General features: G+C 40.3%; 167 protein-coding genes, 2 tRNA genes and 1 pseudogene. 76 read left to right on the top strand and 94 right to left on the bottom strand.

Translation table 11 applies throughout. From position 1 onward, the window contains the following. The coding region (locus tag ACO1QW_RS17440) for a M20/M25/M40 family metallo-hydrolase (RefSeq protein ID WP_486260667.1) at positions 1 to 403 on the top strand (403 nt) is incomplete at its 5' end. Between the two features lie 123 nt (positions 404 to 526). On the opposite strand, the gene ACO1QW_RS17435 is transcribed toward ACO1QW_RS17440, so the two are convergent. After that, complete coding sequence (locus ACO1QW_RS17435) at positions 527 to 1297, bottom strand: hypothetical protein (RefSeq protein WP_486260666.1); 771 nt, start codon at positions 1295 to 1297, stop codon at positions 527 to 529. A gap of 270 nt (positions 1298 to 1567) precedes the next feature. On the opposite strand from ACO1QW_RS17435, the gene ACO1QW_RS17430 reads away from it, so the two are divergent. Next, complete coding sequence (locus ACO1QW_RS17430; RefSeq protein ID WP_486260665.1) at positions 1568 to 2434, top strand: restriction endonuclease; 867 nt, start codon at positions 1568 to 1570, stop codon at positions 2432 to 2434. Positions 2435 to 2498: 64 nt separating this feature from the next. On the opposite strand, the gene ACO1QW_RS17425 is transcribed toward ACO1QW_RS17430, so the two are convergent. After that, the gene (locus tag ACO1QW_RS17425; protein ID WP_486260664.1) at positions 2499 to 3794 is read right to left on the bottom strand and encodes a metal-dependent hydrolase family protein; all 1296 of its coding nucleotides are present in this window, start codon (positions 3792 to 3794) and stop codon (positions 2499 to 2501) included. 93 nt (positions 3795 to 3887) lie between these two features. Next, positions 3888 to 6053: a S9 family peptidase gene (locus ACO1QW_RS17420; protein WP_486260663.1), complete on the bottom strand. Its 2166-nt coding sequence runs from the start codon at positions 6051 to 6053 to the stop codon at positions 3888 to 3890. A gap of 57 nt (positions 6054 to 6110) precedes the next feature. On the opposite strand from ACO1QW_RS17420, the gene ACO1QW_RS17415 reads away from it, so the two are divergent. Continuing rightward, on the top strand, positions 6111 to 6497 hold the full coding sequence (locus ACO1QW_RS17415; RefSeq protein WP_486260662.1) for an RNA-binding S4 domain-containing protein: 387 nt from the start codon (positions 6111 to 6113) through the stop codon (positions 6495 to 6497). 95 nt (positions 6498 to 6592) lie between these two features. After that, positions 6593 to 7270: a tRNA (guanosine(37)-N1)-methyltransferase TrmD gene (gene trmD, locus ACO1QW_RS17410; protein ID WP_486260661.1), complete on the top strand. Its 678-nt coding sequence runs from the start codon at positions 6593 to 6595 to the stop codon at positions 7268 to 7270. A gap of 78 nt (positions 7271 to 7348) precedes the next feature. Here the strand turns inward: trmD and ACO1QW_RS17405 are convergent, their stop codons facing one another. Next, positions 7349 to 10462, bottom strand: a complete 3114-nt coding sequence (locus ACO1QW_RS17405; RefSeq protein ID WP_486260660.1) for a WD40/YVTN/BNR-like repeat-containing protein — start codon at positions 10460 to 10462, stop codon at positions 7349 to 7351. Positions 10463 to 10784: 322 nt separating this feature from the next. On the opposite strand from ACO1QW_RS17405, the gene ACO1QW_RS17400 reads away from it, so the two are divergent. Further along, positions 10785 to 13298 (top strand): DUF5916 domain-containing protein, encoded by a 2514-nt coding sequence (locus tag ACO1QW_RS17400; protein ID WP_486260659.1) that lies wholly within the window; start codon positions 10785 to 10787, stop codon positions 13296 to 13298. A 51-nt stretch (positions 13299 to 13349) separates the two neighbouring features. Here ACO1QW_RS17400 and ACO1QW_RS17395 read toward each other — a convergent pair whose 3' ends face one another. Together ACO1QW_RS17395 and ACO1QW_RS17390 are read right to left on the bottom strand one after the other, a co-directional pair. Beyond that, the gene (locus ACO1QW_RS17395; protein ID WP_486260658.1) at positions 13350 to 16367 is read right to left on the bottom strand and encodes a WD40/YVTN/BNR-like repeat-containing protein; all 3018 of its coding nucleotides are present in this window, start codon (positions 16365 to 16367) and stop codon (positions 13350 to 13352) included. 112 nt (positions 16368 to 16479) lie between these two features. Then, positions 16480 to 17205, bottom strand: coding sequence for a LolA-like protein (locus tag ACO1QW_RS17390; RefSeq protein WP_486260657.1), 726 nt, complete (start codon positions 17203 to 17205; stop codon positions 16480 to 16482). Positions 17206 to 17453: 248 nt separating this feature from the next. Between ACO1QW_RS17390 and ACO1QW_RS17385 the strand changes: the two genes are divergently transcribed. Further along, a complete protein-coding gene (locus tag ACO1QW_RS17385) occupies positions 17454 to 19598 on the top strand; it encodes an adenine deaminase C-terminal domain-containing protein (RefSeq protein ID WP_486260656.1) in 2145 nt (714 codons plus the stop codon). 40 nt (positions 19599 to 19638) lie between these two features. After that, entirely contained in the window at positions 19639 to 20010 is a 372-nt protein-coding gene (locus ACO1QW_RS17380; protein ID WP_486260655.1) for a hypothetical protein, read from the top strand. A gap of 34 nt (positions 20011 to 20044) precedes the next feature. Here ACO1QW_RS17380 and ACO1QW_RS17375 read toward each other — a convergent pair whose 3' ends face one another. The 3 genes from ACO1QW_RS17375 to ACO1QW_RS17365 form a co-directional block, all read right to left on the bottom strand. After that, positions 20045 to 20581 carry a thioredoxin family protein gene (locus ACO1QW_RS17375; RefSeq protein ID WP_486260654.1) on the bottom strand — a complete coding sequence of 179 codons (537 nt, stop codon included), beginning with the start codon at positions 20579 to 20581 and terminating at the stop codon, positions 20045 to 20047. A gap of 122 nt (positions 20582 to 20703) precedes the next feature. After that, positions 20704 to 20979: a hypothetical protein gene (locus ACO1QW_RS17370; RefSeq protein ID WP_486260653.1), complete on the bottom strand. Its 276-nt coding sequence runs from the start codon at positions 20977 to 20979 to the stop codon at positions 20704 to 20706. Between the two features lie 100 nt (positions 20980 to 21079). Next, a complete protein-coding gene (locus ACO1QW_RS17365; RefSeq protein ID WP_486260652.1) occupies positions 21080 to 21817 on the bottom strand; it encodes a glycosyltransferase family 2 protein in 738 nt (245 codons plus the stop codon). Positions 21818 to 21991: 174 nt separating this feature from the next. On the opposite strand from ACO1QW_RS17365, the gene ffh reads away from it, so the two are divergent. The 4 genes from ffh (at position 21992) to ACO1QW_RS17345 (ending at position 25529) form a co-directional block, all read left to right on the top strand. Then, complete coding sequence (gene ffh, locus ACO1QW_RS17360) at positions 21992 to 23317, top strand: signal recognition particle protein (RefSeq protein ID WP_486260651.1); 1326 nt, start codon at positions 21992 to 21994, stop codon at positions 23315 to 23317. 98 nt (positions 23318 to 23415) lie between these two features. Further along, a complete protein-coding gene (rpsP, locus tag ACO1QW_RS17355; RefSeq protein ID WP_486260650.1) occupies positions 23416 to 23877 on the top strand; it encodes a 30S ribosomal protein S16 in 462 nt (153 codons plus the stop codon). Positions 23878 to 24120: 243 nt separating this feature from the next. Then, positions 24121 to 24639, top strand: coding sequence for a ribosome maturation factor RimM (locus ACO1QW_RS17350; RefSeq protein WP_486260649.1), 519 nt, complete (start codon positions 24121 to 24123; stop codon positions 24637 to 24639). Positions 24640 to 24719: 80 nt separating this feature from the next. Beyond that, positions 24720 to 25529: an alpha/beta hydrolase gene (locus tag ACO1QW_RS17345; RefSeq protein ID WP_486260648.1), complete on the top strand. Its 810-nt coding sequence runs from the start codon at positions 24720 to 24722 to the stop codon at positions 25527 to 25529. Between the two features lie 70 nt (positions 25530 to 25599). Here ACO1QW_RS17345 and ACO1QW_RS17340 read toward each other — a convergent pair whose 3' ends face one another. The 3 genes from ACO1QW_RS17340 to ACO1QW_RS17330 all read right to left on the bottom strand — a co-directional run bounded on the left by ACO1QW_RS17340 (position 25600) and on the right by ACO1QW_RS17330 (position 28161). Next, a complete protein-coding gene (locus ACO1QW_RS17340; protein ID WP_486260647.1) occupies positions 25600 to 26625 on the bottom strand; it encodes a fasciclin domain-containing protein in 1026 nt (341 codons plus the stop codon). Positions 26626 to 26878: 253 nt separating this feature from the next. After that, positions 26879 to 27595 (bottom strand): hypothetical protein, encoded by a 717-nt coding sequence (locus ACO1QW_RS17335; RefSeq protein ID WP_486260646.1) that lies wholly within the window; start codon positions 27593 to 27595, stop codon positions 26879 to 26881. Next, positions 27592 to 28161 (bottom strand): RNA polymerase sigma factor, encoded by a 570-nt coding sequence (locus tag ACO1QW_RS17330; protein WP_486260645.1) that lies wholly within the window; start codon positions 28159 to 28161, stop codon positions 27592 to 27594. The genes ACO1QW_RS17335 and ACO1QW_RS17330 overlap by 4 nt, the downstream gene beginning before the upstream one ends. Before the next feature lie 458 nt (positions 28162 to 28619). Here ACO1QW_RS17330 and ACO1QW_RS17325 point away from each other — a divergent pair, with 458 nt between their 5' ends. Beyond that, entirely contained in the window at positions 28620 to 32486 is a 3867-nt protein-coding gene (locus ACO1QW_RS17325; protein ID WP_486260644.1) for a reprolysin-like metallopeptidase, read from the top strand. A gap of 70 nt (positions 32487 to 32556) precedes the next feature. Here ACO1QW_RS17325 and ACO1QW_RS17320 read toward each other — a convergent pair whose 3' ends face one another. Beyond that, entirely contained in the window at positions 32557 to 33567 is a 1011-nt protein-coding gene (locus ACO1QW_RS17320) for a PorP/SprF family type IX secretion system membrane protein (protein ID WP_486260643.1), read from the bottom strand. Between the two features lie 122 nt (positions 33568 to 33689). Continuing rightward, positions 33690 to 34340, bottom strand: coding sequence for a uracil phosphoribosyltransferase (gene upp, locus ACO1QW_RS17315; protein WP_486260642.1), 651 nt, complete (start codon positions 34338 to 34340; stop codon positions 33690 to 33692). Between the two features lie 175 nt (positions 34341 to 34515). Here upp and ACO1QW_RS17310 point away from each other — a divergent pair, with 175 nt between their 5' ends. Further along, positions 34516 to 35121, top strand: a complete 606-nt coding sequence (locus ACO1QW_RS17310) for an anhydro-N-acetylmuramic acid kinase (protein ID WP_486260641.1) — start codon at positions 34516 to 34518, stop codon at positions 35119 to 35121. 81 nt (positions 35122 to 35202) lie between these two features. Here the strand turns inward: ACO1QW_RS17310 and ACO1QW_RS17305 are convergent, their stop codons facing one another. The 4 genes from ACO1QW_RS17305 to ACO1QW_RS17290 are packed head-to-tail and all read right to left on the bottom strand — an operon-like array spanning position 35203 to position 38183. Beyond that, positions 35203 to 35946, bottom strand: a complete 744-nt coding sequence (locus tag ACO1QW_RS17305; protein WP_486260640.1) for a LytR/AlgR family response regulator transcription factor — start codon at positions 35944 to 35946, stop codon at positions 35203 to 35205. Continuing rightward, positions 35943 to 37019, bottom strand: a complete 1077-nt coding sequence (locus ACO1QW_RS17300) for a sensor histidine kinase (protein ID WP_486260639.1) — start codon at positions 37017 to 37019, stop codon at positions 35943 to 35945. The genes ACO1QW_RS17305 and ACO1QW_RS17300 overlap by 4 nt, the downstream gene beginning before the upstream one ends. Positions 37020 to 37028: 9 nt before the next feature. Then, positions 37029 to 37382 (bottom strand): DUF4288 domain-containing protein, encoded by a 354-nt coding sequence (locus ACO1QW_RS17295; RefSeq protein WP_486260638.1) that lies wholly within the window; start codon positions 37380 to 37382, stop codon positions 37029 to 37031. A 51-nt stretch (positions 37383 to 37433) separates the two neighbouring features. Further along, positions 37434 to 38183, bottom strand: coding sequence for a LiaF transmembrane domain-containing protein (locus ACO1QW_RS17290; protein WP_486260637.1), 750 nt, complete (start codon positions 38181 to 38183; stop codon positions 37434 to 37436). 176 nt (positions 38184 to 38359) lie between these two features. On the opposite strand from ACO1QW_RS17290, the gene ACO1QW_RS17285 reads away from it, so the two are divergent. Then, positions 38360 to 39925 (top strand): peptide ligase PGM1-related protein, encoded by a 1566-nt coding sequence (locus ACO1QW_RS17285; protein ID WP_486260636.1) that lies wholly within the window; start codon positions 38360 to 38362, stop codon positions 39923 to 39925. A gap of 85 nt (positions 39926 to 40010) precedes the next feature. Here ACO1QW_RS17285 and ACO1QW_RS17280 read toward each other — a convergent pair whose 3' ends face one another. Further along, positions 40011 to 41384: a M20/M25/M40 family metallo-hydrolase gene (locus tag ACO1QW_RS17280; RefSeq protein WP_486260635.1), complete on the bottom strand. Its 1374-nt coding sequence runs from the start codon at positions 41382 to 41384 to the stop codon at positions 40011 to 40013. A gap of 246 nt (positions 41385 to 41630) precedes the next feature. Here ACO1QW_RS17280 and bshA point away from each other — a divergent pair, with 246 nt between their 5' ends. Continuing rightward, a complete protein-coding gene (gene bshA, locus ACO1QW_RS17275; protein ID WP_486260634.1) occupies positions 41631 to 42767 on the top strand; it encodes an N-acetyl-alpha-D-glucosaminyl L-malate synthase BshA in 1137 nt (378 codons plus the stop codon). Here the strand turns inward: bshA and ACO1QW_RS17270 are convergent. The 6 genes from ACO1QW_RS17270 to porU all read right to left on the bottom strand — a co-directional run bounded on the left by ACO1QW_RS17270 (position 42753) and on the right by porU (position 50633). Then, positions 42753 to 44090 (bottom strand): murein hydrolase activator EnvC family protein, encoded by a 1338-nt coding sequence (locus ACO1QW_RS17270; RefSeq protein WP_486260633.1) that lies wholly within the window; start codon positions 44088 to 44090, stop codon positions 42753 to 42755. The two genes, bshA and ACO1QW_RS17270, sit on opposite strands and share 15 nt — an antisense overlap. Positions 44091 to 44174: 84 nt before the next feature. Next, a complete protein-coding gene (gene lolB1, locus ACO1QW_RS17265) occupies positions 44175 to 45008 on the bottom strand; it encodes a lipoprotein insertase outer membrane protein LolB1 (RefSeq protein ID WP_486260632.1) in 834 nt (277 codons plus the stop codon). Between the two features lie 5 nt (positions 45009 to 45013). Further along, positions 45014 to 45448, bottom strand: a complete 435-nt coding sequence (gene dut / locus ACO1QW_RS17260; protein ID WP_486260631.1) for a dUTP diphosphatase — start codon at positions 45446 to 45448, stop codon at positions 45014 to 45016. Between the two features lie 6 nt (positions 45449 to 45454). Beyond that, positions 45455 to 45931 carry a 2-C-methyl-D-erythritol 2,4-cyclodiphosphate synthase gene (gene ispF / locus ACO1QW_RS17255; protein ID WP_486260630.1) on the bottom strand — a complete coding sequence of 159 codons (477 nt, stop codon included), beginning with the start codon at positions 45929 to 45931 and terminating at the stop codon, positions 45455 to 45457. 62 nt (positions 45932 to 45993) lie between these two features. Further along, positions 45994 to 47157, bottom strand: a complete 1164-nt coding sequence (porV, locus tag ACO1QW_RS17250) for a type IX secretion system outer membrane channel protein PorV (RefSeq protein WP_486260629.1) — start codon at positions 47155 to 47157, stop codon at positions 45994 to 45996. Between the two features lie 68 nt (positions 47158 to 47225). After that, the gene (gene porU / locus ACO1QW_RS17245; RefSeq protein ID WP_486260628.1) at positions 47226 to 50633 is read right to left on the bottom strand and encodes a type IX secretion system sortase PorU; all 3408 of its coding nucleotides are present in this window, start codon (positions 50631 to 50633) and stop codon (positions 47226 to 47228) included. A gap of 260 nt (positions 50634 to 50893) precedes the next feature. Between porU and ACO1QW_RS17240 the strand changes: the two genes are divergently transcribed. From ACO1QW_RS17240 to ACO1QW_RS17230, 3 genes are all read left to right on the top strand, one after another. Further along, positions 50894 to 52441, top strand: a complete 1548-nt coding sequence (locus ACO1QW_RS17240) for an SUMF1/EgtB/PvdO family nonheme iron enzyme (RefSeq protein WP_486260627.1) — start codon at positions 50894 to 50896, stop codon at positions 52439 to 52441. 113 nt (positions 52442 to 52554) lie between these two features. After that, positions 52555 to 53832 (top strand): UDP-N-acetylmuramoyl-tripeptide--D-alanyl-D-alanine ligase, encoded by a 1278-nt coding sequence (locus tag ACO1QW_RS17235; RefSeq protein WP_486260626.1) that lies wholly within the window; start codon positions 52555 to 52557, stop codon positions 53830 to 53832. Positions 53833 to 53997: 165 nt separating this feature from the next. Beyond that, entirely contained in the window at positions 53998 to 55044 is a 1047-nt protein-coding gene (locus ACO1QW_RS17230) for a T9SS type A sorting domain-containing protein (RefSeq protein ID WP_486260625.1), read from the top strand. A 38-nt stretch (positions 55045 to 55082) separates the two neighbouring features. On the opposite strand, the gene mce is transcribed toward ACO1QW_RS17230, so the two are convergent. Continuing rightward, a complete protein-coding gene (mce, locus tag ACO1QW_RS17225; RefSeq protein WP_486260624.1) occupies positions 55083 to 55484 on the bottom strand; it encodes a methylmalonyl-CoA epimerase in 402 nt (133 codons plus the stop codon). 127 nt (positions 55485 to 55611) lie between these two features. On the opposite strand from mce, the gene ACO1QW_RS17220 reads away from it, so the two are divergent. Further along, positions 55612 to 55944, top strand: coding sequence for a HesB/IscA family protein (locus ACO1QW_RS17220; protein ID WP_486260623.1), 333 nt, complete (start codon positions 55612 to 55614; stop codon positions 55942 to 55944). 74 nt (positions 55945 to 56018) lie between these two features. Here ACO1QW_RS17220 and ACO1QW_RS17215 read toward each other — a convergent pair whose 3' ends face one another. Beyond that, positions 56019 to 58790 (bottom strand): T9SS type A sorting domain-containing protein, encoded by a 2772-nt coding sequence (locus ACO1QW_RS17215; RefSeq protein WP_486260622.1) that lies wholly within the window; start codon positions 58788 to 58790, stop codon positions 56019 to 56021. Between the two features lie 161 nt (positions 58791 to 58951). On the opposite strand from ACO1QW_RS17215, the gene gldF reads away from it, so the two are divergent. The 5 genes from gldF to ACO1QW_RS17190 are packed head-to-tail and all read left to right on the top strand — an operon-like array spanning position 58952 to position 65803. After that, complete coding sequence (gldF, locus tag ACO1QW_RS17210) at positions 58952 to 59725, top strand: gliding motility-associated ABC transporter permease subunit GldF (RefSeq protein ID WP_486260621.1); 774 nt, start codon at positions 58952 to 58954, stop codon at positions 59723 to 59725. Between the two features lie 3 nt (positions 59726 to 59728). Further along, positions 59729 to 61561: a gliding motility-associated ABC transporter substrate-binding protein GldG gene (gldG, locus tag ACO1QW_RS17205; protein WP_486260620.1), complete on the top strand. Its 1833-nt coding sequence runs from the start codon at positions 59729 to 59731 to the stop codon at positions 61559 to 61561. Positions 61562 to 61589: 28 nt separating this feature from the next. Continuing rightward, positions 61590 to 62561, top strand: a complete 972-nt coding sequence (locus tag ACO1QW_RS17200) for a TerC/Alx family metal homeostasis membrane protein (RefSeq protein ID WP_486260619.1) — start codon at positions 61590 to 61592, stop codon at positions 62559 to 62561. Between the two features lie 17 nt (positions 62562 to 62578). After that, positions 62579 to 65038: a bifunctional UDP-N-acetylmuramoyl-tripeptide:D-alanyl-D-alanine ligase/alanine racemase gene (locus tag ACO1QW_RS17195; protein ID WP_486260618.1), complete on the top strand. Its 2460-nt coding sequence runs from the start codon at positions 62579 to 62581 to the stop codon at positions 65036 to 65038. A gap of 60 nt (positions 65039 to 65098) precedes the next feature. Then, the gene (locus ACO1QW_RS17190) at positions 65099 to 65803 is read left to right on the top strand and encodes a lipoprotein signal peptidase (protein ID WP_486260617.1); all 705 of its coding nucleotides are present in this window, start codon (positions 65099 to 65101) and stop codon (positions 65801 to 65803) included. 74 nt (positions 65804 to 65877) lie between these two features. On the opposite strand, the gene ACO1QW_RS17185 is transcribed toward ACO1QW_RS17190, so the two are convergent. The 3 genes from ACO1QW_RS17185 to ACO1QW_RS17175 all read right to left on the bottom strand — a co-directional run bounded on the left by ACO1QW_RS17185 (position 65878) and on the right by ACO1QW_RS17175 (position 76140). After that, positions 65878 to 69870 (bottom strand): T9SS type A sorting domain-containing protein, encoded by a 3993-nt coding sequence (locus ACO1QW_RS17185; protein ID WP_486260616.1) that lies wholly within the window; start codon positions 69868 to 69870, stop codon positions 65878 to 65880. Between the two features lie 228 nt (positions 69871 to 70098). Further along, positions 70099 to 73659 carry a hypothetical protein gene (locus ACO1QW_RS17180; RefSeq protein WP_486260615.1) on the bottom strand — a complete coding sequence of 1187 codons (3561 nt, stop codon included), beginning with the start codon at positions 73657 to 73659 and terminating at the stop codon, positions 70099 to 70101. A 141-nt stretch (positions 73660 to 73800) separates the two neighbouring features. Further along, positions 73801 to 76140 carry a T9SS type A sorting domain-containing protein gene (locus tag ACO1QW_RS17175; protein WP_486260614.1) on the bottom strand — a complete coding sequence of 780 codons (2340 nt, stop codon included), beginning with the start codon at positions 76138 to 76140 and terminating at the stop codon, positions 73801 to 73803. Positions 76141 to 76433: 293 nt separating this feature from the next. Between ACO1QW_RS17175 and ACO1QW_RS17170 the strand changes: the two genes are divergently transcribed. Continuing rightward, positions 76434 to 80432, top strand: a complete 3999-nt coding sequence (locus tag ACO1QW_RS17170; RefSeq protein WP_486260613.1) for a PQQ-dependent sugar dehydrogenase — start codon at positions 76434 to 76436, stop codon at positions 80430 to 80432. Between the two features lie 72 nt (positions 80433 to 80504). Next, positions 80505 to 80726: a hypothetical protein gene (locus tag ACO1QW_RS17165; RefSeq protein ID WP_486260612.1), complete on the top strand. Its 222-nt coding sequence runs from the start codon at positions 80505 to 80507 to the stop codon at positions 80724 to 80726. A 48-nt stretch (positions 80727 to 80774) separates the two neighbouring features. Here the strand turns inward: ACO1QW_RS17165 and fumC are convergent, their stop codons facing one another. From fumC to gltX, 6 genes are all read right to left on the bottom strand, one after another. Beyond that, the gene (gene fumC, locus ACO1QW_RS17160) at positions 80775 to 82172 is read right to left on the bottom strand and encodes a class II fumarate hydratase (protein WP_486260611.1); all 1398 of its coding nucleotides are present in this window, start codon (positions 82170 to 82172) and stop codon (positions 80775 to 80777) included. 194 nt (positions 82173 to 82366) lie between these two features. Then, positions 82367 to 83062: a hypothetical protein gene (locus tag ACO1QW_RS17155; RefSeq protein WP_486260610.1), complete on the bottom strand. Its 696-nt coding sequence runs from the start codon at positions 83060 to 83062 to the stop codon at positions 82367 to 82369. A gap of 47 nt (positions 83063 to 83109) precedes the next feature. Further along, positions 83110 to 83883, bottom strand: a complete 774-nt coding sequence (locus tag ACO1QW_RS17150; RefSeq protein ID WP_486260609.1) for an enoyl-CoA hydratase/isomerase family protein — start codon at positions 83881 to 83883, stop codon at positions 83110 to 83112. 25 nt (positions 83884 to 83908) lie between these two features. Beyond that, complete coding sequence (locus ACO1QW_RS17145) at positions 83909 to 84316, bottom strand: cobalamin B12-binding domain-containing protein (RefSeq protein WP_486260608.1); 408 nt, start codon at positions 84314 to 84316, stop codon at positions 83909 to 83911. Between the two features lie 61 nt (positions 84317 to 84377). Beyond that, positions 84378 to 85934 carry an ArnT family glycosyltransferase gene (locus tag ACO1QW_RS17140; protein WP_486260607.1) on the bottom strand — a complete coding sequence of 519 codons (1557 nt, stop codon included), beginning with the start codon at positions 85932 to 85934 and terminating at the stop codon, positions 84378 to 84380. An 80-nt stretch (positions 85935 to 86014) separates the two neighbouring features. After that, positions 86015 to 87529, bottom strand: coding sequence for a glutamate--tRNA ligase (gene gltX / locus ACO1QW_RS17135; RefSeq protein WP_486260606.1), 1515 nt, complete (start codon positions 87527 to 87529; stop codon positions 86015 to 86017). A gap of 58 nt (positions 87530 to 87587) precedes the next feature. Here gltX and ACO1QW_RS17130 point away from each other — a divergent pair, with 58 nt between their 5' ends. Both ACO1QW_RS17130 and ACO1QW_RS17125 read left to right on the top strand, forming a co-directional pair. Beyond that, positions 87588 to 88529, top strand: coding sequence for an ARPP-1 family domain-containing protein (locus tag ACO1QW_RS17130; protein WP_486260605.1), 942 nt, complete (start codon positions 87588 to 87590; stop codon positions 88527 to 88529). A gap of 8 nt (positions 88530 to 88537) precedes the next feature. Then, a complete protein-coding gene (locus ACO1QW_RS17125) occupies positions 88538 to 89164 on the top strand; it encodes a polysaccharide deacetylase family protein (protein WP_486260604.1) in 627 nt (208 codons plus the stop codon). 114 nt (positions 89165 to 89278) lie between these two features. On the opposite strand, the gene ACO1QW_RS17120 is transcribed toward ACO1QW_RS17125, so the two are convergent. After that, positions 89279 to 90172, bottom strand: coding sequence for a hypothetical protein (locus tag ACO1QW_RS17120; RefSeq protein ID WP_486260603.1), 894 nt, complete (start codon positions 90170 to 90172; stop codon positions 89279 to 89281). Positions 90173 to 90329: 157 nt separating this feature from the next. On the opposite strand from ACO1QW_RS17120, the gene ACO1QW_RS17115 reads away from it, so the two are divergent. Both ACO1QW_RS17115 and ACO1QW_RS17110 read left to right on the top strand, forming a co-directional pair. After that, positions 90330 to 91100, top strand: coding sequence for a TatD family hydrolase (locus ACO1QW_RS17115; protein WP_486260602.1), 771 nt, complete (start codon positions 90330 to 90332; stop codon positions 91098 to 91100). 63 nt (positions 91101 to 91163) lie between these two features. Continuing rightward, a tRNA-Ser gene (locus ACO1QW_RS17110) sits at positions 91164 to 91250 on the top strand. 74 nt (positions 91251 to 91324) lie between these two features. Here ACO1QW_RS17110 and rnc read toward each other — a convergent pair. From rnc to ACO1QW_RS17095, 3 genes are all read right to left on the bottom strand, one after another. Continuing rightward, complete coding sequence (gene rnc / locus ACO1QW_RS17105; RefSeq protein ID WP_486260601.1) at positions 91325 to 92035, bottom strand: ribonuclease III; 711 nt, start codon at positions 92033 to 92035, stop codon at positions 91325 to 91327. Positions 92036 to 92109: 74 nt separating this feature from the next. Next, positions 92110 to 93360, bottom strand: a complete 1251-nt coding sequence (gene fabF, locus ACO1QW_RS17100) for a beta-ketoacyl-ACP synthase II (RefSeq protein ID WP_486260600.1) — start codon at positions 93358 to 93360, stop codon at positions 92110 to 92112. A gap of 49 nt (positions 93361 to 93409) precedes the next feature. Next, positions 93410 to 93646: an acyl carrier protein gene (locus ACO1QW_RS17095; protein WP_129131635.1), complete on the bottom strand. Its 237-nt coding sequence runs from the start codon at positions 93644 to 93646 to the stop codon at positions 93410 to 93412. 228 nt (positions 93647 to 93874) lie between these two features. Here ACO1QW_RS17095 and ACO1QW_RS17090 point away from each other — a divergent pair, with 228 nt between their 5' ends. Continuing rightward, entirely contained in the window at positions 93875 to 94306 is a 432-nt protein-coding gene (locus tag ACO1QW_RS17090) for a GNAT family N-acetyltransferase (RefSeq protein ID WP_486260599.1), read from the top strand. On the opposite strand, the gene ACO1QW_RS17085 is transcribed toward ACO1QW_RS17090, so the two are convergent. After that, the gene (locus tag ACO1QW_RS17085) at positions 94307 to 95020 is read right to left on the bottom strand and encodes a LytR/AlgR family response regulator transcription factor (protein WP_486260598.1); all 714 of its coding nucleotides are present in this window, start codon (positions 95018 to 95020) and stop codon (positions 94307 to 94309) included. After that, positions 94992 to 96131 (bottom strand): sensor histidine kinase, encoded by a 1140-nt coding sequence (locus ACO1QW_RS17080; protein ID WP_486260597.1) that lies wholly within the window; start codon positions 96129 to 96131, stop codon positions 94992 to 94994. The genes ACO1QW_RS17085 and ACO1QW_RS17080 overlap by 29 nt, the downstream gene beginning before the upstream one ends. A 279-nt stretch (positions 96132 to 96410) precedes the next feature. Between ACO1QW_RS17080 and ACO1QW_RS17075 the strand changes: the two genes are divergently transcribed. After that, positions 96411 to 97775: a vanadium-dependent haloperoxidase gene (locus tag ACO1QW_RS17075; RefSeq protein ID WP_486260596.1), complete on the top strand. Its 1365-nt coding sequence runs from the start codon at positions 96411 to 96413 to the stop codon at positions 97773 to 97775. Between the two features lie 80 nt (positions 97776 to 97855). Here ACO1QW_RS17075 and ACO1QW_RS17070 read toward each other — a convergent pair whose 3' ends face one another. The 10 genes from ACO1QW_RS17070 to ACO1QW_RS17025 all read right to left on the bottom strand — a co-directional run bounded on the left by ACO1QW_RS17070 (position 97856) and on the right by ACO1QW_RS17025 (position 109076). Further along, on the bottom strand, positions 97856 to 98464 hold the full coding sequence (locus ACO1QW_RS17070; RefSeq protein ID WP_486260595.1) for a hypothetical protein: 609 nt from the start codon (positions 98462 to 98464) through the stop codon (positions 97856 to 97858). 130 nt (positions 98465 to 98594) lie between these two features. Further along, positions 98595 to 100175: a F0F1 ATP synthase subunit alpha gene (gene atpA, locus ACO1QW_RS17065; protein WP_486260594.1), complete on the bottom strand. Its 1581-nt coding sequence runs from the start codon at positions 100173 to 100175 to the stop codon at positions 98595 to 98597. Between the two features lie 60 nt (positions 100176 to 100235). Beyond that, a complete protein-coding gene (gene atpH / locus ACO1QW_RS17060; protein WP_486260593.1) occupies positions 100236 to 100799 on the bottom strand; it encodes an ATP synthase F1 subunit delta in 564 nt (187 codons plus the stop codon). 71 nt (positions 100800 to 100870) lie between these two features. Continuing rightward, a complete protein-coding gene (gene atpF / locus ACO1QW_RS17055) occupies positions 100871 to 101365 on the bottom strand; it encodes a F0F1 ATP synthase subunit B (RefSeq protein ID WP_486260592.1) in 495 nt (164 codons plus the stop codon). Between the two features lie 93 nt (positions 101366 to 101458). Further along, positions 101459 to 101695 (bottom strand): ATP synthase F0 subunit C, encoded by a 237-nt coding sequence (gene atpE, locus ACO1QW_RS17050; protein ID WP_182803889.1) that lies wholly within the window; start codon positions 101693 to 101695, stop codon positions 101459 to 101461. Between the two features lie 34 nt (positions 101696 to 101729). Then, positions 101730 to 102851, bottom strand: coding sequence for a F0F1 ATP synthase subunit A (gene atpB, locus ACO1QW_RS17045; protein ID WP_486260591.1), 1122 nt, complete (start codon positions 102849 to 102851; stop codon positions 101730 to 101732). Positions 102852 to 102938: 87 nt separating this feature from the next. After that, a complete protein-coding gene (locus tag ACO1QW_RS17040) occupies positions 102939 to 103427 on the bottom strand; it encodes a nucleotidyltransferase (RefSeq protein WP_486260590.1) in 489 nt (162 codons plus the stop codon). A gap of 265 nt (positions 103428 to 103692) precedes the next feature. Beyond that, positions 103693 to 105480, bottom strand: a complete 1788-nt coding sequence (locus ACO1QW_RS17035; protein WP_486260589.1) for an ABC transporter ATP-binding protein — start codon at positions 105478 to 105480, stop codon at positions 103693 to 103695. A 93-nt stretch (positions 105481 to 105573) separates the two neighbouring features. Then, positions 105574 to 106893: a DUF5690 family protein gene (locus tag ACO1QW_RS17030; protein WP_486260588.1), complete on the bottom strand. Its 1320-nt coding sequence runs from the start codon at positions 106891 to 106893 to the stop codon at positions 105574 to 105576. Continuing rightward, positions 106893 to 109076: a hypothetical protein gene (locus ACO1QW_RS17025; protein ID WP_486260587.1), complete on the bottom strand. Its 2184-nt coding sequence runs from the start codon at positions 109074 to 109076 to the stop codon at positions 106893 to 106895. The genes ACO1QW_RS17030 and ACO1QW_RS17025 overlap by 1 nt, the downstream gene beginning before the upstream one ends. A 155-nt stretch (positions 109077 to 109231) precedes the next feature. On the opposite strand from ACO1QW_RS17025, the gene ACO1QW_RS17020 reads away from it, so the two are divergent. Both ACO1QW_RS17020 and ACO1QW_RS17015 read left to right on the top strand, forming a co-directional pair. Continuing rightward, positions 109232 to 109918 carry a response regulator gene (locus tag ACO1QW_RS17020; protein ID WP_486260586.1) on the top strand — a complete coding sequence of 229 codons (687 nt, stop codon included), beginning with the start codon at positions 109232 to 109234 and terminating at the stop codon, positions 109916 to 109918. A gap of 39 nt (positions 109919 to 109957) precedes the next feature. Then, complete coding sequence (locus ACO1QW_RS17015; protein WP_486260585.1) at positions 109958 to 111016, top strand: sensor histidine kinase; 1059 nt, start codon at positions 109958 to 109960, stop codon at positions 111014 to 111016. Between the two features lie 447 nt (positions 111017 to 111463). Here ACO1QW_RS17015 and ACO1QW_RS17010 read toward each other — a convergent pair whose 3' ends face one another. From ACO1QW_RS17010 to ACO1QW_RS17000, 3 genes are all read right to left on the bottom strand, one after another. Further along, on the bottom strand, positions 111464 to 112849 hold the full coding sequence (locus ACO1QW_RS17010; RefSeq protein WP_486260584.1) for a hypothetical protein: 1386 nt from the start codon (positions 112847 to 112849) through the stop codon (positions 111464 to 111466). A 28-nt stretch (positions 112850 to 112877) separates the two neighbouring features. Next, a complete protein-coding gene (locus ACO1QW_RS17005) occupies positions 112878 to 115670 on the bottom strand; it encodes a TonB-dependent receptor (protein ID WP_486260583.1) in 2793 nt (930 codons plus the stop codon). Between the two features lie 101 nt (positions 115671 to 115771). Next, entirely contained in the window at positions 115772 to 117079 is a 1308-nt protein-coding gene (locus ACO1QW_RS17000) for a porin (protein ID WP_486260582.1), read from the bottom strand. Positions 117080 to 117228: 149 nt separating this feature from the next. Here ACO1QW_RS17000 and ACO1QW_RS16995 point away from each other — a divergent pair, with 149 nt between their 5' ends. The 5 genes from ACO1QW_RS16995 (at position 117229) to ACO1QW_RS16975 (ending at position 122276) form a co-directional block, all read left to right on the top strand. Next, positions 117229 to 117879 carry a DUF47 domain-containing protein gene (locus tag ACO1QW_RS16995; RefSeq protein WP_486260581.1) on the top strand — a complete coding sequence of 217 codons (651 nt, stop codon included), beginning with the start codon at positions 117229 to 117231 and terminating at the stop codon, positions 117877 to 117879. Between the two features lie 80 nt (positions 117880 to 117959). Continuing rightward, positions 117960 to 119099, top strand: a complete 1140-nt coding sequence (locus ACO1QW_RS16990; RefSeq protein ID WP_486260580.1) for an anion permease — start codon at positions 117960 to 117962, stop codon at positions 119097 to 119099. A gap of 97 nt (positions 119100 to 119196) precedes the next feature. Continuing rightward, positions 119197 to 120060, top strand: coding sequence for a glucose-1-phosphate thymidylyltransferase RfbA (rfbA, locus tag ACO1QW_RS16985; RefSeq protein WP_486260579.1), 864 nt, complete (start codon positions 119197 to 119199; stop codon positions 120058 to 120060). Between the two features lie 22 nt (positions 120061 to 120082). Beyond that, entirely contained in the window at positions 120083 to 121138 is a 1056-nt protein-coding gene (gene galE / locus ACO1QW_RS16980) for a UDP-glucose 4-epimerase GalE (protein WP_486260578.1), read from the top strand. A 178-nt stretch (positions 121139 to 121316) separates the two neighbouring features. Next, the gene (locus tag ACO1QW_RS16975; RefSeq protein WP_486260577.1) at positions 121317 to 122276 is read left to right on the top strand and encodes a transketolase family protein; all 960 of its coding nucleotides are present in this window, start codon (positions 121317 to 121319) and stop codon (positions 122274 to 122276) included. A gap of 87 nt (positions 122277 to 122363) precedes the next feature. On the opposite strand, the gene ACO1QW_RS16970 is transcribed toward ACO1QW_RS16975, so the two are convergent. Together ACO1QW_RS16970 and ACO1QW_RS16965 are read right to left on the bottom strand one after the other, a co-directional pair. Further along, the gene (locus ACO1QW_RS16970) at positions 122364 to 122807 is read right to left on the bottom strand and encodes an SRPBCC family protein (RefSeq protein ID WP_486260576.1); all 444 of its coding nucleotides are present in this window, start codon (positions 122805 to 122807) and stop codon (positions 122364 to 122366) included. 31 nt (positions 122808 to 122838) lie between these two features. Then, complete coding sequence (locus tag ACO1QW_RS16965; protein ID WP_486260575.1) at positions 122839 to 123297, bottom strand: SRPBCC family protein; 459 nt, start codon at positions 123295 to 123297, stop codon at positions 122839 to 122841. 150 nt (positions 123298 to 123447) lie between these two features. Between ACO1QW_RS16965 and ACO1QW_RS16960 the strand changes: the two genes are divergently transcribed. Next, positions 123448 to 124440 (top strand): GlxA family transcriptional regulator, encoded by a 993-nt coding sequence (locus ACO1QW_RS16960; protein WP_486260574.1) that lies wholly within the window; start codon positions 123448 to 123450, stop codon positions 124438 to 124440. A gap of 107 nt (positions 124441 to 124547) precedes the next feature. On the opposite strand, the gene ACO1QW_RS16955 is transcribed toward ACO1QW_RS16960, so the two are convergent. Next, on the bottom strand, positions 124548 to 126461 hold the full coding sequence (locus tag ACO1QW_RS16955; RefSeq protein WP_486260573.1) for a S9 family peptidase: 1914 nt from the start codon (positions 126459 to 126461) through the stop codon (positions 124548 to 124550). A 126-nt stretch (positions 126462 to 126587) separates the two neighbouring features. Here ACO1QW_RS16955 and ACO1QW_RS16950 point away from each other — a divergent pair, with 126 nt between their 5' ends. From ACO1QW_RS16950 to ACO1QW_RS16925, 6 genes are all read left to right on the top strand, one after another. Beyond that, complete coding sequence (locus ACO1QW_RS16950) at positions 126588 to 126962, top strand: hypothetical protein (RefSeq protein WP_486260572.1); 375 nt, start codon at positions 126588 to 126590, stop codon at positions 126960 to 126962. A 98-nt stretch (positions 126963 to 127060) separates the two neighbouring features. After that, a complete protein-coding gene (locus ACO1QW_RS16945; protein ID WP_486260571.1) occupies positions 127061 to 129400 on the top strand; it encodes a TonB-dependent receptor in 2340 nt (779 codons plus the stop codon). 2 nt (positions 129401 to 129402) lie between these two features. Further along, the gene (locus ACO1QW_RS16940) at positions 129403 to 130611 is read left to right on the top strand and encodes a sialidase family protein (RefSeq protein ID WP_486260570.1); all 1209 of its coding nucleotides are present in this window, start codon (positions 129403 to 129405) and stop codon (positions 130609 to 130611) included. Between the two features lie 113 nt (positions 130612 to 130724). Further along, positions 130725 to 131273, top strand: a complete 549-nt coding sequence (locus tag ACO1QW_RS16935) for an RNA polymerase sigma factor (protein WP_486260569.1) — start codon at positions 130725 to 130727, stop codon at positions 131271 to 131273. Between the two features lie 36 nt (positions 131274 to 131309). Next, the gene (locus ACO1QW_RS16930) at positions 131310 to 132080 is read left to right on the top strand and encodes a hypothetical protein (RefSeq protein WP_486260568.1); all 771 of its coding nucleotides are present in this window, start codon (positions 131310 to 131312) and stop codon (positions 132078 to 132080) included. Between the two features lie 20 nt (positions 132081 to 132100). Continuing rightward, positions 132101 to 132529, top strand: coding sequence for a hypothetical protein (locus ACO1QW_RS16925; RefSeq protein ID WP_486260566.1), 429 nt, complete (start codon positions 132101 to 132103; stop codon positions 132527 to 132529). 264 nt (positions 132530 to 132793) lie between these two features. Here ACO1QW_RS16925 and ACO1QW_RS16920 read toward each other — a convergent pair whose 3' ends face one another. From ACO1QW_RS16920 to purD, 8 genes are all read right to left on the bottom strand, one after another. Then, complete coding sequence (locus ACO1QW_RS16920; RefSeq protein WP_486260564.1) at positions 132794 to 133537, bottom strand: MBL fold metallo-hydrolase; 744 nt, start codon at positions 133535 to 133537, stop codon at positions 132794 to 132796. 75 nt (positions 133538 to 133612) lie between these two features. Further along, a complete protein-coding gene (locus ACO1QW_RS16915) occupies positions 133613 to 133906 on the bottom strand; it encodes a hypothetical protein (RefSeq protein WP_486260563.1) in 294 nt (97 codons plus the stop codon). Between the two features lie 49 nt (positions 133907 to 133955). Next, positions 133956 to 135299, bottom strand: a complete 1344-nt coding sequence (rodA, locus tag ACO1QW_RS16910) for a rod shape-determining protein RodA (RefSeq protein WP_486260561.1) — start codon at positions 135297 to 135299, stop codon at positions 133956 to 133958. Further along, positions 135299 to 137389: a penicillin-binding protein 2 gene (gene mrdA / locus ACO1QW_RS16905; RefSeq protein WP_486260559.1), complete on the bottom strand. Its 2091-nt coding sequence runs from the start codon at positions 137387 to 137389 to the stop codon at positions 135299 to 135301. Before mrdA ends, rodA begins: the two co-directional genes overlap by 1 nt. A gap of 33 nt (positions 137390 to 137422) precedes the next feature. Beyond that, complete coding sequence (locus ACO1QW_RS16900) at positions 137423 to 137953, bottom strand: rod shape-determining protein MreD (RefSeq protein ID WP_486260558.1); 531 nt, start codon at positions 137951 to 137953, stop codon at positions 137423 to 137425. After that, on the bottom strand, positions 137950 to 138798 hold the full coding sequence (gene mreC, locus ACO1QW_RS16895; RefSeq protein ID WP_486260556.1) for a rod shape-determining protein MreC: 849 nt from the start codon (positions 138796 to 138798) through the stop codon (positions 137950 to 137952). Before mreC ends, ACO1QW_RS16900 begins: the two co-directional genes overlap by 4 nt. 41 nt (positions 138799 to 138839) lie before the next feature. Further along, entirely contained in the window at positions 138840 to 139868 is a 1029-nt protein-coding gene (locus tag ACO1QW_RS16890) for a rod shape-determining protein (protein ID WP_182803849.1), read from the bottom strand. Between the two features lie 196 nt (positions 139869 to 140064). Next, positions 140065 to 141363, bottom strand: a complete 1299-nt coding sequence (gene purD, locus ACO1QW_RS16885) for a phosphoribosylamine--glycine ligase (RefSeq protein WP_486260554.1) — start codon at positions 141361 to 141363, stop codon at positions 140065 to 140067. A 150-nt stretch (positions 141364 to 141513) separates the two neighbouring features. Between purD and ACO1QW_RS16880 the strand changes: the two genes are divergently transcribed. Then, a complete protein-coding gene (locus ACO1QW_RS16880) occupies positions 141514 to 143028 on the top strand; it encodes a peptide MFS transporter (RefSeq protein WP_486260552.1) in 1515 nt (504 codons plus the stop codon). A gap of 69 nt (positions 143029 to 143097) precedes the next feature. Here the strand turns inward: ACO1QW_RS16880 and ACO1QW_RS16875 are convergent, their stop codons facing one another. Further along, positions 143098 to 143715, bottom strand: coding sequence for a PsbP-related protein (locus tag ACO1QW_RS16875; RefSeq protein ID WP_486260551.1), 618 nt, complete (start codon positions 143713 to 143715; stop codon positions 143098 to 143100). A gap of 270 nt (positions 143716 to 143985) precedes the next feature. On the opposite strand from ACO1QW_RS16875, the gene ACO1QW_RS16870 reads away from it, so the two are divergent. Further along, positions 143986 to 145407, top strand: a complete 1422-nt coding sequence (locus tag ACO1QW_RS16870) for an MATE family efflux transporter (RefSeq protein ID WP_486260550.1) — start codon at positions 143986 to 143988, stop codon at positions 145405 to 145407. 57 nt (positions 145408 to 145464) lie between these two features. Here the strand turns inward: ACO1QW_RS16870 and ACO1QW_RS16865 are convergent, their stop codons facing one another. From ACO1QW_RS16865 to ACO1QW_RS16855, 3 genes are all read right to left on the bottom strand, one after another. Continuing rightward, complete coding sequence (locus ACO1QW_RS16865; RefSeq protein WP_486260548.1) at positions 145465 to 146304, bottom strand: hypothetical protein; 840 nt, start codon at positions 146302 to 146304, stop codon at positions 145465 to 145467. 27 nt (positions 146305 to 146331) lie between these two features. After that, entirely contained in the window at positions 146332 to 147012 is a 681-nt protein-coding gene (locus ACO1QW_RS16860) for a hemerythrin domain-containing protein (protein ID WP_486260546.1), read from the bottom strand. 224 nt (positions 147013 to 147236) lie between these two features. Then, a complete protein-coding gene (locus ACO1QW_RS16855) occupies positions 147237 to 148007 on the bottom strand; it encodes a hypothetical protein (RefSeq protein ID WP_486260544.1) in 771 nt (256 codons plus the stop codon). Positions 148008 to 148266: 259 nt separating this feature from the next. Between ACO1QW_RS16855 and ACO1QW_RS16850 the strand changes: the two genes are divergently transcribed. Together ACO1QW_RS16850 and ACO1QW_RS16845 are read left to right on the top strand one after the other, a co-directional pair. Continuing rightward, positions 148267 to 151332 carry a ligand-binding sensor domain-containing protein gene (locus tag ACO1QW_RS16850; RefSeq protein WP_486260543.1) on the top strand — a complete coding sequence of 1022 codons (3066 nt, stop codon included), beginning with the start codon at positions 148267 to 148269 and terminating at the stop codon, positions 151330 to 151332. Between the two features lie 116 nt (positions 151333 to 151448). Beyond that, positions 151449 to 151937, top strand: a complete 489-nt coding sequence (locus ACO1QW_RS16845) for a GIN domain-containing protein (protein WP_486260541.1) — start codon at positions 151449 to 151451, stop codon at positions 151935 to 151937. A gap of 68 nt (positions 151938 to 152005) precedes the next feature. Here the strand turns inward: ACO1QW_RS16845 and ACO1QW_RS16840 are convergent, their stop codons facing one another. From ACO1QW_RS16840 to ACO1QW_RS16810, 7 genes are all read right to left on the bottom strand, one after another. Continuing rightward, positions 152006 to 152785 (bottom strand): LytR/AlgR family response regulator transcription factor, encoded by a 780-nt coding sequence (locus tag ACO1QW_RS16840; protein ID WP_486260539.1) that lies wholly within the window; start codon positions 152783 to 152785, stop codon positions 152006 to 152008. A 47-nt stretch (positions 152786 to 152832) separates the two neighbouring features. Then, complete coding sequence (locus ACO1QW_RS16835) at positions 152833 to 153918, bottom strand: sensor histidine kinase (protein WP_486260537.1); 1086 nt, start codon at positions 153916 to 153918, stop codon at positions 152833 to 152835. Beyond that, the gene (locus ACO1QW_RS16830; RefSeq protein ID WP_486260535.1) at positions 153915 to 154976 is read right to left on the bottom strand and encodes a sensor histidine kinase; all 1062 of its coding nucleotides are present in this window, start codon (positions 154974 to 154976) and stop codon (positions 153915 to 153917) included. The genes ACO1QW_RS16835 and ACO1QW_RS16830 overlap by 4 nt, the downstream gene beginning before the upstream one ends. Before the next feature lie 148 nt (positions 154977 to 155124). Further along, on the bottom strand, positions 155125 to 156480 hold the full coding sequence (locus tag ACO1QW_RS16825) for a glycosyltransferase (RefSeq protein ID WP_486260534.1): 1356 nt from the start codon (positions 156478 to 156480) through the stop codon (positions 155125 to 155127). 211 nt (positions 156481 to 156691) lie between these two features. Further along, positions 156692 to 157156, bottom strand: a complete 465-nt coding sequence (locus ACO1QW_RS16820; protein WP_486260532.1) for a hypothetical protein — start codon at positions 157154 to 157156, stop codon at positions 156692 to 156694. 11 nt (positions 157157 to 157167) lie between these two features. Then, the gene (locus ACO1QW_RS16815; RefSeq protein WP_486260530.1) at positions 157168 to 158436 is read right to left on the bottom strand and encodes an OmpA family protein; all 1269 of its coding nucleotides are present in this window, start codon (positions 158434 to 158436) and stop codon (positions 157168 to 157170) included. An 11-nt stretch (positions 158437 to 158447) separates the two neighbouring features. Continuing rightward, positions 158448 to 159392, bottom strand: a complete 945-nt coding sequence (locus ACO1QW_RS16810) for a cytochrome c (protein WP_486260529.1) — start codon at positions 159390 to 159392, stop codon at positions 158448 to 158450. Between the two features lie 250 nt (positions 159393 to 159642). Here ACO1QW_RS16810 and ACO1QW_RS16805 point away from each other — a divergent pair, with 250 nt between their 5' ends. After that, complete coding sequence (locus ACO1QW_RS16805) at positions 159643 to 159855, top strand: hypothetical protein (RefSeq protein WP_486260527.1); 213 nt, start codon at positions 159643 to 159645, stop codon at positions 159853 to 159855. Between the two features lie 73 nt (positions 159856 to 159928). Continuing rightward, positions 159929 to 160342: a DUF4345 domain-containing protein gene (locus ACO1QW_RS16800; RefSeq protein ID WP_486260525.1), complete on the top strand. Its 414-nt coding sequence runs from the start codon at positions 159929 to 159931 to the stop codon at positions 160340 to 160342. A 36-nt stretch (positions 160343 to 160378) separates the two neighbouring features. On the opposite strand, the gene ACO1QW_RS16795 is transcribed toward ACO1QW_RS16800, so the two are convergent. From ACO1QW_RS16795 to ACO1QW_RS16780, 4 genes are all read right to left on the bottom strand, one after another. Further along, complete coding sequence (locus ACO1QW_RS16795; protein ID WP_486260523.1) at positions 160379 to 161479, bottom strand: phosphotransferase enzyme family protein; 1101 nt, start codon at positions 161477 to 161479, stop codon at positions 160379 to 160381. A gap of 69 nt (positions 161480 to 161548) precedes the next feature. After that, on the bottom strand, positions 161549 to 162901 hold the full coding sequence (locus ACO1QW_RS16790; RefSeq protein ID WP_486260521.1) for a Gfo/Idh/MocA family protein: 1353 nt from the start codon (positions 162899 to 162901) through the stop codon (positions 161549 to 161551). 512 nt (positions 162902 to 163413) lie between these two features. Further along, a complete protein-coding gene (locus tag ACO1QW_RS16785; RefSeq protein ID WP_486260519.1) occupies positions 163414 to 164445 on the bottom strand; it encodes a LacI family DNA-binding transcriptional regulator in 1032 nt (343 codons plus the stop codon). 12 nt (positions 164446 to 164457) lie between these two features. After that, a complete protein-coding gene (locus tag ACO1QW_RS16780) occupies positions 164458 to 165102 on the bottom strand; it encodes a carbohydrate-binding family 9-like protein (RefSeq protein WP_486260517.1) in 645 nt (214 codons plus the stop codon). 329 nt (positions 165103 to 165431) lie between these two features. On the opposite strand from ACO1QW_RS16780, the gene ACO1QW_RS16775 reads away from it, so the two are divergent. Then, entirely contained in the window at positions 165432 to 165821 is a 390-nt protein-coding gene (locus ACO1QW_RS16775; RefSeq protein WP_486260516.1) for a hypothetical protein, read from the top strand. A gap of 73 nt (positions 165822 to 165894) precedes the next feature. On the opposite strand, the gene ACO1QW_RS16770 is transcribed toward ACO1QW_RS16775, so the two are convergent. Next, positions 165895 to 165966: transfer RNA gene (locus tag ACO1QW_RS16770), tRNA-Arg, on the bottom strand. A 92-nt stretch (positions 165967 to 166058) separates the two neighbouring features. On the opposite strand from ACO1QW_RS16770, the gene ACO1QW_RS16765 reads away from it, so the two are divergent. The 4 genes from ACO1QW_RS16765 to recR all read left to right on the top strand — a co-directional run bounded on the left by ACO1QW_RS16765 (position 166059) and on the right by recR (position 172475). Next, on the top strand, positions 166059 to 166718 hold the full coding sequence (locus ACO1QW_RS16765) for a tetratricopeptide repeat protein (protein WP_486260514.1): 660 nt from the start codon (positions 166059 to 166061) through the stop codon (positions 166716 to 166718). Between the two features lie 429 nt (positions 166719 to 167147). Then, on the top strand, positions 167148 to 170306 hold the full coding sequence (locus ACO1QW_RS16760) for an ATP-dependent helicase (RefSeq protein WP_486260513.1): 3159 nt from the start codon (positions 167148 to 167150) through the stop codon (positions 170304 to 170306). A gap of 85 nt (positions 170307 to 170391) precedes the next feature. Next, on the top strand, positions 170392 to 171819 hold the full coding sequence (locus ACO1QW_RS16755) for an Ig-like domain-containing domain (RefSeq protein ID WP_486260511.1): 1428 nt from the start codon (positions 170392 to 170394) through the stop codon (positions 171817 to 171819). Between the two features lie 35 nt (positions 171820 to 171854). Then, positions 171855 to 172475 carry a recombination mediator RecR gene (gene recR, locus ACO1QW_RS16750; protein WP_486260510.1) on the top strand — a complete coding sequence of 207 codons (621 nt, stop codon included), beginning with the start codon at positions 171855 to 171857 and terminating at the stop codon, positions 172473 to 172475. 64 nt (positions 172476 to 172539) lie between these two features. Here recR and ACO1QW_RS16745 read toward each other — a convergent pair whose 3' ends face one another. Both ACO1QW_RS16745 and ACO1QW_RS16740 read right to left on the bottom strand, forming a co-directional pair. Next, on the bottom strand, positions 172540 to 173775 hold the full coding sequence (locus ACO1QW_RS16745) for a hypothetical protein (protein WP_486260507.1): 1236 nt from the start codon (positions 173773 to 173775) through the stop codon (positions 172540 to 172542). After that, positions 173765 to 174349, bottom strand: coding sequence for an RNA polymerase sigma factor (locus ACO1QW_RS16740; RefSeq protein WP_486260505.1), 585 nt, complete (start codon positions 174347 to 174349; stop codon positions 173765 to 173767). Before ACO1QW_RS16740 ends, ACO1QW_RS16745 begins: the two co-directional genes overlap by 11 nt. A 405-nt stretch (positions 174350 to 174754) precedes the next feature. Between ACO1QW_RS16740 and ACO1QW_RS16735 the strand changes: the two genes are divergently transcribed. The 7 genes from ACO1QW_RS16735 to metH all read left to right on the top strand — a co-directional run bounded on the left by ACO1QW_RS16735 (position 174755) and on the right by metH (position 181438). Next, the gene (locus ACO1QW_RS16735) at positions 174755 to 175165 is read left to right on the top strand and encodes an OB-fold protein (RefSeq protein ID WP_486260503.1); all 411 of its coding nucleotides are present in this window, start codon (positions 174755 to 174757) and stop codon (positions 175163 to 175165) included. 1 nt (position 175166) lies between these two features. Then, entirely contained in the window at positions 175167 to 175523 is a 357-nt protein-coding gene (locus tag ACO1QW_RS16730) for a c-type cytochrome (RefSeq protein ID WP_486260502.1), read from the top strand. 10 nt (positions 175524 to 175533) lie between these two features. After that, positions 175534 to 176085, top strand: coding sequence for a YceI family protein (locus ACO1QW_RS16725; protein WP_486260500.1), 552 nt, complete (start codon positions 175534 to 175536; stop codon positions 176083 to 176085). A gap of 10 nt (positions 176086 to 176095) precedes the next feature. Beyond that, positions 176096 to 176995, top strand: coding sequence for a DUF5777 family beta-barrel protein (locus ACO1QW_RS16720; protein WP_486260498.1), 900 nt, complete (start codon positions 176096 to 176098; stop codon positions 176993 to 176995). 36 nt (positions 176996 to 177031) lie between these two features. After that, positions 177032 to 177418 (top strand): CS domain-containing protein, encoded by a 387-nt coding sequence (locus ACO1QW_RS16715; protein WP_486260497.1) that lies wholly within the window; start codon positions 177032 to 177034, stop codon positions 177416 to 177418. Positions 177419 to 177679: 261 nt separating this feature from the next. Continuing rightward, the gene (locus tag ACO1QW_RS16710; protein ID WP_486260496.1) at positions 177680 to 178675 is read left to right on the top strand and encodes a homocysteine S-methyltransferase family protein; all 996 of its coding nucleotides are present in this window, start codon (positions 177680 to 177682) and stop codon (positions 178673 to 178675) included. Positions 178676 to 178678: 3 nt separating this feature from the next. Further along, the gene (metH, locus tag ACO1QW_RS16705) at positions 178679 to 181438 is read left to right on the top strand and encodes a methionine synthase (RefSeq protein ID WP_486260495.1); all 2760 of its coding nucleotides are present in this window, start codon (positions 178679 to 178681) and stop codon (positions 181436 to 181438) included. A gap of 46 nt (positions 181439 to 181484) precedes the next feature. Here metH and ACO1QW_RS16700 read toward each other — a convergent pair whose 3' ends face one another. Further along, complete coding sequence (locus ACO1QW_RS16700; RefSeq protein WP_486260493.1) at positions 181485 to 182252, bottom strand: LuxR C-terminal-related transcriptional regulator; 768 nt, start codon at positions 182250 to 182252, stop codon at positions 181485 to 181487. A gap of 338 nt (positions 182253 to 182590) precedes the next feature. Here ACO1QW_RS16700 and ACO1QW_RS16695 point away from each other — a divergent pair, with 338 nt between their 5' ends. The 5 genes and pseudogenes from ACO1QW_RS16695 to ACO1QW_RS16675 all read left to right on the top strand — a co-directional run bounded on the left by ACO1QW_RS16695 (position 182591) and on the right by ACO1QW_RS16675 (position 189804). Beyond that, positions 182591 to 183949 carry a vanadium-dependent haloperoxidase gene (locus tag ACO1QW_RS16695; RefSeq protein WP_486260491.1) on the top strand — a complete coding sequence of 453 codons (1359 nt, stop codon included), beginning with the start codon at positions 182591 to 182593 and terminating at the stop codon, positions 183947 to 183949. A gap of 198 nt (positions 183950 to 184147) precedes the next feature. Then, positions 184148 to 184726 (top strand): fasciclin domain-containing protein, encoded by a 579-nt coding sequence (locus ACO1QW_RS16690; RefSeq protein WP_486260489.1) that lies wholly within the window; start codon positions 184148 to 184150, stop codon positions 184724 to 184726. Positions 184727 to 184973: 247 nt separating this feature from the next. Further along, positions 184974 to 186191 (top strand): annotated as a pseudogene (locus ACO1QW_RS16685) (DUF4331 family protein). Positions 186192 to 186275: 84 nt separating this feature from the next. Beyond that, positions 186276 to 187577 (top strand): tetratricopeptide repeat protein, encoded by a 1302-nt coding sequence (locus ACO1QW_RS16680; RefSeq protein ID WP_486260487.1) that lies wholly within the window; start codon positions 186276 to 186278, stop codon positions 187575 to 187577. A 16-nt stretch (positions 187578 to 187593) separates the two neighbouring features. Further along, positions 187594 to 189804, top strand: coding sequence for a TonB-dependent receptor (locus ACO1QW_RS16675; protein ID WP_486260485.1), 2211 nt, complete (start codon positions 187594 to 187596; stop codon positions 189802 to 189804). A gap of 3 nt (positions 189805 to 189807) precedes the next feature. Here ACO1QW_RS16675 and ACO1QW_RS16670 read toward each other — a convergent pair whose 3' ends face one another. Next, positions 189808 to 190311 carry an RDD family protein gene (locus ACO1QW_RS16670; protein ID WP_486260483.1) on the bottom strand — a complete coding sequence of 168 codons (504 nt, stop codon included), beginning with the start codon at positions 190309 to 190311 and terminating at the stop codon, positions 189808 to 189810. 142 nt (positions 190312 to 190453) lie between these two features. Between ACO1QW_RS16670 and ACO1QW_RS16665 the strand changes: the two genes are divergently transcribed. From ACO1QW_RS16665 to ACO1QW_RS16645, 5 genes are all read left to right on the top strand, one after another. Then, positions 190454 to 191425, top strand: coding sequence for a c-type cytochrome (locus ACO1QW_RS16665; RefSeq protein WP_486260482.1), 972 nt, complete (start codon positions 190454 to 190456; stop codon positions 191423 to 191425). 106 nt (positions 191426 to 191531) lie between these two features. Next, a complete protein-coding gene (locus tag ACO1QW_RS16660) occupies positions 191532 to 192302 on the top strand; it encodes an exodeoxyribonuclease III (protein WP_486260480.1) in 771 nt (256 codons plus the stop codon). Between the two features lies 1 nt (position 192303). Then, a complete protein-coding gene (locus ACO1QW_RS16655; protein WP_486260478.1) occupies positions 192304 to 192609 on the top strand; it encodes a DUF4286 family protein in 306 nt (101 codons plus the stop codon). Positions 192610 to 192882: 273 nt separating this feature from the next. After that, positions 192883 to 193152 carry an HU family DNA-binding protein gene (locus tag ACO1QW_RS16650; RefSeq protein WP_340435179.1) on the top strand — a complete coding sequence of 90 codons (270 nt, stop codon included), beginning with the start codon at positions 192883 to 192885 and terminating at the stop codon, positions 193150 to 193152. A gap of 106 nt (positions 193153 to 193258) precedes the next feature. Continuing rightward, entirely contained in the window at positions 193259 to 193375 is a 117-nt protein-coding gene (locus tag ACO1QW_RS16645) for a 30S ribosomal protein THX (RefSeq protein WP_486260476.1), read from the top strand. 113 nt (positions 193376 to 193488) lie between these two features. Here the strand turns inward: ACO1QW_RS16645 and pdxH are convergent, their stop codons facing one another. From pdxH to serC, 8 genes are all read right to left on the bottom strand, one after another. Beyond that, positions 193489 to 194130, bottom strand: a complete 642-nt coding sequence (gene pdxH, locus ACO1QW_RS16640; protein WP_486260474.1) for a pyridoxamine 5'-phosphate oxidase — start codon at positions 194128 to 194130, stop codon at positions 193489 to 193491. A 60-nt stretch (positions 194131 to 194190) separates the two neighbouring features. After that, entirely contained in the window at positions 194191 to 195207 is a 1017-nt protein-coding gene (locus ACO1QW_RS16635) for a hypothetical protein (RefSeq protein ID WP_486260473.1), read from the bottom strand. 122 nt (positions 195208 to 195329) lie between these two features. Further along, positions 195330 to 196046, bottom strand: a complete 717-nt coding sequence (gene pyrH, locus ACO1QW_RS16630; RefSeq protein ID WP_486260471.1) for a UMP kinase — start codon at positions 196044 to 196046, stop codon at positions 195330 to 195332. A gap of 122 nt (positions 196047 to 196168) precedes the next feature. Beyond that, the gene (locus ACO1QW_RS16625; RefSeq protein WP_486260469.1) at positions 196169 to 196552 is read right to left on the bottom strand and encodes a hypothetical protein; all 384 of its coding nucleotides are present in this window, start codon (positions 196550 to 196552) and stop codon (positions 196169 to 196171) included. A 40-nt stretch (positions 196553 to 196592) separates the two neighbouring features. Further along, entirely contained in the window at positions 196593 to 198383 is a 1791-nt protein-coding gene (locus tag ACO1QW_RS16620; protein ID WP_486260468.1) for an AMP-dependent synthetase/ligase, read from the bottom strand. 122 nt (positions 198384 to 198505) lie between these two features. Further along, positions 198506 to 199528 (bottom strand): tetratricopeptide repeat protein, encoded by a 1023-nt coding sequence (locus ACO1QW_RS16615; RefSeq protein ID WP_486260466.1) that lies wholly within the window; start codon positions 199526 to 199528, stop codon positions 198506 to 198508. A 106-nt stretch (positions 199529 to 199634) separates the two neighbouring features. After that, positions 199635 to 200876 carry a DUF1015 domain-containing protein gene (locus ACO1QW_RS16610; RefSeq protein WP_486260464.1) on the bottom strand — a complete coding sequence of 414 codons (1242 nt, stop codon included), beginning with the start codon at positions 200874 to 200876 and terminating at the stop codon, positions 199635 to 199637. 75 nt (positions 200877 to 200951) lie between these two features. Then, positions 200952 to 202022, bottom strand: a complete 1071-nt coding sequence (gene serC, locus ACO1QW_RS16605) for a 3-phosphoserine/phosphohydroxythreonine transaminase (protein ID WP_486260463.1) — start codon at positions 202020 to 202022, stop codon at positions 200952 to 200954. 92 nt (positions 202023 to 202114) lie between these two features. Here serC and ACO1QW_RS16600 point away from each other — a divergent pair, with 92 nt between their 5' ends. Both ACO1QW_RS16600 and ACO1QW_RS16595 read left to right on the top strand, forming a co-directional pair. Continuing rightward, the gene (locus ACO1QW_RS16600; RefSeq protein WP_486260461.1) at positions 202115 to 202285 is read left to right on the top strand and encodes a helix-hairpin-helix domain-containing protein; all 171 of its coding nucleotides are present in this window, start codon (positions 202115 to 202117) and stop codon (positions 202283 to 202285) included. 320 nt (positions 202286 to 202605) lie between these two features. Then, positions 202606 to 203310: DUF6089 family protein (locus tag ACO1QW_RS16595; RefSeq protein WP_486260459.1), on the top strand; the 705-nt coding region annotated here is incomplete at its 3' end.

Genomic DNA, 203310 nt, shown 5'->3' with positions numbered 1-203310 from the left:
TGCAAAAATTTCTGCACGTTTGGTACCGAACCAATCAAGTGAGAAGATCACGGAGAAATTATTGAACCACTTCAAAAGCATTGCACCTGAAGGTGTAACTGTGAATGCACATGAACACCATGGCGGTGAACCTTACATGACACCGGTTGACAGTAAAGCGTACAAAGCAGCCGCTGCAGCAATTAAAGATACATTTGGCAAAGATGCTATTCCTGTTCGTGGCGGCGGCAGTATTCCCATTTGTGCGTTGTTTGAAAAAGAACTCGGTATTAAGATCGTATTCATGGGTTTTGGTTTAGACAGCGACAACCTGCATAGCCCGAATGAGAAGTACGACATTTTTAATTTCTATAAAGGCATTGAAACCATTCCGTATTTCCATAAGCATTTTGCGGAAGCGTAAGTTGTTGTTCACAGATTACAAAAAAGGCGCAGATTTTTTTCTGCGCTTTTTTTATGCATTGTCGTCTTGTCGACGAAGGAGAGATTTCAACAATGTCTACATATAATTGAAATATGGACAGGATCATTTCTTTACGGGCATATGCACCAGCCTGTTTTTATCACGAATGACTTTTATTTTATCCGCATTATTAAAAAACCCTGGATTGGTTTCATTCACTCTTGCTTTTAACTCAGGATTCTTTTCAAGAAAACCAGCAATGGCAACTATCGAATCTTTTGCCGTACTATTAATGTCAATTGTTTTTTTGATCAGGATCTCATGTACATCATCATTAAAACTAACTTGATAAGCCGCAATATCAGGATGTGGGATTTCACGATTTAAGCTAATGACCTGGTAACCTGTAACAGGATTGTACACACAGATCCACTTGGGCGGATTGGCTTTGCCTTGTGCGGCAATACTGCGTTTAATAAGTTCAAAACTTCCGTCAGGATTTTTTGAAGTAGTGCCATCATCAAAAAAGAAACGAGTGCCCTCTTTATCACCCGGCTTTACAAAGCCTTTTATCTTCCAGTCGATCACGGGATTTTTGCTTGCTTCAATTTGTGAACGATAAGCATGCATCAACTTGCTGCTGTCGTTGATCGCTTGCGTCAGTTGCTCAATTTGTTTTCCATCTTTACTCGTCATCACAACGTACTGCAAACCTAAACTCAACAACACCAACAGGAAATAACCTGCAAAAGCTCCTTTTAATTTTAAGTTGAGTTTTTTGTAAGGTCCTTCAACATTGGTTTCACTCTCGGGAAGGAATTTGTAAATGATGTAAGCAGGAATTAATGGTAATAACAGAATAGCAGCTAGTGCAAGGTAAAAATTGTCAATCATGGTTGCTCTTTTAGGAGCAATAAGGTAAGCATGAAAAAAGAAGAATGCAATAGTGGGAATACTTGTAATGGTGATGTTTTTACAATTGTAAACCGTTCCGTCATATCGACGAAAGGAGACATTTCTGAATGTTCAGCGATGAATTACTTGTGATGTAAAATATTATTGTTAGTTGACCAAGCAACCGAGAACAGGGCATCTAAGATTACTTGTTTGCTTATTAAATAGAATTTCAATGTATTTTAGTAAGATTAAATATCAATTGATTTTATGAAGGAACACTTTAAGTATAAGTATGATGACTTGTTTAATCCGACGTTAACAGCACTTCACACTCTCGGCGGATCAGGTTCAATTGAAGAGATTGAAGAACAAGTAGCAATCATCCTCAATCTTACCGATGAACAAGTAAGTGAAATCCATCGAGGTAACACCAGCAAGCTTTCTTACAGGCTAGCGTGGGCAAGAAATTACTTAAAGCGGTATGGCCTCTTAGAAAACTCATCTAGAGGAGTGTGGGCCTTAACTGAAGATGGCATTAAGACCAAAACTGTAGATAAAGAAGTAGTTAAAAGAAAGGTTGTATCAGAGGACAAGATAGATAGATTAAATAAAGAAAAAGGATTCAAGCAAGAACTAACTGAGGACAATGAAGGTGATGATGAAATTAATAAGTTTAGTTGGCAAGAGGAGATCATAGAAGAATTACAATTAATTACAGCCACATCATTTGAAAGATTATGTCAGCGGCTTTTGCGTGAATTAGGGTTTCAAAATGTTGAAGTTACCGGCCAGTCAAATGATGGCGGAATAGACGGAAAAGGAATATTGAAAATTGGTAGTGTTTTATCGTTCCATGTAATTTTTCAAGCGAAGCGATATAAGGGAACTGTTTCTTCTTCTGTCGTTAGAGACTTTCGAGGGGCAATGGTAGGAAGGGCAGATAAGGGACTCATAATAACTACTGGATCATTTAGTCGTGAAGCAAAAAGAGAAGCACAAAGAGACGGAGCGCCTCCAATTGATTTAATTGACGGAAACGAACTTGCAGAAAAACTAAAGGAATTAAGGTTAGGTGTAGATGTGGAACTAATTGAAAAAGTAAATATTAAGAAAGATTGGTTTAAAGTACTTTAGAAAATTCGGATAAACAGCCGTCGACTCGGGCTAACACAGAATCGACGGCTGTATTATAACTTCTCTACAACACCTGCATCCCATCGTTCTTAAATACTTTTCCATCTTTCATCACAAATACAACTTTACCCATTACTTTAATATCGCTTAACGGATCGCCATCAACTGCAATGATATCGGCGATTTTTCCTTTTTCAATACTGCCAAGTTTATCCCACATGTTCATGAGCGTTGCAGCATTTTTGGTTGCACTTTGAATAGCTTCCATTGCAGGCATACCAGCTTCGGTCATATACACAAACTCCATCCAGTTCTTACCATGTGCAAACACACCGGCATCAGTACCAAAAGCGATCTTCACACCAGCTTTGTATGCTTTTGCAAATGTGTTTTGAATAAGCGGACCAACGGTGAGTGCTTTTGGTGTAACGATGTCGGTATAATAGCCGGGGATCTTCGCACTGTCGGCAGTTGACTTACCTGCTGTGATGGTTGGCACGAGCCATGTACCATATTGTTTTGCGAGTGCAATGCCTTCATCATCCATATAAGTGCCATGTTCAATACTTGTAACGCCACCTTTAATAGCACGTTTGATTCCTTCGGCACCATGTGCATGCGCCGCCACAATAAAACCATAATCTTTTGCTGCAGTAACAATCGCTTTCACTTCTTCCACTGTAAACTGCGGACTTGATCCATCTTTCGCCTGGCTCAACACACCACCTGTTGCAGTGATCTTGATCACATCGCTTCCATCTTTGTAACGCTGGCGAACAGCATGATAGGCTTCTTCCGGTCCGTTAATTACTCCTTCCGCAGGACCGGGATCACCCATCAGGTCTTTACGATAACCATTTGTAGGATCGGCATGACCACCTGTTGTGGCAATGGATTTGCCTGCAGAAAAAATGCGTGGGCCAACCACTACTCCACGATTAATAGAATTACGCAACGCAAGATTTACACCACTGCCTCCAAGATCACGCACGGTTGTAAAACCAGCCATGAGTGTAACACGTGCATACACTGTACTTTGAAAAGCAACATCGGGTGGGTTTTGTGTGAAGCGTTCCGCAAGAGCTCCTTTTTTTGTTTCACCTTCAAGGTGAACATGCATATCCATTAAGCCGGGCATCACAGTTTTGTTTTTCAGATCGATCACTTTGTCTGTTGATGTTGCTGTAGAAAATCCATTTACTACATCAACAATTGAACTGCCTTGAACAATGATGGTAACATTGTTGACCACTTTCCCGTCTTTTGTGTCGATGAGTTTTCCGCAATGGATCAATGTGCGTTGCGCAGTTGCCTGTAATGCAAACAGCATTAAGAGGAAGAAGAATATTTTTGTTCTCATGCAAGTTGGTTTGAGATTTAAGATAAGATTTTTTTAAACGTTTTGTTTGCCAATAAAAAAACGGGATGCAAGCATCCCGTTTCCATTAAATAACTATTTCGCCCCCGGAGGACATTTTTCTTTTAAATAAGCAGTGTACAGTTTCATTAAATGTTGGAAAGTACCTGCACCTTCGCTGATGCTGTGCGTGCGGTTGGGATAAGGCATGAATTGAAACAGTTTGCCATTTTTGATCAACTCATTCACCAAAACTTCTGCATTGCTGTAATGCACATTGTCATCACCAGTACCATGTATGTACAATAAATTTCCTTTCAGATTTTTTGCATAGGTAACGGGTGAGCCTTTGATGAAATCATCTTTGTTCTCCTGTGGTAAACCCATATAACGTTCCTGGTAAATATTATCATAAAACAATTGATTGGCTACGGCAGCAATAGCAATACCTGTCTGGAAAAGATCAGGATATTGAAACATCAAATGCAATGTAGTTGAACCGCCACCGCTCCAACCCCATGCAGCAACACGATTGGCGTCGAGATAAGGCCGATCAGCTAATAATTTTTTCATGCCCATTGCCTGGTCTCGAATGTTAATGCGACCAATTTGCTTATAAATGCTTTTTCTCCATTCAGCACCTTTCAATGTTGGAGTACCACGATTATTAAAGGAAACGTAGAAATAACCTTGTCCATTCATGTCGCCACTAAACAAAAAGTTGTTACCAGCATAAAATTCATCTTCTACAGTTGTTGTTGCAGGTTCGCTGTACACATACAATACAACAGGATATTTTTTTGATGGATCATAATTCTTTGGTTTGCTCATCCAGCCATCCATTGTTACACCATCTTCTGTAGTGATAGTAAAAAATTCGAGATTATCTCTATTCACCGGTTTGATCTTTAACAACAGATCATCACCAGCAATAGGTTTATGTGTTACAAGATTGATGAGTTGTGATGCCGGCGCAACTGTACGACTGGTAAAACCATGCACAGCATAACTTCCGTTAGGAGAACATTCATAACTATTGGTACCAGTATAACCTTCCGGTGTAACACGAACAGCTTTGCTCTTACCATCCATTTTTACTTTATAAAGGTAGCGCTGAATAGGATTGTCGGGAGACGCAATAAAATACACTTCGTTCTTTGCTTCATCCACTGCACTAATGGTTGCAATATCATAATTGCCCACGGTGAGTAAAGTTTCTTTGCCTTCACGGGTTACTTTGTAAATATGTCGCCAACCATCTTTTTCACTCACCCATAAAAATGATTTTCCTTTCTCCATAAACTCCCAGCCTCGTGGATCATCATCGTTCCAACGACTTTTAATATCGACCCATCCTTTATCTGTTTCTGTGTGAAAAAGTTTTGCTTCACCGGAAGAAGTATTGCAGAAATATAATTTGCTTTCGTTTTGTTTACGGTTGAGTTGCTGAACGATCAATTCGTTTGCTGCACTCCACTCCATACGTGGTAAATAGTTATTAGCAGGATCGCCTGGAATATTCATCCAAACAGTTTTTGCATTTTCAATATTCACCACGCCGATCTTTACAGGTGATGGAGCTTCACCAACTTTCGGATATTCAACCGGAATTACTTTCGAATAAATATCATCGGTTGTATTGAGCATACTATAATCTTTAACCTGGTTGGCATCTACCTGCCAGTAAGCGATACTCTTACTATCGGCGCTCCAGCGGAAACCATCCCTGCAACCAAACTCTTCTTCGTACACCCAATCGAATGTGCCGTTGATAAGTTTTTTGGTATTGTTGGTTGAAGTAAGCAAAGTAGCAACACCAGTTGCAACATCTTCAACATAAATATTGTTGGCATGTACATAAGCCGCTTTCTTTCCATCAGGCGAAAGTTTTGCATACAATAATGATTGTGCAGGTTTGTCTTTACCGATCTGTTGCAGTTTACCTGTTGCGGCATCGTACAACCAATAGTCGCCACGGGTATTGTAACGCCACACTCGGGCCGTATTGGTAAAGATGAGTACCTGTTTTTCATCGGCACTAATGCTGAAATCTTTAACAACGATCTTTGCAGTTTTTAAAGCATCGGCGGACACAATCACTTTCTGCTGACCGGTTTTAAAATTTGTACTGACGATTGCATTGTTATCATTTTCATATACACCATTATTATCCGGTGTCCATTTTACTTTATCGGCCTTAAACTGGGCCTGCGTTAAACATCCGAGAATCAAAAAACAAAATCCAAGAAAGAAATGCTTCATACGATTGATTTGAGTGTCCGAATATAATCAAAACACAAATTGTAACTTGCACTTGTTATGGAAGCGAAAGAAAAACTCCGCATCGATAAATATTTCTGGTCAATCAGGCTGTTTAAAACACGCAGCCAGGCAGCTGCTGCCTGCGATAGCGGCAAGGTGAAGCACAATGGCGATCCCTGCAAAGCATCAAAGACAGTAAATGTGGGTGATGAATATGAAGTGAAGACCGAAGCACGGCGCTGGCGCATTAAAGTTTCGGGCTTACTGCACAACCGTGTGCAATACAGCGAAGCGATAAAATATTATGTTGACATTACTCCTGTGGAAGAACTTGAACGAATTAAATCTGTTGCATCCTCTTTTCATACCGGCAAACGTTTAAGTAAAGTAGGCCGGCCTACAAAAAGAGAACGCAGAGATTTAGATGAGTTTATGGAAGATTGAGGTAGTCCTGAGCGCAGTCGAAGGACGGTTTAACAAAGTTCGAGCGGAGTCGAGAACGAGAATCGTACTTCTCTCTTCATACTTATCTTTGCCGCATGCACATTCACATTCTTTCTATTGTTCCTGAATTGCTCGATAGTCCATTGAATCATTCGATCATGAAAAGGGCGAAAGAAAAAGGGCTATTGACTGTTACAGTTCATCATCTGCGTAAATGGGCGGTGAATGAATACGGACAGGTTGATGACTATCAATATGGCGGCGGAGCAGGAATGGTGATGATGTGCGAACCATTGGAAAAAGCCATAAATGAACTTCAGCAGGAGAAAAAGTTTGATGAAATTATTTATCTCACGCCCGATGGTGTTACGTTGAAACAACAAACCGCCAATCGCCTCTCACTCAAAGAAAATTTATTACTCATCTGCGGACATTACAAAGGCATTGATGAACGCATCCGCCAGCATTATGTAACCATGGAAATTTCCATTGGCGATTATGTGTTGAGTGGCGGTGAATTAGCTGCTGCAGTTTTGGTTGATGCGATAGGCCGTATCATTCCAGGTGTGCTGAATGATGAAACATCTGCACTTACTGATTCGTTCCAGGATCAGCTATTAGCTCCACCAGTTTATACAAGACCCGCAGATTATAAGGGCTGGAAAATTCCCGACATTTTATTAAGTGGCGATCTTAAAAAAATTGAAGAATGGCGACATGAGCAGGCGCTGCAACGTACAAAGGAAAGAAGACCCGATTTGCTGAACGAGTAACTCTATGCTGACTTCAATCTATATCATAAAAAAGTTGCGGCGGCCAAGGGCCGCCGCAACAATAAAGAATAATAGTGTTTACTTAATGCCAATCACCGGTAAACTCTTCTCCCTTATCAGCTGGTTAAACTTCGGCACATCCTCACTCATAATTTTTTTGAGTTTGTTCAACTGCTCATCGGCTTGCATACTTAAATCGGCAAACACATCTTTCGATTGTTTGCTTGGCGCATTCATGCCACTGTTAGCCACATCAAACACACCGCTTAATTTATCGTTGATGCGAATGGGATAGTTCAATGGATCTTGTCCACTCTTCGATTTTGTTTGATACAGTGTTTCTTCAATTGATGTCAACTCTTTTGTAATAGAAGTTGCCATGTCTTTGATTTCTTTCGGCACATCTTTTCCTTGTCGGCCGATGAAGTCATTGATCTGGGTACGCAATGCACGAATATCTTTAATGGCTTTCTGCACATCATTAAATTTTTGCTGCACACTTAACAGGAAATTGAATTGATCATCATATGCTTCCTGTGTCATCGTATAATTGGGATCGGCTTTTATCACGAATGGAACGTCAGTAGAATCATTTCCCACTTTTACTCTTGCAAAGTAATTACCCGGTGCGGCGATGATTGTTCCGGGTGCGCCATTCCAAAGTATCATTCCTTCACTTGGCTCGGCTGGCGGATAATTTAAATCCCAGGCAAAACTGTTCAATCCTTTTTTAACATCTAACTTGTCTTTACCATCGGTGCTGAACGTTTTGATCAGCTTTTTATTTTTATCCATGATGCTGATGGATGCTTTTGTAGAATCAACTACATCTTTTGCATAATAAGTAATGACCAACGGACCGGCTGGATTCTCTCCGATGTTTTGTATGGTTCCAAAGCGGCGACTGAACCTGCTCATGGGCATGCGCCAACCAGTGTTTACATCAAACACATGCAGATTTTTATTGGCCACATCTGTTTTCACCTGTTGTAACACCGTTAAGTCATCGATCACATAAAACCCTCTGCCCTGTGTTGCCACGATCAGATCATTTTCTTTAATGGTCATATCTGTAACGGGTACAACAGGCATGTTGAGTTGGAATGGTTTCCAGCTGGCGCCATCATTAAAGGATACATACATTCCGAATTCCGTTCCAGCATATAACAAACCTGCACGCTTGTGATCGGCACGCATGGCTCTTGTAAAATGCATTTTATTGATGCCATTTGTGATAAGCTTCCATGTTTTACCATAGTCTTCTGTTTTGTAGATGTACGGTGTGTAATCATCCAGCTTGTAACGTGTGCCAACAAAATAAGCAGCGCCTTTTTTAAACGGATCAACATCCACACAATTCCACATCATAAACTTTGGTGCATCTTTCGGGGTAACATTTTCCCAGTTCTTCCCACCGTCGTTACTTACGTTGATCAACCCGTCATCACTTCCCGTCCACAACAGATCTTTCTCAACAAAACTTTCTGTTGCTGTGAAAATGGTGCAGTAGTATTCAACGCTTGTATTGTCTTGGGTAATTGGCCCACCGCTCGATTTTTGTTTGCTCTTATCATTGGTCGTTAAATCTGGCGATAATGCAGTCCAGCTTTGTCCTTCATTTTCTGTTGCAAACAATACGTTACCTGCAGTGTAAAGTTTTTTTGGATTGTGTGGCGAAAAGAAGATGGGGAAGTTCCATTGAAAACGGTATTTCAACACATCGGCCCCAGCACCCATTGGATTATCGGGCCAAACATTAATTGCACGGTTCTCGCCTGTTTTGTGATCGAGGCGTGAAAGATAACCGCCATAGTTACCGCCATAAACCACATCAGGATTTTTTGGATCTGCAACAACATAACCACTTTCACTACCCGCAGTTTCCTCCCAATCCTGTTCGGTAATGCCTGCACCACTCGTTCTGCTTTTAATACGAACTGTTGAATTATCCTGTTGTGCGCCAAGAATACGATAAGGAAAACTGTTATCGGTTGATACACGATAGAATTGTCCTGTTGGCTGATTCATGTAAGTACTCCAGTTAGTACCACCATCATAACTTACCTGTGCACCGCCATCATCTGCAACGATCATACGTTTACCATCTGCCGGATCGATCCACAGATCATGATGATCGCCATGTGGTGTGCGTATTGATTGAAATGTACGTCCACCATCCCGACTGTACATGAAGTTTACATTGGGACAATAAACAAGATCAGGATTCTTCGGATCAACAAATACTTTGCTGTAATACCATGCACGCTGACGAATATTGTTATCGCTGCTCATCAGTTGCCATGTTTCACCGGCATCATCACTTCTGAATAACCCTCCATTTGCATTTTCAACTATGGTATAAATGCGTTCGGGGTTCGATGGTGCGAATGCAACACCAACAATTCCCCAAACACCTTTCGGTAATCCTTTCTTCGTTGAAACATTTGTCCATGTCTCACCTCCATCAGTTGATTTATACAAACCACTTCCTTCGCCACCACTTTCTAAACTATGTGGTGTGCGTATCAAACGCCAGGTACCTGCATATAATACAGATGGATTTTCAGGTTCCATCACTAAATCACTTGCGCCTGTTTGATTGTTGACGAACAATGTACGTTTCCATGTTTTGCCGCCATCCGTGGTTTTATACACACCACGCTCATCATTGGGACCAAACAAATGTCCCATTACAGCTGCCCAAACAATGTCAGGATTTTTTGGATGAATCAAAATGCGGATGATGTGACGTCCATCTTTCAAGCCAATATTTTTCCAACTTCTTCCACCATCATCGCTGCGCCACATACCACCTAAGCCTTCACTCACATTACCACGCATGGTGTTTTCGCCTTCACCTACATACACAATACTTTCATCACTGGGCGCTATGGCAACTGCACCAATAGATGAACCAAAATATTTATCACTGATGTTTTTCCAGTTGTTGCCACCATCGGTCGTTTTCCAAACACCACCACCAGTGGCACCCATGTAAAAAGTTGTTTTGTTGCTGTAGCTTCCGGCAACAGCAGCACTACGTCCACCTCGGTAAGGGCCAATGGAACGATACTTTAATGCATTGTAAATTGATTCTTCATTTGAAGCCGAAGCAACAGTTGCTTGTTTCTTTTGTGCGGATAAACTAAGCACGCCGAGCAGCGCACCTGCAAGCAAGATTGATTTTCTCATGTTCAATACGATTGGTTGAAAAAGGAAATTACAAAGCTTTTTGTTGTAAATGCAAAACTTCAATATTTCAGCGAATCAGCGCCGCTTATCTATTTTGTAAAAGAATTGGCAGCAAACATGACCACACGGCATATTACTTGATTGATTGGTTTTGAACTTTTACATCTATCATCCCTGATTTTTCCCGTTCATCATCCGTTGAAATAGTCAGAAAATTACATTTAGAAAGTTGTTGTCAGAATTCTACCGTTCGTCTAATTATTTTAACAACACTTAGTAACTATTCTACTTTCGTCTTCGTTATACACGAAACCTGATCATCATGTTAAGACCAACTCTTATTGTTTGTGCCATACTTCTGTGTGCGTGTGTACATGCGCAAACATCGAAACCAATCACTCCAAAGATTACTGAAAAAGCTCCTCCACGTCTAATGCAGGCGAAACGCACTACAGCTGTCATTAAGATTGATGGCCTGTTAGATGAGGCTGTCTGGAAAGATGCGCCTGTGGCAACAGATTATGTAGAATTCCGACCGGCAATCGGAGTTATAGAGGCTGAAGAAACTAAAACAGTATCGTATCTTCTCTATTCTGATGAAGGAATATATTTTGCGGGCTTTTGTTATGAACGAAACCGAGATAGTATTGCACGTGAATTAAAAGGCCGGGATGGATTTGGCGTGAATGATTATATCGGTATCATCTTCGACACCTATAAAGACAATCTTAACGGCTTCGAATATTTTGTAACTCCTCTTAATGAGCAGTGGGATGCAAAGATGGCACCTAACTCCAATGGCAACAGCGAAGATTTCAGTTGGAATGCTGTATGGAAAAGTGGTGTGGTGATGCATGATAATGGATGGAGTTTTGAAATGTTTATTCCATATGGCGCTATTCGTTTTGCAAAAAAAGATGTGCAGGAATGGGGCGTTAACATGACACGTCGCCGGCAAAAAACGGGACAACAATTTACATGGAATCCAATTGATCCAAACGTAAATGGCTTCCTCACCCAGGAAGGTTACTGGACAGGCATCACCAATATCAAACCACCGGTGCGTTTACAATTCTCTCCATACTTTTCAGTTTATGCGAATCATTTCCCTGTTAACCAGGCTGGAGTTAAAAATACAACCAGCCAAGTAAATGGAGGTTTGGACGTGAAGTATGGTTTGAACCAGGCTTTTACATTAGATGCTACGTTAATTCCCGACTTTGGCCAGGTGCAAAGTGATAACCAGGTGTTGAATCTTTCACCATTTGAAGTGCGCTTTAATGAGAACAGAAATTTTTTTACTGAAGGGACTGAGTTATTCAGTAAAGGCGGGTTATTTTATTCAAGACGAATTGGTGGCACACCATTGCATTATTATGATGTACAAGATCCTTCGAGATTAAACGCTAATGATACGCTCTTGAAAAATCCCAGTGAATCAAAACTGATCAACGCCACCAAAATATCTGGTCGCACTCAAGGTGGCTTGGGAATTGGAATTCTAAACGCCGTAACCAGAGCACAATATGCTACGATTGAAAATACTAGTTCTAAAGAACAACGTAAAGTTGTAACGAACCCACTTACCAACTACAATGTTATTGTATTAAATCAATCGATGAAAAACAACAGTAGTATTTCGCTGATTAACACGAATGTTACCCGGAACGGTTCAGATTATGATGCAAATGTTACTGCAGGTCTCTTTGATCTGAATGATAAAAAAAACACTTGGAATGTTGGAGGGAAATTTGCAGTAAGCCAATTGCTTGGATATGGAAAAGACGGCAAGAACAAAAACGGGTATAGTCATAATATTTACTTTGGTAAAACCAGCGGCCGATTCAATTTTAATGTTTGGCAGGAGTTGACTGATACAAAATATTCGCATGCCGATCTTGGCTACTTCACCAATAACAATTTTCTTGATCATGGTTTTTATGCCGGTTATAACTGGATCAAACCCACAAACTGGTACAACAAAATATTCCTGAATTTAAATGGACGTGTAAGCAAATTGTTTACACCGTTTACAGGCATTAAAGAAACCTATCAAACAGGCAACCTTAATTTCAATGCTGAAATGCAAACGAAAAAACTTTGGTGGGTTGGTACATTTGTTGGGTTTACTTCTAAACAAAATGATTTTTATGAACCCAGGAAATCAGGTTTGTTTTTTACACGTAACCATAGCTTAGCTATTGGGGGCTGGGTTAATAGTAATGAAGCAAAGAAATATTCTTTCTGGTCAGAAACGTTTGTTCGCCGGCATTTTAATTTTTATGATCAATTGGGTGTTGATGCAACTGTTAACCAAACATTCCGTTTCAATAGTAAGTTTTCTGTATCCCATCGCATTGGATATCTTCCACGTTTTAACAATATGGGCTACGCAGCAAAAAAGGATAACGATGTAATTTTTGCACGACGCAAGGTTAATACTATTGAAAACATTGTAAATCTTAAGTATAGTTTTACCAACAAGATGTGGATCACTTACCGGATGCGCCATTATGTTAGCACAGTCGATAATAGAAAATATTTTACTTTGCAGCAAGATGGAAAACTATTGCCAAACACAACTTATACCAACAATGTAAATCAAAACCTTAATCTCTTTAATATTGATATGGTGTACACCTGGCAGTTTGCCCCCGGTAGTTTCCTGAATGTTGTTTGGAAAAATTCAATTCAGCATTTCAACCGAATTGTTGAACCAGATTACTTTAAGAATGTGGGTAACACTATTGATACCGATGCAAATAATAATCTTTCATTAAAAGTGATTTACTTCCTGGATTATCTCGACTTTAAGAGGTGGTCAAAGAAAAAATAAAATAGAAATGTCCCGCTTCGGCGGGACATTTCTATTTATGTAATTTGTTTATTAGCTACTTCCACTTTTCTTCACCTTAGGTTTGTTCAATAATTCTTTTGCAATTGCCTCCATTGCTTTTTGCTCAAACTGTTTATTTAACTGCTCATACTTCTGCTCTGCTTTGCCGATCTCTCCTTTCAAAAATGCAACACGTTGTATTTGGAGATTACTTGGTTTCGCCTCCTGTGCAACAACAGCACCATACACATCGCTCAAATCGGTACGTAAACGTTTCAGATCTGCTGTACCTTTTACAACAGGGGGCACTAACGTTAAACGCAGTGTTTCCAGTTGTTCGTTATAAGAAATAAGTAATGCTTTTGTTTTTTTGTTCTGAGTAGAGTCGATATGTTTTTTCAATAATTTTTGCCTTGCATCAATGCTGTCAACCAAACGGGCAAGCTGCTCATTCATGGCATACAACTCCATGCCAGTTTTGTTTTGGAGTTGACGATCTTCCAATGTAAAGTCTTTATTTTTTTCGTCATGCACCATTGTTATAGTATGATCGTAATCTTTACCATTCACCTTCATTTTAATGGTATAGTTACCAGGTAATACTTGTGGTGCTGTAAATGCAGCAAACTCTAATTGATTTCCACCCTTTGCTGTTTTAGATGGTGTGATGCGTTGATTCCAGATCACTTTGTTATACCCCTTTCTATTACTTGGATTTAGTTTTTGCACCAGCTTACCATTGGCATCATAAATTTCCATTTGAATCGTATTCGCTCTTTCTTTCAGGTAATACTGAATAGGAGGAATAACCGTTCCAATACCTCCGTTCCAATCACCCGCTGCATTTTCGAAACCACCACCGTACTTACCCATGGTTAGTGTGATGGGTTTGTTGTTCAACATCACTACATCTTTTGCAGCAACATCAGCTGTAATGGTGCGCATGGGGGAAATGTCAGGAATAATAATAATACCACGACCGTGTGTCGCCAAAACCAGGTCATTTGTTTGCTCCTGTATTTTTATATCACGGATCAATGCATACCAGGGAAGATTATTTTTCATCCTGAACCATTCGTTACCACCATCAACACTTGCAAACAAACCCATCTCCGTTCCGGCAAACAATAATTTTTGATTGAGGATATCTTCTTTGATCTTATGTGCAAAGCCAGTGAACTCAGAGCTTTCAAATTTTTTCCATGTCCTTCCCATATCACTGCTTACAGCAATGTATGTTTTATGATCGCCATATGCATGATTATCGAACGTGGCAAATACTTTATTCTTATCATACTTCGATGGCTCAATACTGCTCACCCAAGTTTGCTTTGGAATTCCTGCAGCTGCATAATTCGTAGCTACGTTTGTCCATGATTTCCCTGCATCAATTGTAAACTGGAGGTTGCCATCATCAGTCCCAACCCAGATAATATTTTCATCTAATGGCGATTCTGCAATAGTGAAAATGGTGCAATGATTTTCTGCACTAGTTACATCCATTGTTACACCTCCGCTCTTCTCCTGTTCCTGCTTTCGTTTATCGTTGGTAGTAAGATCAGGTGAAATGCGTGTCCAGTTACTTCCACGATCTGTACTTTTATAGAGATACTGCGCCGCAGCATACAAATTCTTTTTATTATTCGCTCCAATTACAATTGGTGTATTCCAATTGTAACGCAATTTTTCTTCGCCTTGTACCGCCTGCGGTTGTATGGTTACTGTTGTATTTGTCTTAAGATTGATCCTTGCCATGTTACCACCTTGCGCTTCGGCGTAAGCAATGTTTGCATCAAACGGATCAGGTTGTGTCCAGAAACCGTCACCACCGTAAACCGATTTCCAATCGCCATTCATGACGCCACCGGGTGATACGCTTGGTGCGTGCCAGCTACCGTTATCCTGCAAGCCACCATAAACATGATACGGTTCCTGCGCATCAACACTTACATGATAAAACTGGCCAACAGGCAAGTTGTTGCAAAACTTCCATGTTACACCTCTATCCAAACTAAAATATACACCACCATCTGTTCCCACATACATTACATTGGTGTTGTTAGGATTGATCCATAATGCATGATGATCGCTGTGTACCCACCCGCCGTCATTGCTTGCATCAGCAAATGAAAAACCACCGTCGTTTGAATAAGAAAAAGAAAATGCCGGGCGATAAACCCGCTTGGGATCTTTGGGATCTATTTCAAGTGCAGAAAAATAAAAAGGACGTGAAGTGATGTTGCTTGTTGCACTTTGTTGTTTCCATGTTTCACCACCATCAGCGGAAATATACAAGCCTGTATTTTCACTTTCAACAATAGCCCATAAATTTTGCGGTGATGATGGAGCCAATGCCAATGCCACACGGCCAAATGGTTTCTTTGGCAAGCCGTTACTTAATTCCTTCCATGTTTTACCGGCATCAGTTGATTTGTAAATACCACTTCCGCTTCCGCCGCTGTTGAATGCATAAGGCAATCGGCGAAATTCCCACGAAGTAGCATATAGCGTATTTGAGTTGGAAGGATCAATTTCAACATCGGCCACACCAGCGTTTTCATTGATGTATAAAATAGTTTCCCAAGTTTTTCCTGCATCTGTGGATTTGTATAAACCCCGATGTTTACTGCTGCTCCATAAAGGACCAGGTGCTGCAACATATATAACCGATGAGTTGGCAGGATCAACAATCACCTTTGAAATATGTTCCGTGCTATCAAGACCAATCTTTGTCCAGTTATCACCAGCATCTGTTGACTTATACAAACCATCACCAATAGACACAGAGTTACGCATATTACTTTCGCCGGTTCCAGCATAAATCACTTTGGGATTTTTTTGATCGATGGCAATAGAGCCAATGCTTTGTACGTACTTATCAAATATGGGTTTGAACGATGCACCTGCGTTGGTACTTTTCCAGATGCCGCCACCTGCCGTTCCAATGTAAAGTGTTTTGCCATCGGCATTTACTCCAACGATGTCTGTTATGCGGCCACTCATGGTGCCGGGGCCGAGATGGCGTGCTTCCATCATACCAAATGTGGAAGAATTGATTTGCGCTTTCATTGAACTGCTGATTAAAACGCAACAAAAAAAAGTCAGAATATTTCTCATGCTGTAATGCTAATAAAAAAACCCGACTCGTTGAAGAGGTCGGGTTCTTATGAATTGAAAAAAATTAGTTTGCAGGTTTAAAGATTGATTCATCAAGAGCTTTGTTCACTTCTACTTTTGAAAGAGCGAAGTCAACATTCATTCCAGGGCCAAGCGGCACATTCATACTCATTGGCACAACAATTCCTTCAGGCAATTTCTGGAAATTGCTGAATGTTGTTGCCATTTCCATTTCCTGTCCGTTTGCTTTCCTTACAGTAACAGACTTGATCATGTTGTATGTTTTCTTATCGATGAAAACTGTTTCAGTACGACCACTTTTTAAACCAACTTTCAGTTTATAACAATCTGTTCCTTCCACATCTTCACTACCAATCAATTCAATGCTGTGTCCTTTTGTTTTGTAATCGATGAGACTGCCTTGTGCATCTAAATCGTCCTGGCTTTCTTTCACATCTTCCGCAGTCATGGGCTCTGCAGCGGTTTGTCCCTGGAAAGGCATAAAATTCCAACCGGCAGTTGGCGTAAGAATCATATATCCATTCATTCCCATTACAGAAATATCTTGTCTTGAACCTTTGTTATGCAGTACTGAACGTACAACACTAATATCTGTTCCTTGCACACTCATACTTCCGGTTTGAACCATACTGTTCACTTTCTTCCAGTTGGCCGCACCGCCAACGGCTTCAATATGTTTGTTCACTACTTCATCGGCTGTTTGTGCTTTTACAGTAGCTAAGCTAAAAGCCGAAGCCACAAACAGACTGAAAAATTTAAACGCTTTCATGTGTTTTTTTTTATTGTTTTTTAATTGCCACATAGTATATCCATATAATTATTCTAGCTGCTGGTATACATTAGCTCGCTAATTTATATGGATATCTCATTTTTTGTGTTTTTATATTGGTTGTAAAGAAACGTATTTTGTTACAGTTATACTTTAAAAAAACTTCCTGTAAAATTAAAAACAATATCCTCCGCCCTTTCTCCCTTTCATCAAGTAACTTGGGCCCGATTTTAAAACCATCACCGTTCATGCCTTCTCTGAAAATTACGGCCAATATTGTCGATCTTTTTTCCAAAACAATTTTCTATGGTGCGGCAACCGTCGAAAACGGAAAAATTACAGCTGTTCAACAACTTGAATCAAACGCAAAAGAAGATCTCCCTTTTCTTATGCCGGGTTTTATCGACAGCCATGTGCATATCGAAAGCTCCATGCTGGTGCCTTCTGAATTTGCTAAACTGGCTGTGGTTCATGGCACGGTGGCAACTGTTAGCGACCCGCATGAAATTGCCAATGTATGCGGTATGGCCGGCGTTGAATACATGATCGAAAACGGGAAAACAGTCCCCTTCAAATTCAACTTTGGTGCCCCCAGCTGCGTACCTGCCACTACGTTTGAAACTGCCGGAGCTGTTCTCAACGCTGCCGATGTAAGAACCCTTTTGGAAAAGCCAGAGATCAAATACCTGAGTGAGATGATGAATTTCCCGGGAGTGTTGCATGGTGATGCAGAAGTAATGGAAAAAATAAATGCAGCCAGGGAATTGGGTAAACCTGTTGACGGACATGCGCCCGGGTTGAGAGGAGAAGATGCGAAGAGATATATACAAGCAGCCCCTCTAAATCTCCCCGAAGGGGAGACTTTTCAACCCGAAAATACAGACGGCGTTTTCGGATATCAAACAGCAGATCCCATGGTGTATGGATTGCTGAAAAAGTTTGTAATGGCAAACAGAAATAATTCGACTGATGCAGAAACAGTATTGTGGGAACATCTTAAAGGAAAACAATTAAACAATTATAAATTCAGACGTCAACATATTATTGGTGGATTTATTGCAGACTTTGTTTGTCTGTCAAAAAAACTGATTATTGAAGTAGATGGAGCAATCCATCAACTACCTGAAAATAAGGTTAGTGATGCAGAACGTACAGCAGCATTGAATGATTTTGGATTTGAAGTAATACGCTTTACAAACAACGAAGTATTATATCAAACAGAAAGCGTTACAAATGCAATTCTTAAAAAATTAGAGCAGCTACAAACAATTCAAGAAGCTGCCTTTGCTCCCCCTTCGGGGGTTAGGGGGGCTGTGGTTATTTCAACAGACCATGAATGTTTTACAAAAGAAGAAGCGCTTGACAAACTTCAACATGGCATGAAGATCATTATTCGGGAAGGCAGTGCGGCAAAAAATTTTGAAGCATTGTATTCCTTGATCGACGAATATCCTGATATGATTTTGCTATGCAGCGATGATAAACATCCGGATAGTTTAGTGGAAGGACATATTGACCAGCTTTGCGCAAGAGCAGTAAGCAAGGGAATGAATGTGTTCAATGTATTAAAAGCTGCCTGTATAAACCCAGTGTTGCATTATAAACTTGATGTGGGATTGTTAAGAATTGATGATGCAGCTGATTTTATTGTGGTAAATAATCTGAAGGATTTTAATACGCAAATGACTTTTATCAATGGAGAACTTGTTGCGGAAAACGGACAGTCGTTGATTGAAAGCCAACAGGCCACTGTGATCAATAACTTTAACTGCGAATCAAAACCAATATCTGAATTTGAATTTCATCTCAACCGTTTTGGCAAAGCCGATGAAGAAAATATTGAGCAGGTGTATGTGATTGAAGCAATGGAGGGGCAACTGATCACCAATAAATTAATTGAGCCTATTACTTCTTTCACCGTAACAAATGATATCATTCAAGCGAATACCGAAAGAGATTTGTTGTACATGGTGGTTATAAACCGTTACAGCAATGCACCGGTGGCAAAATCCTTTGTCAGGAATTTTGGTTTGAAGAAAGGCGCTATTGCTTCTTCTGTTGCACACGACAGCCATAATATTATTGCAGTGGGTGTTGATGCAGAAAGTCTTCAGCGTGCAGTGAATCTTGTGATTGAAGCGAAAGGTGGCGTGAGTGTAGTTAATGAAAAAGAAGAACAGGTATTGCCATTACCTGTGGCTGGCTTAATGAGTGCCGACGATGGTTATAAAGTGGCCGAAGCATACAGCAATATTGATGCTGCAGCAAAAGAAGTGGGTTCTACATTGTCGGCTCCTTTCATGACACTTTCATTTATGGGTTTGCTGGTGATACCTCATTTGAAGCTGAGCGACCTGGGTTTGTTTGATGGCGACAGTTTCAGGTTAGTATAATCTGTTTGAAGTAACTATATTTAGATTCTAAATAAACTCTATGCGAAAGTTCCTCGGCATTTTCTCCATTATAGTAGTTCTTGTGCTTGTCATTTTTATTTACTGGCGTTATTACTATGTATTTGGGGAAGGAGTAAAGGCAGGCGAATTAAATTACCTCGTGAAGAAAGGTTATGTCTTTAAAACATATGAAGGCAAACTCATTCAATCAGGTCTTCGTTCAAAAACTCCGGGCACAGTAGCCAGCTATGAATTTGAATTTAGTGTTGCAAACGACAGTGTTGCCAATACACTTATGCTCAACAGCGGAAAAGTATTTGAACTGCATTATAAAGAATACCTCGGCACACTTCCCTGGCGTGGTCACTCGAAGTATGTTGTAGATAAGATCATTAATATGAAAGCAGAATAAAAGAAAGCCCCGGAACCGGGGCTTTGTTTTTGCATTACTTGCTTTTCTCATACGCATGCTTATACCCTTTTCGGGATAACATAAACAGCAAATCTTTTTCCAGACTTTCAACAGGGTATTCAACAAAACGTTTGATCTCGTTTCCATTTTCCAGCACCAGCAATGTTGGCACACGCAAAATATTCTTTCCCTGCTCTTCATGAGTCGGGCTTTGCTTATATGCTGAATCATGGTTACTTACCATCACCAGTTTTACTTGTTCCGGTTGCATACCAATAAAATCAAAAATCTTATACAGGCGTGGCACTTCTCTTTTGCTATCGCCACACCATGTGCCAAGAAATAAGACAAAGGTTTTATTGCTGATATATTGTTTTAACTGTGTGGCTACAGAACTATCGACATGATAACTATCATAGCTTGGCACAAACCACGAGGCGAATGGCTCCTGCAATAATGCTTCACGGGTGCAGCAACCTTCAAGCATAGGATTGCCGTTGCGGTCTTTACTGATTTTATTAATTGGCTGACTAAATACTATAGTGGCAGATACGCACAACAGTGCGATCATAAAAAATTGTTTCATAATTGATCGTTCTTAAATAAATGGAAAATGCATGCAGCAATAATCAATACAGGAACAGTCCTGCATCAACCATTATGCACAAATACGAATGATTAAAAAGAGAACGATCAACAGCGAGGAGGTTGCAGCAATTCATGCAGATGACCGCTTAATTGCTGAGGTGCGGTAATGCTATTATAAGATAAGTGAGACGAAACATTTACTGCTTCATCTTCTTTTGTTGTATAGTTGAAGAACTCTTCGGTGTAGTTTTTTAAATGATGCTGATGATAGGGCGTTGAAGGTTTGCTATCAGAAGCCGATGCCTGTAACTTTGCATCGCAACCACAATCTTGTGTTGATTCAATGGCAGCAGCAATACGGCATTCCACATAGTCAATCATCTTTCCATATTGAAAGAGGAAAAATATACTGAGAAAGCATATGGAGAGCAGTTGCTTCATTGCGCTAACAAAATACAACTGGTAACTGAAAGATGCAAGCTTAGTATAAGTTGCTTTTCATCAAACCCCATTTGCACAAGCGATAAACCAGCGATGTTTTTAAACAGCCCAAACCATACTTCATGCTCCGGCTGAAATTGATGCTGCTGGCTTCTTCAAAATATTTCGTGGGGCAGGTTACCTCGCCGATCTGGAAACCTTTGTAAAAGATCTGTGCGGCCATTTCATTATCAAACACAAAATCATCATTGCATTCCTGGTACTTGATGCTTTGCAATACTTCTTTGCTGAAAGCACGGTAACCTGTATGATATTCTGATAATTTCTGACCAAGCAGGATATTTTGTGTGAGCGTTAAAAAACGATTTGCAATGTATTTGTACATCGGCATACCTCCTTTTAATGCGCCGTTGCCCAAAATGCGACTTCCAAATACGACAGGATACACATCATTTCCAATAATACTGATCATCGCTGGCAAAAGCATAGGCGTATATTGATAATCGGGGTGTAACATCACCACAATATCACCGCCTAACTCCAGTGCTTTGTTGTAACAGCTTTTCTGGTTTCCACCGTAACCTTTGTTCTTCTGGTGGCTCACAATATGTTTAATGCCAAGTTCTTTTGCTTTGGCAACCGTTTCATCTTTACTGGCATCATCCACCAGCACCACCTCGTCCACAATATCAAAAGGGATCTCATTATAAGTAATCTCTAATGTTTTTGCTGCGTTATAAGCAGGCAGAACGATAATGACTTTCTTATTATTAAACATGGCGGCAAAGATAATGTCTGAACCATGATTTCACCGATTTTAGGATTGGGAAGATTGGTCGTACCCCATTTGGCATAATCGCTTAAATCAATCGAATCACCCCAAATCATGATTCAGACTATTTTCCCCTTTTAGCAGATAGGGTGTACATTTGCAGCCCTAATTAAGTGAATTATGTTTCAAAGTTTAAGCGAACGGTTAGAAGGTGCGTTTAAGAATATTAAAGGTGAAGGCCGCATAACCGAGCTCAATATTGCAGCTACAGTGAAAGATATCCGTCGTGCATTAGTTGATGCCGACGTAAACTATAAAATTGCCAAAGACTTTACCGATACAGTGAAGGACAAAGCAATTGGCGGTAAGGTTTTGCTGGCCGTGAACCCCGGTCAACAGATGGTGAAGATCGTCCAGGACGAACTGACCGAACTCATGGGCGGTTCCGAAGCTGAACTGGATATCAAAGGTTCACCAGCGGTAATCCTCATTGCCGGTTTACAAGGTAGTGGTAAAACCACCTTCAGCGGTAAGCTGGCAAATTTCCTCAAAACCAAGAAAGGAAAAAGCCCATTGCTGGTAGCGGCTGATATCTATCGTCCGGCGGCCATCGACCAGTTAACTGTTCTCGGTGGACAGATCGGTGTTGACGTTTACAGTGAAAGGGAGAATAAAGATGCAGTTGCGATTGCACAAAACGCCATTAAGGAAGCCAAAGCAAAAAATAAAAATGTAGTCATCATTGATACGGCCGGTCGTTTAGCGATCGACGAAGTGCTGATGACCGAAGTGGCGAATATCCGCAATGCAGTAAACCCGAACGAGATTCTTTTCGTGGTGGATAGTATGACGGGACAAGATGCGGTGAATACAGCTAAATCGTTTAACGACCGTTTGGATTTCACCGGTGTTGTATTGACCAAACTCGATGGTGATACCCGTGGTGGTGCGGCCCTTTCCATCAAATACACTGTAAACAAACCCATCAAATTTGTGAGCAGTGGTGAAAAGATGGATACGCTTGATGTGTTTTACCCCGAGCGTATGGCCCAGCGTATTCTGGGCATGGGTGATATTACTTCACTCGTAGAAAAAGCGCAGGCCCAGTTCGATGAAGAACAAGCCAAAAAGCTCGAAAAGAAGATCCGCAAAAACCAGTTCGATTTTGAAGATTTCAAACAACAACTGGAGCAGATCAAAAAAATGGGTAACCTCAAAGATTTGATGGGTATGATCCCCGGAATGGGCAAGGCCATGAAAGATATTGAGATCAGCGACGATGCCTTCAAAGGCGTGGAAGCTATCATCAACTCCATGACGCCGCAGGAAAGAGCAAACCCTGACCTCATCAGCCAAAGTCGCCGCCTTCGTATTGCAAAAGGCAGCGGAAAAGATATTTCGGAAGTGAATGCTTTCATGAAACAGTTTGAACAAATGAAGCAAATGATGAGCATGATGAACAAAATGCCCATGGGCAAGATGATGCCTGGTATGGGCCGCCGGTAAAATTTAATTTTTCAGGGGTTGGAACTTTGGTTATCAGGACTTATTTTTGCTCTCTTAGTTAACCTTTATTTATTCACGCATTTAAATTTTAATTTACGATGCCAGTTAAAATCCGTCTGCAAAGACACGGGTCGAAAAAGAGACCCTTCTATTTCATCGTAGTGGCCGACGCAAGAGCCCCAAGAGATGGAAAATTCATTCAGAAAATCGGTACTTACAATCCTGTAACTGAACCAGCTGTAATCCAGATTGATCGCCAAAAAGCATTAGAATGGTTACACAAAGGAGCTCAGCCTACAGACACTGTACGCAAGATCCTTTCAACCAAAGGTGTATTGTACCTGAAGCACCTCTTACGTGGTGTTGGTCTTGGTCTTTTCGATCAGGCTGCTGCAATGGAGAAATTCCAATCATGGCATACTGAGCACGAAGCTACAGAAGCGAAGAAAAGAGAAGAAGCCCGTAAGGCAAGATTCAAACAGCGCAGTGGTGGTAATTATCAACGCCGTCCTATGGCTCCAAGACGCCAGGAAGGTGGTGAAGCACCAGCAGCTGAGTAATCCCATTACTTACATCAGTCTTCATAAAAGTCCCTTGCAATTTTTTGTGAGGGATTTTTTTTATGTGCATTCTTATTGCCGGGAACACGGAAAGGCGGCAAGAAAATGTCTTTCTACTTAGCAGTTGAATTACTATTGATCCTTTGTTGCGTCGCACTCTTGTACGTTATGTTCTTTATTCTGCAGGCGACGGATTTTCTTACCTCGTACTTCTAACTTCGTACTTAACAATATCTTTGCCGCATGGAACAATACTTCAGCATTGGACAAATTCTCGGCACATTCGGATTAAACGGTGAAGTGGTTTTGAAACATAATCTCGGAAAAAAAACGTCGCTGAAAGGATTAGAAGTATTGTTCATTGAAGAATCGAAAGATAAATTTTTGCCTTACTTCATCACCGGCACAAAAATCAAAAACGAAGAAGAAGTTTACATTGCCATTGATGGTATCAGCACGAAAGAGCAGGCAAAAAAACTATCACCAAAAAAAGTATGGTTGCGTGAAGCTGATTTTCAAAAACAGGCGGGTAAAGCAGCACCTATTTCTTTGATCGGTTATATGATGATCGATGGCACAAAAGAATTAGCAGTGATACAGGAAGTGATTGAACAGCCGCTACAAATACTTTGTCGTTTAGAAATTGAAGGCAAAGAAGTGTTGATACCGCTGCACGAAGAAACTATCCGCAACATCAATCATAAAAAGAAACAAGTGGTGGTTGAATTACCCGAAGGTTTGCTGGAAGTTTATTTGGGATAAGTACGAGCCACAAAGTTTGAAGTGCCGGCATCTTGCCATTTACAATTAGTCTCCATTATATCAATCATACAATTAATACTATGGCTTATCGCCTTCTGTTTGTTATTGCGCTTTCATTCTCTGTAACAATTATATCAGCTCAAGAAAAAACAGGAGAAAAAGTTTTTCCGCTGGGCATTGTTCGTCAGATGCACTCAACTGTATTGAACGAATATCGAACGCTGAATATCTATTTGCCCGAAGGTTATCATAAAGATTCAACGTATTCGGCAATTTATTTGCTCGATGGTTCTGCAGACGAAGATTTTATTCATGTTGCGGGACTTATTCAGTTTTATAATTTTCCTTGGGTGAATGTATTGCCTAAGTCAATCGTAGTGGGTATAGCCAATATCGATAGAAGAAGAGATTTCACGTTTCCGACAACAATTGAAAAAGACAAAAAAGATTTTCCCACAACTGGTGGTTCCGAAACATTTATCCGCTTTCTTGAAACAGAATTACAACCATACATCAATGGGTCTTTTAAAACAAACGGAAGCAATATGATCGTTGGTCAATCGTTGGGTGGACTACTTGCAACAGAAGTGTTGCTGAAGAAGCCGCATTTATTTTCTCAGTATGTTATTGTGAGCCCAAGCTTGTGGTGGGATGATGAATCGTTGCTAAAAACAAAGATGGCTGCATTTCAAAACAACCTTGCTGTTTATTTAGCAGTGGGCAAAGAAGGAAAGATCATGGAAGAAGATGCGAAAGCATTACATGACTTGATAAAAAATAAACTCACCAATGGAACTGTTCGGTTCGAATACATCAGCAAAAAGGATCACGGCAATATTTTTCACCAGGCAGTTGCAAATGCGTTTGAATTTTTTGGAGAGAAGAAATAAGTGAAGTCGCCTGCTTAAACTATTTTATAATAAAACAGGCCGTCTTATAACGGCCTGTTTTATTAATTGTTTATGGCAACAATACGCCATCAATTACATGGATCACTCCATTGGTTGTTACAATATCTGTTTTAATAATATTATGAGCCATTGCATTTCCGCTTCCTTTGATCTTTGGTCCACCGGTTAATGTAATAGTTGTATTACCCCCCGCATACATGGGTACGATCATATTGTTTGTAAGATCTGATGAGAAAACTCTTCCCGCTACAACATGATAAGCAAGGATGGGTGTCAATGCATCTGGAGATGCGGCAGTTATATCTGCTATTGTTGCAAAGCCGGCATTAATGAACGCCTGGTTAGTAGGAGCAAAAACAGTCAACGGACCTTCTCCACTCAAAAGTGCTGCTACATTGGTTGAACCCTGACTTGCTCTTAATACTGCAGCAACGAGGTAACTGAAGTTGGGATTCGCAACTGCTGTTGCAACAATATTTCCAACCGGTGGCATCAGGATATTATCAATTACATGAATCACTCCGTTTGCAGCTTTCACATCAGCTACAATAACAGGTGAACCATTAATGAAAACACCGTTGCTGTTGGAAGTAACATAAGCATTAGCGCCATTTAATGTTGTTACTGCTGCATTTGGTCCGGCGGGCACCTGTGCCGCCATTACTTTTGCACCCAGCACATGATACAGTAAGATGGGAGTTAATACTTCCTTTGGAGCTTTCACCACATCCTGGATGGTTTCAAAACCTGCAGCTTTAAATGCATCATCAGTTGGTGCAAACAAAGTGTAGCTGGAACTTAGTGTGGACAATGTACTGGTTAAACCTGTGCGTGCTAGTGCAACAGCGAGATAAGTAAACTTTACTTGTTTACCAGCAGAAGCTCTTGTTGAAATGTTTGATCCTGTTGCAGCTTTAACTGTAAAACTGGTGTTTGGATTTTGAATAATCGCTGCAATTGATTGCGTTTCGAATTTACTTAATTCGTCAATGGCATCGTTGTTTTTCTGGCATCCCGTTGCAATGATGAGGCATACAGACAACAGCATGCCCCATGAAAAAAATCCTTTTTTCATACGTCCTTTGGTTTGATTTTAAAAAATGATGAATACTTAGTTTACCGGGGTACGACTGAAGGTTGTTAGAAGCGGGTGTTGAGTGAAGAAAATAACAGCAGTTAAATTAAATGGTTCGTACTTTTTGAAAAAAAACATCTTTTCTCCTACGCAACTTCTTTTTTGTTGAAGCTTTACTGTAAGGGTCAATCTTATAAAATAAACAATGCCAAAATAAAATAGTGGAGTGTATAGGCAAGTTAGTATTCACCAATCATTTCAATTTTTTATTTATCGCCTTTGCATTCTTCCAATACCTGCTTCCCTCTTTCACCTTTTCTGCATATTGTTTTGCTTTCTCATTCTGTTGCAAATGATACGCATTTAACGCAGCAAAGAAGTTGGCATCTTCAGAATAAACAGATGTGCCATTTGCCAATGCTTCAAACAAAGGCAATGCTGCAGCATATTGCTCTGTTTTCAGCAAGCTGATTCCGAGATAAAAATCAACAGCCGCATCAGCAGGAGTAGTTGTTTTTAATTTCTGAAACGCTTTCGCTGCTTCTGCATATTGTTTATTATTGAAAAGTTGTGCAGCCTTCGCTTTTTCATTTTCATTACCACGAACAATTGCACCCGGCATATCATCAAACGAATAATTATCCGGCGAAGTTCCCGGCAATGCAACTAATAAGATCAACACGATCGATGCTGCTGCAGCCAGCATATACATCGTTCGCTTCATCGTAAATACTTTTGCTCTTTCTTTTTTGAAGTATTGGTGTGTGAGGGGATCAAGTATTTTTTTTAACTCTGGCAAAGTTTGTTCCGCTTGCTGATGTTTACCTACGGTACCATTTAATAAACGATATGCGTTTACCTGTTCTTGCAGTTGTGCGTTACTGCGGAGTTCCTGTTCAAACCGTTGCTGTTCTTCAGCATTCAGTTCACCGTTCAGGTATGCATCAATATCAGAGTACGTATAGGTCATGATACCAGTTCTTTAAATTGTGGTTTATTGCGTACCAGTTCTGCCAATTCACCCATGCAATTACTTTTACGTTTTCTATAGTAGGCATAGGTCATACCCAGCTCTTCAGCAATTTCTTCCTGGGGCTTTTTCAACAGGCTCTTTAAGATCACTTCTTTACAATTGCCCATTTCATCGAGCACCAGCATTATTAGTTTTTCTTTTTCTACTTGCTCAACATGTTCGGTTGCGCCATCATTGGCATCACCCTGTATATGAGTATATGCATCCTCCGCACCATTTGTTACCACTTTTAGCGATGTTTTTTTTGTCTTGTTGATGAACTTACGTTTACAGAGTAATAAAAGGAACGCTTCAAAAGGACAGGTGAGCACAAACTGTTTATCATTTGCCAGTTTATAAATATCGATCAATGCTTCCTGGAATACATCACCTGCATCATCTTCATTACAACCTCGTGAAAGTAGGTAGGCTTTCATATTTGGTGCAAAGCGTTGATAAATTTCACTGATAATTCGTTGGTCGTGATTTAATAACGCTTCAATATATTTCTGATCGGCATGCAAAGTCAGTAGTTATTGATTGAAATTAAAAATAAGCAATATGCTTTTAACCCCGCATAACTGAGTTATTCAAAACTTTTTCAACGCCTGCTTTGCATCTACCACTTTTGGGTGATAAGAGTAAAATAACATGAAAAATACTTGCAACATATTTTGAATTTTATACTTTTATCCGCTGTTTCAGATTAAGGTAAACGTTATCATCATCTCCGGAGTATTCTGCAAACAGTATTCACCCAGTCTCTGTACAGTAAACCATTTTTACTACTAATCGAATCCAGGATTACTTGTGTCAGGTCAAACACAACATGGCCATGTTATGTCGTTTAACCAACCCACCTGCATATCCAACTCTTTTTATGAAAAATTGATAGTCCTCTCTATTTAAATCAATTGACAGTTAATTGGCGACCTGTTGCTAAAACAGTGTGCCTGTATTTTTTCATTCAAAACAACCAACTATGAGGAAATCTCTACTTGTGTGTGCAGCCTTACTATTATCCCTGTTTGCTGCAGCGCAACAAAATCACTGGAACAGGGAAAGTGAAAACGCACTTCGCAAAGATGTGTTTACAAAAAAACAACGCCCTTCAAATTTTCTTGTCTTCCGTTTACAGGAAAAAGCAATGGAGGCACATTTACAGAAGGCACCTTCTGAAAAAACAATTTCAGCAAAACGATCGTCATTCATTTTGAGTGTGCCCGATGAAAATGGAACACTCATGCAATTCAAAATTGTAGAGGCATCCGTTATACATCGTGACCTTAAAGCAAAATATCCACGTATCAGATCTTATGCGGGAAGAAGCCTTACCGAACCGGGAACAAGTATCCGTTTCTCTTTTACGCCACAAGGTTTTAACGGTGTTATTTTGTTTGCCGATAAACCAGCTGTGTATATTGAAAAACTGGAAAAAGGAAATAACCTCTACATGATTGTTTCGCAGAAAGATCTTCCTGCTGTAAAAGATTTTGAATGTTTTACAAAAGACATCAGGCTGCAATCAAAAACAATGGCAAAAAGTTCCGGTAGTTTTGGAACATTAGATGCAGATAACGGCAACCTGCGCATTTTTCGTTTGGCATTTGCTGCATCGGCTGAATTTTCACAATGGTGTTTAACTGGCGCTGAAGCAAATGATGATGAACGCAGGGCTACTGTACTGGCTGAACAAAATGCGCAACTCAGTATTGTGAATGGACATATGGAAAGAGATTTTGGAGTTCGCATGGAAATTATTGCCGACAATACAGATATCATTTATCTCGACGCTGCATCTGATCCATTTACAGGAGGCGATCCGGATTCGGATGTAATTAATGCCGAAGCACAATCGGCAATCACTTCAGAAATAGGATCAGATAATTTTGATATCGGACATCTTATTCGTCTTAGTTCAGGCACGGGCAGTTATGGAAATGCTGGTGCCATTGGCGCTGTTTGCCAGAATGATATAAAAGCAAGAGGTTTTACGTCACGCCCCGACTGGAATGCAACCGGTGTTTATTCAGAAATTATGCTTACGCATGAATTTGGTCACCAGATGGGAGCCAATCACACTTTCACTCATAAAGATGATAACGACAATGCGCAGATGGAACCAGGCAGTGGCAGCACTATTATGAGTTATGGTGGCAATGTTGATGGCTATAATGTTGTTTCCCGGCGTGATCATTATTTTCATGCCATCAGTATTCAACAGGCAACAGCTTACATAGGCGCAGCAGGATGTGGTAGTACGGTAAGTGCAAATAACACTGCGCCTGCAGCAGATGCAGGAAACAGTTATACTATTCCTAAATCAACTCCATTTAAACTTACAGGCAGCGGTTCTGATGCTGATGGTGAAGATGAATTAACTTTTAACTGGGAGCAAATGGATAAGCTTACAGAAGATGCAGACTTTCCACGAGCGCCCAGCACAACAAATACTAACGGACCAGTATTCCGTTCAAGACCCCCGAGTGGAGATAACTTCCGCAACTTCCCCATTCTCGAAAATATTCTTGACGGAAGCAATACCAACACATGGGAAAAATTACCTTCCGTTGATCGCTCGCTTAATTTCCGTTTCACAGTTCGTGATAACAATCCGGGTGCAGGGCAAAATAACAGCGATGATATGGTTGTTACAGTTGATGATGCGTATGGGCCATTCACTGTTACATCACCCAACAGTGCTGTTACATGGTGCCCCGGCACACACACAGTAACATGGGATGTAAATGGAAGTGATGCATTGGCTGCGAATGTAAAAATTTCGTTGTCGACTGATGGCGGACAAACATTCACAACACTTGTTGCAAGTACAGCAAACGATGGTTCGGCCGATGTAACTATTGCATGTGCTTACAATGCTACAGCAAGAATAAAAGTGGAAGCTGTTGGAAATATCTTTTTTGATATCAGCAATACCAACTTTACAGTGGGCGATAACACAAAACCAACTTTTACAGTGCCTGCTGATGTTACTATTGAAAAAGATGCGGACTGTAATTATAATGCATTACCAAGTGAAACCGGTGATGTTACTGACGAAGCTGATAATTGCAGCATTTCGCTCAATGCAACTTATACGGATGTTCCTGGAGCAGGTGCATGTGTGGGTGAAACAATCATAAAACGTACCTGGACATTGATCGATGGATGCAACAATAAAACAGAACAAGTACAAACGATTACAGTTAAAGATGTAACAGCTCCAACATTTACTGCACCTGCAGCAATCACCATATATAAGGATGCAAATTGTAATCACAACGATGATCCAACAGTAACAGGTAATCCAACAAATGTTGATGATAATTGTGATCCAACTCCTGATGTTACATACAGCGATGTAGATGCTCCCGGTAGTTGTATGGGTGAAGTGATTATAACACGTACCTGGAAAGTAACAGATGATTGTGGCAACAAAACAGAAAAAGTACAGATCATTACAGTGAAGGATACTATTCCTCCAACTATTATGAACATCAGTGCTGATCCTGCATACCTGTGGCCTCCAAATCATAAGATGGTAACGGTAACCATCAATTATGATGTGGCGGATAATTGCTCCGACCAGGCACATATCACTAAACAACTTTCTATTGTAAGTAACGAACCCATCAATGGTTTAGGCGATGGTGATACTGAGCCGATCGATTATGAAGTAGTAGGAACAGATGCACACACTGTACGCTTACGTGCTGAGCGTGCTGGTAATGGCGATGGTCGTATTTACACCATTTACATTACAGCAACTGATGATTGTGGTAACAGCACAACCGATAGTGCAAAAGTGTATGTAGTACACAACATTACCGGACCAAATTCAGGTAAACCATTCAAGATTGGAAGTACAGTAACGATGAATGGAGAATTCTGGGATGTACCAGGCAATAGGCATACTGCAAAATGGATGCTCGATGATGCAACAGCCGTTACTGCATCAGTAACTGAACCTGCAGGAACAAGAAAAGGACTAGTAAGTGGTAGCTATAAATTCAATACTGCAGGCGTGTATAAAGTGAAGATGAGTATTACCGATCAGAATGGAGTAAACTCTTACGCCACAACCAATGGTGACCAGGAACAGATCATTGTAATTTATGATCCTGAAGGTGGACATACATTTGGTGGTGGTTGGTATGCTTCACCAGCTGGTGCATTAAAAAGCAATCCATCTGCAACGGGCAAAGCAACCTTTGGATTTGCTGCGAATTATTTCAAAAAATCAACTAATCCAAAAGGCGAAACAGAATTTGTATTTAAAGTAGGAGATTTTGAATACAACGCAGTCAACTTCGAATACCTCGCATTGAACAACAGCACGGCACAGATCAAAGGAAACGGTCGCATCACTGGTTTGCAAAGCGGCATCAGCTTTATCATGACAGTTCTTGATGGCGCAGCCACGGGCAAAGAAGATAAAATAAGAATGAAGATCTTCAACAAAAACACAGGCGAAGTGTACTACGATAATCAACCAGGCGCAAGTGATGCAGATCTGCCAACAATGGCGGTTGGGGCAAACAGTACCATCGTTGTACAAGGCAAGCCAGCCAACAGGGACGAAGATTTACCTGTAACAGTTGCCGCCACGCTTGATGCTAAACCAATGCCTAACCCGACCAACACTTACTTTACGTTACATATTACGGGAAATGATGCAGAGAAAATAAATGTAACGGTGTTCGATCTGTATGGTCGTATGATGGAAACGCATGTAACGCCTAACGGAAGCTACATCAGGTTTGGAGAGAATTACCAGGCCGGTACTTATTTCGTAAAAGTATCGCAAGGAAAACTAAGCAAGCAAGTGAAACTCATCAAAACAAATTGATGAATACAAACCTTGCATAACGACAAAGCCCGCTTTAAAGCGGGCTTTGTTATTTTAACTAAGAACAAGATTAAAATCTCGGACAGTTTAATTTTTTCTTATTTGGATCGGTATGTTTCTTCGTCCAGATCAAAGATACTTCCATTCCGCCTCTGCGACGTGAAGCTGCGGATAAACGTGAAGTATTAATATCGTACGAAGCACCAAAACGATAATTACCAAACTCAAGACCGATGTAAGGAATTACCGCATCGCCCCAGCGAACAAATGCACCTGCATAAACATCGGTTGGACTATCGAAATCGCTATTCACCGTATAACCAAGTGCAGCACCAAAGATTGTTTCTGTGGCACCAGCCTGGCGTTGGTGATTGGCGCTGATAAATAATGTTGTTGCATCAGCAATAGGAAAATATCCACCACCATGTAAAGTAAAACGGGGGTTCATAATATATTGAGCACCCATGAAACTTACTTTAGGCCGGTTGATATGATACACCGAAGCACCTAAATAAAAATTGTTATAATCATTTGTTGCGCCATTGTAAATAAAGCCGGCGTTCACATCAGCATAATTAATATTTACAAAACCGCTGCTTCCAAAAACTTCAGCAGTGTTACCGGTGAAACCAAGACTTGTTAACTCATCCTGGAAATCAAGTTTATTGATATCGAGTTTACGCTGTGCGTATGTTCCACTAAAGCCCACACCTATCTGGTGGTAACCATCTTCATCAATGCCTTTGTGATAAGCAACTGATCCGGAGATGAAACTGTTTTTCATTACCCCATCGCCATTAATATCATACATACCCATTACACCCACGCCAAACTGGTCAAACTCGGGAATAGTATTACCGAGAATACCAAAATCGGCGGAAGCAGTTGCAGTGCGAAATGCATTATTGATTGTGGGCCATTGGTTGCGGTAATTACCAGCCACACGCACCACGCCATTGAACTTACCTGTTAAAGCAGGATTCAACGTTAAAGGCGAGGCAAAGAATTGTGAGAAATTGGGATCCTGCGCATAGGTCTGCAACACGATCAGCAACAGTGGAAGTAGTATAAGTTTTCTCATTAGAGAGCGGTTATGCAGCAAAGACGTTTTTCGGTGAGCTTATGCTGCTTTGGTTTTTTGTATTGGGTTTTCTTTATTCAGTTTTTATACTGTCTGAGTATGATGTTTTGGTTTTCGTTGCTTTACATCTGCACTTTTGTTCCATAAGCCAGGTCACCAGCATCGCCTAAACCGGGCACAATATAACCTTTCGCCGTTAATTCATCATCTATTGCACCGCACCAGATCTTTACTTTTGGCTCATTCCGATGAATATATTCAATTCCCACTGTACAGGCAATAGCACAAACAATATGCATTTCTGCCGGTTGCCCTTCGTCCCGTAAATACTGCACCGTTTTCACCAGTGAACTGCCGGTTGCAAGCATTGGGTCGGCAATAATCACCACCCTGTTTTCCAGGCTCGGGCAACTGATATAATCAAGGCTTATTTCAAAACTGCCATCCCTGTGATGTTTGCGATAGGCAGAAATGAAAGCATTATCTGCCCTGTCGAAATAATTCAACAATCCCTGATGTAACGGCAAACCGGCCCTTAATATTGTAGCCAAAACCGGTTGCGCCTTTAATACTTTTGAAGGTGCTGTTCCAAGGGGCGTGGTAATTTCTTTTTCTTCCCAGGCAAGCACTTTGCTGATCTCGTAAGCAGCTATTTCGCCGATCCTCTCCAGGTTACGACGGAAACGCATGCGGTCGGTCTGAATTTCGGTATCCCTTAACTCAGCCACCCAATTACTTACCAATGAATGCTGTTCGCTTAAATTGATGACCATGTGCGGTAAAATTTCGTACGCCGGCCGTTCTTTTTCCCAGCTTTCCGTTCATTACACATTAATCCTGAACATGCTGCCGTATTTTTGACAAATCTAACAGATAAAATTGTGAACAGGATTGATAGTGAATAATTTCTCTTGATGAGTTTTATCAGTCCGAAACTGAACAAATAACATGATCTACCGGGCCTTGGGTGTTGCTGGCGATGCCAATACACAAACACTTGAACTTGTATTTGCCTCTTTTGAAGTAAGCGGAAAAAAATGGGATGTAGAAGTAAAACAAACGGCTTCTCTCTCGTACCCATCTGATCTGCAGCAGCGTTTACAAACCGCAGCCGATAGTAGTGCTAAAGAATATCTTCAATTACATGTTGATTACGGTCATTGGATTGGCGAACAAATCAAGCAGTTTATAGAAGAACATCATCTCGATTATCAAATCCAATTGATCGGGTTGAAGGGATACACAGCGATCCATTCGCCGGAAACGAAATTGAGTCATGCGTTGGGTGATGCTGCTAGCGTTGCAGCCAATGTTGGTGTGAACGTGGTGAGTGATTTTAGAAACATCGACCTTGCGTTGAATGGCAAAGCTGACTCGTTGTTTACTTTAGCCTCAAGACTATTACCTGCTCCTGCCAACATGCATGTCGATGCATTCTACTCTGCTTTTTTTGCACTCTTACGCTGGCGTGAAGAAAACAATTTACTTGCTGTTGATACTGGTGCATTGCGTGACAGCATTGGTGGTGCTGTTTGGGTTGGGCAGGAATGGTGAGAAAAAAGTACGAGGTGGAAAGTACGAACTACGAATTTGTTTGTACGCTCGTTTGACTGCAGACGTTCTTTGAGACGTCATCTATAGCCCCAACATCCCTTTCAACTTTGGATAACCGGCACGACTCACAGGAATTTTTACACCTGAGCGAAGTACTGCCACATGATTTTCTTTTTCATACGGATCAATGCGGGTGATCTGTTGCAGTTGCACCATGTAAGAACGATGTGTACGAACAAATGAAGATGGGTTAAGTGTGTCTTCAAAAAAACTCATCGTTTGTTTCTTTAAAAAACTTCCGGCAGCGGTTACAATCTTTACATAATCATCTGCTGCTTCTAAGTAATGAATGTCCTGCACAGGAATAATGGTGATCTTGGTACCGTTCTTCACCACGATGCGTTCTGACTGCGATGGATTCTTTGCTGCATCTTTCAGCACCTGCTCCGTTGCAATTGCTGCTGTGTTTTTATCCTGCTCCATCCATCTTGCAATGGCTTTATCAAAACGTTGTTGCGAAAAAGGTTTCAATAAATAGTCAACTGCATTTTTTTCAAATGCCTGTACAGCAAATTCATCAAAGGCAGTTGTGAAAATGACAGCAGGCGGTTCTTCCAAAAGTTCCAGCATTTCAAAACCAGTGATCTTGGGCATTTGTATGTCAAGAAAAATCAAATCAGGATTGTGTTGCTGTATGGCTTTTACGCCTTCAAATCCGTTGTTGCATTCTTCCACTACATGCAAATTCCTATGGGCCTGCAGGTATTCGAGCAACATGCTTCTTGCTAATGGTTCGTCGTCGATGATTAAAACTTTGTAGTTCATTTTTTCTCTGGCGTCGTTATTGAAACATTTGTAACCAGTGGTTGTGGTATAATCACTGTTGTACTAAAGATATTTTCTTTTACGGTTGTATGCAGCAGATCATTTCGGCCAAACATTAAATATAACCGGCGCTGCACGGAGCTTAATCCAAAACCTGTTCCCTTTTGTGCAGCAGCAGTTGAAGGATCAAATGGATTTTCAACTGTAATTACCAGCTGTGCGTTTTCTGATTTTGCCGCAAGGTAAATGCGTGATTCTTCCGTCGTATCATACAACCCAAACTTGATGGCATTCTCCACCAGCGGCTGTAAAAGCAAAGCTGGCAACTGCATGTTCAATGCATCATCTTCTAACTCAAGTTCAGTAAACAGGCGGTGACCAAAACGCACTTTCTCAATGGTAAGATATAATTGCAGTGAATGCATTTCATCTTCCAGTTTAATCCATTGTTGCTCTTCTTTTCGCAAAGTGGTTCGCAAAAAATCTGATAACTGCTGTACCATTTCCCTTGCTTCTTTAGGTCTTGAGCCGATCAATGCATTAATTGAATTTAATGCATTGAATAGAAAATGTGGTTGTAGTTGCTGGCGAAGTTTAAACAACTCAGCCTCTTTACTCAATTGCTCTACTTCTGTTTTTTTCTTTTCGGTTTCTGTACGCTCCTGCCAGTTGAAATAAGCATAACCCACAAGACTGATGCATCCATTAATTAAAAACCCAATGGCAAAACGTATGGGCCATGTATTATCAATTAGTTCCTTGTAATTAATATGGCTTTTGAAAATCAGACCCACCAATTTATCAGAAGCAAAAAACCAACCTGTTGTAAGTAAAATGATCCAGGTAAAAAGGTTGATCACCTGGTTTTTGCGTGGCAGGTAAAAACGCAGGATAGTAAACATCAGCATCGAAACATAAATCAATAAACTGTTACTGACAATGCTATCTGTTAATGCCTCAATCCAAGTCAATCCCATTTGGTACAAGGCAAGTTGATGCATGCTGATCCATGCAAACCAGCTGATGCAAAAAGGAATCATAAATTGCCGTGAACGAAAAGGTGAAATTGCCACTTAAGTTGTTTAGTATTGATAATTTGCTGATAAGCGTTTAGCTGCATCGGCGGAACGTAACTCCATGCTGTGAATAAATGAAGCTGGTTGTTCTTCCTCACTGATGCGGGAAAATATTTCGGCACCATCTATTTCCGCTGTAAATGGATAAATATCTGTTACAGCAATAAACTTCCAGCAAACCGGTTGTTGCACATAGTTGAGAAATGATTGTTCTTCCTGTTTGCCGATTTGTTCCGCTTTTTCAACTGCCGCTAACGCATCGGCAGCATAGATCAATCGAAGTTGTTCTTCAAATTGGGCTGTATGTTTTCCATCGCCGCAAATAATTTGAAAAACAATTTTGGTAAGATACCAGCTCATAATTGCAGTTGAGTTGTGATAAAGTTTAATGATCAATGAACGTTACTGTTATCAGATCGACTTTATATCAATTCCACCAAACATCACAAAACCTTCAAGCACTAATATTTTATCGGTGGTTACACCTGCAGGTCGCTGACGTTTATCTTCGATGGCACCAAACACAGCAGCAACTTCGCTGCGTATTTGCCAATGCGCAGGCACAAATAAGGTTGTGCCGCCAAATACATTTACTACTTCCAGTTTTATTGTTCCGGTAAAATCTGCATGTGTAAGATTAATTTCAGATCCTCCGAAAATGGCAACAGATTCTCCACCTCTAAAATTTTTTGAATACACATTCTTTTTTATCGCTCCGAAAACAACGGCAGCATCCATTACATCTTCTTCTCCAGCCGCAGTGTTGTAATAATTCTCGGTTTTATAAGAATTTGTTTCTTTTTCAAAACTGCTTCGAACTTCCTCGTGCAAAGACACTTTACTTCTGCGGAATAAAAAACTAAGCCCAATTGCGATTAGAATAGCAGGCGCAATAAAACTGCGTGCGTTCCAGTCGGGCATCATTTTCACAACCAGGAAAAATCCACCAAGCCCTAATAAGATGATCCAGTTAACACCTTTGAATTCTTCTTTAATGGCTATTATCAATCCAATAACGATCACGATCATTGGCCATGAAAACAGCAGATCGGGTAAAGGAAGATCGAGGTTACGGAGTAAGATCATTACACCAACAGCCAGCACAGTTAACCCGATCCATTTTTCATTTGTTTTTTTTGCTCCCATACAATTGCTTGTCATTTTGATGAATTTAGAACAAAACTATTGAGTGATGAAACGGAAGGCAATGGTTAGTAGAGCAGCAAGCAGTAAAAGTCGGTGAATGGCAGAATCCTGTCGGTAAGCTGCAACCACAATGAACGAATTATCGGCGAAAGAGGGCTTGACTTCCTTCAGTTCATTTTTTATATTGTGCTATGCCCGATATCATACAACAACATCCATCAACAGAAAATGGCAAAGCGATTGCTAATGCCAACAGCTTCAGCGAAAAAGATCATGCATTGTTCAATGAATTAAAAGACCAGCTTGCTGAGCAATTCCGCACAACCTTTCCTGATAAACTGGCACCAAGAACAGTGGTAGTTATTCCCAGCCTAACATTGGATCATACCATTCTTTCAAAAGTGAAAGGTCATGTATTTTATGAAGAACGCTTGCTTTGCCTGCTCATGTTATTGCGTATGCCACGCACACGTATCGTTTATGTAACAAGCGTGCCCGTTGATCCGGCTATTATTGATTATTACCTGCATTTACTTCCAGGTATTACAGGATATCATGCAAGACAGCGATTGATCCTGCTGAGTTGCTTTGATGCTTCTTCAACACCACTTACTGAAAAAATTTTGCAAAGGCCGAGAATGATCGAACGCATCAGACAATTGATTCAACCAAATTCACCTGCACACATTACCTGCTTCAACGTAACAGAATTTGAAAAGTCACTGGCTTTGCAACTAAAAATTCCTTTATATGGTTGTGATCCGGAATTGAATTATCTCGGGACAAAAAGTGCAGGTAGAAAATTATTTAAGTCGTTGAACATACTTACACCAGAAGGATTTGAAGACGTGAAGAATAAAAAAGAAGTAATCGATTGTTTGACTGCGTTAAAACAACAAAAGCCATCTTTAAAAAAAGCAGTTGTCAAAATGAATGATGGATTTTCGGGTGAAGGCAACGCCGTGTTTTCTTATGATGGTGCGCCGGCTGATGATTCCCTACGCAACTGGATCTCTGAACACATAAATGATAAATTGAAGATTGTTGCTGCTAAACTTACCAGCGATCTGTTCTTTAAAAAGTTCGAACAAATGGAAGGCATTGTGGAAGAGTTTCTTGATGCAGAGTTTGTAACGTCACCCTCTGTGCAATGTCTTATTGATCCGTTGGGTAATAGTTCCGTTCTTTCAACACATGATCAAATGCTGGGTGGTGATGATAACCAGATATTTTTAGGTGCCACATTTCCTGCCGACAAAGTGTATGCAAAAGAGATTGGTAAGTTAGGTTATATTATATCCGCCGGTTTAAAAGAGAAAGGGGTGCTTGGTCGTTTTGCGGTTGACTTTATGAGCACAAAAGATGCAGAAGGATTTAAGCATTATGCTATCGAAATCAATTTGAGAAAAGGAGGAACAACACATCCTTATTTAATGCTCCAGTTTTTAACTGAAGGTGATTATGATGCTGAACAGGGGGAATATTATATGCCTGATGGGAAGAAGCGTTATTATTTTGCAACAGATAATCTTCAACGGGATTGCTATAAAGGTTTAACACCACATGATCTCATCGATATTGCGATGATGAATGATCTGCATTACAGCAATGCCCAGGAAGAAGGTGTAATGTTTCACTTGATCAGTGCACTTTCACAATTTGGAAAGGTTGGACTTGTATCGATTGGCCGCACGCCTGAAAGAGCTGTTGAGCTGTACAAAAAAGTAGTGCAGGTACTGAATGATGAATGTGAATGAAATCGATTAAGACAATTCGCCGCAGAGGACAAGAGAAAAAGAACGCTGAGCTGGCTCTGCGTTCTTTTTCTTTATGGCCAAAAAATTATAACCCATACTGATCTACTATGTACAACAAAAGCACCATGTTGATAGCGCCTAACTCCAACTCACGTTTGCTCACCATTTCAAATGTATCATTTGCTGCATGATGATGATCGAAGTAACGTTGTGAATCCGGACGAAGCCCGGCAAGTGTTGTACCTAAAGGACGCAACGGACCAATATCGGCTCCACCACCGCCAGCTGAAAATTCATAAACGCCGTATGGCTTAAACAATGATTCCCAGTTGCGAAGTTTATTTAATGTTTTTTCTTCTGCTGTAAAACCAAATGCTCTTGGTGTAAAACCACCTGCATCACTTTCCAAAGCAAAAATGAATTTCTTGTTTTTTTCTGCTGCAGCTACTTCAGCATATTTACGCCCGCCACGCAATCCATTCTCTTCATTCATAAACATCACTACCCGAATCGTACGTTTTGGTTTAATGCCAAGCCTCTTATATACACGAATAATTTCCATGCTTTGCACACAACCTGCCCCATCATCATGTGCACCTTCTGCCAAATCCCATGAATCAAGATGACCACCAACTGTTATCACTTCATCTGGAAATTCAGTTCCTCTTATTTCCCCAATTACATTATGACTTTTTACATCGGGCAACATTTCACATTCGGTACGGAAATATAATTGCAACCCTTTTTTCTTTTTCAATTCAGCACTAACATATTCTGCATGGCGTGTTGAAACAGCGATAGCTGGAATTTTTGGAAATGAATCGTTATAGGTTGTTGTTCCGGTGTGCGGATAATCGTCGATATTACTTGCAAGTGAACGAACCATGGCACCAACGGCACCATACTTTGCAGCCATTGATGGTCCACGTCCACGAAACTGACCTGCTTCACCATACGAACGAAAGGTTTCAACATTGGTTGGGTTCATCGGGAAATTATAAAATACGATCTTCCCTTTCACTCCTTTTTCACCCAATATATCCAATTCAGCAAATGAGCGAACTTCAATCACTTCTGCCTTCAATCCTTTTTTGCCTGTACCAACACTGTTACCCAATGCACATATGTTGAGCGAAAAAGTTGTGCCTTTGTCATCAACCAATAACGCACTTTCTTTTGTACCCCGCACCCAATGCGGCACCATGCACTCCTGCAGGTAGACGGTATCGGCCCCGAGTTCTTTCATCATACGGAAAGTTTCTTTTACCGATTTTTCTGCCTGCGGCGAACCACTTAAACGTGGACCCACCTGTTTGCATAAAAACCGAAGATTCTCGTATGCTTTACTATTTGTAAATACATCATCGGAAATACGCTTGAACATTACCGAATCTTTGTTTTGTGCATTTGCTGTGAAGGCCATGAAAAGAAAGGCCAGTGCTACTTTAATTGTTCTCATGCTTATGTTGGAGTTATTTGGAAAGCCCAAAATAGAACAACTCTGCTAACCTGCAAAAATAGCTGACTCCCAAGCGATCGCTTTTATACAAGCGGCAAAAGCTAACAAAAGCTTGTATATTGAAAGTACTAACTTCGTTAAGGCGACCTGCCAAATCATCAGTAGAATTGGTCTGGCACGGAAAATGACAGCCATATAAATCAAACAATCCCTTCAGGGGTTTGTTTCAATCATAAATAATAATAAATGAAAATAGGTATTGTATGCTACCCAACCTTTGGCGGTAGCGGTGTACTGGCGACTGAACTGGGAAAGGCATTGGCAGAGAAAGGGCATATGGTTCATTTTATAACTTACCAGCAACCAGTTCGTCTCAGTGGTTTCTTCACGAATATATTTTACCACGAAGTACGTGTACCACATTATCCTTTATTCGATTATCCGCCATACGAAACTACGCTAGCAAGTACAATGGTTGATGTTGTGCTGAACAACGATCTTGATCTCTTGCATGTACATTATGCCATTCCGCATGCATCGGCTGCCTATATGGCTAAACAGATCTTAAAGAAAAAAGGAAAAGATATTCCTGTAATCACCACCCTGCACGGTACGGATATTACTTTGGTGGGAAAAGATAAAACCTTTGAACCTGTTGTTACTTTCTCCATTAATGAAAGCGACGCCATAACAGCTGTATCAAATAATTTACGTAAAGAAACTTATCACTCGTTCCAGATAGAAAAAGAAATTGAAGTGATCCACAACTTTGTGGATGTAAAACGTTTCGATAAAAAGCCATTGGATGCATTCCGTAAAGTGCTAGCACCAAACGGCGAACGCATCATTGCACATGCAAGTAACTTTCGTAAAGTGAAACGTGTGAATGATATCATTCGCACATTCGCTAATATTAATAAAGCTGTTCCGTCAAAATTATTAATGGTGGGCGATGGACCAGACAGACCGGGAGCGGAAGAACTTTGTCGTGACTTGGGAATTTGTGATGATGTTCGTTTTCTTGGTAAGCAACAGGAAATGGAAGAGATACTTGCTATCTCTGACATGTTCATACTTACATCAGAATATGAAAGCTTTGGTTTATCGGCATTGGAAGCAATGGCGGCAGGTGTTCCCGTTTTATCGAGCAATGCAGGTGGTATTCCTGAAATTAATATTCATGGCGAAACAGGCTTCATGGCCAATATTGGCGATGTAAATGAATTGAGCAGATTGGGTATTGAACTATTAGGAAACGAAGAGCGTTTACAATACTGCAAACAAAAAGCAAAGGAACAAGCAGCAAAATTTGATATTCACTACATTGTTCCTTTGTATGAAGAGTTATACGAACGTTTTGTTCACGTATCAGCGGCCCCTTAACCAGGGACCTGGATTGATCATTTGATTTTCACGGGCAAGTACAAAATTCAATTCACCATCACCATCGATGTTGGTTCCCACCCGACCAATGACCTGGCCGGTTTTTACCGACTGCCCTTTGCTGACAGATGATGAACTCATGTTACTATAAGTGGTAAAATATTTACCATGTTTGATCATTACAGCCGTATTACCACCAACATCAAATACACTTACGACTTCCCCATCAAAACATGCTTTAACCGAAGTGCCGGTGGGTGAGGCAATAGTGATGAAGTCCTGGTTGCCTTTAATAGTTGTTCCGGGAATAGTGTATGATCCGAAGTTGATAGAAACATATCCATTATCAACAGGGAATGGCAATCTTCCTTTACTGCTTTCAAAACTATTGCCTAATGCAATATCTTCTTTATTGTATTCAAGATAACTTTCTATTTTCTTCGGCTCTTCTTTCTTTGTAACAGGTGCCGTTGTTGTTGTGGAAGGCGAAGTGGTAGTTGTAGTTGTTGACGGATTTGTTTTTGCATTTTCTTTTGCAATACGATCAGCTGCTTCCTTATCACGTTTCAGTTTATCTTCTCTTTCTTTTGCTTCTTTTTTTGCGGCAGCAATTTCACGGTTAATGGCGGCAGTGATAGATGCCTGTAACTGTTGTGCCTGTTTTTTCTTTGCAGCAATATCTTTGTTTACTTCTTTCTCTCTCTTCTTCAAGTTATTCACTACCGATGCCTGCTCTTCCTTATCCTTCACCAACTCCCCCATTTCTTTACTTTGGTCGGTAAGCACAGCGCTTTTTTCTTTGCGTGCATTCGTGAGTTGTGTGATCTTGTCCCTGTACATCAACTCTGTTTTATTGATCACTTCCAGTTGCTCGGCACGGTAACTACGATAAGCTTTCATATAAGCGATACGACGAATCGCATCATTAAAGTTTGTAGCAGAAAATAAAAAGTTGAGAAAATCGTAACTGCTCCTGTTCTTATATGCATACACTACGTTGTGTGCGTAGGTCATCTTCAATGTGTCAAGATCTTTTTTCAAACGGCGCATTTCTACATAAGATGTATTGATATCGCCGTTGATTGCTCTTACCTGCTTATTGATGGTGTTGATCACCTCATTCCGTAAGCGGATCTTGTTTTGAATTAATGTAAGCTGACCGATACTTTGCTTCTGATTCTTTTTGATATCGTTGTACTGCCTGTTAAGTACATCAATTTCCTGGAGCGTTTGTTTACGTTTACGTTCCAGTTCACCTTTGTCCTGCGCAATTAACGCCACCTGCACCAGGGTACAACATACTACCAACAAGAATTTCAGCATAGGTATATGGTTTGATTGGTTACAAAAATAAGATTAAAGCTGCAACAGGGTTAAACGACGTATCAACGGAAAACGTATGCCTGTTTAAATTCTTTTGAATTTTTTAGGAACTGAGAAGGGATAACTTAAGTCCTCGTTAAACTTATAATCCTTGAATTTCAGTTCAACATCCAGTTTATTCTGCTGCGAAATGGTGATTTGCCTCTGTGTAGAAAACGATACGCCGGTTTTGTTCTCGTAATTATTATAAATAAGATCGCATGTGCGATTAAGCGTAGGATCGTTGTCATCCAGTTTGCTTTTTTGCACCGAGTAATCAGTTCCTACCGATAATAAGTTCTTAAACAACGGGGCAATACTTAAGAGCGTGTAGCCATTTACGTTATTGAAATAGGATGTAACGCTGTCTTTATTAAAAAAAATGGGATTACCTACTAGCAAATTTTGCAGATCGGCAAAGCTAAAAGGTATCTGGCTCAGTTCCTGGATATGACTTAACGGACGCACCTGGTAAGTATTTGCAAGTTTATCCAGTAGTTTAATACTATCCTTAGTGATCAGTACACGAATACCTTCAATGCCAATATCATTACTAAGCGAAATCCAGATAACCCTGTCTTTCAACATACGCACATTTGCAACAAAATCGGGCTGGCGGCCTTTGGCATTGCTGTAATCAACTTTTATTTTGGCTGAGAATGTTTTAAAGTCGATATGTTTCTTCTGCACATTTGATAACACATCATTCACCATGCGCATGGTATCTTCATGCGTGGGAAGCTTTTTTTCAACAGGTGGAACCACTGCAATAGTATCTTTCTTTACCATTGCCTGTTGAATTTTTTTTGTTGACCTGCAAGCGCTAAAGATCAACAACATCATCATTGTTACGAGTAACGATAAAAAATTCTTCATCATGAATATTAATGTTTGCCTGTGCTACCAAATCCTCCTGTACTACGTTCTGTTTTTTCCAATTCAACTGTAAGGCTCCAATCTATTTTCTCTACTTTTTGAATCACCATTTGTGCAATACGGTCACCATTTTGAATAGACTGAAGTTCATTGCTAAGGTTGATTAAGATAATCTTAATTTCTCCACGGTAATCGGCATCAATAGTGCCGGGTGTATTCAAGCAAGTGATCCCTTGCTTAATGGCCAAACCACTTCTTGGTCGTATTTGCGCTTCAAAACCTTGCGGAAGCTCAATAAATAAACCGGTTGGTATCAACGCTCTTTCGAGTGGTTGCAGTGTAATGGTTTCGTTAATAAAAGCACGAATATCCATGCCGCTGCTGCCCTCTGTAGCATATGCAGGCACTGGATTATTTGATTCATTGATGATCTTAACAGTCATTATATTTTATTTTTCAAGCAATACAGTTGCATGTGCGACAAGCCCCTCTTCTCTTCCCACAAATCCCATGTTTTCAGTTGTGGTTGCTTTGACAGAAACAGCATCTGTATCAAGTTCAAGAATTTTGGCAATGGTTGATTGCATCTGGCTCATGTATGGTTTTATCTTAGGTGCCTGCAGGGATAAAGTGCTGTCTACATTCACCACTTTATATCCTTTCTCTTTTATTTTATCAAAGCTTTGTTGCAATAAAATTTTGCTGTCGATGTCTTTGAATTCTGCTGAAGTATCGGGAAAATGTGTCCCAATATCGCCCAAGGCAAGCGCTCCTAACATTGCATCGCAAATAGCATGCAATAACACATCGGCATCGCTGTGGCCTACCGCTCCTTTGTAATGTGGTATTTCAACGCCTCCTATGAATAATTTCCTTCCTTCTGCGAGTTGATGATAATCAACACCTGAACCAATTCTATATGCCATAATGTAAATAAAAAAGCGAAGGTAAACTACCTCCGCTTTTGGCAAAATCTTTTATCTGTTTGTTATTGTTCTGATGTTGATCCATCATCTCCACCTAAATCAAACAATAAACTAAAACGCAAAGTATTGCTCAAAGGATTGCGGCTAATGCCCTGGCCGGTTGGAACAAGATAAGAGAAGTTAAAGCCAAGCTTGTTGTATTTGACACCCGCCCCTACAGTAAAGAATCGTCGGTTACCTTTTGTTTTTGCTTCGTAAAAATAACCTGCACGTGCAAAGAACTGATCGTTATAACCGTACTCCAAACCAGTACATATCTGGAATTCTTTCAACTCTTCGCTAAAACCTCCTGGTGCATCACCAAATGAAGAAAACCAACTTTTGACTACACCTTGGTTGCGATATGCATCTATCTGTTCAGGAGTGTTTACTGAATCTTGAGGGGTCGGCACTAATAATTTATTAATATCGATACCAAAACTGATCTTGTTTACATCATCTATTGTTTTTGTATAAACTCCCCCCAGTCCTAAGTTTGCGGGAATATAATCTTTGCCACGAGCATCATTTGTGTAAGCGATCTTACTTCCAAGATTGCTCATGACAGCGCCTGCAGTAATTCCAGTTCCTTCTTCGTTCAAACCATTATAATAAAACGAGATGTCGCCGGCCACAGCCGTACCCGGTTTCAAAGCAGCTCCATTGAAATTACCTTGTCCCAAATTTGAATATATAAAGCGAAGGGCAATACCTACACCCAACTTATCGCTTAATTTACGGCTATAACCTCCATCAATTGAAAATTCCCGAGGACGAAACTCTTGAAGTTGATTGCCAGAAAAGTCGGTGAACTGAATACTTCCTAAATTAAAATATCTTAATGAAGCAGAGACTGATTGAAGTTCATCTATTTGATGATAGCCAGCAACAGTTGCTATAAACACATCATTTAAACCAAGATCTTTTAACCAGGGAGTATATGTTAATGCAATTGCAGAACGCTGTTTTGCAAAAGGAATTTTTGCCTGGTTGAAAAACGAAGAGTTTGCATCAGGAGATGTCGCAATTCCCATATCACCCATACCACCTGCACGTGCATCAGGCGAAATACGTAACATAGGTACAGCAGTCGTAACTACATTAATTTTTTGGGCTTGCTGTGCAAAAGTTTGTAAAGATGACAAGCAAAGAAGTAAGCCTAACGCATAGGCGGCGTTTTTTCTCATAAGAGTTGAAATTTGAGCCATAAAAATAGAGGAAAATTGAACATTAGCGTTCATAAACAGAGTTTGGTTTACAGCAGAACGAGCTTTTGCAAAGCAGATTGCTTTTTGCCAAATGAATCCTTCACCTCTAATTGGTAGATATAAACGCCTCTGCCAATTTTTTGGCCGAAATCATCTGTTCCGTCCCACTCAATGTCAAAAGAACGATTTCCTTCATTAAATATTGTACGGGTGATTGTTTTTACCACTTTTCCTGAAACAGAATAAATACGTATGAGCACTTTCAACTGATCGCCTGGACGATTGTGCTCAAACATGAACTTTGTATTTGTTGTAAATGGGTTAGGATAATTATATACATGTGCAAGCTTCAGCTCTTCATCTTTTATCACCCGAAACTCAAGCCTGTATTCATTGCTGTTATTCTGCACATCCCATGCTTTTATCTTCAATACATGTAATCCTTCCGACAATGCAGGTAGTTGAAAGCGAGCTGTTCCTTGTTGATAGCTGTCAGCATCAGCTTCATAGTAATCATTTAAGACAAATAACTGACTGTTATCATCATCCAATGTTGCAGTGAGATCATGTCCAATACCTGTGCCTACTGTATTGATGCCGCTTGAATCAGCAAGTTTTACCAATAGAACAGGTGTTTCATTGCTGATGCCACCATTTACAAATTTTTCATCGTTGAGATAAGCTTTAATTGTTGGTCCCGCATTATCAATTACGGGATTACTACTGGCTCCGCCAACGATGATGGATGTTTCGGCACCGTTGCCGTCAACGTTGCCGTTCTCTGCATAGTAACTTATTTTACCGTTACCAAATTGATAGTTGATGTCTTTCGGTACAACAAAACTGTAAGTGAATTCGCCATTTGTTACTTTGGCTTTACCTTTAAAAATAATATTTGATTGCTGATTGAAATTTACGGGAACACTTCCGGCATCGTTGCCGAAAGTTTTTAATTGCTGTACTTTATCATAGATAATCGGGTACACATTACCGTTGAAGTTGGTGAGCTTGTTACCGTTTGCATCAGTTACTTCACCTTTAATACTGTAGCGATCCAATGCTTTCAACGTATCTGCTAACGGAATTTGATTGTTGATGGCTGTTGTTCGCACTTTCAATGTTGGAAAAGCTAATCGAACAGCAGGATCGCCAAGCAATGTGAACTTGCGGTTATTAATAATGTCGCCAAAGGTTTGATAAGTAAAATTCTTTGCACGTTTTACGGCATCGCCTAATGAAGGATAAACAGCATTTGCATCGGGCTGCAATGCAATGCGGAAATAATTATTGTTCATGATGCGGTTGCTGAATGCAAACACTACTCGTGTTGTGGTCATTAATGCAATGGCACCTGTTTGATCACGCAAAAGAATATTTTCACCAATTGAATTAACAGCTGGATTATCATAAGGAGCAAAATCACAAGTGGCAGTAATAAATAAGGGCAACTTATTGCTGTTCTTCCATGTATTAACCATGTCTTGTTCAAGAATTGCTTCTGCTGCCAAACGTCTTGATCCACCATGACCACTATAATTCCAGATAAGTGTACCTGCAAAAATTTTATTATTGATCGATTGATTTACTTCAGGATAACGGCTGCCACCGCTTCCACTTTGCTGACGATAAGCATCCAGGTAAATCTTATTTACATTATTGTTTTTATTCTGCTGAATCACTGATGCATGCAACTCGGCATCATCTAAATGAATATTATTATCCTCGTCGTCTGCAACAAGTGTTAGATCATTGCGCCATGGACCAAAACTTTCTTTTGCATGATAGCGAATGACTTTATCTACTACTGATTTTGCTTCCTGGATATTTTTTGCAGGAATGCGACCAATGCCAATATCAAGTAAGCTAATTGGAAACATGCGATTGATAAAATCATTATCATCGAGCATTCCGAAAAAATCATCAGAAGTATAGGTTAATAAGGGATCAAGTGAAATTTCGCTCTCAAAACAGGGAACAAGATTTGTGTTACCACTTACACGGTTGAGATAATCATAAGATGCATCGCCGAATAATAAAAGGTAACGTGGACGTTTTGTTGTATCGGCACTAGCTCTGTCGTAAAACATCTTTACAAAATTTCTTATTGCAGTAGGATCCGGACTACCCGAAGCAAATTCGTTATACACTTGGTCAGTGCTTACCGTTAATGTTGTTAGATTTTGATTTTGCCGGTGCCATGTCGCCAACCGTTGTGCTTCACTAAGTAAGGATGTGTGTGCTACAATGATATAGTTTGGATTTGCAGTGCCATGGAGATCCTGGTTGCTGATCTTACCAACAGCAGTTGGCTGTAATAAATTTGTTTGATTGAAGGCAACATATTCACGCAGGCGTTCAGCAGTATTGACAAAACGGAATTCATTACCACTGAATGTGCCAGTCATGTTTTGGGGACGAAGCGGATCAGTTATATCCCATACCAACGTGCTGCTTACGGCACCCTGTAGCCGAAATTCGGCAACGTTGCCGGCGCCAACTGTTTCCCAATCTCGAAATAACAATTGGTCAACTCCAGCGATACTTAATTGCCGTTGCGGAAACAATTCAAACCAGTTAAGCCAGCCTTGAGCATTTACGCTGCCCGGTTGATAAGTGTATTGTAAGCTCAGTGAAGTTTGAGAAAGATTGAAAGTAGCGACAAGTTCGTGTGGTGCAGCAACAGGATCGTATGTGCCTGTGCCAACAGAATTCACCGTGTGTTGAGCTACATTGATATTATTTGCCCTGATCAGAAACGAGCTTCCAATGCCATTACTTCTTGCGGCCACATTCGAAATAAGTTGAACGGGGCCTGTAAGAAAATTTGAATTACTGAAGTTGAATGTTCTGTTTAAAGTTCCCCCAGGAGTATTGCTGAATTCTTCGCCATACCATTCTTTACCGCTTCGCAAAAAATTGATGGTATCAAGTTCATGAAAGATTCTGTCTTTGAATGATGTGACAGTTTGGTTGGGGGCCCCAGCCACAGTTCGGTTTTGAATCCTTAGCCCGTTTCCGGAAATATTCAAAAAGTAATATGATTCGCTGCTGTATAAATTTTTCCTGTGCCTGAATCGCTTATTGACCGAATCCTTCGCCCATTGTTGAGGGCCATTGGCATAAAAAAGAACATAATCACTGCCATTTACTACCCCATCGCCCCCGTCAACCACCATAATTGCATTTTCTGCAAGGTCATCAGCCGGAACTATCGCATTATCTTCCGGCAACATTTCTCCCCCATTACCAAACAGACGAATGCTACCACTTTGCAGGTTACTTACGTTTACCCCCAAAGATTGAAGAAAGGCAATGTTGATCCGGTAAACCCCAGGCTGCTTTACTGCCAATTTGTACCATGCGCCGCTCGCCAATACCGAATTGTTGCGATAAGTGCGTTGGGCATTAACGGCAACAGTAAAAAAACAGGCTATCAACAGGGTGCTGTATCGCATAAACAGAGAAATCAAAGATACCTGATTGAGGAAGAAAACCTTTACAGAGATTGATGGCTGAGGAGCGACGCTGCTTTGAGCGTAAATTCACGGTGTGGCGGTTAAGCAGAAATACTGAAATTAAAAAACAGGCCAGCCCTTTCCTTCAGAAACTGGAAAGATTCAGCTATGTTTGTCTTCGGTCTATATTTGATTTGGGCTGAAGAATCCAATACAATATTTTTGAACCTTCCTCGTTAACTATCAAAACGAACGAAAAGATGAAAAACCTTTTCCGCATTAAAAATCTAGGTATCCTATTAATTGGGGCTACACTTGTTACATCTTGTAATTTATTTAAGAAGAAACCGGCGAAATCGACTTCAACCGGCTGGACGTACAACGATCCAAACGGCAGCGGTTTCCGTGTATCAAAAGAAAAAGAGCAAAAAACCGGGCCGGGCCTCGTGTTTGTGGAAGGTGGTACTTTCACAATGGGTGCTGTGGAAGAAGACGTTATGCGTGACTGGAACAATATCCCACGCCGTGTAACGGTTGCTTCATTCTATATGGACGAAACGGAAGTTGCCAACGTTCACTACCGTGAATACCTGTTCTGGCTTGACCGTGTGTTCCAGGACACTGCTATCACTAACAAGGCTTTACCTGATACACTGGTTTGGCGTAGTGAGTTGGCTTACAACGAACCTTACGTGGATTATTATTTCCGCCACCCTTCATACAACTTATACCCTGTAGTAGGTGTGAGCTGGAAACAAGCATACGATTATTGCTTGTGGCGTGGTGATCGTGTAAACGAAAACATCCTCTACGAAAAAGGTATCACTAACAAAAAGGCTGAGTTGCAAAAACAAATGCAGGGCGGCGGCCAGGATAACTTTAATACAAAAGCTTACCTCTTAGGTGAATACCAGGCAACTCCTGGAAAAAACATTAAGAACTATAAAGATCCTATTACCAAGCAGGTTCCTACCAATATCAACTTTGAAGAAGGTATCATTCTACCAGATTACCGTCTGCCAACAGAAGCTGAATGGGAATATGCAGCCTATGGTTTGATCGCACAAAACCCTAACCCACGTCGTAGCGAAAAGAAGCGTGGTGAGGAGTTAACAGCAAATAAGCAGGTTTATCCTTGGGCGCAAAACGTAAATGGTTTGCGTGATGCACGCCGCAGCAGCTGGCAAGGTCAGTTCCTTGCGAACTTTAAGCGTGGATCTGGTGATAACATGGGTGTTGCCGGTGGTTTGAACGACCGTGCAGTAATTCCTGGTCCAATCAATTCATTCTTCCCTAACGGTTTCGGTTTATATAACATGGCAGGTAACGTAAGTGAGTGGGTTGCGGATGTGTACAGACCAATGACACCAAGCGATGGTGACGATTTCAACTACTATCGTGGTAACAAGTTCCAACGTATGGATCTTAGCACCGGTAAAGCTGAAAGAGATTCAATGGGTCGTATTAAGTATCGTGATGAAACTGATGAGGAAGTTCAAAACCGTCGTAACTACCAAAAAGGTTATGCAATTGATTACCTCGATGGTGACTCTTTAAGTAACGTGACTTATGGCTACGGCAAAACTACCTTGATCAGCGATAAGAGCCGTGTTTATAAAGGCGGTAGCTGGAACGACCGTGCATATTGGCTGAGCCCAGGTTCACGTCGTTTCCTTGAAGAAGACCAGGCAAGTTCAATGATTGGTTTCCGTTGTGCAATGACACGTTATGGTAGCCAGGAAGGTAACGGCCGCAAAACAGGTAACTGGTTTGCAAAAAAGAAACAAAACAATCGTAAGAGAAATTAATCTTTCGTTTGATGATATTGAAAGCCCTCCCGTTCGGAGGGCTTTCTTTTTTATATAGAAAGAAATTCCGTCAGACAAATCTGAGCAAATAATCATACTGTTATCTTTGAGTTATGCGTATTGAAGAGCTTTATCAATTGTTTCTCCAGCATCCATCTATTCAAACAGATACACGTAAGTTGAAAGAAGGCGACCTTTTTTTTGCATTGAAGGGTGATAATTTCAACGGCAATCAATTTGCCGTGCAGGCAATTGAAAAAGGAGCAGCTTATGCCATTGTTGATGAAGCAATAGTAAACGGGAATGATCGCATTATTGTCGTTGAAGAAGTGTTGAATACGTTACAGCAATTGGCTAAATATCATCGTAAGCAATTCAATATCCCTTTTCTTGCCATTACCGGCAGTAACGGCAAAACTACCACGAAAGAACTGGTTCATGCTGTGCTTTCATCGCATTTCAAAACCTATACTACCGAAGGAAATCTGAACAATCATATTGGCATTCCCCTAACGTTGCTGAAAGTAAAGACAGATGCTGAAATAACTGTAATTGAGATGGGCGCCAACCATCAAAAAGAAATTGAAGGTTATTGTAAGTATGCGCTTCCCACGCATGGATTGATCAATAATGTTGGCAAAGCCCACCTCGAAGGATTTGGTGGAATTGAAGGCGTGAAAAAAGGCAAAGGCGAATTATACGATTTTATAAGGGAAACCAATGGAACCATCTTTATTAATAACGACTTTGATTATTTGCAGGAGATGAGCAGGGGTATTGAAAACAAAGTGAGCTATGGTACGCATGACGCTTTAACTATGGGTAAACTGATCAACAGCGAACCGTTTTTGATTGTAAGTATTACAAATCAGCCAGATATTGGTGAGATCAAAACGCAGCTTGTTGGCGATTACAATTTGCCAAATGTTTTGGCTGCCGTGTCGGTTGGGCTTCACTTTGGCGTGCCTACTTATAAGATAAAAACAGCTATCGAAAACTATATTCCTTCTAACAGCCGATCACAGTTAATAGAAGCGGGAACAAACAAAATAATCCTCGACGCTTACAATGCTAACCCGAGCAGCATGCAGCTAGCAATTGAAAATTTTGCCAAACTTCCGGCCGAAAAGAAGGTGTTAATGCTTGGAGCTATGGCCGAACTGGGTGAAACCAGCATCGCTGAGCACCAAAACATCGTTGATATTATTAAAAAATTCAGCTGGCACAAAGTAGTGCTGGTGGGTGGAGATTTCACAAAAATTGATCATCCCTTTGAAAATTTTAGATCTTCATCAGAAGCTCGTGATTGGTTTAAAAACCAACAGCTTACGAATACACACCTGCTCATAAAAGGCTCAAGGAGCATGAAGATGGAAGAAATACTTTCCTGAATGCTTGCATAAGTCAGAATCATTAGTATTTTTACGGTCTTTCCACCAAGATCCTTAAGAATTATCACTTAGTCGCTCAACCTGTTTCTACCCTTTAAGTGATCCAGCCCCCTGAAACGAACCGTTAACTTATTCCGTCACGTTATTTATTAATGGTTCACTTTTATGAAGCGATTTTTACTCTCTTTCCTTGTTATTATTTTTAGTTTACAATCTTCTGCACAAACATATTGGCCACATTCATCTACACCTTATCCAAAGTGTAATACTATGCCTACAAACTGCACAAAGGTGGCTGTTCCGTCTGTGGCATCTGGAGGGGGGAATTGGAATGACCCAAATTCATGGAGTCCAGTAGGGGTCCCCACCGCAGATCAAATAGTATGCATACCATCAGACAAGAAAATTAATTTTTCGGGCAACCTTGATTACTCTTCTATAAGGTTGCAAATTTTTGTTTGTGGAGTGCTTGACTTCGATTTCAATTCTCCAGGGAAATTAAGTTTGGCAGCATGGAGTTTTATCCAGATTTATTCGGGAGGCGTAATTAATGCACGAAACGGGGATGCTGAGTTGATAGAAATTGGAGGAGAGGACGTGTGGAGACATAATAATAATGATATTAACGGCCCGTGGGTATTATCTTATCCTTATATAGGAGCTGGAATCTTACCTGTTGCATTTGACTATTTTCGAGCCGAGCAAAAGCAACCTTACACTGTCCGCTTAGAGTGGGCTACATTGATGGAGAATAACAGCTTTTTATTTATTATCGAAAAAAGTAATGATCAAAAAACATGGAATGCGATTGGTTCAATTGCTGCTCATGGAAGCAGCAACATCCGCACTACCTATTCCCATCTTGATTTGCAGCCCCTAAACGGATACAATTACTATCGTCTAAAACAAATCGATATCAATGGACAAATTGTTTATTCCGAGATTGTTCGCTTTAATAATCAGGTAAGAAAAAATCTCAGCGTATTCCCAAATCCTTTTAATAATACTACCAACCTATACAGCAAAGAATCTTTCAAAGTTGGACAGATAATTCAAATTATTGACTCAAAAGGAACAAGAGTAAAAACCGTCAATCCAACCGGGGGCAATCGAATACAAATTGATCTCTCAGCGCATTCAGCGGGTGTATACCTGTTGCGGGTAATTGAGAGTGGTAAAGTGATCGAAAATTTACAGATCGTTAAACAGTAAAGCTTACATCCAAATACAAAGTAGCTGCTGAAAGGCAGCTATTTTTTTTCCTGGCATAATTCAATAAGTACTCCGCTAGTGGATTTTGGATGAAGAAAGCATACCAGTTTATTATCAGCTCCGTGCTTTGGTTTTTCATTTAGCAAAAGAAATCCTTCCTGCTGCATGCGTTTCATTTCTGCTTCAATATCATCTACATCAAAGGCAATATGGTGCATACCTTCGCCTTTCTTTTCAATGAATTTTGCGATTACTCCATCGGCATCCGTACTTTCTAATAATTCAATTTTTGTTTCTCCCTGTTTAAAAAAAGCAGTGTTTACCTGTTCACTTTCCACCAATTCAGTTTTATAACACGCTGTATTCAACAATTTCTCAAACAACGGAATAGAAACTGACAAGTCTTTAACTGCTATACCTATATGCTCAACTTTATTCATTTGGCTGACTTAATTAAGAGCAATTTACAAAGCTTGGTTGTTGCCCGCAAACAAACCTAACTTTGCAGACAAGACGGCAGCGTTTACTCATTGGCCCGTCAATTGCTCATGTTTTAAAAACAAGAAGATGATTTTTGTAACCGATAAAGCAAAAGAAAAAGTGGCAAACCTGATGCAACAGGCTAATGTTGTTGGAGATAATTCTTATTTCTTACGAGTGAGCGTAGTGGGTGGTGGTTGCAGCGGACTAAGTTATAAGTTGGATTTTGATAATGAATCGAAGCCGAACGACCAGGTATTTGAAGATAATGGGGTAAAAGTGGTTACCGATATGAAAAGCTTCCTATATCTCTACAATACAACGCTTGATTTCAGTGATGGTTTGAATGGAAAGGGCTTTCACTTCAATAACCCTAATGCCAGCAGAACCTGTGGTTGCGGGGAAAGTTTCGCCGTTTAAATTCACCGAATTTTTTACTATAAAACAAAAGCCCCTCCAAAAGAGGGGCTTTCTCAGCAGTTGGTTTCGGGTCTTTATTGTTTAATAAAGCTTTTAATGGAAAGCCCGTTCTTTCCTGAGATCCGGAGATAATATATTCCCGCTTGCAAGTGAGATATATCGACTTCGTTAAAGAATTTTACGGTTTGGGTGCGTTTCAACACCTGGCCGGATATAGAGACAAGTTCAATTTGAGAAATGCTGCTTGGTTCGGCAAAGCTGACAATAATTTTTTCTGATGCCGGGTTGGGACTAACCCTCATCTCCGTTTCCTGCCCAAACCAAACCTTCACTACGTTAGAAATTCGTCCCCGACCGAGTTTGTCAGTGGTTCGCAAACGATAATAATTCCATCCATTAAAGGGATGATTGTCCAACTCGGCGTACGCTGCCGTAAAGAGAATCACCTTAGCCGGTACTATTTTCAACGTTTCAAAACGCATCCCGTCGCTACTACGTTCCAGAAGGAATTCATCTTGCTCGTTATTGTTACTTACCATCCAATCAATTGCAATATCCGTTTTACGTGCTTTTGCACTGAAACCCGACACATCAAGTGGAAGTAAATTTTCAAGAAAATCTGTACTTGCAATAGAAAAAGGGCTAAAAGTAGACACGTTATTCCATGTTACGGTTCCAGATGTTACTGTTCCTGTCCAACTATCAACACCAAAACTATCCCACTCCCCCATTCCTGAATTGAAATGTGCAATTGCCAAATCGGGCAAACTGGATATGTATGACACGTTGCAATTACTTCTTGCATTCCATGAAAGCTTAACGTCTACGGATGAGCTACCCGCCGTGCGATCAAGTTTCCAATATTCGCATCTGCTTACACGGGTAAGGCCGGCACCCTTCATCGACGCACTTATCGGGCCTAATGCAGTAGCACTGCCAACTATAAATTCTGCTGTAAAAGCGTCTGTAATTTGTGATGGAGCTGAGATACCCAGCAATCTATATCCTCCTCCGGCCGGTCCGGGTAGTTCAGCCTTTCCAACAGGAAAAATAAAGGAAGAGTTGCCGATTTTTTTCATTGGCCCATTAATAAAGGATAGAGCATTCCCAATACCCGGGCATGTGGCGGTTGCTGATAATGTAAGAAGATTTGTAGCTGTTGTTGTAACAAGTCCGTTAGTTAAGGTTAAAATACCAGACATTGTTGATGGACCATTCAATGTTTTTTCACCCCCTCCACTGATAGTAACATTTTTATAATCACTTCTTGCAGAAAACTTCTGCGAAGAAGCTTTAGAATATTCCACTGTACTTCCACCATTAAGGTTAATATTTTCAACATCACCACGAATAGAGGTTGAAGTAATACCCGTGCCACCGGTAAAGCCATCGGCATCGCCACAAATAAATTTGCCGTCATTTTCCACTGTTACAGTTTGCGTTCCTGTTTGACCAGTAATGGATTCATCATTAATGGTAAAGGCAGCACCATTCTTAATTGTGAAAGAACCACCTGGCGCAAGGTTAATGTTGGCATTCGAGTTAGCAACGTAAGGGCTGTTTATCTCAATACTGTAATAAAAGATAGTAGTCGAACCCCTGATAGTTTGATTTGTTGACGGAGTTCCACCGAAAAATTCGATAACTCCACCCGTTAAAGTGTACGTACCCCGAATATCAGGTTTTGTTCCGGTGCCTGACAAACGAAATCGGCCACCATCCATTATAAGATTGGTTGAAAGATCGCCAAAAGTAAAATTGAGCGTTTCAAGAATTGCATTTTCTGTTATATAGACTGTACCTGTTGGAATACAGCCGCTACTTAAAAATTTGCTGCCACTGCCTGAAAAAGTAATGTTCTTATAGTCGGACCGTGCATTAAAAATCTGGTTGCCCGTTAGAGCGTATTCAACAGTGCAGCCTGCATTCAATACAGGTGTAATTCCTGGTATTGCAGCATTGCTGCCCGTAAAACCATGTACATCTTTTGTAATAAATTTTCCATCAATAATTATACTTCCGCCAGTATTTTGCAATAGCTGGCTTTCGCCTCCATTATCAAAAGTTGCATTTGCGCTAATAGAAAATATTCCGCTTAAATAAAGATCATTTACTCCATTCATGATGAGTTTCCTGTTGCCACCGATGGTTACATTTTGCAATGAAATATTTCCAGACTGAGGGATAGTGAAAGTTCCACCTGTTGTACCAGTAACAACAAGGTCGCTGGTATTTTTTCCGTCTAAAAAGCCAGCTGTACGAGCTAATGATGCGCCATTTAATGTTAAGGTTCCGCCGGCTCCAATATCTAAAGTTCCCGCAGTTAATATAAGTGTTCCACTGATGGCTGCACTGGAGCCAGCCATTGAAACCGTTCCCGATGCTTTATTGATCTCCAAATTTTCAATGATTGTATTTTCTGTTAAACCAACCATTGCCTGGTTGCCTGTTCCTGAAAGAATTAATTTTCCGCCGGCTGCCCAAGGTGAAAAATAGTTCGAAGTTGAATTGTTGATCGTAACGTTTCCCTTCACGTTCAAAATGCCCGTTGCGTCAAAAGCCAATCTTCCAGTTGCACCACCGCTGGAAACATTCAGGTTGTTACAAACGGCAATCATATTGTCTACCGTAATCACATGCCCATTCTGGATAAACACACTACTTGTCGTTACAGGTATTTGGCCTGCCGTTGCAGCCAGCCATGTTGCCCCGTTATATACGTTCCAGGCGTTAAAATCGCTCCAGTTACCGGATGCATTTCTACTTTGAAAATCTCCTGCAACCTGTGCGTGCAGGTTGAGAAAAATAAAGCAGGATAGCAATGTGGATAGAGTGTTCTTCGTCATACTTGGTGATTTATAGCTAGCTTCTTGCAGGTAGGTAATGACGGCCTTTTCAAAGGAAACAATTAAGATAATTGTTCAGATTATAAAATCATAGTCCTTCGAAAATTGTTTTCCAACGAGTTTACAAGTGTGCAAATTGGGCTTACAACTGTTACAGACAGGTGGAAACAGGATTCGGCACAAGCAGTTTATTCCTTTATTTTTGCTACTCTATGTGGGCCATTTGCAAAAAAGAATTCCGTCAGTTTTTCAGCAACCTTACGGGATACATTACCATCATCCTTTTTCTTTTGTTGAACGGACTATTCCTGTTCGTGTTTTCCAGTTTTAATATTCTTGATTTTGGATATGCTACGTTGGAAAACTTTTTCAACCTTGCCCCGTACATATTGCTACTATTGATCCCGGCCGTAACCATGCGTTTGTTCCCCGATGAGCAAAGAGCAGGCACCCTGGAAATTTTATTTACCCGACCGCTAACGGTTCGACAAATAGTTTTAGGGAAATACATTGCATCACTGCTTGTTGTGTTAATTGCCCTGCTCCCAACGTTTACCTATCTCTTCACCATTAATGCCATGAGTGCCGACGGCTCGTCGCTTGACATGGGCGGAATTACTGGTTCGTACATTGGCCTCATTCTTTTATGCGCTGCTTTTACGGCAGTTGGTATTTGCTGCAGCAGTTTTACTGGCAATCCTGTTGTGGCTTTTTTGCTTAGTGCTTTTTTCTGTTTCGTTTTATATAGTGGCTTTACCGCATTAAGCAAATTGGCAGGCACAGGTGCCGATTATATTATTGAAATGCTGGGTATGGAATTTCATTACCGCAGTTTATCAAAAGGCGTTATCGATAGTCGTGATGTGATTTACTTTTTAAGCATAACTCTTTTTACGCTATTCATCACCATCCAACGAATAGGCCGCAAAAACTAAACTATGAAGAAACTATTTTCCACGAAGTATAGTTGGGTGGCATTACTTGTGCTGTTGGTAATCGTGAATGTATTATCAACGTCATTGCGTTTACGACTGGATCTAACAAGCGAAGAACGATATTCATTATCACCACAAACAAAAGCTTTACTAAAAAATATTGACACAACAATTACAGTTGATGTTTTTCTGAAAGGCGATTTTCGTTCTTCCTTCCGTAAACTGCGTAACAGCACCAGCGATTTACTGAATGAGATGAAAGAATACAGCGGAAGTAAACTGCAGATCAATTATAAATCGGTTGATGAAATGTTTACTGAGGAAGCGAAAAGTTTTATGCTTGCCGAAGTGGTGAACGAATTGCGGATGAATGGAGTAAATGTCGACAGTATTAAACACACAAACCCCAATTTTGAAAATGAAGTGATCCAGCAAATGATGAGCGACTCATTAAAGAGTCTTGGCATTTTGCCTTACACCTTGGAAGTGCAGGAAAAAGAAGAAGCAAAGACACAACGTGTGATCTATCCTTCAGCATTGGTGAAGAAAGGAAACAAGGTTGTTTCTGTTGACTTGCTGAGTGGAAAAACAGAGTATAGCCGTGACCCACTCACAGGTAGTTTGGTGACTGATGAAGCAAAAAGTATCGGCAATGCAGAAGCGTTACTTGAATTCAAATTTGCGGATGCCATTGAAAAAATTCAACGCAAACAAAAACCGCTCATTGGCTACTTAACCGGAAACGGGCAACCAATGGGACCTGAAACATTCGACCTGGTTCAAACACTTGATGCAGATTATGCTTTTAATATTGTCGACCCTAATAAAAGCAAAGTAATACCCAAAGAATTTGCTGCAATCATGATCGTGAAGCCTTCCATAGGTTTTACTGACTCAACGAAGATGAAGATCGATCAGTACATTATGCAGGGTGGAAAAGTGTTGTGGTTTTTAGATATGCTTCATGCAGAGAAAGACAGCCTGGCAATAGTGGCCCAAACACTTGCTTATGATCGTGGGTTGAATCTTGATGATCTCTTATTCAAATACGGTGTTCGTATCAACCGTGATCTCCTGCAGGATCAACAATGCGATCTAAGCAAATTGGTGGTAGGTAACGCAGGCGGCCAGCCGCAATTGGCCGATGTACCATTCAATTATTATCCGTTGCTGAACGCAACAGGCAATCATCCTGTTACAAAAAATCTTGAACCGGTATTAAGCCTTTTTACAAATACTCTTGACACCGTAAAAGCAGAAGGCATAACTAAAAACATTCTGCTTACTTCAAGTGAAAACGCAAAATTTGTAAGCACACCAGCTATCATAAGCCTGCAGGAATTACAAACCATTCAAGACATCAAGCTTTACAATAAAAAGAATTTGCCTGTTGCTGTTTTCCTTGAAGGTCAGTTCAACAGTTTTTACGGCAACCGTGCATCAGCAGAAATGCGCCAGTTCTTTACAAAAGAATATGGATCATTCAAAACAAAAACCGACGAAGCAACCCAACAATTAGTTATTGGCGATGGTGATGTGGTGCTGAATAGTTTTACCAAGCAGGAGCCTTTCCCTATGGGTTACAGCCGTGTGCAGGAACGAAGTTTCGCCAACAAAACATTTTTGCAAAATACACTGGAATATATGACGGGCAATGCAGGCATTGTGGCATTGCGTAATAAAGACGTTCCTTTGCGTTTGCTGAACCAACAAAAAGTTAGTGAGCAACGGGTGATGTGGCAACTGATCAATATTGTAATTCCGGTTTTATTAGTGTTGCTCATTGGTATTGCTTACATGCAATGGCGCAAACGTACTTATAGCAAGAAAGCTTAAAAGAATTTTCATTTTTGAATTTATAATGATGACTTCAACTCAAGTTACTTATCTCGTTTTTGGCATTGTGCTATTGATTGCAATTGTGTTCGACCTGGGATTGCTTAGTAAAAAATCGGCTACGCTAACAACAAAGCAAGCCTTAAAGCAAACCATTTTTTGGGTTTTTCTCGGGTTAGGCTTTGGTGCCTTTATGTGGTACGAAGATGGAAAGCAGGCCGCATTGGAATATGTAAGTGCTTATCTGATGGAATGGAGCTTAAGCATTGATAATATTTTTGTATTTGTGCTCATCTTCAGCTTCTTTAAAGTAAAAGAACCTTTCATACCCCGTGTATTACTGATTGGTGTGTTAATGGCAATTGTATTCCGTGTTATTTTTATTACGCTTGGTGTCGAACTTGTCAATCGTTTTCATTGGATACTTTACATCTTTGGTGCATTTCTCGTATACACCGGTTTTAAAATGTTCACTACAAACCAGGAAGAAGAATATGATCCAAGAGAAAGTAAGGTTTATCTCTTCCTTAAAAAATTCTTACCTATTACAATGGAAGATGGCGATGGCAAATATGTATTAAAGCAAGACGGCAAACCAATTTACACGGCTTTATTTGTAGTGGTAGTAATGCTTGCAACAACTGATATTGTATTTGCGCTGGATTCAATTCCTGCAGTAATGGGTATTGTTGATCGTAAAAGTGAACATGCCTCCCTGGTGATTTATACATCTAATGTATTTGCAGTATTAGGTTTACGTTCGTTGTTCTTTTTGTTAAGAGGTGCCGTAAGCAAATTTGATTTTCTGCAGCAGGGCATTGCCATTGTGCTTGTGTTTATTGGTTTGAAGATGCTTGGCGAGGAATTGATCGGCACCGTAGTTGATAAACCAATGCAGGTGATCATCTCATTAGTAGTAATTGTTGCGTGCATCGGGGGTTCTATCCTCTACTCCATCTATCATAAGAAAAAAAATGCGCCTGAGGATTATAAAGACTAGGTTGCAAAATTGTCTCTATGTCGCATTACAACATTAACCGTATTGCATCCATTTTACAAGCAACATACCTGCAACAAGCAGATGTGCAAGCTAATATTGAACATTTACTGATAGATAGCAGGCGCATCATTCACCCTGCAACTGCTTTATTCTTTGCTTTAAAAACTGCACGGAGAGATGGGCATGATTTTATAAGTGAAGCATTTAACAAAGGCGTTCGTCATTTTATTGTTCAGCAATCCGTTGATATAAAAACAATGCCTGCAGCAAATGTGTTGTTGGTAACAGACACATTAAAAGCACTACAGCAGCTAGCCGCTTATCATCGTCAGCAGTTTTCCATTCCGGTAATTGGCATAACGGGCAGTAATGGTAAAACAATTGTAAAAGAATGGTTGTACCAATTATTAAGCGACCGTTACAATATCACCCGTAGCCCTAAAAGCTATAACTCACAAGTTGGTGTTCCTTTAAGTGTGTGGCAATTACAACCGCAGCATACGCTGGCAATTATTGAAGCAGGCATTTCACAGCAAGGTGAAATGGATGCATTACAACAGATCATTCAACCAACAATTGGTATTCTTACTAATATCAGCGAAGTGCATGCTGACGGATTTGCTGATGCACAGGAAAAACTTATTGAAAAACAAAAACTGTTTGCCGGCGCCAATGCTGTGATTTGTTCACCGGAGAAATTAAAGCCTCTTTTATTTCAGCAACAACATATTTACAGTTGGGGTGATTCGAAACAAAACAGCGTCGTGATAAATGACGTAATAAAAATGTTAACCGAAACAGTTATCCATTTTGCTAACGGTGGATTAAACGACAGCATTAGTATTCCGTTTACAGATGATGCCTCGGTGGAAAATGCAATTACTTGTTTAACTACATGCTTATATCTGCAGGTTCCAATTGATACGATTAGAGAAAAATTTACTCAGTTACGACCTGTAAGCTTACGACTTGAATTGAAAAGTGGTTTACATAACACCACCATCATCAACGATAGTTATAGTGCCGATCTTAGTTCGCTCAGCATTGCATTAAATATGTTGCAGCAACAAAGTCAGCATATAACCCGAAGTATTATTCTTTCCGATTTTCAATTAACAGAAGATCAGGAAAACGAAACCTACACCTCGATTGCCTCCTTATTACAGCATCACAACATTAGTCGTGTCATTACAGTTGGTGAAAAAACAAAACACTTGCTTGCTCCGCTTATTGCAAATGCAATTGACGTGCACAGCTTTTCATCCACAACGGAACTCGCTGAGCAACTTCCTGCACTTGCGTTTCAAAATGAAACCATACTTATAAAAGGTGCCCGTGTGTTTGAGCTCGATCGCATTGCACAGATGCTTGAACAGAAAACACACCAAACCGTTTTAGAGATCAACTTAAGCGCCATCACAAGAAACATCAGGGCACATCAGCAATTGTTGAAACCGTCAACAAAGATCATGGCCATGGTAAAAGCGTTTTCATATGGCAGTGGCAGTTATGAAATTGCGAACCTTTTGCAATTCATGAAAGCCGATTACCTCGCTGTTGCTTTTACTGATGAGGGTGTGGCGCTACGTAAAGCTGGCATTACGTTATCTATTATGGTGATGAATCCTGAGCCTGTTACGTTTGATGCATTGATCGATCATAATCTTGAACCAGAATTATTTTCTTTCTCTATCCTGCATGAATTCGAATCCTATCTTGTAAAAGAAGGCATCAGCAGTTACCCTGTTCATTTGAAAATTGATACAGGGATGCACAGGCTTGGTTTTATGCAGCATGAGCTTGCAGCACTTGCTGTGCTATTGAAGAAAAACATTTTTACTGTCCAATCAGTTTTCAGTCATTTGGCAGCGAGTGAAGATCCGGCTGAAGATGAGTTTACATTAACGCAAGCCAAACGTTTTGAAGAAGCCTGTGAATTTTTGCAATCCATTCTCGATTATACATTCATACGGCATTTAGATAATTCCCATGGAACTACCCGTCATCCCCAATTGCAATACGACATGGTGAGGTTGGGTATCGGGATGTATGGTATAAGTTCTGCTGCCGGCAAATTGCATTTAGAAGAAGCCTTGCAGCTGAAAACAACGGTTGCACAGATAAAAAAGCTGCAGCCGGGTGATACGGTTGGCTATAACCGTCGGGGAATTATTACCCAACCTTCAGTCATTGCCACGGTTCGCATTGGTTATGCCGATGGCTATCCACGTAATCTTAGTAATGGTAGAGGTTATATGTTAGTCAATGGAAAACCTGCAAAGGTTATTGGCACAGTTTGTATGGACATGACTATGCTTGATATCACTGGCATTGCTGATGTTCGGGAAGGCGACGAAGTCATTGTTTTCGGACCTAAACTTTCAGTGGTGGAAGTTGCCAAACAAAGCCAAACTATCGCCTACGAACTGATGACAGGTATTAGCCAGCGGGTAAAACGAGTGTATTTTGAGGAATAAGTTAATGGCCCGAGTCCTTATCCCCAACTCCCTATCTTTGTCAACTAAAAAAACGAATTCGTGAAACTTCGCTACGTCATATTTATTATTCTTATCATTCTCTTTGCTGACCAGGGATTAAAGATCTGGATCAAAACAACTATGGAATACCAGGACGAGAAATTTGTTCTGGGTCGTTGGTTCCGGTTATACTTTATTGAAAATGCAGGCATGGCCTATGGTTGGAAATTAGGCAATAGTGAATGGGCGAAGATGGCGCTTACATTATTTCGCCTGGGTGCTGTTATTTTTGGAACCTGGTACCTGGTGAAGATCGTAAAAGAAAAATACCACAGAGGCTTTATCATTTGCGCAGCATTAATTTATGCCGGGGCCTTAGGCAATCTTATTGATAGTTTGTTTTACGGAATGATCTTCGATAAAGGCATGATCTATAATGCATCTACAGATACCTATTTTGGTTACGATGGATTAGCAAAAGCAACCGGGAAAGGTTACTCTTCTTTTCTTCATGGGCATGTAGTTGATATGTTGTACTTCCCCATCATTGAAAATAAGATGATGCCAAGTTGGGTTCCATTTTGGGGTGGCAAACCATTTACATTCTTCCAGGCCATTTTTAATATTGCTGATGCATCCATTTCAACGGGTGTAATTACAATTCTGGTTTTTCAAAAACGTTTTTTCAAGCATCACAAACCTGAAGAAACAAATACAACGGTTGAAACAAATACAGAAGTAAGCGACGATGCGCAAGTGATGTGATCTTAGATACATTTATCGAACAAACGATGTTTACAAAGCAAGCCCCGCAGTTGCGGGGCTTGCTTTATTATATCTTACTGTTTTTGAATGATCTTCTGGACAGAACCTGATGGAGAAACTACCCTTAAGAGATAAGATCCTCTTGCTATTGTTTGTGGCACATTGAACGAAACCGCATTTGCACCTTTGTTAACGTTTATCTTTTTGCTCACAACCGGGTGACCCAATGCATCTGTCAATTGAAGCTCAACAACTTCGTTACGGGTAGCATTCAACTGGAAGTTTACAGTGCTTACAAAAGGATTTACAAGATTTGCGATTTCAAAATGATGATTCGGGTTCAACGTAACCGAAAGTGTGTTGCTGTATTTATTATTTTCTGTTGCAAAGCTTACCATTTTCAAACGATAATAAACTTTGCCTGATACAGCAACAGGATCGTTAAACATATAAGAAGTTTCACTTCCATTCATTCCTTTTGCACTTACAAAACCAATATAACTGAAATGCACACCATCATTACTTCGTTCCACTTCATATCCTTTTAAGCTTTCATCTTTTGTTTTCCAGGTGAGCAAACTCTTATCTCCATTCAATTCAACATTGAACTTTAAAAGTTCAGCTGGCAACACAGCACATCCAGAGCTTGCCAGGTTCACCACAATCACATCATCCGTATTAAACACTGCGCATGAATTTGCAAGACCGCTTGCTGTTGTAGCAACACGAATACGGTAACGATAACCATTTGTTGTGGTGTTGGCAATGATCGATGGATAAGCAACTGTATCTCTGTACGAGCTTCCCATATTTGTATAACTAAATGTTTGCGTACCCGTCATTTCAGGTGCTGTTCCCCATGTGTTACCTCCGTCCGTACTTCTTTCCCACTGGTAGTATTGATACATGTTGTAGTATGATTCAATAAACACACGCATATCAACCTGGCTGTTCGAGCAAAATGTTTGTGATGCATTTGGTGTCATTTGCATGCTGGGCGAACATGTTTTGAATGAGATATCATCAATTGCCCAGTCGTTACCTCCGGCACCTGGTGCATTGTTTCTTAAACTAAGAGAAAAAGAAGTTGTTGTAGCATCTGTCTTATATACAAAGGCTCTCTTCACCCAATTATTTAGCGTATCAGATCCTGTTTGAGTACCACCCAAGCCTTGATATTGAATATCACCTGTCGAGTAATAATCAACATTATTTACCTTGATTGCGATGTTTGGTTTTACGCCTGATGAATCACCAGTACCCGTTGGCAAATAAATATTATCACCACCGCCGTAGAACGATCCTGTGCCATCATAATCAGCTCCGCATTTGTAGCATACGTTTTTAAACCATGCTGACACTTCGTAATATGTTTCCGGGCATGCATTGGCAACGTTAAATTCAAAAGCTGTGCTTGTACGATAAGATGAATTTACCACCATCATATAACCGCAAGGGTTTGTTGCGCTCACCGGCAATGAGCTGTTGCATGGCGGGTTGCCTTTGTTCACGTCAGTAGCGCCAGTATGATCGCCGCTGATATCCCAAACATTAAACACCCTTTGAGGAATAGAACTTTGCTTTTGGAGAGTCTGTGTGACGTTTGTTCCTGCTGAAGCCGAATTATTAGTTATTCCATAAAAATTATCTTGCGGTGAACCTGAAGTAAAATTGACAAATGTATAAGTAGTGTTTGCAGAGGCATTGCGATTCGTCTGGTTTGTACCCGTTGCCGTACCAAATGTTCCATTGAATTCATCACCAATTACATTTGTAGCTGAAATGGCATTAGGGCAAACCGTTGGACTTGCGTAAACAATTAAACTGTCCCTTGGAAAAACCGTTTCAACAAATAATCCAGTACTTTGATTTCGATAGCGGAAAGAACCTCCACCAAAATTGATACGTGTTCCTTCAACACCAGTTACTTGTACACGATATGTCGCCATTACAAGATGGTTACCGCTGCCTCTCGGCAAATTGGAGTTAGTTGCAGTACCTCCTCTGGCGGATGTAGGACTAGTACCCATAAAAATTCTGATGTTAGCATCGGTGCCAACGCCGGTACCAACTGCATGCCCCGCATCATCACCAGTTGCATCCGTATACGCAGAACTACCGATAGGATATATTTTCCCTTCGTTTGTTCGCAAAGCAACGGTACCGGTTTGATATGTAAATCCTGAGCCCGCTTTTAATGTGTCCTGGAACGATAAACTATCAATAGTTCCAGAACTTAAATACAATGTTGAACGTATTTCAAGAATGTCACCAACATCAATACTACCACCTCCGTTTGCTTTGGTAACATTGGTGTAACTTTTTGATGTTTCAAGTGTAAGAGGACCGCCTGTAGGATCCGTTACACAAATAGTAAATGCTGAGTTGGCAGGTGCCCCGGTTTGGTTTGAAAATACTCTTACAAAATATGTTTGGCCGACAGTTAAACCGGCACCGCCATTTAATCCAGTAGTTGTAATTGTTGCTGTACCATTACCAATTTGGCAACTTAAACTTGTTAAGCTACCACAACTGCCTGAAAATAATTCAACAGCTCCTCTTCTTGGGCCACCCGAAATATCAGACCCCATACTTCCCATCGTAATTGTTGGATATGATGTTAGAGCTACAAAACTATACCATACATCAGCGGACGTGTTACTACCGCAAGAAGCTGAGATGCCTGTAACAGTTGATCCAACCAAAGTTCCTGAAATAGCATTGCAGGAAGTACTGCTCGTAATAGATGTAGCACCAGAACAGTTGTCATTTAAAACTCCTATTGAACTTACTACGCAAATATTAAACCCTGTATTAGAACCGGAAGTTGCAGATGGATCGGTAGTGTTGTTCGATACTCTTACATAATAATTCGTACCAATTGTTAACGCTGCCTGTGTTAAAGAAGTACCAGTTGCACAACTTATAGAAGTTAAAGAACCACATGCTGCACTATATAACTGGATACGTGGTGCAGTAATTGCACTGCCTACATTGCTCAATGATATTGTATGGGTAACTGCAGTAGCTGTAAAACTATACCATACGTCGTAGTTGGTACCAGTTGCACAACCTGCAGTTGGAGTACTTACAGTTGACATATCAAGGGTACCTGCAGTATTTGTACATGTTGAAGTACTTGCTGCTGTTAAACTTACAGCTCCTGTACAATCATCGTTTGTTGGTGGATTCTGTACACAAACATTAAATGCCCAAGCAGTTGACGGGATTACGGTTGGTGTTGCTGTTGTATAGATGCGTACATAGTAAAAAGTTCCTACTGTGAGGCCCGTCACTTTTAATCGGTTAGCAGCCGTTCCGCAACCCAATGAAGTATATGAACCGCATGATCCACTAAGCATCTGTATGTATGTGTTTGCAGTTGTGAGATTGGCTCCAAGGTTACTCAGCGTTACCGCATGTGTTGTTGCTGTGGCCTGGAAACGGTACCATACATCATATAAAGTACCGGTGCCGCACGCAGTTGTAACACCTGAGCTGGCAGTTGAATAGAACAACGTTCCTGCGGTAGAAGAACACGAAACAGCTGATGTAAGCAAAGTTGAGCCTGCACATTCATCATTTGCCGGCGGAGCCTGTGGATGTGTAATACAAAGATCGATCTTATAGTTTCCGCTTGCTCCAAATGCTCCATACTGTGATATTCTTACATAATAAGTCGCACCAATGGTCAAACCTGTTTGCGTCAATGAAGTGTGGGGTGATGAAGAACAGGCTACTGATACCAATGCTCCACATGTGCCACTATACAGTTGAATTCTTGGGGCAGTAATTCTTGCGCCAACATTACTTAAAGTAATTGTGTGAGATGTTGAAACTGCAGTAAATGAATACCAATAATCATTGTACGTTCCTGCGGCTGCACAGCCTAACGGAATTCCGGCACTGGCAGTAGCTGTGCCTAAATTAATATTGGTGTTATTACAACCTGTTGAAGATGTAAGCGTAACTGCTGTAGTACATTCGTTTTGTGCAGATGTTCGAAAAATGCATAGTGCATTGATTAGACAAAATACTGTTACAAATCGAAGCAGTGTTGGGTACATGAACGGTTTCATAGTGATTGTGGATCTTAGGATAATAGTAAACCATTACAAAAATGAAGGATTTATATTATTCCACCTATAGCAAAACCTCCTAATAAAACCGTAAAAACACGTAAACTTTTATTCCATCAGCTGACTGATGGAATAAAAGTTTATCAAAAAAATTAAAATAAGAGAAACCAAAGCCGCACGACCGTGGCAAAAATTCTTGGCGTTATCAAAAAACCATTAGTTTTTTTGAATGACCTTATTAACTACTTCATTCTTGGACAGAACCCTGAGTAAATAGGATCCGTTCTGCAATTGCGAGGGAACTTCAACCATAACAGCATTACTGCCTTTGTTGATGGTGAGTTTTTTATTAAGTATCAAGCGGCCAGCCCCATCCATCAGTTGTACCTCTATTTGTTCGTATTGTTGCGTACTAACCTGGAACGATAATTTTGAACTGATTGGGTTCACAATATTTGTTACTTCAAATAATTTTGATTGACCGGGCTGCACAAAAAGGACATTGCTGAATTTTGATCCGCCTTCAGTTGAAGTCATCCGCAGACGATAATATACTTTTCCGTATACAGCAGTCATATCGGTAAACATATATTGTACTTCGTTGTTCATAGCGCCCTTTGCAGCAAGCTTCCCGATTGCAGTAAAAGTTTTACCATCGGTACTCCGTTCCACTGTATATCCAATGAGGTTTACTTCTTGTTTCGTTTTCCAGGTGAGCAGTGAAAGGTTGTCTTTCAATTGAACATTGAACTGTAAGACTTCAACAGGCAATACTGAACAGGAAGGTTGCACATTAATAGTAATGATATCAACATCATTATATAACGCACAACTGCCCGATGATAGATTTGTTGTTGATGTTCCCACACGAATGCGGTACTTATAACCATTATACACGCTTGATGCAATAAAAGAAGGTAATGCAGCAGTATCACGGTACTCACCACTGTAATTCGTAAATCCAAAATTTTGTACAGATGGACTTTCCGGTGCCGATATCCAGGTTGTTCCATTATCAGTGCTGCGCTCCCATTGATAATAGTTATAGTTATCAAAGAAGGTAGATACCGCAACTGAAATATCTACCTGGTTATTGTTGCAATAAGTTGGTGAATTGGTTGGACGCATGGTTAGTGTTGGTAAACAAGTAGCAAACGAAATATCATCCATTACCCAATCATTACCACCACCACCAGGCGCATTATTTTTAATTGAAATAGTTAAGGCCGTTTGCCCAACTGCTGTTTTAAACACAAAGCCTTTCTTTACCCATTGACCCCATGTACCTACATAATCCATTGTGCCGGTATTATAATAGTCAATACCGTTAATCTGGAAAGTAAGATTTGGTTTTACACCGGAAGAATCGCCAGCAGCAGTTGGAATATAGCCCACCGGAACCGTAGCATTCGACGCATAATTACCTAGGCTATCAGCGCCACATCGTTTACACACATTCCTGAACCATGCCGAAAATTCATAGTATGTATCTTCACATAATCCCGTTATACTTTGGTTGTTGGCAATACTTAATTGATAGGCTGCGTTCACCGCAAGCATATAGCCACCACTTACGCCTGCCGGAGAAGGTGGGTTACCGGCTAATGGATCGGCGGCTCCGGTATGATCACCAATAATATCCCATACACCAAAAATGCGATTGCCCGATGTTGAATTAGGACGTGCAACTGTTGGATCTGTCAACTGATTAGGACTTAAATTTTTTGTTACTCCGTAGTTGCCATCCTGTGGGTTGCTTGCTGCTAATGCAACATAATTATATCCTGGCACTGTTCCTGGGTTGGCTCCATTAAGGTTTGTGCCGGAACCGAAATCACCACTACCTGCATTTACGTTATTAGCACCAGTTGCATTAGAACATAAACCATAGTTAGGATAAATAATAAAAGAAAGATTATTTGGATTATTTACATAGTCAATTGCACCTACCGACGACAATTGGTTTCTGTATCGAACTGCACCTGAACCATAGTTAACTACGGTGTTGTATGCAAGCGATGCATCAACTGTTACACGATATGTAACAATAACCAACATACCATTACCCCGTGGCCGGTGTGTGCCTGAATTATAATAACCTCCGGTTGTACTATCAATGGCTGTTGACGTAACAGCACTGGTAGCCATGCCGGTTGTATCCCGGCCAAGATTAAATCTTATTGTTTTGTTCGAACTATTATACATGCCGAAGTCATCACCGGCAGCATCTGTGTAAGCTGCATATTGTTTGCCTTCGTTTGTCAATAACTTTAACGAGCCGGCAACGTATGTTAAGTTAGCAGGAATAGTGTCATTAAACCGTGATCTGAAAATCCGGTTAGTTCCGTTGTTCGCTACGTTTACTGAAACCCTTATCTCTAAAACATCACCGGGTACTACAGTACCACCATTGGGTCTTGTAATGTTGATGAAACTCTTACCTGTTGAAACGTTGGCAGGCACGGCTGCAGCAGGTGTTGTTACGCAAATATTAAATGTACCCGTACTTGTAATTGCAGTTGATCCTGCTGAATAAACTCTTACATAATATACAGCGCCTGCTGTTAAGCTCATGGATATACTACCGCTGCTGCTGCAGAACAATGAAGTCAAACTTCCGCAAGCACCAGAAAATAATTCCATGTAAGCTCCCGATGAGTTAAGATTACTTCCCAAGCTGCTTAATGTAATAGTGGTTGTGGGTGCAACTGTTGCTGTAAACATATACCAAACATCATCATCCGGAACACCGCCACAAGATGGAGCCGCAATACCGGAGTTGGTAGCACCAACAATTGCACCTGCTGTATTGGTACAAGAAACACCTGGAATAAGATTTACAGCGCCTGCACAATTATCATTCGCTGGCGGCGCAAGATGTGTAACACATATATTGAATCCTGCATTGCTTGTTAGTGCCGTGGCTCCTGCAGAATATACCCTGATGTAATAAGTTGCTCCGGGCGTGAGTGACGATTCGGTAAGTGTTGCACCCGAACTACAATCAATAGAAGTTAAACCGCCACATGCACCGGAAAACAGTTCCATTCTTGTTCCTGATGAACTTAAGCTTGTACCGACACTACTCAAGGTAACTGTTGTTACAGATTGCACGGCCGTAAAGCTATACCATACATCGTCATCGGCCGTACCACCACAGGATGGAGCAATAATACCAGAGTTTGTTCCTCCAATTACTGAACCTGCAGTATTAGAGCAAACTGTATTAGATGTAAGAGATGTTGCTGTTGCACAGTTATCATTTGCAGGTGGAGGTGCTGGATGAGTAACACAAATATCGAAGTTCCATTTGGCTGTAGGGTTACCACTGGTACTACCGGTTATGTACACACGCACATAATAAGTCACCCCCACAGTAAGTCCTGTTGCAACGAGATTTGATGCTACTGTTTGACATTGAATAGAAGTAAATGAACCACAAGTACCGCTGAAAAGTTCAACATAAGTTGTACCTGTGGAAAGGTTAGCACCTAGATTATTTACCGTAATTGTTGTGGTTGAAGCTTGTGCAGGAAAACGAAACCAAACGTCATTCGGTGATGCAGCACCGCAGCCACTCGTCGGGCCATCTCCCCCGGCATATGTTGCGTTTTGTAAATTACCGGTTGTTGTTGAACAGGCAATTGACGATGTTAATGAAACAGAACTGCCACAAGCATTATTAGCAGACTGCCCAAAAGATATAAGTGGAATCGCTGCGAAGGACAGCAATAAAATAATGGATAGGGCCTGCCTTAGATACAATTTTGGTTTCATAGCTATTCGGATAGTATACGGACGATTCCAAAATTCATTAATAAATTTTTTGGAAGCAATAGTAAAACTTCCCAATTATTACATTATAACCGGAACCCTTTATCAATTCTTATGAGTTTACACTTATGGATTTTCGCCTTTTCAATTACCCACCAATTTTTGCTGGATAGATTTTCCTTTGTATGATACCTGTAGTATATACAAGCCCGCCGCGCCTTTGTCTTTTACATTTAACTGAACGGTATTAATTCCTGTAGTTAGGAGCTGTTTCTGTTCAAGTTTTATACGGCCTGTTATGTCAATCAATTGAATTGTTACAGCACGTTCCTTATCGCTGGCGAAATCGATAAGTATGCGTTCATGAAATGGATTATTAAATACATGCATATCCAGTTCGTATCCCTCTTGAGCCACCACCACAACTTTGCTATATTTAACAGCATCGCCTGTGATCATCTTTACACGGTAGTATGTTCGTTGCTGTGCAGGCACAGGATCATTCCAATAATACCTTGGCATTATTGTTCCGCTGATTTTTCCTGCTTCTTTATATTGTATTCCATCTTCACTTCGCTCAATGCTATAATAAGTATTGGGTTGTTCATCTGCTATGTCCCAAACTACATTTGCGTGACGATTAGTGAGGGAACTGTTTATCCTTATAAACTTCGCAGGCAATATATCACAGGTTGGTTGCACCCCTACTGAAATTACATCAGTAGTATTATAAGAAGCGCAACTGTTGTTCCCCAAATTAGTGAGCGAAGTGCCTACACGAATTCTGAAACGATGTCCATTGTTTGAAGGATTGGCAATAAAGCTTGGATATGCAACCGTGTCAACATAGTAAGGTGCATTATAAGTATAACTGAATGATTGAGCACTAGGTGAAAGAGGTGCATTATTCCACGATGAGCCATTATCAATGCTTCTCTCCCATCGGTAATATTGATAGTTACTGTAAAACGATTGTACAATTACCGACATATCGACCTGGCCGTTGTTACAATAAACCGGGTTGTTCGATGGTTGCATACTCAGCCCTGGCAAACAGGTGGCAAAAGCAACATCATCCATTACCCAATCATTACCACCACCACCTGGTGCATTATTACGTATAACAATGTTTACGGAATTTTGACCTGGGGCTGTTTTAAATAAAAACCCTTTCTTCACCCATTGACCACTATAATCAAGATTACCTGTAGTATAATAATCCATACCATCAACCTGGAAAGTAAGATTAGGTAATACGCCTGCAGAATCATTAGTGTTAGGAACAACAGGAGCCATATAACTTTTAAATCCAGAAGTACCTGAACCTTTGCCTGATGTATCACAACTGCATCGGCGGCAGATATTTCTGAACCATGCAGAGAATTCATAATAAGTATCGCCGCATAAACCACCAACGTTTTGTTGCACTGCATTATTAATACCATAAGCAGCGTTTACCACCGCCATATATCCGCCAGCCTGTCCTGCTGTTGTTGCAGGGTTACCTGCTAATGGATTTGCTGCATTGGTATGATCGCCTATAATATCCCACACATTAAATAAACGATTGCTGTTAGGATAAGCGAGGTTTGCATTTGTACTTGCAGTGGGGCTGGTGTTATTTGCAACTGTAAACATGCTATCGTTCGGGCCTGTTGTGGGCGATGAAAATGAACGCCATTGATAACCTGGTACAACTGTTCCTGCAGCAGGAGCAGGATTAAGATTTTGTGTTGATCCGCTACCGAAATTTCCCCCGTTACCAACAATTGAATTATTACCTACTGCATTACAAACCGGTAAAGGATCTGTTACCATCACCGTCATTGTATTTAACGGGCGAACTGTACTGGCAAGTGTCGCTTCACTAAATGTATTTGCTGATTTGTAACGAAACGCACCTCCCGGAATCGTAAATGTATTGCCGGCTGTTGTGTTTACTGTAACACGATAGGTGACCATAATAATACATGTTCCGCCATAAAAGCTCGGCCTGCCTGTATTATAAATTCTGCATCCGGATGCGGAAGGTAGTACATCTATAGTCGTAGGTGCAGCAACAGCATTGTAAGCCGCTGTTTGTCCGCCGCCACTTCTTGTAAGGCTACCGAGGTTTACTCGTAACACACCTGCATTATATCTTGCTTCATCATCGGCGCCAGCATCGGTTAATAAACCATTTATGCGTAGCGGTGTTCCATAATTCATTCCTTCATTAGTTGTGAAGCGAATAGAATTTGCGACGTAGGTGGTGCCGGTGGGAATAGTATCGTTGTATCGGGCGAAATAAACTGAGTTGCCCGATACTGCAATAACAGCACGTATCTCTAATTGGTCTCCATTTTGAATAGTGCCGCCCGCAGGCTTGCTGATGTTAATATAACTTTTACCTGTTTGGACCGATTGTGCAATTACATTTTCCGGAAAAGAGGAAAAGGCGAATACAAAGAAAAGAGTATACGGAAGAAGTAGAAATTTATACATAGGATTGGATTAAAAACAAATTATACTTAATTCAAATATAAAATTAATGAAAAACTTATTTCGTTAACGATGAATAAATACGACAACACTGTAGTCGTATTTATTAGATGCTGCTCGTATTTCTTACGGAGTACAGTAGCCGTATTCCTACAAATAATTATTCGTGGGAACGGTTCAGTAGAACTGCTCTTATATGCGTCTCGTAATTTCCGCATTTAATAAAGGAAAACTTCTATAGGTGAGTAAGTAGAGTCATCCTACATTTGACAAATCCAAACAATCCTTGTAAAATCATGAAACGTATCCTGATTATCGCAGTACTATTTTTATCATTCAATTCCTTTGCACAAGTAGCACCAGATGCATGTAATACTCCGTTAAACCTAAATCCACAAACCACTTGTGGGGCTACAACTGGTCAAACTCTTCAAAACTCTACAGCTACAGGAAGCCCGACTAACACAGCGGGTACAACCAAAGATGTATGGTACACTTTTACCACACCTAGTGGCATCACTAGCGTAACGTTAACCCTATCAAGTCCTGGCAACAGCATCGATAATAATTCATACATCGAAGCATTTTCAGGAGGCTCATGTGGCTCTGGCACATTCAGCGGAACTTCTCTTGGAACTTCGTCAGTAACAACAGCGTCAGGAACAAGCCTCAGTTTAACTGGACTTACAGCTTCTACACTTTATCATTTCAGAGTATTTACCACTGCTGGTAATACCACTACAGGAGGTGCGGGTAACTGGCAGTTTAGCATCTGCGTTTCCTATGACCCACCTTTAACAAACGATCTATGTTCTACCGCCACCAATATTACTGCGGTAACAAGCTGTGGGGCCACTGCTAGTCAAACCTTATTAAACGCAACAGCAACCGGTAGCCCTACAAATTCAGCTGGCACTACTAAGGATGTATGGTATACTTTTACAACTCCTGCCAACATCCGCAATGTACAAATTGCCGCTTCGGGTTTTGGTAGCAACCTTACATCCTCCAACACATACATTGAAGCATTCACTGCTTCAAATTGTGCTGCAGGTGCATTCACAGGAACATCTATCGCTACAACAGCAAGTGGAACTTCCACGCTGTCATTAACAAATCTTGCACCATCAACTCAATATTATTTCAGAGTATTTACAACGGCTACTGCAACAGGCGGAACTACTGCGAACTGGGGTTTCAGCATTTGTGTGTCATATACAGCAGTACCATCACATGATGATTGTGCAGGCGCATTGACAATAACACCCGGTAGTACCAACTCATCGGGCAACTTAACAAATGCTACTGCAAGCGGAACAACTGTTGGTTGTGCAACCGGCACCCCTGATGACGATGTTTGGTATAAATTCACAACTACTTCCACGCAAACAAATGCTACCATAACTGTAACAGCAGGATCAACCTTAAGTGCGAATGGTGCAATGATACAAGTCTATTCGGGCACATGCGGCAGTTTAAGCAGCATTGCGTGTGGACAAAACGAAGTAACCATCAGCAGTGGGTTATCAGTATCAACACAATATTTTGTAAGAGTATATTCATCTTCTGCCTATTCAACCACCCCTGCTTCAGGATCTGTTGCAAACAACATCAGTATTTATGTATCTGCGCCTCTAGCTACAACAAATATTACCGCCGGTAAAATGAATGAAGTTTACAGGCAAACAATTTTATCTGCAGCAAGTGTGCTTGCCGATCCTTGGGAAATAACTTACGGTCCGGATAATTATTTATGGGTTACAGAAGCAAAAGGTTATAAATTAAACAGAATTCATCCTACAACAGGTGTAAAACAAGTAGTGTTGGATATTTCACAAAACAGTACTTTCTTTTCGTCACCAACAGACCAGGCGTTTAATTGCCAGTTTGCAAACGGTGCCGGCGCACAAGGTGGCTTCGCTGGTATGGCGTTGCATCCAAAGTTTTTAGATGCAAGTTCACCACAGAACTACGTATACATTTCTTATGTACACAGCAATCCATCAACTGCAGTTTTCGTAAACCGAATTGTTCGTTTCTTTTATAATACCTCAACCAACAAATTAGAATCACCGGTTTCAATATGCGATACTATTCCCGGAAGCGGAGATCACAATTCCCAACGAATGATCATTACACCGATGACACAGGGCGGAAGTGATTACTATTTATTTTATGCAGCGGGTGATATGGGTGCAGGCCAACAGTATCCCGAACTGAATATTGTAAGACCAATGAAAGCACAAGTGTTGAATGCTTACGAAGGAAAGATATTACGTTTTGCATTGTCCGATACCTGTTCAGGTACAGGCAATCAAAAATGGATACCCGATAGCAACCCATATAACGATGTTGCACCAATCGTTGGTAAAAGTGCAGTATGGAGTATTGGTATGCGTAACAATCAAGGGTTTGCCTATAATCCAGATTTAAATATTCTTTACGGCTCATCACATGGACCATTCAGTGATGATGAAATCAATATCATCGAAGGATTTAAAAACTACGGACACCCATTAGTAATAGGTTATGCTGCTGATGGAAATTATAATGGCACAACAACAAAAGGATTAAGTACAAGCACGACTGTGGGTGTTCCTTTTGGTTGGACCGGAGGGGCATACACAGTTGACGGACAAGCTGCTGCTGCTTCAAGTGCCCCGCCCATTGGTAACGAAGTAACCAACATGAATACTATTAATGCCAGTGCAACATTATATGGTGCCTATAAGGACCCCATTTTTTCTGCCTATCCAGGAACTGGTACAGGAACTGTTTCATCTATTTGGAGCAATCCTACAACACCCAACAATGCAGGATGGCATTCAGAAGGATGGTCTGGCTTAGGTCTTTATACAAGTACGTTTATTCCAGGTTGGAAAAATACTTTGCTTGCTGCGGGTTTAAAATGGGGACGCCTGATCCGTCTAAAATTAAATGATGCAGGAACGGCAGTTGTAAAAACCATTCCAACATTGTCATCCCCTCAATCAGACACTGTTACTTATTTTCAAAGCGGTAATCGTTACAGAGACATGGCATTTTCTCCTGATGGAAAAAATATTTACCTGGCAATGGATCGAAGCCCGGCAGGTTCAGCTGCAACTGTTGGTAACCCGCCTGATGTTGTTGCAGACTGTCTTGGTTGTATTGTTCGCTATGAATTTTTAGGCTACAGTCCATCTGGTACAGCCCCTTTCCCAAGTACTATCTCAACCTACATTCCTATCGATTCAAGCACGAGTGCAGGATGTGTTACCGCTACAGCTGTAACCATCAATGCTGCAAACGGAAATAATGATTTATGGGTGCCCATTACAGGACCGAACGGAAATATCATTGCAGAAATTGATGCTAATAGTAATAATCTTGGCGATATCACTACATCATTTTTTACTCGCACAGGAAATCCCGTAAGAACAGGATTTGGTAATAAATATTTAAACAGGAATGTTACCATTAGCGTACAAAACAATCCGCCAGCTACACCGGTTTCTGTACGACTTTATATTACAGCACAGGAACTGGCAGACATGATTGCAACATCAGGAAGTAATGTTGCCAGTATAACCGATCTATCTGTTTACAAAAACAATGATGCGTGCGGAACTACTATGGCGTCAACGGCATTGGGTCAAACTGTTACCGGTAAATATGTTCAATCCATTTACGGTCATGCCATACAGTTTGATGTGAGTTCGTTCTCCAGTTTTTACTTCATGTCATCTTCTGCCACATTACCATTTGATCTTTTCAGCTTTAGCGGAAAAGCGGTTGCTGATAATTCAAAACTTGAATGGGTAGTGAATAACGAGGTTGATGTTCTTTCTTATACAGTTGAACGCAGTCTTGATAATATCAATTTTGAAAAAATTGGAACGGTTGATGCTAAGAATATTCCTGCTACAAATCTTACATACAATTATATTGATTTTAACGCAGGAAAGCTGGCGAACAAAGTATACTACCGTGTTCACTCAAATGAAGTAAATGGGGCCAATAAATACACCAACATTATTGATGTAAGCTTTGGCACATTACAAAATATATATGTAAATGTGTTCCCTAATCCTGTGGTTGAGAAAACAACTGTAACCATCGATGCAATTGCTGATGAAACAGCGCAAATGAATGTGATCGATAACACAGGTCGCACCATTCAAAGCATTTCTGTAAACCTTGTAAAAGGCAAAAACAGTTTCCAGCTTGATCTGAGCAATTACAAAGCCGGTGTTTATTACCTCGATATTAATGGCAAATCGATCAATGAAAAAGTGAAGCTTGTAAAACAATAAACAACTGTTAAAACAAAATCCCTGCCCAACCATAGCAGGGATTTTGTCGTTTTTAATCTGAAAACCTATTGTATGCAAAACACATTTATCCCCGCTTCTTTTTTGGCCACAGCGTTAGCTACAGAAAGAAATGTTTTGAAAACCGACAACGAAGTTTTTATCATTCGTGAAGAAGATGCAACAGTTGCATCTAGGCTTTACAAGTTGTTTTTTTATGGAAAGCGTAGTATTATAAATTCTGCATTGCAGGATGAGAATATTCCAGATACAGATTACTACAGCAGTTACGAATAAAAAAAGGAGAAGCTAAGCTTCTCCTTTTTTTATTTATGGTTCAGTTATTTATATTTTACCCACCATGTTTGCAGGTATCACCCATTCATCAAACTGCTCAGGAGTAACATAACCAAGTTTCACCGCCATCTCTTTTAATGTTGTTCCTTGCTTATGTGCTTTCTGTGCAATTTCTGCTGCTTTGTAATAACCAATCTTTGTATTTAGTGAAGTAACCAGCATCAAAGAATTTTCTACGTGCTTCTTAATATTTGCTTCAATTGGCTCAATTCCTACTGCACATTTATCATTGAAGCTTACGCAACCATCGCCAATTAGTCTTGCGCTATGCAGGAAGTTGTAGATCATCACCGGTTTAAATACATTCAATTCAAAATGGCCCATTGCACCACCAACGTTAATCGCTACATCGTTACCCATCACCTGTGCGGCAATCATGGTTAAAGCTTCACATTGTGTCGGGTTTACTTTACCTGGCATAATAGAAGAACCTGGTTCATTATCCGGAATAAAAATTTCACCAATACCACTTCTAGGTCCGCTGCTCAACATGCGAATGTCGTTTGCGATCTTCATTAAACTTACCGCCACCGTTTTCAATGCGCCATGGGCTTCAACAATAGCATCATGAGCTGCCAATGCTTCAAATTTATTATCGGCAGTTTTGAAAGGTAGCTTTGTAAGTTTTGCAATATGTTTCGCCACATTCACATCATAGTTAGGAGGTGTGTTGATGCCGGTACCAACAGCTGTACCACCCAATGCCAGCTCACTTAAATGAGCCAATGTATTTTTGATGGCCTTCAATCCATGATCTAATTGCGAAACATAACCGCTGAACTCCTGTCCTACTGTAAGCGGTGTTGCATCCATAAAATGGGTACGACCAATTTTCACCACTTTCTTATAAGCCTTTGCTTTTTTGTCAAGTGTATTGCGGAGTTTTTCAATACCGGGAATAGTTGTTTCAATTAATATTTTGTAGGCTGCAACATGCATAGCAGTTGGGAAGGTATCATTACTGCTCTGGCTTTTGTTTACATCATCATTTGGGTGCAGGTATTTTTCTTTGTCATCCAATTTGCCACCGTTCAACACATGACCACGATAAGCAATCACCTCGTTTACATTCATATTACTTTGTGTTCCGCTACCTGTTTGCCACACCACAAGTGGGAAAAAATCATCCAGTTTTCCTTCCAGAATTTCTTTACACACTTTACCAATTAAAACAGCTTTCTTTTTTGGTAACACACCAGCTTCATTGTTGGTAATGGCTGCGGCATGTTTTAAATAGGCAAATGCACGAATAATTTCTTTAGGCATGCGATTAATATCCTGTGCGATCTTGAAATTATCGATGCTGCGTTGGGTTTGCGCACCATAGTAAGCGTTAACGGGAACCTTTACCTCTCCCATCGTATCTTTTTCAATTCTGAAGCTCATAGTAAAAATGATTTTTGTAAGTTCGGAAAGTGCCGCAAAGGTAGGTGTTAACAGAGTTGGTTTTCCTAATTTGAGCCCGCAATTCGCATGAGAAAGATCATTTTTTTACGCAGTCGTTTGCATCAAAAGGAAAGATTCAGTAATGAGTGAGCCGGAAGCGTATTTCATGAATGTAAAGCTGATTGAAAAATGATCTACAATTTATCCATGTAAGTAATAAGAGCAATAACATCTTCACGGGAAGAGACATTGACATCCCTACTTTGAAAATATTTCTTTAATTGTTCTTCCTTTTCCGGATAAAAGGAGAAAATGTTCTTTTTTGTAACGGGAATGAACTGATTGAATTTGTTACCAATAAAAAGTGCCTTTCGGTTTGTAACTGTTGTAACTACATTGGGAATTAAGTTGATTTTAGTATTGTTTGGAACGACAAAAGAGGCATAAGAATCAGATCCCCCTTCCATTGTTGTTCCGTAAGCGCCAATCTTTCTTTTGCTTAACGTTACAAAAAAACTCGAAACCCCCAATTTAACATTGCCAATCGCTGTATCTAATTTCACATAACGAACGTCAGCATAATAAAATTGATCCCTGCCAATAACAACAGAACTTATTTCAGATGGGTTAAGAATAGTAAGTGTATCTCCCTTTGCTGCAATAAAAAGCATTTCTTCATACACAAAATTATAATTCAGCTTGGCGGAAGAGCGTTTACCATCTCGAAAGTAAACGTACCCCTGTTGGAAATTCTCATATTCAACCGATTCTCTAGGTGGAATAATATCCAGAATGCTTTCACCAGGTTGAATAGTATATTTCTTTGAAACTTGTGTGAAAACGGGGATAGTAAGGGCTACAAACAAAAATAAAAAAACACAACGCTTCATAAAAATGAATATTGAATGATCGTACTTATTTAAAGATATTCAATTTCCTAAAACTTCGCTTTCCGCTTTTCCAAAAAGGCATTCACGCCTTCTTTCATTTCTTCTGTTCCAAAACATTCACCAAAAAGTTTTATTTCAGCATCAAATCCATTTGTGTCATTGTCGTAAAAAGCGTTCACTGCCTGAATTATTTTACCAATAGCATTTGGTCCTTTTGTCATAATTAAACTAAGCAGCTCTTTTGATTTAGGTAATAATTCCTCTGCCGTTGTAACATAATTTACCAGCCCCAGCTGCTTAGCTTCGTTTGCATCAATCATTGCCGCTGTCATCATCAACTCCATTGCTTTGCCCTTGCCAATGAGCTGCACCAAACGTTGCGTTCCACCATAACCTGGAATCAATCCAAGGTTCACTTCCGGCTGACCAAACTTTGCATTTTCACTTGCCAATCGAAAATGGCAACTCATTGCGAGTTCGCAACCGCCGCCCAATGCAAAACCATTTACGGCAGCAATAATTGGCTTGGGCGATTGTTCAATCCTGTTAAAAACTTTCTCTTGGGAGGTTCGGGCCAATGCCTCGCCGCCGTTTGCATCAAGTGAGAAAAATTCAGAAATATCTGCCCCTGCCACAAATGCTTTAGGGCCTGCACCTGTAATGATCGCTGTTTTTATTTCTTTGTTCGAATACACTTCATCAAGAACAGCTGCTAATTCTTCTATGACAGTTTTATTGAGTGCATTTAATTTATCAGGACGATTCACAGTGATAACAAGAATTCCATCTTCTAAAGAAGTGAGTAAACTATTGTAACTCATAAAAGCAGGTTTATAAATTGTAAGATCAGAAATTACGGTGTTTCGACACCCAGTCCTTTATATAAGTTGCAATGTCTTGTGTATTGGTGCCGGGCAGAAATAATTTACCAACACCAAGTTTGGTCAACGCATCAACATCTTCATCAGGAATAATACCACCCCCGGTAAGCAGCACATCGTTCATTTCTTTTTCTTTCATCAAATTTAACAGGCGAGGGAAAACGGTCATGTGTGCGCCACTTAAAATACTTACACCAATAGCATCAACATCTTCCTGCAAGGCAGCATTCACCACCATTTCAGGAGTTTGACGAAGACCAGTATAAATCACTTCCATTCCCGCATCACGAAGTGCCGTAGCTATTACCTTAGCCCCACGGTCGTGGCCATCCAATCCAACTTTTGCAACAAGTACTCTAACGGGTCTGTTCATACAGCAAGGTTATGTTGCGAAAATAGGCATTTCAGCTAACGATTGTAAACAAGGAAATTGATCACAATTTTTTTCGACTAAATTCCTGTTTCATTTGTTTCAACCCATCGGCAGCCAAGGTTGAACCCACTGAATCAACATTTTCAAAAAAGATCACTCGATCTCCTAACTGTCGTGAATGTTTGTAGGTAACAGAATCAATCAAAGTTACTTTTTCAAAATGCTGAAACACTTCATCATCCTTATCGGGCATTCGGCGGCCAACAAATAGCAAATGTTTAAAACCAAAATCGTTCGGTATCCAATGCAGGAATGATCCATTGTCGCTGATCACTTTCGATTTGAATTGTGAATCTTTGCCATAATATTTTAGTGCTCCTGCTAATCCATAATGCCGGCAATAAACAACGGTACTATCCTTTTCCTTTTGTGGTAATGATTGATAAAATCTTTCTGCCTTCAAAGTAATTTCTTTCCAGCCGAGGTAATCGGCAAAATCTTGCGGTAACGAATGATTCTGTTGATCTTCCCATTTCAACATACCTGTTGCTTCCATGTTACGCTCTTTATAATAAGCAGCTAGCTTATCAGGTTCCCACAACGGCATGGCCATTGGCAAAGTAAAACCTGCGAGAAAAAGTATAACAGTAACTGTTGCCCACCGCAACCATTTTATTTTTACCGAAGTCCATTGTTGCAATGCCACTGAACCAGCTGCAAACAACATGGGATACAAACCCATTGAATAATAATTCTTCCCGCTGCTTGCAATCAACAAAACAATTACAATAAGATAAGTCCACGCAAGCATGCGATAAGGTTTTCCTTTTGCAGTAAACAGCCAGATCAACCCCATCACCCATATAAAAAATGCGGTGAAATACATCATTACTTGTCCCATTAAAAAATCAACCGGACTCAGAAACTTTAATTGTGTTTCTCTAAGCTCTTCCATGTGATGTAATAGTGGCCAGTTATGATTGTATTGCCACAATAAATTTGGCATTGTAATCACTAATGCAAGCAACCCAGCACCATATAAATGTTTATTAATTAGTAGTGAGCGGTATTGTGTCAATAACAACGCAACAACGAACCCAATGATGAAGAAGGAAACTGAATTTTTGCTCAACCAGGCACAACCAAAAGTAAAACCAATACAGTACAAAAATTTTGTTTGCTTGGAGTTGATGTATCTAAGAATAAAATAAGCGCTCAACGTCCACCAGAATACTTCAAGAAAATTTGCCTGGAATAAAAAGTGTAACCGCAAATAAGCGGTGAATAGAATACACAAGCCTGCCACAAAGACGGCAAATAATTTACCCCCCATTTCAAGTACCATGGCACAGGTAACAACAAGTGTAAACGCACCAAAAAGAGAAGGCCAGAATTTCACCCAAAAAAAACTACCGCCAATTAAATGTGTGAGATACGAAAGCCACGATAGCATTGGAGGCACTTCCATATAACCCCATGCTAAATGATGACCTTGTTCTAAATACAAAAACTCATCCCTGTGTAATTCGTAAACCGGATGTTGGAGAAAAAAAGGAAGCGCAAATTTAATGAGTGCCAGTAATAAAATAAGTGGCCATGCAGATTTGGTAAGGTTCATACAGTTAAGATAATGGCTCAACGCCATATTTCAACACAGGAGCTTATTTTTTACCTGCATGAATACCACCTCAGCATTTATCAAAGCTGAGCCAGTGCATTATTTATGCGCTTTACCGTTTCTTCTTTACCAATTAATTCAGCAATCTGGAAAACCGCCGGACCAAACTTACCTCCCACCAACATAATCCGCATCGGCAACTGCAATTCTCCTGGTTTTATATTTTTTGCAACGGCTAATTCTTTAAACGCATTTTCAATTGCACCCACCTCCCAGTTACCAATTCCATTCAGCTGATTAATGTACTCTGTAAAGAATTGCTTCTTGTCGTCGTTCCACTTTGGTTTTACTGCATCAAGCTCAAGCACATCAGGTGTCTTGAAAAAGAAACCAGCCTGCAGAACAAAATCTGTTAACAGGGTACAGCGATCCTTTACCAATTCAATTACTTTTTCAAGGATGAGATCGTCGCCTGTATTTATTCCTGTCGCTGAAAAAACTTCTTTCACTTTCAACTTTAAGCTTTCAACGTTCAACCTTTTTATCCACTCATGATTGAACCATTTTGCTTTTTCAAAATCGAATTTTGCGCCGGCACTATGTACACGCTTAATATCAAAACTTGCAATCAGTTCATCCATGCTATACAGTTCCTGCTCGGTTCCATCGTTCCAGCCAAGCACTGCTAACAAATTGATGAATGCTTCAGGTAAAAATCCTTTTTCAAAAAAGCCTTCTGTTAATTCATTTGTTTTTGGATCGGTCCAGTTCATTGCAAAAACTGGAAAACCGTATTTGGCTCCATCACGTTTGCTCAACTTTCCATTAGGACCAAGGATCAATGGAAGATGCGCCCATTGTGGCATCGATGCTTCCCATCCTAAATATTTCCAAAGTAATAAATGCACTGGTGCACTGGGTAACCACTCTTCGCCACGAAAGGCATGCGTGATCTTCATTAAGTAATCATCCACTACTACTGCCAAATGATAAGTGGGCATGCCATCAGCTTTCAACAAAACTTTATCATCAACCAAGCCGGTCTGGAAGTTTACTTCACCACGAATCATATCTGTAAAACTCACCACATCATTCTCTGGCATTTTAATTCGGATAACATGCGGTGTATTCTTCTCTAGCAATTCTTTCACTTCATCATCGGTAAGATTTAAACTATTCCGCATTTTCCTGCGTACACGATGATCGTATTGTGGCGAAGGATTTTCTTCTGTTTTATTTTCTTCACGCATTTGCTCCAATTCCTGTTTGGTATCAAAAGCATAATATGCATGACCATGTGTAACTAATGTCTCCGCATATTTACGATACATTTCTTTGCGTTCGCTTTGGCGGTAAGGACCATAAGGACCACCATGCACAGGACTTTCATCGGGCTCAAGCCCACACCATTTTAAACAATTAAAAATGTACTCTTCAGCACCGGGCACAAAACGGGTTTGATCTGTATCTTCAATACGCAGCACAAACTCACCTCCGTGATGTTTGGCAAATAAATAATTATACAACACGGTGCGTACACCGCCCAAATGCAAACCTCCCGTTGGACTGGGAGCAAAACGAACTCTTACACTCATGCTGCAAATATAAACCCTAAACGGCAACAGCCTGTATTTAGCTATCTTCACTGCATCAATGAATAAAGTTTTTCTTTCGTTCTGTTTGTTTGCAATTTGTTTTAGTGCAAGCGCCCAGTCTCCATTTACATATCCTTCAATTGTGGTGGAGTATGACAGTGCTATCTTATTTCGCCATCTGAAACTAATTCCAATAAAAAGAATTGAACCGGCAAACGACAGCATTTATAATACGCCTGTGTCTATTAATCTAAAAACGGGAATGGCTCAAGGTTCGGTAAAGCTGAAAGAACGAGGAAACTATATGGTTGATAATATCAATGTGCTTGTTATTGAAAACAATAGTGGTAAAGATCTCGTGATAAAAAGTGGTGAAATAGTAATGGGTGGCCGGCAAGACCGTGTTTTTGCAAGAGACACTATTCTTGCTGCAGGTAAGCAACATCTTGTTCCCGTTTATTGTATCGAAGAAAACCGTTGGAGTGAAAAAGAAAAAAAGTTTATCTATCGTGGCACTACCGGTAGTGGTTTGCAGGCAATCATTGATACAGCACAAAACCAAACAAAGGTGTGGGATGAAATACGTCGCTTACTAAAACAAAACAATCAAACCCACTCTTCATCGTATGCATCTCTGCTGAGCAATAAAAAAGTAGCTGATACTTCACAGCAATACATCCGTTATTTTTTGCAGACTTTAAGAAGTAAAGACAGTAGTATTGTAGGCATAATTGCTTCAACAGGTCACAAAATATTAGGAGCTGATGTTTTTATCAGCACTTCTCTTTTCTATCAAACACTTCCTGGCTTATTGGAAAAATATTGTACTGAAGCTGTACTTACGGGTACAACTGCCAAGGTTGACAATAGTCATGAAGTTTCTTATGCCCATGAAATGTTTTCTCCGCAAACACAAGCAGCTTTTCTCTCGAAAAAAGGAAAGCGCTTTTTTTATAAAAACGTACTCATCCAGTTAACCGGATTCTCACATCTGTACTAACTTCAATTATGTTTTATATAGCAACAACACCCTGGTGGCTACGTATATTATTTCCTGCGAAACTTACCTGGAGTTTTCCTACAAAAGAAAAAATTTTATACTTAACGTTTGATGATGGGCCAACTCCTGGGGTAACTGAATTTGTATTAAATGAATTAAAAAAATACAATGCAAAGGCAACTTTCTTTTGCATTGGAGAAAATGTACAGAAGCATCCTGATTTGTATCAGCGTTTGTTTGCAGAAGGACATCGCATCGGAAATCATACACACAATCATTTAAATGGATTTCATACAAAAGATGAATTGTGGTTGAATAATGTAAAAGAAGCAGCTAAGTGGATCGATTCAGATTTGTTTCGTCCGCCGTACGGTAAACTCAAAAGTTTTCCTGCAAAAGTGTTGAAGGAATCGAACCCACCTTTTAAAATAATTATGTGGACTGTGTTAAGTGCGGACTTCGATACGAACATTAGTCCTCAAAAATGTTTTGATAATGTAAGGAAGAATACGAGGCCCGGAAGCATCATCGTATTTCACGATAGTGAAAAGGCGTTTCCTAATCTGAAATTTGCGTTACCTGAAGTGTTGAGATTGTTTTCGGGTGAGGGTTACCGTTTCGAGATAATACGCTAAAACTGAGCTGAAAAAAGGAGGGCCGGGGTGGAAACCCTGGCCCGTTTTTAATCCGTACCCTATGAAAACTTTTGCTAAGGTACAATTTCTTTTATCAGATGCAAGTGTTTTTTCTTAGGGCAGCGTAATGATTCTTACGTTACCATTTATGGTTAGTTCCGCCTTGTTATCGCAACCGCCAGCACCAAAGTTGAGCACCCCGCCGGTGTTATTAAATTTGATCCGCATAACACCTTTCGATATCCAACGGCAACTGAATTTTTTGATCAAAGGTTCGATTATTTCATGTCCCCATGTTTTGCCACGACTGTTCTCACCAAGGCCGCCGCCAGTGACTGAGAAGATATCATCCAAAGGCCAGAGTGGAGTTCCGTTTCCTTCAATTTGAGCCACTGTACGCACACTGCTCCATGTTACCCACCGACCGCTATCCCATGTGAGTTTACCTTCAATAACTTTTGTAGTAAACACTCTGTTATTGCTGGTGCTGTTATTCGTTACTTCATGCCTTCCCTGCACTTTTACGCTGTCGATCTTGTGATTTTCAAATGTGGTAGTGGCTTTGCTGCCTGGAATACCCATTGGCCCTGTAAATACTGTAATGATCTTTCCCTTGCGAACTTTACCATCACGGCCAAGGCAACCATCGCCGAAATTAATTGTTACGGTTTTAGGGAAAACGCCAGGTGTAACAGGTAAAACGGTGATTGAAAAGCAACGAACACTATCTACACGACCGGTTATATTGCCCGCATCCATGCGGCCGAAAATACCTACACCAGCTGTAATACCCAGCGATTCGCCATTTGCTTCCGCACCAATACCCATGGTATTATTGAATACATCATCGTAAGCTGTTTCGGCTTCGTTGTTGCTTTCAGTACTTTCAACAGTGTTTAATTCTTCTTCTTTTGATTGACTGGCCTCTTTTTTACAGGCTGTAAATGTGAGAGCACTGAAAAGCAGGAATGCTAATGTGCCTCTTGATAAGATTGAACTTGTTTTCATGATATACGCTTTTGGTGGTTTATTTAACAATTGAACAGTACAAAGACTTACTTGCGCCTACTTGGTTTAAAGGACCGTTAAAATAATTGATGGTTGAGAGTCAAAACGTAAAATAACCCTATTCAGTACCTGCTATAAGAGCTTATTTTTGCGGTTTATGGAGATCATTGATACACATACACACCTCTATTTAGAAGAGTTTCAGGCTGATATTGAAGACGTTATCACTCGTGCCAAAGCCGAAGGGGTTAACCGTTTCTATTTGCCTAATGTTGACAGCAGTTCTATTGCCGACCTGCTGAAACTGGAAGAAACGCATCCTGAATGCATTGCTATGATGGGTCTCCACCCATGTTACGTAAAAGAAAACGTGGCCGATGAGCTGAAGCTTGTGGAAGGATGGTTGCGGAAACGTCCCTTTGCCGCTGTGGGCGAAATAGGGTTAGATTATTATTGGGATAAAACATTTGTGGCCGAACAGAAAGTTGCGTTTCGGAAACAGATTAACTGGGCATTGGATTTGAACCTGCCAATCGTGATTCACAGCAGGGATTCAATGCAGGATTGCATTGATATTGTTCGGGAGCATCAGAATGGAAACCTTCGTGGCATTTTTCACTGTTTTGGAGGGTCGGTTGATGAAGCAAAACAAATTATGGACTTCGGTTTTTTAATGGGTATTGGCGGCGTTGTCACTTACAAAAAATCTGGGTTGGCGGAAGTTCTTTCTTCGATTCCTTTAGAATATCTGGTGCTTGAAACAGATGCGCCTTATTTAAGTCCCACGCCTTTTAGAGGTAAACGTAATGAACCTTCTTACCTGAAATATATCGTTGCTAAAATGGCTGAAGCAATGAATGTTTCCGCAGAGAAAATTGCTGAGCAAACAACATTGAATGCTCAAAAATTATTCGGCAGCTCAAAGTGATAACTGTATTTTTGCTGCCCCAAAAAGAAAGCGATTTCATATTCTTTTGAAGGAATAATTAATAGAGAGGTGTCCGAGTGGTTGAAGGAGCACGCCTGGAAAGTGTGTATGCGGGAAACTGCATCGAGGGTTCGAATCCCTTCCTCTCTGCAAACAAAAAAGCTCAGCAGTAATTGCTGAGCTTTTTTGTTATAGTCACTTTTCTACTTGTCAGTTTATCAGAATTAAATAATACCCAGCTTCTCTACCGCAGCTTGTGCAGCTATCTGGCTGGCGTCTTTCTTATTGAATGCTTTTCCTTCAGCAATTACTTCGCCATCAACTACAGCACCAATGGTAAACAACCTGCGGCCATTTTCTAAACGTTCATCCAGTGTTTCAAAATCCAGTGCTTTGCCATTTTTGTTGGCCCAGCCGTAAAGTTTGTTCTTATGATTGATCTCAAGTGCTTCAAGATCTTCCATAAACAAATACGGAACAATCACATTCTTTACGATCCAACGTTGCGTTTTTTTATAACCAAGATCGAGGTAGATAGCGCCAAGCAAAGCTTCGAGTGTATTACCAAATATCTGGGAAATCTTAAGTGAGTTATCTCCTTTATTGTAGAAGGTTACTTTCTTTAAACCCATGCGCACTGCAATATCATTGAGTGTAGCACGGTTCACCATTTTGCTACGCATCTCCGTTAAAAAACCTTCGCCTTTGTAAGGATATTTTTTGAAGAGATAGTCAGCAACAACTGCACTTAACACAGCATCACCTAAAAATTCCAGGCGTTCATTGTTCTGATCGCTGCCTTCTTTAATTGAACGATGGCTGAGTGCGGTTTTGTAAAGTTTAAGGTCGCCGGGGCTGTACCCAAGTATATTACGAAGGTTTACCTCAAACTTATTCTTAGCGGGTAATATTTGCCGGACGAAGTTCCGCACCATACAGATTTAATTACATCATTCAGCCAAACAAAATTGCATTTGGCAGATGTATGTTCTAACAAATCTAAAGTAAATCAGGAATATTTCTTTACAATCACTGATGCATTATGTCCACCAAAGCCAAACGTATTACTCAAAGCAGCACGCACTGTGCGTTTCTGTGCCTTGTTAAAAGTAAAGTTGAGTTTGGGATCAAGTTCAGGATCATCTGTAAAGTGGTTAATGGTAGGTGGTACAGTATCGTGCACCACACTCATTACACAAGCAATAGCTTCTAAAGCACCTGCCGCACCTAAACAGTGGCCGGTCATCGACTTGGTTGAACTGATGTTGAGGTTATATGCATGATCACCAAATACACTCATGATGGCTTTGGTTTCAGCAATATCACCCAGTGGAGTTGACGTACCGTGTACGTTGATGTAGTCGATATCAGACGCCTGCATACCTGCATCTCTCAATGCCGCACTCATTACATTTTTTGCACCAAGGCCTTCCGGATGTGGAGCTGTAATATGATGTGCATCAGCAGTAGCACCACCGCCTGCAATTTCGCAGTAAATTTTTGCGCCACGCTTTAAAGCATGTTCAAGACTTTCAAGCACGAGCATACCGGCGCCTTCACCCATCACAAAACCATCTCGATCCTTATCAAAAGGACGGCTGGCTGTTTTAGGATCATCGTTACGTTCGCTCAATGCCTTCATGGCATTAAATCCACCAACACCTGCTGCACTTACAACAGCTTCACTACCGCCGGTTAAAACAATATCTGCTTTACCCAAGCGAATGTTATCGTAAGCATCAATGATGGCGTTGGTTGAAGAAGCACAAGCTGATACAACGGCGAAGTTTGGACCACGGAAACCATGACGCATCGAAATTTGTCCGGCTGCAATGTCCAAAATCATTTTAGGAATAAAGAAGGGGTTGAAACGGGGAGTGCCATCGCCATTTGCAAAATTGACTACCTCTTCCTGGAAAGTAATGAGGCCGCCAATACCGCTGGCAAAGATGACACCTACACGATCAACATCAACATTGTCTTTATTGATGCCCGCATCCTGCACAGCCTGGTCGCTTACAACTAATGCAAATTGTGTAAAGCGGTCGATCTTCCGGGCTTCTTTTTTATCAAGATAAGTGGTGGGATCAAAATCTTTCACCTCGCAGGCAAAACGTGTTTTGAACTTCGAACAATCAAATTGCTTGATGAAATCAGCACCGGATACACCATTGGTTAAACCATCCCAATATTCATCGAGAGTTTTGCCCAATGGTGTAAGGGCACCAATTCCGGTAACTACTACTCGTTTTAAATCCATAAGTAAGTTGCCTGGGAAAGATTAGTTATACCGCTTGAGCGATACTGAATTACTTAGCGTGTTCTTCTAAATAAGTTACTGCCTGGCCAACAGTTGTGATGGTTTCAGCTTGTTCATCGGGGATAGAAATGTTGAACTCTTTTTCGAATTCCATGATCAGTTCAACTGTGTCTAACGAATCAGCTCCCAGATCATTGGTAAAAGAAGCTTCAGGATTTACTTCTGACTCTTCAACACCTAACTTGTCAACGATGATTTTTTTTACTCTTGCTGCGATGTCTGACATTGTCGTAATATTTGGTTACAGGTTGCAAAAATAGAGTTTTTAAGCAATTAGCAAGCGTTCCTGCAAAATTGTCTGAAGCGCTTCATTTTCAGGATATTTATGCCTGTTTTTACTACGTCATTAAAAACCTGCTTTACTAAGCTTTTATGAAGCTTGCTTACCGTTAAGTTACAACTGTTTGTTTTTACATAAAAAAATGTAACTTGTTCATCCTGCATAAACTTACATATGGCTCTGAAACAAATTGACTTTGGAACAGCTGAACACAGGCAAATGATCAACCTGCGGTACGAAATATTGCGTAAACCGCTTGGCTTGAATTTTACGCCTGAAGAATTGGAGAAAGAAAAAAACGACATTCTTATTGCTGCTTTTGAAGAAGAAAAAATGCTGGGCTGTTGTTTCCTTACACATATCGATAACAGTACTGTCCGGCTCCGGCAAATGGCCGTTGAAAACAACCTGCAGGGGAAAGGCATTGGCGCTTCGCTTATGAACTTTGCTGAAAACATTGCCCGTGACCGTGGTTATAAACTTATGATGATGCACTCACGCAAAGTAACCTGTCACTTTTTTGAAAAACAGGGTTATAAAATAGATGGAGATGAGTTTATACAATTAACGATTCCCCACTTTAAAATGATCAAGAAGCTGAGGTAATTACTTTAACTGAAGCCTTTCCATAACTGTTTGTTTATATAATCGACCGATCGGAATCTCTTTTTCCGCCAATTGAACCGACATGCCATTATAGCCATCGATTTTATTTAGCGACACCATATAGGAACGATGCACCCGCATAAACTTATGCTCCGATAAAAGATTTTCCATAGAAGAAATAGGTTGCTTCACCAGGAAATGTTTACCACCTGCCAGGAAAACTTTTACATAATCCTTCCAGCTTTCAATATATTCTATCTCTTTCACAAATATCTTTTTCATATCCTTATCCACTTTCAGATACACAAAGCCATCGGAATTATTTCCTTCATTTGATGCAGGTATTGATGGTTCATTTCCCATCAACCTGTTGAGTTTTGTAATGGCTTTAAAAAAACGTTCGAACGAAACCGGTTTTACAAGATAATCTACTGCATCAAGTTCAAAGCCGTCAACCGCATACTCTCGGTAAGCTGTAACAAAAATTACTTTTGGTGGATGTGAAAGATTTTTCAAAAACTCAGTACCAATGATGCGTGGCATTTTTATGTCGAGAAAAATTACATCGACTGCTTTTTGCTTTAATATATCAAGTGCTTCAATGGCATTGCGACACTGACCTACTATTTCAAGTCCGTTAATAGAACTGATATAAGACGACAATACCTTTAATGCAGGTGGCTCATCATCTATAAGCAGGCAGCGAAGCTTCATGTGCTGTTGGTTGTGAAATGTAAGTAGGTGCTATTTTCGGGCTGGTGGCAAGAAGTTCATCAACAAGTACAAGCATCATCGATACAACAAAGAAACTTCCTTCATCACTAATTTTTAACTCATGCTTTCCGGGATAAAGAAAAGCGAGTCGCTTGCGCACATTGTCTATTCCTATTCCATTGCTGCTTTGCGCTACATACTCATTTTTGCTGTTGGCAATTTTGCAACGAAGCGTTCCTTTTTGTACCGATATATCAACGCCAAGCCATGGTTTTTCTATTTGTTCCGACACACCATGCTTAAACGCATTCTCTAAAAACGGTAGTAATAAAAGCGGAGTGATTAATTTATCCTTTATTTCTCCTTCTACACTCCACGATATTTCAATTTTTTCACCATAACGTTCCCTTTCCAGATCAATATAATTTTTCATGATCCCGATTTCCTTTTCTAACCGTACTTCATCTGCTTTGCAATCGTATAACATGTAACTCAGCAAAGACGATAACTTTAAAATGAGCTCGGGTGTTTTGGGAGAATTTTCAAGGGAAAAAGAATAAATATTATTCAGGGTGTTGAATAAAAAATGCGGGTGTACCTGCGCTTTCAGCAATTGAAGCTCGGCAGTTACTTTTTCCTGTTGAGCACGCATCCATTCTCTTTGCTTGATTGTCCATAACTTAAAAAATTTAATAACCATTGGACTTGCTGCGGAGGTGGTCATACATAAATAACAAAAAGCTAATGGACCTCTTGGTAAAATATTATCAAGCCCCATTGCTTCCTGGGCCGGAATCAAAACATAACTTCTATAACCTGCATCGATGTAAAGACCAGTGAACGCCCACAGCAATACTACCACGCAAAACTGCCATACCCTTCCTTTTAACAGCAGATGCGGAATAGCACCATATACTAATGGGTAACCGAATAAAATAAACGCCGGTACCCACATAATCATGTTAATAAGATTGCGGCCATAAGAAAGGGGCACACCCATCATCATCCAAAATGCGGCCCATATTGCAACATGCAATGTCCAATAAAGTAAGTGCCGCAAAATTTTGTAGCGAGGTGAAAAAATAAAGTCGTTATATAAAAACGTATTCATTGTATTACACAAGTTAAACAATTGCTTTGGTTACTTATAACCAGCAGCCACGAAATAGACCAACAGCTGGTATTTACGACAAACAACATTTTTTGTTGCCGAATGCCGTTAGCCCCAACGCATTTGCTATCTGTCCCGAAAAAAAAACATTCAGCGATTCAATAGATTTTGCAGAATCATTGCACGCTAACTTGTCTTCCGTTAAATCACAACAACTGCGTCCACAATGGGCAATAACATTCATCAATAACACTATAATCATTTTCAAAACACTTCATTATGAAAAAGAACATTTCATTTGCATTGGCTTTTATATCGCTGATGCTTCTTCAATTTGGCTGCCAGAAAGAAGTTTCGGTTGCAACAAAGGAAACAACATCTTCACTTGCTGCCCGAAATAGAGACGAGGGGCATCTTAAACAAACCAAAACATTTTCATCGGATGTTGCCATACAATGGATGAACATGCAGGTAACTCAAATGAGAAACTATCCAGGAGTTATTGGGAATGTTGCCTATTCCCGTCACTATGCATACAGTGGAATTGCATTATATGAAGCAGTTGTACCAGGCATGCCCGCATACCAATCTATCGCTTCACAATTAAATGGCTTAAGTGGATTGCCTAAAACAAAACCGGGTGCCGCTTATCATTGGGCAGCAAGTGCAAATGCTGCATTAGCATACATTAACAAAAAACTTTTTCCGGCTGCAAATGCAGGCAACAAAACGGCAATGGATAACCTGGAAGCCGTGTTGCTTGCGCAATACAGTAACGAAGCCGATGCAGCGACCATAGAACGTTCTGTTGAATTCGGCAAGGCTGTTGCGAAAACAGTTTTCGATTGGTCTGAATCTGATGGCTATCAAAACGTCAACAATCCTTTCGTTTCACCTGCAGGTAAAAGCGGAGGTATTTATTGGACAGCACCCAACCCAATGCCGGTGCATAGTCTTCCATATATTGTTAATCTTCGTCGTATGGTGCCTGGCAGTGGCGATGGCGCTGCACTTCCACCTCCACCCTACGATGATTTGACCAATATGACGGTTGAAGTAATTAACGCAAAGCCCGCTCCCGGGACAAATGGATATCACATGGCTTTTTGGTGGAGAGATTTTCCGGGCACAAGTACACCGGGCCATTATGTAAATATTTTGAAACAGGTTTTGCAAAAGGAGCAATCCACTCTTGATATTGCTGCACTTGCTTATGCACTTGGTGGCATTATTGATGTTGATATTACGATTAGTACATGGCAGGATAAATACAAATACCTGTTGGCCCGTCCTTTTAATTATGACGATATAATTGGTCAGCCGTTTTCCGCATTGTTAGGAGCCCCTCATCCTGAATATCCTGCCGGTCATGCTACATTATCATCTGCTAATGCAGAAGCAATGACGGTAATATTCGGCGAGGACTATTCTTTTACTGACAGTACATTTTATGGAATGGCTTTACCAAATGGAACAACGCTTGAACCACGGCATTATAGTTCTTTCCGTGAAGCAGGTGAAGAAGCTGGTTGGTCAAGAATGTACGGTGGTATACATTATCGTGTTTCAATTGAAAGAGGTTTCTGGCAGGGAAGAAAAGTTGCACATAATATTATTTCCTCGGTGAAATTTCTGAAAGAATAACCGGCTGTTGCTGAAAAACACAATCATCAAATTAGCCAGCATCCACAAAACAAAGGGAGTCAAAAGACTCCCTTTTAATTTTATCTTGAAAAATTTCGCTGGCTACCAATACCAATTTTGTCGAGTTCTTTTTTAAACTCTCTATCAGATTTATTGATCATGATTCGATAAAGTACAACTAACAAAACAACAGAGAATAGATTGATCAAAAGATTTACAAGGTTTGATTCCGTGTCATACATCCAAACCGATATGTTGGCAATAACAATCAACAACAGTATGCTGAAAAAATAAAACAACATCACTTTTGTAATGATATCGCCACTATGCTGCGACTTGAGCATATTGATCCGCACTTTTGGTAACATTTCGGGGTATTTATATTCGAGATAAACTCCTTCTTTAAACGCCGCATGTAAAAGTTCATGATACACCTTTAAGTCGAGCATCCACAAAACAAAAATGCCAACTGAAGCCGCCACACAAATACCAATCACCAATAACCAATTGCTTATTGGTAACTCTTCCTGCTTGGTAAGCACAAAACCAATTGCACTTAGTGCAACCAGTAACCATTGCGATGCAAGCTTTCTGTATTCCAGTTCCAGTTCATTAAAATGGCGTTCTTCTTCGCCAATGTGATCATAGACTTTCATCAGTTTATCAAAGTCCATTTCTTCTTTGTACATATGGAAGGTGTTTAGGTGACTTGTTTAAGATTACCCAAAATAGAAAACATCAATAAGAATTACAATGGCATCATATCAAAACAAAAAGGGAGCCTTTCGACTCCCTTTTCTATTTCACTTCTTTCTTCAATTATGCTTTGTACTGAGCGATCAATCCGTTGGCTAATTCAACCATCTTCTTGATACCATCTTCAGGTAATGCACCTTTCTTAAACTCAGCTAATACATCAGGAAGTTTGTTTTCCATTTCAAGCATAAAATGATCTTCAAATTCTTTCACTTTACGCACAGGTACCGCATTCAACAAACCATTTGTACCGAGGTAGATCATAGCAACCTGCTTTTCTACAGTGTACGGAGTGTACTGAGGTTGTTTCAAAATTTCCACGTTACGTGCACCTTTATCAATTACCGCTTTTGTAGCAGCATCCATATCACCACCAAATTTAGAGAACGCTTCCAACTCACGGTAAAGTGCCTGGTCAAGCTTCAATGTACCGGCAACTTTCTTCATTGATTTAATCTGAGCGTTACCCCCCACACGACTTACAGAGATACCTACGTTGATCGCCGGGCGGATACCTGCGTTGAACAGGTTACCTTCCAAAAAGATCTGGCCATCAGTAATTGAGATCACGTTTGTAGGAATATAAGCAGATACGTCACCCGCTTGTGTTTCAATGATCGGTAATGCAGTTAATGAACCACCACCTTTCACCAAATGTTTAATGCTGTCAGGAACATCGTTCATGTTCTTTGCCACACCATCATCGTTGATCACTTTTGCAGCACGCTCAAGCAAACGACTATGGAGATAGAATACGTCACCAGGATATGCTTCACGACCAGGAGGACGTTTCAACAACAATGAAACTTCACGATAAGCTACCGCTTGCTTTGAAAGATCATCGTAAATGATCAATGCAGGACGGCCGGTATCACGGAAGAACTCACCCAATGCGGCACCAGCATAAGGAGCATAGAACTGCTGAGGTGCCGGATCACTTGCAGAAGCCGCAACGATAGTTGTGTACTTCATTGCACCATTGTCTTCCAATGTTTTCATAACACCGGCAATAGTTGATGCTTTCTGACCAATGGCAACATATATACAATATACAGGCTTGCCTGCATCGAAGAATTCTTTTTGGTTGATGATGGTATCAATTGCAATGGCGGTTTTACCAGTTTGACGATCACCAATAATCAACTCACGTTGACCACGACCGATCGGAATCATCGCATCAATGGCTTTGATACCTGTTTGAAGTGGTTCTTTTACCGGTTCACGGAAGATTACACCAGGTGCTTTACGCTCCAATGGCATTTCATACAATTCGCCAGTGATCGGGCCTTTACCATCGATTGGTTCACCCAATACGTTGATAACACGGCCACTCATGCCTTCACCTACTTTAATGGAGGCGATCTGACCTGTACGGCGTACAGTAGAACTTTCTTTAATACCTTTTCCTTCTCCCATCAATACCACACCCACGTTATCTTCTTCAAGGTTAAGGGCAATGGCACGAACACCATTATCAAATTCTACCAGTTCACCGTAGCGAACGTTATTCAATCCATATACACGGGCAATACCATCACCCACTTGCAATACGGTACCTACTTCTTCCAAATCAGCACCAACGTTAAAGTTGCTTAACTGCTGGCGAAGTATCGCTGAAATTTCATCCGGTTTAATATCTGCCATGACGCTTTATTTAGTCCTCGTTCTCGTTTGAGTTGATGAGGAAAGTTTACAATTGAATTTTTATCTGATGTTTCTGATGTATGTATTTTTCTGGAACTGCTTTTGTATATCTCTTAAATCACGGGCAATACTTGCATCAACCAAATTGCCTTTGTATTCAAGTTGAAAGCCTCCAATGATTCCATCGTTCACTACATTCTCAAGTTCAACCTGCGCCAATCCGGCATCAGTTTTCACTTTATTTATGATGGCAGCTTTCAATTCATCACTTGCAGGCGAAGCTGTGATCAGTTTCACTTTATGAATGCCTTTGATCTCGTTGTATTGATCGATAACAGCATGTGCAATTTCAGGCAATGTTTTTTCACGGCCTTTTTTTACAATCAGGTTTACGAATGCAGAAGAAAGTTTGCCGATGTTTTTGCTGATGATTTCATTTACAATTTTCTCTTTTGTATCGGCATTAATAACAGGGCTGCGAAGCACATTTGTAAACTCTTTGCTTTGCTTGCACACATCCTGCAAATATTTCATATCGGCATACACAGCTTCCAGTTGGTTTTGCTCCTGGGCTAACACAACCAGCGACTTGGCATAACGACCTGCGAGACGGGGATTTTGCATGTTTGAATTTGAAAATTTATCAATTTGAAAATTTGAAAATCAAAGTCATTTCAAATGTTCAAATCTTCAAATTAGTTTAATTTAACTTCTTCAGCCAGTTTGCTGATGTATAATTCCTGTTCAGGTTTATTAGCAAGTTCACGACGCAAAACCTTTTCGCTCACTTCAATTACCAGGTTACCCACTTGATTTTTTACATCAGTTAAAGCAGCCATTTTTTGCTGGTTGATGGCAGCTGTTGCTTCCACCATAATTTTATTGGCTTCTGCTTTTGCCTGCTCTTTCGCTTCGTTTACAATTTTATCTCTTGTTTCACGGGCTTCTTTCAGCAACTGCGCTCTTTCTTCACGTGCTTTTGCAAGCAATGCTTCGTTTTCATTTTTCATCTGCGCCATTTCAGCTTTTACTTTTTCAGCTGTCTCAAGTGCTTCTGCAATTCCTTGCTCTCTTTCATGCAAACCTTTAATGATGGCCGGCCATGCAAATTTTTTCAGAATGAAAAACACAACGAGGAAAGCAACCAGCGTCCAGAAGAGTAAACCTAAAGCGGGAGTAAGTAAACCCATGATTTATTTTATTTAAAACGTTCGATTTTAGTTTAAAATACTGCATCCGCCGCCCTGTGCTTTGGATGCAGTAAAATGTTTGTGCGGCAATGATTAAAGTACCATTGCAAGGAAGCCTACGATAATAGCAAACAGAGCAGCTCCTTCTACGAGGGCCGCAGTAAGGATCATGTTTGCACGGATGTCGTTAGAAGCTTCAGGCTGGCGTGCAATTGATTCCAATGCACCTTTACCAATCTGTCCGATACCGATACCGGCACCTACAGCTGCTAAACCTGCACCTATTGCACCACCTGCATTTGCTACCGCATCTAAAAGAATTAAATCCATTGTTTTGAATTTATGATTGTGAAAAATAAAACGATTAATGATGAGCTGCTTCTTCGCCATGACCATGATCACCTTCCATTGCCTGGCTGATGAATACAGCGGTAAGCATGGTAAAGATGAAGGCCTGCAGGAAAGCAACCAGTATTTCAATAAAATAAATGAAAATCGTGAACGGGATAGAGATCACTGTTGAACCGATACCGAAGCCTTGGCCTAATTTCTCTGTAAATACAAAGATCAAAGAGATCAAACAGATGATGATAATGTGACCCGCCACCATGTTGGCGAAAAGACGAATGATCAAGGCACCTGGCTTAATTAACACAGCACTCAATAATTCCACCGGTACCAGGATGAATTTTACACCTAATGGCACTCCCGGCGGATTGAAGATATGGCCCCAGTAATGCCTGTTTGAACTGAACAGGATAACGATGAAAGCTATAATACCCAACACCACTGTGAAGGCGATATTACCTGTTACGTTCGCTGAACCTGGAACTAATCCAAAAATGTTATTGATAAGAATAAAGAAGAATACTGTAAGAAGGAAAGGCAGGTACTTGGGTGATTTTGCACCAAGATTTGGAACTGAAACTTCATCACGTACAAAGGTGATGATGGGTTCGAAAAAGTTCTGTTTGCCTTTAGGGGCCGATGTTACACCAAGCCCTTTGCCATACGCTTTTGCAATGCTGATCAGGATCAATACAAGAACGATCAACGCCAGCAACATCTGCACTACGTTACGTGTAAGCGACAGATCGTAGAATTTTTCGTTTGGATCAGATGAAACGATCTTTTCACCAATCTCCTGCTTCACCAATTTATAACCATTGTGCTCGGCGTGGCCATGTTCAAATTTTGAAGACATGAACACCGACAAACCTTTCTGTTGAGAATAAATAATAACGGGAAGTGGAAAACCAACTGCATGACCGTTCCAATCGAAGAAATGGAAGTCGTGACCGTCCATAATATGGCCGAAGATCACTTCCTTGGCATCAAAGCCTTCCTTTTTTGGAGCATGCTCACCTTCCTTAGCTGCCGGTTCGTGCTCAGCAGGTTCATGCTGGGCCAAAACAGGAGCTGATAAAACCACAAAAAAAACGCTGAAAACCGCTACCAATAAGGATTTGAAGCTTATAACCGCCATACGTTTCCTAAATTTGGCGCAAAGATAAGGAGCGGCAGGTGAAAAACGGGGAAATGATAAATCGAAAAAGGAAAAAAGTTGTTCAGGTTAATCGAGGCCCATTTTGCGGCGCTCTTCTTTAATTTTTTCGAGTTCACGGATGTCATCCAGATCTTTTGAACGACCCACTGCACGTTTGTTTTTCAGTAAGTGATTGATGTGCAAAAAAGGCACCTTAACACCGTCGATTGCGGCAACTGAAGCTTCCTTGTAACAGTCATCGAAACTAAACTCTTCCAACCCCTTCATAGTTGTCATTATATCAATAACGATCCCGGGACCAACATAGAATTGCGACCAGCCTGGGATAAACTGTGTTGTTTCAAAAGAAAGAAAATCACCATAATCTAAATCGATAAAGGCTTTTCTGAAGCGCTTCCTGTTCTCAAGCGTATCCTTTATCCAAATATCAAGGTCATCAGTAACACGGTTATGGCCATTAAAATTTACAGATAACCCTCCTACCATTATATACAGGACTTCATTACTGTTCAGCACTTGCCAGAACTTCAGTAAATCTTCATCCATTATATCCATAAACAATTGCAGGATTACTTCTTGTGTGTAATTACAGCTCTTTTAAACATTATTCCTCTTTTCAGCATGCGGCAGAACGTTTTGAATTTCTCCTCATCAGACATGAGGATAGCTTGCCTCCGCCTTAAGGTTTCATGCTCTTCCTGCTTCTCATAAGGAACAAAAGTTTCCTTAACCTGTGAAGTAGTTTGATTTATATCGTACCCTTTCTTTTCCACTTCCTGCAAGTTAAAAAATATCCATCGCTTTACCTACTAAGCATCAATTAGACGATCGCCTTAGAAAACTGCATCTCATGCAATTTGGCATAATACCCCCCAAGATTCAGCAGCTCTTCATGCGTGCCCATTTCCTTGATCTCCCCCTTATCTAGTACTATGATCTTATCTGCCTTGCGGATTGTAGAAAGACGATGGGCAATAACAATAGATGTGCGCCCCTCGATCAGTTTATCGATAGCATTCTGAATCATGTGCTCTGTTTCTGTATCAACAGAAGATGTGGCTTCATCCAATATCAAAACAGAAGGATTAAACAACAATGCCCTAATAAAACTCAACAATTGTCGTTGTCCCTGGCTCATGGTAGCACCACGTTCCATTACATTAAAGTCGTAGTTATTGGGCAGTCGCATGATAAAATCATGCAGACCGATCAATTTAGCAGCCTCGATCACTTTTTCTTTACTAATATTTTCATTTCGCAGTGTTACATTATCTGTAATAGTTCCTGCAAATAAAAACACATCCTGCAACACCACACCCACTTTACTGCGGAGAGCATCCAGTTCATAATCTTCGAGTTCTACCCCGTCAAGTTTGATGGAACCTTTTTGTATATGATAAAGACGATTAAGTAAACTGATGATCGATGTTTTACCACTGCCTGTATGACCAACAATTGCAACGGTATCTCCCGGTTTGACTGTAAATGAAAGATCTTTCAACACCCAGTTCTCATCGTTGTAAGCAAACCACACATGTTCAAATTCAATTTTACCAGGCACTGCACCTTGTGGCTGAAACGCATCATGTGCGGATGGAGCGATCTCATCTGTATTGTCCATCACTTTAAATACACGTTCGCTTGCCACCATCCCCATTTGCAGTACATTAAATTTATCAGCGATAAAACGCAGGGGACGAAACAGCATATTCAATAGAATAATGAACGCCATAATTTCTCCCGCCATTTTTGCTGCTTCGCCATTTGTCGCCGAAACTGCCTGACCCGCTCCAAACCACACAAGCAAGCCAAGCGAAATAGCTAAAATGATTTCCACCACCGGGAAGAAAACAGAATAAGCGAAGATGGCCTGAATGTTTGCGTTACGATGATCTTTATTAATTCTGTTGAATTTGTTCAGCTCTTTTTGTTCTACTGCAAACGCTTGTACCACCTGCATACCTTGAATATGTTCCTGCACAAAAGCATTGAGTGCTGCGACTGCGTTACGCACACGATGAAAACTTTTGTTCACGCTTTCTTTAAAATAATAGGTGGCGAGAATAAGGAACGGAAAAGGAATCAGGCAAACCAGCGTTAATTGCCAGTTGATATAAAACATGGTGAACAGTACCGCAATGATGGTCAGAAAATCAGCAAGAATTGGAATAAATCCTTCTGCAAATACATCACTAATAGTTTCAATGTCATTCACCGTACGTGTAGTTAAAGTACCGATTGGAGTTTGATCGAATTGACGAAGATTCAACCCCAATATTTTTTTGAAGACATTTACACGCAGATCTCTTACTACTGTTTGCCCAAGCCATGCTGTGTAATAAGAAAAGAAAAAGCGAAGAACAGTTTCCAGAATGATAAGGGCGATCTGGAAGATGGTGATGCGGATTACCATTTCAGCAACATTATGCTGAATATAATCATTCACCGTTGTGTTGATGAGCCAAGGCCGAATAGGTGCCATCACTGCCAATACAATTGCCAGGATAATCGAACTGTTCAATCGTCTCCTGTATGGCGATGCATATCGGATGATCCTGCCGAGTAACCGGAAATCGAATACTTGTTTTTTCCCTTCTTTATTTGCCAAGCCTTGTAAAGATTTAGCGCCAAAGTTAAACGCTTTCATTTTGCATAACCCATACAGCCTATTAACCGGATGCTAAAAAGGATGAATGGCAAGCTATACTTTGTATTTACGATTGAAGTACAATAATGAGAACAAACTTGCCACCACTCCCACTACTGCAAACACAATAACCAATTGCGAATAAAATGAAACCCAGTTCAGTTGAAGTTTGAGCAATTCTTTTGTGAGCATTACTGAAATGCTGCCGAGATAACCCCATGCATCAGCAACATAAATGAGGAAACCAACATTGCCTGCAATACTGAACGATGCAAGCAGCCTTTCAAAAAACACACTATTAAATAACACATAGGAGATGTAAAGACCTAAACCTGTCAGTTGCATCCACAACGCACCATCCAGCATTGATTGTCTGAATAAAAATGATGCGACGCCCGTCAACAAAAACCCAACGATCAACAACAAATGAATAATGCGGAAAGCTTTCATGTTCCTGCGCACAAACACCAGCATACCAATTACTCCAAGCACAACTAATGACGTAATTGTTTCCGTTTTTGCAAATACTGACGCATTGCCTCCATAACCAAGTTCCGTCCACATATTGGCCATATAATTGTCCCGCAGATCCCGCATGATGGTGAGCAATAAATAAACGATCACAAATGCAACAACACCGGCACTGAACTGCCGCAAAAATTTTTTACGTTCAGTATGATTCATTGGTAAACGAACGGTTCGCTCGGCTTCATCATCATTATCGGGCAAAGGAGCTTTCTCAAGCAACACGTAAAAAATAACTAACGGAACAGCAAACAATGTAGCAGTTGCAAACGGCATCCAGTATTCAGTGATATTCCAATCGAGCAACAACCATTTGCCTATACTCCTGCTGAAGCCTCCTGCAAAGATGAAACTAACGGCCAGCACTACGCCAATAAAATCTGTTGCCCTTCTGCCTTCAACATAACTAAAAATTACTCCCCACATAAATCCAAGTGTAAATCCATTAACAAGAAAACAGATCATTCCGAATGGAGCAGGCACAACAGCAAATAAGAACAAACTCAACCACGCTACGCCCACCATTAGCAAACTTGTTTTCCAACGGCCATGACGTTTTAATTCAGAAATAAACTTAATACCGTAAAATTTACTGATCATATAACCAACAACCTGGCTGATGATAAGTAGTGTTTGATACGATACATTCCAAAACCTTAACCCATCAAAAGTTGCAACTGTAAATGGTTTGCGGAAAGCAAAGATGGAAGCGTAGGTAAAGAAAACAACAACAGCTAAGTAAATTGCTGCTGCAATTTGCTTAGCTGTAAAAGTTGATTGGGTATTTAGTTGTTGACTCAAAGCAACGGGAAGATAACTGTTTTTGCGGCCGATAGCCCCATCAAACATTACATTTCACCGGTTGCCTTGCGGTATGCTTTAATAAAGATGGCGCCGAGGTTTTTGTGTGGCGGCACATAATCTTTCATCAGTTCACTTGCTTTGGGATCGTTTTTCACTGATGCTGTAATCTGTTGCCAGATAGGGATCCATTCAATATTTTTTCCATTGCGGATATCTTCATTCAATGCACGAAGAATGGGTTCGTTTACCGAGTAACTACCCACCTGCTTTGTAGAAATGATATGCGCATCTTCATTTACATTCAGAATTTTCGCCAGGTTCTGGTAACCACCGCAAGAACCCAACATCACAATTCTTGATGAAGGCAACATTTGCTGAATGGTATATTTTAAATGATAACTATGTCCACGATGTACTACGATCGATGGGTTGATGTTATTCTTCGTTAAATAATTGAGCAGGGCTTCCTGTGCTTTTGCATCAAGATCTTGCTTGTAATCGAGCGGTAGATTTGCATAAATGGTGTAAGGCTTTCCTTTTGTAGAGTTGATGGTTACCCATTCTTTGCCAGTCACCACTTTCCATTCAGGTTTGCCATTGAACATACCCATGAAGTTTCTAAAGGAAGTTATACCATCTTCATCGCCATAAAAGAATACATGTTGCACCACACGGCCACTGTCATTTGCAATACTGTTATAATCAACTTTATAAACCGGTGGAATACCAAGTATCGCAGACAAGTCCATCGAAGGGTCTGATGCCGACTTAAACAATGTCTGCAGAATATTATAGATCACCTCTCCTTTTCTATCCTTGTCCTGCAAACTTTTTTCGTAGTTCTGCTTTACCTGCTGCTTTAAAAAGTTTTGCAGATCAACATTGGTGATGCTTCCATAACTATCTGCCACATCCACTGCATCTTCCAATGAGTTTGTTTTCTGTAATCCATTTACGAATGCATACATCAGCTTCGAACTTCTGTCTTCAGGCATCGATTTCAGGAAATCATCAAGGCGATTATAGTTCGCCGCCATTTTTATAAACTTCTTGAAACGATCAAAATGAACCGACATCATCAACGAATCACTTCTTCTGCCCGGGAAGCGAGTCATCATGCGATCGTACAACTTCGTGTATGTACTGGTGTAAATAATTTCTTCTGTTGTAACAATGAGGTAATAAATCTCCTCAGAATTAAGAGGATCGCTAACCCGCATACGAACCGCATCAGGTGAATCGTGCAGGTCATTCATCACATTCACAAACACATCGGCAGCTTTTCGTTCCAACATCTGAAATAATACCGGTGCCAACACAGGCGTATCGCCCATTGAAATACGGTTGTAATATTTAACCTGCGTTCTTACAAGTAGTTTGTAATAAGCCAATTCATTTTCAACAACAGCTCTTATATCATCAATTTCCAAACGCTTATTCAATAATTCATCGAGGAACGGCAAATACAATGTACCATTCATGATGCCACTCAATTTGGCAATTGTCTGCACCTTTGGATTTGTATTACGACGAATAATTCTTGCAGCAACCGTCTTTGTTGCTTGTGCATAAGTGTATACTTCCAGCGGAATTTTATCTGCAGCTAATACAATCAAACTATCGGCAAAAGGTTCGTTCTCAAAAGGTGCAATACCTGATAAAATATTTGAAGGATCGATGCGGGCTTTTTTCAAGAACACCATTTTTTTGATCTCGGGCAATTCTTTTGCCTGAACAAAAATGGTGGATAAAGCTTCTGCACCCTGGTATGGCAATTTATTGAAAACAGGCATCAGGCTTTCACCGGACTGTTGCCTGCGCATACATTCTTCGTAACTCGCAAATAACTGTGGAATGAGCGGAACAATCTCTTTGTCCTTTGCACGGGTTGCAATTGCCTGCAACAACTCACGGAGCGAACGAAGCTGACCGATCTTAAAATTGTTATCGCCATCCATGCGCTCAATATCCAGTTGCAATTCATCCACACGACGAAGTACCACATCTGTGATTTGGATATTAAGGTCATCGTTACCAGTAAGCTTCAGGAAATTATCGATCTTTCCGTCAACACGGTCGGTACGTTTTTGTTCTTTATCAATATTCTCATGCCATATCACACGGGTCATCGGAATATCAATTTTCGAAGTGTCAAACGTGATCCTGTTTTGTGCAAACGCCGCAAAACCGGAAAAAGCAAGTAAAGCTGTGAGGGTGTATTTTCTCATCGTGTACAAAATTAGCCGCAATTTTTCATTCAGCAGCGTATGGCCGCCCATGTACTCTTACAAAAACATGCCCAAACCCTTAAAACTCGTTAACAATTTTATAATATTACCTTGGAATTTACATAGGAGCATGCGTATAAATTTGCAGCACAGTCATGGAGCCCAAAGGAAAAAAAATTCTTATTGCCGACGATGAGCCGGATATCCTCGAGATATTAGAATACAATTTAACAGTTGAAGGTTACACCGTTGTAAAAGCAAAAGATGGCGACGATGCCCTGCATACCGCCAAACAACAACACCCCGATCTTATTATTCTTGATGTAATGATGCCACGCAAAACAGGTATGGAGGTTTGCCAGATACTAAGATCTCAACCTGACTTTACCGATACTCGCATTATTATGCTTACTGCATTGAATGATGAAACAAATCATATCAAAGGCCTTGAAATGGGTGCCGATGATTATGTAAGTAAACCTATCAGCCCCAAAGTTCTCATCAGCCGTGTGAATGCACTCTTCCGCCGCACAGGTAAAGGCGATGAAACAATTATTAAAGTTGGCGAATTGCAGATCGATAAAGAACAGTTTCTTGTGAAGTACAACGGACAGGATATTGTTCTTGCAAAAAAAGAATTTGAATTGCTGGCCTTGCTGGCTTCAAAACCAGGTCGTGTGTTTCTCCGTCATGAAATATTAAACCAGGTTTGGGGTGCCGATGTAATTGTTGGCGACCGCACCATTGATGTACACATCCGTAAGATCAGGCAGAAGCTGAACATCGATTGTATTACTACCGTGAAAGGTGTAGGTTATAAGTTTGAACTTGGTACAACTTAATTCGTGTTTACATTTGTTTGTTTTTAAACAACAAACAGCATGCTCAATTCCCGTCAGATAAACCCTGTGCAGGTTGCTGCAATCAATGCATTTACTATTTCACTGCTGGTTGGCTTAGCGAATTATTTTTTCATCCGCAGTTGGTGGATCGCTTTGCTGAGCTTTGTTGTGTTATTCATCATCAGCTACCTGCTCATTCGTTATTTTACCGAGCGCTTTATTTACAGGCATATCAAGCTTATCTACAAATTCATTTCGCAAACGAAAGCCACCAAAAGAGAAGAATTCTTCAACAAATCATTATTACCCGAAAAAAGCTTGCAGGAAGTAAGTGAAGAAGTGGAGCAATGGGCCGCACAAAAGCGTGAAGAAATTGAGACACTTCAGCAGAATGAACAATACCGGAAAGAATTTTTGCAGAATCTTAGTCATGAATTAAAGACACCCATTTTTGCTGTGCAGGGTTATGTTGATACGTTGCTCAGCGGCGCCATGCACAAAGAAGAAGTGGCGAAGAAATTTTTGCTGAATACATCAAAGAACATCGATCGTTTAGTAAACCTTGTTGATGATCTTGATGAAATTTCAAAACTGGAAAGTGGTGAACAGGAATTGTACAAAGAAAATTTTGTGATCCAGGAATTGATCGATGAGATCTTCGATAGCCTTTCTATTAAAGCGGCCGATAAGAATATTAAAACATCCATCAAAAAAGGATGCGAGTTACCCATTATTGTGTATGCTGATAAAGAAAAGATACGCATGGTACTCATTAACCTTGTTGACAATGCCATTAAGTATGGAAAACAAAACGGCGGCATTGCCTTCAGTGCTTATAAAACACATGGCAATCTTGTGTTGATTGAAATAAGCGATGATGGTTTTGGTATTGCTGAAGAACATCTCACCCGTATTTTCGAACGCTTCTACCGTACCGATCTTGCACGCAGCCGCAAAGAAGGTGGCAGCGGTTTAGGTCTTTCCATCTGCAAACATATTATTGAAGCACACGGACAAACCATGCATGTACGCAGCCGTCTTGATGTGGGCACTACATTTGGCTTTACACTGCAGGGGCGTGAAGAAGAAGATGAATAGAGCGTTATGGGTTAAATGTTATGAGTTAAGAGTACGTCAAACATTATTTCTGTTTTCATCTTTGGGCTTTTTTGTGCCTTTCTGTCTTCGTGGCAAAAAAAAGACCGTCCTGAAGAATCAGAACGGTGAAGTTCCCAGTCAAGTCATGAGAAAATGAACCCTCGATTTATAAACTGTGCTAAACGGTTAAGTTCTTTATTGATGTTGTAAAAATGCAATTGCAGTTTTACCTGGCTGTTACCAAAGCATGTAGGAATTGTTATTTCGAAAAACTGCCAGCTATGAGCCATTAGCTTTTAGCAATACAACTATGTAAGATGATTTTTGCATGCAGCTAATAGTTAAAGGCATACAGCTTAATCACAAAAAAGCCCCCTGAGAACAGGAGGCTGAATAGAGGATACTTGCTTAAGGAAATCACTCTTTACTCTCTTGAGTAAAATATGTTTAGTATACGTTTGTTTGTTGTGAAAAGCTCGTCCAACCTTGCATCCAGTTTGTTGCACCAAATGCACCACGGAAAGTACCGGTAGTAAAGAAAGCACTCATACCAGTATAGTTAGCGCCCGTAAGGGCAGGTGAACCAGCTGCCGGAAGAAAGTTAGGAGCAGTAAAGTTGAAAGGCGCAGTTAACATCGCTGCGTTTCTGTCGGCCAATACTGTATTGTTATTTGTAGCATTTGTCATCAAAGTGAGTAAAGCTGCATTGGTCAATAACGTCGGGTTGCTTGTTGCAAATGTTGCTGTAGCATCAGCAAATGGAGAAGAAAGGAATTTGTTGTAGGAATGAACAAGGTTATTTCTAAAAATGCTTTCGCCATTTACAAAACCGTTGATCGTTGCATCACCATCCAATGCAACACCGTTTCCATAACTGCCAAGAATTAGTGAGTTGCGGAATTCGAAACGGGCAGCACGACGCCATCTGTTACCAAAACGGTGTCTTGTTCCTGAAGGCAATCCTGTTGTATCGTATACACCAATTAAAGTAAAGTTGCTTAAAACCGGACGGGTATAAGGAAGAGCAGAAGTACCGCTTGCATCGTTATCGCACTCGATCTGGTTAGCATCATCATCATCATAAAATTTATCACGCAGTGAAACAGCATACTGTATCTGGCCATTATACCCGAAATCAAAATCGAAATCATCATCACCGCTTGCATAAGAGATCAGGTTCTTACAGTTTACGGTACCACCAAAAAATTCAAAACCATCATCGCCACAAAATGCAGCCTGAACGTTTTCAATAATTGTACCGGCACCTACACCATACAGCGAAAGACCGTTTAACTCACTATTGTTTTCTGCAGTAATACCTGCAAATTCAATACGTACATAACGGAGAATACCGCTGTTATCACCTGCATCGGTTCCGCCATAAGGACGGTTGCTACCTCCTTCAGTTATTGGTGCAGGCACCAGCGGACGATTTGTTGGCGCATAACCGCACATAGAAATACCACCCCAGTCAGCATTACCACGTGAACCGGCTGCTTTATTACTTGTAAATACAATTGGGCTATTAGCTGTACCATCAGCAACCAGTTTGCCACCCTGTTCAACAATAAGAGCAGTTTTTACAGACGCATCGGCAACAATAACCGAACCAGCTGCAAACTCCAATGTTGCGCCTTTGCCTACATACACAAAACCAGTTAATGTGTATTTACCTTTGGGCAAAGTGAGGTTGCGATCAATACGGCCACTAAGTGTTGTTGGTATTGCTGTCGTATCTGTGCCACCTGTTTCACCAACTGTTTCGTTAAAATCAACCTTAATACATGCTGTAAATGTTAAGGCTGTAATTGCTGCAAGTACTAACTTTTTCATACTATGTGTTCTTTGTGAATTTTTATTTTTATTTAGTCAGATCATATGTAAAACCAATGCTGAAAGTTGTACCGGGAGTATAGCTATTCCACAATCTGTCGGCACCACTCGTAAACTTGTTTTTTGCATCAACATTTTCGTAGAAGTAAAATGGCTGATTGAAAATATCAGAAGCAGTAAAACGAACCTCGCCTTTATTTTTTATCACTTTCATTGAAACCTGCAAATCAACAAGGTCTCTTGGGCGTTCGTAAATATCATAGATCAATTGATCCTTACCGCCTGCTAATGAAAGACGTTGTCCTATTCTGTTATACAACAGTGAAGCATTGACCTTTCCATTCTTATCGTTGTATTGTAATCCAACATTTACCAGGTAAGGTGACTGTCCTTGCAATGGCCTGTTGAATGACTGTTGTTGACCGCCAGCTGATACACCTCCAAGACTTACAGAAGATTTCAGAATAGTAACGTTTGTAAAGATGTTAAACACATCAAGCTTTGGAGCAATAAAGCCTAAGCCTTTACGCACCTCAATTTCAAATCCGTAAGTATTTGCTTCACCCGCATTCTGAAACTGGTAACGGCGAACGCTTCCTGCTGCCAATGCACGCAATTCAATCGGATCGTTAAACTTTTTATAGAATACTGCAACAGATACTCCTTCACTTGCTTTTGGATACCATTCGTAACGCACATCTGCATTCCAGATATCACTTCTGCGTAAGGTAGTATCACCACTTACAGCATAGTTTTGTTCATAATCATAAAACGAGAATGGGGCAATTTCCCTGAACTCAGGACGGGCAACTGTGCGATAACCTGCTAAACGTATCTGATGCTTATCTTTTAAGCTATAGCTCAGGTTCAATGAAGGCAGATAATCCCATTTGCTTGTATTGATAACCACACGTTGAAGATCAGAACGAACTGTAGTTAAAAACTGCTGGAAATTTTCTACACGTAAGCCCCATACCAAACGAAGTTTATCAGAGAATCTGTTGTCGAACATAGCGTAGCCGTTGTTCACAATGCTTACACCAAAATATTTGTCTTCGTTTTGAGTTTCTTCCGTATAAATGAATTTGCCACCGCCTATATATTGCTCGTTAAATACTTCGCCAAGAGGTAATGTAAGCAAGTTGCTATTTGAATTATCTTCTAAACGATAACGGAAGTTTCTTGATTTAAAATCACGAAGGCGGATCAACGTACCTCCCCCGGCTTTAAAAGTTTGCTTTTCGCCGGCCATAGTGAACGGAACTGTTAATCCGCCATTACCTCCATAAGCGAAATCTTTCAGATCACTAAAGAAACGACCGGTTTCATCGGTAATTAAAGTGAACGGATTATTTGTATTTGTGTTACGTTGATATGAAACGGTGCGGAGGTCGGGTTGTGATTTAGAATTGTAAGAGAAATTTCCGTTCAATTTAAGTTTAATGCCAGATTTTGATAATTGTTGTTCGGCTTCAAGTTGTGAAGAAAGCAATGAACGTTGGTTGAGATAACTGCTACGAAAACTAATATCCTGACCGTCTAATAAATTTCTTCCGCTACGTGCATAATAGTTGTCATCGTACAACTGGTTATAGAGGTTTTTGAAAGCAATTTTTAATTTACGTGTAGTAAACGCAATGTTTGCTACTGCACCGACGCTGGTAGAAAACCGATTCTGATGATCTGAGATAGAACGTTCAACTGATCCTGAAAAATCATTGATGTTACGGTTAACATCGTAAATATTTTGAGCATTACGGTAAGTAAGTCCACCAATAAACCCAAACGAATTACCATTCTTTAATTTATACCCCTTGCCATATGTAAGATTATAACTTTGAATAGGTGCTGCGGTGATCTTACGTTCGTTGAACACATCAGAGCGAAAGAGTTTTGATTGTGCGGCTTTTGATTCAGGGCTGCTTTTTAAATATTGTGTACGTGCTTGAAAGCCTTCTGGCATATCTCTGCGACCATTATCAAAACCAAACCAGTCGCTGGTTTCACGTTGATTGGTCACAAAATCTTTAAATGTCGATTGTGTATTATACCCAAGGTTAACGCCAATACTCAATATATTTTTTGTTGGAACGTCTTTCGTTTGAATTTGCACCAATCCACCTGCAAACTCACCCGTAAGATCAGGAGTAGCTGTTTTATTTATAACAATGTTATCGATCAGTTGAGAAGGGATCACATCAAACGAAAAAGCTTTTTTATCAGGTTCAGATGATGGTAACTGTGCACCGTTGATGAGTGCCTGGTTATAACGATCACTCAAACCACGAACGATCACAAACTTATTATCCTGGATTGAAGCGCCACTTACACGCTTCAACACTTCACCGGTATTTTTATCGGGTGTACGACGGATGAAATCGGCAGACAAGCCACTTGATAAAGATGTGTTGTTACGTTGGAAGCTTAATAAGCCTGAGGTATTTTCTCTGCGTGCTGTACTGCGGATGACAATCTCTGTTCCTTCTTTTGCAGCAACATTCAACAAAATGGAAATCGTATTATCAGCTTCTGCTGTATTTGCTTTTACTTCTACTTCATCTACAGCTTTGGTTTGATAACCAACAGCAGTAACAGTGATAGTATATTTTTTTCCAGCTTCTAAAGCAACAACAAATCGTCCTTCAATATCAGCTGCAAAAGAGCGACTGATCTCAGATACTGAAATCGACGCTCCCCCAATAGGTTCATTCTTTTGGTTAAGCACACGGCCGTTTAAACGAATGGTTTGGGCTGATAATGTAAAGCAGGTAATTAATAATGCGAACAGGGTAGTTAGTTTCCTCAAGTTATTCCTTTGCATAATCTCTATTTGATGCCGCAAAGGAACCTTTGTAATGTTATCGCAAAGTAAAGGACGTGTTAAGGAAACATTACCTGCACATTAAGTCAATGTTAACGGAATTAGAAACGAAACTGTAACCGACAGGTAAGCACGTTGTCTTTTAGATCCTGGGTGTAACCTGCTAATTGTGTTTTTTCATTCTTCACAATAGCATAGTAAAGCAACAGCTTTACATTTTCAGTGAGATAATTAACGTAGCCGATATTTAACGTAGAATATTTTATGTTGGCCGCAGATAAATTTGCACCTGTTGCACCAATTTGCATTCCTTTTACTTTCGTATTTGGATCGTACCAATCATATTTCAACACCAATTGATGCTGTGTAGAAAAAAGGTGTTGTAAGAAATAAAAATAAGCACCATTGAATTGACGAATGTGAAACCCATCGTTACCTGCAACCAGAGCAGTAGGTGTTTCACTGCTGTTGGCAGTACCTGTTTGTGTACCTGCAAGAAATTCGCCCCTGAATTCTGTAAAACCTTTGCGGTTACGGATTTTCAACTGTGCATCGGCTCCGTAATATTTGCGTGGTGACACGGCGCCGGCGTTTGTAAGAGAAGAATCAACAACAAGTTTTGTAATACCTGCATTTTCGGCTGTGCTGTATTTGTATTTCGTGTTCTGTAACAGGCCTCCGTGCAATGCCGAAACGCCGGCTGATAAAGTAAGTTTCTTGCCTGCGGTATATGGCTTCAAAGCAATTCGTCCGATCAGGTCTTTACTGTTATCAAAATCACCGGTGGCATTAATACCCTGGCCATTAAAATAACCGAGGTCCATTTTTAAATACCGGAGTTTAGCATCCTTTTTTCTTGGTTCAAACGTGATCATTCCTCCAAGATCACGTTCACTTTTCATGAGCGTTTGACTCATACGTCCACGTTCCGGCGTTTCACGGTCGCTGCTGCTCATGTTCACTTCATAACCGATAGGGCGGGCAAACATACCCGTGGTAAAAGCAAATAGCTGGTAATTATTTTCGAATACACGTCCCCACACATCACGTATGGTAAAGCCTCGTTCATTCACATCAAACTGGAAAACGATTTGAACGCCTGGTTTTGTGCCCTTTCCAAAATGAGCATAATCAATACGCACCCGGCTGCGGCGCAACATAAAACGGTTGTTTACATTAGGGGCGAAATCAGTTCCTTCAAAATTCTTTATTCCCTTACTTTCAGCAAGTTGAAACTGCGGTTGGATATAACCGGAGAGGCGTAAATGATCAAACTTCTTGTAAATACCGAGCATTCCCTTACCGGCTTCGGTGGTGGTATCGATCATATCCATCAAAAACTGTGATTTGCCGGCAACGGGCAATAGTATACAAAGGAGCAAAAGCCCCCTTACAAAGAGTTTGTTCATGTTTTTTCCTTAAGCGCTGCAAAGGTACCATACCCCTTTCCCACCTGTGTTAAGAAATCATTAGCCCTGTGTTAAGAAATTATTATCAAACCCTATTGAGATTGGTAAAAAGTTCAAAAAAGTACCTTTGCCGAAATTTAAAAACCGCTATGTCAGTTATTAATTCTTTCATGAAGTTCTTCTTACCCAAGGACCGCATTTTTTACCAGTTGTTTGAAGAAGTTTCTGTTACCTCGTTGGAAATGGCCACCTTACTGAAAAAGATGGTGAATGAGCGTGAGTTTGAAAAAAGAGCAGAGATCCTTCGCCAGATCGAAGACCTTGAACACAAGAACGATGATCTCACCCATAAAATATTTACTGAATTAAGCCGCAACTTTATCACTCCTTTCGACAGGGAAGATATCCACTACCTTGCATCTGCTATGGATGATGTGGCCGATTATATTTTTGCTTCTGCAAAAAAGATCAATTTCTATCGTGTAGATCCGCAGCATGAAAGTTTCACCAAAATGGCTGATCTTATTATGCAGGGTTGTGAAAATATCCGCACAGCAGTTACCGGTTTAAAAGATATGAAGAATATGCGCCAGATCACCGATGCACTTGTGCGTGTAAACAGCATCGAAAACCAGGCCGATGATATCTTTGATTACAGCATTGAACGCCTGTTTGCAACAGAGAACGATGCGAAAGAAGTGATCAAGAAAAGAGAAATTTACCAGGCGATGGAAATTGCAACCGATAAGTGCGAAGATGCAGCGAATGTTATTGAATCCATCATTGTTAAATACGCATAAATCAATTTGAAAATGTATCAATTTGAAAGTGGAGGTTTCATTTTCAAATTTTCAAATCAACTAATTATCAAATTGTATTTATGACTTTACTTGTAATCATTATAGCACTGGCACTCATCTTTGATTATATCAATGGGTTTCATGATGCCGCAAACTCCATTGCCACTATTGTTTCTACCAAAGTGCTAACGCCTTTCCAGGCAGTAATTTGGGCGGCGTTCTTCAACTTTATTGCCTTCTTTATCTTTACTGATCATGCAGTAGCAAATACTATTGCTAAAACAGTACATAAAGAATTCATCACCATGCCGCTTGTACTTTCAGGATTGGTGGCGGCCATTTTCTGGAACCTGCTCACCTGGTGGTATGGTATTCCCTCATCCTCTTCACACACATTGATCGGTGGTTTTGCAGGTGCTGCTATTGCGCACGCAGGTTTTGAAAGTATTGATCCAACGAGTATTTATAAAACGCTCATTTTTATTATCCTGGCACCCATCATTGGTATGGTGATCTCGATCTTTATCGCTTTGGTTACAGTACAGCGCAATTTCTGGCTTAAGATCGGGATCATTGTGGCTGTTGTTGGAGGAGCCGTTCTGTTTATTCCATTTAAAAAAGAATTTGAACGCTGGGCTTTGCTTGCACTTGGGGTAATTTTCGTAGGCACCTATATTTATAATCACCTCCGTGGCGAAACAGCTTACCGCACAGGTAATATGTACAAAAAATTGCAGCTTGTTTCATCGGCCATCTTCAGTATTGGACATGGTGGTAATGATGCACAAAAAGTAATGGGTATTATTATGGCAGCGTTGATTGCTTACGATCCCAATTCTTATACCTTAGGTGAAATGCCAAACTGGATTCCTATTGCCTGTTATTCAGCAATTGCCTTAGGTACGATGAGTGGCGGTTGGAAGATCATTAAAACAATGGGTACCAAAATCACCAAAGTAACACCGCTGGAAGGTGTGGTAGCAGAGACTGCTGGTGCCATTACGTTGTTTACTGCTGCTAACTTAGGTGCGCCTGTAAGTACTACTCATACCATTACTGGTTCGATTGTGGGTGTGGGCGCAACAAAACGTTTGAGCGCTGTACGTTGGGGTGTTACCATTAACCTCTTATGGGCATGGATCTTAACCATTCCTGTTAGTGCATTGGTGGCTGCATTAGTGTATGCCGCATTCCATTTCTTTATCCCGGGTTTTAATTAAGCTCCTTCAAAATAAATTTTGACAATCCAACCCCCTAAGGTTGGATTTTTTATTTATGGCTGGTAGTTGCATCTTTGCGGCTCAATAAAATAAGCGTATGAAAGGAATTATTCTTGCCGGCGGTTCCGGAACAAGATTACACCCCATCACCTTTGCTATCAGTAAACAGATCATGCCTATTTACGATAAGCCCATGATCTATTATCCGCTTTCGGTTCTAATGATGGCAGGCATTCGTGAAATCTTAATCATTTCCACTCCACAGGATCTGCCCAATTTCAAACGTTTGCTCGGCGATGGTAAAGGATTAGGCGTTAGTTTTACTTATGCAGAGCAAGCTGTACCTAACGGGTTAGCTCAGGCATTTGTCATTGGAGAAGAATTTATTGGCAACGATGATGTAGCGCTGGTATTGGGTGATAATATTTTTTATGGTGCTGGTCTTGGTAAATTACTTGCCAACAACACCAAACCCGATGGAGGTATTATTTACGCTTATCATGTAAGTGATCCGGAACGTTATGGTGTGGTTGATTTTGATGAGAACATGACGGCGCTCAGCATTGAAGAAAAACCATCGAACCCAAAAAGCAATTACGCTGTTCCAGGATTATATTTCTACGATAATGAAGTGGTGAAAATTGCAAAAGAATTACAGCCGAGCCCACGTGGTGAATACGAAATAACAGATGTAAATAAAGAATACCTGAAAAGAGGAAAGTTAAAAGTATCCATACTCGACCGTGGAACTGCATGGTTAGATACCGGTACCTTTGACTCATTAATGCAGGCATCGCAATTTGTGCAGGTGATAGAACAAAGGCAGGGCATTAAGATCGCCTGTATCGAGGAAATAGCGTGGCGCAAAGGGTTTATTTCCACAGAGCAATTACAGGAACTGGCTCAACCTTTATTGAAGAGTGGTTACGGACAGTACATCATGAATCTCATCAAACAATAAAACAACACAGCGATATATTATTATGAAAAAGATCTTAGTTACAGGCGGATGCGGCTACATAGGTGCCCATACCATTGTTGACCTTGTGGAAAATGGTTATGATGTTGTTTGTGTCGACAACAATTCACGCTCCAACACCAAGTTGCTGGAAGGTGCTGAAAAAATTCTGGGAAAGAAAATCAAGAATTATAAAGTTGACCTCTGTAACTACGATGAAACCTATGCTGTGTTGCAGGAGAACCCCAATATTGAAGGCGTCATCCACTTCGCTGCTTACAAAGCAGTTGGTGAAAGTGTAGAAAGGCCCTTGATGTATTTTGAGAACAATCTTGTTTCACTGATGAACCTGTTGAAATGCGTACAGGAATTCCAGATTCCAAATTTTGTATTCTCTTCTTCCTGCACGGTGTACGGTAACCCTGATACAGTTCCTGTAACAGAAGAAACGCCACCCAAGCCTGCTGAAAGTCCTTATGGCTATACAAAGCAAATGGGTGAACAGATCGTTAGTGAATCGGTTAAGAGTTTTTCAACCAATGCGATATTGTTACGCTACTTTAATCCCGTAGGTGCACATCCAAGTAATCTTATTGGCGAATTGCCTTTAGGCAAACCTCAGAACCTTGTGCCCGCCATTACTCAAACTGCTGTTGGCAAACTTCCACAAATGACGGTGTTTGGCAACGATTACCCAACAAGAGATGGTTCCTGCGTTCGTGATTTCATTCATGTAAGCGATTTAGCTCATGCACATACGCTTGCCATTGATTACCTCGTTGAAAAAAGAAATCTTTCACGTTGCGAAGTTTTTAACCTCGGAACAGGCAATGGTGTAACGGTACTGGAAGCCATCAATACGTTTGAAAAAGTAAGCGGTCAAAAATTAAATTATAAGATAGGGCCACGCCGTGTGGGCGATGTGATTGCCACTTATGCCAACAAAGAAAAAGCAACAAAATTGCTTGGCTGGGAGCCACAATATGATCTTGATCAAATGATGAAAACAGCGTGGGACTGGGAATTGAAAGTAAAACAGGATGAAAGCCTCTACGGCAGCCAAAACAGCATCCTGAATTAATGCAATAAATACAGTTTGTTGCTGCAACAAAAATCGCAGACCGACACACGTTCGTTCTGCGATTTTTTGTTTCTGTTCAACTCAAAACTTTCCCTTTTCTTTGCAGCGAAATTGAAGCCGGGGTCCTGCTCCGACTGCTCATATAAAACATAACAAACGTCTTTTTAAACTTCTGCAAATGGCATTACAGGATATCCAGGTAAGCGGCAATAAAGATACCCGTAGCGGTTTTGGCGATGGTATTTTAGAAGCAGCACGCAAGAACGAAAACGTAGTAGCATTAACCGCCGACCTGGCCGGCTCAATGAAACTCCAGGCATTTATCAAAGAATTTCCTGAACGTTTTGTGCAGGTGGGTATTGCAGAAGCAAACATGATCGGTATTGCTGCCGGTTTAACTATCGGCGGAAAAATTCCGTTCACCACAACGTTTGCAAATTTCAGCACGGGTCGTGTGTATGATCAGATCCGTCAGTCAGTTGCTTACAGTAATAAGAATGTAAAGATCTGTGCCTCACATGCCGGTTTAACACTGGGTGAAGACGGTGCAACTCACCAGATCCTGGAAGATATTGGTATGATGAAAATGTTGCCGGGTATGACGGTAATTGTTCCCTGCGATTATAACCAAACCAAGCAGGCAACCATGGCTGCTGCCGAATATGAAGGACCATTGTACCTGCGTTTCGGTCGCCCGGTATGGCCCATCTTTACCAAACCTGAAGATGAATTTGTAATTGGTAAAGCACAAAAGTTCAGCGATGGTACTGATGTTACCATTTTTGCATGTGGCCACATGGTATGGTATGCAATACAAGCGGGTTTACAGTTACAGGAAAAAGGCATTTCGGTTGAAGTGATCAACATTCACACCATTAAACCTTTGGATGAAGAAGCTGTATTGGCTTCTATCAAAAAAACAAAATGTGCGGTTACTGCCGAAGAGCATAATGTACTTGGCGGTTTAGGTGATAGCATTGCACAAGTTGCTGCAAAGAACTTCCCTATTCCTATTGAAATGGTGGGTACACAAGACACATTCGGTGAAAGCGGAAAGCCGGTTGATCTGTTGAAGAAGTATGGATTAGATGTTGCAGACATTGCAGCTGCAGCAGAAAAAGTGATCAGCAGAAAATAAAGCGAACTACTTGCTTATTATAATAAACCCCGACCGTAAGGCGGGGTTTTGTATTTACTTATAAAGAGTGAAATAAGTGAACCTATTTTACCACGGGCTGGGTTGGTTCTCTCCAGTTGTTACCAGGTTTTTTAAATTGCCGTTAATGAGTAAACTCCATGCATTAGAGCAGTCGTTATAACATTCAAGTTTTGGCGCAAGGCCTACATGTGTGAAGAGCAGTTCAGTTTTGTCATCTTTTATTGCAATGTCAAAACATATATTGGTGCCTGTCCATTCCTGTTTATTGTTCACAAAACTTAATGAGGCATTCTCCACATACCACACTACTTTTTTGCCGGGAATAAATTCAGTTATTCTTTGTTTTGAAAAATGGATGCCGGGAACAGTGTAAGTAAATTCAGCACCGGCCTTACCGGTATCACCTTCAATTTCTCCTGACCACCATCCCCGAACATTGTTAATGGAATTGAATACTTCTTCTGGCGATTGATCAACCAAAAAACAAGTAGTGAAACTTTGTGTTTGCATTGAACATTTATTGAAAATGAGAAACAGCCCTTTAATTCCAGTTATCGATTTTTAAATCATGAGGTGAAGGTTTTCCCTTTCCTGTTTCAATATATTCACGCAGACTTAAGAGAAACACGGCCCACTTCATGCTGCAATGAGCTGTAAACTCGACTGCTTCACGCCAGTTACGATGTCCGAACAAGAGTATGGTTTGGTCATCCTGCTGCGACAGATCGAATGTAATTTCTGTTCCAATCCATTCACCTGGCCCTTCAATACATTGCCAACTCACCCGCTGTGATGGTTTCATCTCTTTCACCTCCATCTGCATTTCCCCTTTAATGTCGCAGGTTACTGTTCGGAAGGTGAATTTGATTTTTCCGCCAATTTTTTCATCGCCTGTTGTTTCATCCGTCCACCAATTAGAAAGACCTTCAATTGTTGCAAATGCTTTATATACTTTTTCTGCTGATGCACGAATGCCGATGCGATGAATAATGTTTACCATTGGTTCATTTTTTTACTAAGAGACAAACAAGTTAATAGGATTTCCTCCTGTAAACATACTATCCTGCTTCCGGTTTCAAAGGGTGTAAAATAGACTTTTCGATGGGTTGATTTGGACATCGCTAATTTCTACCTTTAAAAAAAGTTTGGCATGAAACATCTTACAATCGTAGTGCCCGATGGTGAAGGCAATAATATCAGCAGCATAGTGGGCAGCTATAAAATATTTACACGAGCCAATGCTTATCGTAAAGCATCAGGCAAAAAAGAATTATTTAAAATAGAACTGGCAGGTCTTTCGAAAAAAGTGGATTATTATGATGGGCTATTTTCTGTGCGGCCTCATACTTATATATCAGCAATCAGGAAAACTGATCTCATCATCATTCCATCACTCAATCATAATTACCAACAGGCGGTGAAAGAAAATGAATTGCTGATCGACTGGATTGCAAAACAATATAAACAGGGTGCTGAAGTGGCCAGCATCTGCACCGGAGCTTTCCTGCTTGCAGCTTCGGGCTTGCTGAATGAACGAACCTGCTCTACCAATTGGGCAGTTGCTGATAAATTCAGGGGGCTTTTTCCCGAAGTGAATTTGAAAATTGACAAACTGATCACTGATGAGGATGGTATTTACACAAGCGGTGGTGCTTATTCTTTTCTTCATCTTATCATTTATCTAATCGAAAAATATTACGACAGGGAAACAGCGATCTATTGCGCAAAAGTTTTTCAGATTGAAATGGACAGGCAGAGCCAATCTCCGTTTACCATTTTCACCGCACAAAAATCGCATGACGATGATGTTATAAAAAAAGCGCAACTGTATATTGAAAGCAAACTCGATGAAAAAATTTCTATTGAATCGCTCTCTTCAAAATTTGCCGTTGGCAGAAGAAACTTCGACAGGCGATTTATAAAAGCCACCGGCAACACACCAATTGAATATGCACAAAGAGTAAAAACCGAAGCTGCTAAAAAAGCTTTTGAAACTACCGGCAAAACTATCAGTGAAGTGATGTATGCAGTGGGTTATTCCGATGTAAAAGCTTTTCGTGAAGTGTTTAGGAAAATTACAGGTTTGTCGCCTTTGGAATATAAAAACAGGTACAATAAAACCAGTGTAACGTTGCATGTGTGAACAGATGCTTTGCAAATAATTATTTGCAGGATTTATTTAATAATCACTTCCAGCTTTCCGAATTTGCTATAAATAAAAATGGCTCGTGAAACACGAGCCATTTTTATTTACAAGGTTTCTTTTAACCATCTAAAAAATTCACGCTGCCACACCTGCGCATTTTGTGCACTTAACACCCAATGGTTTTCATCGGGCAAATAAACCAACCGGCTTTTAATTCCTTTTAACTGCAATGCCTGGAAAGCCTGCAATGCCTGATCGGTTGGTACACGATAATCTTTACCACCCTGGAAAATAAGCATGGGTGTATTCCATTTGCTTACAAAGTTTGAAGGCGAGAATTGCTGATACGATTTTTGTGCAGCTGCATTTTTTGTATCCCAATAAGCACCGCCATAATCCCAATCAACAAACCACAATTCTTCAGTTGTACCATACATGCTGCGGAAATCAAAGATGCCATCATGAGAAATAAATGATTTGAACCGGTTGTTGTGCATGCCTGCTAACATGAATACTGAATAACCACCATAGCTGGCGCCGACACAACCTAACCGTGATTTATCAACGAATTTTTCTTTGCTTACGTTATCAATCGCTGATAGATAATCACGCATCGCTTGTCCACCATGATCTTTGCTGATATCTTCATTCCATTTTGTACCATGCCCAGGCATACCTCTGCGATTGGGTGCAACAACTATATATCCATTCGCCGCCATCAGTTGAAAATTCCAGCGGTAAGAATAGAATTGTGTGAGAGGTGATTGGGGTCCACCCTGGCAATAAAGTAATGTTGGATACTTTTTATTTGGATCAAAATCTGGCGGATAGATCACCCAAACCAACATATCTTTTCCATCAGTTGTTTTTACAAAACGTCGTTCTGTTTTACTCATTCCAAGGCTTGCATAAACAGCATCATTCACGTGCGTAAGTTGTTTCATTTCGCCATTGGCTATGTTTACACTATACAATTCTGCAGCATGATTCATATCGTTACGTGAAACAATCAACGTATTACCTACTTGTGCTACAATACTTGTAACATCAAAATCGCCTTTGGTGATTTGTTTTACTACAGGTGCAATTTTTGTCAGGCCCGGGTAGTTCACTTCAAACAATTGCAATGTGCCGTTTACAGGAGCCCAAAAGAAAATGGTTTTATTGTCTTCGCTCCATTTAAACCCTTCTACATGTATAATATCTCTTGATGCCGTTAGATTTACTTTACTTGTACCATTGCTGACAATGATATCCTGTTTGTCCGATTCAAAACCATCACGTTTCATACTTAACCATGCCAGTTCACCTTTTTGATTGAATGCAGGGTTAATATCATAACCCATCATTCCTTCAGTAAGATTTTTTGTTTGGCCGGTTTCAACATTGTATTCATAAAGATCGGTGTTGGTGCTTACAGCGTAAGCAGTACCGAATTTCTTTTTTGCCACATAAATAATGCGTTTACTATCGGGGCTCCAGATAAAATCTTCATCGCCACCATAAGGTTTTTGCGGAGCATCAAACAATTCGCCTGGCATAATATCTTTTGCTTCGCCTGCTTTTCCATCTTTTAACGGCGCTACAAATACATGCGAAAAAGCACCATCTTCCCATGTATCCCAATGGCGGTAATTAAGTTGATCATATACCTGCACATTAGATTTCGAGAATTCCGGATACAGGTCTTTTCCATCAATCTTTTTCAGTTTTACGTCATTGGCGCTGATAATGTATTTACCATCGGGTGATATGCGATCGCTAATGAGTAAACTATCGGGGTTGCCAATGACAGTTGGTTCGCCTCCATTTTTTGGAATAGCAAATATTTTTCGTTTGCTTTTATTTTCATTGATGTCGGGCGTACTTACACTGTAAACGATCCATTGCTTATCTTTTGAAAGTCCAAGACCCGACACCCGTCCAAGACTCCAAAGCAGTTCAGGTGTCATCTTGTTTTGTGAAAAACTAGTAAGAGCAAAAGCCAGAAAGACGACGAATGCGATTGATTTTTTCATATGCATATTTTTATACGATTACACTAAGTTAGTTTCTTTCGCATTTGAAGGCATTTACTTGTCACAAATAAATATGACTTTAATCATGTTGTCTCACATGTTCCCCATCGATATTTGCTGCATTAAATGTTTCGCCAGATTTTATCCATATTATTCCTTCTTGCATTTGCCGTGCAAACATTTCAACAAAATCTTATTGTTGGAAGTTATTACCTGAACACGGCTATGTATGCAAGAAACTGTGAGAATAAAACCAAACCAGCATCAGGTTGCAAAGGCAAATGCCAGATGATGAAAAAATTACAACAGGAAGAACAAAAACAAGCTCCTGCTCCGGGCATGAAAGCCGAACAGAAAGGCGAAACCTTTACTTCATCTTCCTCCATAAGTCTTCTTAGTATACCCCATATTAATGACGATAGTTACAGAGGATTTGCCTTTAGTAGCGGCAAGCCTTTATCTATCGCCTTAAGCATTTTCCATCCCCCTTCTTTGGTTTAGTTCAATCCATTCTGTTTTTTAAGCAACCCATCCCTGTTCTTCTTTCGTGTATTCATACGGATGAGTTATTTGCATCAAGTTTAAATGAACTACCTATTATGTATTGGCTATACCGGGTAAGTGTAGTGCTGCTATTTGCACTCACTGCTCACCAACTATCTGCGCAAAGCACCATCAAGGGCAAACTGATCGACAGCCTGAGTAAAGAACCTGTTCAGGGAGCAACTATTCATTGCACGACTATTAATTGTAATTGTAGTTGCATCAGCAATGCTGCAGGTGAATTCACCATGCACTGCAAGAGCAATTGCAATGAACTGGCAGTAACATCTATCGGCTACAGCAATCGTTCGTTCAAAACAGGAATTAGTAATTTATTGGTGTCGCTCACTCCTTCTGCTTCGTTTCTGCAGGATGTGGTTGTATCGGCCAACAGAGGCGAAGCAGTAAAACGTTCATTGGCACCTGTTGCTATCAGCACACTCAGCAATCGTGTACTGCAAGATGCAAAACCGGTGACACTCGACCAGGTGTTGAACAAAGTCAGTGGTGTAAACATGGTGAACCTTGGTAACGAACAACACCAAATGAGCATTCGCCAACCAATGACAACAAAAAGTTTGTTCCTCTATTTAGAAGATGGTATTCCTGTTCGTACAACAGGTTTGTTCAATCATAATGCCCTGCTTGAAATAAATATGACTTCGGTAAAAAGTATGGAAGTGATCAAAGGCCCGTCCTCATCGTTATACGGCAGCGAAGCAATTGGTGGCGTGGTAAATTTTATCAGCATTGCACCAACTGCTGTTCCTGTGTTGAAATTATCGTTGCAGGGAAATAACATTGGTTACAAACGAAGCGATCTCATTACTTCCTTTCAAAAAGGGAAATGGGGTTTTGCTCTCAGTGGTTACTATGCCGATAAACAAAACAGCTATCTCGAATACAGCGATTTTCATAAAGGCACTGTAACTGCAAGAATTGATTATCGCTTTTCTGATAAAACCTTTTTGAGTAACAGTGTAACATGGGTCAATTATTTCAGCGATATGTCGGGTGGTATTGACAGTGCAATGTTTGCCAGCAAAACATTTAAGAACCTGCAAACATTTACTTATCGTAAAGTAAATGCGTTTCGTTATCACTCAACCTTAACGCATAAGTGGAACGAACAAAGCAAAACAACTGCTACGATTTTATTTAGAGCGAACAGCATTGGCCAAAATCCGGCTTATCGTGTGAAAGATGATTACCGGAAAGTTGGCGCTATATATGTTGGCAAAAAAGATCTTGCACATGGCGAAATAAATGAAAGCAGATTTAACAGCTATTCATTTATTGCACAGCACAAACAAAACTTCAATTGGAAGAAAGCAGTAATCATTGCCGGAGTCAATGCCGATCTCAGTCCATCAACTTACAATGCAAATTATATCCGCATAAAAAAAGATACGGTTTCAAAAAAATATGTGACCTATCAAAACAGCGACAGTATTTTAACTAACTATGCAACAAAGCTCAACAACTATGCAGCCTTCGCCAGTTTCGAATTCAGTCCGCTGGAGAAGTTGCGCATTGTTGCTTCGCTGCGTTACGATCTGTTTCAATACAAATTCAATAATAATTTAACACCATCTGCGTTCAGTGGATCGGCTGACACGGTTAATGCATTCAGTCGCATGAGCCCTAAAATTGGTTTCACTTATAACTTTAATAGCAACATCGGCATTTATGCCAACTACAGCGAAGGATTTGTGCCGCCGCAGGTAACAGAAATGTACACCGGTGTGAAAGTACCCCGTCTTGATGCGTCCATTTTTTATAATTACGAAGCAGGTGGCTGGGTCTCTTTACTGAAAAATAAACTCAGCGCTGATGTGAGTGTTTACCATCTCGCTGGCACCAACGAAATTATTTCGGTAAAACTCGATGATGGTTCTTTCGCTAATCAGAATGCCGGTAAAACACAGCATCGTGGCGTTGAGTTCGGCATCAATGCAAACCCGGTAAAAGATGTTACCCTTCGTTTCAGTGGTGCGTATAGCAAACACACATTTATCAACTACACCGAAAAAGGCCTCAGCTACAACAACAACCAAATGAACAATGCACCTAACTGGATCTGGAATACTGAGCTGTGGTACAAACCTTCTTTTGTAAAAGGTTTGCGTGTGGGAGTGGAATGGCAACATGTAGGTGAATATTTTGCTGATCCTAAAAACACAGCAACATACGAAGGCTATGATGTACTGCATCTAAGAGCCGGTTACCGTATTAAAAATTTTGAACTTTGGGCAAACCTGATGAATGTAACCAACCGCTATTATTCTTACATCACCAGTAAAAGTTCTTTCGGCTACACTTACCAGTTAGCAGAACCACGGCATATTAACATGGGCATATCATTTGATTTTGCGCAAACAAAAAAGACCAGGTAAACATGAAATACATTTTCTTTCTATTAGCAAGCATCATCGTATTGGCATCCTGTTCTACCAATAATGGTGAATTAAACATTACAACAACCGAACCTGTTCTCATCGATACCATTCCCGGCTCATGTCCATATCTCACAAAAGACAGCAAGGGCAATGTATTGTTGAGTTGGGTACGCAGCATCAACGATTCGTCTTCGATCTTTTGTTATGCAGTATCAACCGATGGTAAAACTTTTTCTTCGCCTGTAAGCATTCCTACAAGCACCAACATTCATCCTCATGCAGAAAACTTACCGAAGATCATTGCAAAACCATCGGGTGAATTAATTGCCCTGTGGGGAGCTGCCAATCCAAACCCGAAGAATAAATATTCCGGCTTGGTTTTTTATAGTCAGTCCTTTGATGAAGGCAAAACCTGGAGCGACGCTAAACAATTAACAAGCGATACAGCAAGTTTTGATCAACGATATTACGATGTGGCCTTACTGCCCGATGGAGAAGCAGGTATTATCTGGCTTGATAACCGGAAGTCGACAACCAAAGAAGGTTCAGGCTTGTACTTTGCACGAACAGCAGGCGCTGATGGTTTTCAAAAAGAGCAACGCATCAGCCAACTTTGTTGCCAATGCTGCCGCACACAATTGTTCATTGATGCCAAGGGTGGCATTCATGCTATCTATCGTGGTATTGTGAACGACAGCATCAGGGATATGATGCATATTGTTTCAACCGACAATGGTAAAAACTTTACGCAACCAATTCGCATCAGCAATGATAATTGGGTGTTGAAGGGTTGTCCGCACACCGGACCATCGATGACGGAAAACAAAACGGGTTTACACTTTGCCTGGTTTACCGGTGCAGGCAAGAAAGGTTGTTATTACACTACCTCATCAAACAATGGTGAAAATTTTTCAGCAGGTGACAGTGTAAGCAGCAATGGTTCGCATCCGCAAATGACTACTCTTGCCAATGGCGAATTAATGCTGGTATGGGATGAATCGGCTGAGATGAACAACAAACCAGTAAAACGCATCGCCACTCAAATTAGAAATGAAAACGGAACAAGTGTTGGCAAAACATTTCTCACAAAAGATACTTTAGCCGCCAGCTATCCGGTGATCACTTCGCTCCCTTTAAACAAAGCAATGATCGCTTTTATTGAAAAGAGGGAAGATAAAAGCTTTGTAAAGTATGTGTCCGTTCAATAAACTTGAATTTCTTCAGCCATTAAACTTTTTACTTCAAAAGCCATCTAACCGATGGCTTTTTCTATTTTTATGTTCTCATAGAAAGATCCAAACCAGAAAACCTCTATTCAAACATGACGCAACCAGACGACAAGGAATTACTGCTGCAGTTCCATGACCCTGCCACAAAGGAGCGGGCCTATACCCGTCTCATCAAAAAATACCAGGAAAAGCTTTACTGGCATATCCGCCGCATGGTGGTTGAGCATGAAGATGCAAACGATGTATTGCAGAACATGTTCATCAAAGTATGGAACGGGTTGGAAAACTTCCGGGAAGATGCCCAGCTTTATACCTGGCTTTACCGCATTGCCACCAATGAAAGTTTAACCTTTTTGGAGCAGCGGAAAAAACGCACCGCCGTTTCGATGGATCAGGTGGAGGCCGGACTCAGCAATACCATTAAAGCCGATAAGCATTTTGATGCCAACAGGCTGGAGTGGAAATTACAACTGGCCATCCAGCAACTTCCTGAAAAACAGAGAGCTGTGTTCAATCTCAGGTACTACGACGAAATGCCTTACGAAGAAATGAGCCGTGTGCTGGAAACCAGTGAAGGCGCCTTGAAGGCCAGCTATCACCATGCAGTAAAAAAAATAGAAGATTTTATCCTCAACCGTTAAACGAAGAGCCTCAATAAACATCTATAGTAACAGAAAATGACAAGGAATAAAGACATAGTGAATGAGTTGGAGCAAATCAGTGCTGTGGTGGCGCAAATCAACCCCATGGTGCCTTACCAGGTGCCCGAGGTTTATTTCGAAACTCTCAGCTCGGTGATTATGGCAAGGATTGCTGCGGGTGGGCACGAAGAAAACTCTTTATTGCAGATAGCGGGTAAGCAAATGCCGCAGGATATTCCTGCCGGTTATTTTGATACGCTGTCTGACAGCATTCTCAATAAAATTAGAGCTCAGCCACAGCAAACAGCAACTGAAGAATTGGCTTCGTTGTCGCCTTTGCTTGCTGGCATCAGCAAACAGAATGTATATGAAGTGCCAGCCGGTTATTTTGATTCAATTGCTGCAACTGTAAACACGCAGGTGAAGGAAGAAACAAAAGTTGTTTCTATGTTCAGCCGCAAATTGTTGATGCGTTATGCAGCGGCTGCTGTTGTGTTTACGATGATTGCCTTTGGAATTAATTTGCTCATGAAGCAATCGTGGGACACTACAGCATTTGATCTTGCACATGTTGAACCTATTAAAAACCAAAAGCAATTTAATAATGAATTAGCTGGCTTAAGTGAAGATGCTATTGTGAGTTATTTGCAAATGAACAGTGATACAAAAGATGTTGAGAAGATCAATGAATCTGTTGATCATAACAAATTGCCCGAAGAAACAGATTATATGGATGAAGAGTTTCTTGAATCGTTTATGAAGGAACTCGAAAAAACAACAACCACTACTAACACACAAACAAATTAAAAACACCCGAGGAGGATAGTATGATGAAAAAGATAATGACCATGATGTTGATCCTTGCATTCAGCCTTTCAGGTTATGTATATGCACAGGAACAACCCGACCCAAAAGAACATGAAAAGATCAAAGCACTTGAAATCGCTTTTATCAGCCGTAAACTTAATTTAACTGAGAATGAAGCGCAACGGTTCTGGCCCATTTACAACGAATATAAACGGGATGTAAACCAGGTAATGATTGCACAACGTAACAACCCTAATAAAGATGTTGTAGATGATGAACAGAAGGTAATTGATGTAAGAAAAAAATATCGTGACCGCTTCGTTGGTGTGATAGGACAGCCTAGAATGAATAAATTTTTCCAGGCAGAACGCGAGTTTCGTGGTGTTCTTTTAAATCAGTTAAAGAACCGCCCAAACAAGCCAATGTTGCAACGTCAAAAAAGAAATTAATTTGGATTTTTAATTTCTTATGTTATAAATTTGCGAATAGGTGTTTTTCATAGGTTAGCAACGGCCGACTCTTTTCAGGGTTGGCCTATTTTTTTGCCTGAAACCCGCTACAGCACTGCATTTCAGCGATTCACTAAATTTTGAAGAAGATTGGTTCGGGACTTAATGGCGAATGATATTTCAACCCAAACAAGTCAACTTTATATGACTTTACAGAAATAAATATATGTTGCTTGTTGCGCAAAAATTTGCGCAACAAGCTTCTTAAAAACTATAGACAGGTGTCTTAAGATCATGATAGAATAAAAATTTCCAGTTTTCTTTTTGTCCCTGCGCCCACCATTTTACACGCAGATCTGCTGCAAGCTTGCCATCAAAATCATACTTCGTTACAAACTTTGTTTTCATCTGGAACAACTGCGGAGCAACATCGCCACCAAAGAAAACTGTTTCATTATTTTCTTTTATCCAGAATGCCTGGTGCCATGGGCTGTGGCCGCCCGTCCATTCGTAATGAATGTAATCATCAATCACTCCTGAACTTTCAACAAGCTGCAAACGATCAAGATCGGGCAAGAGACTTACATCATCAATTGTATATGACTTCGATAATTTGCTTACAGCAATTTCAAGTTCCTGTTTATTTACAACATATGTAGCATTAGGGAAACTGATAAAACGTTGTTGAAGCACAGCATCTTCCTTGCTGATGCCACCTGCATGATCTTTATGCAAATGACTCATCAACACTTTCGTTACTTCCATTGGATTGATACCGGCCTGCATTAAATTATGATGGATCTGCAATGTACCATCGGGCATAGAAAAACCAAGACCAGTATCGAGCAACAAAATATCTTTTTCGGTAACAACAACAAATGGCTGCACTTCAACCAATAAACTACCTGCGGGGCGATCTTTTAAATTGTCTTTTTCAGGATCGAAAGGAATGAATTTTTTTGTACCATCAACTGTAAAACTGCCTTCTGAAAGTGGAATTATTCTCATGTATCTTATTTTAATTGCAACTGCTGTTGCGGGAATTTGACCAACAGGGTGCAAAGATACAGGCGGGACGTGTAATCAATTCATCACCAATTTTGGTGCGCCGATCATCGTATCGAAAATGAACAGCTCATCTAATTCATAATGTATAAACTTGCTGATGGGAAATTTATCGACCAGTTCAACAGCTTCCGTTTCAGATTCAGCATTCAATACAACCCAGCCTTTGCTACGTAAACCATTCACTGAATAAGTGATGATCACTTCTTCACGCATCAATTCATTAATATGTTGGCGGTGACTGGGGATGATGGCCCAAAAATCATCGTCTAAAGAATCGGGCAGGTAGAATGTGCAGAGATACTTTTTCATGCGAATAATTTAACGTGATCAATCAAAAACGAAAGACACCCTTTTGATCTCAACGAAGAACCATGCTGCGATCTGCATCCAAACGCAGCATAATAAAGATCAGGATGGTGAATGTAACAAGGGAAGATCCACCATAGCTTAGTAAAGGTAGTGTAATCCCGATTACCGGCATTAATCCGATCGTCATACTAATATTGATCATCACATGAAAAAGAAGAATGGCAGCCACGCTGTAACAATACACTCTTGAGAATGTACTTCGTTGTCGTTCAGCAAGTGCAATGATGCGGTAAAGGAGGAAGAAATATAAACCGAGCAGTAACGCACTACCCCAGAAACCAAAGCTCTCGCCAATGGCTGTAAAAATAAAATCCGTATGCTGCTCAGGAACAAAATCACCTTGTGTTGTAACGCCTTTCAAAAATCCTTTGCCGGCAAAACCACCTGAGCCGATAGCGATCTTCGATTGTTTTACATTATAGGTATAGTCACGTTTTTTTCCACTGGCCAATTCTTTTTCATATTGCGCAATACGCTCTGGCGTTTTCGGCACATAACTTTTGCCAAAATTGCTGAGTACACGCTCGGCCTGGTAAGGTTTCATAATTCTGTCGAACACAATATTATCAACGAACCATTTGAATCCTATGATGGCGACATATAGTATGATAATTCCCCCGAGTAAGAAATAATTACGTTTGATCGGTCGCCACAGGTTGTAAACAACAATGAGCCCCACTACTGCCAGTGCAATGGCGTAAGGAATAAAATCAAGCACTATTGAAGAGATAAACAACACTACGAATGAAAAACCGGCAATAAGATAGGCAGCTGGCAATCCTTCTCTGTACATCACAAGGAAGAAAGAGAAGTAAACCAATGCAAGCCCTGTTTCCTTTTGCGCTATTGAAAGTAAAGCTGGTCCGAGTGTAAGTGCAAAAGCAATGAGATGTGAGCGAAGTGTATTGAACTCGGTTTCCTGTCGGCTTAAATATTTTGCAAGTGCCAAAGCGGTAAATACTTTACACAATTCTGCAGGCTGCAGGTTAAACCCACCTCCTAAAGCAATCCATGATTTTGATCCACTGATATCTTTACCAATTACAAACGTGAGCAGCATGAGCACGATACCTCCCATGTACAACAGGTTGGCAATGGTGGTAAAAAATTTACTATCGGTGAGTAAAATAAAAACGCCTACTAATGAACTAATGCCTATGAACAAAACCTGGCGTGAATAGTTTTTCTTTAACTCCAGTAATGATTGAAAAAATGAATCACCCATCCGAAACTCAACAGAAAAAATGGCAATGAAACCTACCAGCACTAAGGTGTAATACAACAAAACGGTTGTAGCATCAACTCCTTTTCCTATGCTTGCCTGTTTCTCCATTAGCTGTTACGTTGTTTGGCTTCTTTAAATGATAATAAACGTTCTGTTGGAACAACTGCTACCAATTTTATTTGCTTTTCTTTTTGCGCCGGTTGCTTTGCAGGTTGTACTGGTGACTGTTGAAACTGACCAATTGCTGTTGAGTCAACACGCAGGCGTCTTTCTTTTACACGCTGTGCCGAATCTTTTATTTGCCTGATGGAATCTCTCCTGTAAAGTTCGTATTTGATCTTAGCAGGTGTGATAACAACGTTGCTGATACGATCGATCTCTGCTTTTCGTTTATCACCGGCAATAGAATCGGTGAGGAATTTTTCCATGAGCAAAGAAGCAATTGGTGCCGCCCATGTTGAACCAAAACCTGCATTTTCCACCACCACACAAATAGCGATCTTTGGATCATCCTTTGGTGCAAAAGCCACAAAGAAGGAATGGTTCTGTTGTTTTTTATTCCGGAAATAATTTTCTACTGTTCCAGTTTTTGCACACACTGCAAATCCATCGATATGCGCATTACGTGCTGTACCATTTGTTACCACCATTTCCATTCCATCAATTACCGCCTGGTAATAATCGTTTGGAATATGTAGGGGTGATATCTTCTGACGATATTTGTTCAGCAATGTATCTTCTGCAGTTTCACCATCTATATTTTTCACAAAATGCGGAGTGTAATACCAACCACGGTTTGCAATTAAACACATTGCATTTGCCATTTGCATTGGAGTTGCCTGTATCTCACCTTGTCCAATACCCAATGATGCAATAGTGCATGAACTCCAGCCACCTTTGCGAAATACTTTATTGTAACGTGCAGTGTCGGGAATATAACCTGCGTATTCACCGGGCAGATCAATACCTAAGCGATGGCCTAATCCAAAACCCGACATATACTCTTTCCACTTCATTAAACCTGCTTCAATACTTCCCAACTTTTTATTATCAAGTGCCATTCGCAATACATGCGCATAATAAGAGTTGCATGAGTTAGCAATGGACAGACTTAGGTTAGCAGCATGGCCGGCATTTGTATGCGTACAAGCTGGTCTGCCGCAAGGCCCGTAACGGCCAAAACAAGAATAACCAAATTCAGGAGTGATCAATCCTTCATCTAACGCCACCAGCGCACCTAATGGTTTAAATGTTGAACCCGGAGGGTATACACCCTGCATACCACGATTTAATAATGGTGATGCAGGATCTAAGAACAAGCGGCTGAAATTTTTTCTCGATTCGGATCCTGTCAATTCATTTGGATCATACGTTGGGCCCGATGTCATGGCGATGATGCCGCCTGTTTTCGGTTCAATGGCTACCACGCTTCCAACTTTGCCATGCATTAATTTTTCAGCCAGCTGCTGCACTTCCACATCAATAAACGTATTGAGATGCCGGCCCGCTACAGAAGCTGTATCAAATTCACCATTTTCATATTTACCAATTGGACGATTGAAATTATCACGCAGGATGTATTGTATACCCCTTTGCCCCATCAGCACTTTTTCGTAATAACTTTCTAAGCCACTTCGGCCAGCAAAATCGCCCATCTGGTAAAAGAAGTTAGAGCGTTTTAACATTGCCGAATCAACTTCACCAACATAACCAAGTATATGTGCCGCTGCTCTGTATGGATAACTTCTGATCGGGCGCTCCTGTAAAAAGAATGCTGGTTGAAAGCGAAACAAATTTTCGTTGACTCTTGCATACTTTTCAGGCGAGAGCAACGGCTCGAATACTGACGGCCGATTACGTGAATTTTTAATGATAGCAGTGAGCACTCTTCCTTTAAATTCTGCTGTATCAATTCCGAGTATGCGGCAAAGTGTGAATGTGTCAACACCTTTTAATTGTGATGGCGTTACCATCAAATCATACATGGTGGTATTATCAAGAATTGCCTTGCCTTTACGATCGAAAATAATTCCACGGCTGGGATAAACAATTTTGCGAAGAATAGCCTGGTCGCTTGCAAGCTTTGAATACTTTGACGTAAACAACTGCAATGTCATCAAACGTACAAGAATGATGGCAAACACAATTGCAATAATAATACGGATGGTTGTTTGTCGTGATTGATTAAATTCGGCCATGGCCTTTTCTAAGGTTTTTCAAAAATTTGCGGATCAGGTATTGGTTAAAAACTTCTGTTTACGTATAAAGATAATTTCAATTACTGTTATCAACAACAAACTTACTACGGTTGAGCCTAAAGTTTTTAATAAAAGATATAAGAGATTGCCAAATTGAAACGCTTCGATGGTAAACAACCATCCATGGTGAAAAAGTGTAAGTGCAGAAACGTATGTTACGTATTGTGTAAAACCAAGACTTGCAACTGAAGGTTCACGGTAGTTAAACTCAACGCCTTGTTGCGGCACCAATAAATTAATAAGGAAAGGACGCAGGTAACCAATCAATACACAGGCAGCAGCATGCAAGCCAGGCGTTTTTGTAAAGAAATCGAGACAAATACCGCATATAAAGGACACCAATAACAAACTGCTTCGACTGATATTAAAAGGCAACCAGAGAATAAACAAAAAATAGATATAGGGCGTAATGTATTGATGCAATGGCGGAACCTGGTTAAGCACAAACACCTGCAGCAATATGAATAAGATCAAACGGATGATATTTCGTAAGAGGTTGCTCATTTCTTTTGTTTCATGCGTTTTTCCAGTTCAAGTTGTTCATCACGCTGCAGGTTAGCCACCACAAATACGTTTTGTAAATTGCTGAAATCATTTGCAGGCGTTATTTCCAGAAAATAATTGTTGGTGCTTTTTTCGAGTAGTACTCTCTTGATAGTACCAATCATAACCCCCGGTGGAAAATCTGAATACTGGCTTGTTAATACAGTATCTCCTTTTGCCAATTTTACACTCTTCGGTATATCACGCAACTGCACTACTCTTGGATTTTTTCCATCCCATTCTATCCGACCACTTTCACCCGTCTTCTTTAATCTCGCACTAATACGGCTTTGCTTATTGAGCATGCTCATTACTGTTGCAAAATTATCGGTTACATCCAGTACCACGCCGGCAACACCACTGGCCGAGATCACCACCATTCCGGGTTGCACACCTTGTTTACCACCACGATGAATAGTGAAATAGTTATTAGGCTGAATAATAGAATTATTTACAACAGCCGCTTCCATGTATAAATATTTCCGCAACAAACCAGTTGTGTCAACAGGAATGGAATCAGTAACGATGCGTGTTGTTGTGTCGGGGTTTTGGAAATTTTCTGCAAGTTTGTTTTGCACTTCGGCCAGGCGGCTGCGTAACGCTTCATTTTCTTTTTTGAGACTGAAGTAGCCGCTCACCTTGCTGTATTGCTTTTCGATACTGCCGGTAATTTCACCTGCAGTATCCATATATGCTGCCTGGTGAAATTTATTATACCTGAAGAGCAGCATCATACTCACCACCTGTAAGAGCAGGAAAAACAATAAAACCGAAAAACGCCTGATAAAAGCAAAAAGATTCCGCACGAAAGGGTGGGTTTAGTTGGTTTTTCCGTTAGTTGCCTTCATCAGTTGCGCATCACAAACGGATAGCGATTGTAATTTTTAAGAGCAATACCAGTTCCTCTCACCACACTTTTCAGTGGATCATCGGCAATATGAACAGGTAATTTGATCTTTTGATTAAGACGTTTATCTAAACCACGAAGCAAGGCACCACCACCGGTAATATAAATACCACGACGGTAAATATCGGCAGCCAACTCAGGAGGAGTCATTTCAAGTGCTTTGAGTATTGCTTCTTCTATTTTGAAAATGCTTTTGTCTAAGGCTTCAGCAATTTCCTGGTAACTCACCATGATCTGTTTAGGAATACCTGTTACAAGATCACGACCATTTACAGGAATATCATCCGGTGGACTGTCAAGCTCTTTCATTGCAGCACCGATCTGAATTTTGATCTGCTCGGCAGTGCGTTCACCAATAAGCAAACTATGGTAGCGACGGAGTGCTTCCATAATATCGGCCGTAAATTCATCACCGGCAATACGAATACTTTGGTCGCAAACAATACCGGCAAGAGCAATTACCGTAATGCCGGTAGTACCACCACCAATATCAACAATCATGTTACCAACCGGTTCTTCCACATCAATACCAATACCAAGGGCTGCTGCCATTGGCTCATGCAGAAGATATACTTCCTGTGCGCCTGCCTGTTCAGCACTGTCACGAACAGCTCTTTTTTCTACTTCCGTAATGCTGGAAGGTATGCAGATCATCATTCGCCATTTTGGAGCGAACAATGGTTTCTTGGTCAATACTAATTTAATGAGCTCACGGATCATTAACTCCGCTGCATTGAAATCGGCAATTACGCCATCCTTCAACGGACGAACAGTGCGGATGCTTTCATGCGTCTTTTCATGCATCATCAATGCCTTCTTTCCCACAGCCAACACATTCTTTGGGTTGTTGCGGTCAAGTGCTACAATAGATGGTTCATTAACCACTATTTCGTCGTTATGTATAATGAGGGTATTAGCAGTACCCAGGTCCATTGCTATTTCCTGAATAAAAAAGTTGAAGAGTCCCATATTGGTTACTGGAAATTATAATTCCGATGGTTGCAAATTTGAGAGAAAAATTTGGATTTACAACGCTAAAACCGTGCCCATAAGTGTTTTTCCCGCCAAATTTTTCAAAACAAGTTTAACCCTTGCCTGCAAAGCGTTTTCATCAATGAACAGAAAATGAAAAAAGAATTTCCTAAACTTCGTTTACACTTCTCAGTTAGTGAATGAATTCATAACCGATATCGTTGCGGTAATACATTTTCATAAAACGGATGCCTGCCAAAACCGCTTTTGATTTTGCAACTGAATCTGCCACTGTATCACCAAACGATGTAACGGTCAATACCCGGCCTCCATTAGTCACCACTTTACCTTCTTCCGTTTTTGTTCCGGAATGAAAGATAACTGTTTCTTCTGATGATTGATTGAGTCCTGTGATCTCGTATCCTTTAATGTAATCACCTGGATATCCACCGCTTACAGCCACCATTGTAACTGCAAACCGAGGATCCTGGAAAATGTTGATCTTATCTACCTCGCCTTTGGCAGTAGCGGTCAGCACTTCTACCAAGTCGTTCTGGAGACGGGGTATCACAACTTCCGTTTCAGGATCACCCATGCGGCAGTTGTATTCAATTACGTATGGCTCATCATTTACCTTAATAAGACCGATGAACACGAAACCTTTATAAACAAATCCTTCTTCGTTAAATCCATTGATGGTAGGGATAATGACCCTTTCTTTTACTTTTTGCATAAACACCTCATCAGCAAAAGGCACGGGACTTACAGCACCCATACCGCCGGTGTTTAACCCGGTATCGCCTTCGCCGATGCGTTTATAATCCTTCGCTTCGGGTAAAATGCAATAATTCTTGCCATCAGTAAGCACAAAAACGCTTACTTCAATGCCATTCAGAAATTCTTCAATCACCACCTTTTTACCGGCATCACCAAATTTGTGCTGATGGATCATCATATCAAATTCGGCTACTGCTTCAAGATGATTATTGCAAATGATGACTCCTTTACCTGCCGCCAGACCATCGGCTTTCAGTACCACTGGCAATGCATGATTCATGAGGTATTCACGACCTTCATCAAAATTGACATTAGTAAATTCCTTGTAAGATGCGGTGGGAATTTTGTGGCGTTCCATAAACGCTTTTGCAAAAGCTTTACTTCCTTCAAGCTGAGCGGCATGCTTCGATGGCCCGATAACACCCAGCCAACCTTCCGCAAATGGATTGGTTTTGTGTGCGTCTTCAAAATAATCATACACACCTTTTACCAACGGATCTTCGGGTCCAACAATCACCATATGTATCGAATGATCCCGACAGAACTGCTCCATTGCCTCAAAGTCGCCATCGATACGCATAGGAATATTTACTCCACATTCACTTGTACCGGCGTTGCCCGGCGCAATATAAAGGTTACCGCATAAGTGACTTTGTTTCAACTTCCAGGCCAACGCATGTTCACGGCCTCCTGAACCTAGCAATAGTATATTCATATCGGATTTAGCTTCAGGCCCGAAATTAGGCCTTCGCTGTTCAACTTCCTAAACCTTTCAGCAAAACAATCACAATGCGAACGGTAATTAGCCGTTTCCATTTATTCCTTACTTTCGGCACTCCACGATTTAAAAACTTAAACCAATTGTATGAGCGAAACAACCGCACAAAAAGGACATCCGAAAGGCCTTTGGGTTTTATTTGGCACAGAAATGTGGGAACGATTCAACTATTACGGTATGCGTGCCGTGCTCGTTCTTTTTATGACCAAGGCTTTACTGTTCGACAAAGTCTTTGCTTCTAACTTATATGGTAGTTACACAAGCCTTGTTTACCTCACACCTTTAATTGGTGGTTATATTGCAGATCGTTATTGGGGCAATCAACGTTCTATTATTGCCGGCGGTATCGTAATGGCATTGGGTGAATTCCTGCTTTTCTTTTGCGGATCAACATATGCTTCATCTCCTGATCTTTCTTCTTTATTATTCTTTTCAGGTCTTGGTTTAATGATCGCCGGTAACGGATTCTTTAAACCAAATATCTCTTCGCTGGTTGGTCAGCTATACCCCAAAAACGACAGAAGAATCGATCCTGCTTATACCATTTTTTATATGGGTATCAATGTTGGTGGAGCTGTGGGTCCTTTTATTTGCGGACTGGTTGGTGATACTGGTGATCCTGCTGATTTTAAATGGGCTTTTTTAGCGGGTGGAATTGGTATGTTGATCAGTGTTGTGGTGCAGTTACTGTTTCATAAAAAATATGTTGTTGGTCCCGATAACAAAACACTCGGCTTAACACCAGCCGGCACGCCAGCTATTTGGATTAAACCTATTGCGATCATTTTAGGCCTTGCGGCATTTTCAGCTTTAGCAATTGGCATGTTATATATCGATGCGAAAGTAGTTAGCTACCTTACTTACCTGCTTGCAGGCGCAGCTATCCTCATTTTCTTTATGGTAATGAGTGATAAAACACTAAACAAATTTGAAAAGCAGAGAGTGATCGTTTTATTCACTGTTGTATTTTTTGTCATCTTTTTCTGGAGCGCTTTTGAACAAGCGGGCGCTTCGCTTACATTCTTTGCAGAAGAACAAACACAACGTGACCTTGGATTTTATACTGTTCCTGCCAGTTGGTTTCAATCGCTGAACTCCTTATTTGTTGTTGCATTTGCACCTGTGTTCGCCTGGTTATGGATGAAGTTGGGAAAAAGAGACCCTTCGGCACCCACAAAAATGGCTATTGGCTTAATGCTTCTTGCTATTGGTTATTTATGGATAGCCTTTGGTGTGAAAGATGTTGGAGCTGGTATTAAAGTAAGCATGATCTGGTTAACAGGTATGTATGCGTTACATACATGGGGCGAACTTTGTTTATCACCAATAGGTTTGTCACTTGCAAACAAGTTGGCACCGTTTAAATACGCTTCTTTGCTGATGGCTGTTTGGTTTCTAGGCAATGCCTTTGCAAATAAGTTGGCGGGTGTATTAAGTGCATTGTATCCTGAAAATGGAAAGACAACAAGTTTCATTGGTTATGAAATGAACAGCCTTTATGACTTCTTTATGCTATTTGTTGTAATGGCTGGTGTTGCATCGCTCATTCTTTTCCTGCTTACGAAGAAGTTGCAGACAATGATGCATACGGACCAGGAATAATCAACTTCTTTTATAAATAAAGAGGGCGGTCGCTTTGCGACCGCCCTCTTTATTTATAAAAACTCTTTCTTAGTATTTAAACGAGTTGAAAATTTTATTTGCTGTTGTTTCAAACGCATCACGCTCCCCTTCTTTGCTTACATAAGTAAGCACATACCCTTTGCCGTTATTTACGCAGAATAGTTGTTTGATCTGGATATCGTAGGCCATTTCACCATACTTTCCTTTGTAAATGATTTGATATGCACGTGAACCATTACGATTGAAGAACATGGATGAAACTTCACGATAACCTTTCACCATATCTTTCACGGCATCCATATTTGTCTTTACATAATCATCAACCGTTGTGCTTGAACTGATTTCTTCAATCTGCAGGTTCAGATTCTGAAAAAACTTATCATCAGAATTTTCTGCGGGTGATGTCAGTTTAAAAATCGCATTATCCGATTTATCATCAAACTTCCAATCGGCAGGATAACCAATGGTGTAACGATTTTGTGGATCGCTGTATTTTTTTAAATCACCGCTGCTGGTTGTGGTATTATTATTCTCAGTTTTTGGTGTTGTGTTGTTGGGTTTGTTATTGGTGCCCGTATTCAGATCATTAACAGGAATACGTGCCGGTTGCGCCCAGGCAACTGCAGAGGAAACAACAAGGGTAAGGGCTACGACTAACTTTTTCATTTTTTGATGGTTGTAAACATAAAAATACAAACTAGTTTCACAACGTGCAATGAAAAACCCCGCCAACCGCTTAAAATACCGTCTTCCACGGATAGTTTCCATTGGTCAACAACCATGTTTTTGTTACAAAAAGAAAAAGATTAGCTTTGCTCCTCTTATTTCTACGCATATGATTGCCGCATTCGTTATCTAAATGGCATTTCTGCCAAAACACCGTTTGTCTGGAGCATGCTCCAGACCTTTCCATTTATTTATTATTAAACCTTTTTCATGACAACGATCAACAACCGTAACAGGTTATCATATATCTATCAAATATTTAAACAGTCACTTAACGGCGAAGAACAGGATTATACGCAAGGCAGCATTCGCAAGGCAGTATTTCTTTTGGCCATTCCCATGATTCTCGAGTTGGGATTTGAATCTGTATTTGCAGTGGTTGACATGTATTTTGTGAGCCATTTGCCCAACAGTAAAAATGCCATTGCAACTGTTGGTCTTACAGAATCGGTTATCTCTCTTGTTTATACTATTGCCATTGGTCTTAGTACTGCTGCCACTGCGGTAGTAGCAAGGCGTATTGGAGAAAAAAATGCGGACGCAGCCACTCATGCAGGCGCACAAGCCATCATTCTTTCAATGATTGTAGCTATTGTGCTAAGTGTGTTAGGAGTTGTTTTTGCAGCCGACATTTTAAGACTTATGGGTGCTGCGCCGGCAGTGGTGGAAGAAGGAACTTCTTTTACCCGCATCATGATGGCAAGTTCAACCGTAATTATTTTATTGTTTCTTATCAATGGAATTTTTCGTGGTGCAGGTGATGCGGCCATGGCCATGCGTAGCTTATGGATCGCCAGCATTTTCAATATTATTCTTTGTCCGCTGTTGATCTATGGCTACGGACCTTTCCCTGAGTTAGGATTAAAAGGTGCGGCTATTGCAACTACTATTGGACGTGGTGCAGGTGTTCTTTATCAATGTTACCATTTGTTCAATGGCAGCAGATCTATAAAAATGAAATGGCCGCATTTCAAATGGGATGCACCGGTGGTTAAAACATTGTTTGAAGTAGCATGGCCAGCCACTTTGCAATTCTTTATTCAAAGCGGAAGCTGGATCGTATTGGCATGGTTGGTATCTGTAACAGGTGGCACTGATGCAAGCGCCGGTTACCAGGTGGCTATTCGTAATGTGGTATTTTTTATTCTTCCGGCGTGGGGTTTAAGTAATGCAGCAGCCACATTGGTTGGACAAAATCTTGGAGCTAAAGAACCCCTTCGTGCTGAACAAAGTGTGCTACTTGCAACAAAGTATAATACCATTTTTATGGCAGCAGTGATGTTGTTGTTCGTCTTTTTTGCATCACCTATCATAAGCATCTTCACGAAGGAACCTGAAGTCCATCGCTTTGGCGTGTTGTCGTTAAGAATAATTGGTAGCGGCTACATTTTTTATGGTATTGGCATGGTGATGATACAGGCATTGAATGGAGCCGGTGATACGAAGACACCTACATGGATCAATTTTATTTGTTTCTGGTTATTTCAAATACCGCTGGGTTATTTGCTGGCGAAAACATTTGAGCTTGGACCATTAGGTGCATTCCTTGCTATTCCAATTGCTGAAACATTAATTGCTTTAGTGGCCTGGTATTATTTTAAGCGTGGCAACTGGAAAACTGTACAGTTATAAAAAAACAAAGCCCCCGTTTGCAACGGGGGCTTTAACCACGAAAACCAACTATTCAAATTATTTTATTTCGCTCATCCATCTTTCAGCAAACGTTCTTGCCGTTGTAATAACATCTTTCCCTGCACGAAAGGCCATTTTCCAACGATTACCTTTGCTTTCATAAGCACGGTTGACAAAATATTTTTTACCATTCTTCGTCACAAGTTCTGCGTCAAAATCAATATCTGCCGTTTCAGTTAAAAATTCCTGCAGTCTTTTCTTTACATATTGCAAATGATTTGATGGATATTTTGCTTCCCAGTCAACGATCTGCCTGTCGTAATTCTCTTGATTCTGTTTTACGCCTTGCTCATAGTTTTTTGCATAAGCTGCGTTGTGTTTGCTATTGGGATCTTCCACCTTCTTTAAATCTTCCTTTGCACTAATCAATACCTTTTCAAAAATGGGTTTGTTAGCGGCATCTGATTTCTTAATGGTCTCTTCAATTTGGGCAATTCCTTTTTTATGGTTAGCAACGGCCTCGGCACGCATTTCTTCAGGTGTTTGCAACTTTTGAAATTTTGGTTTGTAATAGTCCCGCATTTCATTATAGTTCTTCAGAAAATCGGCCGTGCTTACGTATTTTTTTGTGTAAGTAAGAATGTCGTTTGCGACTGCAACACGATTACCTGTAGCAATATTCTTCAAACCTTTTATGCCGTATACATCAATCGATCCACCGAGAATACCTTGCCTGATTCTTTCTTCCGCACCTGGTTTTGTTAAACCGAGTTGCTTTAGAAAATCATCGCTCAAAGATCGAACGGTGAACGAAATAAGTGACGCACTTGCTATGGTGATGATAGCAGCGAAGCTTAAAACTTTTAATCCTTTGGTGAAATAGTTTACTTTTTTCATTGTTGTGGTGTTTATTGTGTTTGATGATCAGGCGAGCATTGCTCCTTCTGTTAATTGTTCCTGTACTATTTGCCAGCGGTGTTCGGGCAGTTCGGTTAATGCGAGGTCGACATAAGAATTGAAGACAAATTCAGGTGCGTTGTTTTTTACCTGTTTTAACCATTGAATGATCTCTGTGTTAGAAAGACCACGCATCATCCATTTATTGTATAAGGGCATTTTATCGGCAGGCACACTTGCAATAATTTTCATGGTAAAGCCATGCAATACATCATCGGTATAATAGCGCCATAATAATTTATTCAGAACGTCTTCTTCTTTCTTCATATGCTCAAGGTTAAAGAGCATGAACTCGAACAAAGCATTACTGACGGCAGCGCCTATTTCACGCTTTGCATCTGCAGAAATGGTAAGCGAAAAAGCCTGCAACAGCCCATTGAGTTTATTGCTGAGCGCAAGATCTTTCACATGCTCCTGTGCAAACGCATCTACAACAGATGGCTCATATTCTACAATAGCAGGTAAGATGAATGTATCTTCTGTATGCGCATGCTCATCAAAGAGATCAAGAATGATCTTTACCTGCTGAACAGCTTCATCAGCATCTTCGGCATTGGCGAAATCTGTTTGCTGTAGTTTAATGATGGTTTCATAAAGTAATGCACGAAGTCCTTTATGTACCTGGTTGAAAATATTGTAACGTTTCATAAATAAGGTTTAATAGTTAAATGATGAATGTAAAATTCGTTGAAGGCAAACGCAATTAAAACCTCTTATGTTATGAGTTGACTTTTTTGTTGAATGAAATGCTGATGCATATAAAAATTAAAATTGATTATAGCTTTATACGTTCAAAAGCCGGAAGTGTTACGGCACTTCCGGCTTTTATTTTTCTGCTTTTCTCAACAGCAATTACTCTTGTAGCAATGCTATTACGATGCCTGTCTCAATACAAATCCTTCCAAAATAATGTTAGTGATCCCAGCAATTTTTTCAATACGCATTTTTGTTGGGTAGTATCCTGTTACCTGAACTTTAGCCGGCTGGGGAATATCACGCACAAAACCATTATTCGCTAAAATGAATGCTTCAGTGATCATTGGTTCGTAGAAAGTTACTTTACCATCGTAAGAACCATAGATAAATGTTTGTGTAAACTGTGCACCACTTAATTCAGGAGAAGTAAAGTCGAGCCAATGCACACCCATTTTAGGAACACCACCGCCACCTGGATTGAAATAAGTTGCAGGGAAATACTCAGGAGCAGGCCAAAGCTTGTGCTTGCTGCTGTCAACTTCGTAAGGAGGAATGGCATCCACTGCTTCGGGAGTCATGGTGTAATAATGAAAATCGAAGTGCGGTAATCCGTAAATGAATTCAGGTTCATGTCCATGAGGATTCCATCCAAGACCAACATGATTAAATACCGACTTTACCTTTGGATGAAACTTCAACACGACATTGTTGCTGTGGTTGTGGCCACCGTTGTTGTCGCCACCACGATCGAGACTGCTCATGGCAGCTTCATCAATAGCAACTGCCAAACGAAGTGGTTTATCACTTTCATCTACTTCATACCATGTCCATGCCTTTCCCATCTGGAATGGAGTAACCTGGCCTTTAAATACTTTTTCTTTGTCTTCTTTTTTACAGGAAGTTAAGATGGTGCCTGCCAACAGAGTTAAAATAAAAATCCGTTTCATTTTGTTTTTTTAGGTTTAATGATTGAATGATTAACGGCACAAAGATGTTATTGAAGTTGGCGGAAAGAAATAATGATGTGCATGAATTGTTGTATTGAAGACGTGAATTGTGATTATCGGTTAACTGGAAAAAATAGCGAACATTCATGCTTTACAATTCATACACGCAATCGCACAATTCAATTACGATTACCACAGTTCATACGCTCAATTCGCCAATTTATGCTGGCAATCATTAAATTTGATCTGCCTGAACACTATGCTCCACAAACTATCTAGTCTTTTATTATTTTTCTGTTTCCTGAACAGCCTTGCTGCGCAGGAAAGACTTCAATTTACGTTTACACATTACTCAACAGGCTCGGGGGCAATTTCAAACCAGATAAATACTGTTGTACAAGATGATGATGGTTATATATGGACGGGTTCCACCGATGGGCTTCAGCGTTTCGATGGCAGCCGTTATAAAACATTTCGTCACAACAAGTATGACAGCACCAGTTTACCATCAAACCCGGTATGGGAATTATTGATCGATAAGAATAAAAATTTATGGGTGCTGTTGGCCGATGGAAAAATTGGCATATTCAATACAAAAACGTTCAGATTTCGTGAAGCACCGTTAAAAGCACTTTATCCTGAAGGAATTCAATCAGCTTTTAAAAAAATAGTGCAAGATGACAGGGGCGAAGTGTATATGGTTTTAGCTGGTAATGAGGTGTTGCGATACGACAGAACTTCAAACCTCTTTCTTTCTGCAAATCATATTTTTAAATTAAAGGAAGGATGGCGTGTAGGTGATTTTGCTTACCAGGCATCAACTGAGAAATACTGGATCACCACTAAGAATGGCACTATTGCTATTTATAATCGTAAAACCGGTAATCTTAGTGACGTAGAAAATAATGTTGAACATGAAAAGGTCATTGACCAACTGGCCGGCAAGGTTGCCCCATACCAATTATTTTTTGATAAGCAAGATCGCCTATGGTTTTTAAGTTGGGGCGGTGGCTTTCCGCTTATTCATTGTTACGATTTAAAGAAACAGGATTATGCTTTCCCTACTATTGAGCTCCTTAGCTACTTAAAAAGCTATTACGAAATTCATGGCTTTCTTGAACAAAAAGACGGCAGCATCTGGATCAGGGGATTGCAAACACTTGCACGCTTCGATGAGAAAACAAAAAAATTTGTGTTTGTAAATAACGGTTACACTTCCGAAAGAAGCATTTCATATGATCATGTGCGTGGGCTGGTGGAAGATCGTGAAAAAAACATTTGGGTGGCAACAAGTAACAACGGCTTGTATCGCTTTAACCCGGCGCAACATGTGTTTCAAAATATTACACATGAAGACCGTATACATAAGCAGCGTGGTAAAGGAGGATTGCTTTCGTTTATTGATACAAAATGGGGAACAGTGCTTGCGTCGGCTTGGGGCGATGGTATTTTTCATTACGATAAGAACATGAAAGACATACCCCTTCGTATAAAAGGTTTGGATGTAAATACAAATTATTCCATCTGGAGTATGTTCGCTTCACCCGATAGTACTACACTTTGGCTATCGGCCCAGCCGGGTTTTCTAAAAGTGAACCAGGATAAATTAACTTCCACCTATTATAATCCATCGATCTTAGAAAACAGAACCATTCGCCAAATTGCGGAAGATAAGTTCGGTAATGTGTGGTTTGGTATGCAATGGAAAGGTTTATACAAATGGAATGCAGCAACAGGAAAAAAAGATTTTTCAACAGGCATAAAACTGGTTGACAAATTGCCTGTCACGCATGTAAACAAAATGATTGTTGATTCAAAAGGTTTGTTGTGGGTAGCGTTCGCATTGGGTGGAGTGTATGCAATAGATCCTTCGACTGATAAAATACTGTATCATTTTAATATCGATAAGAAAGAGCCGTTTAAATTACCACAGGAAGGCGTTTCGTCTGTTATGGAATATAACGACAGCAGTATGCTGATCACTACAGGATCGCAACTCATGTTGTTCAATCGTATAACCAATACGTCAAGATTGGTAGGAAATGCCGATAAGATCTCGGGTTATATTGCTGCAGTTGAAAAGGACCGTCACGGCTATTTATGGCTATCAAGTACAAGTGGTTTGTATCGCATCAACATTCAAAAAAATATTTTTATCAAGTTCAATAAAACAGACGGGATTGATAATGATAATTTTAATCTTGCTGCTTCTACCAGGTTGAAAGATGGACGTTTAATTTTTGGCAGCAGCGATCAGTTTGTTGCTTTTGATCCCATATCAATTATTGTCAATAACCAGAAACCAACCGTAGTACTCACCGATTTTAAAGTGCGCAACAAATCGCTGCCTGTTGATTCGTTACAAAATCTTGAAGTCATTAACCTGAGGCCGGGGAACAATTCAATAACAATTGAGTTTTCCAGTTTGCAATACAGCTCGGCCTATGTTATCCAATACAAAATGGATAAGATTGATAAAGAATGGCAATCGGCCGATAATAACAACCAGGCTGTTTACCCCTTTTTACCGAATGGTACCCACACTTTTCGTTTGCGATTAATGGATGAAGAAGGACGTTTTATTGAGCAGGCCAACAAATTGGTTATAAAAATGAATCCACCTTTCTGGAAATCGTGGTGGTTTTATAGTTTGCTTATACTCGCTGGTGGCGCTTTCATTTTCTGGCTCGATCGTGAACGTATGAAGCGTAAAGAAGCAATGCAGGAAATGCGGACGGGTATTGCCGACAATCTGCATAAAGATGTGAACACCGCACTCAACAATATTAATATACTGAGTGAAATGGCGAAACTGAAAGCCGATAAGGACCCTGAAAAATCAAAAGAATATATAGAGCAGATCCATGTTAAGAGTCATAACATGATGATCGCTATGGATGATATGCTTTGGAGTATTGATCCCGACAATGATAACATGCCGAAAACTGTTGAACGCATGAAGGAGTATCTTGATGCACTCAACAACCGCAACGGTGCCGAGATCGATATATTGGTTGATAAAAATGTAGAGGCTTTATCGCTTAACATGAAGCTTCGGCATGAATCATTCCTGTTGTTTAAAGAAGCAGTTAAAAGCCTGATTTATGCAGGCGCACAAAAGTGCAGCATTCATATCAGCTACGAAAAACCCAAGCTGCAGTTTACCATGCAGTTTAAGAATGATTGTTGCGATATGCAACAACTTAACAACCTGCTGCAACGACAGGACATGGAAAACCGACTCAAAACCATTAAAGCCCGGCTTGATGTGCAGGTGCACAAAAGCACTTCCATTTTCGTACTGCAGGTGCCGGTAACACAATAATCAACTTACATTTCATACGGTTGCAGCAACGGTTCATACAGTTGCGTGTTTTTGCCATGCCTGTTACTATCCATCTTTGTAAGGTTAAGAACCTTATCATCATTAAACCTTTCATCATGAATGTAAAACACTTGCTTACTGCAGCTCTTTTGCTGGTTACTACTGCAGCATCGGCACAAACAATCGAAAAAAAGAAATCAGCTATTTTCAAACAAAGTATTCAGCCCTTTCACAAACTCGTGATCGATGCTGCAATTGATGTGTTGCTCATTGAAGACAATGAACCGGGCACGCTTTACATTGAAGGCGACAAAACTTTTTTCAACGACATTACTGTAAAACAAGAGAACGGCGTATTAACAATCGCCGCCGGTAAAGACAGAACTTACAAGAATAAAATCTACGTCGGTTTGCCGGTGAATAATTTACAGGCAATAGATATTTATGCCAATTCTTTTGTAACAGGGATGAACACATTACAATCGAAAGATATTTTAATCACCATGTATGAAGATTGTATGGTGAATTTAAAATCGTCCGGCACCATTGAAATAAGAAACAGTATTGAAATGGGGTACGGCATTCTTAAAAAATTACCGAGATAATCCAGTGGCAGTTTAGCATAAAAAAAGAACAGCAATTGCTGTTCTTTTTTTATGCTAATGGATTGTTTTTACTTGCCCATCCACTTTTTAAATTCAGTTACCTTTTCCCTGCTTACCAATGCTTCTTTATCTACTGCTGGTTTCAATTGCAGGATGAGCCTGTTGCCAAAATAATCATCGATTTTATCAATACTACTCACAGAAACATAGAAAGACCTACTGATGCGGAAATATTTTTCCGGATCAAGCATATCCTCCAGTTCATCCATAGTATAATCAACAACATATTTCTTATTGTCGCTTGTTTTGAAAAAGTTCAAACGACCATCGCTGTAGAAATAAGCGATCTCGTCTATTTCAACTGATACCAGTTTTTGTGCATGTTTCACCAGGAATCGCTTCCTGAATTCTTTGGGCTGCAGTTTTTGTTGCAGCTCACGTACAAGGCTCTCCAGGTTTACATCCGATTTGTTATCGGCCGCCTTTGCAGTTGCATGCAGCTGACGATACTTCTGCAATGCCGCCTGCAACTCTTCTTTCTGTATGGGTTTCAGCAAATAATCAACGCTGTTTACTTTAAATGCTTTTAGTGCATACTCGTCGTACGAGGTGGTGAAGATCACCGGGCTTTTAACCTCAGTAAGATTAAACACTTCAAAGCTTTGCCCATCGGCCAATTCAATATCCATTAAAATAAGATCGGGCTGCGGATTTGATTGCAACCAATCTACTGTTGCTTTAATACTGTCTGTTACACCAATTACTGATGCACTGGTATCAACTGTTGCCAATGTCTTTTGCAGTTTTTTTACTGCCAGTTCTTCGTCTTCTACAATAAGTATTCTCATGTGCCTGGTTTATAATTTTTATGCTCTAAGTTTCTATTTACGTTCAGCTATGCTGTTTTTGTTTCTGTTAAGATGGTTCTTCTAATTTCACCATTATTGTTCCATATCAAAGGCAGCACAACGGTATAATTCTTCTCATCTTCCATTACCTGGAAACCCGGCTGCTTCAGCAAATCATATTTTGCACGAATATTATCTAATCCAACTTTATTACTTGGCGCTTTCACGGTGCGGCGTTGGAGATTGTTATTCACCACCAGTTTATTGCCGGCCGTTGTAAAAATATCGATCACCAATGGTTTGTTTTTCGAAAGCACATTATGCTTTACCACATTTTCCACCAGCAATTGTAACGTAAGCGAAGGCAACATGTAGGCATCATAACGTTTGTCAATTTCAATATTCAATTGCACGGCTTCGCCATGTCGTGTTTGCAATAACTGGTAATATGATTTAATAAACCTTATTTCATTATCTAGCGAGCTCAACCCGTCTTCATTGTTGCGCAACAGGTAACGATATACTTTACTCAACTCGTTCAAAAATTTCTCAGCCTTCTTTTTGTCTTCGCTAATAAGCGACGAAAGTGTATTAAAACAGTTGAACAAAAAATGCGGGTTCACCTGGTTTTTTAAGCTATCAAACTCGTGAAAGGTAGAAAGCTGTTGCATATGCTGTTTCTCTTCCACACTTTCTTTATAACGTTCCAGTACATAATCTGCTTCGTACAATGTTTCAAAAATGAGATTGACACAAAAGCCCACAATAAGACCCTGTTTAAAATCTTCCGTAGAAAAATTATAACCGAGAATATGAAATGCATCATAAAAGAAAAAAATCAACGTAACTGAGAACGACATAAAAGGGATAAGGCAAAAAGCCTGCAGTACTATCCGCTTTCTTGTTTGCTGTAACCCCTGGAAACGATGCTTAATATAATTTCCAATATATATATGTCCTCTCCATGAGCCGATGCCAATAAAAAAAATTAACGGAAAGGAAACAAGCCAAATAGTAATGTCATGAAAGAATTTATCATCGTACAAAATAAAATTCAGCATGATGTCAATGATAGGCATTGACGCTACAAAAGAATAAAGCTGGAGCTTTGTTGGTTTGGTCCACTTACTCATAACGTCACCTCCGCTTTTTTGCAGATCAATGGCAGACGAATAATACGTTCGCCCGGCTGATCAGTAATAACTACTTCGGAATGGTTGATCAACTGGTAACGGTTGATCAGGTTATCAAGTCCGGCTTCCACATCAACTGTTTCTGTAACCACTTTTGGTTGCAGGTTGTTTCTTACAACAATCCATTTATCATCTTCTGATTTGATGCATATTTTCAATGGAGCGGTTTTACTCATGCTGTTTTGTGTAAACGCATTTTCAATCAACACTTGTAACGATAAAGGTGGCAGCATGGTTTGTTTTGCTGCTTCAGATACTTCCACTGACAATTGCAATCCGTCGCCATATCTTGCTTTCAACAAATAGAGGTAGGAATCAATAAACTGTAATTCCGTTTCCACAGTTACCATTTGCTCTTCATCATTGCGCAGCATATAACGGTACACTTTACTCATATCATTCAGGAAACGTTCGGCTTGTTCTTCATCCTCACTAATAAGACTTGACAATGAGTTTAAACTGTTAAACAGAAAATGCGGGTTTAACTGACTTTTTAAACCCTGCAGCTGACTTTGCCTGAATACTTTTTGTAATTCTTCTGTTTCCTTTAAACTCTGTTTCCATTTTTCATAGCGATCAACGCCTTCCATCATAAGTGTAATAAACACATTTACGATTCCCATTCCTATGTAGGCCAGCACAAACATGTTTTCATTAAACGTGTAATTAAACAAATCAACCTGTTCGTATCCTTTGAAAAGCAGGTACAAAAACAACCCGGTAATAACAATGAAAGTGAGAATCATGAATGTAAGCCGGGTGGCAACCTGGCTTTCGTATGGAAAGCGTTTTTTCATAAGCACAGCCCATCCGCCACAAAGCGTAAAATTGACAGCAAAGGCTGCACTACCAATGAATGTTCCCAGCAAAAAAATGCGCCAATCAGAATAGAAAGTGCTGCCCAACAATATTGAATTAATTACAATACTAATGGGTAGCAGGATGATGGCAAGAACCGCATAATCTCTTGTGGTATAAGATGGTAACTTGATCTGCATATCTATTTTACAAATTACCATCTTTTGCCGGTTTTGTTGATACGATGGAAAGGAAAAACGGATCATTCCTGTATGAATTGAGTAAAAACGGGGATGAATTGTAGCCCGGCTGGACGATTAAAAATCATCCCGCCGGGCCGTTCAATTCTTAATAAACTTTTTCGTTGTACTTATTTGGCAGAACATGGTCACTTTCCTGTTGCAATACTTCTTCCACAAGTTCAGTAAACAACTTATTCGCATCGTATTGCTGAAACTCATCAGCCAGGTTTTGAACATTAATTTTATATTCATTGCCAGCTGTTATTTCTTCCACCGCTTTCCTGATCTGATCAGCTTTTGGCAACTCTGTTTTTAAATCGATGCCTATTTTGAAATACCCTACTCTTGCACAAATTTCATTTTTGCCTTCATGCACGCCGGCAGTTACCATTGGTACACGGTTCTCAATCGCCAGCATTACGCCACCATAACCACCATTCGTAACGTACACATCGGTGTAAGGCATAATATCATCAAAAGGAATAAAATCTTCAATGATGATATTGTTCTGCGGATATCTTTCACGCAACTCTTTTGTTTGTGAATTTCCTGTTGTTACCACAACTAATGAGTCAGAATTTTTAAATGCTTCTAAGGTTGGTATTAATAATTTGTTGATGTCTTTTTCTACAGTTCCTTGCGTTACCAACACTACTCGTTTGTACTGGTTCAAGCGTTCATCGAACCATTGTTCTTTGTTTTGGTTGCTGCTGTAGGGCAACATTGATCCAATGAAACGAATATTATCACCGATATCGCTTCGCTTATATTCAAAACCAGGCGTACCGCTTTGCAGGTAATAAGTTGCCTTGCTGATGCCCAGATCAAAAAGGAATTTATTTTCATCATCGATGTTATAGATTTTAAATACCCGCTTCAACAATTTATCAGACTTCTTAAACAAAACATTTTTTGCCATAAAGCGAAGAATACTGTCTCTCACTTTGCTTAACCAGCTATTCCCCGGCGTTAATCCCAAACCCGGGGCGGGCAGATCTTTTGATGTTTGCATCAACGGCACAATGCCCATTGAGAACACAGGTATTTTCATGAGATCATTTACAAAAGGAATACCCGTGAATAGCACATCAGCCACAAAAAGGTCGAATTTATATTCTTTGTAAATCGCCTGAATATCTTCATAATACTCCGGGCCCCGAAGAATAAAATAATTCATCAGATCATAGTTCAGCTTTTTTACTTTGTTTTTGATTTTTGCACGGTCGGGAAACATTTCATCTACATTATCGGCCGTAATATCCAGTGCTTTTACAAACGGATAATGAGGGATGTCAAGTTTCTTCAACTTAGCTGCATAATGTTTTGATGTGTACCAACGTACTTCGTAACCGATCGATTGGAGATGTTTGGCTAAACCTGTAAGTGGATTGAAATGACCATCGGCGGGAACAGCGGCAAAGAGAATTTTTTTTCCATTGCCTGTGGCAAGTTGTTTGTTCATGGTAGAATAATTTGATAAGGTTTATTAATGATGGACAAACTTAACTTACAGCAATGCTTACTACTAATGACACATGCATGAATTGAATAAAACAATACATGATCTGTAGCCAACCTATTTCAACAATAGTAACAATAAAAAGCCCGATGGGAGAACCCACCGGGCAGGTAATTGATACCTAAACACTAAACAATTTTGATGTATAATTTTTTTATTGAAATACTGCAGCAATAATGAGTGCAATAAATCCGCTGATGTTTGCAACCTGCCGCCACGAAAACCAGTAAAGCCATTGTCTACGATAATCGCTCCAGTTTCGGGGAAATGTTTCCAATGTCCAGCTGTTGATAATGCGGTTGATGGGCATATCGCCTTTTAAGATCAAGACAACATCAATCAGTAATCCTGCAAAAGCAATTATGCTGCCTGCTGTTAATACTACCGAAGATTGAAATAAAGACATTGTAACCAAAGCAAGTCCCAGCAATAAAGCTGAGTAAACAACGGGTTTAAATTTTTTCAGAAAATTCCTGTCTAATAACTTTCTTAATTCGATGTATGAAGCAGCACCCATGCTTTCCTGCACATTTCTCAAGGCAATAATATACATGAAAGATTGCGCAACGATCACACTATAAAAAAACAAGTTTAAGACGATAAATATCTTCAATACCATAACTACTTTTTTTAAAGTTTAGTAAACTCAACCCTGCGGTTGGCTGCTTTTCCCTCCTTGGTTTTATTATCAGCAACAGGTTTGGCTTCACCTTTACCATCACTTTCTAATCTTGCAGCATCAATAGAGAATTCATTTATCAACACTTCTTTTACAGTGGCAGCTCTTTTTTGTGATAACGTAAGATTAGCTGCATCGGCACCATCACTATCTGTATGTCCTGTTATGCTGATGCGTACAGATGGATTTGCTTTTAACGCTGCGGCAATTTCACGGATCACACCATAAGATGCAGGCAGTAATGTGGCTTCATTCACATTGAACAGTATGCCTGTGGTTGAAAACTTTCCTTCTTCAATAAGTTTATGACGGGTGTCAGGAATACCTGTGGCCACTTTAATATTGCCGAGATAAAAACCAATTTCATTTTCTTTATAACCTGAATTGTGGATCTTAAAAAATAATTGATTAAAGACATATTGAAGCGGCAACGCCTTGGGTATATCAAATACTTTCTCACTATTGATCCAGATGCGCAAACGGCTTTCCTGCACCTGCATAGCGATATGAATGACTTTGTTGTAATTACCATCGAAAGCATCAAGTTCCTGGTCAGCACTTTTATAAAAATCTCTCCGTTCAATAAAACTTTTTACTGTTGCATAACTGGGCGTGCTTTTGTAACCGGGTCGTAACATTACTTCTGTTGATTGGTATTTGCTGTAATTGCCCATCAGTTCATTATCTGTTGTTTGCAGATCGCTGCTTGCCAGCATACCAAACGTCACCAATGGAAGGGTATAACTTTTGTAGTTGAATGCCAGCATCAGATCAAACTCAACAGTAAAGTTTTTCTGGAATTCAGTCTTATTACCTGTGAGATAAAATGAATTCTGATGCATCTTCGTCCAATTGCCGTTCAGCCCTTCTACGGTTACCACTTCACCCTTACCTGTTGTGTTCCAGTTGAGCGGCAACTCTCCAATTGCATCCTGGGAAAAATCTTCGGTGTATAATATTTTTTCACCGGGAACAAAATCAAATGAGCTTGCATAGCCAACCTTCTTTTTTGTGGGTTCTGTTGCATCGGATGTGTTTTCGGCTGCAGGTTTTGTTTTGCCCTTGCCTTCCATTTCGTCCAATGCTTCATCAATTCCTTTGTCTATTTTATTATTTACACGCTGGTTTACTTTTGCTTTTGCACGGTTCAATACATTGCCGATTTGTGCTTCAGCAAATAACGGAGCTGTAATTATTAATGCGATTAAAAGATGTTTCATGGTTTACTGTTTTATTTTGCTTCAACTGAAGTTTTAGCTGGTTTTACCGTTTGCAGGTAATTATAGATGGCTGTTAATTCATTATCCGTCATCTTCTTATAAGAGTTCCATGGCATGTGACTATGCTTAATAAGTTTGCCCATGCGTACACGATCAATAAAATTCTGTTTGCTCCAACCGTATATGCGACTTTCAGGATGCGGTGTTAGATTGGGAGGTGTTAATGTATCTAAACCCGGTTCTGTAAATGCATTACCACCTGCAAAGGGTTCACCAATATAATCACCAGTTGGACCACGAAGTGTATGACAACCGGCGCAATTGGCAACATTATTTACAATGTAAGCGCCATAAACGGCAGTTGTATCAGGTGTTACTTTTTTTGGAATATTGCCTTTAGGTCCAACAGGTTTCACCAGGAAAGCTTTCAACACTTTTCCCAAGGCACTGTATTCATTTTCAGGCACTGTGTTTTTAACTGGCTTTAATGTGCGCAGGTAAGAAATGATAGCCGTCATATCTTCTTCGCTCACGTTATGAAAAGGCATAAAGTCGATCATTGCCTGGCCTTTGGAATTAACACCGTAGTATAATGTGCGTGCAATTTCCCCATCTGTTAATTTACCAATGCCGGTTTCTTCATCGGAAGTAATGTTCCTGCTGTAAAAATTTCCAAGTTCAAAAGCAAACTTGCGGCCACCACTCAATGTAGGTTCGATGCCCAGTTGAGCTAATGAATCGGTATTTTGATTGCTGTGGCAATCGGCACAATGCGCCATGCTGTAAACAATATGTTTACCTTTTGCAATAACTGTACTGTCTGTTGATGCTTTAATGGTTGGATAAGGTGCTTCGAAACGGAGATCCTGGCGTGTGGCGGTTAAAGCTGTGAGTGCAACGATAATGAACAGCAGAATAAAGCCGGTCCATTTCGCAATTTTTTTAAATCGCTTCATGATAATAAGGTTTTGAGGCACAAAGATGTTCTGTGGCAATTGCAAGGGGAAGTACAGTTTGCATGAATTGTATTTTTTTGTTGATGAATTGAAAAGTGGACTGCAGTGACAAAAAATACGCAAGCTCACAACGAAGGAAAACAATTCATCCACTCGTTTTTTCAGTTCATACCTCCGGTGGTTTGTATAAAACTGAAGTGATAATATGTTTGTAGTGTTATTTAAACCTTATCATCTAACCTTATTTATCATGACCGAAAAACAACCTTTAAAAAACGAGGTGCCCGTTGCGGAAGATCAGTGCAGCACCAATGCCTGCAGTAATTGTTACACCTATAGTGGCTGTATGCATCAGCCCTATTCGTTCTGGCAGGCGTTGTGCGATGCAGCTGCGTTTCAATTGCATCCAGGCGAAGAATTGAAAGCGAGGATTTTCAACAGCAATCAATCCTTTGCCGCCTGATCTTAAAATCTTGGCAAACACCAAGAACTAAGTTGTGTGCTGTTTCGATTTTTGTGTTCTAAAAAATGAACAAATGAAACAGCACAAACTTTTACGCATCTCCTCAGCAACGCTTATCGGGTTCTCCGCCATTGCTATTTTAATGGTAAGCCTGATGGCTTTTCAAAACCCACAAGCCGTGATGGATCTTGTGCAGGTGAAACTTCCCAACAACGATGCTTTCAGTTCTATTCGTGGAGTGTATGGTGGCGTTGGCCTTACCATCTTTATCAGCCTGGTATATCTTGCATTTAAAGATCACACAAGAGGTTTGGCATTCGCAGCTATTCTTTGGGGAAGCTATGCATTGTCGAGATTGATGACCATTTCACTTGAAGGACCATTGGGTGCATTTGGTCAGCAATGGCTTATGATTGAAAGCATACTTTGCATTATTGCAGTAACTCTGTTGATCGTTCGTGTGAAACTGCAGGAGGCGAAACGATAGTTATAAAAAAATCCCCGTGCATTGCGGGGATCTTTTTTATTCATTGGTCAAAAGTATCCGGTTGATCAAAGGAACTAATTCGTTTTCTTTTGCCATAAGTTTCTCCAGCAATACCAATTGGTTTGATGCACGGATGAAATTATGTTTTTCGTAACGGGCGCCATAATACACATCATCGTTGAGATAATCAGTTAAAAAACGGATAGCCTGCATATAAATCATAAACTTACCTGCGTATAGGAACAGTTGCTTTTCAGTAGCAGTAAGTTCAGTTTTCATTTCACTGTAATACCCTTTTACGATGGCTTCAAAAATAGAAGATCGAATTTCAATTTTACTGAGGTCACTTTCCTCTTCGCTCACTGGCGATAAGTAGGTGCGCATCATATCGCCCACATCACTAATAAAATGACCAGGCATTACGGTGTCCAGATCAATTACGCATAAGCCTTTACCATCTTTATTGAATAATACGTTGCTGATTTTTGTATCGTGGTGCGTAACACGCAGCTTGCACTCAGGATTGGTTCTGATCTGCTGGTATTGCTCTGCAATGGATTTATTATCCATGAGTTTTTTTATCAAAACATCAGCTTCTATAATTCGTTCTGCATTCCCGTTTTCCAATGCAAGCATAAACTGGCGGTAACGCAACGACAGATCATGAAAGGATGGAATCGTGATCTTGAGCTGAGAAATATCGAGCCCACTTAACAAATGCGTAAACCGTCCAAACTGGACTGCAGCTTCATACGCTTCCGTTGCAGTTTCAACCACTTCTTTTGCATACGATCCTTTTACAAAAGGGAACAACCTGAAAAAACCTTCATTTTCCAAATAAATGAGTGTTGATCCATCTTCTGCTTTCACCGGTGCGGCAAATGAATAATGAGGGTAGCGTTGTTTAAGATAGTTGGCAATTAAACTGATATTATGTGCAATATCTTCCGGTTCACTAAATACCAAATGGTTTAAGCGTTGCAGAATATATTCATCTGATGCGGTGGTTACTTTCCAGGTGCTATTGATAAGACCGCTTCCAAAAGCTTCGAGTTTCACCTTCTTTTCTGTAAGACCAAAAACCGGCAGTACCGATTGCGACATTATTTGCTGATATTCCAAAATATTGTATGTCATGTTAGCGCTTGGCAGTTCTATTCCTTTTATTTAATCTCATTGCTCGTTCTTTCAGCAATTGTCGTTCTTTTAATAGTCATCATTTAATGCAAAAACAGGTTTGCGATACATCCATTTACCGCCTGTAAAATCAGGAAACTCTATTGTTTCATTTCCTTTTTCAATTGATAGTTCGCTTAAAGGTGTAATGGCGCTCCATGCTGCGGCATCATACACATCCATTGGAGTAGCTGTTTTACGTTTTATGCTTTCAACAAATGAATGGATCACAAAGAAATCCATACCGCCATGGCCTGCTCCTTCTGTTTCTTTACTCCATCGTGCCCAAAGCGGATGATCATATTTATCGAACCAATCTTTTGCTGCATCCCATTGGTGAGCTTTCGATTTACCTTCAATATGCACGCCCTTATTTACATCCATCCAGATCCCGTTTGTGCCTTGCACACGAAAACCCAATGAATATGGTCGTGGTAAATTAGTATCGTGCTGTAGTAAAATTGTTTCACCATTTACACAACCAATAGATGTTGTAACCACATCTCCTAATTTAAAATTAATTTTTGCATTGGGATGTTCGGGTCCGCATTTCTTTACAATATGTTCATGCAAACCTTTTGCCTTTGATGAGAAAGACGAAATATTTACAAACCTGTTACCACGGTTGATGTTTATGTAATGAGCTACAGGACCAATACCATGCGTTGGATATAAATCGCCGTTACGATGTACTGAGTGATGTGTACGCCATCTTGCTTCGCTCCATCCTTTATCACCAAATTCACAGCCGTTACCATAAGCGTCAACACCATTGTTGAATTTTACTTCACGCAAATCGTGTTGATAGCCCCCTTGCAAATGCACTAATTCACCAAACAATCCCTGGCGCACCATATTTAATGCAGCCATCACATCTCTACGATAGCAAACATTCTCCAGCATCATCACATGAGCATTGTATTGTTCTGCAGCTTTCACTACATCCCAATGATCCTGTAACGTAATGCCGATCATTACTTCACTGCCAACATATTTAATACCTGCCTGCAATGAACCAATGATCATTTCTTTGTGCCATTCCCATGGTGTGGCTATGATAATACCATCGATGCCTTTAAGCTCAAGCATTTTTTTCCATGCGTAAGGATCGCCTGTAAAGATTTGCGGCATCTTTTTTCCGCTCTTGCGAATCATTTCTTTTGAACTGGCGAGCATCCTGTCATCAATATCACAAATAGCGATCAGTTCCACATCATTGCGACGAAGTACAAGATCAAGATGATTTTGTCCACGAAGTCCCACACCAATCATGACCATTTTTACTTTTACGTCGGCAGCTTTTGCAAATAACGATCCTGTTGGCAATACTGTAAGTGAAGCGGCAGTGAGACCAGTATTTTTTATGAAATCTTTCCTGTTCATACAATTGATTAAGGATTATAAGACGCCTCTTACAAGCAAGTATCAAACAGCAATAGTTTTGGTCGGTTTTAGTGAAACCGGGGCATCCTGAAGTTTTTACTCTTACTTGAAACAATGAAAATAATACATAAATATTCAGCCGCAGCATGCAAACGGATGCGCAAAAATTGAAACAATCCATGTGTGATAATGTTTAAAAAAACCGGCTGAAAAGCCGGTTCGATTTAACTACCACTATTGATTATGAGAAAACGTTTGTTGTCGGTTGAAACTTTAGTTCCGTTAATGAATAAGTAACAAAGTCAGCAAAACTGACCAAGGTTTAAAGTTTGAACACATCAGCAAATTAAAGGTTTTGTAAAGGGAAGGCATATGCAAACGAATGCGCAACTTTTAAGGGTGATGCATTGCTTAAAAGATCCATGCAAAACATTCATCAACTGTTGCCAGGTTATTGAAACAAAAAGCGGAACAATAAATTGTTCCGCTTATATTCCTCATGCTTTTACTTGTTATACGCCCGATTGCTGGAAAGCTACCAATGTAGTGGGCATTTCTTCTACATAAAAAGAAGTGCTGGTGATTTTATTATCTGTTTTTTCGTTGAGAATTTTAATCATCAACTCCATTGCCTTTTCGCCCTGCCCGTAAGGATATTGTTCGATAGAAGCTAATGGAGGAAACGCTGTATAGCTTGTAATGGGCAAGTTGGCATAGCTTACAAACACAATGTCTTTATTCACTTTTATATTGTGCTTCTGCGCATATTGCACCGCATCCATGTGCACATAATCGTTGAAGGTAATGATGGCTGTTGGTGGATTTTTTAATGCAAGTAATTTTTTCATTGCATTGTGCGTACTTTCTTTTGACAAATCAGTTTTCTCCACCATCTGCATATCCACTTTCAGTTTTTGTTTGGAAATACCTTCAATATATCCATTCATACGTTCCTTGCTTGCATTGATCTTATCGGGACCATTAATAAATGCAATACGCCTGTAGCCCTTATTAAACAACCATCCCACCATATCAACGGTTCCCTTGTATAAATCGCAATAAACTTTATGTGCGTCCTGCATATTAGGTACACGATCGAAATACACAACCGGTATTTCATATTTGCGCAATGCTTCAAGATGATCGTACCTGTTTGTTCCTTTTGAAAGAGAAATCAATAACCCATCTACACGTTGTTTTTTCATTGCTTCAACAACAGCTTTCTCTCTTTCCGTATCATCATAACTCTGACCAAATAAAATAGTATATTGATGTTCCATGGCAGCAGTTTCAATGCCGCTGATTGCCTGTGAAAAAAACTCTTCACGTATAAAAGGAATCACCACGCCAATAACATACGTTTTCTTCTGTTTGAAAAAAATGGCCTGTGCATTGGGTTCGTAGCCCATGTCTTTTGCCAACTGCTGTACTTTCAGTTTTGTACCGAGACCAATGCGGGGATGATCGCTCAATGCTCTTGATACCGTTGACACCGAAACTTTTAATTGTTTCGCAATTTCTTTTATCGTCGGCAATTTTTCCATACTACTCTAAGTTTATAAAACTTTCGTTTCAAATTCAATATCACCAAAAAAAGCCGGTTGATGAAAATCAGGCTCGGCTGTTTCAATATTATTCCAGGCAAGAAAATGTGGTTGGGCCAATTTATCGCCACATTTATAGAAATTTGCTTTGCATTTTTTTCCTTCAAGATTAAATACCGCATGGTACATAAACACACTTAGTGGGATAATGGCCTGCATTTGCCATACAAATCCAGCAGCTTTCTTTTCCATGGTTGTAAAGCACCTGATGCGTTGTACCAATGTTACCGGCAATAATTTTCTGTTTGTTTTATCCTTACCAAAACCAACGAGTGCTGTACCAATACAATTAAATTCAAAATTATAATAACCTCTGTCATCGAAACTGATAAAAAATTCTACGCAACTATCTTCCCATACGGATGAGTTAATTGCTGTGTTCACATAGCGAACCTCTTCTTCCTCTACATTAAACGTAAGCACAATATGCTCGCCTGTATGTGCAATTGAAAAACGCACATCTGGTTTATACGAATAGGCCGGCCATGGCTGCTCAGCCAATGGTTGTAGTGGTAATGGTTGCTGCAACGCTACGGCCTGCTTAGTTGATGCCAATTCATCTTTACAAACTATATGAGGAACATGGAGTGCACGCATGTTATCTACAATGTGTTGACTTTTATCGATAAAAGTAGCATTAATAAAAAGGCCGTCTTTGCACAAACGTATGCGCAGATTGTAAATACTTATTCGTTACCGAAATCTGAATGGTTAAAAAATGACGGTTTTATCGAAATTTCATTCAAAATGTATTACTCCGTTTGCCAATTATTAATTCTTACTTATATAAAACGAATGGCGGTTCAGCAAAGTAAAAGCTACAAAAGATCATCGTAAAAGTTAGAGTAATCAATTAGGTATCCGTGATTAAGCAGATCAACTTTGTATCAGAAACAATTTCATTCACATTATTTAAACCAAAGATCATGAAAAGTACATTACTGCTGGGCCTGCTTGCTATTCTTATACTATCAGCCTGTAAGAAAAAAAATGATGATGTTGTTATTTCATTAAAAGGCAAATGGAATGCTCACAGCGTTACGTATAATGAATTTGACAACGGTGCACTTACACAATCCTATTCCGAAAACTTAATAAAAACAACCTTTGATTTTCAGAACAGTGGTATGCTGGTTATTGCAGATGAGTACGGCTCAGACTCTTTTGCTTACAAAATTCAAAACGAAAAAACTGTGGAATTTGATGGAATGGTTTTCGAAATCAGAAACCTGACTGCGAATTCCGTAACTCTTTATGCACGGGAAGACTACGGACCGGGCAACTACGAAGAAGTTGCATTCACTCTGGCAAGATAAGTAGTGCAATGCCTATAAAGGATTATAACAAGAGTCCCTTACAACGAATTTGTAAGGGACTCTTGTTTTTTAGTAGCCCCGACAGGAATCGAACCTGTATCTAAAGTTTAGGAAACTTCTATTCTATCCATTGAACTACAGGGCCATATAGAAGGACGGCAAAAATAGCATAAATCACAATTGGTAAATCTGAAATCTGTTTTCAAACCCTACCTTTGCAACCCAATTTATAGAAGTATGAAACTCTTAAACGTATATATCCGCTACAGGCTTATTATTGGTATTGTGTTATTGGTTGTAGCCGGTATTGTTCATTATTATACCAGCTTTTGGCCATCCTTCATTATTTACCTTGTGGCTGTGGTGAGCATTTTCGGCCACTTTTTCTTTGGCCCTCTTCGTTTGATTCAGCAATACATGGAAGCAGGAGATATGGACGGCGCTGAAAAGATCCTTAACTCGGTTACATTTCCTGGTCTGTTGTTCAAACCAATCCGCTCGGTGTTTTACACCCTTAAGGGAAATATTGCCATGATGAAGCAGGATTTCGACGGTGCCGAAAAAATGATGAAGAAAGGTATCGATCTGGGCAGCGGATCGTCTCTAATGCAGGGTACCGAAGGTGCAAGCTTATTGCAAATGGGGATGCTGGCTATGCAAAAAAACAACTTCAAACAAGCCGAAAGCTATATTCGCCAGGCTCTTCGTAAAGGCTTGCCAGATAAGGAAAACCAGGCAGCTGCTAACCTGCAGATGTGCAGTATCATGATGAACAAAAGAGAATTTCGTGCTGCTAAAGACTATTTCCGCAAAGCTAAGGCCTTAAAACCTTCCACTCAACAGTTGGCCGACCAGATTAAACAAATGGAGAAATATATTTCCCGGATGCCGGGTTAAGAAAGTAAAGTAAGAGGCAGAACTGGTATTTGTGAATGATTAGCTATTCGCTCTGCCTCTTAAAATCTCTTTACAGGGAAGCTGAAAACTCAGCGGGTGTGTAGGATCAACAACGGCTAAAACCTTCGACACCGTAAAAGTACCCCTCACCATTCATTCAAAAAATACCACTTTAAGGGTATAATTTGCCGGCAGGTAAATAAAAAAACCGCCTTTTTTCCTAAAAAAAAGACGGTCAATACTGTACGGCTGGCTGGATTTTAAAAACGGGCTTCGAAGTTAGTACCTGAAAATTAGGCGAAAACCGAATTTGTTTAACTTTTCTCGGATCCATCTTTTGCAGGCTTTATACACATTAGATAATAATTGTTGTCAACTTACTCCTCAAAATTCTTTATTGGCTCAAGGTCAGAGAATTAACTTTGAAGCATGTCCATTAACAAAGAACGCCTCCAACAACGATTTCTTGAAGAATACGAACGGCTGAATGAAAAACAAAAGCTGGCTGTTGATCATATTGAAGGACCGGTAATGGTGATCGCAGGTCCAGGTACCGGTAAAACCCAAATACTTGCCAGCCGGATTGGTAAGATCTTACTTGAAACAGATGCGCTTCCACAAAACATTTTATGTCTTACCTATACTGATGCAGGCGTTGTAGCTATGCGGAAACGGTTATTGAAATTCATTGGGCCCGATGCATACAAAGTAAACATCTACACCTACCACGCATTTTGCAATGATGTAATTCAGGAAAATCTTTCGCAGTTCGAAAAAACAGCACTTGATCCTTTGTCCGATTTGGAAAAGATTGAGTTATTCAAAGAGTTGATTGACTCATTTCCTAAAAATCATCCATTGAAACGATATAGGGGTGATGTGTATTTTGAAATCACCAATCTTGATCGGCTATTCAGCACCATGAAAAAAGAAGGATGGTCGCCTGAGTTTGTTGAAGAAAGGATCAATACCTACCTCTCCGATCTTCCCACACGTGATGAGTATGTTTACAAACGCAAGTACAAACAATTCAATGCAGGTGATCTTAAAAAAGAAAAGCTGGATGAAGAAACCGAACGCATGGAAAAACTGCGTGCTGCTGTAAAAGAGTATGATCGTTTTCAGCAACTCATGCGCAAACGCAACCGTTACGATTTTGATGATATGATCACATGGGTGATTAAAGCATTTGAAGAAAATAAAAACCTGCTGGCCAACTACCAGGAACAGTTTCAGTATATTCTGGTTGATGAGTTCCAGGATTCAAGCGGTACGCAAAATAAAATTGTTGAATTACTCATCAGCTATTGGGATCAACCGAATGTATTTGTTGTGGGCGATGATGACCAGAGTATTTTTCGTTTCCAGGGAGCAAATGTGGAGAATATGGAAAGTTTTGCAGGCATGTATGCAAACGACCTGTTGACGGTTGTATTGTCAAACAACTATCGATCTACCCAACCTATCCTTGATATTTCAAAATCGCTCATTAACCGCAACGAAGAACGTTTAATAAAGAAAATACCAGGCCTTACAAAAGATCTTATTTCAAGTAACAGCAAGATCAATCACCTGTTGCACACAGCATCTGTCAAATCTTATCAAACGCAACGGGAGGAAATGATTGATATTACGTTGCAGGTGCAACAATTGTTGAAGGAAGGCATTCACCCCGGGCGTATTGCTGTTATTTATAAAGAAAACAAATATGGCGAAGAGTTAACGCATTACTTTAATCACTTAGGTATTCCCTTTTACAGTAAGCGTCATTTGAATATTCTTGAACTGCCGCTTGCACAAAAGATCATTCTTATACTCAAGTACCTCACTGCCGAGCATGATGTGCCTTATGGCGGCGATGAAATGCTGTTTGAATTATTACACTTCAGCTGGTTTCATATTCCTGCAATTGAAATTGCAAAGCTTACAGTTGAAGTATCGGCCACACAGTTCAGCGATAATAAAACCTCATTGAGGAGGTTGCTGCATGAAAAAGCGCATGCCCCGGCAAAAGATCTTTTTTCGCAAGGCATTCATCATGGCTTAAAAACTGCAAGTATTGTTTTTGAAAAATTGATTGGCGATGTGCCAAATATTACGCTGCAGCATTTGTTCGACAATGTGGTTAGAGAAACCGGTATTCTGAAACATATTATGCAAAGCCCGGATAAACATTGGCAGTTAAAAGTGCTTACCGGTTTATTCGATTTTGTAAAAGAAGAAACAAGACGCAACCCTTTGCTTTCCTTGCAGGGCCTTATTTCCATTATTGAATTAATGGAAAAGGAAGAGTTGAAATTGCCACTGGTGCAGGTAAGTGGCAGCGATAACGGTGTAAACTTATTAACTGCACATGGCTCCAAAGGTTTGGAATTTGAACAGGTGTTTGTTGCTGGTTGTAATTCGGGATTTTGGGAAAAGAAACGCAATCCTTCAAATGGATACAAATTGCCCGATACCATTTTCACTACTTCATCCGTAACAAAAGAAACATCAACTGAAGAATTACGTCGGTTGTTTTATGTGGCCATCACAAGGGCAGAAACACATCTGACCCTTTCCTTCAGTCAGTTTAAAAATGATGGGAAGGAAATGGAACCATCGATGTTTATTGAAGAGATTAGAGAAGAGCAACCAATTGACATTATACCCGTGGTGCTTAGCAACGAAGCATTGAGCGAATTCACTGCTTTGTTATTTGGTGAAGCGCAAGCTCCGGAAATTGAAAAAATCGAAGAGCATTTTATTCAACCTATCCTGGAAAAGTTTGTGATGAATGTTACTGCGCTAAACAACTACTTAAAATGTCCGCTGGAATTTTATTTCAAAAATCTTATCCGCATTCCTTCACCAAAAAATGAAGCAACAGAATTTGGTTCATCTGTTCACTATGCGTTAGAACAACTGTTCCGCAAAATGCAGGAATCGAAAACAGACAGCTTTCATTCCAAAGAACAATTCGTTGCAGATTTTGAATGGTACATGCGTCGCCACCGTGAAAGTTTTACCAAAGAACAGTTTGCACGAAGAATGGAATACGGAGTCGAAGTGCTAAGCAACTACTATGATAAATACATCAACAATTTCTCCACCATTGTTGCCATTGAACGCAATATTCGTAATGTAATGATTAAAGGCGTGCCTTTAAAAGGGAAGCTTGATAAGCTGGAGTTTGATGGCAAAGCAGTGAATGTTGTGGACTATAAAACGGGTAATGTTGACAATGCAAAAGATAAATTGAAAGGACCCAACGATAAACAACCCGATGGTGGTGATTATTGGCGACAAGCTGTGTTTTACAAAATACTTGTTGACAACTACGAAGCAAAAGACTGGAAAGTGGTGAGCACAGAATTTGATTTCGTGGAGCCTGATAAAAAGAAAGAATACCGCAAAGAAAAGATCGTTATTACGCCCGCCGATATTGAAACAGTTACACAGCAAATTGTACAGGTTTGGGGGAAAATTCAGAACCGTGAATTTTATATCGGCTGCGGCAAAGAAGATTGCCACTGGTGCAATTTTGTAAAGACCAATGAATTGGCGGTGGCATTGCATGAGATCGAGGAAGAAGAGTTTGAGCCTTGATTTATCGGATTATTAGGATTTACGAGAAAAGAAATCATTTGAAAGAAGGTAAGTTTGCACTTTGTAATTGAAGCGGCGTTAATACATGAAAAGACTTTTTCCATTTATATTCATCATCCTTTGCATCGCAATTGTTCAGGTTCAAACAACCGGTTGCGCCAACATCGTGCCGCCAAGCGGTGGACCAAGAGATAGCTTGGCTCCTGTGCCTGTTTCAGCATCACCAAGAGATTCGGCCACCATGGTGAAAGAACAAAAGATCACCATCACTTTTGATGAATTTGTGGAATTAAAAGAGCCTACACAAAAAGTACTTATCTCCCCTTTCCCGGTAAAAGATCCGGCAATTGAATACAAACTGCGTACGGTTATAGTTCGTTTAAAAGATTCGCTTTTACCAAATACAACTTACAACATCAACTTCGGCGATGCTATTGTTGATTTGAACGAAGGAAACATTCTGAAGAATTTTCAATACAGTTTTTCAACCGGTGCGTTTATTGATTCAAATGAACTTTCAGGTAAAGTAATTTTGGCAGAAACAGGAAAAGCAGACAGCACCATGTTTGCATTGCTTTACCGTAAAGAAGAAGATTCAACGGTGTTTAAAGAAAAACCCATGTATGTTGCAAGGGTTGATGCACAAGGTAATTTCCAGTTTAACAACCTGCCCACTGGTACATTCTATGTGTATGCGTTGCGTGATGAAGATGGAAATAAAAAATATACACAGGGTATTGAACAATTCGCTTTTCTCGATTCAACTGTTACGGTAAGTACCAACACGCCTGCGGTTCAGCTGTATGCATTTGCTACAGAAAAGGAACGGCAAAAAACGACTGCGACACAAGATAACAAACGTGGCTTGGTGGTTTCTTCCAATCTTGAAGGCAATGCACTTGATATACTCGATACATTCAGACTCATCTATACAAAACCTATTCGTAATTATGATATTTCGAAGATCCGTTTGCAACAGGATTCAACAAAGTTCATTACTGATTTTGCCATCATCAACGACAGTATTCGCAAACAATTACTGTTGAATTATGCGTGGAAAACCGGCGGTACTTACAAGCTTTTTCTCGATAAAGAATATGCAGCTGATACGTCAGGATTAAAATCATTAAAAAACGATACCCTTTCTTTTCGTGTGAAAACAGAAAAAGAATATGGCACGCTTCGTATACGGTTTAAAGAACTTGATACTGCTGCACATCCGGTGTTGCTTTTTTATAACAATGATGATGTAGTTGGTCGTTATCCCTTAACCGGCAAAGAATTTTATCGCACTCAGTTTAAGCCCGGCACTTACAAACTTGGCTTGTTGTTCGATACAAATAGAAACGGCGTGTGGGATGCCGGCAGTTATTTTACAAAACCGAAGCGACAGCCGGAATTGGTTATGCCACTCAATTACTCAGTAACCGTAAAAGAAAATTGGGATAACGAACTAGTAATTGAACCGGGTAAACCACAAAGCAACAATAATAACATACCTCAACGACAGTAAAGTCTTTTATTCAGCATCCTTCGTACTTTCGCTGTATGTCTTTCTCTTCGTCATTATTAGAACAAGCCGTAAATGAGTTTGCCAAATTACCCGGCATTGGTAAAAAAACAGCGTTGCGTTTAGTGCTTCATCTCATCAAACAACCACAGGAAGAAACACAACTCTTCAGCGAAACTATTGCACGCATGCGTAGAGAAATTAAATTCTGCAGCAAGTGTTGCAATGTTTCTGATACGGAGATCTGCAATATCTGCAGCAATATCTCACGCAAAAAGCAGATCATTTGTGTTGTGGAAAATATCCGTGATGTAATAGCCATTGAAAGCACACAACAGTTCAATGGATTGTATCATGTACTTGGCGGTGTTATTTCTCCCTTGGACGGCGTAGGACCAGATCAGCTTACAATTGAATCATTGCTCAATCGTTTAAAAGAAGATGAAGTGGAAGAACTCATTTTTGCCCTCAGTCCAAACATTCAAGGCGATACCACACTCTTCTATATAGGCAAAAAAATAAAAGACCTGCCCATAAAGATCACGACCATTGCCCGGGGAATTGCATTTGGCGGCGAACTTGAATATGCTGATGAATTAACGTTGGCCCGTAGTTTGCAAAACCGCCAGCCGGTGGCGAGTTATGTGAATATGAAATGACGAGGGTTAATGATTAATGGTTATTTGTAAATGCTGAATTACAAGAGCTTCATCTCACTAATTATCATCTCAGTTTAAACTTCGCCGTTACTGTTAGCCCTGCATTATACAAACGTATTTTACCAACACCAATTCCGCCCGATGGTATTTTAATGCCCGGTTCAGCCATTAATGAAAACCGGTTGGAGAATTTTCTTTCAGCAATGGCAGAAAAATTTATGTTAGAAAACAAATGAAAGCTGTTGTTATTATAAGCACGGTGTGTAACTGTATCCCGGCCGGCTTGGTTTTTATAATAGTACTCATACGCTTCTTTGCGCATAATGACCGATGAAGCTCCGGCGGAAAAATATAGATTTGTTTTTTTACTACCCACCAACCTGTAAGCTATACCCAAAGGAATTTCAATGATCTTACAATCAGCATTAATTCTTTTAAAGTAAGTGTAACTGGCCCAGTAATTATTGGCGGGGTTGTAATCCTTATCATGTGCCGAATAAATTTTTGTAGCAGTTGCAACACCTGTGCGAAGAATTATTCTGTCGCCGATATTATACATCAACCCGATCCCTGCAACGGGAGTTAATCGGCCCCACGTATTAAAAGCAGTACCGGGTGTTTCTAGTCCTGTGCTGAAGGTTAAGGAAAGACCATTTTTCTTCGGCTTCTTCACTGTCGGCTTTTTTTCGTTGCTGGTCGCCAACAAACTATTGTGTACCGGCACATGTAAACGCAAGAGAAACGGATGATGGTTTTTATTTAAAGCAGCTGCGTCCACACGACTCAATGAAATATCGGCAACAGCTACGGGCTCCTCCGTTGTAATAAATTCTTGCTGATTTAATTGATCATTGAAAGGTTGAGTGCGGGCGGAACTTTTCCGTTTTAGAACAAAATTTTCAGTGGGCGTTGAATTGTTCGTAACCAACTGAGGATTGCCGTGTGCTGTTTGTTCGTTAGTTGACTCATGACCAGGCAAAGGAGAGCTTGTTTTGTTTTCCTCAACAACTCGTGTTGAAGATGCAGTTAGTTTTTCAGCTGGTTGAACTGCTGGCGTATTTACTCTGCTTAACTTACTCCCCACAGTTCGGGATGTTCTTGTTGCAGGAAGGAATGTAGTTAATGAAGCAAGAATAACGCAACCTAGAAATAAGATATACGGAAATATTCTGCCGTTACCTTTCTCAGGCAAATGTTTATCCAGCAACAGCTCCATCTTCCTCCACGATTCTTCTTCAAATTTGGGAAGAGAACCGGGAGCAGGATCTTTCAGGTTTTTATATAAATCGTCACCAGGCATTTATTTCTTTTTTAGTGGATTTTTGCAGGAGCTTATTCTGTAAAAAAGCCCTTGCCTTAGCAAAATTTGATTTGGAGGTTCCTTCACTGATATTCAGATACTCGCCCACCTCCTTATGGGTCATGCCTTCAATGGCATACAGGTTAAAAACCATACGGTACGCTGGACTTAGCTCCTGAATCACTTTCATCAATTCATTGTACGACAGGTTAGCCAGCACATCCTGTTCTGAAGCGGGAGTACTGTTTTCCTGCTCCTCGCCTAAATCCTTAAAAATATTATTGTGTTTGTTCTTCCTGTAATGATCAATTGAAGTATTGATCATAATTCTTCTGAACCAGGAGGTGAACCCAAAGGCAAGGTCTTCCGACAGCGGTTTGTAGTTATATATTTCCCTGAAGATTTTTAAGAACCCATCGTTTATGATCTCCACTGCATCATCTTTATCATTGGCGTACTTGAAACAAATAGACATTGCATAATCATAAAAAGCAACATACATCTGGTTTTGATATATACGCTTATTATGCTTACACCCTTCGATGCAACTGACTAACTCTTCTTTTTTCAGCACGGCCTGTGGTTGATATCAGAACAAGTAACGGAAACACGGAACAAACAGTTGCCTTCTGCCATAATTTTTCCCAAAGGGGCAAGCTGTTATCCTTCATCACATAAAAGTTACAAAAAAAAGTGTGAAGAGGCAACCTTCTTTCCCCCTGCAACGATAGTTATATATCAGAGGCATAGCAGTTTGTGATTGATATAAAAGCGGTTGGGTTACTCGTTTCGATATTTTCATTCGTTCTGTGGTTGCTTCCGTATGAATTTACACCTTGAAGCAAACCAATAGCCTGCTGTGTTGGCTTCAACAATCATCCGTTAACCATTTAATATAGGTAACTCAACCTGCTTTTTGTGTGCAATGAGCCAAGGAAATTATCAAGCAATGCATGGCTAAAGCGATGAAAATGAACATATGAAAAAACGGTCGCTTATATACTTTATCCTTTTTGTAGTGTTGTTGATTGGAGCAGCATTTATGATCTATGCCAAGTGGAACAAGCCCCACGAAAACGTAGCAGACTTACCGGGCATTAAAATAACTGCTGTTGAACTCTTTCGTGCGTTTGCAGAAAACGAACAACAGACTACACCAACGTATAATGGAAAAGTGATTGAAGTAACCGGCGCCGTTGCTGGCATTAACACAAACCAGGAAGGAAAAACAATTGTGCAGTTACAAAGTAATGACGCATTGTTTGGCGTTAACTGCACCATGGAAAAAGAAACAGGTATAAAGCAAGGTGAAACTGTAACCATCAAAGGTGTTTGCAGTGGCTTTACTACCGATGTTATACTGATACGCTGTTACCTTATTAAACAATAATATGAGACTGATTTTTTTATTCTTATTCTGTTTGGCATTACTCTCTTCGTGCACCTATAACAAAGAAGAGTTACTGTATAACAATACATGTGATACCAGCAATGTGAAGTACAGTGTGCAAATTGTAAACACACTAAATGCTAATTGCACCGGCTGCCATGCAGGGGTTACCGCATCGGGCGGTATTATGCTCGATAATTATACAAACGTACGGAACATGGCCAGCAGCGGCAGGTTGCTTGGTGCCATCACGCATTCTCCGGGCTACCGTGCCATGCCCGATCTTGCTCCCAAGCTTCCTGAATGTCGCATAGCTGAGATCAGAACATGGATAAGAAACGGAATGTTGAATAATTAAACTTTGAAAAATGCGTAGACTTTTTTTTATAGTTCTTTGCTACTCGTCACTACTGAAACTTCATGCCCAGGATAACTATATGACCCGTAACGGGCAGATCAGTTTTTTTTCTTCAACTCCGCTGGAAGATATTAAAGCCACTAATAACGAAGTAGCTTCTGTTGTCAATAAAAAGACGGGCAGTGTTCAGTTTATTGTATTGATCAAAAGTTTCCAGTTCAGGAAAGCGGCCATGCAGGGGCATTTTAACGGTAAAGATTACATGGATTCAGATCGTTTTCCAAAAGCTGAATTGAAAGGAAACATTGCCAACATCAGTGCTGTTGATTTTACAAAAGATGGAACATATCCGGTAACAGTTGAAGGTACATTGAACATGCATGGCGTAAGTAACAAGATCAGGATTCCAGGAAATATCATTGTTAAGGAAAATACCATCACTGCTTCTTCTGTCTTTACAATCAAACTCGCCGATTATCAAATCTCTGTACCAACTATTGTTTCAAAAAAAGTAGCGGAGAAAGTGGAAGTAACGGTGAACTGTAACTATCAACTCAAATAAAACTATGCCTATGCGTTCGAAAAATATTCTACTCCTCCTTTTCTCTTGCATCAGCACTTATATTTCCGTTGCCCAGGAAATAGATTTGAACAAGGAACTTGATTCTGCAAAGCAAAAACCAAAAAAGGAATTCATCAATTATACGTTTCAATCATCACGCATCATCAACGGTCATTCCATTGAAATTATCCCAAAAGGAATGATGGACTTTCGCATTGCTCATCGCTTTGGCACACTTAATGGCGGCTTTTATGAACTCTTTGGCTTAGACAATGCCAGCATGCGCATGAGCTTCGATTTTGGTCTTGCACCTAATCTTATGGTGGGCGTTGGCCGAAGCACCTATCAAAAACAATACGATGGCTTTGTGAAATATCGCTTCCTTCGGCAAAGCAAAGGTGAACGAACAATGCCTATCAGTGCAGCAATTGCATCATCCATTATGCTAACGACTTTGAAATGGCAAGACCCAACAAGGGAAAACCTGTTCTCATCACGTTTGCAATACGCCTACCAACTTATTATAGCCCGCAAGTTTTCTGAAGGCACAGCCATACAACTAATGCCCACACTTGTGCATTATAATCTTGTTGCAAAAGCAACCGATCCAAACGATATTGTTGCGTTGGGCATCGGTGGCCGCCAACGCATTACGCAAATGATTTCGGTTAACGCTGAATATTACTATCTCTTACCTGGTTCAAAGTTCCAAGGCACAACCAATTCCTTTTCTATCGGTTTTGATATTGAAACCGGAGGTCATGTGTTTCAGCTTCATTTTTCTAATTCACGTGGTATGACGGAGCGTACATTCATCAGCGAAACGGCCGGCAGTTGGGGCAAAGGCAATATTCTCTTTGGCTTCAATATTTCAAGGATGTTTAACTTGCAAAGAAAAAAGCGCCGATAACAATCTGTACACAGCTTTGGCGTTTAAAAACAATCTATGCGTTACACACTTCTTCTTTTATCATTGGTTATAGTACTTGCAGCTTGCAAGAAAACCGATACTGATAATAACAACCCTGTTGACATTACAGGCAGCAGCTGGCGCATCAGTTATTTTTGGGATGCGCAGGATAAAACAGCCAATTACAACAATTATTATTTTATGTTTGAAAACGGTGGCATTTTAATGGCACATGGCCCAACGGGAGCCATGTACACTGGCACCTGGAGCCAAACGGCCAACCGCATCAATATCAACTTCAGCACTTCTCCTGCAAATGACCTCAACAGCGATTGGCTAAAAACAGAATTCACAAACAGCAGCATTAAACTGAAAGACGATAGCCCTTCGCAGGACGATCAGCTTCACTTTGTCAGGAACTAGCCCTCACCAGGCCCAACCCCTTGTTGGTGCGGCTTTTTCATTTACATTTGCACTTCATTCAGGCGGATTTGTTTATTGTTCGGCCAAACGGAACTAATAAACGTCAATAAAACTCTCACAGGTTTTCCCACACGTTTATAGTTTATTATATAGCCAGCTGTTTTGCTGCTATCATCTATTTCGTCGCACACTTTTACGCCTGGTACTATTATTCATCTGCTTGATTAAACACTTGTGTTTGGGCAGCTAAAATGATAAACTATGGACATCAGAAAAGAACTCGAAAAAAGGATCCTCATTATTGATGGTGCAATGGGCACCATGATCCAGCGGCATAAACTGCAGGAAGCAGATTACCGTGGCGAACGTTTCAGAGATTGGCATTGCGATGTAAAAGGCAATAACGATCTGCTGAGCATTACACAACCGCAGATCATTACAGGCATTCACAAACAATATTTAGATGCAGGTGCCGATATTATTGAAACAAACACATTCAGCAGCACCACTATTGCACAAGCCGATTACGATATGCAATCGCTGGCGTATGAACTGAATGTTGCGTCAGCACAATGTGCAAGAGAAGCCATCAGGCAATCTGGCAAAGAAGCATTTGTCGCAGGTGCTATTGGGCCACTCAATAAAACATTATCACTTTCACCCGATGTAAATAATCCCGGTTATCGTGCTGTTACGTTTGACGAAGTGGTAACTGCTTACTACGAACAGATCAAAGGATTGGTGGATGGCGGTGTAGATGTGTTGTTGATCGAAACCATATTCGATACACTCAATGCAAAAGCGGCCATCTTCGCTATCAAAAAATATTTTCATGATACCAACAAGCCCGAATTGCCCATCATGATCAGCGGAACAATTACTGATGCAAGCGGAAGAACCCTCAGCGGACAAACGCTTGAAGCTTTTTACATTTCAGTAATGCATGCAAACCCTTTAAGTGTTGGTTTGAACTGTGCACTGGGCGCACATGAAATGCGTCCGCATATTGAAGAGCTTTCACAAATTGCATCCTGTTATGTATCGGCTTATCCCAATGCGGGTTTACCAAATGCTATGGGTGAGTATGATGAAAATCCTTCCGACACAGGTCACTATTTAGAAGAGTGGGCTGCAGAAGGCTGGGTAAATATTGTTGGCGGATGTTGCGGTACAACACCTGATCATATCAAACATATAGCCGACCACGTAAAAAATATTCAGCCAAGAGAGTTGCCTGTAGTTGAAGAAGCATTGTAAGAGTTGAACCACGAAGACACAAAGAAATACGAAGAAAAAATGAACAGCATTAAACCATACAGCCGCTTTTCCGGGTTAGAACCATTGATTGTTCGACAGGAGACTAATTTCCTGAACGTAGGTGAACGAACAAACGTTACCGGCTCAAAGAAATTTGCCCGCCTCATTAAGGAAAATAAATACGAGGAGGCTTTAAGCATTGCACAGCAGCAGGTAGAAAACGGTGCACAAATCATTGATGTAAATATGGATGATGCATTGCTAGATGGTGTGCAGGCCATGACCACTTTCATCAACCTGATGCAAAGCGAACCGGATATTGCAAAAATTCCGGTGATGATCGATTCATCGAAGTTTGAGATCATTGAAGCTGGTTTAAAATGTGTGCAGGGAAAAAGCATTGTGAATTCCATTTCTATGAAAGAGGGAGAAGCAAAATTTATTGAGCAGGCACGCATTTGTCGTATGTATGGCGCTTCGGTAGTAGTTATGGCATTTGATGAAGCAGGACAGGCTGATACCAAACAACGCAAAGTAGATATTTGTCACCGTGCATATAAAATATTAACGGAGCAGGTTGGTTTCCCTCCGCAGGATATCATTTTCGATCCAAACATTTTTGCCATTGCAACTGGTTTGGAAGAGCATAATAACTATGGTGTTGATTTTATTGAAGCAACAAAAGAAATCAAACAATTAATGCCACTCACGAAAGTAAGTGGTGGCGTTAGTAACCTCTCCTTTTCTTTCCGTGGTAACGAACATGTGCGTGAGGCAATGCACAGTGTATTCCTTTACTATGCTATCAAAGTGGGTATGGATATGGGCATTGTGAATGCCGGTCAGCTGGTGGTGTATGATGAAATTGAACCCAACCTCCGCAATCTCTGTGAAGATGTAATTCTTAACCGCAACAACGATAACAACGAAGCAACAGAAAAACTCATTGCCTTCGCTGAAACTGTGAAAGCAAAAGGAAAAGAAATTGTAAAAGATGAAGCATGGCGAAATGCCTCTGTGGAAGAACGCTTGAAACATTCGTTGGTTAATGGCATCACCGATTATATTGATGCAGATACCGAAGAAGCAAGATTGAAATACAGTGCGCCGCTTGAAGTAATTGAAGGGCCACTCATGGCAGGTATGGATGTCGTGGGTGATTTGTTTGGCGCAGGCAAAATGTTTTTGCCACAAGTGGTGAAGAGTGCAAGGGTTATGAAAAAAAGCGTGGCTATTCTTACGCCTTATATTGAACAGGAGAAAGAAAACCGTAAACAGGCTCACCTTGCAGCAGGAACGGTGAATGAAGAAACTGCAGGTGCTGCAAAAATTTTACTGGCAACGGTAAAAGGCGACGTGCATGATATTGGAAAAAACATTGTGGGTGTTGTCCTCGGTTGCAATGGTTACGATGTGCTTGATTTGGGTGTAATGGTTGCAACAGATAAAATTTTAGATACCGCACAAAAAGAAAATGTAGATATCATTGGCTTAAGTGGATTAATCACTCCTTCGCTTGATGAAATGGTGCATGTAGCACATGAAATGAAACGCAGGGGAATGAAGCAACCTTTGTTGATTGGTGGGGCAACTACTTCACGCATGCACACAGCTGTAAAAATTAATCCGCAGTACGAAGAAGGTGTGATTCATGTGTTGGATGCAAGCCGCAGTGTAACTGTTGCCGGCAACTTATTAAATGCAGAACAGAAACCTTCCTTCCTTCAAGGCGTGCAGGCAGAGTATGAAAAACTGCGTGATGATTTTAATAACAAGAAAACTGTAAAACAATTCCTCCCCCTTGCAGAAGCACAAAACAACAAAGTAAAAATCGACTGGGATAATTTTACTCCGGTTACACCAACATTCACAGGGGCGAAACAGTTTGATGATTATGATTTGTCGGAGATCAGGCAGTATATTGATTGGAAACCCTTCTTTATTGCATGGGAACTGCATGGCAATTTCCCGGCAATTTTAACTGATGCGGTGGTAGGTGTTGAAGCAACCAAATTGTATAACGATGCCAATGCATTGCTAGATAAGATCATTTCAGAAAAGTGGTTAACAGCAAAAGGAACTGTAGGTTTCTGGCCTGCAAATAGCGATGGAAAAGATTCTGTTGCTGTACTACACGAACAGGCAGGGCCCGATGAAGTAATACATCTTCAATTCCTTCGTCAGCAGATCAAGAAAACAGAAGGGCAACCAAATATTTCCTTAGCCGATTTTATTGCACCTGCAGATACAAAAGCACAGGATCATATCGGTGCGTTTTCAGTGACCATTCACGGTATTGAAGAACATATCAAACGTTTCGAAGCCGCACATGACGATTACAATAAGATCACTTTACAGGCACTAGCCGATCGTTTGGCTGAAGCATTTGCTGAAGTGTTGCATCAACGCACAAGAAAAGAGTTCTGGGGTTATGCAAAAGATGAAACGTTGAATAATGAAGAATTGATCAAAGAACAATATTTAGGTATTCGCCCGGCACCAGGCTATCCTGCTTGTCCTGACCATACAGAAAAATATAAATTGTTCAGTTTGCTTGGTGGTGAAGATGCAACCGGCATTCACTTAACAGAATCATTGGCGATGTATCCTGCCTCATCTGTTTGTGGCTGGTACTTTGCTCATCCGCAATCGAAGTATTTTGGTGTTGGTAAAATTGAAAAGGATCAGTTGAATGATTATACCAAACGTAAAGGAATGAGTTTAGATGAAGTAACAAGATGGTTGAGACCGATACTTGAATAATTAAATAATTAGTTGAATCAACCCTCGCTTTTGTAGTGAGGGTTTTTTATATCCACCCGCACCTGATAGCCTTGCCAATCAATTCACCTGTATTGCTCAGGTGTTTTTTATGAATCATATTCTTACGGTGAGTATCAACCGTCTGCTTACTGATTTTAAGTAAACTACTAATTTCCTTGCTTGGTTTTCCTTCGATCAATAATTTCAGCACTTGTCTTTCACGTTTTGTAAAATCATCTTTCTGTTCAATAAAAACGTTGTTAGCAGCTGCATCAAAATATGAAGGCTCTCCTTCCATCCCTATAAAAGACAACACCGGGTTGCCGTCCTGCTTAAGATATGTTATATCTGTATGCACACTGAATGTTCGCAGGAATCTGCCGGCTTCATCGTGCTCCAACAAAATGCCCTGGTAAAGTATACGTGCATATTCCCCATTCTTTTTTTTAAACCTTATATCATAGCGCACCTTATATTTCATCAATTTGTCCACAGGCAAATGCGAAAAAAATTCAACGATACCGCTTCCAATCGCTAAAAACCAGGAGCGGTCATCGGGATGAAGTTTGCTGTTCATAAACGGGATGTCGAATTCTGATGGCAGGTAACCCATTATATTTTCTACCTCATTACTTACAAACTCAAATTTCAAAGTGTGATGATTGATAATAAAATAATACGAATCGCCGATCAGTAAAAAATTCCAAAGCTTTTTATACAGATCCAGTTTAAGTTCTAGGTGACTTGGATTTGATTCGTTGCCAAGCCATTTAAAAATCCGGTTGAATGCAAGATCAAACGCCTCTTCTTTCATAACCCACTTTTAAGTAAATGTATAATGAGTTCCGGATTATTGCTGATCATACTGTGCGGAGTACTAACTGCAGAGAATTAACTTAAATGGAGTTCTACCTATAAATAGGTATTTTTTTCGGTACAGATCAACTCTACATTTATAGGCTTTTCCAATGATAAAACTACTTATAGTATTACCGCTCTGCAAGAAGTTTTTTTTGCAGGTTTTAATTCTTTGCCCGGCCGCTACCCAATAAAGACAAATACAGACCTGATCAATTGACAAATGGATTCTGCCTGTTACACTCCCGCATGCCCGGTGAAGACATTTTTACTCATCAACTCAAACTTAAACTTATGAACAAGAAACTTCAATGGGCTTTTGCTCTACTGCTTTTCATTTCGTTTGTTTCCTGTAAAAAAGAAATCAGCACCGACTCTCCCTACGCAACCGCACCGCTGGCATCGAAAGCAGGTGTAAACGGACACTTGCAACAAACAAAAACATTTTCTTCGGACGTAATCAATAAATGGTTGAACATGCAGTTAGAAATGTTTCGGTTTCCGTTACCTGCTGGTACCGGAACTCAGGCCACGGACAGGGCAATGGCTTACAGCGGTATTGCAGTATATGAAGCAGTTGTAAACGGCATGCCTGCATATCAATCGCTCGAAGGTCAACTCACCGATTTCCCTGCTATGCCCAATACTGAACCCGGCAAAGCATACCATTGGGCTGCAAGTGCAAATGCGGCATTGGCTGAAATGAGTCGTCGGCTTTTCCCTTCTACAGCTGCTGTCAACAAAACAGCAATTGATAATCTTGAAAGTTCTTTAAATACCATGTATGCAACTGAAGTGAATGATGCCACATTGCAACGTTCCATTGCATTTGGAAAAGAAGTAGCAACAAGAATTTTTGCATGGGCTGCAGTTGATGGTTTTGCTAACGTAAATCCGCCTTATGTGCCACCAGTAGGCCTGGGACTTTGGGTTCCTACAGCACCAACCGCTCCTGTGGGATCTTATGCGTATCAGCGCAGATTGATTGTGCCTGGTTCATCCAACGGCACTACACTTGTTCCGCCACCAACATTCTCAACAGACCCCTCATCAGATTTTTATAAAATGGTGAAGGAGGTCTATGATATATCACTTACACTTACCCCCGCTCAAAAAGCTATGGCCGACTATTATAAAGACAACCCCGGCTATGGAGCAGGCGGTACTTATGTAGCTGCATTTTTACAGTCGCTTATGATTAAACAGTTCGGCTTAGATATGGCGGCAGTTGCTTATGCCAAAGTTGGACTGGCAATGCATGATGCAAACGTTATTATGCTTACTAATAAATATGTTTTTAATCTCATTCGCCCGGTAACTTATATAAAAGCATATATAGATCCGGCCTGGAACACTTATATCCCTACTCCTAATCATCCGGAGTTTCCGTCTGGTCATGCTACCATAACCGGCGGCGCACTTACAATGATGAGTAATGTATTTGGTGAAAAATTCCCGATCACTTTACATACCTACGATTATCTTGGATATCCCAGCCGCAGTTATGGCACATTTACAGAAATGGGTGCCGATATATCCAACAGCAGAATATATGGAGGTTTGCACTACCGTGCAACTTGTGAAAAAAGTATAGCACAAGGAAAAAAAGTTGCAGAGAACATTTTAAGTAAAATAAAATTCCTGAAAGAATAAATAAGCACTCTTCTCCTGTTAAATTGCTTGTATAAAGCATAGCCCCGCAGTGCGGGGCTTTTTTGTATGAAATATTTTTTGAATTTTCTAATCCAACCATAATCCGGTTCCGTATCTCTAATGTTGCCCGTTACAAAAAAGGGAACCAACAGTTCAACTGTTGAACATAATCATCAAGCAACTTCAAAACATTACACAATGAAAAAAGTGAACCTATTCGCCTTTGCGATGGCTGCAGTATTGTCTCTAGGTACAGTTACAGCGCAAACATCTTCAATGAAAATGAAAGAAAACACAGTAGAAGTAGGTGGTGCGCCGATGTATCCATCAAAAAATATTGTGGAGAATGCCGTTAATTCTAAAGATCACACAACATTGGTTGCTGCTGTTAAAGCCGCAGGACTTGTTGAAACATTAATGAGTGCTGGCCCGTTTACCGTATTCGCCCCCACCAATGCTGCTTTTGAAAAATTACCTGCAGGCACCGTTGAAACATTGTTGAAACCTGAAAATAAAGCAACGCTAACGGCCGTGCTAACCTATCATGTTGTATCAGGAAAATTAGATGCAAAAGAAATTGCACGACTTATTAAAGAAGGAAATGGTAAAGCTGAATTAACAACAGTGCAAGGAGGAAAATTATGGTTGTGGATGAAAGACAAAACACTTTGGATCAAAGATGAAAAAGGCGGAATGGCTTCAGTAACAATCAAAGATGTTTATCAAAGCAATGGCGTTATCCATGTAATTGATGCTGTTGTTTTGCCGAAAGGCTAATTATGTAGTCCTGGTTTTGGTTATAAGCGGATGGTTTCTATCATCCGCTTTCTTTTTGTGCCTACGTTATAATATGATTGTTGTTCGTCTTTAAAATGTCAAATGATAATTGAAAATATTTTAACGTTTAAAATCCAACTCTTATCACTTCAACGTAAATGAATCATATCTGTACAACTCCTCCCCTGTGAGTTCGGTGAAAACAATCATCAATCAATAACATTTTTAATCTAAAAAAAATCAAACAATGAAAAAGAGAAAAGTTTTACTGACTGTTCTTGCAGCAGCAGTGGCTGTAACCGGAGGCATTATTTATGCAGCCGATCACCTCGACGCACCTGCAGTATCGAACCAGGCAACAGACATCACCGACGTTTATGTTTTTCAAGGCGAGAATGCAAGTAACCTTGTATTTGTTGCTAACACGCAAGGTTTGCTTTCCCCGTCTGCAACAGGCGCAGCAAAATTCGATGAGAAAACGCTTATTGAATTTAATATTGACAATACAGGTGATAATGTTGAAGACCTCGTAATACAAGCCATTGTTATGAATGGAAACATGAGAGTGTATGGTCCTTACAAACCAGCTGCAATAGGAACAAAAAGTACTATTACACCAGGTGCATTCAGCGTGCAGGCGAAAGTAACTCCTTATGGACAAGCCGCTATAATGGGTGAAGAAAATGGAATAAAAGTATTTGCTGGTCCACGTGATGATCCCTTCTTCTTCGATCTGAATCAATACAAAAAAGTAGTTGGTGGTATGGCAGCGGGCTTTAATGATCCGGGCGTTGATGCATTCAAAGGCACAAACGTGATGAGCATTGTGGTTGAAGTTCCAAAATCAAAACTGGGCGGAAGCGGCACATTAAATGTTTGGGCTGAATCGAAAAAAGCAATCAACTGATAAAACCAAATTTCTAATCTAAAAAATTAAACTCAGATGAAACTCAAAATAGGATTATACGCAGTACTTGCAGGCGCAACTTTCTTTGTTGCCTGTAAGAAAGAAAACACGCCTGCAACACAACAGGTGTACGAAATACAGGATCAAATGGCACGCCCCGCAATCAATACAGTATTTGTTGGCAGTGCCGATAAGGATATGTTCAATGCAACCATCCCATCGGGCATGAACGCAGCCTTCTTTAATAAATTCAAAACAAATTTCCTTGCATTAAATCCCGGCTACACAACAAATGCATTAGGACAAAATGTTGACCAGCTGATCGGTTTATTAGTGACTGATGTGTTGAATGTATCAACAACTAAGAAAACAACATTTTTTGATGGTACAAATGTATTAACAGGCCGTACATTAGGCGATGATGTAATTGATGTGGAACTGTTACTATTATTTGGCGGTCCTGATGGCAGTGCCAATGCAGCTCTTACAAGTGACAACGTAGATGCTAACGATAAAGCATTTCTTACTTCATTTCCCTACCTCGCAACTCCTCATTAATAAATAGATCGTACTAAGAGAGAACCAACTAAGGGCGAAGGTAAAAGCCTTCGCCTTTTTCACCACTACCATAAACTACTTTCTATGCATAAGCTTCTATTATTACTTTCCGGCATTGTGCTTTCCGTTGCATGCTCCGAAAAAAAGCAAGCTATTGTTGAACAGGAAAAGATAATGGCACTCATGAGCCAAAACAAAGGGGCGAATGGTTTGTTATCAATTGAACTGGATAGGAAATTCTGGAGTGATCGGCTTACAACAACAAAGGATGATATGAGTAGCCAGATAAAACTGGCCTCTTTATACACTCAACGTTTTCAATATAGCGGCGATATTAATGATGTGCATAGAAGCGATAGTTTATACCATGTAGCTAACCAATTGCAAAAACGTTTTTCATCGGGCATCTATCGTTCGCTTGCTGCTAATTGTATTACGCAGCATAAATTTATCCAGGCCGATCGTTACCTTGATACAGCTGCTGCCATGGGGGATGATATGTACCTAACCCGTTTACAACAGTTCGATGTAAAACTTGAGCTGGGCAATTATCAACAGGCCGAAGCAATACTCTCTGCATTTCGCCATAAGAATAATTTTGATTACTACCTGCGTGCCGCAAAACTTGAAGACCATAAAGGCAACAGTGAAGCAAGTATCGGCTTGATGGAAAAAGCATATGTTGATATCAAAGAATCAAAGAAAGATCAATTATTGCCTTGGGTGAAAACCAACCTGGCCGACATGTATGGCCACAACAACCGCATAAACGAATCATACCAACTATATACAGAAGTTGTAAAAGAACATCCCGATTACTATCATGCATGGAAAGGTATTGCATGGATCGCTTACTCACATGATAAGAACACCGCATTTGCAAAAAAAATATTGTTATGGTTGCAGGAAAAACACCCTGTTCCTGATTACGAGCTGATGCTTAGCGAAATTGCTGCCTTCGAAAAAAATACCAACGCAAAAAATAACTACCTCGCTTCATTTGTTGATAAAGTAAGTAACCCGGCTTATGGCGATATGTACAACAAATATCTTTTTACGATCATGAGCGATGAATTGAATAATCAATCAACCGCTATGTCTATTGCGAAGAAAGAGATCGGTAACCGTCCTACGCCCCAATCATATGAATTGTATGCATGGTCATTGTATAAAAACGGCGAGGTAAATGAAGCGGTAAAGATTGCTGAGAGCCGTATCATCAACAAAACATTTGAACCCGATGCCCTTTATCATATCGGATTATTATTGAAGAAAAGCGGTAATTCAAAATTGGCAAAACAATATTTGTCTGAAGCTTTAGAAAGCAGTTTTGAGCTGGGCCCGGTTACTACCAATGAAATTAAAGCGGCCCTTAAAACGCTCTAAGTATCAACTAACTTTTATGAAAGCAATTCTATTCCTTTTCATTTTTTCATTCAGCGCTTTTATTTTAAGGGCGCAACCAAATTACAGCAGCAGGATTATTGACGCCATTACGATGGAACCCGTTGAAGGTGCCGTGGTGCAAAGCAAAACCAAAACAGCAACGGCAGAAAAGGACGGTCGTTTTCGCATTGTGCTGGAAAATAATGAAACAACTTTATTGATATCAGCGATTGGGTATGCAGCAAAAAAAGTACTCGTTTCAAACGCTGATAATATTTTGTTGGTGCGTGCTGCTTTTAACCTGAAAGAAGTGGTAATTGCCGGCAATGCAAATAAAGTTTACTCAACCATCAGTAAGATCGATCTGAATCAACGTCCTGTTAATTCAGCACAGGAATTTCTTCGTTATGCACCGGGCTTATTTATTGCACAACACCAGGGTGGCGGCAAAGCAGAGCAAATTTTCTTGCGTGGTTTTGATGTTGATCATGGAACGGATGTAAAAATTTCCGTTGATGGAATGCCGGTGAATATGCCGTCGCATGCTCACGGACAAGGTTATGCTGATCTTCATTTTGTAATTCCGGAATTGGTGAAAACAATTGATTACGGAAAAGGAAGTTACTATGCTGAGCAAGGAAATTTCAACACAGCAGGTTATGTTGAATTACAAACAGCAGATAAGCTTTCGCAAAATACCCTACAAACAGAAGCGGGATCTTTTAACAGCTACCGGGCTTTGGCAATGCTGAATTTATTGCCTGCAACTGATCAAAAACAAAGTGCATACATCGCATCTGAATTTATCTATTCGGACGGTCCGTTTGAAAGTCCGCAAAAGTTTAATCGCTTCAACATATGGGGTAAATACAATGTGCAGTTGAATGAACGAAACAAGTTGTTTCTGCAGTCAAATGCTTTTAATAGCCGCTGGGATGCATCCGGCCAAATTCCTGAACGAGCGGTGCAGGATGGAACAATTTCCCGCTTTGGCGCTATTGATAATACAGAAGGTGGTTACACAGGTCGAATCAACATCAGTGCAAAACTGCAGCAACGCTTACACAACGATGATCTGTTGGAACATCAGTTGTATTATTCACGTTATCACTTTAATCTTATCTCCAACTTTACTTTCTTTTTAAATGATCCTGTAAACGGAGACCAGATAAGACAACAGGAAGCAAGGGATATTTACGGCTGGCAATCGAACTGGCAATCGAAAAAGTATAAAGGCAATATTGCTTTTACGAGCAGCATCGGCAGCGGAATACGTTTTGATGTCACGCACAATTCAGAACTGTCGCATACAAAAAACAAAACTGAAGTGCTTGAGTTAATTGCACTCGGTAATGTGCAGGAAGCAAACGCATGGCTATATGCCGATGAGAAAATTGAATCCGGCAAATGGATGATCAATGCAGCCGCCAGATTCGATTATTTTCATTTTGATTATAATGACAAGCTAAACCCAGGCCTGGCTTCACAACAAAAAACAATTATCAGTCCCAAACTCAATATATTTTATACCATTAATAAATCATTGCAACTCTATCTGAAAAATGGCAAAGGTTTTCATAGCAATGATACACGTGTTGTGTTGCCGCAAACAGGCCAACGTGTTTTGCCGGCATCATATGGCACTGACCTTGGCTTTATCTGGAAACCATTCAAAAGTGTATTCATTAATGCCGCTGCATGGCATTTATTTCTTGAACAGGAATTTGTGTACGTGGGTGATGAAGGCATTGTTGAACCCGGCGGTAAAACAAGAAGATATGGTGCAGATATTTCAGTTCGCTGGCAACCGTTGAAAAATTTAACAGCCGATGCGAATATAAATTTTGCACATGCAAGAAGCATTGAAGATGCAAAGACTGAAAATTATATTCCGTTGGCACCAACATTTACGAGTACCGGAGGAGTTAGCTATCAACACAAAAGCTGGAATGCAAGCATACGCTATCGTTATCTCGGCAACCGTGCTGCCAATGAAGATTACAGCATTACTGCAAAAGGATATTTTGTTACTGATGCTTCCATTAGTTATGCTTTTAAGAAATTTGAAATTGGAACGGTGGTCGAAAATCTATTCAACACAAATTGGAACGAAGCTCAGTTCGCCACTGAATCGAGACTGAGAAATGAAACGAATCCTGTTACTGAATTACACTACACACCCGGCAATCCTTTCTTTATAAAAATGAAACTAGCCTTTCATTTTTAATTCTCATCTCGTCTTCACCACTTTTGTTTTTGTCCACCTGTCGTGCCAGGGAAAACCTGCCAACGCACTAAATACTTCTAATGGAACGATACGGCATAGCGAACGCAATAATGCATCCTTAAATGTGAGTTCTTCATCATCTTCACGTATGGCCCTGGTGCCGGTAATAAATTTGCCCAACGTGTAACCTCTGAATAATTTTTCACAAAGAGTATAATAAAAGAGGTAGTTGCAAATGCCAACAAGATAACTCACTGACCAGAAAATAAAACCACGTTGCCCCGATGACAATTCAACTATTATTTCGGGAGATATCAACTGCAACAGAACACCAATACCGGCACCTGTTAAATAGCTTACAGCAAAACGCATCACTAAATTATCGATCAACCAATTAAAAAAACGCTGGGTTGAACTTGCATAATTATAGTTGAAGGCCGGGATATCCGCAAGAATTGATTGCTCCGCCGCACTTTCCAAAACATTATTTGTAGCGTCGTTTTCCATGCTCTTCCTTTCTACAATAATAACTTTTTTAAAGGGCTCATGCAACCAACAATACTTTTTTATAACACGCTTGCAATTTTTTAAAATTGTTTCTACCTTTTGGGCTATACCGAATTATCAATCATCACCCAAAACTACCATCATGCTTAAGAAAATCCTTAAATGGACTGGAATCATTCTTTTATTCATCATCCTGGGAGTTACAGTTATTGTTTTACTGAATCAAAATAAAAAATTCGATGCTCCTTATCCTGCAATTAAAGCTTCAACTGACAGTGCAGTACTTGCCCGGGGGAAATATTTGGTTTATGGGCCAGCGCATTGCGCCGATTGTCATGCAAAACCAGGAACAGAAGACATAGTGAACAGCGGAGCAGAAGTTGATTTACCCGGTGGAAGAGATTTTGCAATTCCTATTGGTCATATTTATCCTAGAAACATTACACCTGATAAAGAAACAGGCATCGGCAATATTTCCGACGAAGCTATTGCCCGCTCCTTACGCTATGGTGTTGGCCACGATGGACGAGCTTTATTCGACTTCATGCCTTTTCATGATATGAGTGATGCAGATCTTACCGCAGTTATTTCTTATATACGCACTATAAAACCAGTAAGCAATAAGGTGACAGCTAATAAAATGAATCCATTGGGAATGATCATTAAAGCTTTTGTGCTAAAACCTGTTGGCCCAACAGGCACTCCACCCAAAGAAGTGAAAGCCGATTCAACAGTTGAATACGGCCGTTACATGGCCATGAGTGTGGCTAATTGCAATGGTTGCCATACTGATCGGGATCTGATGACAGGTGCTTTTGTTGGAGAACCATTTGCTGGAGGTTTTAAAATGGAGTCAATCATTGATCCCGAAAATTATGAATGTCAAAGTCCGAATCTTACCCCCCACAAAACAACTGGACGTATTTATGGGTGGAGTGAAGAAATGTTCCGTAACCGTTTACGCCAGGGAAAACTCAATAAGCATAGTCCAATGGCGTGGGGTCCTTTCAGTCGCATGAGTGAAATGGAAATAAAAGCCATTTATAAATTCCTTCAAACAGTAACACCGGTTGATAAAAAAATAGAACAAACGTTTTACAAAAGAAAAGCATAGTTGTTTTCTATTCGATTCCTGAAACCAGCATTCCTTTTGGAATGCTGTTCTTTTTACGGTTTGTTTACAGCGCCTTTCATACATTCGTCGAAGCAAAAAATTAGTCATGCGTATCATTTCTTATAATGTAAATGGCATTCGTGCTGCCATCAAAAAAGGTTTCATTGATTGGCTGAAAACTGATCCTGCAGATATCATTTGCGTGCAGGAAACAAAAGCAACAAAAGAAAATGTTGACTTGAAATTATTTACCGACCTCGGTTATCAGGACTACTGGTTCAGTGCACAAAAAAAAGGATATAGTGGCGTAGCTGTCTTTAGTAAAATAAAACCTGATGAAGTAACCTATGGTCATGGGCATGGGCCCAGCGATGATGAGGGTCGTGTTATTCAACTTGACTTTGGAGATATTCGTCTGATCAATACTTATTTCCCCAGCGGTACCAGCGGTGATGTTCGCCAGGAATTTAAATACCAATGGCTCGATGAATATTACAAATGGTTGAACGAATTAAAAAAGAAACATCCTAAACTAATTCTTTGCGGCGATTACAATATTGCACATAAGGAGATAGATATTCACGACCCAAAAGGCAATAAAAATTCAAGTGGTTTCTTACCTGCGGAACGTGAATGGATGACAAAGTTTTTTGAAAACGGCTGGGTTGATACATTCCGTGAATTTCACCCTGAGCCCCATCGTTACAGTTGGTGGAGCCAGCGTTTTCCCAGTGTACGTTTGCAAAACAAAGGTTGGCGTATTGATTACATTTCAGTAACAGAACCATTGAAGGTTAATTTAAAAGATGCTGAAATTTATCCTGATGTAAAACACAGCGATCATTGTCCTGTTTATCTTGAATTAAAATTGAAATAACATGATCGTTTATAACGTAACATCAAAAATAACCTGGGATATCCACGATGCATGGGTGAAATGGATGCTGGAAGAACATATTCCTGAAGTTGTTGCCACAGGTTGCTTCACGGATGCACAATTATTAAAACTTCTCGAGATTGAAGAAGAAGACGGACCAACCTACACCGCACAATACTTTGCTGAAACAAAACAACTGCAGGAAGAATATGTAAATAAACATGCTGCAACACTTCGTCAAAAAGTATTTGATAAATGGGGTAACCGCACCATTGCATTCCGCAGCATTATGGAAGTTGTGAAATAATCGTGCAAAAGATCAATCTGGAAACTTTCTTTATCCACACGCCGAAATCCTTTGCTGGCAAGGCTTACAGCTTACACATAGCTGAAACAGTTGACAGACAAGGGTTTCAGCCATATGCATTTATTTACATACAGCTGTTAGATTTTTTGTTGATGCTGTAAAATCCTTGTCCCGTGCGGTTTTGAGCGATTTCTTACATGTTTCCAAACAGCTAAAAAAATTTTGTTGGAATGCAAAAGCTTCTATATTTGCTCCACTTAAAAAATTCTCACTATGAACAAAGCTGAATTAGTTGCAAAACTTTCCGAAGATGCAGAAATTTCAAAGACACAGGCAAATGCTGTATTGGATTCTTTCGTGGAAGCTGTTACCAAAACATTGAAAGGTGGCGGTAAAGTAACATTGGTAGGTTTCGGTACTTTCTCTGTTACTAAGCGTGCTGCACGTACTGGCCGTAACCCACAAACAGGTGCTACCATCAAAATCAAAGCGAAAAAAGTTGCGAAGTTTAAAGCTGGTAAAGAACTGGCTGCAAAACTCTAATGCTTGACCTTATTGAAAAAGCAAGAAACTGTCGTTTCTTGCTTTTTTATTTTTAAAGAGCAGTATTGCTCCATCATCGTTACTTTTACAATTCAAATAAATTACTATGGGCAGAGGTGATAAAAAAACAGCAAAAGGCAAACGTTTCAAAGGTTCTTTCGGCAAAAGCCGTCCTGCGAAAGTTGTTGTAAAAAAAGCTGCGAAGAAAGCTGAAACAAAATAAGTTTCTGCTGAATACGAAATTCCTGAAGCAGGTTGTTACGTAGGTAATTACCTGCTTTTTTATGTCCTACTCTTTCTTACTTCGTACTTCCAACTTCGGACTTCGTACTTTACCTAAGGTGCTAAACGTTCTATCTTCCAGCTACTATTTTCCTGTAGTGTGTACTGAATACGATCGTGTAACCGACTGCTTCTTCCCTGCCAGAATTCAATGATCACAGGCTTTACCCGGTAACCACCCCAATGATCCGGCCTTGTCAATTGCTCATTGCTGAATTTTGTTTCCAGTTCTTTCACTTTATTTTCCAGCCAATCACGGTTTTCAATTACATGACTTTGCGGCGAAGCCCATGCTCCAATTTGTGATCCTGTTGGACGGGATAAAAAATACTCATCATTTTCCACCGCACTTACTTTCTCGACTAAACCAGTTATGCGTACCTGGCGTTCTAATTCTTTCCAGAAAAATAATAAACTTGCTCTCGGGTTCTCTGCTAACTCCTGGCCTTTTGCACTTTCATAATTGGTATAAAACACAAAACCGTTTTTATCATAGCCTTTTAGTAATACAATTCGTGCAGAAGGCACACCTTCCAGTGAAGCAGTTGCCAAGGTCATGGCATTTACTTCATCAATTTTTGAGTCAATGGCCTGTTGCCACCAATCAGCAAACTGCTGAAAAGGATCAGTAGTTATTTCTGTTTCACTTAATGTTTTTAAGGAATAATCACGACGGATATCTGCAATAGAAGACATAACTACGGCTGCTTTAGTGAAGCGCCAAATCTAAGGAAGGAAAAATTACCAACCGCTGATTTACTGATTTTGTCCGGCAGAAATTCTTGCCAGCATCGCTTCAATTTCTGAAAGACGGGAAAGTTGCGATTCCAGTTTTTTGTTATGATCCGATACCTGCTGCAGATCCTTATTCAACTCTTCAAGGAAATCGTTGCGTTTGCTTAATTGCTGGCGCTGCAGGTTCGATTCTTTTAACTTGCTTTCCATTTCAATCACATGTTGCGAAAGCCTTGAATTCTCTTCCACCAGTTCACGCTGCTTTGTACGCATATCATTTAACTCAACCGATAACATATGATTGGCTTCTTCCAGCTCATCATTATGCAAGGAATGTGTTTGGGGAGAAGCAAGTTGTTGCTCCACCTTCATCAGTTTTGACTGTATTTCGTTGAATTCATCGTAAGCTGTTTCCAAACGATTTTTCATTTCCTGCGTAAGCACTGTTTGCTGACGAATATTATTCAGCTCACCTTCTTTCTCCGTTAATGAACGACGCAACAATTGTAATTGCTCAGTGAGGTATTGATTCTGTTGTAATGATTCCTGGTGCTTTTGTTCTACTTTTTCCAACAGATCAACCTGGTTCAGCAGTTTAGAAATATTTTGATTGTGTTGCAGTAAATGATCCTGGGCTGATTTTAACTGAGCAAGATATTCTGATGGGCTTACTTCTACTACTGTAACTGGTGCTGCAGATTCAACGATCACTTGTTGAGGACGTTGTTTTAATTCCTTGATCAACTCCTTTAATTCTTCAATCTCATCAACCAGGAGTTGTTCATTTTCTCTTGCCTGTATTAGATCTTTGCTTAAGTGCTCGCCCGATTCTTTTTGTTGCTCCAGCACATTGTAATACTTCATGCGCCAGTCGTGCGCTTCTTTCTCAAATTTCTCTACATCAATGTCGTTGTCGAATTGGCTACCATGCCGCATGTTCCAGAAATAATGGATCACAAAACCCAGCACCAATGCTCCAATCTGGAACATCACAATTTCAAAAACTGAAATATTGATTGCTAGTAATGTGAAAGACATGCGTGGTTGTTTTAGGTACAGCAGGAAATTCTATTGCACAGGAAAGTTAACAGCAATAACAGCAGCACACTACTGCCCTTTGGATAATTTTATCCCCAAACCTGTTACGATTGTGAAAACAGTTAGCCTTTGTTTACAATGGTGCCCACTTTTTCGCCGGTAACAACACGCTTCAGGTTGTCGGGCTTGTTCATGTCGAACACAATGATGGGAAGATTGTTTTCCATGCAGAGCGTGAAAGCAGTCATATCCATTACACGCAAATTATTGCTGAGACATTCCTGGAAAGTGACACTTTCGTATTTAGTTGCTGTAGGATCTTTTTCAGGATCGGCTGTGTAAATGCCGTCCACCCTGGTGCCTTTCAAAATAACATCCGCATTAATTTCAATGGCACGGAGCGAACCGGCGGTATCGGTTGTGAAATAAGGATTACCTGTGCCGGCACCAAAGATCACTACACGACCCTTCTCCAGGTGACGAATTGCACGTCGGCGGATATATGGTTCTGCGATCTGTTCCATTTTAATAGCGCTTTGCAATCGGGTGTACACACCAGCTTTTTCCAAACCAGCTTGTAACGCCATACCGTTGATAACCGTTGCAAGCATACCCATATAATCGCCATGCGCACGCTCAATACCTGTCTCCGCCTCGTTCATTCCACGGTAAATGTTGCCGCCGCCAATTACAATAGCCACCTGCACACCCAACGAGGTAATGCTTTTAATGCTTTGGGCATATTGCGAAATGACGGTTGAATCCATCCCGAAATTTTTATCGCCCATTAATGACTCGCCGGAAAGTTTGAGGAGAATGCGTTTGTATTTTGGAAGCATGCTGCGAAGATAAAAGATTTGGTTTTACAGGAAAAAAGGAATGCTGATTTGGGGCGGGCGATTGTGCTGCTATAAAACTTGGGTTGCGTCGCACACTTGTACTGTATCGCAAGTTTCACCATTTACCATTTAGGGTAATAACGTTCGGTCCATTTTAAAGAGTCGGGATAAGGGTATTTTAGTCTTTCGAAGTCATTTTTGCTAATCATCAATTTATTAACATCAGGGTTCTCCTTTACATAGATAATAGAAACTTCCTGATAATAGAGTTCTCTGCAAACAAAGTGCTCTAGTTCAATATAACTTTGCCTGCCTTTATAAGTTTTACCCGCCACTACGAAAGTATAATCGACATTAACACCGGCCCCTTTCGATCTGCTATAACAATCTGTGATTTTTGCTTTCCCAATAATTCCGTCACTTCTCAATTTGTCATCACTCCTCTCGTCACAAGATGTAAAACCAATTGCACTTAACACCGTAACTACTAAAATACCCAGGTACATAATGCAATTGTTTGCCATAAAACTTCATTACTTCGAGCATTTACAAATAAATCCTCTCAATTGCATCTCTATACTTCTCCATAATAACCTTCCTCTTCAATTTCAATGTTGGCGTTAACTCACCACCATCAACCGTCCATTCATTGGCACAGAGTTCAAACTTTTTGATTTGCTCCACATGATTGAAGTTCTTATTGAATTCCTCTACAATATGCTTAAACATTTCAAGCACGGCCGGGTTGCGGATAAGATCATGCACTGTTCCGTAGCTAACATTATTCTGAGAAGCCCACAGCTTTAAATTTTCAAACGAAGGAACAATAAGTGCGCCTGCAAATTTTCGCTCCGGACCAACCACCATCATCTGCTCAATAAACTTGCTTTCTTTCATTTTATTTTCAATAGGCTGCGGCGCCACATACTTACCACCACTTGTTTTAAAGATCTCCTTCTTACGGTCGGTAATCTTCAAAAATTTCCCCTCCTGCATTACACCAATATCACCCGTGTGGAAATAACCATCCTTATCAATTACTTCTGCTGTAAGATCAGGACGTTTGTAATAACCCATCATTACATTATCACCTTTGCAAACAATTTCGCCATCTTCTTCAATCTTTACATCAACACCTTTTATCACGGGCCCCACCGTTCCAAATCTTCTTCCCGATTCACTGAAACGATTCACTGCAATTACTGGTGATGTTTCAGTTAAACCATAACCTTCCATGATATTGATTTTACCTGCAGTAAACACACGCAGCAAACGCACCTGGCAGGCAGCCGCACCTGTTACAATGGCTTTTATTTTTCCACCCAATCCTTCACGCCATTTACTAAAAATGAGTTTATTGGCAAGCGCCAGCTGGGTGTTATAAGCAAAACCATGATTGGTTCCTGCCTCGTATTTACTTCCCACATCAACGGCCCAGAAAAATAATTTTTTCTTCAGTCCCGTCAATTCATGTCCACGACCTATGATGCGTTCATATACTTTCTCCAATAATCTTGGCACGGTTGTAAATACGGATGGCTGTACTTCTTTTAAGTTGCTACCGATCATTTCAAGATTTTCCGCATACCAAACGGATACACCATTGAACAGGTAGATGTATGTAACCATGCGTTCGAAAATATGATTGAGTGGAAGAAAACTCAATGCCTTGTCGCCAGGTGAACAAAAATCTGCAAACACTTCTGTGCTGGAGACAACATTGCTCAGAATGTTTTTATGACTCAGCATTACACCTTTTGGTGTGCCTGTAGTTCCCGAAGTATAAATGATGGTAGCAAGATCTTCATACCTGATGCTGCTTGCAGAAATGGCCAATTTTTTAAGCCCTTCTTCATCTGCTTTACTCATGATTTCCTTCCAATGCAACGAAGGTTGAATATAATCAAACGTGAATACTGCTTTGAGGCTGGGCACTCGATCACGAACACGTTGTACTTTTTCAAAATGTTCTTTGTCGCTTACAAAAACAAGTTTCACTTCAGCATCATTCAACACAAACTCTAATTCATTTGCAGCTAAAGTTGGATAGATAGGCACCAGCACAGCTCCTGTTTTTTGCACAGCAAGATCAAGCATCATCCACTCAGGGCGATTGTTACTAACGATAGCAATCTTATCCCGCTTTTCAACACTCATATCATTCCCTGATACACCAAGATGAAGTAAACCTGCTGCAAGTCTGTCAACGATGTCTTTTACTTCAGCTGTACTGTATTTATGCCAGATGCTCCCGTGTTCTTTGGCAGCAAACATAGCTTCCTGCGGAAATCTTGCTAATTGTACATCAATACAATCGAATAATCGTGTAGGATTCATATAGCATGCAATTAAGTGTACGAAATAGTAACAGGGAATACCTGTTTTTGGTTGAAGTAAGTTAAGCAGATTTAAGCAATGCTGCTATAAAAAATCCCCCGGTGAGCGGAGGATCTTTTGAATTAATTTATGCTTTTATAATATTGCCCCATCGGCACTTTAAAGAGTTTTGATTTCTGAAAACGGGTAAACTCATTGTATTGTTCTGTGTTGAGTTTGGTCCAGCTTTCGTATTTAGCAAGATCGCCGGCTGCTTCAAATATCCATTGGTTATAAGCTTCAAACATACCTTCCTGCAATAATTGTTTTTGATGATCAAACAAACGGAAAGGAAATTTCGCTGCATAATCTTTATTCCAGTCAAGTAAAAAACGTGTACGCAACATCGTTAATGTTTCAGTGGTAATGCCGTTGTTGATTACACTACTGTTCTGGTTCATGACTGTGGTGAACGCTTTTGTAAAATCACTTTCTTTTTCGGGCTTGGTTGCTTTTGCTTTTGGATCGATCACAAAAAATTTCTTATAACTATCGAGCAAAAGATTTTTTACTTCAGCAGTGCGACTGGTATAGCTTTCCATGTTCACAAAAATTTCACCATATACCAAAGCCCATACTTTATCCGTAGTGAAATAATAATAACGTGAAGCAAAATAATAGTTGCCTGCATAACCAGGATCGGTTTTAATACCCAACTCCCATTGCTCAATGCTGGTGAAGTTTTCATTCATCATCCACAACAACTCCCCATACTCAGCATACAAAGCACCGCTGTTAGGATATTTCTTCAACGCCTTCTTGTACATTTTTTCCGCATCCTTACGTTCAGCTAATGCTTTGTAAATGTTACCTGCAATTTGATAGGTAGGCACATCAGCATCTTCACGTTCAACCAATGGTTTCACCGCTTCTCTTGCTTTTGCAAAGTCACGCTGATAATAATAGGTAAGTGCAATATCTTTCTGAATGGAAATACTTTGCGGATCTTTTTGCAAAGCTTTATTCAAAACCAGGATGGCATTATTCCAATCGCCGCCACGCATAAATTGTTTAGCTGTTTCATGTAACTGTGAAGCATCGGGATCCTGGGCAAAAGATGCAAAACTGATCAATACGAAACAAAGTGTGTTCAGAAGTTTCTTCATGTGTTCATTTATATTTACCATACCTGGTTGCCAAATAACATACCAGTTTCAAAAATAAATCAAAAGAGGCGATTCTTTGAATCGCCTCCCTGATATTCGGTTTTTATTATGATTCGTTGTAGATGAGATGCGTGAGTAAGCCATCTCTCAATTTCGGCTCAAACCAGGTGCTTTTTGGCGGCATCACATTACCACTATCAGCAATATCAAACAACTGATCCATGGTAACAGGATACAAACTGAAAGCAACTTTCATTTCACCACTGTCCACACGTTTTTGTAATTCACCCAAGCCACGGATACCACCAACAAAATCGATACGCTTGTCGGTACGTTGGTCTTGAATACCAAGATGTTTATCCAAAATATTGTCGGAAAGAATGGTTACATCCAGCACACCGATGGGATCTGTTTTATACGTTCCTTCCTTTGCTGTGAGTTGGTACCACTTGCCATCGAGATACATGCCGAATGTATGCAGTTCGCCTGGCTTTACAGGTTCAGTGCCTGCTTCCTTTACATCGAAATCTGCTTTGATCTTTTCGATGAGTTCTTCTACCGACAAACCGTTCAGGTCTTTCACCACACGGTTATAATCGAGAATCTGCAATTCACTTGCAGGAAACAGTGTCGTTAAAAAGTAATCGCTTTCTTCTGTCGCTGCATCCCACAACGCAGCACGCACTTTCGCTGCTGATGCTGCACGGTGATGACCGTCGGCAATATAAGTTTGGGGAACCTGCTTATCAAAAATGCTGCTGATTGTTTTAATAGCTGCATCATCATTCACTACCCAGATGGTATGTTGAATTTCATCATCAGCTGCAAAATCGTAAATAGGACTTTTATCTGCTTTCCACTTTTCGATCAGCTCATTTAATTCCTGTACATCACGATACGCTAAGAATACATTACCGGTTTGTGCACCGCTGATCTTGATATGATTGATGCGATCGTTCTCTTTTTCAGGCCGGGTGAATTCGTGTTTCTTGATAATATCATTTTCGTAATCAGCCACAGCACTGCCACAAACCAAACCTGTCTGGCTGCGGCCATTCATGATCAAACGATAAATATAATAGCAGGGCTTGCTTTCACGAAACAATACATCACGTTGCATAAAAGCAGCAAGATTATCTTTTGCTTTAAGATATACTTCCGGAGCATAATGATCTGTTTCTTCAGGAAGATCGATCTCTGGTTTGGTGATATGTAAAAACGAATAAGGATTGCCTTGCGCTTCTTCCTTTGCCTCTTTACTGTTGAGCACATCGTAAGGACGTGCTGCCACCTGCTTAGCGAACTGGGCCTGCGGACGCAGCGCCTTGAACGGAACTATTATTGCCATAAATTTTATACTTACTAACCGGCTGCAAAGAAAAGGATTTTTTATGTGGTTAACGGATAAATCCGCCACCTGCACTTACCCGTTCTTCTTAGCAAATTCATTCAACAAACTCAACATTGCTTCAACACTGCTCATGCTAAGTGCATTGTAAAGACTTATGCGGAAACCTCCCACACTGCGGTGACCCTTCACACCATACATGCCATTTTCTTTACACAACTGCATGAATACTTTTTCTTTTTCCGGATCATCCATTGTAAACACCACATTCATTTTACTTCTGTCTTCTTTCGCTACAGGCAGGTTGATGAATGGAATTGCCTCCAATGCTTTGTACAAAACCTCCGCCTTTTTATCATTGATGGCCTCGATTGCTGCTACACCGCCTTGTTCTTTTAACCAACGAAGTGTAAGCATTGCCACATATACAGCAAACACAGGTGGCGTGTTAAGCATACTGCCTTCTTTAATGTGATTGCGGTAATCAAGAATAGTTGGTATGCTGCGGTTAACCTTGCCAAGAATGTTTTTGTTAACAATCACGAGGTTTACACCGGCTGCACCCATATTTTTTTGTGCACCGGCATAGATGAGATCGAATTTGTTGAAGTCGAGTGTGCGACTCAGGATATCACTACTCATATCAGCTACAATGGGCACCCCACAGTTGTAAGGCATCTGGTGCCATTGCGTACCAGCAATCGTTTCATTGGTAGTAATATGTAAATAAGCCGCTGTTGCAGGCACAGCCACGTCATGCGGCATAGTTGTGTAGTTAGTATCTTTTGATGAACCCACAATTTCTACATGTCCAAACAGCTTTGCCTCCTTAATGGCTTTACCGGCCCATGTGCCTGTTTCGGTATAAGCAGCTGCTTCCTGTTCGTTCAGCAAATTCATTGGCACCTGCATAAACTGCGTAGTGGCGCCACCATGCAAGAAAAGCACTTCATGATCATCATCTAATTGCATTAATTCTTTTACCAACGAACGGGCTTCATTCATCACATCTTCAAACAAAGGCGTGCGGTGACCGATCTCAAGAATTGATAAGCCACTGTTACTAAAATTGAGAATAGCTTCACTTGCTTGCTGAAACACTTCTTTGGGCAAAACAGAAGGACCTGCGTTGAAATTATGCATCATAAGGCTGCGAATTTAATCGATTTGAAAGGAACAGCCGTTAGGGTTGCCCGTTCAGTTCCTCATTTTTATCTTTAGCATGAAACCGATCAACAATGCCAACTTCGAAAAAAACACTTCGTATTTGTAACAAAGGTCATCAATATTATAAAAGCAGCGACTGCCCGGTTTGCCCCATTTGTGCAGCAGGAGAACAGCCTGAAGAAGAATTTTTGGCAATACTTAGTGCACCCGGCCCGAAGGGCATTGCAAAACGCCGGCATTAAAAACCTGGAGCAACTCAGCAAATGGAGTGAAAAGGAATTACTGCAGCTTCACGGCTTCGGCCCTTCGGGCATCCCAAGACTCGAATCCATATTGAAGAAAGAAGGCCTATCACTGAAATGACCGCAGCACATACTTTCTCCTCTATTTTCACGTTTTAGCAAGCGGATTATATTTGCATAAGATCCAATAACTGAATGATGAAATATCCATAAAAATTATTGAGCTATTTTATGCCAAAGGCGATGATAATTTTTTAAGGATATACTATGTGACAAATGAAAACCACAAAACCAACACATGAAAACCACAAAACCAACACATGAAAAAACTACTCTTTGTTTTTTGCCTTGCACCTTTGTTTTTATCTGCTCAGGATTTTCATTTATCCTTTCGTGGCGGTTTAGCTAATTACCAGGGCGATCTTCAACAAAAGCGCTTTACGTTCAATCAATCAAAATTTGTAGGCAGTATTGGTGCCCGTTATGATCTTACTGAACATTTACTTGCACGTACGCATTTAAGTTTGGGTAAGTTGCGTGCTGCCGATGCAAAAAGCAAAAGCACAGCACACCAAAGTCGCAACCTGAGTTTTGAAACAAAGTTGTTTGAATGGGAACTGGGTGCTCAATACAATATTTTTAACCTGAATTATAAATGGTGGACACCTTATGTTTTTGCAGGTGGTGCATTGTATCGTATTAAACCATTTACTGCGGATAACACCGGCGCTAAAGTTTTTCTGCAACCTTTGAGTACAGAAGGACAAGGTTTTCTACCCGGGAAGAAAGTGTACAAGTCAACACAATTTTCGATTCCATTTGGCATTGGCGCTGAATATTTGTTAACGGAGGACCTACGTGTTGGGTTAGAACTTGGCTATCGAAAAACATTCACTGATTATATTGATGATGTAAGTTCAAAGTATGTTGACCAGGCAACCTTATTAGCTGCAAGAGGACAAACAGCAGTTGATATGGCCTACCGTGGCAATGGTACTTATCCAGCCGGCGGTAGTTTACGTGGC

This window comes from Lacibacter sp., assembly GCF_057361365.1.
Note: the sequence above shows the minus strand (reverse complement) of the source record. Positions and strands in the feature narration are given on the sequence as shown.

Bases quoted from the DNA above. Each gene is read 5' to 3' on its own strand.
- ACO1QW_RS17435 (WP_486260666.1), bottom strand. From the start codon at position 1,297: ATGATTGACAATTTTTACCTTGCACTAGCTGCTATTCTGTTATTACCA.
- ACO1QW_RS17430 (WP_486260665.1), top strand. From the start codon at position 1,568: ATGAAGGAACACTTTAAGTATAAGTATGATGACTTGTTTAATCCGACG.
- ACO1QW_RS17425 (WP_486260664.1), bottom strand. From the start codon at position 3,794: ATGAGAACAAAAATATTCTTCTTCCTCTTAATGCTGTTTGCATTACAG.
- ACO1QW_RS17420 (WP_486260663.1), bottom strand. From the start codon at position 6,053: ATGAAGCATTTCTTTCTTGGATTTTGTTTTTTGATTCTCGGATGTTTA.
- ACO1QW_RS17415 (WP_486260662.1), top strand. From the start codon at position 6,111: ATGGAAGCGAAAGAAAAACTCCGCATCGATAAATATTTCTGGTCAATC.
- trmD (WP_486260661.1), top strand. From the start codon at position 6,593: ATGCACATTCACATTCTTTCTATTGTTCCTGAATTGCTCGATAGTCCA.
- ACO1QW_RS17405 (WP_486260660.1), bottom strand. From the start codon at position 10,462: ATGAGAAAATCAATCTTGCTTGCAGGTGCGCTGCTCGGCGTGCTTAGT.
- ACO1QW_RS17400 (WP_486260659.1), top strand. From the start codon at position 10,785: ATGTTAAGACCAACTCTTATTGTTTGTGCCATACTTCTGTGTGCGTGT.
- ACO1QW_RS17395 (WP_486260658.1), bottom strand. From the start codon at position 16,367: ATGAAAGCGCAAATCAATTCTTCCACATTTGGTATGATGGAAGCACGC.
- ACO1QW_RS17390 (WP_486260657.1), bottom strand. From the start codon at position 17,205: ATGAAAGCGTTTAAATTTTTCAGTCTGTTTGTGGCTTCGGCTTTTAGC.
- ACO1QW_RS17385 (WP_486260656.1), top strand. From the start codon at position 17,454: ATGCCTTCTCTGAAAATTACGGCCAATATTGTCGATCTTTTTTCCAAA.
- ACO1QW_RS17380 (WP_486260655.1), top strand. From the start codon at position 19,639: ATGCGAAAGTTCCTCGGCATTTTCTCCATTATAGTAGTTCTTGTGCTT.
- ACO1QW_RS17375 (WP_486260654.1), bottom strand. From the start codon at position 20,581: ATGATCGCACTGTTGTGCGTATCTGCCACTATAGTATTTAGTCAGCCA.
- ACO1QW_RS17370 (WP_486260653.1), bottom strand. From the start codon at position 20,979: ATGATTGACTATGTGGAATGCCGTATTGCTGCTGCCATTGAATCAACA.
- ACO1QW_RS17365 (WP_486260652.1), bottom strand. From the start codon at position 21,817: ATGTTTAATAATAAGAAAGTCATTATCGTTCTGCCTGCTTATAACGCA.
- ffh (WP_486260651.1), top strand. From the start codon at position 21,992: ATGTTTCAAAGTTTAAGCGAACGGTTAGAAGGTGCGTTTAAGAATATT.
- rpsP (WP_486260650.1), top strand. From the start codon at position 23,416: ATGCCAGTTAAAATCCGTCTGCAAAGACACGGGTCGAAAAAGAGACCC.
- ACO1QW_RS17350 (WP_486260649.1), top strand. From the start codon at position 24,121: ATGGAACAATACTTCAGCATTGGACAAATTCTCGGCACATTCGGATTA.
- ACO1QW_RS17345 (WP_486260648.1), top strand. From the start codon at position 24,720: ATGGCTTATCGCCTTCTGTTTGTTATTGCGCTTTCATTCTCTGTAACA.
- ACO1QW_RS17340 (WP_486260647.1), bottom strand. From the start codon at position 26,625: ATGAAAAAAGGATTTTTTTCATGGGGCATGCTGTTGTCTGTATGCCTC.
- ACO1QW_RS17335 (WP_486260646.1), bottom strand. From the start codon at position 27,595: ATGACCTATACGTACTCTGATATTGATGCATACCTGAACGGTGAACTG.
- ACO1QW_RS17325 (WP_486260644.1), top strand. From the start codon at position 28,620: ATGAGGAAATCTCTACTTGTGTGTGCAGCCTTACTATTATCCCTGTTT.
- ACO1QW_RS17320 (WP_486260643.1), bottom strand. From the start codon at position 33,567: ATGAGAAAACTTATACTACTTCCACTGTTGCTGATCGTGTTGCAGACC.
- upp (WP_486260642.1), bottom strand. From the start codon at position 34,340: ATGGTCATCAATTTAAGCGAACAGCATTCATTGGTAAGTAATTGGGTG.
- ACO1QW_RS17310 (WP_486260641.1), top strand. From the start codon at position 34,516: ATGATCTACCGGGCCTTGGGTGTTGCTGGCGATGCCAATACACAAACA.
- ACO1QW_RS17305 (WP_486260640.1), bottom strand. From the start codon at position 35,946: ATGAACTACAAAGTTTTAATCATCGACGACGAACCATTAGCAAGAAGC.
- ACO1QW_RS17295 (WP_486260638.1), bottom strand. From the start codon at position 37,382: ATGAGCTGGTATCTTACCAAAATTGTTTTTCAAATTATTTGCGGCGAT.
- ACO1QW_RS17290 (WP_486260637.1), bottom strand. From the start codon at position 38,183: ATGACAAGCAATTGTATGGGAGCAAAAAAAACAAATGAAAAATGGATC.
- ACO1QW_RS17285 (WP_486260636.1), top strand. From the start codon at position 38,360: ATGCCCGATATCATACAACAACATCCATCAACAGAAAATGGCAAAGCG.
- ACO1QW_RS17280 (WP_486260635.1), bottom strand. From the start codon at position 41,384: ATGAGAACAATTAAAGTAGCACTGGCCTTTCTTTTCATGGCCTTCACA.
- bshA (WP_486260634.1), top strand. From the start codon at position 41,631: ATGAAAATAGGTATTGTATGCTACCCAACCTTTGGCGGTAGCGGTGTA.
- ACO1QW_RS17270 (WP_486260633.1), bottom strand. From the start codon at position 44,090: ATGCTGAAATTCTTGTTGGTAGTATGTTGTACCCTGGTGCAGGTGGCG.
- lolB1 (WP_486260632.1), bottom strand. From the start codon at position 45,008: ATGATGAAGAATTTTTTATCGTTACTCGTAACAATGATGATGTTGTTG.
- dut (WP_486260631.1), bottom strand. From the start codon at position 45,448: ATGACTGTTAAGATCATCAATGAATCAAATAATCCAGTGCCTGCATAT.
- ispF (WP_486260630.1), bottom strand. From the start codon at position 45,931: ATGGCATATAGAATTGGTTCAGGTGTTGATTATCATCAACTCGCAGAA.
- porV (WP_486260629.1), bottom strand. From the start codon at position 47,157: ATGAGAAAAAACGCCGCCTATGCGTTAGGCTTACTTCTTTGCTTGTCA.
- porU (WP_486260628.1), bottom strand. From the start codon at position 50,633: ATGCGATACAGCACCCTGTTGATAGCCTGTTTTTTTACTGTTGCCGTT.
- ACO1QW_RS17240 (WP_486260627.1), top strand. From the start codon at position 50,894: ATGAAAAACCTTTTCCGCATTAAAAATCTAGGTATCCTATTAATTGGG.
- ACO1QW_RS17235 (WP_486260626.1), top strand. From the start codon at position 52,555: ATGCGTATTGAAGAGCTTTATCAATTGTTTCTCCAGCATCCATCTATT.
- ACO1QW_RS17230 (WP_486260625.1), top strand. From the start codon at position 53,998: ATGAAGCGATTTTTACTCTCTTTCCTTGTTATTATTTTTAGTTTACAA.
- mce (WP_486260624.1), bottom strand. From the start codon at position 55,484: ATGAATAAAGTTGAGCATATAGGTATAGCAGTTAAAGACTTGTCAGTT.
- ACO1QW_RS17220 (WP_486260623.1), top strand. From the start codon at position 55,612: ATGATTTTTGTAACCGATAAAGCAAAAGAAAAAGTGGCAAACCTGATG.
- ACO1QW_RS17215 (WP_486260622.1), bottom strand. From the start codon at position 58,790: ATGACGAAGAACACTCTATCCACATTGCTATCCTGCTTTATTTTTCTC.
- gldG (WP_486260620.1), top strand. From the start codon at position 59,729: ATGAAGAAACTATTTTCCACGAAGTATAGTTGGGTGGCATTACTTGTG.
- ACO1QW_RS17200 (WP_486260619.1), top strand. From the start codon at position 61,590: ATGACTTCAACTCAAGTTACTTATCTCGTTTTTGGCATTGTGCTATTG.
- ACO1QW_RS17195 (WP_486260618.1), top strand. From the start codon at position 62,579: ATGTCGCATTACAACATTAACCGTATTGCATCCATTTTACAAGCAACA.
- ACO1QW_RS17185 (WP_486260616.1), bottom strand. From the start codon at position 69,870: ATGTACCCAACACTGCTTCGATTTGTAACAGTATTTTGTCTAATCAAT.
- ACO1QW_RS17180 (WP_486260615.1), bottom strand. From the start codon at position 73,659: ATGAAACCAAAATTGTATCTAAGGCAGGCCCTATCCATTATTTTATTG.
- ACO1QW_RS17175 (WP_486260614.1), bottom strand. From the start codon at position 76,140: ATGTATAAATTTCTACTTCTTCCGTATACTCTTTTCTTTGTATTCGCC.
- ACO1QW_RS17170 (WP_486260613.1), top strand. From the start codon at position 76,434: ATGAAACGTATCCTGATTATCGCAGTACTATTTTTATCATTCAATTCC.
- ACO1QW_RS17165 (WP_486260612.1), top strand. From the start codon at position 80,505: ATGCAAAACACATTTATCCCCGCTTCTTTTTTGGCCACAGCGTTAGCT.
- fumC (WP_486260611.1), bottom strand. From the start codon at position 82,172: ATGAGCTTCAGAATTGAAAAAGATACGATGGGAGAGGTAAAGGTTCCC.
- ACO1QW_RS17155 (WP_486260610.1), bottom strand. From the start codon at position 83,062: ATGAAGCGTTGTGTTTTTTTATTTTTGTTTGTAGCCCTTACTATCCCC.
- ACO1QW_RS17150 (WP_486260609.1), bottom strand. From the start codon at position 83,883: ATGAGTTACAATAGTTTACTCACTTCTTTAGAAGATGGAATTCTTGTT.
- ACO1QW_RS17145 (WP_486260608.1), bottom strand. From the start codon at position 84,316: ATGAACAGACCCGTTAGAGTACTTGTTGCAAAAGTTGGATTGGATGGC.
- ACO1QW_RS17140 (WP_486260607.1), bottom strand. From the start codon at position 85,934: ATGAACCTTACCAAATCTGCATGGCCACTTATTTTATTACTGGCACTC.
- gltX (WP_486260606.1), bottom strand. From the start codon at position 87,529: ATGAGTGTAAGAGTTCGTTTTGCTCCCAGTCCAACGGGAGGTTTGCAT.
- ACO1QW_RS17130 (WP_486260605.1), top strand. From the start codon at position 87,588: ATGAATAAAGTTTTTCTTTCGTTCTGTTTGTTTGCAATTTGTTTTAGT.
- ACO1QW_RS17125 (WP_486260604.1), top strand. From the start codon at position 88,538: ATGTTTTATATAGCAACAACACCCTGGTGGCTACGTATATTATTTCCT.
- ACO1QW_RS17120 (WP_486260603.1), bottom strand. From the start codon at position 90,172: ATGAAAACAAGTTCAATCTTATCAAGAGGCACATTAGCATTCCTGCTT.
- ACO1QW_RS17115 (WP_486260602.1), top strand. From the start codon at position 90,330: ATGGAGATCATTGATACACATACACACCTCTATTTAGAAGAGTTTCAG.
- rnc (WP_486260601.1), bottom strand. From the start codon at position 92,035: ATGGTGCGGAACTTCGTCCGGCAAATATTACCCGCTAAGAATAAGTTT.
- fabF (WP_486260600.1), bottom strand. From the start codon at position 93,360: ATGGATTTAAAACGAGTAGTAGTTACCGGAATTGGTGCCCTTACACCA.
- ACO1QW_RS17095 (WP_129131635.1), bottom strand. From the start codon at position 93,646: ATGTCAGACATCGCAGCAAGAGTAAAAAAAATCATCGTTGACAAGTTA.
- ACO1QW_RS17090 (WP_486260599.1), top strand. From the start codon at position 93,875: ATGGCTCTGAAACAAATTGACTTTGGAACAGCTGAACACAGGCAAATG.
- ACO1QW_RS17085 (WP_486260598.1), bottom strand. From the start codon at position 95,020: ATGAAGCTTCGCTGCCTGCTTATAGATGATGAGCCACCTGCATTAAAG.
- ACO1QW_RS17080 (WP_486260597.1), bottom strand. From the start codon at position 96,131: ATGAATACGTTTTTATATAACGACTTTATTTTTTCACCTCGCTACAAA.
- ACO1QW_RS17075 (WP_486260596.1), top strand. From the start codon at position 96,411: ATGAAAAAGAACATTTCATTTGCATTGGCTTTTATATCGCTGATGCTT.
- ACO1QW_RS17070 (WP_486260595.1), bottom strand. From the start codon at position 98,464: ATGTACAAAGAAGAAATGGACTTTGATAAACTGATGAAAGTCTATGAT.
- atpA (WP_486260594.1), bottom strand. From the start codon at position 100,175: ATGGCAGATATTAAACCGGATGAAATTTCAGCGATACTTCGCCAGCAG.
- atpH (WP_486260593.1), bottom strand. From the start codon at position 100,799: ATGCAAAATCCCCGTCTCGCAGGTCGTTATGCCAAGTCGCTGGTTGTG.
- atpF (WP_486260592.1), bottom strand. From the start codon at position 101,365: ATGGGTTTACTTACTCCCGCTTTAGGTTTACTCTTCTGGACGCTGGTT.
- atpE (WP_182803889.1), bottom strand. From the start codon at position 101,695: ATGGATTTAATTCTTTTAGATGCGGTAGCAAATGCAGGTGGTGCAATA.
- atpB (WP_486260591.1), bottom strand. From the start codon at position 102,851: ATGGCGGTTATAAGCTTCAAATCCTTATTGGTAGCGGTTTTCAGCGTT.
- ACO1QW_RS17040 (WP_486260590.1), bottom strand. From the start codon at position 103,427: ATGGATATAATGGATGAAGATTTACTGAAGTTCTGGCAAGTGCTGAAC.
- ACO1QW_RS17030 (WP_486260588.1), bottom strand. From the start codon at position 106,893: ATGTTTGATGGGGCTATCGGCCGCAAAAACAGTTATCTTCCCGTTGCT.
- ACO1QW_RS17025 (WP_486260587.1), bottom strand. From the start codon at position 109,076: ATGAGAAAATACACCCTCACAGCTTTACTTGCTTTTTCCGGTTTTGCG.
- ACO1QW_RS17020 (WP_486260586.1), top strand. From the start codon at position 109,232: ATGGAGCCCAAAGGAAAAAAAATTCTTATTGCCGACGATGAGCCGGAT.
- ACO1QW_RS17015 (WP_486260585.1), top strand. From the start codon at position 109,958: ATGCTCAATTCCCGTCAGATAAACCCTGTGCAGGTTGCTGCAATCAAT.
- ACO1QW_RS17010 (WP_486260584.1), bottom strand. From the start codon at position 112,849: ATGAAAAAGTTAGTACTTGCAGCAATTACAGCCTTAACATTTACAGCA.
- ACO1QW_RS17005 (WP_486260583.1), bottom strand. From the start codon at position 115,670: ATGCAAAGGAATAACTTGAGGAAACTAACTACCCTGTTCGCATTATTA.
- ACO1QW_RS17000 (WP_486260582.1), bottom strand. From the start codon at position 117,079: ATGAACAAACTCTTTGTAAGGGGGCTTTTGCTCCTTTGTATACTATTG.
- ACO1QW_RS16995 (WP_486260581.1), top strand. From the start codon at position 117,229: ATGTCAGTTATTAATTCTTTCATGAAGTTCTTCTTACCCAAGGACCGC.
- ACO1QW_RS16990 (WP_486260580.1), top strand. From the start codon at position 117,960: ATGACTTTACTTGTAATCATTATAGCACTGGCACTCATCTTTGATTAT.
- rfbA (WP_486260579.1), top strand. From the start codon at position 119,197: ATGAAAGGAATTATTCTTGCCGGCGGTTCCGGAACAAGATTACACCCC.
- galE (WP_486260578.1), top strand. From the start codon at position 120,083: ATGAAAAAGATCTTAGTTACAGGCGGATGCGGCTACATAGGTGCCCAT.
- ACO1QW_RS16975 (WP_486260577.1), top strand. From the start codon at position 121,317: ATGGCATTACAGGATATCCAGGTAAGCGGCAATAAAGATACCCGTAGC.
- ACO1QW_RS16970 (WP_486260576.1), bottom strand. From the start codon at position 122,807: ATGCAAACACAAAGTTTCACTACTTGTTTTTTGGTTGATCAATCGCCA.
- ACO1QW_RS16965 (WP_486260575.1), bottom strand. From the start codon at position 123,297: ATGGTAAACATTATTCATCGCATCGGCATTCGTGCATCAGCAGAAAAA.
- ACO1QW_RS16960 (WP_486260574.1), top strand. From the start codon at position 123,448: ATGAAACATCTTACAATCGTAGTGCCCGATGGTGAAGGCAATAATATC.
- ACO1QW_RS16955 (WP_486260573.1), bottom strand. From the start codon at position 126,461: ATGAAAAAATCAATCGCATTCGTCGTCTTTCTGGCTTTTGCTCTTACT.
- ACO1QW_RS16950 (WP_486260572.1), top strand. From the start codon at position 126,588: ATGTTTCGCCAGATTTTATCCATATTATTCCTTCTTGCATTTGCCGTG.
- ACO1QW_RS16945 (WP_486260571.1), top strand. From the start codon at position 127,061: ATGTATTGGCTATACCGGGTAAGTGTAGTGCTGCTATTTGCACTCACT.
- ACO1QW_RS16940 (WP_486260570.1), top strand. From the start codon at position 129,403: ATGAAATACATTTTCTTTCTATTAGCAAGCATCATCGTATTGGCATCC.
- ACO1QW_RS16935 (WP_486260569.1), top strand. From the start codon at position 130,725: ATGACGCAACCAGACGACAAGGAATTACTGCTGCAGTTCCATGACCCT.
- ACO1QW_RS16930 (WP_486260568.1), top strand. From the start codon at position 131,310: ATGACAAGGAATAAAGACATAGTGAATGAGTTGGAGCAAATCAGTGCT.
- ACO1QW_RS16925 (WP_486260566.1), top strand. From the start codon at position 132,101: ATGATGAAAAAGATAATGACCATGATGTTGATCCTTGCATTCAGCCTT.
- ACO1QW_RS16920 (WP_486260564.1), bottom strand. From the start codon at position 133,537: ATGAGAATAATTCCACTTTCAGAAGGCAGTTTTACAGTTGATGGTACA.
- ACO1QW_RS16915 (WP_486260563.1), bottom strand. From the start codon at position 133,906: ATGAAAAAGTATCTCTGCACATTCTACCTGCCCGATTCTTTAGACGAT.
- rodA (WP_486260561.1), bottom strand. From the start codon at position 135,299: ATGGAGAAACAGGCAAGCATAGGAAAAGGAGTTGATGCTACAACCGTT.
- mrdA (WP_486260559.1), bottom strand. From the start codon at position 137,389: ATGGCCGAATTTAATCAATCACGACAAACAACCATCCGTATTATTATT.
- ACO1QW_RS16900 (WP_486260558.1), bottom strand. From the start codon at position 137,953: ATGAGCAACCTCTTACGAAATATCATCCGTTTGATCTTATTCATATTG.
- ACO1QW_RS16890 (WP_182803849.1), bottom strand. From the start codon at position 139,868: ATGGGACTCTTCAACTTTTTTATTCAGGAAATAGCAATGGACCTGGGT.
- purD (WP_486260554.1), bottom strand. From the start codon at position 141,363: ATGAATATACTATTGCTAGGTTCAGGAGGCCGTGAACATGCGTTGGCC.
- ACO1QW_RS16880 (WP_486260552.1), top strand. From the start codon at position 141,514: ATGAGCGAAACAACCGCACAAAAAGGACATCCGAAAGGCCTTTGGGTT.
- ACO1QW_RS16875 (WP_486260551.1), bottom strand. From the start codon at position 143,715: ATGAAAAAGTTAGTCGTAGCCCTTACCCTTGTTGTTTCCTCTGCAGTT.
- ACO1QW_RS16870 (WP_486260550.1), top strand. From the start codon at position 143,986: ATGACAACGATCAACAACCGTAACAGGTTATCATATATCTATCAAATA.
- ACO1QW_RS16865 (WP_486260548.1), bottom strand. From the start codon at position 146,304: ATGAAAAAAGTAAACTATTTCACCAAAGGATTAAAAGTTTTAAGCTTC.
- ACO1QW_RS16860 (WP_486260546.1), bottom strand. From the start codon at position 147,012: ATGAAACGTTACAATATTTTCAACCAGGTACATAAAGGACTTCGTGCA.
- ACO1QW_RS16855 (WP_486260544.1), bottom strand. From the start codon at position 148,007: ATGAAACGGATTTTTATTTTAACTCTGTTGGCAGGCACCATCTTAACT.
- ACO1QW_RS16850 (WP_486260543.1), top strand. From the start codon at position 148,267: ATGCTCCACAAACTATCTAGTCTTTTATTATTTTTCTGTTTCCTGAAC.
- ACO1QW_RS16845 (WP_486260541.1), top strand. From the start codon at position 151,449: ATGAATGTAAAACACTTGCTTACTGCAGCTCTTTTGCTGGTTACTACT.
- ACO1QW_RS16840 (WP_486260539.1), bottom strand. From the start codon at position 152,785: ATGAGAATACTTATTGTAGAAGACGAAGAACTGGCAGTAAAAAAACTG.
- ACO1QW_RS16835 (WP_486260537.1), bottom strand. From the start codon at position 153,918: ATGAGTAAGTGGACCAAACCAACAAAGCTCCAGCTTTATTCTTTTGTA.
- ACO1QW_RS16830 (WP_486260535.1), bottom strand. From the start codon at position 154,976: ATGCAGATCAAGTTACCATCTTATACCACAAGAGATTATGCGGTTCTT.
- ACO1QW_RS16825 (WP_486260534.1), bottom strand. From the start codon at position 156,480: ATGAACAAACAACTTGCCACAGGCAATGGAAAAAAAATTCTCTTTGCC.
- ACO1QW_RS16820 (WP_486260532.1), bottom strand. From the start codon at position 157,156: ATGGTATTGAAGATATTTATCGTCTTAAACTTGTTTTTTTATAGTGTG.
- ACO1QW_RS16815 (WP_486260530.1), bottom strand. From the start codon at position 158,436: ATGAAACATCTTTTAATCGCATTAATAATTACAGCTCCGTTATTTGCT.
- ACO1QW_RS16810 (WP_486260529.1), bottom strand. From the start codon at position 159,392: ATGAAGCGATTTAAAAAAATTGCGAAATGGACCGGCTTTATTCTGCTG.
- ACO1QW_RS16805 (WP_486260527.1), top strand. From the start codon at position 159,643: ATGACCGAAAAACAACCTTTAAAAAACGAGGTGCCCGTTGCGGAAGAT.
- ACO1QW_RS16800 (WP_486260525.1), top strand. From the start codon at position 159,929: ATGAAACAGCACAAACTTTTACGCATCTCCTCAGCAACGCTTATCGGG.
- ACO1QW_RS16795 (WP_486260523.1), bottom strand. From the start codon at position 161,479: ATGACATACAATATTTTGGAATATCAGCAAATAATGTCGCAATCGGTA.
- ACO1QW_RS16790 (WP_486260521.1), bottom strand. From the start codon at position 162,901: ATGAACAGGAAAGATTTCATAAAAAATACTGGTCTCACTGCCGCTTCA.
- ACO1QW_RS16785 (WP_486260519.1), bottom strand. From the start codon at position 164,445: ATGGAAAAATTGCCGACGATAAAAGAAATTGCGAAACAATTAAAAGTT.
- ACO1QW_RS16780 (WP_486260517.1), bottom strand. From the start codon at position 165,102: ATGCGTGCACTCCATGTTCCTCATATAGTTTGTAAAGATGAATTGGCA.
- ACO1QW_RS16775 (WP_486260516.1), top strand. From the start codon at position 165,432: ATGAAAAGTACATTACTGCTGGGCCTGCTTGCTATTCTTATACTATCA.
- ACO1QW_RS16765 (WP_486260514.1), top strand. From the start codon at position 166,059: ATGAAACTCTTAAACGTATATATCCGCTACAGGCTTATTATTGGTATT.
- ACO1QW_RS16760 (WP_486260513.1), top strand. From the start codon at position 167,148: ATGTCCATTAACAAAGAACGCCTCCAACAACGATTTCTTGAAGAATAC.
- ACO1QW_RS16755 (WP_486260511.1), top strand. From the start codon at position 170,392: ATGAAAAGACTTTTTCCATTTATATTCATCATCCTTTGCATCGCAATT.
- recR (WP_486260510.1), top strand. From the start codon at position 171,855: ATGTCTTTCTCTTCGTCATTATTAGAACAAGCCGTAAATGAGTTTGCC.
- ACO1QW_RS16745 (WP_486260507.1), bottom strand. From the start codon at position 173,775: ATGCCTGGTGACGATTTATATAAAAACCTGAAAGATCCTGCTCCCGGT.
- ACO1QW_RS16735 (WP_486260503.1), top strand. From the start codon at position 174,755: ATGAAAAAACGGTCGCTTATATACTTTATCCTTTTTGTAGTGTTGTTG.
- ACO1QW_RS16730 (WP_486260502.1), top strand. From the start codon at position 175,167: ATGAGACTGATTTTTTTATTCTTATTCTGTTTGGCATTACTCTCTTCG.
- ACO1QW_RS16725 (WP_486260500.1), top strand. From the start codon at position 175,534: ATGCGTAGACTTTTTTTTATAGTTCTTTGCTACTCGTCACTACTGAAA.
- ACO1QW_RS16720 (WP_486260498.1), top strand. From the start codon at position 176,096: ATGCGTTCGAAAAATATTCTACTCCTCCTTTTCTCTTGCATCAGCACT.
- ACO1QW_RS16715 (WP_486260497.1), top strand. From the start codon at position 177,032: ATGCGTTACACACTTCTTCTTTTATCATTGGTTATAGTACTTGCAGCT.
- ACO1QW_RS16710 (WP_486260496.1), top strand. From the start codon at position 177,680: ATGGACATCAGAAAAGAACTCGAAAAAAGGATCCTCATTATTGATGGT.
- ACO1QW_RS16700 (WP_486260493.1), bottom strand. From the start codon at position 182,252: ATGAAAGAAGAGGCGTTTGATCTTGCATTCAACCGGATTTTTAAATGG.
- ACO1QW_RS16695 (WP_486260491.1), top strand. From the start codon at position 182,591: ATGAACAAGAAACTTCAATGGGCTTTTGCTCTACTGCTTTTCATTTCG.
- ACO1QW_RS16690 (WP_486260489.1), top strand. From the start codon at position 184,148: ATGAAAAAAGTGAACCTATTCGCCTTTGCGATGGCTGCAGTATTGTCT.
- ACO1QW_RS16680 (WP_486260487.1), top strand. From the start codon at position 186,276: ATGCATAAGCTTCTATTATTACTTTCCGGCATTGTGCTTTCCGTTGCA.
- ACO1QW_RS16675 (WP_486260485.1), top strand. From the start codon at position 187,594: ATGAAAGCAATTCTATTCCTTTTCATTTTTTCATTCAGCGCTTTTATT.
- ACO1QW_RS16670 (WP_486260483.1), bottom strand. From the start codon at position 190,311: ATGGAAAACGACGCTACAAATAATGTTTTGGAAAGTGCGGCGGAGCAA.
- ACO1QW_RS16665 (WP_486260482.1), top strand. From the start codon at position 190,454: ATGCTTAAGAAAATCCTTAAATGGACTGGAATCATTCTTTTATTCATC.
- ACO1QW_RS16660 (WP_486260480.1), top strand. From the start codon at position 191,532: ATGCGTATCATTTCTTATAATGTAAATGGCATTCGTGCTGCCATCAAA.
- ACO1QW_RS16655 (WP_486260478.1), top strand. From the start codon at position 192,304: ATGATCGTTTATAACGTAACATCAAAAATAACCTGGGATATCCACGAT.
- ACO1QW_RS16650 (WP_340435179.1), top strand. From the start codon at position 192,883: ATGAACAAAGCTGAATTAGTTGCAAAACTTTCCGAAGATGCAGAAATT.
- ACO1QW_RS16645 (WP_486260476.1), top strand. From the start codon at position 193,259: ATGGGCAGAGGTGATAAAAAAACAGCAAAAGGCAAACGTTTCAAAGGT.
- pdxH (WP_486260474.1), bottom strand. From the start codon at position 194,130: ATGTCTTCTATTGCAGATATCCGTCGTGATTATTCCTTAAAAACATTA.
- ACO1QW_RS16635 (WP_486260473.1), bottom strand. From the start codon at position 195,207: ATGTCTTTCACATTACTAGCAATCAATATTTCAGTTTTTGAAATTGTG.
- pyrH (WP_486260471.1), bottom strand. From the start codon at position 196,046: ATGCTTCCAAAATACAAACGCATTCTCCTCAAACTTTCCGGCGAGTCA.
- ACO1QW_RS16625 (WP_486260469.1), bottom strand. From the start codon at position 196,552: ATGTACCTGGGTATTTTAGTAGTTACGGTGTTAAGTGCAATTGGTTTT.
- ACO1QW_RS16620 (WP_486260468.1), bottom strand. From the start codon at position 198,383: ATGAATCCTACACGATTATTCGATTGTATTGATGTACAATTAGCAAGA.
- ACO1QW_RS16615 (WP_486260466.1), bottom strand. From the start codon at position 199,528: ATGAAGAAACTTCTGAACACACTTTGTTTCGTATTGATCAGTTTTGCA.
- ACO1QW_RS16610 (WP_486260464.1), bottom strand. From the start codon at position 200,876: ATGGCAATAATAGTTCCGTTCAAGGCGCTGCGTCCGCAGGCCCAGTTC.
- serC (WP_486260463.1), bottom strand. From the start codon at position 202,022: ATGATGCATAATTTCAACGCAGGTCCTTCTGTTTTGCCCAAAGAAGTG.
- ACO1QW_RS16600 (WP_486260461.1), top strand. From the start codon at position 202,115: ATGCCAACTTCGAAAAAAACACTTCGTATTTGTAACAAAGGTCATCAA.